The 206,011-nt window shown below is 67.2% G+C and carries 190 protein-coding genes, 1 tRNA gene and 2 pseudogenes (1 of these 193 running past the window's edge); 98 read left to right on the top strand and 95 right to left on the bottom strand.

Going from position 1 to position 206,011, the window contains the following annotated elements; translation table 11 throughout:
• The first annotated feature begins 269 nt into the window (after positions 1 to 269).
• The 3 genes from G4G00_RS14465 to G4G00_RS14455 all read left to right on the top strand — a co-directional run bounded on the left by G4G00_RS14465 (position 270) and on the right by G4G00_RS14455 (position 3,878).
• Positions 270 to 1,748 (top strand): AlkA N-terminal domain-containing protein, encoded by a 1,479-nt coding sequence (locus tag G4G00_RS14465; RefSeq protein ID WP_108752559.1) that lies wholly within the window; start codon positions 270 to 272, stop codon positions 1,746 to 1,748.
• Positions 1,745 to 2,236 carry a methylated-DNA--[protein]-cysteine S-methyltransferase gene (locus G4G00_RS14460; RefSeq protein ID WP_164274564.1) on the top strand — a complete coding sequence of 164 codons (492 nt, stop codon included), beginning with the start codon at positions 1,745 to 1,747 and terminating at the stop codon, positions 2,234 to 2,236. The genes G4G00_RS14465 and G4G00_RS14460 overlap by 4 nt, the downstream gene beginning before the upstream one ends.
• Before the next feature lie 397 nt (positions 2,237 to 2,633).
• Complete coding sequence (locus tag G4G00_RS14455; protein ID WP_164274562.1) at positions 2,634 to 3,878, top strand: ectonucleotide pyrophosphatase/phosphodiesterase; 1,245 nt, start codon at positions 2,634 to 2,636, stop codon at positions 3,876 to 3,878.
• A gap of 88 nt (positions 3,879 to 3,966) precedes the next feature.
• Here G4G00_RS14455 and G4G00_RS14450 read toward each other — a convergent pair whose 3' ends face one another.
• Together G4G00_RS14450 and G4G00_RS14445 are read right to left on the bottom strand one after the other, a co-directional pair.
• A complete protein-coding gene (locus G4G00_RS14450) occupies positions 3,967 to 4,146 on the bottom strand; it encodes a 30S ribosomal protein THX (protein ID WP_108749022.1) in 180 nt (59 codons plus the stop codon).
• Positions 4,147 to 4,256: 110 nt separating this feature from the next.
• The gene (locus G4G00_RS14445) at positions 4,257 to 4,670 is read right to left on the bottom strand and encodes a MerC domain-containing protein (protein ID WP_108752556.1); all 414 of its coding nucleotides are present in this window, start codon (positions 4,668 to 4,670) and stop codon (positions 4,257 to 4,259) included.
• A 134-nt stretch (positions 4,671 to 4,804) separates the two neighbouring features.
• Between G4G00_RS14445 and G4G00_RS14440 the strand changes: the two genes are divergently transcribed.
• From G4G00_RS14440 to G4G00_RS14420, 5 genes are all read left to right on the top strand, one after another.
• Positions 4,805 to 7,003: a TonB-dependent receptor gene (locus tag G4G00_RS14440; RefSeq protein ID WP_164274560.1), complete on the top strand. Its 2,199-nt coding sequence runs from the start codon at positions 4,805 to 4,807 to the stop codon at positions 7,001 to 7,003.
• A gap of 226 nt (positions 7,004 to 7,229) precedes the next feature.
• Entirely contained in the window at positions 7,230 to 7,796 is a 567-nt protein-coding gene (locus G4G00_RS14435; protein ID WP_108752554.1) for a TetR/AcrR family transcriptional regulator, read from the top strand.
• Positions 7,796 to 9,466 carry an MFS transporter gene (locus tag G4G00_RS14430; RefSeq protein WP_164274559.1) on the top strand — a complete coding sequence of 557 codons (1,671 nt, stop codon included), beginning with the start codon at positions 7,796 to 7,798 and terminating at the stop codon, positions 9,464 to 9,466. The genes G4G00_RS14435 and G4G00_RS14430 overlap by 1 nt, the downstream gene beginning before the upstream one ends.
• Positions 9,467 to 9,477: 11 nt before the next feature.
• Complete coding sequence (locus tag G4G00_RS14425) at positions 9,478 to 10,662, top strand: HlyD family secretion protein (RefSeq protein ID WP_164274557.1); 1,185 nt, start codon at positions 9,478 to 9,480, stop codon at positions 10,660 to 10,662.
• Between the two features lie 441 nt (positions 10,663 to 11,103).
• Positions 11,104 to 11,760 carry a hypothetical protein gene (locus G4G00_RS14420; RefSeq protein ID WP_164274555.1) on the top strand — a complete coding sequence of 219 codons (657 nt, stop codon included), beginning with the start codon at positions 11,104 to 11,106 and terminating at the stop codon, positions 11,758 to 11,760.
• A gap of 105 nt (positions 11,761 to 11,865) precedes the next feature.
• Here the strand turns inward: G4G00_RS14420 and G4G00_RS14415 are convergent, their stop codons facing one another.
• From G4G00_RS14415 to creB, 8 genes are all read right to left on the bottom strand, one after another.
• Positions 11,866 to 12,357, bottom strand: coding sequence for a Fur family transcriptional regulator (locus G4G00_RS14415; protein WP_108749015.1), 492 nt, complete (start codon positions 12,355 to 12,357; stop codon positions 11,866 to 11,868).
• A 34-nt stretch (positions 12,358 to 12,391) separates the two neighbouring features.
• Complete coding sequence (gltX, locus tag G4G00_RS14410; RefSeq protein WP_164274553.1) at positions 12,392 to 13,795, bottom strand: glutamate--tRNA ligase; 1,404 nt, start codon at positions 13,793 to 13,795, stop codon at positions 12,392 to 12,394.
• Between the two features lie 93 nt (positions 13,796 to 13,888).
• Positions 13,889 to 15,445, bottom strand: coding sequence for a M20/M25/M40 family metallo-hydrolase (locus tag G4G00_RS14405; RefSeq protein ID WP_164274583.1), 1,557 nt, complete (start codon positions 15,443 to 15,445; stop codon positions 13,889 to 13,891).
• Between the two features lie 129 nt (positions 15,446 to 15,574).
• On the bottom strand, positions 15,575 to 16,054 hold the full coding sequence (locus G4G00_RS14400; protein WP_164274551.1) for a hypothetical protein: 480 nt from the start codon (positions 16,052 to 16,054) through the stop codon (positions 15,575 to 15,577).
• Positions 16,055 to 16,093: 39 nt separating this feature from the next.
• Entirely contained in the window at positions 16,094 to 16,504 is a 411-nt protein-coding gene (locus G4G00_RS14395; RefSeq protein WP_164274549.1) for a hypothetical protein, read from the bottom strand.
• Between the two features lie 10 nt (positions 16,505 to 16,514).
• Positions 16,515 to 17,834, bottom strand: coding sequence for a cell envelope integrity protein CreD (gene creD / locus G4G00_RS14390; RefSeq protein ID WP_164274546.1), 1,320 nt, complete (start codon positions 17,832 to 17,834; stop codon positions 16,515 to 16,517).
• 81 nt (positions 17,835 to 17,915) lie between these two features.
• The gene (creC, locus tag G4G00_RS14385) at positions 17,916 to 19,376 is read right to left on the bottom strand and encodes a two-component system sensor histidine kinase CreC (RefSeq protein ID WP_164274544.1); all 1,461 of its coding nucleotides are present in this window, start codon (positions 19,374 to 19,376) and stop codon (positions 17,916 to 17,918) included.
• 2 nt (positions 19,377 to 19,378) lie between these two features.
• Positions 19,379 to 20,113 carry a two-component system response regulator CreB gene (gene creB, locus G4G00_RS14380; RefSeq protein WP_164274541.1) on the bottom strand — a complete coding sequence of 245 codons (735 nt, stop codon included), beginning with the start codon at positions 20,111 to 20,113 and terminating at the stop codon, positions 19,379 to 19,381.
• 35 nt (positions 20,114 to 20,148) lie between these two features.
• Between creB and rlmJ the strand changes: the two genes are divergently transcribed.
• From rlmJ to G4G00_RS14355, 5 genes are all read left to right on the top strand, one after another.
• Positions 20,149 to 21,006 carry a 23S rRNA (adenine(2030)-N(6))-methyltransferase RlmJ gene (rlmJ, locus tag G4G00_RS14375; protein ID WP_108749009.1) on the top strand — a complete coding sequence of 286 codons (858 nt, stop codon included), beginning with the start codon at positions 20,149 to 20,151 and terminating at the stop codon, positions 21,004 to 21,006.
• A gap of 106 nt (positions 21,007 to 21,112) precedes the next feature.
• On the top strand, positions 21,113 to 21,658 hold the full coding sequence (locus G4G00_RS14370; RefSeq protein WP_019659177.1) for a GNAT family N-acetyltransferase: 546 nt from the start codon (positions 21,113 to 21,115) through the stop codon (positions 21,656 to 21,658).
• A gap of 128 nt (positions 21,659 to 21,786) precedes the next feature.
• Positions 21,787 to 25,251 (top strand): transcription-repair coupling factor, encoded by a 3,465-nt coding sequence (gene mfd / locus G4G00_RS14365; RefSeq protein ID WP_164274539.1) that lies wholly within the window; start codon positions 21,787 to 21,789, stop codon positions 25,249 to 25,251.
• A gap of 82 nt (positions 25,252 to 25,333) precedes the next feature.
• The gene (locus tag G4G00_RS14360; RefSeq protein ID WP_108752542.1) at positions 25,334 to 25,849 is read left to right on the top strand and encodes a hypothetical protein; all 516 of its coding nucleotides are present in this window, start codon (positions 25,334 to 25,336) and stop codon (positions 25,847 to 25,849) included.
• 125 nt (positions 25,850 to 25,974) lie between these two features.
• Positions 25,975 to 26,580, top strand: a complete 606-nt coding sequence (locus tag G4G00_RS14355; protein ID WP_108761562.1) for an HD domain-containing phosphohydrolase — start codon at positions 25,975 to 25,977, stop codon at positions 26,578 to 26,580.
• A 268-nt stretch (positions 26,581 to 26,848) separates the two neighbouring features.
• Here the strand turns inward: G4G00_RS14355 and G4G00_RS14350 are convergent, their stop codons facing one another.
• A complete protein-coding gene (locus G4G00_RS14350; protein ID WP_164274537.1) occupies positions 26,849 to 28,942 on the bottom strand; it encodes a M13 family metallopeptidase in 2,094 nt (697 codons plus the stop codon).
• Between the two features lie 120 nt (positions 28,943 to 29,062).
• On the opposite strand from G4G00_RS14350, the gene G4G00_RS14345 reads away from it, so the two are divergent.
• Both G4G00_RS14345 and G4G00_RS14340 read left to right on the top strand, forming a co-directional pair.
• Positions 29,063 to 29,482 carry a hypothetical protein gene (locus G4G00_RS14345; RefSeq protein ID WP_164274535.1) on the top strand — a complete coding sequence of 140 codons (420 nt, stop codon included), beginning with the start codon at positions 29,063 to 29,065 and terminating at the stop codon, positions 29,480 to 29,482.
• A gap of 126 nt (positions 29,483 to 29,608) precedes the next feature.
• Complete coding sequence (locus G4G00_RS14340) at positions 29,609 to 30,031, top strand: hypothetical protein (protein ID WP_164274533.1); 423 nt, start codon at positions 29,609 to 29,611, stop codon at positions 30,029 to 30,031.
• A gap of 110 nt (positions 30,032 to 30,141) precedes the next feature.
• Here G4G00_RS14340 and gpmA read toward each other — a convergent pair whose 3' ends face one another.
• Together gpmA and G4G00_RS14330 are read right to left on the bottom strand one after the other, a co-directional pair.
• Positions 30,142 to 30,891 carry a 2,3-diphosphoglycerate-dependent phosphoglycerate mutase gene (gene gpmA / locus G4G00_RS14335; protein ID WP_108749003.1) on the bottom strand — a complete coding sequence of 250 codons (750 nt, stop codon included), beginning with the start codon at positions 30,889 to 30,891 and terminating at the stop codon, positions 30,142 to 30,144.
• A gap of 207 nt (positions 30,892 to 31,098) precedes the next feature.
• Positions 31,099 to 32,094 carry a cation diffusion facilitator family transporter gene (locus tag G4G00_RS14330; RefSeq protein ID WP_164274532.1) on the bottom strand — a complete coding sequence of 332 codons (996 nt, stop codon included), beginning with the start codon at positions 32,092 to 32,094 and terminating at the stop codon, positions 31,099 to 31,101.
• Between the two features lie 201 nt (positions 32,095 to 32,295).
• Here G4G00_RS14330 and G4G00_RS14325 point away from each other — a divergent pair, with 201 nt between their 5' ends.
• Positions 32,296 to 33,711, top strand: coding sequence for a diguanylate cyclase (locus tag G4G00_RS14325; protein ID WP_164274530.1), 1,416 nt, complete (start codon positions 32,296 to 32,298; stop codon positions 33,709 to 33,711).
• On the opposite strand, the gene G4G00_RS14320 is transcribed toward G4G00_RS14325, so the two are convergent.
• Entirely contained in the window at positions 33,708 to 34,850 is a 1,143-nt protein-coding gene (locus tag G4G00_RS14320) for an MFS transporter (RefSeq protein WP_240336164.1), read from the bottom strand. The genes G4G00_RS14325 and G4G00_RS14320 overlap by 4 nt on opposite strands.
• 110 nt (positions 34,851 to 34,960) lie before the next feature.
• Between G4G00_RS14320 and G4G00_RS14315 the strand changes: the two genes are divergently transcribed.
• From G4G00_RS14315 to G4G00_RS14290, 6 genes and pseudogenes are all read left to right on the top strand, one after another.
• Positions 34,961 to 35,389, top strand: a complete 429-nt coding sequence (locus G4G00_RS14315) for a helix-turn-helix domain-containing protein (RefSeq protein ID WP_108752535.1) — start codon at positions 34,961 to 34,963, stop codon at positions 35,387 to 35,389.
• Between the two features lie 93 nt (positions 35,390 to 35,482).
• Positions 35,483 to 35,818: a DUF3649 domain-containing protein gene (locus G4G00_RS14310; RefSeq protein WP_199911422.1), complete on the top strand. Its 336-nt coding sequence runs from the start codon at positions 35,483 to 35,485 to the stop codon at positions 35,816 to 35,818.
• A complete protein-coding gene (locus G4G00_RS14305; protein WP_108752533.1) occupies positions 35,815 to 37,404 on the top strand; it encodes a PepSY-associated TM helix domain-containing protein in 1,590 nt (529 codons plus the stop codon). Before G4G00_RS14310 ends, G4G00_RS14305 begins: the two co-directional genes overlap by 4 nt.
• Positions 37,401 to 37,700: a DUF3325 domain-containing protein gene (locus G4G00_RS14300; RefSeq protein ID WP_164274528.1), complete on the top strand. Its 300-nt coding sequence runs from the start codon at positions 37,401 to 37,403 to the stop codon at positions 37,698 to 37,700. Before G4G00_RS14305 ends, G4G00_RS14300 begins: the two co-directional genes overlap by 4 nt.
• A 17-nt stretch (positions 37,701 to 37,717) precedes the next feature.
• Complete coding sequence (locus G4G00_RS14295; RefSeq protein WP_164274526.1) at positions 37,718 to 39,925, top strand: TonB-dependent siderophore receptor; 2,208 nt, start codon at positions 37,718 to 37,720, stop codon at positions 39,923 to 39,925.
• Between the two features lie 67 nt (positions 39,926 to 39,992).
• A pseudogene (locus tag G4G00_RS14290) lies at positions 39,993 to 41,123 on the top strand (metallophosphoesterase).
• 130 nt (positions 41,124 to 41,253) lie between these two features.
• On the opposite strand, the gene G4G00_RS14285 reads toward G4G00_RS14290, so the two are convergent.
• The gene (locus G4G00_RS14285; protein ID WP_108752529.1) at positions 41,254 to 41,922 is read right to left on the bottom strand and encodes a hypothetical protein; all 669 of its coding nucleotides are present in this window, start codon (positions 41,920 to 41,922) and stop codon (positions 41,254 to 41,256) included.
• 177 nt (positions 41,923 to 42,099) lie between these two features.
• On the bottom strand, positions 42,100 to 42,651 hold the full coding sequence (locus G4G00_RS14280) for a hypothetical protein (protein WP_164274524.1): 552 nt from the start codon (positions 42,649 to 42,651) through the stop codon (positions 42,100 to 42,102).
• A 170-nt stretch (positions 42,652 to 42,821) separates the two neighbouring features.
• Between G4G00_RS14280 and G4G00_RS14275 the strand changes: the two genes are divergently transcribed.
• The 4 genes from G4G00_RS14275 to G4G00_RS14260 are packed head-to-tail and all read left to right on the top strand — an operon-like array spanning position 42,822 to position 47,467.
• Positions 42,822 to 44,171: a TolC family protein gene (locus tag G4G00_RS14275; protein WP_234412369.1), complete on the top strand. Its 1,350-nt coding sequence runs from the start codon at positions 42,822 to 42,824 to the stop codon at positions 44,169 to 44,171.
• Positions 44,164 to 45,177 (top strand): efflux RND transporter periplasmic adaptor subunit, encoded by a 1,014-nt coding sequence (locus tag G4G00_RS14270; RefSeq protein ID WP_108752527.1) that lies wholly within the window; start codon positions 44,164 to 44,166, stop codon positions 45,175 to 45,177. The genes G4G00_RS14275 and G4G00_RS14270 overlap by 8 nt, the downstream gene beginning before the upstream one ends.
• A complete protein-coding gene (locus G4G00_RS14265; RefSeq protein WP_164274522.1) occupies positions 45,162 to 46,349 on the top strand; it encodes an ABC transporter permease in 1,188 nt (395 codons plus the stop codon). Before G4G00_RS14270 ends, G4G00_RS14265 begins: the two co-directional genes overlap by 16 nt.
• On the top strand, positions 46,346 to 47,467 hold the full coding sequence (locus G4G00_RS14260) for an ABC transporter permease (protein WP_164274519.1): 1,122 nt from the start codon (positions 46,346 to 46,348) through the stop codon (positions 47,465 to 47,467). The genes G4G00_RS14265 and G4G00_RS14260 overlap by 4 nt, the downstream gene beginning before the upstream one ends.
• Here G4G00_RS14260 and G4G00_RS14255 read toward each other — a convergent pair.
• Positions 47,464 to 48,849: a hypothetical protein gene (locus G4G00_RS14255; protein WP_164274516.1), complete on the bottom strand. Its 1,386-nt coding sequence runs from the start codon at positions 48,847 to 48,849 to the stop codon at positions 47,464 to 47,466. The genes G4G00_RS14260 and G4G00_RS14255 overlap by 4 nt on opposite strands.
• Before the next feature lie 129 nt (positions 48,850 to 48,978).
• The gene (locus tag G4G00_RS14250; RefSeq protein ID WP_108752523.1) at positions 48,979 to 49,341 is read right to left on the bottom strand and encodes a glycine zipper 2TM domain-containing protein; all 363 of its coding nucleotides are present in this window, start codon (positions 49,339 to 49,341) and stop codon (positions 48,979 to 48,981) included.
• A 154-nt stretch (positions 49,342 to 49,495) separates the two neighbouring features.
• Between G4G00_RS14250 and G4G00_RS14245 the strand changes: the two genes are divergently transcribed.
• From G4G00_RS14245 to katG, 4 genes are all read left to right on the top strand, one after another.
• Positions 49,496 to 49,900, top strand: coding sequence for a barstar family protein (locus G4G00_RS14245; protein ID WP_108752522.1), 405 nt, complete (start codon positions 49,496 to 49,498; stop codon positions 49,898 to 49,900).
• A 112-nt stretch (positions 49,901 to 50,012) separates the two neighbouring features.
• Complete coding sequence (mutS, locus tag G4G00_RS14240; RefSeq protein WP_164274513.1) at positions 50,013 to 52,604, top strand: DNA mismatch repair protein MutS; 2,592 nt, start codon at positions 50,013 to 50,015, stop codon at positions 52,602 to 52,604.
• A gap of 133 nt (positions 52,605 to 52,737) precedes the next feature.
• On the top strand, positions 52,738 to 53,340 hold the full coding sequence (locus G4G00_RS14235; protein ID WP_164274510.1) for a DUF937 domain-containing protein: 603 nt from the start codon (positions 52,738 to 52,740) through the stop codon (positions 53,338 to 53,340).
• 143 nt (positions 53,341 to 53,483) lie between these two features.
• Positions 53,484 to 55,724 carry a catalase/peroxidase HPI gene (gene katG, locus G4G00_RS14230; RefSeq protein WP_164274507.1) on the top strand — a complete coding sequence of 747 codons (2,241 nt, stop codon included), beginning with the start codon at positions 53,484 to 53,486 and terminating at the stop codon, positions 55,722 to 55,724.
• Positions 55,725 to 55,865: 141 nt separating this feature from the next.
• On the opposite strand, the gene G4G00_RS14225 is transcribed toward katG, so the two are convergent.
• The 3 genes from G4G00_RS14225 to G4G00_RS14215 form a co-directional block, all read right to left on the bottom strand.
• Entirely contained in the window at positions 55,866 to 57,059 is a 1,194-nt protein-coding gene (locus tag G4G00_RS14225) for a cellulase family glycosylhydrolase (RefSeq protein WP_164274504.1), read from the bottom strand.
• A 142-nt stretch (positions 57,060 to 57,201) separates the two neighbouring features.
• Positions 57,202 to 57,609, bottom strand: a complete 408-nt coding sequence (locus G4G00_RS14220) for an RNA-binding S4 domain-containing protein (RefSeq protein WP_108752517.1) — start codon at positions 57,607 to 57,609, stop codon at positions 57,202 to 57,204.
• A gap of 9 nt (positions 57,610 to 57,618) precedes the next feature.
• On the bottom strand, positions 57,619 to 57,858 hold the full coding sequence (locus tag G4G00_RS14215; protein WP_108748980.1) for a hypothetical protein: 240 nt from the start codon (positions 57,856 to 57,858) through the stop codon (positions 57,619 to 57,621).
• Between the two features lie 62 nt (positions 57,859 to 57,920).
• Between G4G00_RS14215 and G4G00_RS14210 the strand changes: the two genes are divergently transcribed.
• Positions 57,921 to 59,378 (top strand): MATE family efflux transporter, encoded by a 1,458-nt coding sequence (locus G4G00_RS14210; protein ID WP_108752515.1) that lies wholly within the window; start codon positions 57,921 to 57,923, stop codon positions 59,376 to 59,378.
• Positions 59,379 to 59,394: 16 nt separating this feature from the next.
• On the opposite strand, the gene G4G00_RS14205 is transcribed toward G4G00_RS14210, so the two are convergent.
• The 10 genes from G4G00_RS14205 to ffh form a co-directional block, all read right to left on the bottom strand.
• Positions 59,395 to 59,793 (bottom strand): DUF1801 domain-containing protein, encoded by a 399-nt coding sequence (locus G4G00_RS14205; RefSeq protein WP_164274501.1) that lies wholly within the window; start codon positions 59,791 to 59,793, stop codon positions 59,395 to 59,397.
• 34 nt (positions 59,794 to 59,827) lie between these two features.
• On the bottom strand, positions 59,828 to 60,259 hold the full coding sequence (locus G4G00_RS14200) for a DUF1801 domain-containing protein (protein ID WP_108752513.1): 432 nt from the start codon (positions 60,257 to 60,259) through the stop codon (positions 59,828 to 59,830).
• Positions 60,260 to 60,283: 24 nt separating this feature from the next.
• Entirely contained in the window at positions 60,284 to 60,664 is a 381-nt protein-coding gene (locus G4G00_RS14195; protein WP_108752512.1) for a DUF6404 family protein, read from the bottom strand.
• A gap of 82 nt (positions 60,665 to 60,746) precedes the next feature.
• The gene (rplS, locus tag G4G00_RS14190) at positions 60,747 to 61,148 is read right to left on the bottom strand and encodes a 50S ribosomal protein L19 (RefSeq protein ID WP_005408597.1); all 402 of its coding nucleotides are present in this window, start codon (positions 61,146 to 61,148) and stop codon (positions 60,747 to 60,749) included.
• 154 nt (positions 61,149 to 61,302) lie between these two features.
• Positions 61,303 to 62,061, bottom strand: coding sequence for a tRNA (guanosine(37)-N1)-methyltransferase TrmD (gene trmD / locus G4G00_RS14185; RefSeq protein ID WP_108754753.1), 759 nt, complete (start codon positions 62,059 to 62,061; stop codon positions 61,303 to 61,305).
• An 8-nt stretch (positions 62,062 to 62,069) separates the two neighbouring features.
• On the bottom strand, positions 62,070 to 62,582 hold the full coding sequence (gene rimM / locus G4G00_RS14180; RefSeq protein ID WP_164274498.1) for a ribosome maturation factor RimM: 513 nt from the start codon (positions 62,580 to 62,582) through the stop codon (positions 62,070 to 62,072).
• A 45-nt stretch (positions 62,583 to 62,627) separates the two neighbouring features.
• Entirely contained in the window at positions 62,628 to 62,888 is a 261-nt protein-coding gene (rpsP, locus tag G4G00_RS14175; protein WP_108748975.1) for a 30S ribosomal protein S16, read from the bottom strand.
• 97 nt (positions 62,889 to 62,985) lie between these two features.
• Positions 62,986 to 63,798 (bottom strand): aminotransferase class IV family protein, encoded by an 813-nt coding sequence (locus tag G4G00_RS14170; RefSeq protein WP_164274496.1) that lies wholly within the window; start codon positions 63,796 to 63,798, stop codon positions 62,986 to 62,988.
• Positions 63,795 to 64,865, bottom strand: coding sequence for a nitronate monooxygenase (locus G4G00_RS14165; RefSeq protein ID WP_164274493.1), 1,071 nt, complete (start codon positions 64,863 to 64,865; stop codon positions 63,795 to 63,797). The genes G4G00_RS14170 and G4G00_RS14165 overlap by 4 nt, the downstream gene beginning before the upstream one ends.
• 171 nt (positions 64,866 to 65,036) lie before the next feature.
• Complete coding sequence (ffh, locus tag G4G00_RS14160) at positions 65,037 to 66,413, bottom strand: signal recognition particle protein (RefSeq protein WP_108752509.1); 1,377 nt, start codon at positions 66,411 to 66,413, stop codon at positions 65,037 to 65,039.
• 122 nt (positions 66,414 to 66,535) lie between these two features.
• Here ffh and ccsA point away from each other — a divergent pair, with 122 nt between their 5' ends.
• The gene (gene ccsA / locus G4G00_RS14155) at positions 66,536 to 67,330 is read left to right on the top strand and encodes a cytochrome c biogenesis protein CcsA (protein WP_108748971.1); all 795 of its coding nucleotides are present in this window, start codon (positions 66,536 to 66,538) and stop codon (positions 67,328 to 67,330) included.
• Between the two features lie 43 nt (positions 67,331 to 67,373).
• Here the strand turns inward: ccsA and G4G00_RS14150 are convergent, their stop codons facing one another.
• The 4 genes from G4G00_RS14150 to radA all read right to left on the bottom strand — a co-directional run bounded on the left by G4G00_RS14150 (position 67,374) and on the right by radA (position 73,786).
• Positions 67,374 to 67,841 (bottom strand): hypothetical protein, encoded by a 468-nt coding sequence (locus G4G00_RS14150; protein WP_164274490.1) that lies wholly within the window; start codon positions 67,839 to 67,841, stop codon positions 67,374 to 67,376.
• 87 nt (positions 67,842 to 67,928) lie between these two features.
• A complete protein-coding gene (locus G4G00_RS14145; RefSeq protein WP_164274487.1) occupies positions 67,929 to 70,235 on the bottom strand; it encodes a tetratricopeptide repeat protein in 2,307 nt (768 codons plus the stop codon).
• Positions 70,236 to 70,286: 51 nt separating this feature from the next.
• Positions 70,287 to 72,143: an ATP-binding protein gene (locus G4G00_RS14140; protein WP_164274484.1), complete on the bottom strand. Its 1,857-nt coding sequence runs from the start codon at positions 72,141 to 72,143 to the stop codon at positions 70,287 to 70,289.
• A gap of 266 nt (positions 72,144 to 72,409) precedes the next feature.
• Positions 72,410 to 73,786: a DNA repair protein RadA gene (gene radA, locus G4G00_RS14135; protein WP_108752506.1), complete on the bottom strand. Its 1,377-nt coding sequence runs from the start codon at positions 73,784 to 73,786 to the stop codon at positions 72,410 to 72,412.
• Positions 73,787 to 73,990: 204 nt separating this feature from the next.
• On the opposite strand from radA, the gene G4G00_RS14130 reads away from it, so the two are divergent.
• Positions 73,991 to 76,048, top strand: a complete 2,058-nt coding sequence (locus G4G00_RS14130) for an EAL domain-containing protein (protein ID WP_108752505.1) — start codon at positions 73,991 to 73,993, stop codon at positions 76,046 to 76,048.
• 221 nt (positions 76,049 to 76,269) lie between these two features.
• On the opposite strand, the gene cyoD is transcribed toward G4G00_RS14130, so the two are convergent.
• From cyoD to cyoA, 4 genes are read right to left on the bottom strand one after another with little or no spacing between them, the layout of a single operon-like run.
• Positions 76,270 to 76,611 (bottom strand): cytochrome o ubiquinol oxidase subunit IV, encoded by a 342-nt coding sequence (gene cyoD, locus G4G00_RS14125; protein WP_108748966.1) that lies wholly within the window; start codon positions 76,609 to 76,611, stop codon positions 76,270 to 76,272.
• Positions 76,611 to 77,249 (bottom strand): cytochrome o ubiquinol oxidase subunit III, encoded by a 639-nt coding sequence (cyoC, locus tag G4G00_RS14120; protein WP_108748965.1) that lies wholly within the window; start codon positions 77,247 to 77,249, stop codon positions 76,611 to 76,613. The genes cyoD and cyoC overlap by 1 nt, the downstream gene beginning before the upstream one ends.
• Entirely contained in the window at positions 77,246 to 79,243 is a 1,998-nt protein-coding gene (gene cyoB, locus G4G00_RS14115; RefSeq protein WP_164274481.1) for a cytochrome o ubiquinol oxidase subunit I, read from the bottom strand. Before cyoB ends, cyoC begins: the two co-directional genes overlap by 4 nt.
• A gap of 2 nt (positions 79,244 to 79,245) precedes the next feature.
• Complete coding sequence (gene cyoA, locus G4G00_RS14110; RefSeq protein ID WP_108752504.1) at positions 79,246 to 80,286, bottom strand: ubiquinol oxidase subunit II; 1,041 nt, start codon at positions 80,284 to 80,286, stop codon at positions 79,246 to 79,248.
• A 338-nt stretch (positions 80,287 to 80,624) separates the two neighbouring features.
• Between cyoA and G4G00_RS14105 the strand changes: the two genes are divergently transcribed.
• From G4G00_RS14105 to G4G00_RS14095, 3 genes are all read left to right on the top strand, one after another.
• Entirely contained in the window at positions 80,625 to 80,963 is a 339-nt protein-coding gene (locus tag G4G00_RS14105; RefSeq protein ID WP_164274478.1) for a hypothetical protein, read from the top strand.
• A 414-nt stretch (positions 80,964 to 81,377) separates the two neighbouring features.
• Positions 81,378 to 81,734 carry a hypothetical protein gene (locus tag G4G00_RS14100; protein ID WP_164274475.1) on the top strand — a complete coding sequence of 119 codons (357 nt, stop codon included), beginning with the start codon at positions 81,378 to 81,380 and terminating at the stop codon, positions 81,732 to 81,734.
• A gap of 38 nt (positions 81,735 to 81,772) precedes the next feature.
• Positions 81,773 to 82,132 carry a hypothetical protein gene (locus G4G00_RS14095; protein WP_164274472.1) on the top strand — a complete coding sequence of 120 codons (360 nt, stop codon included), beginning with the start codon at positions 81,773 to 81,775 and terminating at the stop codon, positions 82,130 to 82,132.
• A gap of 35 nt (positions 82,133 to 82,167) precedes the next feature.
• Here G4G00_RS14095 and G4G00_RS14090 read toward each other — a convergent pair whose 3' ends face one another.
• A complete protein-coding gene (locus G4G00_RS14090) occupies positions 82,168 to 83,454 on the bottom strand; it encodes a hypothetical protein (protein ID WP_164274470.1) in 1,287 nt (428 codons plus the stop codon).
• A 214-nt stretch (positions 83,455 to 83,668) separates the two neighbouring features.
• Here G4G00_RS14090 and G4G00_RS14085 point away from each other — a divergent pair, with 214 nt between their 5' ends.
• Positions 83,669 to 84,472, top strand: a complete 804-nt coding sequence (locus G4G00_RS14085) for a hypothetical protein (protein WP_164274467.1) — start codon at positions 83,669 to 83,671, stop codon at positions 84,470 to 84,472.
• A gap of 60 nt (positions 84,473 to 84,532) precedes the next feature.
• On the opposite strand, the gene G4G00_RS14080 is transcribed toward G4G00_RS14085, so the two are convergent.
• The 3 genes from G4G00_RS14080 to G4G00_RS14070 all read right to left on the bottom strand — a co-directional run bounded on the left by G4G00_RS14080 (position 84,533) and on the right by G4G00_RS14070 (position 87,248).
• Positions 84,533 to 85,912: a hypothetical protein gene (locus G4G00_RS14080; RefSeq protein ID WP_164274464.1), complete on the bottom strand. Its 1,380-nt coding sequence runs from the start codon at positions 85,910 to 85,912 to the stop codon at positions 84,533 to 84,535.
• Positions 85,913 to 86,131: 219 nt separating this feature from the next.
• A tRNA-Thr gene (locus G4G00_RS14075) sits at positions 86,132 to 86,207 on the bottom strand.
• 36 nt (positions 86,208 to 86,243) lie between these two features.
• Positions 86,244 to 87,248, bottom strand: coding sequence for a 2-hydroxyacid dehydrogenase (locus G4G00_RS14070; RefSeq protein ID WP_164274461.1), 1,005 nt, complete (start codon positions 87,246 to 87,248; stop codon positions 86,244 to 86,246).
• A 194-nt stretch (positions 87,249 to 87,442) separates the two neighbouring features.
• Here G4G00_RS14070 and G4G00_RS14065 point away from each other — a divergent pair, with 194 nt between their 5' ends.
• The 4 genes from G4G00_RS14065 to G4G00_RS14050 all read left to right on the top strand — a co-directional run bounded on the left by G4G00_RS14065 (position 87,443) and on the right by G4G00_RS14050 (position 92,898).
• Positions 87,443 to 88,264, top strand: coding sequence for a FecR domain-containing protein (locus G4G00_RS14065; protein ID WP_240336163.1), 822 nt, complete (start codon positions 87,443 to 87,445; stop codon positions 88,262 to 88,264).
• Positions 88,265 to 88,275: 11 nt separating this feature from the next.
• Positions 88,276 to 91,062 carry a TonB-dependent receptor gene (locus G4G00_RS14060; protein ID WP_164274455.1) on the top strand — a complete coding sequence of 929 codons (2,787 nt, stop codon included), beginning with the start codon at positions 88,276 to 88,278 and terminating at the stop codon, positions 91,060 to 91,062.
• A gap of 172 nt (positions 91,063 to 91,234) precedes the next feature.
• On the top strand, positions 91,235 to 92,191 hold the full coding sequence (locus G4G00_RS14055) for a hypothetical protein (protein WP_164274452.1): 957 nt from the start codon (positions 91,235 to 91,237) through the stop codon (positions 92,189 to 92,191).
• Entirely contained in the window at positions 92,188 to 92,898 is a 711-nt protein-coding gene (locus G4G00_RS14050) for a hypothetical protein (protein WP_108752494.1), read from the top strand. Before G4G00_RS14055 ends, G4G00_RS14050 begins: the two co-directional genes overlap by 4 nt.
• A gap of 54 nt (positions 92,899 to 92,952) precedes the next feature.
• On the opposite strand, the gene G4G00_RS14045 is transcribed toward G4G00_RS14050, so the two are convergent.
• The 7 genes from G4G00_RS14045 to murJ form a co-directional block, all read right to left on the bottom strand.
• A complete protein-coding gene (locus tag G4G00_RS14045; protein WP_164274449.1) occupies positions 92,953 to 93,624 on the bottom strand; it encodes a lysoplasmalogenase in 672 nt (223 codons plus the stop codon).
• Complete coding sequence (locus tag G4G00_RS14040; RefSeq protein WP_164274447.1) at positions 93,621 to 95,504, bottom strand: M61 family metallopeptidase; 1,884 nt, start codon at positions 95,502 to 95,504, stop codon at positions 93,621 to 93,623. Before G4G00_RS14040 ends, G4G00_RS14045 begins: the two co-directional genes overlap by 4 nt.
• Positions 95,505 to 95,789: 285 nt before the next feature.
• Positions 95,790 to 96,740, bottom strand: a complete 951-nt coding sequence (gene ispH, locus G4G00_RS14035) for a 4-hydroxy-3-methylbut-2-enyl diphosphate reductase (RefSeq protein WP_164274445.1) — start codon at positions 96,738 to 96,740, stop codon at positions 95,790 to 95,792.
• Between the two features lie 27 nt (positions 96,741 to 96,767).
• The gene (lspA, locus tag G4G00_RS14030) at positions 96,768 to 97,292 is read right to left on the bottom strand and encodes a signal peptidase II (RefSeq protein ID WP_164274443.1); all 525 of its coding nucleotides are present in this window, start codon (positions 97,290 to 97,292) and stop codon (positions 96,768 to 96,770) included.
• Complete coding sequence (ileS, locus tag G4G00_RS14025) at positions 97,292 to 100,123, bottom strand: isoleucine--tRNA ligase (RefSeq protein ID WP_164274441.1); 2,832 nt, start codon at positions 100,121 to 100,123, stop codon at positions 97,292 to 97,294. The genes lspA and ileS overlap by 1 nt, the downstream gene beginning before the upstream one ends.
• Positions 100,120 to 101,067, bottom strand: a complete 948-nt coding sequence (locus G4G00_RS14020) for a bifunctional riboflavin kinase/FAD synthetase (protein WP_108752489.1) — start codon at positions 101,065 to 101,067, stop codon at positions 100,120 to 100,122. Before G4G00_RS14020 ends, ileS begins: the two co-directional genes overlap by 4 nt.
• A 75-nt stretch (positions 101,068 to 101,142) precedes the next feature.
• On the bottom strand, positions 101,143 to 102,747 hold the full coding sequence (murJ, locus tag G4G00_RS14015) for a murein biosynthesis integral membrane protein MurJ (protein ID WP_108752488.1): 1,605 nt from the start codon (positions 102,745 to 102,747) through the stop codon (positions 101,143 to 101,145).
• Between the two features lie 117 nt (positions 102,748 to 102,864).
• Here murJ and rpsT point away from each other — a divergent pair, with 117 nt between their 5' ends.
• On the top strand, positions 102,865 to 103,134 hold the full coding sequence (gene rpsT / locus G4G00_RS14010; protein ID WP_005408560.1) for a 30S ribosomal protein S20: 270 nt from the start codon (positions 102,865 to 102,867) through the stop codon (positions 103,132 to 103,134).
• Between the two features lie 202 nt (positions 103,135 to 103,336).
• Here rpsT and cgtA read toward each other — a convergent pair whose 3' ends face one another.
• The 3 genes from cgtA to rplU all read right to left on the bottom strand — a co-directional run bounded on the left by cgtA (position 103,337) and on the right by rplU (position 105,174).
• Positions 103,337 to 104,389, bottom strand: coding sequence for an Obg family GTPase CgtA (gene cgtA / locus G4G00_RS14005; protein ID WP_108751495.1), 1,053 nt, complete (start codon positions 104,387 to 104,389; stop codon positions 103,337 to 103,339).
• Positions 104,390 to 104,583: 194 nt separating this feature from the next.
• Positions 104,584 to 104,847 carry a 50S ribosomal protein L27 gene (rpmA, locus tag G4G00_RS14000; RefSeq protein WP_049467623.1) on the bottom strand — a complete coding sequence of 88 codons (264 nt, stop codon included), beginning with the start codon at positions 104,845 to 104,847 and terminating at the stop codon, positions 104,584 to 104,586.
• Positions 104,848 to 104,865: 18 nt separating this feature from the next.
• Complete coding sequence (gene rplU, locus G4G00_RS13995; protein ID WP_108748943.1) at positions 104,866 to 105,174, bottom strand: 50S ribosomal protein L21; 309 nt, start codon at positions 105,172 to 105,174, stop codon at positions 104,866 to 104,868.
• A gap of 303 nt (positions 105,175 to 105,477) precedes the next feature.
• On the opposite strand from rplU, the gene uvrA reads away from it, so the two are divergent.
• The 4 genes from uvrA to G4G00_RS13975 all read left to right on the top strand — a co-directional run bounded on the left by uvrA (position 105,478) and on the right by G4G00_RS13975 (position 110,675).
• A complete protein-coding gene (gene uvrA, locus G4G00_RS13990) occupies positions 105,478 to 108,471 on the top strand; it encodes an excinuclease ABC subunit UvrA (RefSeq protein WP_164274437.1) in 2,994 nt (997 codons plus the stop codon).
• Positions 108,471 to 108,878: a thioesterase family protein gene (locus tag G4G00_RS13985; RefSeq protein WP_108748941.1), complete on the top strand. Its 408-nt coding sequence runs from the start codon at positions 108,471 to 108,473 to the stop codon at positions 108,876 to 108,878. The genes uvrA and G4G00_RS13985 overlap by 1 nt, the downstream gene beginning before the upstream one ends.
• 133 nt (positions 108,879 to 109,011) lie before the next feature.
• Complete coding sequence (locus G4G00_RS13980; protein ID WP_164274434.1) at positions 109,012 to 109,737, top strand: enolase; 726 nt, start codon at positions 109,012 to 109,014, stop codon at positions 109,735 to 109,737.
• 188 nt (positions 109,738 to 109,925) lie between these two features.
• On the top strand, positions 109,926 to 110,675 hold the full coding sequence (locus G4G00_RS13975; protein WP_164274431.1) for an enolase: 750 nt from the start codon (positions 109,926 to 109,928) through the stop codon (positions 110,673 to 110,675).
• Positions 110,676 to 110,919: 244 nt separating this feature from the next.
• Here the strand turns inward: G4G00_RS13975 and G4G00_RS13970 are convergent, their stop codons facing one another.
• A complete protein-coding gene (locus G4G00_RS13970; RefSeq protein WP_164274428.1) occupies positions 110,920 to 111,354 on the bottom strand; it encodes a copper chaperone PCu(A)C in 435 nt (144 codons plus the stop codon).
• Between the two features lie 34 nt (positions 111,355 to 111,388).
• Between G4G00_RS13970 and G4G00_RS13965 the strand changes: the two genes are divergently transcribed.
• The 4 genes from G4G00_RS13965 to G4G00_RS13950 all read left to right on the top strand — a co-directional run bounded on the left by G4G00_RS13965 (position 111,389) and on the right by G4G00_RS13950 (position 115,070).
• Entirely contained in the window at positions 111,389 to 112,165 is a 777-nt protein-coding gene (locus G4G00_RS13965) for an enoyl-CoA hydratase/isomerase family protein (RefSeq protein ID WP_108748937.1), read from the top strand.
• 172 nt (positions 112,166 to 112,337) lie between these two features.
• Positions 112,338 to 113,246, top strand: a complete 909-nt coding sequence (gene tesB, locus G4G00_RS13960) for an acyl-CoA thioesterase II (RefSeq protein WP_108748936.1) — start codon at positions 112,338 to 112,340, stop codon at positions 113,244 to 113,246.
• Between the two features lie 4 nt (positions 113,247 to 113,250).
• Positions 113,251 to 113,751 (top strand): pathogenicity-like protein, encoded by a 501-nt coding sequence (locus G4G00_RS13955; RefSeq protein WP_164274425.1) that lies wholly within the window; start codon positions 113,251 to 113,253, stop codon positions 113,749 to 113,751.
• 101 nt (positions 113,752 to 113,852) lie between these two features.
• On the top strand, positions 113,853 to 115,070 hold the full coding sequence (locus G4G00_RS13950; RefSeq protein ID WP_108752480.1) for a sigma-70 family RNA polymerase sigma factor: 1,218 nt from the start codon (positions 113,853 to 113,855) through the stop codon (positions 115,068 to 115,070).
• Positions 115,071 to 115,129: 59 nt separating this feature from the next.
• Here G4G00_RS13950 and G4G00_RS13945 read toward each other — a convergent pair whose 3' ends face one another.
• Positions 115,130 to 115,699: an EF-hand domain-containing protein gene (locus G4G00_RS13945; protein ID WP_164274423.1), complete on the bottom strand. Its 570-nt coding sequence runs from the start codon at positions 115,697 to 115,699 to the stop codon at positions 115,130 to 115,132.
• Between the two features lie 153 nt (positions 115,700 to 115,852).
• Here G4G00_RS13945 and G4G00_RS13940 point away from each other — a divergent pair, with 153 nt between their 5' ends.
• The 3 genes from G4G00_RS13940 (at position 115,853) to G4G00_RS13930 (ending at position 118,240) form a co-directional block, all read left to right on the top strand.
• Positions 115,853 to 116,608: an arginyltransferase gene (locus tag G4G00_RS13940; RefSeq protein ID WP_108752478.1), complete on the top strand. Its 756-nt coding sequence runs from the start codon at positions 115,853 to 115,855 to the stop codon at positions 116,606 to 116,608.
• Between the two features lie 38 nt (positions 116,609 to 116,646).
• Complete coding sequence (locus tag G4G00_RS13935; protein ID WP_164274420.1) at positions 116,647 to 117,861, top strand: endonuclease/exonuclease/phosphatase family protein; 1,215 nt, start codon at positions 116,647 to 116,649, stop codon at positions 117,859 to 117,861.
• Between the two features lie 139 nt (positions 117,862 to 118,000).
• Positions 118,001 to 118,240 (top strand): hypothetical protein, encoded by a 240-nt coding sequence (locus G4G00_RS13930; protein WP_108761501.1) that lies wholly within the window; start codon positions 118,001 to 118,003, stop codon positions 118,238 to 118,240.
• A gap of 45 nt (positions 118,241 to 118,285) precedes the next feature.
• On the opposite strand, the gene purT is transcribed toward G4G00_RS13930, so the two are convergent.
• Positions 118,286 to 119,473, bottom strand: a complete 1,188-nt coding sequence (gene purT / locus G4G00_RS13925) for a formate-dependent phosphoribosylglycinamide formyltransferase (protein ID WP_108755679.1) — start codon at positions 119,471 to 119,473, stop codon at positions 118,286 to 118,288.
• 129 nt (positions 119,474 to 119,602) lie between these two features.
• On the opposite strand from purT, the gene G4G00_RS13920 reads away from it, so the two are divergent.
• The 5 genes from G4G00_RS13920 to G4G00_RS13905 are packed head-to-tail and all read left to right on the top strand — an operon-like array spanning position 119,603 to position 122,327.
• Positions 119,603 to 120,484 (top strand): SPFH domain-containing protein, encoded by an 882-nt coding sequence (locus G4G00_RS13920; RefSeq protein ID WP_108748929.1) that lies wholly within the window; start codon positions 119,603 to 119,605, stop codon positions 120,482 to 120,484.
• 45 nt (positions 120,485 to 120,529) lie between these two features.
• On the top strand, positions 120,530 to 120,709 hold the full coding sequence (locus G4G00_RS13915; RefSeq protein ID WP_100439285.1) for an Arc family DNA binding domain-containing protein: 180 nt from the start codon (positions 120,530 to 120,532) through the stop codon (positions 120,707 to 120,709).
• Positions 120,706 to 120,885 carry a DUF4177 domain-containing protein gene (locus tag G4G00_RS13910; protein ID WP_108748928.1) on the top strand — a complete coding sequence of 60 codons (180 nt, stop codon included), beginning with the start codon at positions 120,706 to 120,708 and terminating at the stop codon, positions 120,883 to 120,885. Before G4G00_RS13915 ends, G4G00_RS13910 begins: the two co-directional genes overlap by 4 nt.
• 29 nt (positions 120,886 to 120,914) lie before the next feature.
• Positions 120,915 to 121,508 (top strand): PH domain-containing protein, encoded by a 594-nt coding sequence (locus tag G4G00_RS21840; protein WP_205515560.1) that lies wholly within the window; start codon positions 120,915 to 120,917, stop codon positions 121,506 to 121,508.
• A gap of 9 nt (positions 121,509 to 121,517) precedes the next feature.
• Positions 121,518 to 122,327, top strand: a complete 810-nt coding sequence (locus G4G00_RS13905) for a M15 family metallopeptidase (protein ID WP_199913911.1) — start codon at positions 121,518 to 121,520, stop codon at positions 122,325 to 122,327.
• A gap of 154 nt (positions 122,328 to 122,481) precedes the next feature.
• Here the strand turns inward: G4G00_RS13905 and G4G00_RS13900 are convergent, their stop codons facing one another.
• The 4 genes from G4G00_RS13900 to G4G00_RS13885 all read right to left on the bottom strand — a co-directional run bounded on the left by G4G00_RS13900 (position 122,482) and on the right by G4G00_RS13885 (position 126,112).
• On the bottom strand, positions 122,482 to 122,853 hold the full coding sequence (locus G4G00_RS13900) for a DUF423 domain-containing protein (RefSeq protein WP_108748927.1): 372 nt from the start codon (positions 122,851 to 122,853) through the stop codon (positions 122,482 to 122,484).
• A 105-nt stretch (positions 122,854 to 122,958) separates the two neighbouring features.
• The gene (locus tag G4G00_RS13895) at positions 122,959 to 124,032 is read right to left on the bottom strand and encodes an SRPBCC family protein (RefSeq protein WP_108752473.1); all 1,074 of its coding nucleotides are present in this window, start codon (positions 124,030 to 124,032) and stop codon (positions 122,959 to 122,961) included.
• A gap of 233 nt (positions 124,033 to 124,265) precedes the next feature.
• Positions 124,266 to 124,907 (bottom strand): response regulator transcription factor, encoded by a 642-nt coding sequence (locus G4G00_RS13890; RefSeq protein ID WP_108748925.1) that lies wholly within the window; start codon positions 124,905 to 124,907, stop codon positions 124,266 to 124,268.
• Entirely contained in the window at positions 124,907 to 126,112 is a 1,206-nt protein-coding gene (locus G4G00_RS13885; protein ID WP_108752472.1) for a sensor histidine kinase, read from the bottom strand. Before G4G00_RS13885 ends, G4G00_RS13890 begins: the two co-directional genes overlap by 1 nt.
• A gap of 150 nt (positions 126,113 to 126,262) precedes the next feature.
• On the opposite strand from G4G00_RS13885, the gene G4G00_RS13880 reads away from it, so the two are divergent.
• The 5 genes from G4G00_RS13880 to G4G00_RS13860 are packed head-to-tail and all read left to right on the top strand — an operon-like array spanning position 126,263 to position 129,285.
• On the top strand, positions 126,263 to 126,859 hold the full coding sequence (locus tag G4G00_RS13880) for a GNAT family N-acetyltransferase (protein WP_108748923.1): 597 nt from the start codon (positions 126,263 to 126,265) through the stop codon (positions 126,857 to 126,859).
• 2 nt (positions 126,860 to 126,861) lie between these two features.
• On the top strand, positions 126,862 to 127,650 hold the full coding sequence (gene minC, locus G4G00_RS13875) for a septum site-determining protein MinC (protein ID WP_108754751.1): 789 nt from the start codon (positions 126,862 to 126,864) through the stop codon (positions 127,648 to 127,650).
• Positions 127,651 to 127,685: 35 nt separating this feature from the next.
• Entirely contained in the window at positions 127,686 to 128,495 is an 810-nt protein-coding gene (gene minD / locus G4G00_RS13870; RefSeq protein WP_108748921.1) for a septum site-determining protein MinD, read from the top strand.
• Positions 128,496 to 128,497: 2 nt separating this feature from the next.
• On the top strand, positions 128,498 to 128,758 hold the full coding sequence (minE, locus tag G4G00_RS13865) for a cell division topological specificity factor MinE (RefSeq protein WP_005408532.1): 261 nt from the start codon (positions 128,498 to 128,500) through the stop codon (positions 128,756 to 128,758).
• A gap of 47 nt (positions 128,759 to 128,805) precedes the next feature.
• On the top strand, positions 128,806 to 129,285 hold the full coding sequence (locus tag G4G00_RS13860) for a hypothetical protein (protein ID WP_164274413.1): 480 nt from the start codon (positions 128,806 to 128,808) through the stop codon (positions 129,283 to 129,285).
• A gap of 210 nt (positions 129,286 to 129,495) precedes the next feature.
• Here G4G00_RS13860 and G4G00_RS13855 read toward each other — a convergent pair whose 3' ends face one another.
• From G4G00_RS13855 to G4G00_RS13845, 3 genes are all read right to left on the bottom strand, one after another.
• Positions 129,496 to 130,734 carry a DUF819 family protein gene (locus G4G00_RS13855; RefSeq protein WP_108752470.1) on the bottom strand — a complete coding sequence of 413 codons (1,239 nt, stop codon included), beginning with the start codon at positions 130,732 to 130,734 and terminating at the stop codon, positions 129,496 to 129,498.
• 126 nt (positions 130,735 to 130,860) lie between these two features.
• Positions 130,861 to 132,939: a S9 family peptidase gene (locus G4G00_RS13850; protein ID WP_164274410.1), complete on the bottom strand. Its 2,079-nt coding sequence runs from the start codon at positions 132,937 to 132,939 to the stop codon at positions 130,861 to 130,863.
• Between the two features lie 243 nt (positions 132,940 to 133,182).
• Positions 133,183 to 135,147 carry an oligopeptide transporter, OPT family gene (locus G4G00_RS13845; RefSeq protein ID WP_108752468.1) on the bottom strand — a complete coding sequence of 655 codons (1,965 nt, stop codon included), beginning with the start codon at positions 135,145 to 135,147 and terminating at the stop codon, positions 133,183 to 133,185.
• Positions 135,148 to 135,348: 201 nt separating this feature from the next.
• Here G4G00_RS13845 and G4G00_RS13840 point away from each other — a divergent pair, with 201 nt between their 5' ends.
• A complete protein-coding gene (locus G4G00_RS13840) occupies positions 135,349 to 136,497 on the top strand; it encodes a heparan-alpha-glucosaminide N-acetyltransferase domain-containing protein (protein ID WP_164274407.1) in 1,149 nt (382 codons plus the stop codon).
• Positions 136,498 to 136,594: 97 nt separating this feature from the next.
• Positions 136,595 to 138,349: an oligopeptide:H+ symporter gene (locus G4G00_RS13835; protein WP_164274405.1), complete on the top strand. Its 1,755-nt coding sequence runs from the start codon at positions 136,595 to 136,597 to the stop codon at positions 138,347 to 138,349.
• A gap of 24 nt (positions 138,350 to 138,373) precedes the next feature.
• On the opposite strand, the gene G4G00_RS13830 is transcribed toward G4G00_RS13835, so the two are convergent.
• Together G4G00_RS13830 and G4G00_RS13825 are read right to left on the bottom strand one after the other, a co-directional pair.
• The gene (locus G4G00_RS13830; protein ID WP_108752465.1) at positions 138,374 to 140,359 is read right to left on the bottom strand and encodes a prolyl oligopeptidase family serine peptidase; all 1,986 of its coding nucleotides are present in this window, start codon (positions 140,357 to 140,359) and stop codon (positions 138,374 to 138,376) included.
• Between the two features lie 172 nt (positions 140,360 to 140,531).
• Positions 140,532 to 141,167, bottom strand: coding sequence for a LysE family transporter (locus tag G4G00_RS13825; protein ID WP_108748912.1), 636 nt, complete (start codon positions 141,165 to 141,167; stop codon positions 140,532 to 140,534).
• A 136-nt stretch (positions 141,168 to 141,303) separates the two neighbouring features.
• Here G4G00_RS13825 and G4G00_RS13820 point away from each other — a divergent pair, with 136 nt between their 5' ends.
• The 14 genes from G4G00_RS13820 to G4G00_RS13755 all read left to right on the top strand — a co-directional run bounded on the left by G4G00_RS13820 (position 141,304) and on the right by G4G00_RS13755 (position 156,458).
• Positions 141,304 to 142,209, top strand: a complete 906-nt coding sequence (locus G4G00_RS13820; RefSeq protein WP_164274402.1) for a LysR family transcriptional regulator ArgP — start codon at positions 141,304 to 141,306, stop codon at positions 142,207 to 142,209.
• A gap of 148 nt (positions 142,210 to 142,357) precedes the next feature.
• Positions 142,358 to 142,942, top strand: coding sequence for a hypothetical protein (locus G4G00_RS13815; RefSeq protein WP_164274399.1), 585 nt, complete (start codon positions 142,358 to 142,360; stop codon positions 142,940 to 142,942).
• 85 nt (positions 142,943 to 143,027) lie between these two features.
• Positions 143,028 to 143,474 (top strand): GNAT family N-acetyltransferase, encoded by a 447-nt coding sequence (locus G4G00_RS13810; RefSeq protein WP_164274396.1) that lies wholly within the window; start codon positions 143,028 to 143,030, stop codon positions 143,472 to 143,474.
• Positions 143,475 to 143,646: 172 nt separating this feature from the next.
• Positions 143,647 to 145,344: a malate dehydrogenase (quinone) gene (mqo, locus tag G4G00_RS13805; protein WP_108761486.1), complete on the top strand. Its 1,698-nt coding sequence runs from the start codon at positions 143,647 to 143,649 to the stop codon at positions 145,342 to 145,344.
• Positions 145,345 to 145,629: 285 nt separating this feature from the next.
• On the top strand, positions 145,630 to 147,819 hold the full coding sequence (locus G4G00_RS13800; RefSeq protein WP_164274393.1) for a TonB-dependent siderophore receptor: 2,190 nt from the start codon (positions 145,630 to 145,632) through the stop codon (positions 147,817 to 147,819).
• Positions 147,820 to 147,993: 174 nt separating this feature from the next.
• Entirely contained in the window at positions 147,994 to 149,637 is a 1,644-nt protein-coding gene (gene mdcA / locus G4G00_RS13795; RefSeq protein ID WP_164274390.1) for a malonate decarboxylase subunit alpha, read from the top strand.
• A 10-nt stretch (positions 149,638 to 149,647) separates the two neighbouring features.
• On the top strand, positions 149,648 to 149,968 hold the full coding sequence (gene mdcC / locus G4G00_RS13790; RefSeq protein WP_108755663.1) for a malonate decarboxylase acyl carrier protein: 321 nt from the start codon (positions 149,648 to 149,650) through the stop codon (positions 149,966 to 149,968).
• On the top strand, positions 149,965 to 150,873 hold the full coding sequence (locus G4G00_RS13785) for a biotin-independent malonate decarboxylase subunit beta (RefSeq protein ID WP_164274387.1): 909 nt from the start codon (positions 149,965 to 149,967) through the stop codon (positions 150,871 to 150,873). Before mdcC ends, G4G00_RS13785 begins: the two co-directional genes overlap by 4 nt.
• Entirely contained in the window at positions 150,870 to 151,580 is a 711-nt protein-coding gene (gene mdcE / locus G4G00_RS13780; RefSeq protein WP_164274384.1) for a biotin-independent malonate decarboxylase subunit gamma, read from the top strand. Before G4G00_RS13785 ends, mdcE begins: the two co-directional genes overlap by 4 nt.
• Positions 151,573 to 152,214: a malonate decarboxylase holo-[acyl-carrier-protein] synthase gene (gene mdcG / locus G4G00_RS13775; protein ID WP_164274382.1), complete on the top strand. Its 642-nt coding sequence runs from the start codon at positions 151,573 to 151,575 to the stop codon at positions 152,212 to 152,214. Before mdcE ends, mdcG begins: the two co-directional genes overlap by 8 nt.
• Positions 152,211 to 153,068: a triphosphoribosyl-dephospho-CoA synthase MdcB gene (mdcB, locus tag G4G00_RS13770; protein ID WP_164274379.1), complete on the top strand. Its 858-nt coding sequence runs from the start codon at positions 152,211 to 152,213 to the stop codon at positions 153,066 to 153,068. Before mdcG ends, mdcB begins: the two co-directional genes overlap by 4 nt.
• Positions 153,065 to 153,985 (top strand): malonate decarboxylase subunit epsilon, encoded by a 921-nt coding sequence (gene mdcH / locus G4G00_RS13765; RefSeq protein WP_164274376.1) that lies wholly within the window; start codon positions 153,065 to 153,067, stop codon positions 153,983 to 153,985. Before mdcB ends, mdcH begins: the two co-directional genes overlap by 4 nt.
• A gap of 105 nt (positions 153,986 to 154,090) precedes the next feature.
• Positions 154,091 to 155,458: an SLC13 family permease gene (locus G4G00_RS13760; protein WP_108752453.1), complete on the top strand. Its 1,368-nt coding sequence runs from the start codon at positions 154,091 to 154,093 to the stop codon at positions 155,456 to 155,458.
• Between the two features lie 280 nt (positions 155,459 to 155,738).
• The gene (locus tag G4G00_RS13755; RefSeq protein ID WP_108752452.1) at positions 155,739 to 156,458 is read left to right on the top strand and encodes a GntR family transcriptional regulator; all 720 of its coding nucleotides are present in this window, start codon (positions 155,739 to 155,741) and stop codon (positions 156,456 to 156,458) included.
• 130 nt (positions 156,459 to 156,588) lie between these two features.
• On the opposite strand, the gene G4G00_RS13750 is transcribed toward G4G00_RS13755, so the two are convergent.
• Entirely contained in the window at positions 156,589 to 156,903 is a 315-nt protein-coding gene (locus tag G4G00_RS13750; RefSeq protein ID WP_108761477.1) for a hypothetical protein, read from the bottom strand.
• A 31-nt stretch (positions 156,904 to 156,934) separates the two neighbouring features.
• A complete protein-coding gene (locus tag G4G00_RS13745; RefSeq protein ID WP_164274373.1) occupies positions 156,935 to 157,390 on the bottom strand; it encodes a hypothetical protein in 456 nt (151 codons plus the stop codon).
• A 153-nt stretch (positions 157,391 to 157,543) separates the two neighbouring features.
• On the opposite strand from G4G00_RS13745, the gene G4G00_RS13740 reads away from it, so the two are divergent.
• Positions 157,544 to 158,491 carry a nucleoside hydrolase gene (locus tag G4G00_RS13740; protein ID WP_108752449.1) on the top strand — a complete coding sequence of 316 codons (948 nt, stop codon included), beginning with the start codon at positions 157,544 to 157,546 and terminating at the stop codon, positions 158,489 to 158,491.
• A 4-nt stretch (positions 158,492 to 158,495) separates the two neighbouring features.
• Here the strand turns inward: G4G00_RS13740 and G4G00_RS13735 are convergent, their stop codons facing one another.
• The 5 genes from G4G00_RS13735 to G4G00_RS13715 form a co-directional block, all read right to left on the bottom strand.
• Positions 158,496 to 159,755, bottom strand: coding sequence for an MFS transporter (locus G4G00_RS13735; RefSeq protein WP_164274578.1), 1,260 nt, complete (start codon positions 159,753 to 159,755; stop codon positions 158,496 to 158,498).
• 97 nt (positions 159,756 to 159,852) lie between these two features.
• Positions 159,853 to 161,166, bottom strand: coding sequence for a HAMP domain-containing sensor histidine kinase (locus G4G00_RS13730; protein WP_164274370.1), 1,314 nt, complete (start codon positions 161,164 to 161,166; stop codon positions 159,853 to 159,855).
• Positions 161,163 to 161,903: a response regulator gene (locus tag G4G00_RS13725; RefSeq protein ID WP_164274367.1), complete on the bottom strand. Its 741-nt coding sequence runs from the start codon at positions 161,901 to 161,903 to the stop codon at positions 161,163 to 161,165. Before G4G00_RS13725 ends, G4G00_RS13730 begins: the two co-directional genes overlap by 4 nt.
• Positions 161,904 to 161,958: 55 nt before the next feature.
• A complete protein-coding gene (locus G4G00_RS13720) occupies positions 161,959 to 162,504 on the bottom strand; it encodes a redoxin family protein (protein ID WP_164274364.1) in 546 nt (181 codons plus the stop codon).
• Between the two features lie 3 nt (positions 162,505 to 162,507).
• Positions 162,508 to 163,302 (bottom strand): alpha/beta hydrolase, encoded by a 795-nt coding sequence (locus G4G00_RS13715; protein WP_164274361.1) that lies wholly within the window; start codon positions 163,300 to 163,302, stop codon positions 162,508 to 162,510.
• Between the two features lie 342 nt (positions 163,303 to 163,644).
• Here G4G00_RS13715 and G4G00_RS13710 point away from each other — a divergent pair, with 342 nt between their 5' ends.
• The 5 genes from G4G00_RS13710 (at position 163,645) to G4G00_RS13690 (ending at position 167,175) form a co-directional block, all read left to right on the top strand.
• Positions 163,645 to 164,289: a DoxX family protein gene (locus G4G00_RS13710; RefSeq protein WP_164274357.1), complete on the top strand. Its 645-nt coding sequence runs from the start codon at positions 163,645 to 163,647 to the stop codon at positions 164,287 to 164,289.
• A gap of 94 nt (positions 164,290 to 164,383) precedes the next feature.
• Positions 164,384 to 164,860 carry an EF-hand domain-containing protein gene (locus tag G4G00_RS13705; protein WP_164274354.1) on the top strand — a complete coding sequence of 159 codons (477 nt, stop codon included), beginning with the start codon at positions 164,384 to 164,386 and terminating at the stop codon, positions 164,858 to 164,860.
• 55 nt (positions 164,861 to 164,915) lie between these two features.
• Positions 164,916 to 165,761, top strand: coding sequence for a DUF692 domain-containing protein (locus G4G00_RS13700; protein ID WP_164274351.1), 846 nt, complete (start codon positions 164,916 to 164,918; stop codon positions 165,759 to 165,761).
• A complete protein-coding gene (locus G4G00_RS13695; RefSeq protein ID WP_164274349.1) occupies positions 165,754 to 166,488 on the top strand; it encodes a putative DNA-binding domain-containing protein in 735 nt (244 codons plus the stop codon). Before G4G00_RS13700 ends, G4G00_RS13695 begins: the two co-directional genes overlap by 8 nt.
• A gap of 51 nt (positions 166,489 to 166,539) precedes the next feature.
• Positions 166,540 to 167,175, top strand: coding sequence for a ferric reductase-like transmembrane domain-containing protein (locus tag G4G00_RS13690; protein ID WP_164274346.1), 636 nt, complete (start codon positions 166,540 to 166,542; stop codon positions 167,173 to 167,175).
• A gap of 236 nt (positions 167,176 to 167,411) precedes the next feature.
• Here G4G00_RS13690 and G4G00_RS13685 read toward each other — a convergent pair whose 3' ends face one another.
• The 5 genes from G4G00_RS13685 to G4G00_RS13665 form a co-directional block, all read right to left on the bottom strand.
• Positions 167,412 to 168,575: a metallophosphoesterase gene (locus G4G00_RS13685; protein WP_164274575.1), complete on the bottom strand. Its 1,164-nt coding sequence runs from the start codon at positions 168,573 to 168,575 to the stop codon at positions 167,412 to 167,414.
• A 64-nt stretch (positions 168,576 to 168,639) separates the two neighbouring features.
• Positions 168,640 to 170,175 carry a TerC family protein gene (locus tag G4G00_RS13680; protein ID WP_164274343.1) on the bottom strand — a complete coding sequence of 512 codons (1,536 nt, stop codon included), beginning with the start codon at positions 170,173 to 170,175 and terminating at the stop codon, positions 168,640 to 168,642.
• A 43-nt stretch (positions 170,176 to 170,218) separates the two neighbouring features.
• A complete protein-coding gene (locus tag G4G00_RS13675) occupies positions 170,219 to 170,443 on the bottom strand; it encodes a helix-turn-helix transcriptional regulator (RefSeq protein WP_108748883.1) in 225 nt (74 codons plus the stop codon).
• 13 nt (positions 170,444 to 170,456) lie between these two features.
• Positions 170,457 to 170,924 carry a DUF2975 domain-containing protein gene (locus tag G4G00_RS13670; RefSeq protein ID WP_164274572.1) on the bottom strand — a complete coding sequence of 156 codons (468 nt, stop codon included), beginning with the start codon at positions 170,922 to 170,924 and terminating at the stop codon, positions 170,457 to 170,459.
• A gap of 166 nt (positions 170,925 to 171,090) precedes the next feature.
• Positions 171,091 to 171,684, bottom strand: a complete 594-nt coding sequence (locus G4G00_RS13665) for a hypothetical protein (RefSeq protein ID WP_108752439.1) — start codon at positions 171,682 to 171,684, stop codon at positions 171,091 to 171,093.
• A 130-nt stretch (positions 171,685 to 171,814) separates the two neighbouring features.
• On the opposite strand from G4G00_RS13665, the gene G4G00_RS13660 reads away from it, so the two are divergent.
• Together G4G00_RS13660 and G4G00_RS13655 are read left to right on the top strand one after the other, a co-directional pair.
• Positions 171,815 to 172,126: a metalloregulator ArsR/SmtB family transcription factor gene (locus G4G00_RS13660; RefSeq protein WP_108748880.1), complete on the top strand. Its 312-nt coding sequence runs from the start codon at positions 171,815 to 171,817 to the stop codon at positions 172,124 to 172,126.
• Positions 172,127 to 172,139: 13 nt separating this feature from the next.
• Positions 172,140 to 173,526, top strand: a pseudogene (locus tag G4G00_RS13655) (DUF2867 domain-containing protein).
• A 35-nt stretch (positions 173,527 to 173,561) separates the two neighbouring features.
• Here G4G00_RS13655 and G4G00_RS13650 read toward each other — a convergent pair.
• Both G4G00_RS13650 and G4G00_RS13645 read right to left on the bottom strand, forming a co-directional pair.
• On the bottom strand, positions 173,562 to 173,993 hold the full coding sequence (locus G4G00_RS13650) for a pyridoxamine 5'-phosphate oxidase family protein (RefSeq protein ID WP_164274340.1): 432 nt from the start codon (positions 173,991 to 173,993) through the stop codon (positions 173,562 to 173,564).
• 99 nt (positions 173,994 to 174,092) lie between these two features.
• Positions 174,093 to 175,118 carry an AI-2E family transporter gene (locus tag G4G00_RS13645; protein ID WP_108752436.1) on the bottom strand — a complete coding sequence of 342 codons (1,026 nt, stop codon included), beginning with the start codon at positions 175,116 to 175,118 and terminating at the stop codon, positions 174,093 to 174,095.
• 92 nt (positions 175,119 to 175,210) lie between these two features.
• Here G4G00_RS13645 and G4G00_RS13640 point away from each other — a divergent pair, with 92 nt between their 5' ends.
• A complete protein-coding gene (locus G4G00_RS13640; RefSeq protein WP_164274337.1) occupies positions 175,211 to 175,612 on the top strand; it encodes a hypothetical protein in 402 nt (133 codons plus the stop codon).
• 27 nt (positions 175,613 to 175,639) lie between these two features.
• Here G4G00_RS13640 and G4G00_RS13635 read toward each other — a convergent pair whose 3' ends face one another.
• Positions 175,640 to 176,647 carry a LacI family DNA-binding transcriptional regulator gene (locus G4G00_RS13635; protein WP_164274334.1) on the bottom strand — a complete coding sequence of 336 codons (1,008 nt, stop codon included), beginning with the start codon at positions 176,645 to 176,647 and terminating at the stop codon, positions 175,640 to 175,642.
• 95 nt (positions 176,648 to 176,742) lie between these two features.
• On the opposite strand from G4G00_RS13635, the gene G4G00_RS13630 reads away from it, so the two are divergent.
• Genes G4G00_RS13630 through G4G00_RS13610 form a run of 5 tightly spaced genes read left to right on the top strand, consistent with a single transcriptional unit; the run spans position 176,743 to position 181,378 of the window.
• Positions 176,743 to 177,795, top strand: coding sequence for a sugar phosphate isomerase/epimerase family protein (locus G4G00_RS13630; RefSeq protein ID WP_164274331.1), 1,053 nt, complete (start codon positions 176,743 to 176,745; stop codon positions 177,793 to 177,795).
• A 27-nt stretch (positions 177,796 to 177,822) separates the two neighbouring features.
• Entirely contained in the window at positions 177,823 to 179,040 is a 1,218-nt protein-coding gene (locus tag G4G00_RS13625; RefSeq protein WP_164274328.1) for a nucleoside permease, read from the top strand.
• 12 nt (positions 179,041 to 179,052) lie between these two features.
• Positions 179,053 to 180,177 carry a Gfo/Idh/MocA family oxidoreductase gene (locus tag G4G00_RS13620; RefSeq protein WP_164274325.1) on the top strand — a complete coding sequence of 375 codons (1,125 nt, stop codon included), beginning with the start codon at positions 179,053 to 179,055 and terminating at the stop codon, positions 180,175 to 180,177.
• A gap of 19 nt (positions 180,178 to 180,196) precedes the next feature.
• Positions 180,197 to 181,063 carry a sugar phosphate isomerase/epimerase gene (locus G4G00_RS13615; protein WP_164274324.1) on the top strand — a complete coding sequence of 289 codons (867 nt, stop codon included), beginning with the start codon at positions 180,197 to 180,199 and terminating at the stop codon, positions 181,061 to 181,063.
• Positions 181,064 to 181,081: 18 nt separating this feature from the next.
• Entirely contained in the window at positions 181,082 to 181,378 is a 297-nt protein-coding gene (locus G4G00_RS13610; protein ID WP_199932300.1) for a cytochrome c, read from the top strand.
• A gap of 9 nt (positions 181,379 to 181,387) precedes the next feature.
• Here the strand turns inward: G4G00_RS13610 and G4G00_RS13605 are convergent, their stop codons facing one another.
• The 5 genes from G4G00_RS13605 to ssb all read right to left on the bottom strand — a co-directional run bounded on the left by G4G00_RS13605 (position 181,388) and on the right by ssb (position 186,132).
• Positions 181,388 to 182,122: a DUF1080 domain-containing protein gene (locus tag G4G00_RS13605; protein ID WP_240336162.1), complete on the bottom strand. Its 735-nt coding sequence runs from the start codon at positions 182,120 to 182,122 to the stop codon at positions 181,388 to 181,390.
• 14 nt (positions 182,123 to 182,136) lie between these two features.
• Positions 182,137 to 182,712, bottom strand: coding sequence for a gluconate 2-dehydrogenase subunit 3 family protein (locus G4G00_RS13600; RefSeq protein WP_164274321.1), 576 nt, complete (start codon positions 182,710 to 182,712; stop codon positions 182,137 to 182,139).
• Positions 182,712 to 184,397 (bottom strand): GMC family oxidoreductase, encoded by a 1,686-nt coding sequence (locus tag G4G00_RS13595; RefSeq protein WP_164274318.1) that lies wholly within the window; start codon positions 184,395 to 184,397, stop codon positions 182,712 to 182,714. The genes G4G00_RS13600 and G4G00_RS13595 overlap by 1 nt, the downstream gene beginning before the upstream one ends.
• 27 nt (positions 184,398 to 184,424) lie before the next feature.
• The gene (locus G4G00_RS13590; protein ID WP_164274315.1) at positions 184,425 to 185,327 is read right to left on the bottom strand and encodes a TIM barrel protein; all 903 of its coding nucleotides are present in this window, start codon (positions 185,325 to 185,327) and stop codon (positions 184,425 to 184,427) included.
• A 202-nt stretch (positions 185,328 to 185,529) separates the two neighbouring features.
• Positions 185,530 to 186,132 carry a single-stranded DNA-binding protein gene (gene ssb, locus G4G00_RS13585; RefSeq protein ID WP_164274312.1) on the bottom strand — a complete coding sequence of 201 codons (603 nt, stop codon included), beginning with the start codon at positions 186,130 to 186,132 and terminating at the stop codon, positions 185,530 to 185,532.
• Positions 186,133 to 186,540: 408 nt separating this feature from the next.
• Here ssb and G4G00_RS13580 point away from each other — a divergent pair, with 408 nt between their 5' ends.
• Positions 186,541 to 187,572: a LacI family DNA-binding transcriptional regulator gene (locus G4G00_RS13580; RefSeq protein ID WP_164274309.1), complete on the top strand. Its 1,032-nt coding sequence runs from the start codon at positions 186,541 to 186,543 to the stop codon at positions 187,570 to 187,572.
• A 224-nt stretch (positions 187,573 to 187,796) separates the two neighbouring features.
• On the opposite strand, the gene G4G00_RS13575 is transcribed toward G4G00_RS13580, so the two are convergent.
• The 4 genes from G4G00_RS13575 to G4G00_RS13560 form a co-directional block, all read right to left on the bottom strand.
• Complete coding sequence (locus G4G00_RS13575) at positions 187,797 to 188,177, bottom strand: SseB family protein (protein ID WP_108752423.1); 381 nt, start codon at positions 188,175 to 188,177, stop codon at positions 187,797 to 187,799.
• A 159-nt stretch (positions 188,178 to 188,336) separates the two neighbouring features.
• Complete coding sequence (locus G4G00_RS13570) at positions 188,337 to 190,052, bottom strand: alpha-amylase family glycosyl hydrolase (protein WP_164274307.1); 1,716 nt, start codon at positions 190,050 to 190,052, stop codon at positions 188,337 to 188,339.
• On the bottom strand, positions 190,052 to 191,539 hold the full coding sequence (locus tag G4G00_RS13565) for an MFS transporter (protein WP_164274304.1): 1,488 nt from the start codon (positions 191,537 to 191,539) through the stop codon (positions 190,052 to 190,054). The genes G4G00_RS13570 and G4G00_RS13565 overlap by 1 nt, the downstream gene beginning before the upstream one ends.
• Complete coding sequence (locus tag G4G00_RS13560; RefSeq protein WP_164274301.1) at positions 191,536 to 193,728, bottom strand: Six-hairpin glycosidase-like protein; 2,193 nt, start codon at positions 193,726 to 193,728, stop codon at positions 191,536 to 191,538. The genes G4G00_RS13565 and G4G00_RS13560 overlap by 4 nt, the downstream gene beginning before the upstream one ends.
• A 235-nt stretch (positions 193,729 to 193,963) precedes the next feature.
• On the opposite strand from G4G00_RS13560, the gene G4G00_RS13555 reads away from it, so the two are divergent.
• Both G4G00_RS13555 and G4G00_RS13550 read left to right on the top strand, forming a co-directional pair.
• Positions 193,964 to 196,018, top strand: a complete 2,055-nt coding sequence (locus tag G4G00_RS13555) for a glycoside hydrolase family 97 protein (protein WP_164274298.1) — start codon at positions 193,964 to 193,966, stop codon at positions 196,016 to 196,018.
• 222 nt (positions 196,019 to 196,240) lie between these two features.
• Positions 196,241 to 198,991 carry a TonB-dependent receptor gene (locus tag G4G00_RS13550; protein WP_164274295.1) on the top strand — a complete coding sequence of 917 codons (2,751 nt, stop codon included), beginning with the start codon at positions 196,241 to 196,243 and terminating at the stop codon, positions 198,989 to 198,991.
• Between the two features lie 222 nt (positions 198,992 to 199,213).
• Here the strand turns inward: G4G00_RS13550 and G4G00_RS22110 are convergent, their stop codons facing one another.
• The 3 genes from G4G00_RS22110 to G4G00_RS13540 form a co-directional block, all read right to left on the bottom strand.
• Positions 199,214 to 199,348, bottom strand: coding sequence for a hypothetical protein (locus G4G00_RS22110; RefSeq protein WP_267896393.1), 135 nt, complete (start codon positions 199,346 to 199,348; stop codon positions 199,214 to 199,216).
• An 18-nt stretch (positions 199,349 to 199,366) separates the two neighbouring features.
• On the bottom strand, positions 199,367 to 200,170 hold the full coding sequence (locus tag G4G00_RS22020) for a hypothetical protein (protein ID WP_234414660.1): 804 nt from the start codon (positions 200,168 to 200,170) through the stop codon (positions 199,367 to 199,369).
• A 153-nt stretch (positions 200,171 to 200,323) separates the two neighbouring features.
• Positions 200,324 to 201,937 (bottom strand): alpha-glucosidase, encoded by a 1,614-nt coding sequence (locus tag G4G00_RS13540; RefSeq protein ID WP_164274292.1) that lies wholly within the window; start codon positions 201,935 to 201,937, stop codon positions 200,324 to 200,326.
• Positions 201,938 to 202,151: 214 nt separating this feature from the next.
• Between G4G00_RS13540 and G4G00_RS13535 the strand changes: the two genes are divergently transcribed.
• Positions 202,152 to 203,150: a polyprenyl synthetase family protein gene (locus G4G00_RS13535; protein WP_108752417.1), complete on the top strand. Its 999-nt coding sequence runs from the start codon at positions 202,152 to 202,154 to the stop codon at positions 203,148 to 203,150.
• A gap of 112 nt (positions 203,151 to 203,262) precedes the next feature.
• Here G4G00_RS13535 and G4G00_RS13530 read toward each other — a convergent pair whose 3' ends face one another.
• Positions 203,263 to 204,048 carry a dienelactone hydrolase family protein gene (locus G4G00_RS13530; RefSeq protein WP_164274289.1) on the bottom strand — a complete coding sequence of 262 codons (786 nt, stop codon included), beginning with the start codon at positions 204,046 to 204,048 and terminating at the stop codon, positions 203,263 to 203,265.
• Between the two features lie 125 nt (positions 204,049 to 204,173).
• On the opposite strand from G4G00_RS13530, the gene G4G00_RS13525 reads away from it, so the two are divergent.
• The gene (locus G4G00_RS13525) at positions 204,174 to 204,752 is read left to right on the top strand and encodes an SMI1/KNR4 family protein (protein ID WP_108752415.1); all 579 of its coding nucleotides are present in this window, start codon (positions 204,174 to 204,176) and stop codon (positions 204,750 to 204,752) included.
• A 34-nt stretch (positions 204,753 to 204,786) separates the two neighbouring features.
• On the opposite strand, the gene G4G00_RS13520 is transcribed toward G4G00_RS13525, so the two are convergent.
• Together G4G00_RS13520 and murD are read right to left on the bottom strand one after the other, a co-directional pair.
• Positions 204,787 to 205,320: a hypothetical protein gene (locus G4G00_RS13520; RefSeq protein ID WP_164274286.1), complete on the bottom strand. Its 534-nt coding sequence runs from the start codon at positions 205,318 to 205,320 to the stop codon at positions 204,787 to 204,789.
• Between the two features lie 137 nt (positions 205,321 to 205,457).
• Positions 205,458 to 206,011: the 3' portion of a UDP-N-acetylmuramoyl-L-alanine--D-glutamate ligase gene (gene murD, locus G4G00_RS13515; protein WP_108752413.1), read on the bottom strand. The gene runs 856 nt beyond the window's last position; the window shows 554 of its 1,410 coding nt (coding positions 857-1,410); its start codon lies off the right edge, out of view — the gene reads right to left on this strand; it ends in the stop codon at positions 205,458 to 205,460.

Genomic DNA, 206,011 nt, shown 5'->3' with positions numbered 1-206,011 from the left:
GGCCGGCAGCCGGCTTTGCCGTGCCTGTCTGCCAGACGGCCAAAATCCCATCCCACAACACAGTTGCTCCATGGACGGATTTACGGCGTCCCCCGCAACCGGACCCACCCCGCCATCCACGGATAGCCCGCTCTTGACGTTGACGTTGACGTTGACGTTGACGTTGACGTTGATTCAGTGGTTGCAGGGCGCAGCCCTGCCGTACCCCCTTCAGCATCCATGTCCGAAAATGGCGAGTATCCACCCGCCCCGCAGCCTAGACTGGCGCCATGGACAGCTCCCCCGCCCTCGACACCGCCGCCTGCGACCGCGCCCGCCTGGCCCGCGATGCGCGCTTCGACGGCGTGTTCTTCACCGCCGTGCGCAGCACCGGTATCTATTGCCGCCCGGTGTGTCCGGCGCCACCGCCGAAGCCGCGCAACATCAGCTATTACCGCACGGCCGCCGCGGCTGCCGCTGCCGGCTACCGGCCCTGCCTGCGCTGCCGCCCGGAACTGGCGCCGCAGGCGCAGCAGGCGCTGGCCGGGCAGACCGTGCAGCGCGCCCTGGCTTTGATCCACAGCGGCTTCCTGCAGGAACAGTCCATGGCCGAACTGGGCCACCGCTTGGGCCTGAGCGCACGCCAGCTGCAACGCCTGTTCGTCGAACACCTGGGCGCCACGCCCGCGCAGATCCACGCCACCCAGCGCCTGCTGCTGGCCAAGCAACTGCTGACCGAAACCGCGCTGCCGGTGACCGACGTCGCCCTGGCCGCTGGCTACAACAGCCTGCGCCGCTTCAACACCGCTTTCCTGCAGGGCTGCGGCATGCCGCCCACCGCGCTGCGCCGCCAGCATGCCCCGCTGGTCGGCGCCGACGATGGCCTGGTACTGCGCCTGGGCTACCGGCCGCCGCTGGATTTCCCGCGCATGCTGGCCTTCCTGCGCAAGCGCAGCCTGCCCGGCATCGAGCTGATCGACGAAGACAGCTACCAGCGCGTGCTGGGCACGCCCGAACGCCCCACCCTGCTGCGGGTAACCGCCGATCCCAAGCGCCCGGAACTGCGCCTGCAGATGGGCGCGGTCGATCCCCGCCTGATCCCTGACATCGTGCGGCGGGTGCGCCGGGTGTTCGATCTGGACGCCGACCTGCAGCAGGTGCATGCCGCCCTGGCCGAAGAACCGCTGTTGGCCCGCGGCATCGCCGAACGCCCCGGACTGCGCGTACCCGGCGGCTGGGATGGCTTCGAGGTGGCCGTGCGCGCGGTACTGGGCCAGCAGGTCAGCGTGGCCGCAGCGACCACCTTCGCGCGCCGGCTGGTGGATGCCTGGGGCGCCCACCTGCCGGGCATGCCGCCGGCATTCGACCGCCAGTTCCCGCTGCCACAGGTGCTGGCCGAAGCGCCGCTGGAATCGATCGGCCTGCCACGCACGCGCGCAGCCACGGTGCGTGCGCTGGCCGCGGCCTGCGCCAGCGGTGCGCTGGATTTCGGGCCAGGCCAGGCCCTGGACGAATTCGTTGCACGCTGCGTCGCGCTGCCCGGCGTCGGGCCATGGACGGCGCAGTACATCGCCCTGCGTGGGCTGGGCCAACCCGATGCCTTCCCCGCCGGCGACCTGGTGCTGCAGCAGGTGCTCGGCCACGCGCAGGGCCAGCGCCTGAGCGAACGCGCCACCGAGGCCCGCTCGCAGGCGTGGCGACCGTGGCGCGCCTATGCCGTGCTGCACCTGTGGCACCTGTCCGGCACCTTTGTTGGAGAACCGACATGACCCTGTTGTTCGATCGTTTCGACAGCCCGATCGGCGAGCTGACCATCGCCGGTAATGAGCATGGCCTGGCCCATGTACTGTTTCCGGAAAACCGGCACCCGGCACGCGGGCGCGGCGACTGGCAGTACGCGCCGGGTGCGCTGCCGCAGGCACGGGAACAGTTGCTGCAGTACCTGCACGGCGAACGCAGCCGCTTCGATCTGCTGCTAGCACCGCGCGGCACGCCGTTCCAGCTGCGCGTGTGGCAGGCGCTGGCGGTCATCCCGTTCGGCCAGACCTGGAGCTACCTGCAGCTGGCCCAGCACCTGGGGCAGCCCACGGCCACCCGTGCGGTGGGCGCGGCCAACGGCCGCAATCCATTGCCGATCGTGCTGCCCTGCCACCGCGTGATCGGCAGCAATGGCACGCTCACCGGCTTCGGCGGCGGGCTGGAAACCAAGGCGGCCCTGCTGCGGCTGGAGCAGCGGCAGGCACCGTTGTTTGTGTGAGGGGTGGGGTTTGCCGGCAGGGCTGCGCCCTGCACCCGCCGAGGCAACGTCAACGTCAACGTCAAAAGCAACAGCGGGGTATCCGTGGGTTGGCGGGGCGGTGTGGGTGGGCAGGACACGCCGCAAGTACGTCCTTGTAGGCTCGTAGGCGCCATCCATGGCGCCTGCGGTCCTGCCCACCCACACCACCCCGCCTTCGACAGGTTCCCGCGGCTTTTGGTAGGTGTCGACCTTGGTCGACACGCTGGATGGGGTTGCGGAGTGTCTCTGGTGAGGAGCCCCCTTTTTGTTGAAGGGGGCGCGCCGAAGGCGCGGGGATAAAGAAATATGCGCGGACACGGCGTGCGACAGCACGCCGTGTCTTGGGCACGTCATTGCCGCCGCTTATCATGTCGCGATGACTTCCGTACGCCTGACCTGTTCGCTGGCGCTGCTGCTGCCCCTGGCCGCCTGCACGACCACGCCCTCTTCGTCCGCGCCGGTTGCGCGCGCCGACGCGCCGCCACCGAAGCTGTTGCTGATTTCCATCGACGGCCTGCGCGCCGATGCGCTGGATCGTGGGCTGACGCCGAACCTGCAGCGCATCATCGATCGCGGCGTGCGCGCCCGCTGGATGACCCCCTCGTACCCGTCGCTGACCTTCCCCAACCACTACACCCTGGTCACCGGCCTGCGCCCGGACCACCACGGCATCGTCAACAACAGCATGGAAGACCCCGCGCTGGGGCGCTTCAGCCTGGGCGACCGCGAGGCGGTGACCAACAGCCACTGGTGGGGCGGCGAACCGATCTGGGTCGGCGCGGAAAAAGTGGGCGTGCGCACCGCCACCACTTCCTGGCCCGGCAGCGAGGCCGAGATCGACGGCACCCGGCCCAGCCGCTGGCAGGTGTACGACAGTAAGGAGCCGCTGCAGCAACGCGCGCAGACCGTGCTGGACTGGCTGGCACAGACCGATGCCGATGCGCCACGCCTGACCACGCTGTACATGGAAAACGTGGACAAGGCCGGGCACAACCATGGCCCGGATTCGCAGCAGTATGCCGATGCGATCGTGCTGGCCGACCAGGTGATCGGCCAGGTGCTTGATGGCCTGGACGCACAGGGGCTGGCGGCGTCGACCAACGTGGTGGTGGTCTCTGACCACGGCATGGCATCGGTACCGGAAGGCCAGGTGATCGCCACCGAGTCGATGGTCGATCCGGCGCTGGCGCGCAACGTCAGCCAGGGCCAGTCGGTGGGCTTCGAGCCGGTGACCGGCCGCGAAACGCAGGCCGAACACGCGCTGCTGGGCCGCCACGCACACTACGAATGCTGGAAGAAGGAGGCGCTGCCGCCGCGCTGGCATTACGGCAGCCATCCGCGCGTTCCGGCCATCGTCTGCCAGATGGATGAAGGCTGGGATGCACTGCGCGCCGAGCGTATCGCCAAGCGCGACCACCAGGACCGTGGCTCGCATGGCTACGACAATGCCCTGCCCTCGATGCGCGCGGTGTTCGTGGCGCGCGGCCCGTCGTTCCAGCAGGGCCTGCTGATCGACGGGTTCGACAACGTGGATGTGTACCCGCTGCTGGCGCATCTGCTGCAGGTGCCGGCGGCGCCGAACGACGGCGATGCCGAGACGTTGAAGAAAGCGCTGCGCTGACGGCGCAGCATCCGCCGGGCAGCAACACCGGGCACAAAAAAAACGCGGCGCCAGGCGCCGCGTTTTTTTCAAGCAACCGCCGGCCGGATCAGGCCTTGGCAGCTGCCTTCTTCGCCACAGCCTTCTTGGCCGGAGCCTTGGCCACGGTCTTCTTGGCAACCGGGGCGGCGGCGCCTACAGCGACCTTGCTCGCGGTATGCGAACGGGCGTTGCCGTAGCTGGCGTTGTAGCGCTTGCCCTTGGCGGTCTTGCGGTCACCCTTACCCATGTCTTCAACTCCTCAAGTGTGAAATCTGGTTACCCCGTACTGACACGGGTTCGGCGGGGCCGCCTTGCTGGGCGCCCCCGCGCACGATCGGAAAGCCTATCACGACGCGCCTAGTGCGCGCAGCTGGCGTCGTGGACGTGGCCGTGGTTCAGGCGCAGGTTCACCAGGTGCGCCACGCCCACCAGCAGGCCGCCGAGGGTCATCACCACTGCATGCGGCACCGCATTGTGGTGCAGCGGGTCGTACAGCACGCCCGCCCACAGTGCCACCAGGCCGGGAATCAGGAAGCCCAGCGCGCGCAGCGCGCCGTGGCGGCGGTAGCCCATGACCAGGCTGAACAGCCCCAGCAGCGTCACGAACACCACCAGCGCCATCTCCACCCCGTCGCTCAGCCAGAACGACAGGCCCAGCGAAGGCGCGATCGCAAGCAGCACCGGAATGACCGCGCAGTGCACGGCGCACAGCATCGAACCGGTGGCACCGAAGCGATCGAGCAGGCGGCGGAATGAGGAGGACAGGGACATGACTTCCAGCAGGGTCGGCGAATCGTTATGGAATAATATAACATTCACTCCTGCCCCGCACGGTTTCCCTCCCCCTGTCCTCCGACGGGATACGTGCGCCACCCAATTGATACAAAGTAACAAAGGACTTGCCGATGTCTGCCCATTTCCCGCGGTTGAAGCCGCATTCCCTGGCCCTGGCCCTCGCCGCCCTGCTGCCGTCGGCTGCGTTCGCCGCCGGCGACGATGCTGGCCAACGTGACCGCCACCTGACCGAGCTCTCTTCGGTGCAGGTCACTGCCTCGCCGCTGCAGGGCGATGCCGAGTCGCTGGCGCGCCCGGTGGACGTGCTGGCCGGCGAACGGCTGGACGAACAGAAGGCCGGCACCCTGGGCGACACCGTGGCCAAGCTGCCCGGCGTGCAGAGCACGTTCTTCGGCCCCGGCGTCGGCCGCCCGATCATCCGCGGCCAGGAAGGCCCGCGCGTGGCCGTGCTGTCCAACGGCATGGGCAACATGGATGCCTCCACCGTCAGCGCCGACCATGCCACCAGCATCGAACCGTTCCTGGCCGACCAGATCGAAGTGCTGAAGGGCCCGGCCACCCTGCTGTTCGGCAGCGGCGCGATCGGCGGCGCGGTGAACGTGGTCGATGGCCGCATCGCGCGTGACCTGCCGGACCGCCCGCTGAGCGGCCGCGCCGAGCTGCGTGGCAACTCGGTCAACGACGAACGCAGCGGCATGTTCCGCCTGGACGGCGTGAGCGGCAACGTGGTGCTGCATGTCGACGGCCTGGTGCGCAACGGCGATGACTACCGTATTCCCGGCTATGCGGTGATCGACAGCCTGGAAGACCATCACGACGACCACGACCACGCCGGCGAAGAAGGCGAAGAGCCGCGCCGCGGTCGTCTGGACAACAGTTCCATCCGTACCCGCGCTGGCGGCGTGGGCGCGACCTGGCTGGGCGAAGGCGGCTACTTCGGCGTGTCTGCCAGCACCTACCGCACCAACTACGGCATTCCCAACGGCGCCCACGTGCATGCCGAGGGCGATGACCACGACCATGATCACGATCACGACCATGGCGAAGAGGAAGAAGGTGACGAGCACGACGTGCGCATCGACATGGTGCAGAACCGCTTTGAAACCAAGGCGGGCATCTACAACCCGGTGTCGTTCCTGAAGAACGTCAACGCGCGCGTGGCCTACACCGATTACGAGCACGTGGAGCTGGAAGCCGGCACGCCGTCCACCCGCTTCACCAACCGCGGCATTGAAACCCGCCTGGAAGCGGTGCAGCAGCAGATCGGCGGCTGGGACGGTGCCTTCGGCCTGCAGTTCGGCAACAGCGATTTCGGCGCACGCGGCGAAGAAGCCTTCGTGCCCGACACCAACACCAAGAACGTCGGCCTGTTCGTGCTGCAGGAAAAGCAGTTCGGCCCGTTCAAGCTGGAACTGGGGGGCCGCCATGACCAGGTGAAGCTGGACCCGACCGGTGACTACCGCCGCCGCTCGTTCGATGCCACCAACCTGTCCGCGGCCGGCATCTGGACGCTCAACGATGCGGTGGACCTGCGCATCGGCGTGGACAGTTCCGAGCGTGCGCCGACCAATGAAGAGCTGTATGCGGCCGGTGCGCACATCGCCACCCGTTCGCTGGAAATCGGCGATGCCAACCTGAAGACCGAGCGCGGCCAGCGCGTGGAGCTGGGCATCCACACCCACAGCGAGCGCCTGGACTTCTCTGCCGCCATCTACCAGACCCGGTTCAAGGACTTCATCTACCTGGCCGACACCGGCGTGACCGAAAGCCTGCCGGTGCGCGCCTGGACCCAGCAGGACGCGGTGTTCAAGGGCGCCGAGGCCGAAGCACTGGTGCACCTGTTCGAAGGCGGCGCCGGCGATTGGGACCTGCGCGTGTTCGGTGATTACGTGCAGGCCAAGCTGGACGGCAGCGGCAGCCGCAACCTGGCGCTGGCGGTGCCCCACGGCGACCACAACCACAACTACACCGTGGAATTGGCCAACACCGGTTACCTGCCGCGCATCGCCCCGGCACGCGTGGGCGCGGACCTGCGCTGGGCCAAGGACGGGTGGCGCGCGTCGGTGGGCGCGGTGCGCTACAGCCGGCAGAAGGACGTGGCGCAGAACGAGGAACCGAGCGACGGCTACACCCTGGTCGATGCGCACTTCGCCTACCGCTGGGACCGCAACGACAGCAACAGCTACGAGGTGTTCCTGGACGGCAGCAACCTGACCAACCGCGAAGTGCGCCCGCACACCTCGCTGCTGCGGGATTACTCGCCGCTGCCGGGCCGTGGTGTCGCGTTCGGTATTCGCGCGTACTTCTGACCGGCTATCCACGCATGGCGTGGATCTACTGGGGTCGGATCCCTTTCCGCAGGAAAGGGCTCTGACCCCGTTCCAACACGGCAAGCATCCAAGGGGCCTTCGGGCCCCTTTTCCATGGCGCGCGATCCTTCACGCCATTCTCACAAAGATGTGCGTAGAGCAACAAACGGACACTCCCGTCACTGAACGTCTCGCCAACCGGACACTATTGTCCGAAAATAAAGCCATGACCGCACAACGCGCTGATGCTGCCGCCCGCCGGGCCCTGATCCTCGATGCCGCCGACCATGTGTTCGGCCAACACGGCGTAACCGCGCCGCTGGACCTGGTGGTCGAGCGTGCCCAGGTGGGCCGCGCCACCCTGTACCGCAACTTCCCCGACCGCACCGCCCTGATCCAGGCCCTGCTGCAGCGCACGGTGGACCGCATCCGCCGCCAGGTGGAACAGCTGGGCGACCGCGACGACGCCCTGTTCGAAGTGTTCGAAGGCATGGCCCAGCGCATCATCGATTCGCCGGCGCTGGCCGACTACTGGCGCGCGGTGGATTCGGACGTGGCGGCCATGCGCATCGCGCGCGAGACCGTGCGCGACCTGCTGGAAGCACCGATCGCGCGCGCCAAGGCCGCCGGCCTGTGCCGTCCGGATCTGGAGAAGACGGATATTTCACTGATCTCGGGCATGCTGGGTGCAGCCCTGCGCGGCAAGACCCGCGAAGAACGCGCGCAGTTGGCCGGGCGCGCCCTGCAGCTGCTGCGCGGGGGCCTTCAGGGAGCAGCCAGCGGAGACCGCTGATGGTGCAGCCGTATCTCAAACCGATTCCGGATTGGGAGGAGCACGAAAAGCCGACCATGCCAGGCTCGGCCTCGATGCCCTGGCACCCGCCGCAGCGGCGGGCGGCCTACGCGCTGGTGTCGCTGCTGGTGGCGATCACCGGTGGCCTGGGCAATGCGCTGGTGACCGCCAACCTGCCGTTCCTGCAGGGCCAGCTGGCGCTTACGCCCACCCAGGGCAGTTGGCTGGTGGCCGCCTACGCCATGGTGAACGTGACCGCCAACCTGCTGGCCTTCAAGTTCCGCCAGCAGTACGGCATCCGCCTGTTTGCCGAAATCGGCCTGGGCCTGTATGCGGCGCTGGCCGTGCTGCATCTGTTCGTGGGCAGCTTTGAGACCACCCTGCTCACCCGCGCCGCCAGTGGTTTCGCCGGCGCCGCCTGCTCCACCCTGGGCACGCTGTACATGCTGCAGGCCCTGCCCCGCCGCTTCACCGGCAACCTGCTGGTGGTCGGCGTGGGTCTGTCACAGCTGGCGGTGCCGATCGCCTGGATCGTTTCGCCCACCCTGGTCGATACCGGCCAGTGGCACCAGCTGTATTCCTTCGAAGCCGGCCTGGCGCTGTGCGCATTCGCCGCGGTGGTGCTGCTGAAGCTGCCGCCGGGCGTGCAGATCAAGGCGTTCGAACCGCTGGATTTCCTCACTTTCGCCCTGCTGGCGCCGGCCGTGGCACTGCTGGTGGTGGTACTGGCGCAGGGCTATACGCGCTGGTGGCTGGACACCGCGTGGCTGGGCTGGGCGCTGGTGGCGTCGATCGCGCTGACCACCACCGCACTGGTGATCGAACACTACCGGCGCAACCCGCTGCTGCAGATCCGCTGGCTGTCCACCCTGCCGGTGCTGCACTTCATCGTCGGCGCGTTCCTGATCCGCTTCCTCACCACCGAACAGTCCTACGGTGTGGTGAGCCTGATGCGCACGCTGGGCATGGGCCCTGACCAGATGCGGCCGCTGTTCGGCGTGATCCTGGCCGGGGTGATCACCGGCATCGCCGGGGCCTCGCTGACCTTCGGGCCGAAGCGGCTGATTCCGCAGCTGCTGATGGCCATCCTGCTGTTGGGCACGGCCGCGGTGCTGGACCAGCACCGCACCAGCCTGGACCGCCCGCATGATTTCTACGTCAGCCAGTTCCTCGCTTCGGTGGGCGCGGGCATGTTCATGGGCCCGCTGATCATGCTCGGCATCTCCGCTGCGCTGAAGCAGGGTGTGGACCACATGATCACCTTCCTGGTCACCCTGTCGATCACCCAGACCCTGGGCGGGCTGGCCGGTTCGGCCGTGCTCGGCACTTTCCAGCTGCACCGTGAACAACTGTATTCCAGCGCGTTGACCAGCCAGCTCGATCCTGCCGATCCGGTGGTGGCGCAGCGCCTGCGCATCCAGCAGCAGGTGTATGCGGCGCAGATCACCGACCCGGTGCTGCGCAGCGCGCAGGGCAGCGCACAGCTGGCACAGACCACGCGCCGCGAAGCCAATGTGCGCGGCTTCAACGATGTGTTCACCCTCAGTGGCTGGCTGGCCATCGGCTTCCTGGTCTGGCTGCTGCTGTTGTCGCTGCGCACCGCCGTGCTGAAGCAATGGCGCAAGCGCCACCCCGTTGCCACCGCTGCGACTGCCGCAGCGCCGCCCTGAGTACCTTTGCCATGTCTCCCGTTCCGCCCCGCCCCGACGACGCTGACAGCGCCGACAACGTGACCCCGCCGCCACCCACCGATGCCGCGTCGGCACCGGAAGCACGGGCGGCACCTGCCGCGCCCGCCGCGCCGAAGTACCTGCGGCCCAGCGCGCGCAGCGTGGTGGTGATGATCGTGGTGGCGCTGCTGGGCATCGCGCTGATCCTGCGTGCGTGGCACCTGTGGCCGTTCACCAGCAGCGTGATGGTGACTGACAACGCCTATGTGCGTGGGCAGATCACCGTGCTGGCGCCGCAGGTGAACGGCTACGTGACCGAGGTGCTGGTGAAGGACTTCCAGCACGTGAAACAGGGCGAGCCGCTGCTGCGGATCGATGATCGCATCTACGCGCAGAAGGTGGCGCAGGCCGAGGCGACGCTGGACAGCGCGCGTGCCGCGCTGGCCAATTCGGACCAGTCGCAGGCGCAGAACCGTGCGCAGATCGGCTCGGCGCGTGCCACCCTGGCCGCCGGGCAATCGGAACTGCAGCGCTCGCGCAATGAGCTGAAGCGCTACGAGGAGCTGGCCGCGCAGCAGCTGGTGTCAATCAACGACCGCGACAAGTTCCGCACCACCCAGGCCTCGGCGCAGGCCAGCGTGCAGCAGTCGCAGGCACAGATCCGCATTGCCGAGGAAACCCTGGTGTCCACCCAGGTGGCACGCAAGGGTCTGGAAGCGCAGGTGGAAAGCGCGCAGGCGCAGCTGGAACTGGCGCGCATCGACCTGGCCAACACAGTCATCCATGCCCCGCGCGATGGCCAGATCAGCGAGGCCAGCGTGCGCGTGGGCCAGTACGTGGCGGCCGGTTCGCAGCTGCTGTTCCTGGTGCCCGACACGCTGTGGGTGGTGGCCAACTACAAGGAAGGCCAGACCTGGCAGATGCGCATCGGCCAGCCGGTCACGTTCACCGTGGATGCCTTCCAGGGCCAGGTGCTGCACGGCCATGTGGAACAGATCGCGCCGGCGACCGGTTCGGAATTCAGCGTGCTGAGGCCGGACAACGCCAGCGGCAACTTCACCAAGGTGGTACAGCGGTTGCCGATCCGCATTTCGATCGACCCCGACCAGGAACTGGCCGCGCGGCTGCGCCCGGGCATGTCGGTGATCGCGCGGGTGAATACCGCCGCGGAGCCGGCGCCCGTGGCAAACCCGTAACGCGCACGTGCGGCTGCGCCGACGGCTGCGAACGGCGGCGCCCCTCGTGGCTGATCGTTGCGGTGGGATTGCGGGGTTTGGCCGGGTGGGTGGGCTGCGCAGGGGACGCTGCAAGTACGTCCCTGTAAGCTCGGTCGCCGCATCCATGCGGCTCACGCCCCTGCCCAGCCCACCCACCCGGCCACGGACATTCTCCGTGCGCGTCAGCCACGTGAATCAAAGAAACAAGGTCAAAAGCAGGGCTTGCGGCTCCGCTTTGTTTTTGTAGAGTCGAGCCGTGCTCGACTGCCTTGCCCAGGAACCATCGAAACCGGCACGGTAGAGTCGACTGTCAGTCGACTGCTTTTGCTCCGGGATTGTCGCGCTAGTCGACTGACAGTCGACTCTACCTGATCGACTCCCCCCTGCTCGACTGCCTTACCCCAGGAACAATCGAAAGCAATGAAATTCAACGCACTGGCCAGGAAGGCAGCCAAGGGACCGGCGCCGCGCGAACATGGCGGCACTGTGGAGGTGGAGGATCTGATCCGCTTCGTGCTCGAGCACGGTGCCGAGGGTGCGACCGAGATCGAGCGCCTGTGCGCGCTGCACGGCTGGCGCGAGGAAGTGCAGTACAACCCCGATGGCACGCACTTCGCACCGATGGCGCCGTGGGCGCGGGCCTGTGCGGCGTTCGGCCATCGTGGCGTGGCGGGGCTGCAGCCACTGCTGGACAGCCCGCATCTGGCGACCTATGCAATCGGGGTGCTGCAGGATGTGCGCAGCGAGGCGTCGGTAGCGGCGCTGCTGGCTTTCTGCGAACAGGCCGATTTCAGCCAGGACGATCCACTGTCGGCGCCGTCGCGCGCGCTGGCCGCGCTGAATTTCCTGCTCTCCTTCGACAAGGCCGTTGTGGTGCCAATCGCTACGCAGCAGGCGCTGCTGCACCTGGTCCAGCGTGTGTGGGAACAGGCGCCGACCACGCGGGGCCGCAGCCTGGCGTTGTATGCCGTGCGCGGTGCGCCCGCGCATGAGGCGCTGCAGTGGGTGCAAACGCTGGTAGTGGAGGATGCGGAATTGGTTGCTGCGCGCAAGGTGGCGCTGAAGCGGTTGCGGTAGTGTTTGTGAGTAGGGGTCGGAGCCCTTTGCCCGTGGCAAAGGGATCTGACCCCAAACCTCATGTTTGCCTTGGCAAAAGGGCTCTGACCCCAGGATGCGGGTCTGTCAGCCCGCGCAGCGCGCGCAGAGACCGTGTACTTCCAAGGTCTGCGCCTGCGGCTGGAAGCCCAGCTCCTTGGCGCGCTTTTCCAGCTGGGTGACGATTTCGCGGTCTTCCAGTTCCACCGCGCTGTGGCAGCTGTTGCAGATCAGGAAGGGCACCGAGTGCGCCGCGCTGCTGGGATGGTGGCAGGCCACGAAGGCATTCACCGATTCCAGCTTGTGCACGAAGCCATTGGCCATCAGGAAATCCAGCGCGCGGTACACGGTGGGCGGGGCGTCGGCGCCCACGCCCTTGCCGCTGCGCACCCATTCCAGCAGCTCGTAGGCCTTCACCGGCTTGCCGGCCTCGGCAATCAGCTTCAGCACGTTGGCGCGGATCGGGGTCAGGCGCAGCCCGCGCTCGCGCGAGACACGCTCGACCACCGCCACGAAATCCGATGCGTCGTGGACGTGGTGGTGCGGGGCGGTACAGGCAGAGGCAGGTTTGGCGGGCATGCGCGTTCTCCGGTTCGGGGCTGGGCCGCAGGGCTCAGACCGTTGCTACCTTGGTAATGGCCACATCGATGCGTTTCAAGGCCTGCTCGCGGCCGGCCAGGTACACGGTATGGGAAATGTCAGGGCTGACCTGGGTGCCGGTGATGGCCACGCGCAGCGGCTGGGCGACCTTGCCCATGCCGATTTCCAGCGCGGCGGCGGCATCGTGCAGGGCCACGCCCACGGCCTCGGCGGTCCATTCCGGCAGCGCGGCCAGCAGCTCGCGGGCCTTGCCCAGCGGCAGTTCGGCGCCGGCCTTGAAGTGCTTGGCCACGGCCGCCTCGTCGTACTCGGTCAGCGGCTGGTACCAGACCACGGCCTTCTCGGCCATTTCCTTCAGGGTCTGCACGCGCTCGCGCAGGGCAATCACCACGTCCACCGGGGCCGGGCCGGCAGCCACGTCCAGGCCCAGCTTTTCCAGCTGGTAGACCAGGTGCGGCACGATGCTGGCCTCTTCTTCGGTCTTCAGGAAGTGCTGGTTGACCCAGCCCAGCTTGGCCATGTCCAGGCGCGAGGCCTTGGAATTGCAGTTGGTCACGTCGAACAGGTCGATCAGCTCCTGGCGGCTGAACAGTTCCTGGTCACCATGCGACCAGCCCAGGCGGGCCAGGTAGCTCAGCAGGGCGTCGGGCAGGTAGCCGGCGTCCTTGTACTGCATCACGTCGGCCGCACCGGTGCGCTTGGACAGCTTGGCGCCCTGCTCGTCCAGGATCATCGGCATGTGGCCGAACTTCGGCACCGGCGCGCCGATGCCTTCGTACAGATTGATCTGGCGCGGGGTGTTGTTGATGTGGTCGTCGCCGCGGATGACCTCGCTGATGCCCATGTCCCAGTCGTCCACCACCACCGCGAAGTTGTAGGTGGGGTAGCCGTCCGGGCGGAAGATGACCATGTCATCCAGCTCGCTGTTGGCGATCTCGATGCGGCCCTTGATCAGGTCGTCGAACACCACGGTGCCATCCAGCGGGTTCTTGAAGCGGATGACGCGGTTCGGGTCGTCCTTGCGCGGCAGGCCCAGGTCACGCGCGGCGCCGTTGTAGCGCGGCTTTTCCTGCTTGGCCATGGCGGCCTCGCGCATCGCGTCCAGCTCTTCGCGGGTTTCGTAGGCGTAGTACGCCTTGCCGTCGGCCACCAGCTGTTCGGCCACTTCCAGGTAACGGGCCACGCGGTCGGTCTGGTAGATCGGGCCGACGTCGTAGTCCAGGCCCAGCCAGTCCATCGCCTCCAGGATCGCGTCGATCGCGCCCTGGGTGCTGCGTTCACGGTCGGTGTCTTCGATGCGCAGCACGAACTCGCCGCCGCGGTGGCGGGCCTCCAGCCAGCAGTACAGCGCGGTGCGGGCACCGCCGATGTGCAGGTAACCGGTGGGGCTGGGGGCGAAGCGGGTGCGGCAGATCATGGGGCGCTCGGGGAACGGGAATCCGCCGATTTTACCACCAGCCCCGCAAGGGCAAGGAGAGGCGGACGCGTCCGGCCCCTCCTGCCCGCTTTCTCAGGGCTGCGGTTCAGCCTTGCGCGGGAACGAGGCCTCGCGCATCGCCGCGTTGTAGGCAAACGAGGCCACGATGGCCGCCGCCTGCTTCAGATCGTCCGGTTCGGCATGGTCCCAGGTGTCCAGGTGGCTGTGGTGGACATTGGTGAAGTAGTCCAGCCGGTCCTGGATGAACTGGAAGCCCGGCAGGCCGATGCGGTCGAAGCTGATGTGGTCGGTGCTGCCGGTGTTGCGGGTGGCCACGGTGGTGGCGCCCACATCGTGGAACGGCGCCAGCCAGGCCTCGAAGATCGGCATGGCCGCCAGGTTTTCCTGGGCGTAGATGCCACGGAAGCGGCCCGAACCATTGTCCATGTTGAAGTAGACTTGGAACTTGCTGTAATCGCGGGTCTTCTGCAGCGCGCCGGTGGGCTCGCGCAGCGAGGCCGGCAATGCCTTCTGGGCTGCGTCGGTGGGTTCGGGGAAGCGGCCGAAGTGCTTGGCCACGTAGGCCTGCGAACCAATCAGGCCCTGTTCCTCGCCGCTCCACAGCGCCACCCGGATGGTGCGCTTGGGCTTGGCGCCGGTAGCCTTGAGGATGCGCATGGCCTCCATCATCACCGCCACGCCGGCGGCGTTGTCGGCCGCACCGGTGCCGCTGTGCCACGAATCCAGATGCGCGCCGATCATCACCACTTCATCGGCCTTGCTGCTGCCACGGATCTCGGCCAGCGTGTTGTAGCCGGGCTGGTCGGCTTCGTCGGTGAAGCGAGCGGCCACATCCACGCGCAGGCGCACGCTCTGCTTGGCCGCCAGCGCGCGTACCAGCGGATTGAAGTGCTCGGCGATCATCGCCAGCTCGGGAATGCCCACCGATTCGCCGGCCTTGCGCGAGCCGCCACCGGCCACGCGGATGATGCCGTTGTCCCAGCTGCTGATGCTGATCGAGGCCAGCGCGCCCTCTTCCACGAAGAACGCATTGACCTTGGCCGCCAGTTCCTGGCGTTCCTTGTATTCCTTCACCCGCTTGGCCCGCTCGGCGGCGGCGTCCTTGGGCAGGGTGAATTCCTGCAGGCCTTCCAGCGATGTGGCGTCGTGGCGGTGCGAATCGGCCTCGGTACCGCGCTTGTACTCGCGCGCTTCGCCCAGCAGCAGGATCTTCCCGCGCAGCTTGCCGCGGTACTTCTCGATGTCCTCCGGCTTCTTGATCTCCACCTGCAGCAGTTCGCCTTCCACCGGCCCGTTCGTGCCCGGCGTCCACGCCTTGGGCAGGGCATGCAGCGGCTGCACGCGGTCGCCCAGCATTTCCACGCTGGCCGAGGTGAACTCCCAGCCGCGGCCGAAGTCATCGAAGGCTTCGTCGTGCACGTTGTCCAGCTTCCATTCGCTGAACTTGCTGCGGGTCCAGGCGTTGGCGCGACCCATCGCCGGCGAATTGGTCAGGCGCGGGCCGATGCGTTCGGTGAGATAGCCGAAGGTATCCATCACCTGCGAGCGGTGGAACGCCTCCTGGCGGATACGGCTGACCATGTCCAGGTCGACCGCTTCGCGCTGCTGCGCCCCGGCATTGCCGCCCATCACCAGCGCTGCGGCCAGCACACCCCACTTCAGCCCACTCCACTTCACCACGCCGTACCCCTGCCCTTCGGCTCGATCATCAAGCCTTCGAGTCTAGCCAGCGGCGGCGGGTGCCCCCCGTCCCATCGGTCATGGGCCCGCCACTTCCGGCACGGGAACATCGATATGGGTTTCGCGAAAATCGCTGAACTCCAGCAGCAGTGTGCCCTCGACGAACACCAGTTCGTGGCGGAAGCTGCCGGCGCCGACCGCCACCAGCTCCTCCAGCAGCAGATCGCCGAATCCCGCCGAGGGCCCGCCGTGCTTGTCCACCCGCAGCCGCGACACCTGCCCGTAGCGCAGTTCGATGCGCCCGCCCCAGGCGCCCTGCAGCACCAGCAGGACCTGATGGGGGCGACCGTTCTCGTCTTCCCCCTCGCTGAGCGCCAGCTGTTCAAGCCGCGCGTCATGCAGGCAGCGGGGATCGCTGAAGTCGTAGCGCCACGGTGCCGCCACGAACGCTTTCACCGGCGCCGGAAGTCCCGCTTCGATCGACGCTACGTAGGCATGCCAGCCAGTGGTATCGATGTCATAGCCGTCGCGGGTCTCGCTCAGTCTTACGATGTCCATGGCATTGCGTCTCCTGATGACAGCGCATTGTGCCTGCCGCTAGCCGCGCCAGCCCAGCCACAGCTGCGCCCGTTCCGGCAGCAGCAGCAACCAGTGCTGCTGGTCGATGCTGCTGCAACCGTAGACCGATGCGTGCGCCGGCCAGTCCGCCGGCAGACCGTCAATGCCGATGGCCTGCAGCGCGGCCGCGCCGGCCTGCCAGGGCCGGTAGCGCGGCACCCGGCCGGCCAGCGCACCGCGCCCGTGGCGGGCGTTGTTCAACCACGCCAATCCCTGCTGCCGCAGCCCTTCGCAGCTCACCGCAGCCAGCTGGAAGCGGACCAGGCCGGGGGCGATCCGCGCCCCCGGCAGGGCCGCCAGCACGCCATGTGCCTGCAGCAGTGCATCCACTTCCAGCAGCGCAGGAATGCCCTGCTGTGCCCGTTGCCGCAATCCCTGGCGCCAGCCCATGGTGTGCTCCTTACTTCAGCTCGCTGCCCAGCGCGTACCAGTCCACGCGGCGGGTCACCCACATCGCCACGGCCAGGATCGCGAACAGCAGCAGCGAACCCATCAGCAGCGCGTTGTTTTCCGAAACCAGCAGCCCGTACAGCGCGCCGTACAGCAGCGTCAGCATCGCCGCAAAGCCCAGCCCGCGCTTCCAATGCCCCAGCACGTTGGCCAGGTACACCGCCTGCAGCCCGATGCAGGCCACGGCCGAGGCCAGATAGGCCAGCCAGAACGCGATGTGCTCGGACAGGCTGATCAGCAGCAGGAAGAAGATCGCCAGCGCCAGGCCCACCATCAGGTACTGCAGCGGGTGGATGCGCAGCGCCTTGATCAGCTCGAACAGAATGAAACCGACGAAGGTGAGCACGATGAACAGCACGCCATACTTGGACGCGCGATCGGCCTGGGTGTAGCTGTCCACCGGGTCCACCAGCGAAACCGCCACGGCCTGTGCGTCCAGATCGCCGCCCTTGCGCAACTGGTGCTGCGCATCGGACGCCAGCGAAGATACCGCCCAGCGTGCATCGAAGCCCTGGCCATCGACGCGGCGCTCGTTGGGCAGGAAGGCACCGGTGAACGAGGGGTGCGGCCAACTCGAGCGCAAGGCGATCTGGTTGTCATCGCCCAGCGGCACCACCGACAGCGCACGGCTGCCGTCCAGGCGCAATTCCAGTTCCACGCTGCTGGCGGCCAGGGTGCCGCCACCGGCATCGGCAAAACCGGCCACCGGCGCATGCAGGCCACGGCCCAGCACATCGGCCGCGCCCACACCCGGCTGCAGGCGCACCTGCTGGCCATCCACGCGCAAATTCGGCGTGCCCACCAGACCGCGCGCGTCGGACACGCCCAGCGCCACGTACGGCTGGCCGTAGCTGCGGCCGGCCTTCACCGGGTAATCGTCGGCGGCGAAGCTGGCCTTGACCTGGCCATTCCAGCTGTACACCGGCACCTTGAACAGCCCCACCGAGCGCTGGCTGGGCAGCAGTTCGCCGTTCACTTCCAGCGTGGTCGGCACCTGCAGCCACTGCCCTTCGGTGGTCTGCATCTCGGTCTTCTTCACGCCCTGCGCGTCCACCACTTCCACCTGCTGGCGCTCCACCCACGGCACCACCCGCACCGGGCCGATCAGCCGCTGGGTGCCGGCGCGGCTTTCGGCCACGCGCGAATACGCTTCATCGCGGTATGCGCTGCGCTCGTTGATGACGCCGCGGATCATCATCAGGGGAATCAGCAGCAGCAGGATCAGGCCGCCCACAATGGCGAACCGCAGCAGCATCTTCAGGGATTTCATGGTCCATCCTCGTTGGAGAGGCCTGCAGGATGGACGCCGCCGGTGAGCAGGGTTTGTGGCGAATTTGAAGTGAGTGTGAAGTCAGCGCCGGGGGCGCGTGGCCGGGCTGCCAGCGGGCAACCACAGTTCGGCCAGGGTGCCGCCACCGTCGCGTGCCGCCAGGGCAGCGCGGCCGTCGTGCAGACGGGCCACTTCCTGCACGAAGGGCAGGCCCAACCCGGAACTGCGGCGACCACTGCCGGGCCGGGCCAGCGAGTAGAAGCGTTCGAACACCCGTTCGCGCGCGTAATCGGGAATACCGGCGCCACGGTCGGCCACCTGCAGGCGCACGCCCTGGCCCTCGGTCTGTGCCGACAATTCCACCACCGAACCGGGCGGTGAGAACGCCACCGCGTTGTCGATCAGGTTGTGCAGGGCCTGGCGCACCAGGTAGCCGTCGCCGTGTACGCGCAGGCCTGCCGCAGCGTGGGCCACGACCTGTACGCCTGACGCCTGCGCGGCCACCTGTGCGGCGCCGGCGGCCTCATCCAGCAAGGCAGCCACCTCGATCGGCGCACGGGTCTGCAGCCAACCGTGCTGTTCCACTTCGGCCAGCGCCAACAGCTTGTCGATGGTTTCGGTCAACCGCTGCTGCTGGTCGACGATGCTGCGCGCGAAATGCGCGCGATCCGCATCGGGCATCGGTTCCTGCAGCAGCTCGGCCGCGCCACGGATCGCCGCCAGCGGGCTCTTCATTTCATGCGTGAGCGACTGCACGTACTGTTCAACATAGGCCTTGCCTTCCAGCTTGCGGCGCATGGTTTCCAGCGCCTGGCCCAGTTCGCCGATCTCATCGCGGCGCCGCCGTGGCGGCGGCACCGGCTCGCCATTGGTCACCGCGCGTGCGTAGCGGCTGAGCTGGCCCAGGCCACGGGTCAGCCACACGGTCACCAGGATGCCCACCAGCGCCGAAAGGCCGATCAGCCACGCACCGCGCTCGATGATGGCGCGCTGGCTGGCGGCGATGAACGGGTCGATGCTGCGGTTGGGCTGGGCCAGGCTGAGCACGCCGATCAGGGTCTGGCCATCGGCCGGGTCGTATACCGGCGCAGCCACGTGCATCACCGTGTTGCCTTCTTCGCCCGGAATCTCCGGGCTGGACCGCGCGCCGTACTCACCGCGCAGGGTGCGGTAGACATCGTTCCAGCGCGAATTGTCGCGCCCCACGTCGCGCCCCAGCGAATCGTAGATCACGATGCCGCGGGCATCGGTGATGGTGACCCGGTAATCCAGCGCGCGCTTGGGAAAGCGCCAGACCATGGCCTTCAGGTCGCGCTGCCGCGCCTTGGCCAGGTTGCGGGTGAAGCTGCCGCTGCCGATGGTGCCGGCCTTGACGTCGGCAGCGGCCATTTCGGCCAGCACGTTGGCCGCATCCACCAGGGTCGATTCCATCGCCTGGCGCACGCCGGGCTTCACTTCGTTCACGAACACGCGCATCACGAAGAACGCGGCGATGCCCACGATCAGGAAGAAGCCCAGGAACAGTTTCAGCATCAGCCGCATGGCTACACCTGCAGGGCGTAACCCACGCCGCGGTGGGTGCGGATCGGGTCGTCGCAGGCACCGGCCGCGCGCAGCTTGGCGCGCAGGGTCTTCACGTGGGTGTCGACGGTGCGGTCGGCGCTGTCGGCGCTGCTGTCCCAGCCACGGTCCATCAGCTGGGCGCGGCTGAGGATGGCGCCGGGGCGCTGCAGCAAGGCGTCCAGCAGGGCGTATTCGTAGCGGGTCAGCTCCAGCGGCTGGCCCTGGAAACGGATGCGCCGGCCCTCGCGATCGATCGCGAAGGCACCGGTTTCGCGCCAGCCGCCGTCCTCAGCCGGGCCCGGGGTGGCGATGACGGGCGCTGGCACCCGGCGCAGGCGTGCCCGTACCCGCGCCACCAGCTCGCGCGGCGAGAACGGCTTGGTCATGTAATCGTCCGCGCCCAGTTCCAGGCCCAGCACCCGGTCCAGCTCGTCGTTGCGGGCGGTCAGGAAGATCACCGGCAGCTGCGCCACCGCGCCGGGCAGCGCACGCAGGCGCCGGCAGACCTCGAAGCCGCCCAGGTCGGGCAGGCCCACGTCCAGCACCAGCAGGTCGATGCCCCCGTCCTGCAGGCGCTGCAGCGCTTCCCCGCCCAACAGGCAGTGGCTGGCCGCATAGCCTTCGCTGCGCAGGGCGTAGAGCACGGTTTCGGCAATGGCGGCTTCGTCTTCGACCACCAGCACATGGGCAACGGGCGCTGTCATGGCGCGCAGCATAGCCGCTGCGGCCGCCGCCCCGTACACTGCCGCCCATGAACTATCGCCACGCCTTCCATGCCGGCAACCATGCCGATGTCCTCAAGCACATCGTGCAGTTGGCCCTGATCGACAGCTTCAAGCGCAAGGACAGCCCGTTCTTCGTGCTGGACACCCACGGCGGCGCCGGCCGTTACCTGCTGGCCAGCGAAGAAAGCCGCAAGACCTTGGAAGCCGAATCCGGGGTCATGCGCCTGATGGCCCAGCCCAAGCTGCCCGAGGTGGTCGAGCGCTACCTGAAGGCGGTGCAGGCCGACAACCCGGTGGGGGCGATGATCACCTACCCCGGCTCGCCGCTGCTGACCGCCCAGGCCATGCGCGCGCAGGACCGCATGGCGGTGTGCGAACTGCAGGAGGACGAGGCCGCTTCGCTGAAGGCCCTGTTCGCCCATGACAGCCGGGTGGGCGTACACCCCGGCGATGGCTACGGCCAGCTGCGCGCCCTGCTGCCGCCCAAGGTCAATGGCAGCAAGATCGGCCGCGGCCTGGTGCTGATCGACCCGCCCTACGAGGCGCAGGATGCCGAGTACCAGGCGATCCTGGCCGCGCTGGCCGAAACGCTGGCACGCTGGCCGCAGGCCACCTGCGCGGTTTGGTTCCCGATCAAGCAGCGCCGCACCATCCTGCATTTCCTGCGCAAGGCCACCGCCCTGCCGGTGAAGTCGGCCCTGACCATCGAATTCCTGGTGCGCCCGGACGATTCCCCGCTGCGCCTCAACGGCAGCGGCATGCTGGTGCTCAACGCCCCCTGGCAGTTCGACCGGGTGGTCGGCCCTGCCCTGCCGGCGCTGCGCCAGCACCTGGGCGAACCGGGTGCCACGACCCGCCTGGACTGGCTGAAGACCGCCGAATAAGCGACGATCTGCCATCTTCACGAGGCTGTACGTGCGTGAGCCTTTTGTTCACGGAACGCAGCCTCGGTGATGCCACAATCGATGGACCACCAAGGAACCACCCGGTATGGCCACTCGCAACCGCATGCCGCCCTGGCATGAGATCTTCAAGGCTCCCAGCGGCCACGAGCTGCTGATCCGCCCCATCCGCCCGGAAGACGGCGCGCCGCTGCAGGCCGCCTTCAGCCTGTTCGGGCCGGAAGAAATCCGCGACCGTTTCCTGCAGGCGGTCACCGAGCTTTCGCCGGAAACCACCCAGCGCCTGACCCACCCCAATCCGAAGACCGAGATCACCCTGGTCGCGGCCGAATCGCTGCCGGCCGGCGAAGCCGTGGTGGGCGCGGTGGCGCGCGCCTCGATCATTCCCGGTACCCGTGAAGCCGAGTACGCGATCCTGATCAGCCGCTTCCTGATCGGCCAGGGCCTGGGCCGTCAGCTGATGCGCAAGCTGGTGAAGTGGGGCCGCGGCAAGTACCTGGACCGCCTGTACGGCGATGTGGCCGCCGAGAACGAGCCGATGAAGCAGCTGGCCGCCTCGCTGGGCTTCAAGCCGGTACCGCACCCCAACGGCGCCGAAGGCCTGGTGCGCATGGTGCTGGAACTGGACAATTGAGGTGACGCCGGGCACCGCCCGGCGTGCCACGTTGCGACAGACATTCCGGTAGCGCCGGGCATGGCCCGGCGCCACCGCGACCTTACGCACACGGTCACGACAAGGGCATCTGTTAAGATCGGCGGTCCATGTCGCGTACTCCATACCCCGCCCCGCCGCTGCCCCGTGCCGGCCAGCTTCGCGCCTGGTGGCGCGCCCCCGCCTCGCCCACTGCACTGGCCTGGTACCTGGTGCAGGCCGCACGTGCGCACACGGCGCCGCTGCTGGTCATCGCCCGTGACAACCACGGCGCCAGCCAGCTGGAAGCCGATCTGCACACCCTGCTGGGTGCCGATCCGTCGCTGCCGGTGGTCGCCTTCCCCGACTGGGAAACGCTGCCCTACGACCGCTTCAGCCCGCACCCGGACATCATTTCGCAGCGCCTGGCCGCCCTGCACCGCCTGCCTACGCTGAAGCGTGGTGTGGTGATCGTGCCGGTGCAGACGCTGCTGCAGCAGCTGGCACCGCAGAGCTATGTGATCGGCGGCAGCTTCGACCTGAAGGTCGGCCAGCGCCTGGACCTGGAAGCCGAGAAGCGCCGCCTGGAAAGCGCCGGCTACCGCAACGTGCCGCAGGTGATGGACCCGGGCGATTTCGCCGTGCGCGGTGGCCTGCTGGACGTGTTCCCGATGGGCGCCGACGAGCCGCTGCGGGTGGAACTGCTGGACGAGGACATCGATTCGATCCGCGCCTTCGACCCGGAAAGCCAGCGCTCGCTGGACAAGGTCGAGGCCGTGCACATGCTGCCCGGCCGCGAAGTGCCGATGGACGAGGCCAGCATCGCCCGCGTGCTGGCCACCCTGCGCGAACGCTTCGACGTGGATACCCGCCGCAGCGCGCTGTACCAGGATCTGAAATCCGGCCTGGCACCGGCCGGCATCGAGTACTACCTGCCGCTGTTCTTCGAACGCACCGCTACGCTGTTCGACTACCTGCCTGCAGGCAGCCTGCCGGTGCTCTGTGCCGGCGCCGGCGAGGCCGCCGAAACGTTCTGGACCCAGACCGCCGAGCGTTACGAACAGCGCCGCCACGATGTGGAACGGCCGCTGCTGCCGCCGTCGGCGCTGTACCTGTCGCCGGATCTGCTGCGCGAGCGCCTGAACGATACCGCGCGCATCGAAGTGTGGGCCGCCGACCATGCGCGCATCGCCGATGCGCATGCGCTGGGCGACCAGCCGCTGCCGCCGCTCCCGGTGGCCGCGCGCGAAGCACCGGCCGGCGATGCACTGAAATCCTTCCTGGCCCATTACCCGGGCCGGGTGCTGATCGCGGCCGATTCCCCGGGCCGCCGCGAAGCCCTGCTGGAAGTGCTGCAGGCGGCCGAACTGAAGCCGCCGGTGGTGGCCGATCTGCCGGCCTTCCTGGACAGCGCCGAGCGCTTTGCCATTACTGTGGCCGCACTGGAAGACGGTTTCGCGCTGGACGAACCGCGCATTGCGGTGCTTACCGAGCGTCAGCTGTTCCCCGAGCGCGCGGGCAGCACCCGCCGCACGCGCCGTGCCGGCCGCGAACCCGAAGCGATCATCCGCGACCTGGGTGAGCTGACCGAAGGCGCGCCCATCGTGCACGAAGACCATGGCGTGGGCCGCTACCGGGGCCTGATTGCGATGGACGTGGGCGGCATGCCCGGCGAGTTCCTGGAAATCGAGTACGCCAAGGGCGATCGCCTGTACGTGCCGGTGGCCCAGCTGCACCTGATCAGCCGCTATTCCGGCGCATCGGCGGAAACCGCGCCGCTGCACTCGCTGGGTGGCGAACAGTGGAGCAAGGCCAAGCGCAAGGCTGCCGAAAAGGTGCGCGACGTGGCCGCCGAACTGCTGGAAATCCAGGCGCGCCGCCAGGCCCGCGCCGGTCTGGCGCTGCACGTGGACCGCGCCATGTACGAACCGTTCGCGGCCGGCTTCCCGTTCGAAGAAACTCCCGACCAGCTGGCCGCCATCGACGCCACCCTGCGCGACCTGGCCAGCAGCCAGCCGATGGACCGCGTGGTCTGCGGCGACGTCGGCTTCGGCAAGACCGAAGTGGCCGTGCGCGCCGCCTTTGCGGCCGCCAGTGCCGGCAAGCAGGTGGCGGTGCTGGTGCCGACCACGCTGCTGGCCGAACAGCACTTCCGCAATTTCCGCGACCGCTTCGCCGATTACCCGATGAAGGTCGAAGTGCTGTCGCGCTTCAAGACCAGCAAGGAAATCAAGGCCGAGCTGGAGAAGGTCGCCGCCGGCACCATCGATGTAATCGTCGGCACCCATCGCCTGCTGCAGCCGGACGTGAAGTTCAAGGACCTGGGCATGGTCATCGTGGACGAGGAGCAGCGTTTCGGCGTGCGCCAGAAGGAAGCGCTGAAGGCGCTGCGCGCCAACGTGCACCTGCTGACCCTGACCGCAACCCCGATTCCGCGCACCTTGAACATGGCCATGGCCGGCCTGCGCGACCTGTCGATCATCGCCACCCCGCCGCCGAACCGGCTGGCGGTGCAGACCTTCATCACCCAGTGGGACAACGCGCTGCTGCGCGAGGCCTTCCAGCGCGAACTCTCGCGCGGTGGCCAGCTGTATTTCCTGCACAACGACGTGGAAAGCATCGGCCGCATGCAGCGCGAGCTGTCCGAGCTGGTGCCCGAAGCGCGCATCGGCATCGCCCACGGGCAGATGCCCGAACGCGAGCTGGAAAAGGTGATGCTGGACTTCCAGAAGCAGCGCTTCAACGTGCTGCTGTCGACCACGATCATCGAATCGGGCATCGACATTCCCAACGCCAATACCATCATCATCAACCGCGCCGACCGCTTCGGCCTGGCCCAGCTGCACCAGCTGCGCGGCCGCGTGGGCCGTTCGCACCACCGCGCCTATGCCTATCTGGTGGTGCCCGACCGCCGCTCGATCACCCCGGATGCGGAAAAGCGCCTGGAAGCGATCGCCTCGATGGACGAACTGGGCGCCGGCTTCACCCTGGCCACGCACGATCTGGAGATCCGCGGCGCTGGCGAGCTGCTGGGCGAAGACCAGAGCGGGCAGATGGCCGAGGTGGGCTTCAGCCTGTACACCGAACTGCTGGAACGCGCCGTGCGCAGCATCCGCCAGGGCAAGCTGCCCGACCTGGATGCCGGCGAAGAAGTGCGCGGTGCCGAGGTCGAGCTGCATGTGCCGGCGCTGATTCCGGAAGACTACCTGCCGGACGTGCACACCCGCCTGACCCTGTACAAGCGCATTTCCAGCGCGCGCGACAGCGCCGAGCTGCGCGAACTGCAGGTGGAGATGATCGATCGCTTCGGCCTGCTGCCCGATCCGGCCAAGAACCTGTTCGCCATTGCCGAGCTGAAGCTGCAGGCCAACACGTTGGGCATCCGCAAGCTGGATCTTGGCGAGAACGGCGGCCGCATCGTGTTCGAATCCAAGCCGAACATCGACCCGATGGCGGTGATCCAGCTGATCCAGAAACAGCCCAACCTGTACGCGATGGAAGGGCCGGACAAGCTGCGCATCAAGCACCCGCTGCCGTTGCCGGAAGACCGTTTCAACGCCGCGCGCGCCCTGCTGCTGACCCTGGCCGTGCGCTGACTGCAATCCCCCGGTGCCTTTCCGCTGCGGGCGGTGGAAGGGCACGCTTTTCGTTCCTGCGCCCGCGACAAGGAGTGTTGCTGTGAATCGATTCGCCCCTCTTCTGCTGGCCACCAGCCTGGGCCTGCTGGCCGCCTGCCACAGTGGCATGAGCAACCGCGATTACCTGTACGAGAACGTTGCCAGCTGGAACAGCATGGTGAACACGGTCCAGCTGTGGACCGAAGGCGCGCGTGGCGAAGCCTTCCATGCCGCGCTGCAGGACGGCAAGAGCCTGGAACAGTTCCGCTTCGGCCTGGGCAACGCCCACAAGGAAGCCACCGACCGGCTGGCCCATATCGAGCTGCTGACCCACGGCAAGGATGCCGACGCCCTGCACCAGGACCTGCGCGATTCGGTGCAGAGCACCGCCGACATGTTCGCGGTGATGCAGAAGATCGCCGCCCTGCCCGATGGCTACAGCGAGGAGCAGGTGACGCCGCTGCTGCAGGCACTGGATGAAGCCACCACGAAGATGGACACCGACATGCAGGCACTGAGCGATGCGCAGGACGCCTTCGCCAAGGCCAACCGCATCCAGCTGCAGACCACCGGCTGATCGCCCGCGCGGCCAGCGCGCCACACGGTGCACAGGCCGCACGCGTTACCCTAGGTGCCACTCTTCCAGACCGGCCCGCTGCTGCGGGCCGGTCGCTTTCGCGCACTGCCTGCGCCTGCACACCGATGCCCCACTCCCAAGCCCCAGACCTGCTGCACGAACACGCCTGCCTGATCGATGCACTGTCGATGTCGCTGCAGATGCGCGATGCCTACACCCGCTACCACTGCGACCGCGTGGGCGTACTGGCCCAGCGCCTGGCCGCGCACTGCGACCAGCAGGACGAGACCTGCGCGTTGATCGGCCTGGCCGCGCGTTTCCACGACATCGGCAAGATCGGCATTCCCGATGACGTGCTGCTCAGCCCGCGACGCCACACCAGCGAAGAGCGCGACATCATGCGCGAACATCCGGTGCGCGGCGAACACATCTTCCTGGCCACCGGGCGCAGCGATGCCACCGCCGTGGCGCGGGTGATCCGCGCCCACCATGAAGCCTTCGATGGCAGCGGGTATCCCGATGGCCTGCACGGCGAATCGATTCCGCTGGGCGCACGCATCGTGGCCATCGCCGATGCCTACGACGCAATGACCAGCGCGCGCCCCTACCGCGGCGCGATGGAACACGACGCCGTGCTGCGCATCCTGGAAGAACAGTCCGGCGGACTGATTGATCCGTATGTGCTCAAGCGCTTCCACGGCATGCTGAAGCGCGAACCAGCGCTGGCCTGATCGCCCGCCAATGCGCGGTAGCGTCGACTGGGTAGAGTCGACTGGGTAGAGTCGACTGTCAGTCGACTGCTCTTCCCACAGGCCGCGAAAAAACCCGCGCTGCGCGCGATAGTCGACTGTCAGTCGACTGCTCTTCCCACAGACCGCTAAGAAACCCGCGCTGCGCGCGATAGTCGACTGACAGTCGACTCTACCGGGTCTGCGCCCTGCCAAACAAAAGGCCCGGCGTTCGCCGGGCCTTTCTGCAACTACGCTACTGCGGCGGGGATTACCAGATCACCACGCGCTTGTCGTCGGCGCGCACCATCGCATCGCCGGCCTTGCACTGGAACGCCGCGGCGAACGAAGGCATGTTCGACGGTGCACCGTTGGCACGGAAGTTGGCCGGTGCGTGCGGATCGGTGTTCAGGCGCACGCGCAGCTCGCCATCGGTGAAGTTGCGGCGCCACACCGTGGCCCAGTTCATGAAGAAGCGCTGGTCTTGGCTGTGGCCATCGACGTCGACATTCGCCTTCGGGTCTTCCTTCAGCGCCATCTGCAGCGCGTCGTAAGCCACGGTCAGGCCGCCCAGGTCGCCGATGTTCTCGCCCAGGGTCAGCTTGCCCTTCACGAACACGCCCGGCACCGACTCGTAGCCGTCGAACTGCGCCACCAGCTGGTCGGTGCGTTCGGTGAAGGCCTTGCGGTCAGCGTCGGTCCACCAGTTGTCGAAGTTGCCGTTGGCGGCGAACTGGCTGCCCGAATCGTCGTAGCCGTGCATCATTTCGTGGCCGATGACCGCACCGATACCGCCGTAGTTCAGCGCCGGATCGGCCTTGGCGTCGAAGAACGGCGCCTGCAGGATCGCCGCCGGGAACACGATCTCGTTCTTGGTAGCGTTGTAGTAGGCGTTCACCGTCTGCGGGGTCATGCCCCACTCGGTCTTGTCCACCGGCTTGCCGATCTTGTCCAGCATGTAGCGGTAGTTGAACGCGCGTGCCGCCTGCATGTTGCCCAGGTAGCTGTCGCCGTTGGTCTGCAGGCCCGCCCAGTCACGCCACTTGTCCGGGTAACCGATCTTCGGGGTGAAGCTGGCCCACTTCTCCAGCGCCTTCTTCTTGGTTTCCTCGCCCATCCACGGCAGCTGCTCCAGGCGCGCCTTCAGCGCCTGCGACAGGTTTTCCACCAGGTGCTGCATGGCCACCTTCGACTCGGCCGGGAACACCGCATCGACGTACAGCTGGCCCAGGGCTTCACCCATGCCACCGTTGACCGATTCCAGCACGCGCTTCCAGCGCGGCTGCATTTCCTTCTGGCCACGCAGGGTGGTGCCGTAGAAATCGAAGTTGGCCTTTTCGAAGGTGCTGCTCAGGTACGGCGAAGCATCGTCGATGGTGTGGAAGCGCAGGTAGGCCTGCCAGGTGCTGGCCGGCACGTCGGCCAGCATCTTGTCCATTTCACCGAAGAAGCCCGGCTGGGCCAGCGAGAACTTCTGCGCGGCCGGCACCTTCAGGGTGTCAAACAGCGCGGTCCAGCTGAAGTTAGGGGTCAGCTTGTCGGCGTCGGCGGCGCTGAGCGGGTTGTAGCGCTTGGCCGGGTCACGCATTTCGATGCGCGACATCGACGCCTTGGCCAGGCGGGTTTCGAAGGCCATCACGGCCTTGGCCTGCTCGGCGGCCTGCGCAGCGTCTACGCCGGACAGGGTCAGCACCTGGGCGATGTAGGCCACGTAGGCATCGCGGATCTTGGCCTGCGCCTCGTCGAAGTAGTAGCCCTTTTCCGGCAGGCCCAGACCGCCCTGGCCGACGTAGGCGATCACGTTGGCCGAATCCTTGTAATCGGCATTGGCAAACAGCGAGAACAGCACGCCCTTGCCCTCGGCCTGGCTGTCGCGCAGGTACTGGGTGATGGCCGTGGTGTCGTTCAGCGCGGCGATCTTGTCCAGCTGCGGCTGCAGCGGTGCCAGGCCGGCGGCTTCGATCTTGGCTTCATCGTTGCCGGTCTTCCAGATGTCACCGATCTTGGCTTCCACCGAACCGGCCTTGGCCTGGCTGGCGGCGGCCTGCTGCACCAGCGCGTGCTGCACTTCCAGCGAACGCTCGCGCAGGATCTCGAAGCTGCCCCAGGTGGTCTGGTCGCCCGGCACCGGGTTGGCGGTCAGCCACTTGCTGTTGACGAAGCCGTTGAGGTCGGTACAGGCGGCGATGGACGGGTCCAGGTCGGCGCTGTTGAGCGAGATCAGCGGGGTCTTGATCTGCGACAGATCGAAGGCCGGCTTGGCATCGGCGGTGGCCGCCGGCGCGGTTTCATTCTTGCCACAGGCGGCCAGCGAGGCAGCGATGGCGATGGTCAGGCCCAGCGGGACCAGGTTGCGGACGTTCATGGAGTCTCTCTCCGACGGCGAATCCTCAAGCCTAGCGGGCATGGCGGTGCGGGGGACCGGCCAAAGGTCACAGGGCGTATGCTTGGGAATCGGGCCGAACCGGCCACACCAGGTGATTGCATGGAAAAGTATGGGCTTGTTCCCCAGCAGGATGAATGGGGCTGTGGTGCTGCGTGCGTGGCATCGCTATTGGGCATTTCCTATGCGAGGGCAAAGAAGAGGCTGGAGGCTATCAAACGGAAGCCTTTGGATAGCGAGCCAGAAGGCCTTGAGATCCACGAAATCTGGATGTGCCTTGCAGAGGAGGAGCTGCATTACATCGCAGTGTGGCAAGAGCCGAAGAAGTACGTCCCGGGCACAAACGCCTGCATTCATGGAGAATCGCCCTACGACGGGTATCACTACCTGCTGATGACGCCCTACGGCTGGATGGACCCCTATAGCAACATGGAAAGTCAGGAAGACGATTACCGAAGCAGCATCTATCGACAGTCGCTCCCCGTAGGCACAGCGCTTTCGGTTGCCCTGGTTCCGCGGTAACCCTCGGGCCGGGGGAGACGGGGGCTGCTACGCCATCTCAGTGGCGCATGGATTGGCTTTAAGGACTCCGATCATTCGGCACGTGCTGCTGACGCATTCGATGCATGGCAACTACCATCGTCGGCCATGAAGACCCTGACCCTCGCCACCCGCTTGGACGCGCCGCTGCGACTCCATGCCAACAATCCCCAGCTGGTGGGTGTTGAACAGCTGCCAGGCGCCATTGCCGCGCAGATGGCCGAAGCGCCACGCGCGCACCTGCTGGCCTGGTCGGCGGTGGAGGCCGGGATCGCGGGGTTCAGCCAGCACGGTCGCCATCTACTGCTGCCGCTGCCGGTACTCGGTGCCGGCATTGGCAGCATGCGGCCGGCCAAGGGGCGCGGCTTCATCACCCTGTTCGTGCGCACCGACCACGCGCATATGCTTGATGTGCTGGGCAGCGATACGTTCGATCAGGCGGCGCTGGATGGACTGCTTGGGCAGCGCGCGCCGTTGGGGGAGCTGCTGGGGTGTGCGCTGGATGTGGAAGACTGGGGGTATGACTGCTGAGGGCGCAGCCACCCATGGGGTGGCTCTACTACGCGTGCGCACCTTCTGTAGAGTCGAGCCATGCTCGACGCCACAAAAGGAAAGGCCGGCTTGCGCCGGCCTTCTGTTTCTTATTTCGCCTTGCCTTGGTTGGCCACGGCCTCGGCGGCCTTGCGCGCCGCTTCCGGGTCGCCCAGGTAGCGGAACGACTTCACGGTCAGGTCGTCGTTCAGTTCGAACAGCAGCGGGATGCCGGTCGGGATGTTCAGCTCGAGGATTTCCTCGCGCGACACGTTGTTGAGGTATTTGTACAGCGCGCGCAGCGAGTTGCCGTGGGCGGTGACCAGCACGGTCTTGCCGTCCTTCAGCTGCGGCGCGATGGCGTCGTGCCAGTACGGCAGCACGCGGTCCAGGGTGGTGGCCAGCGATTCGGTGCCCGGCAGGGCGTTGCGGTCCAGGCCGGCGTAGCGACGGTCGTGGATCGGGTGGCCCGGGTCGTCCAGCTCCATCGGCGGCGGCGGGATGTCGTAGGAACGGCGCCACACCTTGACCTGGTCTTCGCCGTGCTTGGCGGCGGTCTCGGCCTTGTCCAGGCCCTGCAGGCCGCCGTAGTGGCGCTCGTTCAGGCGCCAGGATTTGTTGACCGGCAGCCAGTCCTGGCCCAGTTCGGCCAGTGCGCCCTGCAGGGTGTGGATGGCGCGCTTCAGCACCGAGGTGTGGGCGACGTCGAACTGCAGGCCTTCCTCGCGCATCAGGCGGCCCGCATTGGCGGCCTCGCTGCGGCCCTGGTCGGTCAGGTCAACATCGACCCAGCCGGTGAAGCGGTTGTCCAGGTTCCACTGGCTCTGGCCGTGGCGCAACAGTACGAGTTTACGGGTCACTGCAGGATCTCCAACGCGAGGAAAGGCAGGCGGGCATTGTAGCCCCGCCGGGCGCAACAGGGTCAGTTGGCCGGCCAGGTCGCGAGGAAGGCAACGCCAACCGATAGAGTCGACTGTCAGTCGACTGCTCTTCCCTCGGCCATCGAAAACCCCGCGCTGCGCGCGATAGTCGACTGACAGTCGACTCTACCGCCGGTATCCCGGTCGCTAGCGGTGTACGTGGCCATGATGCCCCTGCGCATCATGGTCATGGTCATGGTCATGGTCATGGTCATGGTCATGGTCATGGTCATGATCGTGGTCGTGCTTCGCCGGTTGCCCGCAGGCTTCGCCGCAATGGTCGGCCTCGATCTGCAGGGTCACGTGATCGATGCCGAACTCCTCGTGCAAGCGCGTGCCCAGCGTGCGGCGCAGGGCATCGGCATCGCTGCCTTCGCGCATCACCACGTGCGCGGTGAGCGCCGGCGTGCTCGAGGCCAGCGCCCAGATGTGCAGGTCGTGCACATCCAGCACCGCCTCGTGGTCGCCCAGCCGTTCGCGTACCCGCGCCACATCGGTGCCCTTGGGCACGCCTTCCAGCAGCACGTTGATCGCCTCGCGCATCAGCACCCAGGTGCGCGGCAGCACCCACAGGCCGATCAGCACGGCCAGGATCGGGTCGATCGGCTTCCAGCCGGTCCAGCGGATCAGCAGCGCGCCCACGATCACCGCCACCGAACCGAGCATGTCGGCCCACACTTCCAGGTAGGCGCCCTTCACGTTCAGGCTTTCACCGCTGCCGGCCTGCAGCAGGCGCATGGAAATCAGGTTGATGACCAACCCGATCGCGGCGATCACCAGCATGCCGGTCGAGGCGATCTCCTGCGGCTGGCGGAAGCGCTCGATCGCTTCCCACAGAATGTAGGCGGCCACCACGAACAGCATGGCGCCATTGATCATCGCGCCCAGTGCTTCCAGCCGCGCATAGCCGTACGTTCGCCGCGCATCGGGCGGCCGCCGGCTCAGCCGCACCGCCACCAGCGCGATCATCAGCGCCAGCGTATCGGTGGCCATGTGCGCCGCGTCGGACAGCAGCGCCAGGCTGTTGGTCCAGAACGCGCCCACCACTTCCACCAGCAGGAAGGTGGTGGTCAGCCCCAGCGCCCACCACAGCGGCTTTTCATGGCGGATTTCGGATGGCAGGTGATCGTGGTCGTGGCCCATGGCGAAGTTCCTGTGCAATGCGGTCAGGCTACGCCGCGCAGGCGCGGGAGACTATTACGCTGTTTATAACATTGCAGTGCGGGCCAACCCTCACGCGCGCCGCGCAGGCTGCACCGCACGTAAACTGGCGGCGCAACCGCGCTCAACCGCGCACGCCCGCAGCCGATACCGCTACGCCGCCTTACACCGCACGAGAACACCGTGGACACACCCCATCTGGACGATGCCAGCCAACCGCTGGCCGAGGCCTGGCAGCACAGCCTGCAGCAGGCCGGCCCGGCTGCCACCGCACTGCTGCATCGCGTGGCCAGCGACGCCCCCCCGCTGCTGGCGCAGCGCTTCTATGAAGTCTTGCTGGACGATGCGCGCGCCCGTCGCTTCCTGTCCCACGAACAGGTGAAGCATCGCCTGCAGCCGGCCATGCAGCGCTGGCTGGTGCAGCTGCTCACCACGGACGCCGGCGCGGTCGCCAGCGCCGTTGCGGCGCAGCGGGTGATCGGCGATGTGCACGCGCGCGTGGGTATTCCGGTGGATCTGGTCACCCGCGGCGCACGGGTACTGAAACACGATCTGTTCGCACGGCTGCAAGCGCAGGCCAGCGACAGCACCACCGCGTTTGCTTCCATCACCTGCCTGAGCACGGTAATGGACATTGCCATGGAAGGCATGACCCTGGCCTACACCCATGCCCGCGAGCGATCATCGCGTACCGATGCGGCCTATCGCCTGTTCTCGCTGGTGCAGAACGTGAGCACCGAACGCGAGCGCCAGCGCGCCCTGCTGCTGGATTGGGAAAACGCTCTGCTGTACACGCTGGCCGGCCACGCCAGCAGCAGCGACAGCGCCAGCCTGGCCACCTCCGAATTCGGCCTGTGGTTCACCCACAAGGGCATTCCCAGCTTTGGTGAAAGCAGCGAAACCCAGCAGGTGGGGCAGCTGATCGCCCGCATCGACAGCGGGCTGCAGCACGCCATCGCAGACAACCCTGCACAGCGCCTGGCGCAGCTGCCGGCCATCCGCGAGGACCTGGCCAGCATCCGCACGCTGATGACCCTGTTGTTCGAGCGCATCGGTGAACTGGACGCCGGCAGTGACACGCTGACCAACCTGCTCAATCGCCGCTTCCTGCCCACCGTACTGCGCCGCGAGATCGAACTGGCCACCCGCCACCAGACCCCGTTCTCGCTCCTGCTGCTGGACCTGGACCACTTCAAGGCCATCAACGATGGCCACGGCCACGATGCCGGTGACCGCGCCCTGCAGCACGTGGCCACGCTGCTCAGCCAATCCACCCGGGGCAGCGACTATCTGTTCCGCTACGGCGGCGAGGAGTTCGTGGTGGTGCTGGTGGCCGCCAGCCAGTCGCAGGCGGCGGTCATTGCCGAAGGCCTGCGCCGGCAGATTGCGCAATCGCCGGTCGCGTTGGCCGATGGCACGGTGCTGTCGTTGAGCACCAGCATCGGCGTGGCCGGCCACGATGGACACCCCGATTACGAACGCCTGATGGCACGTGCGGACGCGGCGATGTATGCGGCCAAGCGGGGCGGCCGCAACCGCGTGGTGGTGGCCGATGCTGCATTGCCCGAACCGCCGGGACGGCGCGCACAACCGCGCTAGCGCACGCCGGCGCGGCGCCAGAGCCCCCACCAGCCCAGCGCCAGCAGGGCAATGGCCGCGCCGGCCGCACACACGGCCGCCCAACCCCAGCGCATCTGCAACCAGGGACCCAGCGCCCCGCCCACGCCGCTGCCCAGCGCATAGAACAGCATGTACAGCGCCACCAGGCGCCCATGCTGCTGTGGCGGCGCGCGCAGCAGCAGCGCCTGGTTGGACACGTGCAGGGCCTGGCCGCCCAGATCCAGCACCACCACGCCCAGCAGCAGCACTGCCACCGACTGCGGCAGGCCCAGCAGCGGCCACCATGACAGCAGCATCAGCAGCAACGCCGCCAGGCTCACGCGATGGGCGAACCCGCGGTCCATCCACTGCCCCACGCGCGCGGCCAGCACGGCACCGAACGCGCCGGCCAGACCCAGCGCACCGATGGCGGCGGTGGACCAACCCAGCGCCGGGGCCGACAACGGCAGCGGCACCGCGGCCCAGAACACGTTCAGCCCAGCAAACAGCATCAGTGCCAACGGACCGCGTTCGCGCAGCGCCGGGTTGTCGCGCAGCATGGCCAGCATGCCGGCATACAACGCACGTACAGACGGCAGCACCGTCGGTGCTGGCATGGCCGGCAGCCGTCGCCACAGCAGCAGCCCCACCGTCGCCACCAACACCGCCGACAGCAGATAGACCGCGCGCCAGCCAGCCACCGTGGCCACGGCACCCGACACCACGCGCGCCAGCAACAGGCCGATGAACACCCCGCCCTGTACCGTGCCCACCGCACGCCCCCGTTCGTGCTCGGCGGCCAGACCGGCCGTGCAGGCAATCAGGCCCTGGGTCAGCGCCGTACCCAGCAGCCCCACCAGCACCATGCCCAGCAGCAGCCCTATGGAGCTGTTCGCCGCTGCCAGACCCAGCAGGGCCAGCACCAGCGCGCCCATCTGCAGTCGCAGCAATCGCCGGCGATCCAGCCGATCGGCCAGCGGCAGCAGCACCAGCAAGGCCAGCACGCTGCCGGCCTGGGTGGCCGCCACCACCCACCCGGCCAGCGCAGGCGCCAGCGCGAACGCGTGGGCCAGCTCGGCCAGCAAGGGCTGCGCGTAATAGACATTGGCCACGCTGGCGCCCGCGGCGATGGCCAACAGACCCCGCAGCGAAGAAGAAAGAGACGAAGGCGTGATTGTGGTTTCATTTTGCAACCAGATGCACGATAGCGATTCCGGTTTTAAACTGCAACCAGAATCCGGAGTCGCCCATGCACGCTGACAGCCCCTGCCCCGTTGCCCGCACCGTCGATCTGCTCGGCGACCGCTGGGCCCTGCTGATCCTGCGCGATGCCTTCGACGGCGTGGCCCGCTTCAGCGATTTCCAGCGCAGCCTGGGCGCGGCCCGCAACATCCTCAGCGACCGCCTGCGGCGCCTGCTCGACGCCGGCCTGCTGCAGCAGCAGCCCGCCGCCGATGGCAGCGCCTATCACGAGTACGTGCTGACGGCCGCGGGCCAGGACCTGTTCCCGGTGCTGGTGGCCCTGCGCCAGTGGGGCGAACGCCACTGCTTCGCGGCCGGCGAAGCCCATTCGCTGCTGACCGAGCGCAGCAGCGGCCACGCCCTGCCCTACATGCAGCCGCGGGATCACAACGGCCAGCCGTTGCCCGCGCACGCCACCGTGGTGCGCAAGCTGTAGGCGGTGGCATCCCCCGAATGGGGGACTCGACAGGGTCACCGGTGTCAAATAGCATTCAATTGCAATTGCACACGGTTCTCATTGACATCGGCGATGGCCGCTCCTACCTCTCCTTCTGTTGCCGGCACTGCGCCGGCCAAGCGTGTGGCGCGCGGTAACGGTCATGCCCTGCTGTGGGCACGTGGGCTGCTGGCGCTGCTGGGCGGTTACGCCGTGGCCGCCTGCTGGGCCGCCGCATTGGCGCGTCTGCTGCCCGGCGCGAAGGCCGATGCCACCCTGGTGGCCACGATGGCCGCGTTCGTGGTCTACGCACTGGCCGCCATCTGGGCCTACGCCGCGCGCAGTACCCTGCGTGCCGCCATGGGTCTGCTGGGCGCGGGCGCTCTGGGCGCGCTGATCGCCTGGCTGTTGCGCGGGAACATCGCATGAGCAGCGCCGACAATCTGGGCGGCATCCGCCAATCGCAATCGGTGCTGCACACCTGGTCGGGCCTGGTGGTCGGCTGGGTGCTGTTCCTGATCTTCATTGCCGGCACCGCGTCGTACTGGAAGGAAGAACTGACCCGCTGGATGCAGCCGGAAATCGGCCTGCCCGCCGATGCCAGCACCGCCGTGAACCAGGCCCAGCAGTTCCTGGCACGCACCGCACCGGACGCGCAGCGCTGGAGCATCGAACTGCCCGATTCACGCAGCAGCGCCACCGCGGTCAGTTGGCAACCCAAGGGCGAGAAGGAACGCCGGCGCGGCCAGCGCAATCCCAACCAGGCCACCCTGGATGCCAACGGCACGCCGGTGCAGGTGCGCGAGACACGCGGCGGCAACTTCTTCTACCGCCTGCATTTCGATCTGCACTACGTGCCGGTGCTGTGGGCGCGGTGGTTCATCAGTGCCTGTTCCATGCTGATGCTGGTGGCGATCATCAGTGGGGTCATCACCCACAAGAAGATCTTCACCGACTTCTTCACCTTCCGCCGTGGCAAGGGCCAACGCAGCTGGCTGGATGGCCACAACGCGCTGGCGGTGCTGTCGCTGCCGTTCCATCTGATGATCACCTACACCGGTCTGATCACCCTGATGACCCTGTACATGCCGTGGGCGGTGGATGCGAACTACCCCGGTGGCCGCGATGCGTTCTTCGCCGAGCTGTTCCCGCGTGCGGAAAAGGTCGAGCCCAGTGGCGTGGCCGCTGTGCCGCCCGCGCTGGCCCAGGTGCTGCGCCGTGCGGAACTGCAGTGGGGAGGTGGCCATGCGGCGTCGCTGCAGATCGACCAGCCAGGTGATGCATCCATGCGCATTGCCGTGCGCCGCCAGCAGGCCGACCAGATTGCCGGGGCCAACGACACGCTCACCTTCGACGCGCGCGGCGAACTGCTGGATGCTGCCCCACCGCGCTCGGCCGCCGTGGTCACCCGCGACGGCATGATCGGGCTGCACGCGGCACGTTTCGCGCCCACCACGATGCGCTGGCTGTTCTTCCTGTCCGGCGTGGCCGGCACGCTGATGGTCGCCACCGGGCTGGTGCTGTGGACGGTGAAGCGGCGCACCCAGCTGCCCGATCCTGCGCGTCCGCACCTGGGTTTCCGCATTGTGGAACGCCTGAACATCGGCTTCGTCAGTGGCCTGCCGGTGGCCATGCTGGCCTTCCTGTGGGGCAACCGCCTGCTGCCGGTGGAACTGGCCAACCGCAGCGATGCCGAAGTGAAAGTGTTCTTCTACGCATGGGCGGCCTGCCTGCTGCACGCGCTGCTGCGCCCGGCCCGTCGCGGCTGGGTGGAACAACTGGCAGTGGCCGGCGTATTGGCGCTGGCCCTGCCGCTGTACAACCTGGTGGTCTGGCACGGTGGCGCGGTCAGTGCGCTGGCCAACGGTGATGGCGCCCGGGCCGGCATCGACATCGGCCTGCTGCTGATCGGTGCCAGCCTGTTGTGGGCCGCGCGCAAGGTGCATCGTTTCGTGCCGGCACAACGCAAGCCGCGTGCCGCACGCGCCGCCCCGGCGGCCGAGGCCAGCGCATGAGCGCGCTCGCCCTGCTGCTGGCGGCCTTCGGCTTCGTCTGCCTGGCGCTGGCAATGGAACGCCACCATCGCGACGTCACCGGTCATGCACCGGCCGCGCCGCGCCGCCGCGTGCTGCGCCTGCTGGGCGCGGCCGCGCTGGCGACCAGCCTGGCACCCAGCATCGCCGCCTGGGGCGTTGCCCAAGGGTTCGTGGGCTGGTGTGGCGTGCTCGCCGCCGGCGCCGGCGCCATGGTGCTCTGGCTCAGTTTCCGCAGCCCGGCCAAGCCGGCGCCACGCCCGTCTTCCCGTTCCTGAACTAGAAAGGTCATTGCATGAAGCACACCCACTCTGGCGCCCTGCGCCGGAACGCCCTCGCCTTGTCGCTCGCCTGCGCCGCCGCGCCGGCGTTCGCCCAGGACGCCGCGCCGACCACCACCGAGTTGGACCGGGTGATGGTGACCCAGCGCACCGAGGGCTACCAGGTCTATGGCACCAACACCGCCACCAAGCTGCCGCTGACCCTGCGCGAAACACCGCAGTCGCTGACCGTGTTCACCCGCCAGCGCATCGAGGATTTCAACCTCATCACGATTTCCGAAGTGCTGCAGCAGACGCCGGGCGTCACCATCCAGTCGTATGACAGCAACCGCACGCTGTTCAACGCGCGTGGCTTTGCCATCAACAACTTCATGTTCGATGGCATTCCCACCAACTACACCACCGGCGCCGGCGGCAACTCGATCCTCAGCGACACCTCCATCTACGAACGCATTGAAGTGGTGCGCGGCGCCAGCGGCCTGGTCACCGGCTCGGGCAACCCGTCGGCCACGGTGAACATGGTGCGCAAGCGCCCGACCGAAACCTTCCAGGCCAGCACCAGCCTCAGCGCCGGTTCGTGGGATTACAAGCGCGCCGAGGTGGATGTGTCCGGTCCTCTAAGCAAGAGTGGCCGCGTGCGCGGGCGCTTCGTCGGCGCCTACACCGACAAGGAAAGCTGGGTGCGCTTCCAGCATGACAAGTCGCCCAGCCTGTACGGGGTGATCGAAGCGGACCTGACCGACAGCACCCGCCTGCGCGCGGGCATCGATTACCTGAAGACCGGTTCCGACGGCGGCGCCTGGAGCGCCTCGCCGCTGTACTTCCGCGATGGCAGCCGCGCGCACATGCCGCGTTCCTACAGCGCGGCCGCACGCTGGAACGAATGGAACCGCGAAAGCACCAACTACTTCGCCACCCTGGAACAGCAGTTCGGCGCCGGCTGGAGTGGCCGCCTGGCCTACAACCACCGCGCCACCGATAGCGATTCGCTGCTGCTGGCCGGTTCCAACACCGGCAACTGGGCCGACCCGGTCACCGGTCTGGGCCTGCGCATTGCCGATACCTATTCGGTGTCGGAAACCCGCGAAGATGCCTTCGACCTCTACGCGTCCGGCCCGTTCCAGCTGTTCGGCCGTTCGCTCGAACTGGTGGTGGGCATCAACCACTACGACCGTGACCTGGACACCATCCGCGCCGGCATCACCTCGCGCCCGTACAACGTGGCCGCCTTCCCCAGCATCTTCAGCTGGGATGGCAACATCGGCAAGCCGACCACCTACAACTACGGCATTCCGTCCAGCACGGTGAACACCACCGAGACCGGCTACTACGCCGCCGTGCGCCTGAACCCGATCGACCCGCTGAAGATCATCGCCGGCGCGCGCTATTCCGATTACCGCACCACCACCGACAACTACAACATCGACGGTGTGTTCACCAGCCGCAGCGCGCGCACCACCGCCCATGAGCTGACCCCGTACGTGGGCGTGCTGTACGACCTGGGCAGCAGCATCACCGCCTTTGCCAGCTATTCGGACGTGTTCCAGGCCACCGCCCGGCGCGATATCAACAACCAGCTGCTGGACCCCACCACCGGTGGCAACTACGAGTACGGCCTGAAGGCCGACTTCTTCGGCGGCCGCCTGTACGCGGCGTTGAACGGCTTCTACATGAAGCAGGACAACGTGGCCGAGCTGGACCCGAACGGCGGCGAGACCAAGCTGCCCGATGGCAGTTCGCCGTACATCGCCAGCCGCGGCATCACCACCCAGGGCGGTGAGTTCGAAGTCTCCGGTTCGATCAACGACCACTGGAGCATGACCGGCGGCTACACCTACAGCTACAGCAGCAACCCCGATGGCAGCCGCTTCGCCAGCACCAGCCCGATGCACCTGGCCCGCTTCAACACCACCTGGACCCATGGCCAGTGGACGCTGGGCGGCGGTGTCAGCGTGCAGAGCGAGATCTACCAGATGCAGCCCATCCCCACCGGGCGCTTCAATGCCAACGGCACCCCGGTTACCGCCACCGGCAAGATGAGCCAGGGCGGCTACGTGCTGTTCGACCTGATGGGCCGCTACCGCATCAACGACAACCTGAGCGTGGGCGTGACCGTCACCAACCTGTTCGACAAGGTCTACTACCGCAACGTCGGCTTCTTCAACTCCGGCTACTGGGGTGAACCGCGCCGCGTGCTGTTCAACCTGCGCGCGAAGTTCTGAGCAACGGCGTAGCATCAGGGGCGGGCCTTCGGGTCCGCCTTTTTTTTGCCCGCCAAGGAAACTCACCATGCTGCACCGTGCCCTGTCCCGCCCTGCCCGCCTGCTGCTGCCACTGGCCCTGCTGCTGGGCGCGCCGCTGCTGCAGGCCCGCGAGGTGGCCACACCGGCCGAACACGTGGATGCCGATGGCCCCTATGTGTTCCGCGTGGGCGAGCAGCTGCGCGCGCAGTGGATCTGTGGTGACCAGGTACAGATGCGCACCCTGCCCGCCACTGCCAGCGGCACCGATTTCAGCCCGCAGTGCGGCTACACCCACAGCGTGCACGTGGCGCCGCCGGCGGCACCCTCGGTGTCGGTACTGCCGGCCGCACCGCGCATCGTCGCCCTGTCCGATATCCATGGCCAGTACGGCCTGCTGGTGCGCCTGCTGCGTGCCAACAAGGTGATCGATGCGCAGGACCGCTGGGCGCTGGGCACCGACACCCTGGTCATTGCCGGCGATGTGTTCGACCGCGGCCCGTAGGTGACCGAGGCGTTCTGGCTGCTGTACGGCCTGCAGCAACAGGCTGCTGCCGCCGGTGGCGCGGTGCACTTCGTGCTGGGCAACCATGAAACCATGGTGCTGTACGACGACCTGCGCTACGTCAACGCCAAGTACCTGCGCAGCGCACGACTGCTCGGCCGCAGCTACCCGCAGCTGTACGGCGCCGATTCGGTGATCGGGCAGTGGCTGCGCACGCGGCCGGTACTGCTGAAGATCGGCGACACCCTGTTCCTGCACGGCGGCATTTCGCCCGACGCGGTGGAACTGGCGCTGGACCCGGCCGCCACCAACCACGCCTACCAGGCTTCGCTGGGCACGCCGAAGGCAGAGGTAAAGGCCAACCCGGCCACCGCCCCGCTGTACGACGGCAAGACCAGCCCGATCTGGTACCGCGGCTATTTCGACGGGCGCCTGGATGCGCAGGGCGTGCAGGCCGTGCTGGACCGCCTGCAGCTGAAGCGCATCGTGGTCGGCCACACCTCCATGCCGCACGTGAGCACTTTCCACGGCGGCCGGGTGATCGCCATCGACAGCAGCATCAAGAACGGCGAGAACGGCGAACTGCTGTTCATTGAAAACGGAACGCTGAGCCGTGGCCTGCTGGATGGAAGTCGCGTGCCGCTGGCCGAAGGCGTTCCCGGCGCGGATGGCTGACCGTTGGTAGAGTCGAGCTTGCTCGACTGCCGTTGGCCATTGGTAGAGTCGAGCTTGCTCGACTGCACAGCCGCGCGAAACGCCAGAGCCAAAGCAGTCGAGCAAGCTCGACTCTACCGAATCGCGCGCCTTAGAGCGGGCGCTGCTGCATCGGCACAGCGCTGCCTTCACTGCGCGCGCGGGCAGCCAGCGGCTCACGCACGCGCTGCGCCAGGTAGCCCAGGCTGGCGGCCAGGATGAAGGTGTAGCCCAGCAACTCGGTGGTTTCTTCGATGGTGTTCTTGAACACGCGGATGTACTGGTCACCCAGCAAGCCCGTCCACAACGAGGTCATGCCGATCAGGCGCGAGTAGAACAGCAGCAGCACCAGGCCGATGGTCATCACCGTGCCGGCGCGCGAGGTGAGAAAGCGCACCAGACCGGCCACGGCACCGCGCCAGTCACGGCTGGCCCAGGCCAGCGAACCGACGATCAGCAACGTCACCGGATACTTCCAGAACCCGTGCGCGATCAGGTCCAGCGCCTCGTCCATCTCGCGCAGGAACATGCAGGCGAACAGGGCCGCAGCCAGCACCGCGAAACCCCGGTCCTCGGCGCGGCGCCACGCCAACCGCGCGAACGCCAGCACGCTGGCCGCCAGGAAGCCTTCCTGGGTCAATTCCACCAGTGACCACTCGCCCACTGCGTCGCCCAACCAATGAATGTCCAGCCAGGCCAGCAAGGGCGGCAGGGTCACCATGAAGCCGAAAAGGAAGGTGCGTCCCAGATGGGACAGCAGGAGGCGGAGATCATTCTTCATTACGTACTACCTGCGCCGGAAGCGGCGAAACTGCGGAAAACAAAGGCGACAGGGGGCAGGTCCACGAACGGGCCCGCGCGGCGTGTCGCGGCGGTTCGTTATTGTCTCGTTAAAGGCGGCGCCTGACGACCGCACCAATGGAATGGAGAGGTCCGCCTGCGCGTGCAGCGCGCGATGTCAGCAGGCAATCCAGTAATCGACCTGGAACAACCGCCCGTGCGCATCGAAGCGCAGGTCATAGCGCTCCTCGAAGCGTCCGCGCGGATCGGCGGTCACATGCACGGTGCCATCGCTGGCGTGCGCGCGCGGCAACTGCTGCATGACACTTGCCCCGGTACTGCGCAGATCGATCCGCTGCCCGTTGGACAGCAGCAGCGCGCCCGCGCGCCCCGGTTCGAAGCGGCGCAGCACCGCGGTCAGGCCATCGCTTTCCCAAGCCTGCCCGGCCCAGCTCAGCAGCTGGATATCGCCGTGATCGTATGCACTGCCGCATTCGTATGGCGACGCCTCGCGTTGCAGCGGCGCACCCAGCGCCTGCAGCACGCGCGGCAGCGGCACCTGTTCGCCGTGCGCGAACCGGCCCAGGCCCTGCACCTGCACGCCCACGATGGCCGGCTGATCGTCTTCGTCGGAGGGCTCGGCCTGGGCCAACGCAACAGGCTGCACCACCAGCAGCAGGGCCGCGGCAATCAGGCAGACACGTCGACGATGGCGGAGCCGTTGTTCCATGGCGGCGACTGTACTGCAGTTTCCGCCGCACGCACCCGCGGTACCTACAACGGCTTCACGGCATACCGACTAATTTTTGCCGGACACTTTACGGATGACGGACCCACGTGCATCGGCATCGCCCCACCCCGTGGCTGCAACGCGCAGGCGCGCCCCTGCTGATCTGTGCGCTGTGGCTGCCCACAGCCGGCGGCGCGCAGTCCCTTCCTGACAGCGCGGCACCACCGGCACTGGACTGGGAACAGGCGCGGCAACGGCTGGAACAGGTGTCCGACGCGCTGGCCGCCGCCGATGCCGGCGTGCGCAACAAGCAGGAACTGCAGGAAGCCACCCGCCTGCTGCGCCTGCCCGAGATCACCGGCGAAGTACGCCGCCTGCAGTTCCAGAAGACCCTTACCCTGCCGCTGGGCTCGCTGGCACCGGTGGCCGAGGCCTACGGCATCGACTCGCCGTTGACCTTCACCGAACGCGACTGGCGCACCCGCCCGGTGGTGACCGCGGTACTGCCGCTGTACACCGGCGGGGTGATTCCCGCGGCGCAGCGCGCAGCCAGCGCCGCCAGCGAACAGGCCAGTGCCGAGCGCGAAGCGCAGCGCCAATCAATCACCGTGCAACTGGCGCAGGCCTACTTCGGCCAGCGCCTGGCCGAACAGGCGGTGGACGTGCGCCGCGATGTGCGCGACGGCCTGGAACGCCATCTGTCCGATGCGCAGAAACTGGAACGCGAAGGCTTCGCCACGCGGGCCCAGCGCCTGCAGGCCACCGTGGCCCGCGACAAGGCCGAGCGCGAGTACCAGAAGAGCGTGAACGATCTGGCCACGCTGCAGGCCGCACTGGCCACCCTGCTGCGCAGTGGCGGCCAGGTCCGCCCCACCTCGCCGCTGTTCGTGCAGCGCGCGCCGCTGGAACCGGTGGCCAGCTTCGAGCGCACCGCGCAGGCGCGGCAACCGCAGATTGCGCGCCTGCGTGCGCTGGTGGCGCAGGCCGAACAGGGCGTGCGCGTGCAGCAGGCCAAGCTGAAACCGCAGATCTTTGCCTTCGGCCAGTACGACTTCCGCCGCCGCGATGAAATGCTGACCGACCCGGACTGGGCGTTCGGCATCGGGCTGAAGTACACCTTCCTGTCGCCCAACTCGCGGCCGGCGCAGATCGGTGCGGCACGTGCGCAGCAGGAGCAGGCCGAGGCCGGCCTGCGCGAAGCCGAGAACCAGGTCGCCCTAGGCGTGCGCAAGGCCTGGAACGAACTGGAAACCGCCCGCCAGCAGTTCGTGCTGCTGGACAGCAGCATTGCCCAGGCACAGGAAAACCTGCGCCTGCAGGAACTGGCGTTCCGCGAGGGCCAGGCCACATCGCTGGACGTGATCGATGCACGGCTGGGCCTGGGCGGCGCCCGCGTGGAGCGCTCGCAGGCGGCCTACCAGTACGACGTAGCCCTGGCGCAGTTGCTGGAGATCAGTGGCCAGATGGACCGTTTCGAAGACTACCGGCGGCGCGCGGACGAGGTGATCGACCATGAGTGATGTATTGCACGATGACGCAGCAACGCCGCCGGGCAAGCGCCGTACCGGCCTGATCCTGGTGGTGGTGTTGCTGCTGGTGGTGGTGCTGGGCCTGTGGCTGGCCTGGCGCAGCCCGGCCGACCAGATCCAGGGCATGGCCGACGCGGACACGCTGAACGTGGCCGCCAAGATCACCGCCCGCGTGGCCGAACTGAAGGTGCGCGAAGGCGACCGCGTGCAGGCCGGGCAGATCGTGTTCCTGCTGGACAGCCCGGAAGTGGCGGCCAAGGAACAGCAGGCCCACGGTGCGCTGGCCGCCGCCCAGGCGGTGGCCGACAAGGCCGACGAAGGCGCGCGCCGCGAAGACATCCGTGCCGCCGAAGCCAACTGGAAGCGCGCCGAGGCCGGTGCCACCCTGGCCGAGGCCACCGCCGGCCGCGTGCAGAACCTGTTCAACGAAGGCGTGATGACCCGGCAGAAGCGCGACGAAGCCCACGCCCAGGCCACGAGCTCGCGCGAACTGGCCCGCGCCGCGCGCGCGCAGTACGACATGGCCCTGGCCGGCGCACGCGAACAGGACAAGCGTGCCGCACAGGGCCAGGTGCAACAGGCGCAGGGCGCGGTGGCCGAAGTCAACGCCGCCCGCGCCGAAGTGGAAGGCCGCGCCCCCGTGGCCGGCGAGATCAACAAACGCATGGCCGACCCGGGCGAACTGGTGCCGGCCGGCTTCCCGGTGTTCACCCTGGTCGACATCGATCGCATGTGGGTGTCGATGAACCTGCGTGAATCGCAGATGCAGGGTCTGAAGGTCGGCAGCCGCCTGCAGGGCCGGATTCCCGCGCTGGAAAAGGATGCGACGTTCGAGGTGTACTTCATCAATCCGGCCGGCGACTACGCCACCTGGCGCAGCACGCGCCAATCGTCGGGCTACGACGTGCGCAGCTTCGAGGTGCGGGTACGCCCGGTGCAGCGTGTCGAAGGCTTCCGGCCCGGCATGAGCGTGCTGTTCGCATGGCCGCAGGACTGAACCCGGACAGCACCGGCATCGGCGCTGCATGGCGGCGCGAACTGCGTGCGCTGCGCAGCAACCGTGCCGACCTGGCCCTGGTCACCCTGCTGCCACTGCTGATGCTGGCGGTGATGGTCTGGATGTTTTCCGCATCGGTCATGCGCGATGTGCCCATTGCCGTGGTCGATCTGGACCACAGCAGCGACAGCCGCCTGCTGCTGCGCATGCTCGATGCCAGCCCCGGCGTGCGCGTGGCCACGCAGCCGGCCAGCCTGGACGAAGCACAGGCGCAGCTGCGCAGCCTGCAGGTGTTCGCGGTGGTGCTGGTGCCGCGCGATGTCACCCGCCAGGCCCTGCGCGGGCGCCAGGGCACGGTGTTCGCCTATTACAACGCCACCTACATGACCACCGGGCAGTCGGCCGCGCGCGATATCGGCGATGCGGTATCGGCCTGGGGCGCGCGCCTGCTGCGCGAGCGCATCGGCCTGCAGGTCGGCCCCGGCAAGCTGCGCGCCGCGCCCATCGCCGTGCAGTCGGACATCCTCTACAACCCGGCGCGCAGCTACGAACTGTTCCTGCTGCCGCTGATCTTCCCGGCGGTGTTGTCGCTGGTGCTGGCCTTGGCCGTGGCCGGCAGCCTGGGCCGCGAGATCCGCGATGGCACGCTGCGCGCTTGGCTGGGGCGCACGCCATGGTCGGCGCTGCTGGGCAAGATCGCACCCTACGTGCTGCTGTTTTCCATGTACGGCGCCGCAGGTGTCGCCTACCTGGCGTGGCTGCGCGGCGATGGCATTGCCGGCAGCGTGCTGTTGCTGCTGCTGGCACAGCCGCTGTTCTACCTGGCCACCGCCAGCTACGCGCTGTTCTTCGTCGGCGTTACCCGTGACATGGGCACCGCATTGTCGGCGGTGGGCCTGAGCATCGGCACCGCACTGGCGTTTTCCAGCGCCACGTTCCCGGTCATCGATGCGCCGCTGTTCACCCGCATCTGGCACCTGCTGCTGCCGCTGAGCGCCTACATCAAGCTACAGACCCAGCAGCAGTTCGTCGGCGCGCCGCTGGCGGTATCGCTGTGGCCACTGGCCACCCTGCTGCTGATGATCGTGGTGGCCGGCGGCACCGGCGGCGCACGGCTGATCGCCTTCGCCCGCAGCACGCCGGCCACGCAAGCGGCCAGGGCCAGCGCATGAACGAGGTGTGGCGCAGCCTGCGGCAGACCCTGATGGCCGTGCTGCTGGACCGCTACGCCATCGTGGTGATGGTCGGCGCGGTCATCCTGTACTCGTTCTTCTACCCGGCCGCGTATCGCCACCAGGTGGCCGGTGACCTGCCCGTGCTGGTGGTGGACGAAGACCACAGCGCCACCAGCCGCGAACTGCTGCGCACGCTGGATGCGCTGCGCGTGGCGCGCGTGGTCGGGCAACCGGCCGATATCGAAAGCGCGCGCCAGCAACTGGAAGCCGGCCACGCCGAAGGCATCGTGCTGATTCCGGCGAACCTGGAGCGCGACATCCTGCGCGGCCACCCCGCGAAACTGGTGCTGCTCGGCAATGGCGCCTATCTGGGCCGCGCCAGCTGGGTACTGGGCAGCGTGGCCGATGCGCTGGGCGCCTTCGGGCGCGATGCCGCCGTCACCCAGGCCGCCTTCATGGGCGCGCCGCAGGCACCACCGGTCACCCTGGTGCAGCGGCCGCTGTACAACACCCAGGAAGGCTACGGCAGCGCCATCGTGCCGGGCGTGGCCGAACTGATCGTGCACCAGACCCTGCTGATGGGCATCGGCGTGCTGCTGGGCGGCCGCCGCCTGGCGCTGGGCCGGCGCCTGCGCCTCGACCGCCCCACCCTGCTGGGCATGGCGCTGGGCTTTGGCCTCATCGGCCTGTTCGGGTTGTTCTACTACGCCGGTTTCACTGCCTGGGTGCAGGACTACCCGCGCGGCGGCAACCCGCTGGGACAACTGCTGGGCGGCACGTTGTTCATCGCCGCCACCGTGGCCTTCGGCCTGTTCGTCGGCAGCTTCTTCCGCACCCGCGAACGCGCGTTCCAGTACGTCATCGCCACCTCCATCCCGCTGTTCTTCCTGGCCAACCTGTCATGGCCGGCGGTGATGACCCCAACGCCGCTGGTCTGGCTGTCGCAGCTGCTGCCCACCACCGCCGGCATCAACCTGATGGTGCGCCTGACCCAGATGGACGCCAGTCTGGCCGATGTCCGCCACGAACTGATCACCCTCGGCGGCTTGCTGCTGCTGTACGGCACGCTGGCCTACCGGCGCCTGCACGGCGGCGCGCCACGCAGTTCCGACTAATTCTTGCTGTCGTCGGGCGTGTACCAGAACGGAATGCAGTACTCACGGCGACGGTCGGGCCCCGTGCGTTCGCCCTGCGCGTGCCAGACCAGGTGCAGGTCGTGCCGGCCCGGCGCCAGGCCCTGCAACGGCAGGTAGCCCACCAGCCCGCGCATTTCCAGATCGCGGCGCTCGAACGGCACGAAGTCGGCCAGGTTTACCGGCTTGCCATCCAGGGTGACGGTCCAGATCAAGGCCAGGCAGTCCACTGCCGCACGTGCCGCCGGCGCACCTTCGGCGCTGTTCTCGCCCCCGGGCAAGGCCGTGCAGTAGCGCCGCGCCAGCGGATTGTCGCGCTGCGGGCGATGCGGAATGAACAGCCGCAGGCGCGAACTGCTGATCGTATCGGCCGGAATCATCGGGTAGGCCAGCAACTGATCATGCGTCGAACGTAGTGATTCGTAGTGCGCGCTCAGCATGCCGTTGTCCACCGCTTCCTCGGTCAGCACCTGGTAGCGGTTGAACAGCGAGAACTTCACCGAACCGGCCACCTGCACCGCGGCCAGCACCATCGCCACGCCGATGGCCAGCAGGTAGCCCACCATGAACGAGCGCGAGCGCAGGTTGCTCTGGATGGTCAGCTGCATGGTCTGCATCAAGCGCAGCAACGGCACCCGCTGCATGCCGGCCAGGAAGCGCTGCAGCGCGCGTTCCAGCCCCTCGCTGGCGCGGCCACGTGCGTGGCGGCGGGCGATGGCCTTTTCCAGCATGAAGGGCACGAAGGCCAGCGCCAGCAGGCTCACCAGGCACGCGCCCACCACCGCCATCGCCACCTGGTCCGAACCACCGGCCAGGAAGGCGATCAGCATCGCAATGGCCAAGGTCACCATTGCCAGCACCAGGGTGCCGGCCAGGGTCTGCACGCAGATCAGCGTGGTGGAGAACAGCAGCGTGGCCAGGCGGTCCGCGCGCTGGATGCTGCTGTCCAGGCCGCCATCGCGCGCGCGCAGGAAGGCACGCGACACCGGTCCCATCTTCTGCAGCGCGGCCCAGTCGATGCCCTCGGGGAAATGCGATTTCAGCCCGACCAGGCCGATCCAGTAACCACGCACGGTCAGGTGCGCGATCAGCGCCACCGCCAGCACGTAGCACATGCCCACCACCGTGCTGAAGGCAAACCACAGCAGCTGGAAGTACATGCCTTCGGTATGCAGGCTGCTGCGCGCCCAGGCATCGAACAGATAACCGGGCACGGCCAGCAGGGCAAACGCCAGCAGGCCGGAAATGAACAGCTCCAGCTCGTCCGCACGCTCGCGCAGCCGGCTGAAGCGGGTGTTCGCTTCCGGCTCGGCGTGGGTCGGTGTGGGCACGGCTTGCGGCGCAGCAACGGGTGATTCGTTCACAGCGCGTTCATCCTTGGAAGTTGGCGCAGTATAGGCCGCCGCCCGGCCCCGTGGTACGCCCGCGCAAACGAAGAACGCCGGCACGAAGCCGGCGTTCGGGTACTGCAGGTGGAAGGGACTACAAAGGGTTTATCGGTACACGCGTTCGCAGCGGCGCTCGACCACGCGGTCGCCAGTCTTGCTCTGGTGGTTGCCCTGGATCTGGCGACCGGCAGCACCGCCGGCCACGGCACCAGCCACGGTGGCCAGCTTCTTACCGTTGCCACCGCCCACCTGGTTACCCAGCAGGCCACCCACCACCGCACCGGTCGCGGTACCGGTAATGCGGTTCGGGTCACGCGAATTGCGCTGCACTTCCACGTTCTTGCACACCACGCGGCTGCCGTCGTTGAACTTGCGGCCTTCATCGCGCGGGCCATAAGTCTGTGCACCGGCAACCGACGACGCTGCCAGAAGGCTGCCCAGCAGCAGTACGCGGATAGAAGTATTCATGGCGGTCTCCTGTGTTGCGGTATGGCGCAAGTGTCTCGTGGGCGGTGGCAACCACAGGTGAAATCCAGATCACTGCGCGCTGAACGGCCATGTGCGGTTCATCTACGCCGTGCCGCATTGCTACAGTGATGAAACCGTCGATTGAGGCTCCTGCATGCACAACGATGCGCCGCTGGAACTGGTGCTGGAAGGCAGCGCCGTGCATGACATCGCCAGCTTCTATGCCGAAATCAACCGCGTCTTCATGGCGGGCGAAGACTGGCAGCTGGGCCCAAGCCTGGATGCCTTGGACGACCTGCTGTATGGCGGATACGGGGTGCTGGCCGGGCACGCCACGGCAACGCTGGTCTGGAAGGACATCGCCCAGACGCGCCACGCGCTGGGTGAAGCCACCACCCGGGCATGGCTGAAGGACAAGCTCGACAACACGGCCACGTTCAACACCGCAGCCATCACGCGACAACTTCGGGCGCTGCAGCGCGGCGAAGGCGAAACCTACTTCGAGATCGTGATGGAGATCTTCGCCGGGCATCCGAACATCAGCCTGCAGATGCAGTGAGGGCGCTTGGCGGGGGCGCGCCGAGCCACCCCTAGCCGTTACCATGGGCAGCCCTGTACCCGTCTCCGCCCTGCGGCCTGCCCGCGGCGGACACCCCAGATCCACGAGCCCCATGTCCAAAGACAAGTCCGCCGAACACACCCCGCTGATGAAGCAGTTCTTCGCAGCCAAGTCCGACTACCCGGACCTGCTGCTGTTCTTCCGCATGGGCGACTTCTACGAACTGTTCTACGACGACGCCCGCAAGGCGGCGCGGCTGCTGGACATCACCCTGACCCAGCGCGGCAGCTCCGGCGGCGCGCCCATTCCCATGGCCGGTGTGCCGGTGCACGCCTACGAAGGCTACCTGGCGCGGCTGGTGGCGCTGGGCGAATCGGTGGCCATCTGCGAACAGATCGGCGACCCGGCGCTGGCCAAGGGCCTGGTGGAACGCAAGGTGGTGCGCATCGTCACCCCCGGCACCGTTACCGACGAGGCCCTGCTGGACGAGCGCCGCGACACCCTGCTGATGGCGCTGTCGCGCAGCAAGCAGGGCTATGGCCTGGCCTGGGCCGATCTGGCCGGTGGCCGCTTCCTGGTCAACGAAGTGGAAACCGACGACGCGCTGGAAGCCGAACTGGCCCGCCTGGAACCGGCCGAACTGCTGGTGCCCGACGAAGAGAACTGGCCCGAGTTCCTGCGCCAGCGCACCGGTGTGCGCCGCCGCGCGCCGTGGCTGTTCGATGCCGACAGTGGCCGCCGCCAGCTGCTGGCCTTCTTCAAGCTGCACGACCTCAGCGGTTTCGGCATCGACGACAAGCCGCGTGCCACCGCTGCCGCCGGCGCCCTGCTCGGCTACGTGGAAGAAACCCAGAAGCAGCGCCTGCCGCACCTGACCTCCATTGCGATGGAAACCGCCGGCGAGGCGATCGCGATGAACGCCGCCACCCGCCGCCATCTGGAACTGGACACGCGGGTGGACGGCGATACCCGCAACACCCTGCTGGGCGTGCTCGACAGCACGGTCACTCCGATGGGTGGCCGCCTGCTGCGGCGCTGGCTGCACCGCCCGCTGCGCCTGCGCGATGTGCTGGTACAGCGCCACCATGCGGTGGAAACGCTGATCGACCGCGGCAGCGATGCGGACATCCGCGAACAGTTCCGCCGCCTGGGCGATCTGGAACGCATCCTGACCCGCGTGGCGCTGCGTTCGGCGCGTCCGCGTGATTTTTCCACCCTGCGCGATGGCCTGGGCCTGCTGCCGGCCGTGCGCGAGGTGCTGGCACCGCTGGATTCGCCGCGCCTGCAGACCCTGCACGCCGCGCTGGGCGAGCACGACGAATGCGCGCACCTGCTGGCCAGCGCCATTGCCGAAATGCCGCCGCTGAAGCTGAGCGATGGCGGCGTGCTGGCCGATGGCTTCGATGCCGAACTGGACGAGCTGCGCCGCCTGTCCACCCACGCCGACCAGTTCCTGGTTGACCTGGAACTGCGCGAGCGCGAGAGCAGCGGCATTCCCACCCTGAAGGTGGGCTACAACCGCGTGCACGGTTACTACATCGAAATCAGCAAGGGCCAGTCCGATCGCGCGCCGGTGCACTACACCCGCCGGCAGACGCTCACCAATGCCGAGCGCTACATCACCGAAGAACTGAAGGCGTTCGAAGACAAAGTACTGTCCGCGCGCGATCGTTCGCTGTCGCGCGAAAAGTACCTCTACGAACAACTGCTGGACACCCTGGGCGGCCAGCTGGAACCGCTGAAGCAGTGCGCCGCCGCGCTGAGCGAACTGGACGTACTGGCCGCCTTCGCCGAACGCGCACAGGCGCTGGACTGGGCGCGCCCGGAACTGCAGGCCGAGCCCTGCCTGAAGATCGAACGCGGCCGCCACCCGGTGGTGGAAGCGGTGCGCGAACAGCCCTTCGAACCCAACGATCTGGACCTGCACCCGGACCGTCGCATGCTGGTCATCACCGGCCCGAACATGGGCGGTAAGTCGACCTACATGCGGCAGAACGCGCTGATCGTGCTGCTGGCCCACATCGGCAGCTTCGTGCCGGCCAGCCGCGCCCTGATCGGCCCGATCGACCGCATCCTCACCCGCATCGGCGCCGGCGACGACCTGGCCCGCGGGCAGTCCACCTTCATGGTGGAAATGGCCGAAACCAGCTACATCCTGCACCACGCCACCGCGCATTCGCTGGTGCTGATGGACGAGATCGGCCGTGGCACGTCCACCTACGACGGCCTGGCCCTGGCCGATGCGGTCGCGCGCCACCTGGCCTACCAGAACCGCTGCTACACGCTGTTTGCCACCCACTACTTCGAACTGACCGCGCTGGCCGACGAGCAGCACGAAGGCGGTGCCAGTGGCATTGCCAACGTGCACCTGGATGCGGTCGAGCATGGCGAGGCACTGGTGTTCATGCATGCAGTGAAGGACGGCCCGGCCAACCGCAGCTTCGGCCTGCAGGTAGCCGCGCTGGCCGGCCTGCCGCGCGCCACCGTGGCGCAGGCACGGCGCCGCCTGGCCGAGCTGGAACAGCGCGGTGGCGAAAGCCATGCGGCCGCCGTGGCCCCGCAGGCGCTGGATGCACCGCAGCAGTTCGGCCTGTTCGCCGCGCCATCGAGCAAGGCGCAGGAAGCGCTGGCGGCGATCGATCCTGACGAGCTGACCCCGAAGCAGGCGCTGGAAGCGCTGTACCGGTTGAAGGCGTTGTTGTAACGGCACCCGCCGGGCATGGCCCGGCGCTACCTGTCGGCATGGCGCCCGCCCCGGCGCCATGAACCCTTCGCATTTCCGTCGTGTACCCGGCGTTATGCTCAGGCGGTCCTTCCTTCACTGAACGGAGACCGCCATGAATACCCAATCCCTCGCCGCATCCCTGTTCCAGCAACTGCAGCAGGGCCAGGGCCTGCAGCAGGTATCGCAGCAGCTTGGACTGGACAGCGCGCAGACCAGCCAGGCCGTGGGCAGCGCCCTGCCCCTGCTGCTGGGCGCAATGGGCCAGAACGCCAGTGAACCGCAGGGCGCGCAGTCCCTGCTCAATGCCCTGCAGCGCGACCACAGCGGCGGCGGCGGCGGCTTCGACCTGGGCGGCATCCTCGGCGCGGTGATGGGCGGCGGCGGCAGCGGTGCCACCGACGGCGCCGGCATCCTCGGCCATGTGTTCGGCGGCCAGCAGCCGCAGGCGGCCGCGGCCCTGGGCCAGAAGACCGGGCTGGACAGCGGCACCTCCGGCAAGCTGCTGGCGATCCTCGCCCCCATCGTCATGTCGTTCTTGGCCCAGCGGTTTGCCCAGCAGGGCAATGCCAGCGAACTCAGCAGCGCGCTGGGGCAGGAAGCGCAGAGCGGCGGCGGCCTGGGCAGCCTGCTGGGCGGCGTCCTGGACCAGGACGGCGATGGCCAGTTCGGCGCCAGCGACCTGATGAAACTGGGCGCCGGCCTGTTGAAGCGCTGATCGGCCACGACCGTCCTATGCAGACGGCCCCATAGGTCACCACTATCGCATTGGTTGAATCAATCGAATTTACCGATCGCCAGGCCCTGCCTATCGTGGGCTTGAACCCGATTCCCATTTCGCCAGCCCACAGGTAGATACCCATGAAAAGCGAAGCCAAGTGCCCCTTCAACCATGCCGTGGTCGGTGACGCCACGACCAACCGCGACTGGTGGCCGAACCAGTTGCGCGTGGACCTGCTGAACCAGCACTCCGCGCGCTCCAACCCGCTCGATGCCGGCTTCGATTACGCCAAGGCGTTCCAGGGCCTGGACTACGCCGCCCTGAAGGCCGACCTGAAGGCACTGATGACCGATTCGCAGGACTGGTGGCCGGCCGACTTCGGCCACTACGGTGGCCTGTTCATCCGCATGGCCTGGCACAGCGCCGGCACCTACCGCATCGGCGATGGCCGTGGCGGCGGCGGTCGCGGCCAGCAGCGCTTCGCTCCGCTCAACAGCTGGCCGGACAACGTCAGCCTGGACAAGGCCCGCCGCCTGCTGTGGCCGATCAAGCAGAAGTACGGCCAGGCCATTTCCTGGGCCGACCTGCTCATCCTTACCGGCAACGTCGCACTGGAATCGATGGGCTTCAAGACGCTGGGCTTCGCCGGCGGCCGCCCCGATACCTGGGAACCGGACCAGGACGTGTACTGGGGCCGCGAGACCACCTGGCTGGGCGGCGACGTGCGCTACAAGCACGGCTCCGAAGGTGTGCAGGAAGACCACGGCGTACTGGTGTCCGACGATGATGCCGACGGCGATGTGCATTCGCGCAAGCTGGAAAACCCGCTGGCCGCAGTGCAGATGGGCCTGATCTACGTGAACCCGGAAGGCCCGGACGGCAACCCCGACCCGGTGCTGGCCGCGCATGACATCCGCGATACCTTCGGTCGCATGGCCATGGACGATGAAGAAACCGTCGCCCTGATCGCCGGTGGCCACAGCTTCGGCAAGACCCACGGCGCCGGCCCGGCCGACAACGTGGGCAAGGAACCGGAAGCGGCCGATCTGGAAAACCAGGGCCTGGGCTGGGCCAACAGCTTCCGCAGTGGCAAGGGTGGCGACACCATCACCAGCGGCCTGGAAGTCACCTGGACCCGCACCCCGGCACAGTGGAGCCACGACTTCTTCGAAATCCTGTTCGGCAACGAATGGGAACTGACCAAGAGCCCGGCCGGTGCCCACCAATGGGTGGCCAAGAACGCCGACGCGGTAATTCCCGACGCGCACGATCCGTCGAAGAAGCACCGCCCCACCATGCTCACCACCGATCTGTCGCTGCGCATGGACCCTGCCTACGAAAAGGTGTCGCGCCGTTTCCTGGAAAACCCGCAGGCCTTCGCCGATGCCTTCGCCCGCGCCTGGTTCAAGCTGACCCACCGTGACATGGGCCCGCGCGCGCGTTACCTCGGCCCGGAAATTCCGGCCGAACAGTTCATCTGGCAGGACCCGCTGCCGGAAGCGCAGCACCCGCTGATCGACGCCAAGGACATCGCCGCGCTGAAGCAGCAGATCGCCGCCAGCGGCCTGAGCGTGGCCGAGCTGGTGTCCACCGCCTGGGCGTCGGCCTCCACCTTCCGCGGCTCGGACAAGCGCGGTGGTGCCAACGGTGCACGCGTGCGCCTGGCCCCGCAGAAGGACTGGGCGGTGAACCAGCCGCAGCAGCTGGCCAAGGTGCTGGCCGCGCTGGAAAAGGTGCAGGCCGCGTTCAATGCCGGCAGCAGCAAGCAGGTGTCGCTGGCCGACCTGATCGTGCTGGCCGGTGGCGTGGGCGTGGAACAGGCGGCCAAGGCCGGTGGCCATGAGGTCAGCGTGCCGTTCACCCCGGGCCGCACCGATGCCAGCCAGGAACAGACCGATGTGGAATCGTTCGCGGTGCTGGAACCGGCCGCCGATGGCTTCCGCAATTACCTGAAGGGCGCCTACGCGGTGCCGGGCGAAGCGCTGCTGATCGACAAGGCACAGCTGCTGACCCTGACCGCGCCGGAGATGACCGCGCTGGTCGGCGGCCTGCGCGTGCTCGGTGCCAACGCCGATGGCGGCAAGCACGGCGTGTTCACCGCGCGCCCGGGCACGCTCAGCAACGACTTCTTCGTGAACCTGCTGGACATGGGCACGCAGTGGAAGGCCACTGGTCGCGAAAGCTACGAAGGGCGTGGCCGCAACGACGGCGCCGCCCGCTGGACCGGCACCCGCGTCGACCTGGTGTTCGGTTCCAACGCCGTGCTGCGCGCCCTGGCCGAGGTGTATGCCAGTGCCGATGGCGAGAAGAAGTTCGTGCAGGATTTCATCGCCGCCTGGACCCGGGTGATGGAACTGGACCGCTACGACCTGCACGGCTGACACGTTTGGTAGGTGCCAACCTTGGTTGGCACGTTTGGTAGGTGCCAACCTTGGTTGGCACGTTTGGTAGGTGCCAACCTTGGTTGGCACGCTCTCCGGTGCGAACCGTTGGTTCGCACGGTCTCAGCAGCCGGGGCGCTCTCAACGCGCCCCGGCCTTCAACCGCTCCAGAATCGGCGCGAACACCGCCGCCTGCATCGATCGCGGTGGCTGCGCCACCCCACCCTTCTCCACCGCCTGCCAGTACGACCACGGCAGCGCCTTGTCACCCAGCTCGTAATCCATGCCGTCCCAGCCATCCTCGCGGAAGGCATAGAACGCCCAGTGCACCTGCTGCTGCTCGGCTACGGCCAGCACGTCACGCAGGTAGGCGCCACAATCCGGCCAGCGGCGCATGCAGCCGAACTCACCGATCACCATCCGGTTGGCACCGATGCCATGGGTCTTCGCCCAGTCCATCGGCTGCTGCAGGTAACTGCGCACGCGCTCCGCATCCCAGCGCTGCTTTCCCGCGCCGAACCGCACCACGGCCGGGTAGCGGTACGGCGTGGCGCGCTTCTGGTTGGGCGCACTGGTGGCCGCATAGGGCTCATACATGTGCACGCTGTACAGCAGCTTCGAATCGTCCAGCGGCCCCGGCCAGTAATCGAAGGCATCGGCCGCCGCGTACCAGCCGGCATCGAGCATCAACGGCATGTCCGCATCCACCGCACGCACGCTGGCGATCAGCCCGCGGTACAGCACGCGCAGATCGCGCGGGCCGTCCTCCACATCGGCATACCACTGCTTCATCGCCTCGCGCGGGGCGTGCTCGGCCAGCGCGGTGCCGTATTCCGGCGCCGGCTCGTTGATGAGGTTGTAGGCGGCCAGCGCGGGGTGGCCCTTCAACGCGGTGGCCAGGTCGCGCCAGAAGCGCTGCGCAGGCAGGTGGTTGTCCATCGACTGCCACAACCGCTGGTCGACCACGTCATTGTTCTTCTGCCTCCAGCGCAGCAGGGGCAGCGACAGCGGCACCAGCACCACCTTCAGGCCCGAGGCATTGGCGTCATCCAGCGCGCGGCGCAGGGTGGCCACGTCGGCCTGCACCAGCCCTTGGTAGTGGTCGGCATCGCCCATCAGGAAGTCGCGGCCGCTGGCACTTTTCCATTTGTCCGGGCTCAACCGCACCCAGGTCGCGCCGGTGTCCCGCAGCGCCTGGAAATAGGCACGGTCGGGCGGGTTTTCGTTGAAGCTGTTGCCACCGCGCTGCGGCGTATCCCAGAAGGTGATGTCAGCGGCGAACGCCGGAGCGGCGGTGGCCAGGGCCAGGCACAGCAGGTTGCGGCGTAGGAACATGAGGATCTTCCATGCAGAGGAAGATCCAACGTGCGGGGTGAAAACCGAATGCTGGCTGAGTGCGCGCAGCGGCCATGAACCGGTAGATGCCAACCTTGGTTGGCATGCGCCACACGACGCCCATCAAGGTGGGCGACTACCGTCAAAGGGCGTCCAGGTCACCCAGCGCGCGGATCAACCGCCGCGCGCGCTTGTCCGGCTTGTGCTCCGGCGGCTGGAAACCATCACGGGCGGCGATGCGCAACGCACGCTGCTCGGCCCGCCGCGCCTTCGACGCTTCGCTTTCCACGTACAGCTGCTGCGCCACCGGCGCCGGGCCACGCTGGTCGCTGATGCCCAGCACCTGGATCTCGAAATGTTCCTCGCCACGGTCCACCTGCACCTGCTCGCCCACGCGCACCGCGCGTGAGGATTTCGGGCGCTGGCCGGCCACGCTCACCTTGCCGGTTTCAATGGCCTGCTTGGCCAGGCTGCGGGTCTTGAAGAAACGGGCCGCCCACAGCCAGATATCCAGGCGGACACTGGGCGGCAGCGGGGAAAGCGCATGCATCGGCGGAAACTACTCCGGGGGTCGATTCAAGGGACGCGGGTTGTCCGGGTCGACCCGGCAGCCGGTGCCGCCGATCAACGGCTTCACACCAGAGGCCAGGTCCTGGCGTTGGCTGCCCACCAGGCATTCGGGTCGGTCGGTCGGCCGTATCTGGGTATCGCCCAGGCGGTCGTCCATGGAACATGCGGGCAGCACGGCCACGATCAAGGCCAGCGCGATCCCGCACACCCCCTGCTGTTGCTGATGCATTGCCACACCCCGCAAACCGGCTTGGTGCTAGTGTGCGCCTCCCGGCATTCGATCTCCAGCCCATGGCCAAAGCGCCGCTTGACCTGACTTCCGGCCCGATCGGGCGCAACCTGCTGCTGTTCGCGCTGCCCATCCTGGCCGGCAACATCGCCCAGTCACTGAATGGTTCGGTGAACGCGGTGTGGGTCGGGCGCTTCCTGGGCGAGGCCGCGCTGACGGCCACCGCCAACGCCAACAACATCATGTTCTTCCTGATCGGTTCGGTGTTCGGCTTCGGCATGGCCGCCACCATCCTGATCGGCCAGGCCATCGGCGCGCGCGACATCGGCCAGGCGCGGCGCGTGGTCGGCACCAGTGCCACGTTCTTCATCGGCCTGTCGGTGGTCATTGCCATCGCCGGCTGGTTCCTGGCCCACCCGCTGCTGGAAGCGATGGGCACGCCGGCCGCCTCGCTGCCGCTGGCCGAGGCCTACCTGCGCGTCATCTTCCTGGCCATGCCCACGCTGTACGCGTTCGCCTTCCTCAGCGCCGCGCTGCGGGGTGCCGGCGATTCGCGCACGCCGTTCCGCTTCCTGCTGGTATCGGTGGTGCTGGATATCGCGCTGAACCCGGTGCTGATCTTCGGCCTGGGCCCGTTCCCGGAGCTGGGCATTGCCGGCTCGGCCTGGGCCACGCTGGTATCACAGACGCTGTCGCTGGCCGGCCTGCTGCTGTACATGCGGCACAAGCGGCACACGCTGTGGCTGGGGCGCGCCGACATGCACCTGTTCAAGCTCGATTTCACCATCCTGCGCGCGCTGGTGGTCAAGGGCGTGCCGATGGGCCTGCAGATGGTGCTGATCTCGCTGTCGGTCATCATGCTGATGACCATGGTGAACCAGTACGGCACCGACACCGCGGCCGCCTACGGCGCATCGCTGCAGTTGTGGAACTACGTGCAGATGCCGGCCATGGCCATCGGCGCGGCGTGTTCGTCGATGGCCGCGCAGAACGTGGGCGCGCAGCGCTGGGACCGCGTGCGCGGCACCGCGCGGCAGGGCGTGCTGTTCAACTTCCTGCTGACCGGGGCGCTGATCCTGCCGCTGGTGGCGCTGGACCAGTATTCGCTGGCGCTGTTCCTGCCGCAGGGCAGCGAATCGCTGCAGATCGCCCGCCATTTGAACCACGTGGTGATCGGCTCGTTCCTGTTCTTCGGTGTCAGCTTCGTGATCTCCGGCGTGGTGCGCTCCACCGGTGCGGTCATTCCGCCGCTGCTGATCCTGGCCGCCTCGCTGTGGGGCGTGCGCGTGCCGTTCGCCGAATTCCTGCAGCCGTACTGGGGCGCCGATGCGATCTGGTGGAGTTTCCCGGCCGGTTCGCTGGTGTCCATGCTGCTGTCGCTGGCGTATTACCGCTGGGGTGGCTGGCGCAAGGCGCGGATGATCACCCCGCCGGCGCCGGCCGAAGTACTGGCCACGCCGTCGGAAGTGCCGGCCTGCCCACCCTCGCCGGTAGCCGACCCGGATGCCGTGACCCGGTAGCGCCGGCGCTACCGTTCTACTTCGCCGCGTTGTGCTTGGCCGCAGCGCGGATCAAAGCCTTCAGCGCGGTCGCGTTGGGCATCTCTCCTTCGTGGATGTCGATCGCGCGCCGCGTATTGCCTTCCAGGCTGGCGTTGAACAGGCCCTTCGGGTCGGGCAGCGCGGCGCCGTGGGCGAAGGTCAGTTTCACTGCCTGCTTGTAGGTTTCGCCCGTGCACAGGATGCCGTTGTGTTCCCACACCGGCGTGCCGCGCCATTTCCAGGTTTCTTCCACGTCGGGCAGCGCCTGGTGGATCAGCGCGCGCACGCGGGCCAGCGTCTCGCCGCGCCAGTCGCCCAGTTCGGCAATGCGCGCATCGATCAGTTCAGAGGCAGGGCGTGTTGCTTCGGTGGCTTCCACAGCTTTCCTGGGCATGTCTGCACTCGCACGGTACGGTGGGAAAGGGAAACTACATGCGCGCGCCGGGCAGCGCACGTGCCTGCTGCAGCCAGTCCAGCAGTTGTGCGCGGTCCAGCACGGTGTCTTCGTACAGGTGCAGATAGCGCGTGGTAGCCTGCTTCGAAGGCTCGGGCGGCTGCGGCTGCAGCAGCGCGCCGTGGAAAAACGCCACCTTGATGTAACGCGTGCAGCAGTGGAAGCTGAGGAACCAGCCCTGCCCTTCGGCCACGCCATACATCGGTGAATTCCAGCGCACGGCCTTGTGCACGCCGGGCACGGCCTGGGTGATGAGGGCATCGAGCTGCTCGCCAAATGCACGCTTCCAGCCGGGCATGGCGGCGATATAGGCCTGCACCGGTGCATCACCATCGCCCTTGGCGATCTGCGGATTACCGCCGGACAACAGCTTCGGCGCAGCGGGGGCGGATGGCTTGGAAGGCATTGCGCAGCGCTCCGTGGTCGCAGGTCAGCGGCTGGGTGCAGCCGGCAGGTCACGCCACAACGGCAGACCACGGCGCAGGCGCATGACGCGCATCACGACCGCCATCAGCAGACCGAACAATACGCCGGCGAGGAGCGCGCTGAACACCGCCACTGCCAACGGCAGGCTGGTGTTGCGCCAGACCAGCAGCCACATCAGCACGCCCCAGCCCAGTGCGAACCAGATACCCATCAGCAGTGCATTGGACGCCACGCTGGCGATGATCGGCGGGGGCGCGTTGACGCCCATGCGCCACAGCAGGCGATGCAGTGGCGGCGCCGAGTGCCGGCGCTGCACGCCCGCGGCGTCAAGATGGCGCAGGGCGGCCTGCACCTTGGGCGGGTAACGCTGTTCAACGGTCGTCATGCCGCGAACATAGCGCCGGCCGGCGCACAAACGCAAACGGCCACCCGAAGGTGGCCGTCGCGGCAACAACCGAAGTTGTTTATCAGGCCTTTTCGGCCAGACGGGCAGCCTTGGCGGCAGCAGCGGCAGCCAGGTCTTCCTTGATGCGGGCAGCCTTGCCTTCCAGGCCACGCAGGTAGTACAGCTTGCCGGCGCGGACCTTACCACGACGCTTCACTTCGACCGAGTCGATGATGGCGCTGTGGGTCTGGAAGACGCGCTCGACGCCGTAGCCGTGCGAGATCTTGCGCACGGTGAACGAGGAGTTCAGGCCGGCGTTCTTGGTGGCGATCACAACGCCTTCATAGGCCTGCACGCGCTCGCGGCTGCCTTCCTTCACCTTCACGTTGACGACAACGGTGTCGCCCTGGCTGAACTTCGGCAGTTCGCGGGTGATCTGGGCGGATTCGAATTCCGCGACGATGGACTTGTTCAGCTTGCTCATGGGTTACACCGATTCTTGTTCGGGTGGGCGTGTCGTTCTGACAACGTAGGCTCATGCAGTCACGGAACTGTGCTGCACGTTTGTTGTGGGTACTGCGCGCGCCGGCCGGGGCTGGCGGGAATTGGCCATGATAGCCGATAAAGCCAGCCCTGCGCTAGGGGCTGGCCTTGTGTTTCTGGGCCTGCCGGCCCTGTTCCAGCAGTTTGCGGTCGGCCTTGCCCAGCGCCTGTTCATCCAGCAGGTCCGGGCGCCGTTCGGCGGTACGGACCAGCGACTGCTGGCGGCGCCAGGCGGCGATGGCCGCGTGGTTGCCCGAACGCAGCACGTCCGGCACGTCGCCCAGCGGGTGCTGGGCCGGCTGGCTGTAATGCGGGCAGTCGAGCAGCCCCAGGTCGCCTTCGAAGCTGTCCTGGGCGGCCGATTCGGCGTCGTTCAGGGCGCCGTCCTGCAGGCGGGCCACGGCATCGATGATGACTGCCGCACCCAGTTCGCCGCCGGACAGCACGTAGTCGCCCAGGGAAATCTCTTCATCGACGTTGGCTTCCAGGAAGCGTTCGTCGATGCCTTCATAGCGGCCACAGAGCAGGACCACGCGCGGCAGCGCCGCCAGTTCCCGCACCTTGGCCTGGGTGAGCGGTGCGCCCTGCGGGCTGAGGTAGATCACCCGCGCCGGGGTCGGGTCGGCGTCGCGGATCGCCTGCAGGCAGGCCTGCAGCGGCTCGATCAGCATCACCATGCCCGGGCCACCACCGAACGGACGGTCGTCCACCCGGCGGTAGTTGCCTTCGGCGTAATCACGGGGGTTCCAGCCGTGCAGGCTGAACAGGCCCTTCTCCTGTGCCCGGCCGACCACGCCCAGCCCAGCGGACTGGGCCAGGAAGTCGGGGAACAGGGTGATGACGTCGAAGCGCATGCTCACACTCAGAACTCGGGGTCCCAATCGACCACGACCAGATTGGCCTCGAAGTCGACCGATTTGACGAAGTCCGGCAGCACGAACGGGATCATCCGCTCGCGGTCGCCACGGACCACGACCACATCGTTGGCGCCGGTGCTGAACAGGTGCGAGACCTGGCCCAGGGCAACGCCCTCGACGGTCTTCACATTCAGGCCTTCCAGATCCACCCAGTAATACTCATCGGGTTTCGGCGGCGGCAGCGCGCTGCGGGCCACGTAGATCTCGGTGCCGTGCATGGCCTCGACCGTGTCGCGATCTCCGATGCCGGGGAACCGGGCCACCAGATGCTTGCCGCTGTCGCGGCCACGAGCGCCTTCAAGCGTCGATTCCTGCCCGTTGGGGCTGCGCAGGATCCACGGCTGGTAACGGAAAATAGCGGAACGCGGCTCGGTCCAGGACTCGAGCTTTATTTCGCCGCGCACACCAAAAGCGCCGACAATCCTGCCCAGCAGGATGCGGCGCTCGTTATCTTTCATCTGCGTTCAATCAGATGGGCCGCGCCAGAGCGCGGCCCGTCAGGATCAGGCCGCAGCGGCCTGGGTCTTGGCCGCTTCCTTGATCAGGTTGCGGACCTTTTCGGTCGGCTGGGCGCCGTTCTTGACCCAATGGTCAACGCGGGCCAGGTCCAGCTCGATGCGCTTCTCGCCGCCCTGGGCGACCGGGTTGTAGAAACCAACGCGCTCGATGTTGCGGCCGTCGCGCGCGCTGCGCACGTCGGTCACGATGATGTGGTAGAACGGACGCTTCTTGGCGCCGCCGCGGGTCAGTCGAATCTTGACCATGGTGTTTTTCCTATTGCCCAGTCGCCGGAATGGCGAGGTAAGCGGGCGATTATAGCGGCAGATGGCGGCCGGGCCAACCCCTGGGCCAGCCATCGGGTCAGATCCCTTTTGCCGCGCAAAAGGGCTCTGACCCCAGCACGTCCCACGGCACGCCCGCCAGCACCGCCCTGCCCTGTTCAGCCAGCGCCTGCGACCCCGGCAGTTCCTGCCCATCGATGGCCTCCAGTGCCCATACCCCACTGGCATTGCAGGCAAAGGCCGCCTTCACACCGGCCAGATCGGCCAGCCGCAAGGGCTGGATGGCCTGCGCCCCGGGCCAGTACCGCTGCAGCAGCGCCTCGGCGGTCCCGCGCAGGGCCGGCGCCTGCGGCCAGAGCAGGCGTTGACCATCGTGCACGGCCAGGTTCCAGGTACTGCCCTCGCTGACCTGCCCATCGGCCGTCACCAACAGCGCATCGTCAAACCCCGCCGCCAGCGCCGCACGGCGCTGGGCAAACAGACCAAACGTTCCCACGTGCTTGATCTGCGGCCAGTCGCGCTGCCAGACCACGCTGCGCACCCGTTTGGGCGCCACCAGGGCCACCGGCGCCGACACCGCCACCAGCACGTCCACCGGCACGGCGGCCAGCGGGTTGCGGAAATCGAAGCGGCGCGAAAACACCGTCACCCGCATGGAGGCATCGCCCTGCCCCGCCTGCTGCAGCGCCTGCGCCATCCACGCCTGCACCTGGCGCAGGTCCAGTTCACTGCCGAACAACTCGCGCGTGGCCTGCGACAGCCGCGCCAGATGCAGCTCCAACCCCTGCACGGCATGGCCACGCACCTGCAGCGAGGTGAAGTGGCCGTAGTTCACCAGCGCCGGCAGCAGATCGTCGGCCTGCGCGGGCTGGCCATTGCAGGTCACGGTCACCGCAGCAGGGCCTGCGCGTCGCGCCACACGTCGGCCAGCACCTCGGCGGCCGGCCGCGCCGGCGCCATCCACGCTGACTGCCCGGCCCAGGCCTGCATCGCCGCCAGATCATTGCGCTGCGCCGCCTGCTTGCGCATCGGCGCGGTCAGCCCGCGCTGCACCGGATACGGCCGCGGTGGTGGCGCAGCATCGGCCGCCGCCGCACGCACATACGGGGTGGCCAGGCCGCGGCCCAGACGCCCACTGAAGGCGCGGGTCGGCCAGGTGTCTTCGGGTTCGGTCACCGCCAGTGCGTCGGCCCAGGCCGGGGCAATCGCCGCTTCGGGCGTGCGCAGGAACGCGGTGCCGATCTGCACGGCGCTGGCACCCAGCGTGAGCGCCGCGGCGATGCCACGCCCATCGGCAATGCCGCCGGCGGCGATCACCGGAATCTGCAGATGGTCGGCCAGGCGCGGCAGCAGGGCGAACAGCCCCGCCAGTTGCCGTTCGGCCAGTGCCGGATCGAAGGCGCCGCGATGGCCACCGGCTTCGGCGCCCTGCGCCACCACCGCGTCGGCGCCGGCGTCCTGCGCAGCGCGCGCTTCGGCCAGCGTGGTCGCGCAGGCGATCCAGGCAATGCCAGCATCCTTCAGTTGCTGCACATGGCGCGGCGACAGCACGCCCATGATGGTCGAGGCCACCGCAGGGCGCGCGGCCAGCAGCGCGGCGAACTGTTCATCGAAATCGGCCGGGGTGGCATCGGCGGCGCTGGCCGGCACCTCGGGGCCCCATTGGGCCAGGAAGGCGCGGCTGGCGGCTTCGGCGGCCACGTCGCGGGCCGGCGCCGGGTCCGGCAGCCACAGATTCACCTGCGCGGGGCCGCCCGAAGCAGCGCGGAACGCGTCCATCCACACACCGATATCGGCTGCGGACGACAGCACCGCCCCCATCGCGCCCATGCTGCCGGCGTTGGCCAGCGCAGCCGACAGCGACACCGGGCAGGCGCCGGCCATCGGCGCCAGCAGGATCGGAACGGAAACCTGGAAGCGCCGGCAGAACGCCTCGACGCGGGAAGTGACAGCAGACATCAGCAGGGCGGCCCATCGTTGCAGACAGGCCCCCATGGTGCGCGCAGCAAGGGGGTAGAGTCGAGCTTGCTCGACTGAACCGCGCGCCACGTAGAGTCGAGCTTGCTCGACTGAACCACCAACAGCAGTCGAGCAAGCTCGACTCTACCAATGCGTGGCCTCAGCAGCGCATCAACGGAACGGCATGCCGCGGCCGCCCATGGCGCCCATCATGCCCTTCATGCTGCGCATCATGCCCTTCATGCCGCCGCCGGCCATCTTGCTCATCATCTTTTCCATCTGCATGTACTGCTTCATGAGCTTGTTGACGTCGGCCGGGGTCACACCCGAACCCTTGGCGATGCGCGCGCGGCGCGAGCCGTTCAGCAGGTTCGGGTTGCGCCGTTCCTTCTTGGTCATCGAATTGATGATGGCGATCATGCGCGGCACTTCCTTGCCCTGGCTGACCTGCTGCTTCAGGTGGTCGGGAATGTTGCCCAGGCCCGGCAGCTTGTCCATCAAGCCGCCGATGCCGCCCATGTTCTGCATCTGCTCCAGCTGGTCGCGCATGTCGTTCAGGTCGAACTTCTTGCCCTTGGCGACCTTCTCGGCCAGCTTGGCGGCCTTGTCCTTGTCCACCTGCTGCTCGACCTGCTCCACCAGCGACAGCACGTCGCCCATGTCCAGGATGCGGCTGGCGATACGGTCGGGATGGAACACATCCAGACCTTCGGGCTTTTCGCTGACACCGACGAACTTGATCGGCTTGCCGGTGATGTAGCGCACGCTCAGCGCGGCACCGCCACGGGCGTCACCGTCGGTCTTGGTCAGCACCACGCCGGTCAGCGGCAGCGCATCGCCGAAGGCCTTGGCGGTGTTGGCCGCGTCCTGGCCGGTCATGGCATCGACCACGAACAGGGTTTCGGCCGGGTTCACCGCCGCGTGCAGGGCCTTGATCTCGGCCATCATCGCTTCGTCGATGGCCAGGCGGCCGGCGGTATCGACCAGCAGCACATCCACGAACGACTTGCGCGCATCGTCGATGGCCGCGCGCACGATGGCTTCCGGCTTCTGGTCGGCGCTGGACGGGAAGAACAGCACGCCCACCTGCTCGGCCAGGGTCTTCAGCTGCTCGATCGCGGCCGGACGGTAGACGTCGGCCGACACCACCATCACTTTCTTCTTGCGCTTTTCCTTCAGGTGCTTGGCCAGCTTGCCCACGGTGGTGGTCTTGCCGGCGCCCTGCAGGCCCGCCATCAGGATGATGGCCGGGGCGGGAACGTTGAGGTTCAGGTCGCTGGCTTCGGCGCCCATCACCGCGGTCAGCTCGTCGCGCACCACCTTGATCAGGGCCTGGCCCGGGGTCAGCGACTTCAGCACTTCCTGGCCGACCGCGCGCACCTTGATGCGTTCGATCAGGGCCTGCACCACCGGCAGCGCCACGTCGGCTTCCAGCAGCGCAATGCGCACCTCGCGGGTCGCCTCGCGGATGTTCTCCTCGGTCAGGCGGCCACGGCCACGCAGGCGCTCGATGGTGCCGGAAAGGCGCTGGGTCAGGGACTCGAACATGCGGCGCAACCTGTCTGAAAGCGGGGGACAATAAGGCAGACAGTATAGCGGGTCCGCCCCGGTTCCCGGGCTGCGACGCTGCGGCCGTCGCCAGCTTCCCGGGGGTATGCGAAACTGCCACGATGACAATCGTTCTCATCGCGATCCTGCTGTACCTGGCCGCCAGTGTCCTGCTGGTGCGCGCGCTCGGCCGCGACGAGGCAATGGGCTCGCCCACCTGGCTGTGGCCGGCGCTGCCGGCCATGCTGCTGCACGGCGGCTACCACGTGCTGGTGGCGCTGCGCACCAGCGGCGGGCCGGACATGCATTTCTTCGCGGCGCTGTCGCTGGTCGGCCTGGGCATGGCCTGGCTGACTTCGCTGGTGGGCGCACGCGGGCGCATGTCGGCGCTGGGCGTGGTGGTGTTCCCGCTGGCCGCGCTGCTGCTGGCGGTGTACCACGGCTACGGCCACGCCCCCAGCAAGGTGCTGGGCTGGCGCCTGGCCAGCCACGCCTGGCTGGCCCTGCTGGCCTACGCCACGCTGAGCATCGCCGCGCTGCTGGCCATCATGCTGTGGCTGCAGGAACGCGCCCTGCGCCGCCGCGAGTTCCGCCCGTGGCTGCGCGCCCTGCCGCCGCTGGCCGATCTGGAATCGCTGCTGTTCCGGGTCATCACCGTGGGGTTTGCGCTGCTGACCCTGACCCTGGTGACCGGCGTGCTGTTCGTGGACGACCTGCTGGCGCAGAAGCTGGTGCACAAGACCGTGCTCAGCGTGCTGTCGTGGATCGTGTTCGGCGTGCTGCTGGTCGGCCGCCGCCGCTACGGCTGGCGCGGGGTGAAGGCCGTGCACTGGACGCTGAGCGCGATGCTGTTGCTGCTGCTGGCGTTCTTCGGCAGCCAGTTCGCCATTGAACTGGTGTTCGGGCATACCCGATAAAGGCGTGCCGACCAACGGTCGGCACCCACGATGCCGTCGGCTGTCAGGGCGCAGGCTGGGCAAGGATGCCGCGCACCGAGCGGCCGCTCTGCGTGATCACATCATCCACCTGCCAGCAGCCCTGGCCCTTGCGGACCATCGGCAGGCGGGTCACATACGGCTTTTTCCACACGGAATAGCGCAACTCGACCTGGCCGACCGTGGCTGACGTTTCGTTCCAGCCGTAGCGTACCGGACCCTCGATGTCGCCATCCTGCGCATCCAGCCACGGGTCCGAATCGATCGTGCAGATGCCTTCTTCGCGCGCCTGGCAGGCACGTTCTTCGCGCAGCGCCTTGCCGAAGGCCGGGCTGACCAGCGCGCGCGGCGCATCCAGCACGTAGCCCGCATCGCCGGAGGTGGCCTCGAAGAACGCCCGCGCCACGCCCACGGCATCCTCGCAGGCCGGGGCGGCCTGGGCGGCGGGTGCCAGCAGCAGGCCGGCGATCATGAACATCCCTGTCTTTCGCATGTGTTTCATTCCTTGTGCAGGGGCAACGCCGGGCATGGCCCGACGCTACCGAGGGAGGGCCGGGCGCGGGTACGCGGCGCGGCGGGCTTACAACCCGTACCGCTCGATCACATCCAGGTGCGGCTGGCGTTCCTGGTCGCAGGCTTCGGCCAGGCGCAGCCAGCACTGCGGGTGCTGCCACTGGGCGGTGTGCTGCTGCAGGAACCTGTGCAGCGCCAGCGGCGCGTGGTCCTGAGGCTGGGCGACGGTGAACAGCAGCCCCGGCAGGGTGCCCTCTTCCGCGTCCGGGTCGGTCACGGTGTAGTCGGCACGGCTGTGCCCCCAGATCTGCCAGCCCTGCGCCTGCACCGCTTCCACCAGCGCATCCCACGCGGCTTCGCCGGGGTGTGCGCCATCAATCAGCCAGCTGCGCGCGAAGCCGCCGCGCTCCAGCACGTGCACCTGCGCATAGGTGGGAATGAAGTGCTGGCGCGCCTCTTCCTCTTCCGGCGCCGGGTGCACCAGCGCGGCATCGAACACCACCCAGTCGCCCACCTGCTGGGCACGGTTGGCCGGTGCGTTTTCCACGATACGCGCGGTTACCGGGCCGGTACGGCGCGCGTAGTACTCCATCGGCTCACCCTGCTCTTCGCTGCGGATGATCACCCAGCCCCACGGCTCTTCCACCACGCCGTCCTGGCTGGACAGTTCCATGCCGATGGCCGCGGCCGAACGGCGCACGGCGTCCCAGTCGCGCGCGGCGCTGGCGGCACTCATGTGGTCCCAATGCGCGGCGTTGGGGTCCTCCTGCAGCTCCACCAGCTGCGCGTAGCACGCCTGCGCGTCGCTGAAGCGGCCAGTTTCCATGTACATGCGCGCCAACGTGCCACGCGCACCGTGCGAACCGGGCGACAGTGCCAGCAGCTGCGTGGCCGCCTGTTCCAGCGCCGGCCAGTCGGACACCCGGCGCGCCCGCTGCACGTCGCACCAGTGCGCGAACACCGGCACGCTGCCACGGTATACATCGGCCAGCTGGCGCAGGCCCTCGTCATCGCCCTGCTCGGCCAGCCAGCGCATCAGCGTGTAGGCGGCCGGGCCGTCTTCCTGCACATGCGCGCGCACGAACTGCCACAGCAGCGCGCGCGCTTCGTCCTGCGCCCCGCAGGCGTACAGCGCCGAGGCGGCCACTTCGGCCAGCCCTTCATCGTCGGGGCACTGCGCATGGCCCTGCAGCAACCACTGCGCCTCGCGCTCGGGGTCGCGCGACTGGTTCTGCTGGCCCTGCGCTTCCAGCCACGGCAGCAGTTCGGCGGCGGCCACCGGCAGCGGCGCGGCCTCGGGCAGTGCATCGATGCGCGCGGCCAGCGCGGCCACCTGTTCGGCGGCACCGCGGTCCTGGCGCAGCTGTACCAGGTGCGTGCGGGCCAGCCGCAGCTGCCGCTGCGCGACCCAGCGCGCGCCACGCTGCAGCGCCAGCTCCAGGCTCAGGGCGGCCATTTCAATCACCAGCCGGTGCGCGCCCACGCGCGCGAAGTGTTCAATGATGGTGTTGAAGCGCGTGCCCAGATCCCAGGTGTTGCGCGCCGGATCACGCTGGCACAGGATCGCCACCGTGTTGGCCCACATGCGCCAGGTATTGGGGGTCAGCTCGCTCCACGGCACCAGCTGCTGCAACGCTTCTTCGTCGCGGCCCAGCTGCGCCAGCGCCCAGGCGCGCGACAGGCGGCGCGGCACGGTGCAGTTGGCCGGTTCGTACTCGCCAGCGGCGGCCACTTCGGCCTCGCGCTGCTCGATCAGCACCAGCGCTTCGTCGGCACGGCCGGTGGCCAGCAGCACCTTGATCTGCATTTCCGGGAAGCTGTCGAACACTTCCTTGCCGCGCGCCTTGATCGCATCGGCCTGCGCCTGCAGGTAATCCAGCGCGTCCTGGCCGCGGCCATCGTCCAGCAGCGCATCGGCCTTTTCGCAGCTCAGGCACTGGAAGCACGCCCAGCTGGGATCGATGCGGGCCAGGGTCTCATCGCACACTTCAATGCGCTCGGGCACCCAGCCCGGGCCGTCGATGTTGCCGTAGCAGGCGGCCAGATCCTGGGTCACGCAGATCGACTGCGGGCAGTCCAGGGTGTCGGCACGGTGGGCGCGCTCGAACAGCGCCACCGCCTCGCCCAGCGCACTCTCGCCTTCCACGCGGTTGCCCACGCGGTTGCGCAGCGCCCAGTGGCCCACGTAGACATCCACCCAGGGGTTGTCCAGCGCCTTGCCCAGCGCACGCGCCTCGGGCAGCAGCGCATCCACGCGGTCCACCTGCAGTTCGCTCACCTCGTCGGCCAGGCGGGTCAGCAGGTGCGCGTTCTGCGCCTGCCCGGCCTGGCGCAGGTCCTCCTGCAGTTTTTCAACCCAGTTCCAGATTTCCATGATGTGCAAGTCTCCTGTCTAGCGAAGGCTGGATGAGAAAGTGAGCGGCACTCAGCGCAGCATCTGCTGCAGGGCACCGGCAATATCGGCGAAGGCGGCGTTCAGATCGGGCGTGGCTGCGCTGGCATCGCGTGCCAGCGGCCGCCCCTGCGCGGACACGATGATCTTCAGCGAACGCAGCAGGCGTGCTGCGGCGGGGGCCTGCGCATGGCCAGCGCGCTGCGCCTGCAGCAGCGCCTGCACGGCCGGGTTGTCCAGATTCACGTACAACCGCGACGGCGCACGCGCTTCGATGCGCGCAGTGAACTGGCGCGCCAGGCGCAGCGCGGCCATCGACACACGCTTGTCGTTCTCATCGTCTTCCAGGCGCTGTTTCAGCTCCGCCTCGCGGTCGGGCACCACCACCACCGGCAGCGCTTCGGGGCTGAAGCGCGCCGGCAGCAACTGTTCGCCATCGCCCAGGTGCTCGCGCAGCCAGGCCAACTGCGCCTCGTCCAGGCTGTCGTCGCTGCGGAACAGCGCGCGGTTGCCCTGTTCGGTGCCCAGCTCCACCAGGCGCAGGCCCTTGGCCTGGGTCCAGCGGCGCAGGAACGGCACCACCGCATAACGGTGCCCGTGCGCCACCGGCACGCCCATGGCACGGAACAGCATTTCCTCGAAGCCGCCGCCGTTGTCCAGGATCACGTGTACCGCGCCACGCGCCGGCAGCGCGCTGGCCGGCAGGTCGCCCTGCGAGGTCGGCACGCGCACGTGTTCCAGCAGCAGGTCGAACAGACGGTCGTCGCACAGCGCCGCGCCCAGCAGGGCCTCGTTGTGGCGGCTGAGCACGCGGCGCCAGGCCTCCGGCTGCTGCCGCGCCACGTCGGCCAGGCCATCAATCAGCGCTTCCAGCAGCGCGTGCTGCACCGCGCGGTAATGATCGTCGCGCTGCAGGTCTTCGCGGCTGGCGGTGGGGGTCAGCCGGGACGATTCGATCACCCCGCCGATGAAACCAGCCCACGGCGGCAGCAGGTCGCGCGCATCGTCGTCCAGCAGCATGCCGCGCACGAACACCGACAGGTTGCGGTTGTCGCTGGTGCCGTAGGTGGCGCCATCCTGCACCCACAGCAGGCCAGTGGCGTCACTTTCCGCATCGGCGCGCAGCGGCACGGTCACGATGGGTTCGAAGTCGTGTTCGAAGCGTGCGGCGAACTGCAGCGCCTGGCGCCGCGCCTGCACCGGGTGCAGCGCCACATCGCCCTGCGCGCGCCATGGCGGCGGCTCGGGGTTCAGCGCTTCAGCCGCGGCGCCAATGAAGATCGGTTCGGACAGCAGCGCGCAGTAGCGGCCCAGCACTTCGTACAGCCGCGCCTCGTTGGCCAGCGGCAGGAAGTCCGGGTGCAGTTCCAGCTCCACTTCGGTGCCGACCGCACGCGCCGGCACTTCGCTCACGGTGTACTGCTCGGCGTTGCTGGACACATACAGGTGGCCCAGTTCGGGCGTCTGGTACGAGGTGGTGCGCACGCTCACCCGCCGCGCCAGCACGAAGGCCGACAGGAAGCCCAGGCCGAACATGCCGATCAGGCCGTCCTGGTCATCGCCGCCCTGGCGCAGGCCGCGGGTGTAACCCACGCCCACCGTGGCCAGGTAATCGTGGATTTCCTGGCGGGTCAGGCCGGCGCCGGTATCGATGATGCGCAGCACGCCGGCGGCGGCATCGACCTGCACATCGATGCGCGAGGGCAGATCGCCACCGGTCTGTTCAATGCGGCGGCGGATGATGGAGTCGTGCGCGTTCTGCACCAGCTCGCGCAGCGCCACCATCGGGGTGGAATACAGGTGCTTGCCCAGCACCGTCATCAGTCCATTGAGATCGACCCCGGCCCGGCGGATTTCGGCGGCGGGGGTGGTCAGCGTCGGGTCCTGCATGTAATCGGTTACTCCTTGCCACACAAGGCGCCACGGGGCGCCATCGTCGAGCCGGGGAAACTAGCACAGGCACGCTGACCGTTGCTGTGCCGGGCGTTGGATTCCGCGCCACGGCGGGGGCCAGGCCAGGTAGAGTCGAGCTTGCTCGACTGCTCTTGCCTCGACGCGGAAAGCAGTCGAGCATGGCTCGACTCTACAAAAAGCAGTCGAGCAAGCTCGACTCTACAAAAGGCAGCCGAGCATGGATCGGCTCTACCGTACGGATGTCACGCGGCGTCGATCGCCTCGGACAGCCGCTCCACGGCGATCACTTCCATGCCCTTCACGCTGCCGCCCTTCGGCGCGTTGGCCTTGGGCACGATGGCGCGCTTGAAACCATGGGTGGCCGCTTCGCGCAGGCGGTCTTCGCCGTTGGGCACCGGGCGGATCTCACCGGACAGCCCCACTTCGCCGAACGCAATGGTCTTTTCCGCCAGCGGCCGGTCCTGTAGCGACGACAGCACCGCCAGCAGCACCGGCAGGTCGGCGGCGGTCTCCTGCACGCGAATGCCACCGACAACGTTCACGAACACGTCCTGGTCGCCCACCAGCACCCCGCCATGGCGGTGCAGCACCGCCAGCAACATGGCCAGGCGGTTCTGCTCCAGGCCCACGGCCACGCGGCGCGGGTTGGACAGCGGCGAGGCATCCACCAGCGCCTGCACTTCCACCAGCAGCGGGCGGGTGCCCTCGCGGGTGACCATCACGCAGCTGCCGGGCTGGTGCGCACTGCTGCCGGACAGGAAGATGGCCGACGGGTTGGACACTTCCTTCAGGCCCTTGTCGCCCATGGCGAACACGCCCAGTTCGTTCACCGCGCCGAAGCGGTTCTTGAAGGCGCGCAGCAGGCGGAAGCGACTGCCGCTCTCGCCTTCAAAGTACAGCACCGCATCGACCATGTGTTCCAGCACGCGCGGGCCGGCAATACCGCCTTCCTTGGTTACGTGGCCGACCAGGAACACGGCGGTGCCGGTTTCCTTGGCAAAGCGCACCAGCCGTGCCGCGCTTTCGCGCACCTGGCTGACCGACCCTGGTGCGGCGGTCAGGGTTTCGGTCCACAGGGTCTGCACCGAATCGGCCACGATCAGGCGCGGGCCGGCCTTGCTGGCGTGCTGCATGATCGACTCGACACCGGTCTCGGCCAAGGCATTCACGCCATCCAGCGGCAGCTCCAGCCGGTGCGCGCGGCCGGCTACCTGGGCCAGCGATTCCTCACCGGTCACGTACAGCACCGGCAGTTCGGCGGCCATCTTCGCCACCGCCTGCAGCAGCAGGGTCGACTTGCCGATGCCCGGGTCGCCGCCGACCAGCACCACCGCGCCCTCCACCAGGCCGCCGCCCAGCACGCGGTCGAACTCGCCAATGCCAGTGCTGACCCGGCGGTGCTCGGTCTGCTGCACGTCCTTCAGCGCGGTGATCTTCGGCGGATCGATCTTGCCCACCCAGCCATTGCGCCGGGATGCGGGGGCCTTCGCCGCTGCGGCGCTTTCCAGCACGATTTCCGACATCGAGTTCCACGCCCCGCATTCCGGGCACTGCCCCTGCCATTTGCTGGAATCGGCGCCGCATTCGTTGCAGACGTAAGCGGTGCGGGCCTTGGCCATCGGAAATCCTGCGTGGTGAACGGTGAAGGAGGATAGCCGAGCGCGGTCGCAGGCGCTGCGACAGGCCGCCCGGCGCACCCCGCCTACACATCTCCAAATACGAGATGAACATCACACTTTTTAACTGCTAAGGTTCAGCCCCCCGCCGCCGCTATAGTTCGCGGCTTCATGCCTGCCCTCCCCGCTTTCCCTGAAGGACCCGCAATGACTGGCACTTACAGCCAGAGCCTGGTTGCTTTCTCGCTGTTGGTGGCCATTCTCGCTTCGTACACCGCCCTGGACATGGCCGGCCGCCTGGCCACCGCACAGGGCCGGGTGGCCCGCTGGTGGCTGATCGGCGGCGCATCGGCCATGGGTCTGGGCATCTGGTCGATGCACTTCATCGGCATGCTGGCCTTCAAGCTGCCGATTCCGATCGGCTTCGACCTGGGCATTACCCTGTACTCGCTGGCGGTGTCCATTGCCGCCTCGGCCTATGCGCTGTGGCTGGTCTCGCGCCCGGAACTGCCGCGCCGGCGCCTGCTGGCCGGTGGCACCCTGATGGGCCTGGGCGTGGCCACCATGCATTACCTGGGCATGGGTGCCATGCGCATGCAGCCCGGCATCGACTACGACCCGCTGTGGTTCGCGCTGTCCATCGCCGTGGCCATCGGCGCCTGCACCGCCGCGCTGTGGATCGCCTTCCGCCTGCGCCGCGAAGACCAGCGCACCCTGCCGCTGCGCATTGCCGCATCGGCGGTGATGGGCCTGGCCATCGTCGGCATGCACTACACCGGCATGGCCGCCGCCAGCTTCCCGGCCGGCAGCATCTGCGGCGCGGTGATCGACGGCGGCATTGAATCGCACTGGCTGGCGGTGCTGGTGATCGTCACCACGCTGGGCGTGATCGGCATTGCGCTGGTGGCCTCGCTGTTCGACCGGCAGATGCGCGTGCGCACCGGCCTGCTGGCCGAATCGCTGGAAAAGGCCAACGACAAGCTGCTGCAGGCCGCCCTGCATGACCCGCTTACCCAGCTGCCCAACCGCATGCTGCTGCAGGACCGCATCGAGCAGTCGATCGAAAAGGCGCGCCGTCGCGGCCATGCGCTGGCGGTCATGTTCTGCGATCTGGACGGCTTCAAGGCGGTGAACGATGCCTACGGGCACCAACTGGGCGACCGCCTGCTGGTGAAGATGAGCCAGCGCGTCAGCGCGCTGCTGCGCCCGCAGGACACCTTCGCCCGCCTGGGCGGCGATGAGTTCGTGATCGTGTTGGCCATCGAAGAGCCCGACGACGCGGTGGTGGTGGCCGAGCGCATCATTGCCGCGGTGGCCGAACCGTTCCTGATCGATGCGGCCGAACTGCAGGTCAGCGCCAGCCTGGGCATTGCGCTGTACCCGGACGATGCCACCAGCGAACGCGAACTGATGGCCCATGCCGACGCGGCGATGTACCACACCAAGGAAGGCGGCCGGAACGGCTATACCTTCTTTACCCCGTCCATGCAGGTGAGCGCGAACCGCCAGCTGCGCCTGCTGCAGGACCTGCGCCGCGCCACCGAACGCGGCGAGCTGCTGCTGCACTACCAGCCCAAGTTCGTTGCCGCCGGCACCCCGGCGGTGGGCGCCGAAGCGCTGCTGCGCTGGCAGCATCCGGAACTGGGCATGCTCAGCCCGGACGTGTTCATTCCCATTGCCGAGCGCAGCGGGTTGATCCTGCCCATTGGCGACTGGGTGCTGGACCAGGCCTGCGCGCAGCTGCGCGCCTGGCACGATGCCGGTCAGCACGAATGGACCATGGCGGTGAACCTGTCGCCGCTGCAGTTCTCCTCGCCGGCGTTGCTGGACAGCGTGCGCGCTGCGCTGCAGCGGCACGGCATTGCGCCCGAGCGCCTGACGCTGGAAATCACCGAAACCACGGCGATGAAGGACGTGGAAGCCAGCCTGGTGATCCTGAACGACCTGACCGCGATGGGCGTGCATATCGCCATTGATGATTTCGGCACCGGCTATTCCAGCCTGCTGTACCTGAAGCGCATGCCGGCCACCGAACTGAAGATCGATCGCGCGTTCGTACGCGAGCTGGAACAGAACGCCGAAGACGCGGCCATCGTGTCGTCCATCGTGGCGCTGGGCCGTTCGCTGCAGCTGCAGGTGGTGGCCGAGGGCGTGGAGACCAAGGAACAGCAGGATTACCTGAGCGGGCTGGGCTGCGACCAGCTGCAGGGGTACCACCTGGGCAGGCCGATGGCCGCCGACGAGTTCCTGCGCAAGGTGGGTTGAACCGCGCATGGGGTCAGAGCCCTTGCCTGCGGCAAGGGATCTGACCCCGGACATATGACGGCGAGACCGGCGGGGTCGGATCCCTTGCCGCAGGCAAGGGCTCTGACCCCAGACGCATTGCACGCGCGCCGCCATCCACGCATGGCGTGGATCTACTACCGCCAACGAAAAAGGCCGCCCCGAAGGGCGGCCTTTTCGTGTGTGGCAACGTCGCGAAGACGTCAGTGCATCATGTGCACGTTCATGTTGTGCATGACCCACAGGGTACCGGCCACGATGATGCCGATCACCACCACGGTGAAGGCAGCAGCGTTGACGTTCCAGCGGCTTTCCGAAGAACGGTCCAGGTGCAGGAAGAACACCAGGTGCACCAGCATCTGCAGCACCGCGGAAACCGCGATCACCACACCGCTTACGGTGCGCGAGAAGTCGCCCGACATCACCACCCAGAACGGGATGACGGTCAGCACCACCGCCAGCACGAAGCCGATCAGGTACGACTTCACGCTGCCGTGGCTTTCGCCGCCGGTGCCGTGGTCGTGTGCATGGTTGTCATGTGCCATTACAGCGCTCCATTGAGGTAGACGACGGAGAACACGCCGATCCAGATCAGGTCCAGGAAGTGCCAGAACAGGCTCAGGCACGCCATGCGGGTCTTGTTGGTCGGGGTCAGGCCGTACTTCTTCAGCTGCACGAACATCACCGCCAGCCACAGCAGGCCGGCGCTCACGTGCAGACCGTGGGTACCGACCAGGGCGAAGAACGCCGACAGGAAGGCACTGCGGTCAGGGCCGTAGCCCTGGTGGATCAGGTGGTTGAACTCCCACACTTCCATGCACATGAAGCCGAAGCCCAGCAGCCAGGTGATGGCCAGCCACAGGTACATCTGGCCCACCTGCTTGCGGTGCATGGCAATCATGCCCAGGCCGAAGGTCAGCGACGAGGTCAGCAGCAGCGCGGTTTCCCACGCCACGAACGGCAGCTCGAACAGATCCTTCGGGGTCGGGCCGCCGTCATTTCCGCCCACCAGCACCACGTAGGTGGCAAACAGCGAGGCGAAGATGAGGCAGTCGCTCATCAGATACACCCAGAAACCGAAGACGGTGTTGCCGCCGGTGTCGTGGTGCTCGTGGTCGTCATGGCCATGGGCCGCCGCGTGCGCGGCGTGCCCGTGGCTCAGGGTCGAGGTATTGGTGCTCATGCCTTCAGCTCCGACTTCACCAGGCCCTGGGCTTCCAGGTGCTTGCGGTGTTCGTTCTCGATGCGTTCCACCTCGGCGGCCGGGACCCAGTAGTCCACGTCCTGGTCGAAGGTGCGGTAGATGAACGTGGCGATCATGCCGACGAAGCCGACGATGGCCAGCCACCAGATGTGCCAGATCATCGCAAAGCCAAACACCAGGCTGAAGGCACCGATGACCACACCCGTGCCGGTGTTGCGCGGCATGTGGATGTCGGTGTACTTGGCCGGCTTCGGCCAGGCTTCACCACGCTGCTTGCGCTCCCAGAAATCGTCCAGCTCGGTGACTTCCGGCAGGGTGCCGAAGTTGTAGAAGGCCGGCGGCGAAGAGGTTTCCCACTCCAGCGTACGGGCATCCCACGGGTCGCCGGTCAGGTCGGCGGTCTTCTTGCGGTCGCGGATCGACACAGCCACCTGGATGATCTGGCACAGAATGCCGGCACCCACGATGAAGGCACCTGCGGCAGCCACCAGCAGCAGCGGCTCGTAGGCCGGGTTCACGGTGCTCTGCAGGCGACGGGTCATGCCCATGAAGCCCAGCACGTACATCGGCATGAAGGTCACATAGAAGCCGATGAACCAGCACCAGAAGGCGCACTTGCCCCAGAACTCGTTCAGGCGGAAGCCGAACATCTTCGGCCACCAGTAGGTGATACCAGCGAACATGCCGAACACCACGCCGCCGATGATGACGTTGTGGAAGTGGGCGATCAGGAACAGGCTGTTGTGCAGCACGAAGTCGATGGCCGGGATCGCCAGCATCACGCCGGTCATGCCGCCGATGGTGAAGGTGACCATGAAGCCGATGGTCCACAGCACGGGCGTGGTGAACTGCACGCGACCGCGGAACATGGTGAACAGCCAGTTGAAGATCTTCACGCCGGTGGGGATGGAGATGATCATCGTCGTGATGCCGAAGAAGGCATTGACGTTGGCACCCGAACCCATGGTGAAGAAGTGGTGCAGCCACACGATGAACGACAGCACGCCGATGCAGGCGGTGGCGTAGACCATGCCCTTGTAGCCGAACAGCGCCTTGCGCGAGAAGGTCGCGATCACTTCGGAGAACACGCCGAAGGCCGGCAGCACCAGGATATAGACTTCCGGGTGGCCCCAGATCCAGATCAGGTTGATGTACAGCATGGCGTTGCCGCCACCATCATTGGTGAAGAAGTGCGTACCCAGGTAACGGTCCAGGGTCAGCAGCACCAGGGTGATGGTCAGCACCGGGAAGGCGGCGACGATCAGCACGTTGGTGACCAGCGCCGTCCAGGTGAACACCGGCATCTGCATCAGCTTCATGCTGGGGGTACGCATCTTCAGGATGGTAATGAAGAAGTTGATACCGCTCAGCGTGGTACCCAGGCCTGCGACCTGTAGACCCCAGATGTAGTAGTCCATGCCGACGCTTGGACTGTATTCGATGCCCGACAATGGCGGGAACGCCAGCCAGCCGGTGGCGGCGAATTCACCGATCCACAGCGACAGCATGATCAGCACCGCACCGGCCACGAACAGCCAGAAGCTGAGCGAGTTCACGAACGGGAACGCGACGTCGCGCGCACCGATCTGCAGCGGCACGGCCAGGTTCATCAGGCCGGTGATCAGCGGCATGGCCACGAAGAAGATCATGATCACGCCGTGGGCGGTGAAGATCTGATCGTAGTGGTGCGGCGGCAGGTAGCCTTCCGAACCGCCCACTGCCAGCGCCTGCTGGGTACGCATCATGATGGCGTCGGAGAAGCCGCGCAGCAGCATGACGAAGGCGACGATCAGGTACATCACGCCGATCTTCTTGTGGTCCACCGAGGTGAACCACTCCTTCCACAGGTAACCCCACAGCTTGAACTTGGTGATCAGGGCCATCACGCCCAGACCACCCAGCACTGCACCGATCAACGTCGTCAGGACGATCGGATCGTGGGGGATCGACTCAAGAGAGAGTTTTCCCAACATGTTCATTCTCCCGAACCCGCGTGGCCGGCATGGCCTGCGTGTTCGTGTTCGGTGGCATCCAGGTTTTCACCCGATTCCTTGGAATCATGCGCGTCACTGGGGGTGTGCCCCTCGTGCGCTTCATGGCTGGCAGCATCGGCGGCGGCCGCACCGGCATGCGAATGCTTCATGCCGTAGTGCTGGTTGTCACCCATGTGCTTGGCAATGACCCAGTCGAACAGGCCTTCTTCGGTCTTGCCGAAGTAGGTGACCGGGTACCACTCGGAATTCTTCGCATCACCCAGAGCCTTGAAGCTGGTCTTGTCCAGGGTCTGCGTGCCGGCACGCACCTGGTCCAGCCACTGGCGGTACTCGGCATCGGTTACCGAATAGGCGGTGAAATGCATCTTGGCGAAGCCCGCGCCGCTGTAGTGCGAGGACATGCCCGGGAATTCACCGGTTTCGTTGGCGATCAGGTGCAGCTTGGTTTCCATCGCCGCCATCGAATAGATCATGCTGCCCAGGTGCGGAATGAAGAATGCATTCATCACCGTGTCCGACGTGATCTTGAAGTTCAGCGGGGTGTTCACCGGGAACTTGATCTCGTTGACGACCGCAACCTTCTCTTCCGGATAGATGAACAGCCACTTCCAGTCCAGCGAGATCGCCTCGATGGTGACCGGCTTGACGTCCGATTCCAGCGGCTTGTACGGGTCCAGTGCGTGCGACGAACGCCAGGTCAGGACCGCCAGCACCAGCACGATCATGCAGGGGATCGACCACACCACCACCTCGATCGCCGTGGAATGCGACCACTTCGGCTCGTAACGGGCCTTGGTGTTGGAAGCGCGGTACTTCCACGCGAAGGTCAGGGTCATGACGATGACCGGGACGACGACCAGCAGCATGAGCACGACAGCCGTGATCAGCAGGGTCTTCTCGTCCTGGCCAATCTGGCCCTTCGGACTGAGGATGGCCACGGCATCGCAGCCGGTGAGCATCACCAGCAGTGCGAGCAGCAGGCCCGGGCGCAACCAGCGCCCAAGGGTTTTCAACGGAATCATCGGTCGATCCAATTGCGAGGGAATGCCGTTCCCCGTCCTGCCCGCTCCGGCAAAAGCCGGTCCCGCCTGTGGTTGAGACAGGCAGTGAGGTGGGGTCGAGTCAGCCTTTCAATTTTAGGCCGTCACGCATCATTTAAGAAAGGCATTGACAATGATCCAGCGCAGGAATCGGCCGGATATCGCTGCGACACGTTGTCGCACCGCGCGCAGGGCACCCCGTTTGCGGGCGCCGGGGACCGGATTCGGCAAAGTATGCTGAACCTGTTCAGCGTACTTGAAGTGGGCTGCTGCCGCACCAAGACTGCGTAGCACACGCCCCCTCTTCGCAAGGATGCCTGATGACTGCCCTGCTCCGCTGGCTCAGCACACCCGCCGTGCGGCGCACGCTTGCCCTGCTGGGCGCCGCACTGGTGGTGCTGCTGGCCTGCAACCCGGAACTGGCGCCGCTGCTGGGGCTGATGGATGTGCTGGGGCTGGACGTGCTGGCGCTGCTGCTGGGGGTGCAACTGCTGGCCACCCTGCCCTGGCTTCGCCTGCAGGCCGGGCGCGGGCTGCGGGTCGCGGGGCGGTTGGCCTGCGGCGCACTGGCCGGGGCCGCGGGCGGGTATCTGCGGCAATTGGCGCCGTTTTGTCGCGATCGCCTTGGGTTCGGGCTTCGGGTGCGCGGGGCGGGCTGACCTGTTCGATGCGGGCGGCGCTGGCCTGTTGAACCGGGCCTGATGGCCACCGGCCTTGCCGGGCGGGCGTTTCGGGCTGCGGGCCGGCGTGCCAAAATGCCGCCGAAGCGTAAAACATCCCCGCATTGACGCAATCTGCTCTTGGCAGCGGCTCGCGGGCCGTGCACACCATGGCATGCCACTGAAAACGAGTGGCCGGGTCGGCAAACCCGATGTCTGACGAGTGTTTACGCTTGCCAGTCGGCGCCACCTCTGCGTGGCACCGGCTGGCAATCCGTCCGCGTTCTTTGGCGGGCGGTGCGTGGGGGTGCGTGTTCGCATGCACCCGCCGGATTCGTCAGACCCGGTTTTTGCCGCCACGTACCGTCCGCCACCCCTGCGGTGGCGCTTTGTGTTTTGCACGGAGCATCTGCCATGAACGCATCGGAATTTCCTGATCTGAACGCCCGCCGCGCGGCGCCCGCTGGCGACGCCGGCGGCGAACCCAGCACCTTCATCCCCACGCTGCGGCGCATCCAGGCCGGTGCGGCCGCCAGTGGCCAGCCCTGGCCCGAACGCACCCTGCCACCCGGCCGGCGCCTGCAACTGGCCGACGCCGATTGCGCCCTGGCCGGCCTGGCCACCGTGCAGCAAATGCTGTTGGCGGCCGAGCGCACCCGCCAGGCCGGCCAGCCCGAGGACACCCTGGGCGACCGCAGCATGGAAGGGTTGATGCTGGCCTGCATTGCCCTGACCGCGCATGCGGCCAGCTGCCTGCAGGTGCAACCGTAGCCGGGGGCGCGGCGGCGTCCATTCCGACAGCCGTCGTGATGCTGCTAGGCCTGCTTGCCGGCCATCTGTATCTGCCGGAACCGGCACTCAGCGTAAACAGCTACAGCAAGCAGACCGTGCCGAACTTCCTGCAGATGTGGCAGGAAGCCGCACAGTTTGCCCAGGAACGCAGTGCCGACGGGCTGCGCGTCAGCCCCGCCGCGCGCGGGGCGAGGCATTTCGAACTCTATGCCGGGGATACACCGGTATTACTGGTCGATAACTCGCCGAAGCGCATGGTGATTATCGTGTTCGAGAATTCGCGCGAGCAGGTGCCGGATCTCTGGGAGCTGGAACATCAATGGTGGCGGGCCATGCGCCAGCGTGGTCAGTTCGTGCGGCATGGTGCGGGCGGGTGAGGAGAGGTGGCGAGCAGGGAGCTGGCCAGCCTGCTTCAGTGCCGCGCGGCCTCACGCGGCGGTGCGTACTCGAAGCGCATTTCCCGCTGCCCCTCGCCCACCACCGGCAGTACCGGGTCGGTGCCGGTGCAGCCCAGGCGCAGTCGATCACGTGCGGTCACGGGAACACTGCCACAGCCACCGGAATTACTGATATCCAGCTGCGGCAAGAGGGCCGCAGCAAAGGTTTCAACCTCGCCGCGCGCCGCCTTGCGGTTCACCGTTGCAGCCGGCACGCTGTAGCGCAGCTTGATGGCATACAAGCGGTCGATGGCGAGCAGCATTACCGAGCTGTACTGCTTGCCATCGCGCACGAAACCGAAATCCAGCACGCTGGCCTCGATACTGGCCACCGCATCCGATTGCGCCGGTGCGACCTTCAAGGTCACCGTCTGCACGCGCGACATATCATCGCGCCCCGCCATCGCTGCGCTGCGCGCCTCCAGCAAACCTTTTCGCTCACCTTCCAGCAGACCGGCCCGCTGTTCCTGGTCCAGCACGCCCACCGGGTAGAAGTACACATCGATCCAGCCGTCTTCGTTGCCGGCCTGCTGGAAGCGCACCGACGCACCGCCCGCGACATCGTCGTAGCGGCGCTCGCCCAACGCCTTCCACTGGCCCACCTGCAGGGGGTAAACCACGCTGGTCGTGCGCAGGAAACCGCCCAGGAACGGCGACGGCGCAGACGCGCCCTGCCCTGCCGTTTCCGGGTTGAGCATGACCGTGTTGTCGCTGGCACCGCATGCCGCCTTCACCACAGGCGCCAGATGCGCGCGCAGCGTGCCGGCCTTCTGCTGCGCAGCCAACGTATCCATGGCCGCAATGCGCAGCGCAGGATCGGCTGCAATGAAGGCCGCATAGGCGCGAAGCGCGCTTTCCACACCGGCCACCTGTCGGCTGAGCTGATCGCTGCTTTCGCGCTGGTCTATCTGGAAGGCCAGATTGCCGAAGCTCTGCTGCATCAGAAGGTCCAGGCCGATCTTCTTGGCCGCCTCATCCTGGTCAGGCAGGTTCATGACCTGGCAGAGGGTCACCATGTAATCCGGCGTTTCCGCCAGCCAACGCAGCATCGACACCCGCAGCTCCTGCGCGCCCGGCTGCTGGGGCGATGCTTCCAGTGACTGAGTGAGGCCAACGAAATTGGTGGCGTTGATGGGTTGCGCGGCGGTGGCCTGCGGCGCGGGCGGAGAATCAGGTGCGGCCCAGGCCGGAACGGCGAGTACCGAGGCGAGGCCGATGATGGAATATGCGGCCAGGCGGCGCAGTGCGTTTGTCGATGGCATGGTCTACGGTCCCTGTAACCGCGCGGCGCGGTGTCAGGGTGGAGCGTAGCAGGCGGCGGGGGTGGGTGGCAGGTGATTCGGCTGGCCCCTGGGGTCGCGATGAGTGCTCGCAATAGGCACCTCTGGCGTTAACATAGAAGACAGCTCTGAGTTACCCACGAGTTCCGAGCCGATCTAGGCAATACGAGTACACGTCAAAACATGGAGCATCCGAATGATCATAAAGGACGTCGTTGACGCCACCAGAATCAGACTGCGGTCACCCTACTTTGGCTACGCGGCATTGGCGTTCATAGGATTCAACTGGAAAGCAATTTTCCTTATCTGCCTGACAGAAGGAACTCCGACGCAGCGCCTCGATGCATTTGATGCCGCGACCTCTTTCACCAGACTTGTGATCTACCCCCTGCTTGTTGGGGCCGCTGTGGCCGCGACTTCGGAGTGGATGAGACTTGCGTTTAATTGGATTTCGTCCTACCCAGGCCAACAGATAACCTCTCTGCAGTTGACAGCCGAGCATCGCCGCCTCCTTAGAATCGCCGAACTTGAAAAGGCGCGCTCCCTACTCACAGATGCCCGCGAAATGGAATTACTCCGACGAGCCAAACAGGATGAAGCCGCAGCCGAAATTTCAGATGACGAGACCAAGGAGAAATTGCTGTCAGAGATATCCCGCATCCGTCGAGAGGCGGACGCAAAGAGCCACGCACCCGCGCCGCCTTCCGAGGCGGCAACTGAGGTCCTACGAAGCGTCGCAAGCACAAGATCAGGCGAAGCCAGAATAGTTAGCTATCTGGAAGGGGACATCATCAGTGCCGGCAAGCTAGAGGTAAGCAACGGCGACAACGCGAGACGCTACGCATTCGTCTTAGATGGAATCAACGAGCTGGTTGACCGCGGACACCTAGTGAAGAGACACTCCAGCGACTCCATGGTGACATATACACTCTCTTCAAGCGGATGGAACGAAGCAGATAAACTAACGAACTCGGAGTCACCGAGCTCATCTACATCGTAGCTCTCCGCTCGAGTGAATGTGCGGACCTCACCAGTCAAACGACATAACAACTCAGTGATGTCACCGCACCAAATTCCGGCCGGACCGCGCGGTCCGCTCAAGATTCTCGGAAAAATGCGCCGGATATGGCAACCCAAACACACGCATTACGGGAGCAAAAATAAATGGAATTTCCCGATCAGAATGCTCAGCGACGGGAATCACAGCCCCCAGTCTTGGCCTTGCATCAGGCTTGTCGCGGACAATATCCCAACTTCTTGATCGATACCGCCCCAAATGATCCATGCCAACCACTGACAGTCGCTCCCCGGTGATGGGAAGCTTTTGAAAGCCTTGCGAGTAGGTGAACCCCTTCATATCTCGGACCCACATTTCGCCTATCATCACGACCAGTGTGGCCTTTGTTATCGAAACACGATCAGCAACACTTCGCCAGAAGATGAACTTATCAACGCTATCGCCGAAACACACACTCATCGTGTCCACGACAGCCATGGTTTCATCGTACATAAACACCATGGGAACATGAAATCCAGAGTTCTCGAAGTTGAATGAAGCCAGCGCGCAAAGAGCTTCAAATGTATCTCCTGCGTTTCGACTTGAAGTTGCCATAGCTTTAATTGGCTCCAAGAGAGCCTCTCGCTCTGGGGTGATTGCGCTCCTGTCAAACTTTACCTTCTTCATCCGTTGAAAGTGAACTTTCATATCTGATAGCTTCAGGTACGCAATCTGAAGGGCCGACTCCTTTTCTACAAAGAGCGAATCAGGAGCTGGCACTTCCTTGTCCAGCACCGCCCCCATTTGCGCCGCCAGGCCGTGACACATCCGGTAGAGTGCCCCGTAAATGTATGTGAATGCCTGAAGAAGCTCCCAGTTGGGCAATGTGTTCGCTACCCAACGCCTTTCGACGCGAACGGCGGACGAATCGACCACTCCTGACGGCAAGTTCCTGCGTGCAAACCTAATGAGTCGCTTCGTCCCTGCCTGCAGCAGCTCATCCCGCCCAGTGACAAGACTGATATCGTGCTCGGCGATGTACGACCAAAATAGAGTCATGCGCAATGCGCTGTGGAGATCTAGGTCCCCTTCTTTTTCGATCATGTTCCGAGAGTCTTTAGCCCACGTCATTACGGCATCCTTTGCCCACTCTGCGGTGATGGGCCGATACCAATCGTCGAATCCAGGAATCTGATCCTTGTTTTTCTGGATGATGAAAGTGACGGTTCGCGATGTCTGCAAGAATTGATTAGTGTTTAACCGAAATAGCTCCGGCTCCATATAGGTTGCATGACAGCGCTCTAGCAGCAGCCAGAGATCAGTGAGTCTTCGCTCCCAAGCTTGCATCCCCCCCCCCCTTGCCCGATCCGGCGAAGCTCGAGAGTACCGGAACCCGACGTTGAGCTGGAACCCGCAGAGGACGAACTCATACATCTTCGTCATACGAAATCCCCTCACTTTCTCGCGACTAGAAAGCTCAGCGATCCAAGCAAGAGCGAGACCGATCGATCAAATCGGGCCTTGGCGTACCGCGAAGACAAAGTCGATCCGCAGTCAGTGGAGCCAGTCGGCAGGCGGCTGTGCCCGGATCCATTCTCGATCAATCAGTTACAAAAGGCCCAAACAAAAAGCCCCGACCAAGGCCGGGGCTTTTCATACAACTGGTGCCGGAAACAGGAGTCGAACCTGCGACCTACGCATTACGAATGCGCCGCTCTACCAACTGAGCTATTCCGGCTGAGCAGGCGATTTTACGGGCAGCCCAGCCCTCCGGTCAATCCGCCCGCACCTGGTTCGCGCAGTCCCGCCCCGCCGCGAAATCGGCCAGGTTGCCCAGGGTGATCGCCGAGATCTCCTGCAGCGCCTCTACCGTGAAGAAGCCCTGGTGGCCGGTCACCAGCACGTTGGGGAAGGTCATGAGGCGCTGGAAGGCTTCGTCGTCGATGATCTCGCCGGACAGGTCCTGGAAGAACAGCGCGCTTTCCTGTTCGTACACGTCAATGGCCAGCTGCCCCAACCGCCGCGACTTCAGCGCGCGGATCACCGCGTGGGTGTCCACCAGGGCGCCGCGCGAGGTGTTCACCAGCATCGCGCCGGGCTTCATGCGCGCCAGCGAGGCATCGTTGATCAGGTGGTGGGTGTCCGGCGTCAGCGGGCAATGCAGCGACACGATATCGGCGCGCGCCAGCAGCTCATCCAGCGCCACGCTGTCGCCCACGTCGGCGAACGCAGCCGACGGGTACGGGTCGTGCCCCAGCACCGTGCAGCCCATGCCGCGGAAAATACGGGCGGTGGCCAGGCCGATCTTACCGGTACCGACGATGCCCACCGTGCGGCCATGCAGGGTGCGGCCCAGCAGGCCATCCAGCATGAAGTTGCCTTCGCGCACGCGGTTGTAGGCGCGGTGGGTATGGCGGTTCAGGGTCATGACCAGCGCCAGCGCGTGCTCGGCCACCGCTTCGGGCGAATAGGCCGGCACCCGCGCCACGAACAGGCCCAGCCGCTGCGCTTCGGCCACGTCCACGTTGTTGAAGCCGGCGCAGCGCAGCAGTACCGCGCGCACGCCGCCGGCGTGCAGGGCCTGCAGCACCGGCGCATCCAGCCGGTCGTTCACGAACACGCAGACCGCCGCGCAGCCCTGCGCCAGGGGCGCGGTGTGAAGGTCCAGCGCGGCATCGAAGTAGACCAGTTCATGGCCCTGCCCCGCGCCCTGCTGCGCGCTGGCCTCGTCCAGGAACCGGCGATCGTACGGGCGGGCACTGAATACGGCGATCTGCATGGGTGGGCCTGCGTGGGAATCCTGCCCCGACCATAGCGCGCCGGCGCTCATGCCGCAGCACCCGGCGCGGCGACATGACCGCCGGCACTTCTACCGCCCCGCGCGCTCAGGCAGAATCCGCACTGTGCCCGTGCGTTGCGCGGGCTACGCAAGGAGCTGGGCCGCAATCCTCTCCACCACCATGGAGACTGCGAATGATTCGCAACGAGAACAAGGAAGGGACCGTGGTACTGCAACAGCCGCCACGCGCCGCACCGCGTGACAGCGCTCAGGCAATGGGCCACCCCGTGCGCCGCCGCTGGCTGCCGTTGGCGGTGGCCGCCGGCATCGGCCTGGCCGCAACGGCCGGCTGGTTGCTGTACATGGACGGCAATCCGTCCACCCGCGTATACGCCAATACCACCCATGCCGTGCAGCGGCAGATCCTGGCCGATGGCAGCGTGGCCACGCTCGATGCCGGCAGCGCGCTCAGCGCCCGCTTCGGCTGGCGCACGCGTGAACTGCAGTTGGACCAGGGCCGCGTGCAGCTGGAAGTGGCACCGTCGTCGCGGGCCCTGCGCCTGCAGGCCGGCAACAGCAGCATCCGCGATATCGGCACCACCTTCCAGGTGGAACGCCTGAACGATGGCCGCGTGGAAGTGGCCTTGCTGGAAGGCGCGGTGGAAGTGACCAGCGGCAGTGCGCAGCACACGCTGGCACCGGGCCAGCAGTTGCAGGTGCTGGCCTCTGGCCGCATCCAGCCGGGCCCGCAGTTGTCCACCACCGCCGCCGCCGAAGGCTGGCCACAGGGCGACCTGGTGTTCGACGCGACGCCGCTGTCGGTGGTGGTGGAACGCATGAACCGTTACGGCAGCACGCCGCTGGTGATTGCCGACCCGGACATTGCCGATCTGGCCGTCAGCGGCAGCTTCCGCGCAGGGGATGCGCATGAACTGCTGTCCGCCCTGCAGCTGGGGTGGTCCATCGCTGGCCAGCCGCGCAAGGATGGCGCGCTGGAACTGCGCCGCGTGTACTGAGGCCGCGGCGCATGCCGGCCGCGCAGGCGCTGCGCGCGGGGCTGCTGCTGGCCCTGCTGTGCCTGGCCGTGGTGCCGGGCCAGGCGGGCATGGCGCACGCCGGCGAACCGGCCGCCAGCACCGATTACCACATTGGCGCCGGGCCGCTGGTACCGGCGCTGCAGGCCTGGGCGCGGCACAGCGGCGTATCGCTGATCTTCGATGCACGTGAACTGGCCGACCTGCGCACCACCGGCGTGCAGGGCCGGCAGAGCCCCGCCGCAGCGCTGAAGCAGCTGGTGGCCGGCATGCCGGTGAACATCCTGCAGACCCCGGCCGGTGGCTACGTACTGCGCCGGCATGCGGCCGCGCCACCACCGCCGCCGGTGAAAGCGCCCACGCCTGCGCCGCCCCCGCCGCCCCCGGCAGCGCCGCAGGTGGAACTGGCGCCGGTACAGGTGACCGGCAGCCGCCTGCCGCGCACCTCCGTGCAGACCACGTTGCCGGTGACCGTTGTCGACCGCGACGACATTCTGCGCAGCGGCTACGGCACGCTGTTCGATCTGCTGCGCCACCTGCCCGGCATGAACGGCCACACCCCGCTGAGCACCGCACGCGGCGGTGATTCGCTGTACCTGCCGGTGGGCGCGGCGGCCACCACCAGCCTGGACGGCATGGGCCCGCGCGCCACCCTGTTCCTGGTCAACGGCCGGCGCCTGCCGCGCTACCCGATGGTGTCGTTGGCCGACGGCGCGCTGACCGATCTGGGCGGCCTGCCGCTCAGCTTCATCGAGCGCATCGAACTGGTGCGCGGTGGTGCGTCGGCCATCTACGGCGCCGATGCCATGTCCGGCGTGGTCAACATCATCCTGCGCGACCAGGCCGAGGGCAGCGAGGCCATGCTGCAGACCGGCGCCAGTGGCCACGGCGATGGCCAGCAGTACCGCGTGCAGGGCGCCACCGGCGGTGTGCGCAGCAATGGCGACCGTTGGTTCGCCGGTCTCGATCTGCACCGCATGCAGCACGTGGCCGGCGATCGCCGCGACTGGCATGCCGATACCTCGCTGTATCCGATCGGCCTGCTGATGGCCAATGGCGATTACTACCCAGCCACCGAATGCCACCCGCCGCTACAGGAAGACGACCAGGGCTGTTGGTTCGACAGCGTGCGTCCACGTTCGCTGCAGCCGGCGTCGGACACCGTGGCCGGCTACCTGCGTTACCGCCACGAGCGCGGCGAAGGCCGCTACGCGTATGTGGAAGCGCGCGGCAGCTACAACCGCCAGCGCTTCGAACTGGGCCCGACGGCGGTGGCGTTGAACTTCAACCGCACAGCCATCCTCAACGTGGTGCTGCAGGAAGGCGGCAACGTGCGCCCGCGCGTGCGCGCCAGCGAAGGTGATCTGACCGTGGGAGTGGGCCGCCAGCAGGCGGGCCGCAGCTGGGAAGCGGGCGTGAGCGCGCAGCGCAGCGAGGTGAGCCTGACCACCGATGGCGTGGTGCGCAGCGAGAAGCTGCTGGAAGCGGCGCGCGACTTCGATTTCCTGCCCGGCTTTTCCACGTTGCCGCCCGGTCTGGCCGACGACCTGTTCCCGACCATCCATAGCCGTGGCCGTACCGAACAATGGCAGGGCTGGTGGGGCATACAGCGCAGCCTGATGGCCTTGCCCGGCGGCGCGGCGCAGCTGGCCACCGGCATCGATCTGCGCCAGGAGCGCTGGACCTCGCAGCCGGACCCGCTGCTGGGCAAGGGCGAGTTGGCGCTGGGCCTGCCGATGGAACAACGCCGGCTGTCGCGCAACAGCAGTGCCGCCTATGCCGAACTGGGGCTGCCGCTGGCGAAGCGTCTGCGCGTGGACCTGGCCGCGCGCGTGGACCGCGATGCCGGGCAGACCGCGTTTTCACCACGCGCCGGCCTGCGCTGGAGCCCCAGCGAGCACTGGTCGTTCCTGCTGGCCAGCGGCCGCGGCTTCCGCGCGCCCAGCCTGTTCGAGCGGCGCCGGCCACCAGGGTATTTCGGCCTGGTCGCCCTGCCCGCTTCGGACACACTGCCCCCCTGCGCGCGGCCGCTGCGCGGCGGCGGCTGCGCGGTGCAGGTGGACGTGGTGGAAAACGATGGACTGAAGGCCGAGACCTCGCGCAGCCATTCGCTGGCGGCCAGCTGGACGCCCAGCGATGCGTTCGCGCTTACGCTGACCCACAACATCGTGGAGCTGCACAACGAGATCCTGGCGCTGCAGCCGGGGGATGCGCTGTGGAATCGCGACACCTGGGTGCTGGACGACCAGGGCCGGCTGCGTGATCTGCGCCTGTCCTTCGACAACATTGGACGCACCACCTCGCGCAACTGGGTGCTGCGCGGTGAGTACCGCATCGACAGCGGTGCCAACGGGCAATGGCAGTTCGCGCTGGATGCGCTGAAGCAACAGGAACTGAAGCGCGAGCGCAGCCACGAAGCCGCGGTGGATCTGCGCGGCCACGCCACGCCGGAACGCACCGCGATACTGACCGTGCAATGGCAGAACCCGAACTGGGACATCGCCCTGCGCGGCAACCGCGTAGGCCGCACGCGCGCCTGGCTGGCCGGCGAAACCTGCCCGGACGAACAGCGTGGCGAGGGACATTGCACGAACCCCGCGCAGCTGCGCTGGAACCTGCACGTAGCGCGCCGGCTGAGCCCACGCCTGGTGGCCGCACTGGACGTGCACAACGTGCTGGATACCGAACCGGTGAATTACCTGCCCGGCAGTGGTGGCCAGGTGGCCGGGCTGGATGACCCGCTGGGCCGGTATTTCCTGCTCACCCTGCAATTCCGCTGACACACCGTTTGTAGAGTCGAGCTTGCTCGACTGGTTTTTGTAGAGTCGAGCTTGCTCGACTGGTTTTTGTAGAGTCGAGCTTGCTCGACTGCTGTTGGCAGAAGCAGTCGAGCAAGCTCGACTCTACTGGGCGTAGTACCCTTGAGCCCCCTGCTCCATCATGCATACCCCCATGAAGTTCCAACTCTGGTTCTGGGGCGCGTTCCTGTTGTTCTTCGCGTTGCCCTTCCCCTGCATTCTCTACTTCAACACCGATTACCCCGTCGCGTTCTCCGATCGCAGCGGCCCGTGGCTGGCACTGTTGCTGCTCGGCGCTTCCGTCTCGCTCTGGCTGGGCGTGCTCTACGCCTACCTGCACTACCTGCTGCTGGCGCCGCCACGCGCCCTGTTCCGTGTGCGCAGCATCCTGACCGATGGCGAGCCGCGCGAAGTGCGCATCGAAGAGGCCGAACAGACCGGCGTGCATGTGCGTGGCTTCGCTCAATGGAAGTTGAAAGTGGCCCTGCAGAACCTGTCAGGCACCGCGATTACCGAACAGCTGGTCGTGGTCGACAGTCAGCCACAACGGCAGCGTTTCGTGGTGGGCAACATGCTTCCTGCGCGCCTGAGCCGTGATCCCGGCGTGTTTCCGAACATGGTGCTGGATGGCGCGCAGCCGGAGATCAACACAGCCAGTCTGTGGCGGCGTGGCGTGGCCGGCGCGATCGGTGTGGCGCTGGTATTCGGCGCCTACGTGCTGGCCTACCGTGCACAGCATGAGGGCATAGGCTGGACCTTCCTGTCCTTCAGCCACCCCCTGCTGGTCTGCCCGCTGGTGCTGTGCGGCTATGTGGCAGTGGTACGCGTGCTGGCACGCATGCTGCACGCCGATGCCCGCGGTGAAGCACTGAAGTTCCGTGGCATTGGCGTGCAGGCCACCGTGCTGGATGTACGCCAGACCGGCACCTACATCAACGAACAACCGCAGGTGGAATTCAGCGTGGAGTACACCGATCGCGAGGGCGTGGTGCAGCACGCCAAGCTGCGCCGCATCGTGGCGCTCATCGATCTGGCCCAGCTGCCACGTGACAACGTGAAGCTGCTCTACGACCCGGATGACCGCGCCAATGTGCGCATGGAGGACGCATGAACCGCCCGCCGTCGACCCCAGGCATCTTCGCGTTGGTGGTGCTGGCCCTGGTTGCCGGTGCGGCAGCCTGTGGCGGACTGCAGACGCTGCGTGAGACCGTGGCCGGTTACGCGCTCATGCATGCGCCGGCGACGCCCCAGCGCTATGACGCCGCAGCGCTGGAGCCCCTGTCTGCGCTTGCGGCGCCCGCTGCGGAACCCGAGCCCATTGCACCGCCTTCCAACCTGGTGCGGGACAGCGCGCGATTGCAGGCGGCACGCGACGCACTGCAGGCAATGCCAGGCCTGTCCGGCAAGCCACTGACCGTGTTCCGCAGCATCAATGTCTATGGCGATGGGCGCATCAATCTGGAACTGGTGGACCCGGACGTGCCCAGCCACGTGGACAGCTACCACTTCCAGCACGGCTACTGGCGCAAGGGCGACCCGGTGAACCCGCAGCGCATGGCGCCCACCTATACGCTGCGCAACAGCAGCGCGCCACTGCAGGATATCGACTTCACCGCCGTGGCCCGCGTGGCCCAGGCGCTGCAGGAGCAGCGCAATGTGTTGATGCGCCAGCCCGGCGAGGTCGACTACGTGTATCTGATCATCCGCAAGGGCGCGCGCCTGTCGTGGCGGCCGGACGAAGTGGACGGCGACCGTGAAACGGTACGCCTGCACTTTGACGCCGGCGGGAATCTGCTGGACGTGGCGACCAAGCGTTGAAGTGCCGGCGCCCATTTCGGGCGCCGGTTTCATTGCAGCCGAGCAAGCTCGACTCTACGCCTGGGCTACCGATCGTGCGATGGCGTACTGCGCGCCGTAATACGTTGCCAACACCAGCAACCCCGCCAACGGCAGGCCGCCACCAAAGCGATCCCACGCCAGCAGCGAATCGCTGGCCACGAACAACACACCACCGACCGCCGCCCAGCGCGCGCTTCGCGCCTGCATCAGCGGCAGCCGCGGGCGCTGCCAATGCCGCGCCAGTGCCAGCACGGCCATCGTTGCCAGCACGCCCACATACGCCAGCACCGGAACGCGCAGCGGCACTGGCAGGTGCGGCCACAACGCCAGCACATTGCCGATGGCGAACGCTCCCAGCAGCAGTGCGGCGGCCAGCAAGCCGCGCCCTGCGTGCAGGCCGTCGCGGAACGCGGCGATGTAGCACAGGTGCGCCAGCAGGAAGGCGACCAGGCCCGGCACGAACGCATCCACCGGCAGCATCAGCGCGATGTCACCCAGGCACGACAAGCCCATGCCGGCCAGCACCGCACGCCGGTAGAACGGTGATGCCGCCGGGCGCGCCTGCCAGGCAATGCCGGCGATCAGCAGCGTGGTGGCCGGCTTGGCAAACCAATGCAGCCACCGCCCCTCGCCCTGCAGGAACGCGCCGATGATGGCCAGCACGGCCACCACCAGGATCAAGCCATCGCGGCGGCCGAAGCTCATCGCGCCTTCCACAGATCCGCAAGGCGATCAGGCGCACCGGCGATGCGTTCCAGCACCGGGTACTGCAGGCCACCGTGGTAATCGATGGTCATGCTGTCGATGCGGTCAAACTGCTTCACCAGCAGCACGATCGGCGCCTTGTCCTTGGCGGCTGCGGCCACCGCGTCCTTCAGGCGTTCGCTGCTGTATTCGCGCCCGCCCACGGCCATCACCCGCATGCCCGGTGCCAGCCCTGCATTGAACGCCGGGCTGTCCCAGATCACATCGCCCACCACGCCGGTGTCCATCACGGTGGCGCCCAGCGAATACGCCAGCAACGCGGCCTTGGCGCGCTTTTCCTGCGCCTTGTAGGCCTCGTTGGGGGTATCGCGGTAGACCAGCTTCCAGCCGGCCAGTGCCAGGCCGCCGGTGAGCGAGCCCTGGCCATCCAGCCGCTGGCGCAGGAAGCTGGACCAGTCGTACGGCGCAATGTTGTTCAAGGTCGCCACCACGTCATCGAAGGTGTACGGGTTGACGTTCCAGTCGCCGTTGCCGACGCCGAAGAAGGCGCGCGCGAAATCGTCCAGGCTGCGGCGGTTGCCGCTGAGCGTGCGCAGCTTGCCGTCCACTTCCAGCCACAGCATCTGCCCGCCGGAGTAGTAGTCCTCGCTCATCTGGTAGTTGCGGTACGGCAACGTGCGGCGCTGGGCGATGGTGGGATCGTTGGTGGTGTCCTGCAGCGGGCGCCAGGCCAGGCCGGGGCGGCCACGATCATAGGTGGCGGCCACGTTGGCCAGCATGTCGCGGGCCTGCTCGACCGACCACAGGCCCGAGCGGGCGGCCAGCACCTGGCCCCAGAACTGGGTCTGGCCTTCGTACACCCACAACAGGCTGTCGCCCATGGGCGTGTTGAAGTTGGCGGTGGCCAGATCTGCGCCGCGACGGTACTTGCCGTTCCAGGAATGGGTGTACTCGTGCGGCAGCAGATCGCGCATCCACGCGTTGCTGTCCCATTCGGTGAAGTAGCCGGGGGCCGCGCTGTTTTCGCTGGAACGGTGGTGTTCCAGGCCGATGCCGCCCAGGCGGTCGGTCAGCGCCAGCAGGAATTCGTAGTGATCGTAATGGCGCGCACCGTAGAGCTTGTCGGCCTGCTGCACCAGCGCGCGATGCAGCTTGATCTGCGCATCGGTGGGCTTGAGCGATTTGGCATCGTCGGCGAAGACATTCAGGTGCACCGGTACCTTGGCGCCGGGGTCCAGATCGATGCGCTGGTGGTGCTCGCCGGCGAACAGCGGCGAATCGACCAGGTGGTCGTAGGCAATCGGCTTGAACACCACGGTGTCGCCGTCGCGGCGCGCGGTCTCCAGCGCGGTGGCATAGGCCCAGCCCTTGGGCAGGGTCACACTCGCCTGCGCCTGCAGGTTGCGCGCGTCCACGCCGGCCGGATACAGCGAATTGGCGTTCCATTGCAGGTTCAGCATTTCCGGGGTCATCACCACCCGGCCCTGGCTGCCGCCCTGCGAGGACAGGAAATCGAAGTGGGCCACGATCTCGCTCACGCCTTCGGGCACGTCCACCTTGAACGCGTAGACGTTGTACTGGTCGCGCTGCCAGGCCAGCGGCTTGCCGTTGGCGGTCACCCGCAGGCCGGCCAGCTTGTCGATGGGGCCGGTAGGCGAATGGTTGCCGGGAATCCACTGCGGGTACAGCAGGGTCATCGGGCCGGGCTTGGCCGGCACGGTGGCGGTCACCTTGAAGATGCGGCGGGCCAGGTCGCGCGCATCCACATCGATGCGCAGCAGGCCGGGCGCGGCGGCATCGCCCGGCGGCGAGGTCTGCGCCAGCGCAGGCGTGGCGCCCAGCGCGAACAGCACGGACATCACCAGGGCACGGGTCTTCATCAGGCAGGTTCCAGCAACGGTAGAGGTACCGATGCTAGGCCTGTAGGGCGTGCGGCCCCATGGCCGAAGGTCATGGGTGGGTGGCGGTATCCACGCATGGCGTGGATCTACGGGTGAGGCGCGGCCAGCAGTAGATCCACGCCATGCGTGGATGGAATTCATGGCAGAAGCGTGCGAACCAAGGTTCGCACCCACCAGGTTGGTGTCGGTTCGCACCCACCAGGTCGGTGTCGGTTCGCACCCACCAGGTCAGTGTCGGTTCGCACCCACCGCTGGGGTTACAGGTCAGTCGACCAACCGCAGCCGCAGTTCCTTCGGCAGCGCGAACACCATCGATTCCGGTTCGCCATCCAGTTCGCCCACGCCGGTGGCGCCCAGTTCGGCCAGGCGGGCCAGCACGCCATCCACCAGCACCTGCGGTGCCGATGCGCCGGCGGTCACGCCGATGTGCTGCTTGCCTTCCACCCAGCGCGGGTCGATCTCGTGCGCACCGTCAATCAGGTACGACTCCACGCCTTCACGGCGCGCCAGTTCACTCAGGCGGTTGGAATTGGAGCTGTTCGGCGAACCGACCACCAGCACCAGGTCGCAGCGCTTGGCCAGATCGCGCACGGCGTCCTGGCGGTTCTGCGTGGCGTAGCAGATGTCGTCGTTCTTCGGCCCCTGCATTTCCGGGAAACGCTCACGCAGCGCCTCGATGATGCCGCGCGTGTCATCCACCGACAGCGTGGTCTGGGTGGTGTAGGCGAAGTTCTGCGGCTGGTTGATCTGCAGCGTCGCCACCTGCTCCACGTCTTCCACCAGGTAGATCTGGCCGGTGCCCGCTTCGCGGTTCCACTGGCCCATGGTGCCTTCCACTTCCGGGTGGCCGGCATGGCCGATCAGCACCACGTCACGGCCGGCGCGGCAGTGGCGGGCCACTTCGAAATGCACCTTGGTGACCAGCGGGCAGGTGGCATCGAACACCTTCAGGCCACGGCGCTCGGCTTCCTGGCGCACGGCCTGGGAGACGCCGTGCGCGCTGAAGATGACCGTGTTGTTGTCCGGCACTTCGTCCAGTTCCTCGACGAAGATCGCGCCGCGCTGCTTCAGGTCATCGACCACGAAGCGGTTGTGCACCACTTCATGGCGGACGTAGATGGGCGCGCCCAGCGTTTCGATCGCGCGCTTGACGATCTCGATCGCACGATCGACACCGGCACAGAAACCACGCGGGTTGGCGAGCAGCACATCCATCAGTTCAGTCTCCCGGCAGCGGCCGGCTTACGGTTTCGGGGTGGCATTATCCGCCTTTTTGGCGGACTTGCCGTCGGACAGGCCAAACAGGGCAATGCCGATGGCACCGACCACGATGGCCGAATCGGCGATGTTGAAGGCCGGCCAGGTGTAACTGCCCACGTACCACTGGATGAAATCGACCACGTGGCCATGCACCTGGCGGTCGATCACGTTACCGATGGCACCGCCGATGATCAGCGCGTACGGCACGGCGGCCTTCCAGTTGCCGCGGGCGGTGCCGCGCAACCACCAGGCCATCAGCGCGCTGATGGCAATGGCCAGCAGGGTGAAGAAGTGCTTCTGCCAACCGCCGGCGTCGCTCAGGAAACTGAAGGCCGCACCGGTGTTGTAGGTGCGGTACCAGTTCCAGAAGCCGTCGATGACCACCACCGGCTGGAACTCGGGCAGGCTGGACAGCACCCAGGCCTTGGACCACTGGTCCAGGCCGATGATGGCCGCCGACAGCAGCAGCCAGACCAGGGCGTTGGGGTGCGGGCGTGCGGCGGCCATCAGAACCAGCTCCGCAGTTCACCGGCACCGGTGACGTTGCTCACGCAGCGGCCGCACAGCTCCGGGTGGTCGGCGTTGCTGCCCACGTCGACGCGGTGGTGCCAGCAACGCACGCACTTGGCCTTCTGGGTGGGCTGGGCACTGACGAACACTTCGTCGGTGGTCGCCGGGCGCACCTGCACGTCGCCACTGATGAACAGGAAGCGCAGTTCATCGGCCAGCGGCTGCCATTTCGCCGCCTGTTCTTCGTTGGCGGCAATGGTGATTTCCGCTTCCAGCGCGGCACCGATCGCGCCGTTGGCACGCATCGGCTCCAGCACCTTGGCCACCTGCTCGCGCACGGCCAGCAGCTGGTCGAAATCGGCGGCGTTGAGCTGGGCATCGGCCGGCAGCGGCGCCAGGCCGTCGTACCAGGTGGTGAACAGCACGTGGCCGGCACGGTCGCCCGGCAGGTAGCCCCACAGCTCGTCGGCGGTGAAGGTGAGGATGGGCGCGATCCAGCGGGTGAACGCTTCGGCGATGTGGTACATGGCGCTCTGCGCCGAACGACGACCGTGCGAATCGGCCGGCATGGTGTACAGGCGGTCCTTGGTCACGTCCAGGTACAGCGAACCCAGGTCCACGCTGCAGAAGTTCAGCAGCAACTGGACGATCTCGGCCATGTTGTAGTTGTCGAACGCGGCCTTGATCTTTTCCTGCAGTTCCCAGGCGCGGTGCACGATCCAGCGGTCCAGCGCCACCATCTCGTTCAGCGGGCGCAGGTGCTGGGCCGGATCGAAGCCGTCCAGGTTGCCCAGCAGGAAGCGCGCGGTGTTGCGCAGGCGGCGGTAGGCATCAGCGTTGCGCTTGAGGATTTCCTGCGACAGCGACATTTCATTGCTGTAGTCGGCCGAGGCGATCCACAGGCGCAGGATGTCCGCGCCCAGCTTGTTCATGATGTCCTGCGGCTCGATGCCGTTGCCCAGCGACTTGGACATCTTGCGGCCGTGCTCGTCCACGGTGAAACCGTGGGTGAGGCACTGCTTGTACGGGGCGCGCTGGTCGATGGCCACGCCGGTCAGCAGCGAGGACTGGAACCAGCCGCGGTGCTGGTCGGAACCTTCCAGGTACAGGTCGGCCGGCTTGCCGAAGCCACGCGCGGCCAGCACACCTTCATGGGTGACGCCCGAATCGAACCAGACATCGAGGATGTCGGTGACCTTCTCGTAGTCGGCCGCTTCGGCGCCCAGCAGTTCGCTGGCATCCAGCGAATACCACACGTCGATGCCTTCGGCTTCCACGCGATCGGCCACCTGCTGCATCAGTTCCACCGTGCGCGGGTGGATCTCACCGGTCTGGCGGTGGGTGAACAGCGCGATGGGCACGCCCCAGGTGCGCTGGCGCGAGATGGTCCAGTCCGGGCGACCGTCGACCATGCTCTGGATGCGCGCCTTGCCCCAGCTCGGGAACCAGCCCACGGTGTCGATGGCAGCCAGCGCATCGTTGCGTAGGTTGGCCTTGTCCATCGAAATGAACCACTGCGGGGTGGCGCGGAACACCACCGGCGTCTTGTGGCGCCAGCAGTGCGGGTAGCTGTGGCGGATCGGGTGGAAGGCCAGCAGCGCGCCGTTGTCGCGCAGCACGCCGACGATGGCCTCCTGCGCCTTCCACAGATGCTGGCCGGCCAGCACCACGTCACCGGCCGGCGGGGTCGATTCCAGGTACACGCCACGGCCGTCGACCGGGGTGATCTGGCCGGCGTTGTACTTGTCCAGCAGGCCGTACTTCTGGCTGACCACGTAGTCTTCCTGGCCGTGGCCGGGGGCGGTGTGCACCGCACCGGTACCGTCTTCGTCGGACACGTGTTCGCCGTTCAGCACCAGGATCTCGCGCTGCGGGTAGAACGGGTGCACCAGCAGCTGGTTTTCCAGCGCGGCACCGGTGGTTTCACCGTGCAGCACCACGTTTTCCACGCCGTAGCGCTGCAGTGCGCGCTCGGCCAGCGCGGCGGCCAGCACCAGCCAACGGCGCCTGCCGTTGTGCGCCGGGCCTTCGGCCAGCACGTAGCGGATCTCCGCGCCCAGCGAAACGGCCAGCGATGCCGGCAGCGTCCACGGCGTGGTGGTCCAGATCGGCACCGCCACTTCCACGTCGGCCGGCACGCTCACGCCAAAGGCCTGGGCCACGGCCTGCGCATCGCGCGCGGCGTAGGCCACGTCGATCGCCGGCGATTCCTTTTCCTGGTATTCGATTTCCGCTTCGGCCAGCGCCGAACCGCAGTCGAAGCACCAGTAGACCGGCTTGGCGCCGCGCACCAGGTGGCCGTTGGCCACGACCTTGGCCAGCGCACGGATCTCGTTGGCTTCGAAATCGAAGCTGAGGGTCTTGTACGGGTTGTCCCAGTCGCCGGTCACGCCCAGGCGCTTGAAATCGACGCGCTGGATGTTGATCTGCTCTTCGGCGAATTCACGGCACTTCTGCCGGAAGGCAACGGCGTCGAGCTTGGTGCCGACCTTGCCCCACTTCTTTTCCACCGCGATTTCGATCGGCAGGCCGTGGCAATCCCAGCCCGGCACGTAGGGCGCATCGAAGCCGGCCAGGTAGCGCGACTTGACGATGATGTCCTTCAGGATCTTGTTGACCGCGTGGCCCAGGTGGATGCGGCCGTTGGCGTACGGCGGGCCGTCATGCAGCACGAACAGCGGGCGGCCGGCGGCGTTGTCGCGCAGCTGCTGGTAGAGCCCCTGCTCTTCCCACCGCGCCAGAATGCCCGGCTCGCGCTTGGGCAGGTCGCCGCGCATCGGGAATTCGGTGGCTGGCAGGTTCAGGGTGGTCTTGTAGTCCTGGCTCACGCAGTGGCTCGCAATCTATGTTCGGAAAGAAGGGCGCGCGCCTGTTCGGCGTCGCGGTGCATCTGGTCGGTCAGCGCCGCCAGATCGTTGAATTTCTCTTCGTCGCGCAGCTTGGCGACGAATTCCACGTCGATGTGACGACCGTACAGGTCGCCCTGGAAATCGAACAGATGGGCTTCCAGCAGCGGCTCCACGCCTTCCACGGTGGGGCGGGTGCCGAAGCTGGACACCGACGGCCACGGCTGGTCGAACACCCCGTGTACCCAGGTCGCGTAGATGCCCGACAGCGCCGGGGTCTTGGGGAAGCGCAGGTTGGCGGTGGGGAAGCCCAGGGTGCGGCCGAGCTGGCGCCCACGCACCACCCGCCCGCTGATCGAATACGGGCGGCCCAGCAGATCGCCGGCACGGGTGAAATCGCCGGCCTGCAGCAACTGGCGGATGCGCGTGCTGGAAATGCGTTCGCCGTGCAGGTCCACCGCTTCGATCTCGCCGGCGCTGAAGCCCAGCTCGCTACCCATGGCCTGCAGCAGGGCCAGGTCGCCACGACGGCGGTTGCCGAAACAGAACTCCGGGCCGATCCACACTTCGCGCGCGCCCAGCCGGTGGGCCAGGAGCTGGCGCACGAAGGTTTCGGCCGGCATGGCCGCCATGGCCGCGTCGAAGCGCAGCAGGCCCACGGCATCCACGCCCAGGTCCTGCAGCATCTCGACCTTGCTGCGGGCCAGGGTCAGCCGCGGCGGCGGCGTGCCCTGTGCGAAGAATTCACGCGGCAGCGGCTCGAAGGCCACGGCCACGGCGGGTACGCCCACGGCGCGCGCGCGGGCGACCGCGTGGCGGACCAGCGCACGATGGCCCAGATGGAGGCCGTCGAATGCGCCGATACAGACCACGCTTCCGTTGGGGAACAGCTCCCCGCCCTCGACGCTTCTGAACAGCCTGCTCATCAACTCTCGTTCCGGCCCACCCGGGGCCGTCGCTTCAATGGTGTAACCCTGAAGTATAGCCGCCATGGGCGGCGATCAATGGCCGCGCAGGTCGCGCGGGCGGAAGCCCATGGCCACCATGGCCACCGCGTAGGTCGCGCCACCGCCGCCGACCAGCAGGCCCAGCGCGCCGATCCGCTGCCAGACACCCATGTTGCCGAAGGCCGGCAGCCAGTGCAGCAGGGCCAGCAGCACGGCCACCATGGCCACGCAGGCCAGCAGCAGGCGGGTCAGGTAGCCGCCCCAACCGGGCCGGCGCTGGTAGACATCGGTCTTGCCCAGCCAGTACCAGAGCAGGCCCAGGTTCAGGTAGCTGGACAGCGCGCTGGCAATGCCCAGCGCCAGGTGCAGGCCCGGCTGCTTGCCGATGGCGGCCATCACCCCCTGCGCCTTCAGTTCGTCGGGCACCATCACCTGGTACAGCACGGCCAGCAGGGCGAAGTTGAACACCATGTTGGCCACCAGCGCGGCCACGCCGGCACGCACCGGGGTCTTGGTGTCCTGGCGGGCGTAGAAGGCCGGCAGCACCACCTTCAGCAGGGCGAACGCCGGCAGGCCGAAGCTCAGGCCGTACACCGACAGCGCGGTCATGCGGGTGTCGAAGGCGCTGAACTGGCCGTGCTGGAAGATGGTGGCGATCAGCGGTTCGGCCAGGAACAGCAGGCCCAGCATGGCCGGCACCGAGATCAGCAGGGTCATGCGCAGGCCCCAGTCCAGCGAGCGCGAGAAGCCTTCGCGGTCGGTGCTGACGTGGTGGCGGGCCAGGGCGGGCAGGATGACCGTGCCCAGTGCCACGCCGAACACGCCCAGCGGCAGTTCCAGGAAGCGATCGGCCAGCGACAGCCAGGACTGCGAGCCATCGGTCAGCTTGGCCGCGATCACCGTGTCCAGCAGCAGGTTGATCTGCGCCACCGACGAACCGAACAGGGTCGGCACCATCAGGGTCATCACCTTGCGCACGCCCGGGTGGCTCCAGCCCCAGCGCGGCAGGGTGAGCAGGTTGATGCCCTTCAGCGACGGCAACTGGAACAGCAGCTGCAGGATGCCGGCGGCCAGCACCGCCCAGCCCAGCGCCAGGATCTGCTTTTCCGGGGTGCCGCCCAGCCGCGGCGCCAGCCACAGCGCGCCGGCGATCATGCACAGATTGAGGATGACCGGGGTCAGCGCCGGCATGGCGAAGCGCTGGAAGCTGTTCAGGGCACCACCGGCCAGGGCGGTGAGCGAGACGAACAGCAGGAAGGGGAAGGTCAGGCGGAACAGGTCGACCAGCAGGCCCTGCTTGACCGGGTCGGTATCCACGCCGCTGGAGAAGACCGAAGCCAGCTGCGGCGCGAAGATCAGCGCCAGCGCGGTGACCAGCATCAGCACCCCACCCAGGGTGCCCGCGGTGCGGGCCATCAGTTCGCGCAGCTCGGCGTGGCTGCGGGTTTCCTTCACTTCTGTGAACACCGGCACGAAAGCGGTGGCGAACGAGCCCTCGGCGAACAGCCGGCGCAGGAAATTGGGTATCCTGAAGGCGACCCAGAAAGCATCAGTGATGGCGTTGGTGCCGAACGTGGTGGTCACCACGAAGTCCCGGACAAGTCCGAGAACGCGCGAGACCATGGTCATGCTGCTGAACGACAGCAGGCCCCGCAACAACTTGGGTGAACTCACTCAGCGTCCCTCTTGACAATCGACTTGACGTGCATTTCTTACGCCATCATACTAGCTAGCTTGCTGTTCCCATAACACCGATTTTTTCAGGAAACCACCACCGTGGCCAATATCAAGTCCGCCAAGAAGCGCGCCAAGCAGACCGTCGTGCGCAACGCGCGCAACGTGGCTCAGCGCTCGATGCTGCGCACCGCTGTCAAGAAAGTGATCAAGGCGCTGGACGCCAACGATGCCGCCGGCGCCGAAGCCGCCTTCGCCGTTGCCCAGCCGATCCTGGATCGCTTCAGCGCGCGTGGCCTGATCCACAAGAACAAGGCTGCTCGTCATAAGAGCCGCCTGAACGACCGCATCAAGGCCCTCAAGGCCGCCTGATCCGGCGTTGCCGCCCTGCCCTTCGGGGTGGGGCAGCAGACAAAAGCCCGGCCCCGGCCGGGTTTTTTGTTGCCCGTGATTCTGGGATGACGTCCGGGGTCAGATCCCTCTCCTGCGGAAAAGGGATCTGACCCCAGCGTCCGGCAGCCAACAAAAAACCCGGCCGAAGCCGGGTTTTTCGCGTAGAACCCCCACAGCGCTGTTACGCGTTGCGGGCGGCTTCCAGCTCGTCTTCCTTCTGCCGATCGAAGAACGCCATGATGCGGCTCATGATCGGGAAGGTGCCTTCGCGGCCCAGCGCGGACACCAGGAACCACGGCTCCTTCCAGCCAAGCTCGGCCACGATCTGCTCGGCCGCAGCCTTCGCCTCGTCTTCGAACATCAGGTCAGCCTTGTTCAGCACCAGCCAGCGCGGCTTCTGCAGCAGCTCCGGGTCGTGCTTTTCCAGTTCGCGCTCGATGGCACGCACCTGCTCGACCGGGGAAATGCCTTCCACGCCGCCTTCCATCGGGGAAATATCCACCAGGTGCAGCAGCAGGCGGGTGCGCTGCAGGTGGCGCAGGAACTGCGCACCCAGGCCGGCACCGTCGGCCGCGCCTTCGATCAGGCCGGGAATGTCGGCGATCACGAAGCTGCGGTAGTTTTCCACCTTCACCACACCCAGGTTCGGGTACAGCGTGGTGAACGGGTAATCGGCCACCTTAGGCGTCGCCGCCGAAACGGCACGGATCAGGGTGCTCTTGCCAGCGTTGGGGAAGCCCAGCAGGCCCACGTCGGCCAGCAGCTTCAGCTCCAGCTTCAGGGTGCGCTCTTCGCCCGGCTCGCCCGGCAGCGCCTGGCGCGGCGAGCGGTTGGTCGAGCTCTTGAAGTGCATGTTGCCCAGGCCGCCGCGGCCGCCCTTGGCCACCAGCAGGCGGTCGCCGTGCTGGGTCAGGTCGCCGATGATTTCATCGGTGGCCACGTTGATGATCACGGTGCCGACCGGCACGGTGATGGTCAGGTCTTCGCCGCCCTTGCCGTAGGCCTGGCGGCCCATGCCGTTCTCGCCGCGCTGCGCCTTGAAGATGCGGTCATGGCGGAAGTCGACCAGGGTGTTCAGGTTTTCGTCGGCGCGGATGTACACGCTGCCGCCGGCACCGCCGTCGCCGCCGTCCGGGCCGCCGAGCGGAATGAACTTCTCGCGACGGAAGCCAATGCAGCCGTTGCCGCCGTTGCCGGCGAACACTTCGATTTCTGCTTCGTCTACCAGTTTCATTGTTTCGATGCCTGCGATGGGCGCGGCCTGCGTGCCGCCGCCTTGAATGTCGTGCCAGGTGCCACCTGGCAATCGGGCCGTGCCCGTTTTACCACTGATTCCAACGAAAAGCCCCGCCGAAGCGGGGCTCTTCATGCAGCGTGCTCTTCATCCGGCGCGGCCATGCCAGGGCATGGCCGGCGGATACAGCCTGATCAGGCTTCGACCGAGACGACGCTGACGGTGCGACGCTTCTTCGGGCCCTTCACCGAGAACTCCACCTTGCCGTCCGTCAGGGCGAACAGGGTGTGGTCACGGCCCAGGCCAACGCCGGTACCCGGGTGGAACTGGGTGCCGCGCTGACGCACGATGATGTTGCCGGCTTCGATGGCCTGGCCGCCAAAGATCTTGACGCCGAGGTACTTCGGGTTGGAGTCGCGACCGTTGCGCGAGGAGCCTACGCCCTTTTTATGTGCCATGACTGCTTCTCCTGATGCTTAGCCGGCGATGCCGGTGATCTCGATTTCGGTGTAGTACTGACGGTGACCCTGGCGCTTCATGTGGTGCTTGCGGCGACGGAACTTGATGATCCGGACCTTGTCAGCACGACCCTGGGACACGACCTTGGCGGTGACCGAAGCGCCGCTCAGGGCGTCGCCGATCTTGATACCGTCGCTGTCGCCCAGCAGCAGGATGTTGTCAAACTTGATCTCGCTGCCGACTTCGACTTCGAGCTTTTCGACGCGGAGCTTTTCGCCCTGCGCCACGCGGTATTGCTTACCGCCGGTGACCAGTACTGCGTACATGACCAGACTTCCTCTGTAGTTATTGTGGTCTATGGACTGCCGCCATCGAGGGCGGACAGGAGCGGAATTGTACGCAGATCAATGGGCGCCGGTCAAGTCAACCCCTGGGCGGGGCCTGCGGGGGGCCCGGAACGGGGTCAGATCCCTTTTCACACGGTGAAAAGGGATCTGACCCCTGCCTGTCAGGCGGTCTCACGGGGTGAGACGCAGGGGTGGCATTGTCGGCCATTGCCCCCATCTGGTCACCTCGGTAGGCTGATTGATTGCCGCCGCATTCGACCTGCCCCCACAACCGGATCCCCCATGGCGATGGATTTCATCCGCATCCGCGGTGCGCGGACGCACAACCTGAAGAACCTCGACCTCGACCTGCCCCGCGACAAGCTGATCGTGATCACCGGCCTGTCCGGCTCGGGCAAGTCCTCGCTGGCGTTCGATACGATCTATGCCGAAGGCCAGCGCCGCTACGTGGAATCGCTGTCGGCCTACGCCCGGCAGTTCCTGAGCGTGATGGAAAAGCCGGACCTGGACCATATCGAAGGTCTGTCCCCGGCCATTTCCATCGAGCAGAAGTCGACCTCGCACAACCCGCGTTCGACGGTCGGCACGATCACCGAAATCTACGACTACCTGCGCCTGCTGTACGCGCGGGTGGGCACCCCGCGCTGCCCCGACCACGGCTATCCGCTGGAAGCGCAGACGGTCAGCCAGATGGTGGACCAGGTGCTGACCCTGGACCCGGAACAGCGCTACATGCTGCTGGCCCCGGTCATCCGCGACCGCAAGGGCGAGCATGCGCAGGTGTTCGACCAGCTGCGCGCGCAGGGCTTCGTGCGCGTGCGGGTGGACGGCGAGCTGTACGAAATCGACGCGGTGCCGCCGCTTGCGCTGCGCCAGAAGCACACCATCGAAGCGGTGATCGACCGTTTCCGCCCGCGCGAGGACATCAAGCAGCGCCTGGCCGAAAGCTTCGAAACCGCGCTGAAGCTGGGCGACGGCATGGCCTCGGTGCAGTCGCTGGACGCCGCCGACGCCACCCCTACTCTGTTCTCGTCCAAGTATTCCTGCCCGGTCTGCGACTACTCGCTGCCCGAGCTGGAACCGCGCCTGTTCTCGTTCAACGCACCGATGGGCGCCTGCCCCGGCTGCGACGGCCTGGGCATGGCCGAATTCTTCGACCCGGCGCGCGTGGTGGTGCACCCGGAACTGTCGCTGGCCGCGGGCGCCGTGCGCGGCTGGGACCGCCGCAACGCGTACTACTTCCAGCTGATCGCCTCGCTGGCCAAACACTACAAGTTCGACGTGGATGCGGCCTGGAACTCGCTGTCGGCCAAGGTGCAGCAGGCCGTGCTGTTCGGCAGCGGCGATGAGGCCATCACCTTCACCTACTTCACCGAAGCTGGTGGCCGCACCCAGCGCAAGCACCGCTTCGAAGGCATCATCCCCAACCTGGAACGCCGCTACAAGGAAACCGAATCGGCGGCGGTACAGGAAGAGCTGGGCAAGTACATCAGCGAACACGCCTGCCCCGAATGCAACGGTGCGCGCCTGAACAAGGCCGCGCGCAACGTGTTCGTGGCCGACCGCCCGCTGCCGGAACTGGTGGTGCTGCCGATCGATGAGGCGCTGAAGTTCTTCAGCGAACTGAGCCTGCCAGGCTGGCGCGGCGAGATCGCGGCCAAGATCGTCAAGGAGATCGGCGAGCGCCTGGGCTTCCTGGTCGACGTGGGCCTGGATTACCTGACCCTGGAACGCAAGGCCGACACCCTGTCCGGCGGCGAAGCACAGCGCATCCGCCTGGCCAGCCAGATCGGCGCCGGGCTGGTGGGCGTGATGTACGTGCTGGATGAACCGTCCATCGGTCTGCACCAGCGCGACAACGAGCGCCTGCTGGGCACCCTCACCCGCCTGCGCGACCTGGGCAACACGGTGATCGTGGTCGAGCACGATGAAGATGCGATCCGCCTGGCCGACTACGTGCTGGATATCGGCCCGGGCGCCGGCGTGCATGGTGGCGAAATCGTCGGCCAGGGCACCCTGCAGGACATCCTGAACGCACCGCGTTCGCTGACCGGCCAGTACCTGTCGGGCAAGCGCGCGATCGAGATTCCGACTCGCCGCCACGCGCCCAACCCGAAGACCACCCTGCACCTGCGCGGTGCCAGCGGCAACAACCTGAAGGGCGTGGACCTGGCCATTCCGGCCGGCCTGCTGACCTGCGTGACCGGTGTGTCCGGCTCGGGCAAGTCGACCCTGATCAACGACACCCTGTTCTCGCTGGCCGCCAACGAGATCAACGGCGCCTCGCATGCCGTGGCGCCGTACAAGGAAATCGAAGGCCTGGACCTGTTCGACAAGGTGGTGGACATCGACCAGTCGCCGATCGGCCGCACCCCGCGTTCGAACCCGGCCACCTACACCGGTCTGTTCACCCCCCTGCGCGAACTGTTCGCCCAGGTGCCCGAAGCACGTGCGCGCGGCTATTCGCCGGGCCGTTTCAGCTTCAACGTGCGCGGCGGTCGCTGCGAGGCGTGCCAGGGCGATGGCCTGATCAAGGTGGAAATGCACTTCCTGCCGGACGTGTACGTGCCCTGCGACGTCTGCCACGGCAAGCGCTACAACCGCGAAACGCTGGAGATCGTCTACAAGGGCTACAACATCAACGACGTGCTGGAAATGACCGTCGAAGATGCCTTGAAGCTGTTCGAGCCGGTGCCGTCGATCGCGCGCAAGCTGGAAACGCTGGTGGACGTGGGCCTGAGCTACATCAAGCTGGGCCAGAGCGCGACCACGCTGTCCGGCGGTGAAGCGCAGCGCGTGAAGCTGTCCAAGGAACTGTCGCGCCGCGATACCGGGCGCACCCTGTACATCCTGGACGAGCCGACCACCGGCCTGCACTTCCACGATATCGAAGCGCTGCTGGGCGTGCTGCACAAGCTGCGCGACGAAGGCAACACGGTGGTGGTGATCGAACACAACCTTGACGTGATCAAGACCGCCGACTGGATCGTCGATCTGGGTCCGGAAGGCGGCCACCGTGGCGGCACCATCCTGGTGACCGGCACGCCCGAAGACGTGGCGGCCTGCCCGCAGTCCTACACCGGCCACTTCCTGGAACGCATGCTGCCGTCCACCCGCGCACGGCCGCAGCAACCGGCGGCCGTGGCCAACAAGCCCGATGCGCGCCCGCCGCGCAAGGTGAAGCCCGAACCGCCGGCGAAGAAGGCCGCCGCAGCCAAGAGCAGCGGCAAGGCCAGCAAGACCGCCACTGCCAGCAAGAAGAAGAAGGACGCCTGATGAGCAGCGAACACAAGATCCTGGCCCGTATTCCGATCAGCGTGCGCTGGCGTGACATGGACAGCATGGGCCATGTGAACAACGCCAAGTACATTTCCTACCTGGAAGAAGCGCGCGTGCGCTGGATGCTGGGCGTGGACGGCGTGTCGATGACCGACCGCATCGCACCGGTGGTGGCCGCCACCAACGTGAACTACCGCCTGCCGATCGTGTGGCCCAACGACATCCTGGTGGAACTGTTCGTGGAGCGCCTGGGCAACAGCAGCGTGACCATCGGCCACCGCATCGTGGACCAGCAGGACGAATCGAAGCTGTACTCGGACGGCAACGTGGTGGTGGTGTGGATGGACACCCAGACCGGCAAGAGCGCTCCGCTGCCGGACGCGATCCGCAGCGCATCGAGCTGATCCGCTTCTGGTAGATGCCGACCTTGGTCGGCATTTCGCCCGCCGGGCATGGCCCGGCGCTACCGGATGCTGCCCATTGTCTGGCGCGCTCGACTCTACGCCCCCGTTCTTTCGCCACTCCCAAAGGACTGACATGATCCATCACACGGAACTGAGCGACCTGCTGCCCGGCATGGTCCCCTTCCCCACCGGCGTGTTCCCCGCCGACCAGGCCTGGCTCGGCCAGCACCTGCTGCCGCTGCTGAACATCGACCTGGGTGTGCTGCGCCCGGAACTGGCCGGCCAGGTGGCCACCATGCTGTGCCCGATCGAGCCGTATGACGGCTGTATCGGCGAGAGCACCGAAGAACACCACAACGCGTTCACCGGCACCAACTGGATCGCCTTCGAACTGACCGCCGACAACCAGATGCGTTTCCTCGGCAACGAAGGCTATTTCATCGGTGAGCAGGTGCAGGACACGCACGCGCAGGAACACATCTCGCAGATGCGCGAGAGCTACGCCAAGGCGCGCGATTACCATGCCGTCAACGGCCGCCTCGCCGGCTATTCGCGCTTTGGCAAGGGCGAAGCCAGCGAGCGGGACTACCTGGATTCGCTGGGCGGCCCGATCGGTTTCGGCAACTGGACCGAGACCGCAGAAATCCCCGCCGCCTTCGCGCTGGACTTCACTGAAGCAGCCGATGACCCGGATGCGCCGGAGGATGCCGAAACGGTGATCATCAGCCGCGATGGCCACAAATTCTTCGCCGTGGCCGAGGTGGCCGGCTACAACTGGTGTGCCACCGGCGCCGATGCCATCGTGATGCTGTACGAGCCGGTGAGCCGCACGGTGTTGTTCTCGTACGACTGGACGTAAGCCGACCGCGCAGCGCGCGCCGGGCATGACCCGGCGCCGCACTTCGTAGAGTCGAGCTTGCTCGACTGCTGCCTTTCGTAGAGTCGAGCTTGCTCGACTGCTCTTGCTTGAAGCAGTCGAGCAAGCTCGACTCTACGGTTCACGGCGGTCGAGCAAGCTCGACTCTACCCCCTGTTCCAAAGGCTGACATGATCCACCACACCGACCTGCACGACCTGCTGCCCGGCCTGGTGCCGTTCCCCGCTGAAGTGTTCGCCAGCGAGCAGCCGTGGCTGGCCGAACACCTGCTGCCGCTGTTGCAGATCGACCTGGGCGTGCTGCGCCCGGAACTGGCTGGCCAGACCGCCACCCTGCTGTGCCCGATCGAGCCGTATGAAGGCTGCATCGGCGACGACACCGTCGCGCACCACAATGCGTTCACGGGCATCAACTGGATCGCCTTCGAGCTGACCGCGGACAACCGCATGCGCTTCCTGGGCGCGCCGGGCTATTTCCTGGGCGAGGCGGTGGAGTCGGAAGAAGCCCGCGCGCATAGCGTTGAAATGCGTGAGAGCCATGCCAAGGCGCATGCGTATTTCCTGCAGCATGGGCGCCTGGCCAGCTGCTCGCGCTACGGCAACGGCGAGTTGGACGAACAGGCATGGCTGCAGCAGCTGGGCGGCCCGATCTGGTTCGGCAACTGGTCTGATTACGCGCCGCTGCCGGCGGCGTTCCAGCTGCAGGATCTGGCCGGCTACCGGCAACGCGGCAGCCTGCGCTTCCGCAATGACAGCAGCCACCTGGCCAACGACGGCCTGCGACTGACCCGCGACGGCCATGCGTTCTTCCACGTGGCCACCGTGCCGGCCAGCCACTGGTGCGCCGCCGGCGCCGATGCGATCGTGATGTTCTACGAACCGGAAAGCCGCACGGTGTTGTTCACGTTCGATTGGTCGTAAGCGGGTCGCTCGCCGGGCATGGCCCGGCGCTACCGGGTGCCTCGATCGTGTCGCGTGCCACGGGATACCGCCTTTCGTAGAGTCGAGCTTGCTCGACTGCTCTTGCGTGAAGCAGTCGAGCAAGCTCGACTCTACGGTTCACGGCAGTCGAACAAGCTCGACTCTACGGTTCATGGCAATCGAGCAAGCTCGACGCTACGACAGCACGCCCGTAGTCCGGCGGCGCGGCATCAACGCCGGGCGCTTACCCGCCTTTCTTGCGCACGGTCAGCGTGGCGCTGGCTTCGCGCCCGCCTTCCAGCTGCAGCTGCAGCGGCACGGTCTGCCCTTCCTTCAGCGCGCCCTTGCCCTGCATCAGCATCAGGTGCAGGCCACCGGGCTTGAGTTCGGCGCGCGCACCGGGGGCCAACGGCAGGCGCTCGATCGCGCGCATGCGGCTGACGCCATCGACAAGGGTGGTTTCGTGCAGCGAGACATCGGCAAACAGCGCGCTGCCAGCACCGGTGATCACCACCGGCGTGGCACAGCCGTTGTGGATCACCCCATAACCGGCGGTCATGGCCATGGCCGGCGTAGGTGGCAGCCGCGCCCAGCCTTGCTCGAGCGTCACGCAGTCGGCCGCCGATGCTGCGCCCGCACACAGCCACAACAATACGCCAACGAATGGTTTGGTTATCATCGCCTCAGATTCCTGTCCGCAACGAGACCGCAGCATGACGACGCTCATCGAGGTGATCAACCATGGCCCCATCCGCGAACTGCGCCTGGCGCGGCCGCCGGTCAATGCACTGGACACCGACCTGTGCCGGCAGTTGATCCACGCGATCGAACAGGCCATGGCCGAAGACGCGCACGGCATCGTGCTGTCGGGCAGCGAGCGCATCTTCACCGGCGGCATGGACGTGCCGCACCTGCTGTCCCATGGCGATGACAAGCACAAGCTGCTGGACAGCTGGAATGCCTTCTTCGGTGCGGTGCGTACGCTGGCAGAAAGCCGCATTCCGGTGGTGGCGGCCATTACCGGGCATGCCCCGGCCGGTGGCTGCGTGCTGGCCCTGTGCTGCGATTACCGGGTGATGGCACGCAGTACCGATCCGGCCCGCCCCTATGCCATTGGCCTGAACGAGGTGCAGGTGGGGCTGGTGGCGCCGGAAGGCATCCAGCGCCTGCTGCGCCGCGCCGTGGGCCTGCACCGTTCGGCCATGCTGTTGAGCACCGGCGCGCTGGTGCCGGCCGAACAGGCGCTGCAGATCGGTCTGGTGGATGAGCTGGCCGACGGCGATCTGGTGGTGGCCCGCGCCATCGCCTGGCTGCAGCACCTGCTGAAGCAGCCGCGCCAGCCGATGCTGCTGACCCGCGCCATTGCCCGCGCCGAGCTGCACGAGGCCCTGCACCCGGACCTGATCCAGCTGGACCGCTTCGTGGAAGCCTGGTTTGCGGCGGATGCGCAGAACGCGCTGCAGGCGCTGGTGGCCCGGCTGGGCAAGTAGCGTCGAGCTTGCTCGACTGCGTGCCCTGGGGTCAGAGCCCTTTCGCAAGGCGAAAGGGATCTGACCCCTGTTCGACTGGGTGGCCCCGGGGTGAGAGCCCTTTCGCGGGGCGAAAGGGATCTGACCCCTGACCGGTATAATCGGTCCCTTCTTCACTGCTGTGGCCGCCCCCTTGAACGACACGCCCGAACCCGTCGTCTCCGAGCTGATCGACCTGCTCACCCTGGAGCGGCTGGAGGACAACCTGTTCCGCGGCCAGAGCCGCGACATCGGCACCAAGTACGTGTTCGGTGGGCAGGTGCTGGGCCAGGCGCTGGCTGCGGCCCAGGCCACGGTGGACAACGGCCGCCACGTGCATTCGCTGCACGCCTACTTCCTGCGCGCCGGCAACATCGACCACCCCATCGTCTACGACGTGGACCGCACCCGCGATGGCGGCAGCTTCTCGGTGCGCCGGGTCACGGCCATCCAGCATGGCAAGGTGATCTTCTTCTGCGCGGCCTCGTTCCAGCAGGCCGAACAGGGTGCCGAGCACCAGCACAAGATGCCCGAAGTGCCGCAGCCGGAAGACATCGAACCGAACCGCCCGCTGCCGCCGGAAGTACTGGCGCGGCTGCCGATCAAGGTGCAGCGCTGGCTCTCGCGCGGCGGCCCGTTCGAGTTCCGCCACGTGTACCCGCGCGATGAACTGAACCCGCCCAAGCGCCCGCCCTACCACCAGGTGTGGCTGCGCCTGAGCGAACCGGTGGGCGATGCGCCGGAACTGCACCAGGCCCTGCTGGCCTATGCCTCCGATTTCCACCTGCTGGGCACGGCCACCTTCCCGCACGGCATCAGCTACTACCACCCGCACGTGCAGATGGCTTCGCTGGACCATGCCATCTGGTTCCACCGCCCGTTCCGCGCCGACGACTGGCTGCTGTATTCGCTGGACAGCCCCAGCGCGCAGGATTCGCGCGGGCTGGCGCGCGGCCAGTTCTTCACCCGCGATGGCGTGCTGGTGGCCAGCACCGCACAGGAAGGCCTGATCCGCGTGGTGCCCGACCAGGCCGCCGTTGCTGCCGTGCCGGCCAAGGAGTAAGACGATGCGTCAGATTTTCAGCAGCCAGCGCGTGGAAACCGTGGAAGGCGTGGCCGAGCTGCTGCGCAGCCACGGCATTGAAGTGAAGGTGACCAACGGCCGGTCGTACAAGACCCGCCGCCGTGGCCAGTTCAGCTATACCGACCTGGGCAATGCCCAGGCCTACCCCGCTGTGTGGATCGTGCGCGCCGACGACCAGCCGCGTGCGCGCGACATCCTGCGCGAGGCACGCCTGCTCGACACCACCCGCCGCGACCATCCCACCGCCGAATTCGCCTTCCGCGACGCACCGCAGGAAGGCGGCAGCGGCCGTGGCTGGGCCTGGCGCATCCGCATCGGCCTGCTGGTGGTGATTGCCGCCGTGGCCCTGGTGATCGGCCTGCGCCACCGTGGCGCGCCCGCCCCGGCCACCCCGGCTCCTGCCCCGCAGGCCCAGCCGCAGCCGGCACCGCAGGCCGCGCCGGAAGAGGAAGAAGTGCGGGTCCGCATCCAGCCCTCCAGCTAGGCATGGCAACGCCGGGCCGTGCCCGGCATGATCGGGCCAGGTCCGGTCACACTTCGCGCGCGGCGGCGTCTTGGGACACAATCCCTGCAGGAGCCGCCGCCATGACGACGTTTGCCGCATCGATCGACCAGACCCTGGAACGCGAGCTGCCCGCCGCTGCCGGCGGCTGCCAGCACGCCTATGGCCGCATCGTGCTGGCCTGCCAGAACACCATCACCGCCATCGCCCTGGCCATCACCCGCGACCGCCAGGCCAGCGAGGACATCGCCCAGGAAGCGTTCGTGAAGGGCTGGCAGCAGCTGCACCAGCTGCGCAGCAGCACCAGTTTCCTGCCGTGGCTGCGGCAGATCACCCGCAACCTGGCCCGCGACTGGCTGCGCTCGCAGCGCGGCCGGCCGCTCACCGGCGAAGCCGCCGAAGTGGCACTGGGCATGGCCGCCGACCCGACCCCGGGCGCGCCCGACCGGCTGCAGCGGCTGGAAGAAGAGATCGCCGCTGAAGACATCATTTCCGCCCTGCCCAGCGACAGCCGCGAAGTGCTGCTGCTGTACTACCGCGAAGGGCAACGCTCGCAGCAGGTGGCCGATCTGCTGGGGCTGAGCGATGCGGCCGTGCGCAAGCGCCTGTCGCGCGCACGCGGCCAGGTGCGCGACGGCCTGCTGCAGCGTTTCGGCGAATTCGCCCGCAGCAGCGCGCCCAGTGCGGCGTTCGCCACGGCCGTGGTGTCGATGGTGCTGGTGGCGGCCCCCGGTACCGCCAGCGCGGCGATCCTGCTGAGCGCCGGCGTCGGCATGGGTGGCAGCAAGCTGGGCCTGGGCGGGGCCAGCGTGGCCGGCGGCACCGCCATGGGCTCGGTCACCGCCGCGCTGGGCTACCTGCACATGATTCCGGCCAGCACCTGGGGCGCCTTCGCCGGTGGCGTGGCCGGCGGCGTGATCGGCAGCTACCTGGGCGGGCGTTTCCTGCTGTCCTACGCCAAGACCGATGCCGAGCGCGCGCAGGTCTGGCGCTTCGTGCGCATGAACACCTGGACCGCCATGGCCTGCTGCCTGTCGGTGCTGGCGGTGGTGCTGCTGCAGACCCCGACCTGGGTGCATCTGCTGGTGCTGGTGCTCGGCCTGAGCCTGGTGAACTACCAGTGCCTGGGGCCGCTGCAGCGGATCATGGCGCCGCTGATCGCCCGCGATTCGGCGCGGCGTGGGCGCACCGGCACCAACTGGGTGTATGAATCGATGTACGGGCGCACCGGCGTCATCGCCATGAACATCATGGTGCTGGGCGTGGTGCTGTATGCGGTGGCCCATACCGGCGGCCGCTAGGCCCGCAACGCACGACGCCGGCAGTACGCCGGCGTCGTGGTCGATCAGAACGCGGTGACTCAGCGCTGCGGCTTCGGCGGCATGCCGTCACGCGGGCCACCCGGGCGCGGGCCGCCGTGCATCGGGCCCTTGGCCGCATCGAATTCGGCCTTGCTCAGCTGGCCGTCCTTGTTGGTGTCGGCCGCGGCGAACCAGGCGTCACGATGCTGCTTCATGCGCAGCTCGCGGTCGGCCTTGTCCAGGTAGCCATCCTTGTTGACGTCCATCTGGTCGAAGCGCGCGGCCAGGCGCGGATCGGCCTTGGCTTCCTCGCGGCTGATGCGGCCATCCTTGTTCACGTCCAGCTTGGCCATCCAGGCATCGGGACCGCCATGGCCACCGCGACGCCCGTGCTTCCAGCGCGGCAGTTCGTCGCGCGACAGCTTGCCGTCCTTGTTCTTGTCCAGTTCGTCGAACTTCGCCGCCAGGCGCGGGTTGGCCGCCGCTTCGCTGCGGTCGATCACGCCGTCGCCGTTGGTGTCCAGCTTCACCGGGCGCAGTGCCGGCGGGGCCGGGGTGTCGGCGGCCAGCGCGATACCGGTGGCGGAGGTGCCCAGCAGCAGGGCCAGCAACAGGGGGGTACGGATCATCGGGTCACTCCTGGTAGGGGTTGCGTCGGGGTGATCAGTTCACCCTCGGGGGACAACAACGCCTGTGCGCGGCATCGGTTGACGCGTCAGCCGGTTCTGTTCATCCGGCGGACAGTCGCGGCCGATGCGACACACTGGGGCTATGCTGTGCCCATGGCGATACACGGCGACAGAGACGACGAACTGCGGCTGTTCCAGACCGGCGAGCACCCGTGTGGGTACTGGCCAGACCGGGTGGCGCGCGATCTGGTGCTCGATCCGCAGGACCGCCGCCTGGGCGGGCTGTACCCGCTGGCGCTGAGCTGGGGCTTCCGCCGCAGTGGCGATCTGGTCTACCGCCCGCACTGCGCCCAGTGCCACGCCTGCGTGGCCGTGCGCATTCCGGTGGCCCGCTTCGCCGCCGACCGCAGCCAACGCCGCTGCGCGGCGCGCAATGCCGATCTGGAAGTGCGCATCACCGCGGCCATGCCGCGCCAGGACCTGTTCGATCTGTACCACCGCTACCTGGTACACCGGCATGCCAATGGCGGCATGGATGACCATGGCCCGCACGAGTTCGAGCAGTTCCTGATCGGCACCTGGTCGCATACCCGCTTCATGGAAATGCGCCTGCCCGGCCACGACGGCCAGCCCAGCCAGCTGCTGGGCGTGGCGGTGACCGATGTGACCGAGCACGGGCTGTCGGCGGTCTACACCTTCTTCGACCCGGCCCATGCCGCGCGCGGGCTGGGCACCTTCGCCATCCTGCAGCAGATTGAATGGGCCCGCCGCGAAGGCCTGCCGCATGTGTACCTGGGCTACTGGATACGCGAGCACCAGAAGATGGACTACAAGCGCCGGTTCCGCCCGCTGGAGGCCTACGACGGCCGCCGCTGGCACGATTTCGACAAGGAACTGGACGGCCGCTGACAAACCGCTGACACCGGGCCGGGTGCACAATACGGCCCATGAACATGACCCGCCGCCATCCCCTGATCCTCGCCCTGGCCCTGCTCTGCGGCGCCAGCGCCCCCGCCTTCGCCAAGCCCCCCGCGATGACCGAAACGCCGTCTGCAGCGCTGCGCCTGGCCACCTACAACACATCGCTGTATTCGGACGATGCCGGTGGCCTGATCAAGGAACTGGAAGGCGACAGCGAACACGCCCGCAAGATCGCCGCCGTGCTGCAGCAGGTGCGGCCGGACTTGGTGCTGCTGAACGAATTCGACTTCGACGATGCGCACCGCGCCGCCGATCTGTTCCAGCAGCGCTACCTGGAAGTGGCCCAGCCCGGCGGCGGCAAGCCGCTGCACTTCGCCTACCGCTACCTGGCCCCGGTCAACACCGGCGTGCCCAGCGGCCTGGACCTGGACGGCAATGGCACGGTGGGTGGCGAAGGCCGCAGCCGCGGCAACGATGCCTGGGGCTACGGCCTGCACCCGGGCCAGTACGGCATGCTGGTGCTGTCGCGCTACCCGATCGACGAGGCCAAGGTGCGCAGCTTCCAGCTGCTGAAGTGGAGCACGATGCCCGGCGCGATCCGCCCGGTCGACCCGCGCACCGGCAAGAGCTTCTACAGCGATGCGGTGTGGTCGCAGCTGCGCCTGTCGTCGAAGTCGCATTGGGATGTGCCGGTGCAGACGCCGGCCGGCGTGGTGCATGCGCTGGTTTCGCACCCGACCCCGCCGGTGTTCGACGGCCCGGAAAAGCGCAATGCCGCGCGCAACCACGACGAACTGCGGCTGTGGCAGGAGTATCTGTCGGCTGGCGACAAGCCCTGGCTGTGCGATGACCAGGGCAAGTGCGGCGGTCTGGCCCAGGACGCGCGCTTTGTGATCTTCGGCGATCTGAACAACGACCCGGTCGATGGCGATGGCCGCCACGATGCCATCGTCAACCTGATCGAGAACCCGCGCGTATTGCGCTACCCCACCCCGCGCAGCGTGGGTGCCGAACAGACCAGCCTGGCCTATGCGGCCAAGGGCATCGTGCGCAAGGGCGCACCGTTCCACGCCACCGGCGATTTCGGCCCGAAGTCGGGCACCATGCGCCTGGACTACGTGCTGCCCTCCACCGGTTTCCAATACGTGGGCAGCGGCGTGTTCTGGCCGGCCAATGAAAGCCCCGAAGCGAAGATTGCCGATGGCAGCGACCACCACCTGGTGTGGGTGGACGTGAAGTGACCCCGGTAGCGCCGGGCCATGCCCGGCGGCCTTTTTCGGTTCGCATCGCGCCGCATGGAAATCCGCCGGGCATGGCCCGGCGCTACCGGCTGCCAAAGCCCTTTGCTAGAGTCGCCAAAGACCCAGGCAAGGACTGCTGATGTTGAAGAAGAACCTGCTGATCATCGCCGGCGTTGCGGTGGTGATCGCACTGCTGTTCGTCACCAAACAAGGCAAGGCGCTGGACTTCCTGCCCATGGTCCTGATCGGCCTGCTGCCGGCAGCCGTGGCCTGCTGGAAGGGCTATGCCGACCGCTTCGGCACGTGGTGGATGTACGGCTCGGTCCTGTGGCCGGTGGCCATGATCCACGTGACCGTGCTGCCGTGGCGTAGACGCTGACGGCAGCACGCTGCAAGCCGCCGGGCATGGCCCGGCGCTAGCATTTTACGGGCGCAGTTCCACGCCGATGGCTTCGGCGGCATCGCGCGCGATGGCACGCGCTTCATCAATGCTTTCCGCACGCGCCAGGGTCACGCCCACGCGGCGATGGCCATGCACGCTGGGCTTGCCGAACAGGCGCACGGCGGTATCGGGCACCTGCAGCGCGGCGGCCACGTTGTTGAAGTACGGCACGCCTTCGCCATGGGCCAGCAGCGCGCACGAGGCCGACGGGCCGCTCTGGCGGATGACCGGAATCGGCAGGCCCAGGATCGCGCGCGCATGCAGCGCGAACTCACTCAGTTCCTGCGATACCAGGGTGACCAGACCGGTATCGTGCGGGCGCGGCGACACTTCGCTGAACCACACCTCGTCACCCTTCACGAACAGCTCCACGCCGAACAGGCCCCAGCCGCCCAGATCGTCGGTGATCGCGCGCGAGATCTCCTCGGCACGCGCCAGGGCCTTGTCCGTCATCGGCTGCGGCTGCCAGCTTTCGCGGTAGTCGCCGTCTTTCTGCAGGTGGCCGATCGGCGCGCAGAACGAGGTGCCGCCGGCGTGGCGCACGGTCAGCAGGGTGATCTCGTAATCGAAGTCGATGAAGCCTTCGACGATGCAGCGGCCGGCACCTGCACGGCCGCCGGTCTGTGCGTAGTCCCAGGCCGGGGCGATGTCGGCCTCGCTGCGCAGGGTGCTCTGGCCCTTGCCCGAGGAGGACATGACCGGCTTGACCACGCACGGCAGGCCGATGGCGGCCACCGCGGCGCGGTATTCGGCTTCGGTATCCACGAAGCGGTACGGCGAGGTCGGCAGGCCCAGGGTTTCAGCGGCCAGGCGGCGGATGCCTTCGCGGTCCATGGTCAGGCGCGCGGCGCGCGCGGTCGGAATCACCCGCAGGCCCTGTTCCTGTTCCAGCTGCACCAGGGTCTCGGTGTGGATCGCCTCGATTTCCGGCACCACCAGGTGCGGCTGTTCCTGGGCGATCAGCGCGCGCAGGGCCATGGCGTCGAGCATGTCGATCACGTGCGAACGGTGCGCCACCTGCATGGCCGGGGCATCGGCATAACGGTCGGCGGCAATCACTTCCACGCCCAGGCGCTGCAGTTCAATGGCCACTTCCTTGCCAAGTTCGCCCGAGCCCAGCAGCAGCACACGGGTGGCGGAGGGGGACAGCGGGGTTCCAAGCTTGGCCATGGGGGTTCCAGCAGCGATGTGAAGGCAGGTGGGCATTCTAGCCGGTCCGGTAGGGTTGGCCGACGAACGGCACTTGCGATGTGATATCAATTTGATATCTTTCAATCGAACCCTCAAGGACGTACTGCCATGAAAGAGAAGTCGCTTTCCTCCCTCAACGGTCTGGGTACGCTGGCCGTCTCGCTGCTGGCCGCGCTGGCCGGTGGCGCGCTGTTCGTGCTGGGGGTGGCAGCCAAAGCCAGCACCGGCGCACCGAACCTGCTGATGATGCTGGGCGGCCTGCTGTTGGTCGTCGCCGCGGTGCTGGTGCTGGCCGGCCTGTACACGGTGCAGCCCAACCAGGCGGCGGTGCTGAGCCTGTTCGGCAAGTACGTGGGCACGGTGAAGGACAACGGCCTGCGCTGGAACAACCCCTTCTATTCCAAGCGCCGGGTCAGCCAGCGCGTGCGCAACTTCGAAAGCGGCAAGCTGAAGGTGAACGAGCTTGATGGCAGCCCGATCGAGATTGCCGCGGTGATCGTCTGGCAGGTGGTCGATGCCTCCGAAGCGGTCTACAACGTGGACGACTACGAGAGCTTCGTGCATATCCAGTCCGAATCGGCGCTGCGCGCGATGGCCACCAGCTATCCCTACGACCAGCACGAGGACGGCCAGCTGGCCCTGCGCAGCCACGCCAGCGAGATTTCCCAGCACCTGAAGAACGAACTGGCCGAACGCCTGGCCGACGCCGGCGTGCAGGTGCTGGATGCGCGCATCAGCCACCTGGCCTACGCCGCCGAAATCGCCCAGGCCATGCTGCAGCGCCAGCAGGCCAATGCGGTGATCGCCGCGCGCACGCGCATCGTGGCCGGTGCGGTGGGCATGGTGGAAATGGCCCTGGCCGAACTGCAGAAGAACGGCGTGGTGCAGCTGGACGAGGAACGCAAGGCGCACATGGTCAGCAACCTGCTGACCGTGCTGTGCTCGGACCGCGGCACCCAGCCGATCGTCAACGCCGGTTCGCTGTACTGAGCCACCCTCGCAACGGGGCGCCACCGCGCCCCGCCAGGAGTTCGCATGAGTGAGAAGAAAGCCTATCCGCTGCGCATCAACGCCGACGTGCTGGCTGCGGCGCAACGCTGGGCTGACGACGAGCTGCGCAGCCTGAATGCCCAGATCGAATACGTGCTGCGCGACGCCCTGCGCAAGGCAGGGCGCCTGCCAAAACCCACGCCATCACCCGAGGACAAGGAATGAGCAAGCGCTGGAGCTACCAGACCATTGAAGTGAAGACATCGCTGATGGGCGTGCTGAAGGCCGAGGACATCCAGAACGAACTGACCCGGCAGGGGCTGCTGGGCTGGGAACTGGTGAACGTGATCATTCCCGCGCCGATGCGCCCGGCCATGCTGGTCTTCAAGAAGGAAATCTGACCATGCGCGCCGCGCAAGGGAGCACCGCAATGAATGGCAGCGACCCGCGTTCGTTCGATATTGCCGGGAGTTCGCCACTGCGCGTGCTGTGGATCCTGCTGCCGCTGCTGGTCGTGTTCGCGCTGTGCGTGTGGGCCGAACTGAAGCACGCGCCGGCCGCTGCGCCGTGGATGGAGATCACCCTGGCGCCGCCGTTCTTCCGCCTGTGGGGCAGCGCGGCATGGAGCCTGGCCGTGCTGGTGCTGATCGGCGTAGGCCTGGGCATGGCGTTCTTCCGCCGCCGGGTGGTGATCGATGGCAATGTGCTGGACGTGCGCTCCACGCTGTACCGGCGCCGCACCCCGGTGGCGCAGCTGCAGCTGGAGCAGGCCGAGGTGGTGGACCTGGGCCGCGACCGCCGCTACGGCCTGCGCTACAAGACCAATGGCTATTCAATGCCGGGCTTCTATTCGGGCCACTTCCGCCTGCAGGGCGGCAACAAGGGGTTTGCCCTGGTCACCGACCGCCAGCGCACACTGGTGATTCCGGTGCGCGGCGGCAGCACCCTGCTGCTCAGCCTGGAGCGGCCGCAGGCGCTGCTGGACGCGCTGCAGAAGGTGGCCGCCACCGCGCCACGGCAGTAAGCTGCGGGCATGCACCGTCGCGCCCCCCTGCTGATCAACACCGAGGCCGTGGAACTGTGGCCGGCCGCTCTGCTGCGCGCGCGCAGCAACCTGGATGCGCGCCTGCTGGCCCGCGCGCAATGGGTGCTGCGGCGCAAGCAGGATGGCCGCTACCTGGCCGTGGTGCTGGACCACGGTGTGCACTCACTGGTAGCGCGGCTGCCGCGCGAGCCCGGCGTGGAAGCGGCCCTGGCGCTGCTGGAACAGGCCCGCGCCCGCCCCTTCGCCGCAACGCTGGAAGACCACTGGCTGCCGCTGGCGGGCCTGCAGCAGCGCCTGCAGCAGCTGGGCCTGGATGCGGATGCCTATGCGCAGGACAGCGGATTGCCGCTGGAAGCCGAGCCCTGCCTGCTGCACTTCGCCGGGCGCGACCGTTTCGGCCGCCCGCTGTGGCTGCGCCGCGCCGCCGCGCAGGGCTGGCGCCGCATGCGCCTGCACGCCGCGCGCGACGGCGTGGCCCTGGATGCGATTTCTGGTTTCCGCAGCCACGCGTACCAGCTGGGTATTTTCGAACGCAAGCGCGCGCGCGGGCTGAGCGTAGCCGAGATCCTGAAGGTCAACGCCGCGCCGGGCTTCAGCGAACACCACCGCGGCGATGCGCTGGATATCGGCACGCCGGGCGATGCGCCGGCGGAAGAAACGTTTGAAGCAACCGAGGCGTTTGCCTGGCTGCAGGCACACGCCGGCGGCCACGGGTTCCGGTTGAGCTATCCGCGCGACAACCCGCATGGGATCGTCTACGAGCCGTGGCACTGGTGCTGGGCACCGGCCAACGACTGAGGTAGAGCCGAGCCATGCTCGGCTGCGCTCTCCAAGTCGAGCATGGCTCGACTCTACAAATGCGCTCTCCAAGTCGAGCATGGCTCGACTCTACAGATGCGCTCTTCGAAGTCGAGCATGGCTCGACTCTACAGATGCGCGCTGCGGTGCTACCTCAGCGGCGCAGCGCGTTGATCGCCAGCAGCACCCAGGCGGCCATCAAGGTGGTGCCGCCCACTGGCGCCAGCCGGGTCGGCCACTGCCACAGCGCGCCGCCCACCAGGCTGCCGGAAAACAGCAGCACGCCCAGCAGCAGCAGGTACAGGCCCAGGTGCGCGATCGCGCCCTGCGCACGCGGGCCCAGTGCCAGCAGCACCGCGCCGTGGGCGAAGGCGTACAGCGCCGCCATGTTCAGGTGCTGCTGCGCCAGCGGATCGGCCACGCCGTGGGCGGCATAGGCCGACAGGCCGATTGATGCTGCCGCAAGCAATGCGCCCAGGCAGGCCAGCAGTGAAGGTTTACGCGCACGACGTTCGGCAGTGAACATGGTCTTTCCTTGCGCAGGGCCCCGACCACGGGGCACAGATGAAAAAAAACGCGCCGCAGGAAGCGGCGCGTTTTCGTGTCCAACACTACATGGGTCAGCCGAGGCTTACTTGACGGCCCAGTAGATGTCGTAGGTACCTTCCGGGGTGAACGACTTGTCCACGCCATCCTTCCAGGACTCGTACGGACGGTCGATCACTTCCGAACCGTTGGTCACGGCCCAGGCACGCAGTGCGTTGCGGGCGATGTCCAGGCCAGCCATGTGGCCGGTGTAGGCCGCGTGGGCCGAACGGTGCGGGGCAACGCGGACGTACTTCACCGGAGCGCCGCCGTCGATCTTGACGGACAGTTCTTCGGCAGCCGCGCCTTCAGCGCCCTTCTTCTTCACCGGCTGGGCGATGTCGAAGGCGTACTTCTCAGCACCGAAATCGGTGGTGATGATGCGGAACGGGCCGGCGGCTTCAAGGCCATTGGCCTCCATCACGCGCTTGATCCATTCCTGGTTGTCCTTGATGGACTTGGTGATGGTGTCCTGGCCGCGATCGACGTTACCGGCATTGACGACCAGCAGGTCTTCGGCCGGCACGTCCACGATGGCCAGATCGGTCAGCGGGGCTTCGGCGGTGCGGTAGTCAACGTTCGGCACGGTGGCCAGCATGTTGGCCATGCGCGACAGACCCATCTTGATGTCGTCGCCGATCTGGCGGCTGACATACAGGCCGGCGTAACGGCCGAACAGGTCGAAGCCGTACTTCACCGAGTAGTCCTGGGTGATCTTGACGTTACGACCGCCCTTGCCGGTCGGCTCCAGGGTGAAGGTGGTGACCTTGTCGTGGCCCTTGGTCGGGTCTTCGACGGCGATCACAACGCGCTTGTTTTCTTCCGATTCGGTGATCTTCCAGGAACCGTTACCCAGGTCCTTGGAGGCGAAATCGAGGGTGGCACCCACGCCCGAGGCCGGGCCGGACAGCTTCAGGTCAACGGCGGGATCGCGCAGTACCAGCGGGTTCCAGTCCTTGAAGCGGCGCAGGCTGTTGACCGTGTCGTACACGATCGTCATCTTGCGGTTGGTCTCGATGCTTTCGGTGATGTGACGCTCGCCCGGCAGACATACGCCAATGATGACGAACAGGCCAGCCACGATCCCCAAGGCGATCAGGAACTCGATAATACGGGTCATTCAGAGAGTCTCCGGGGCCGATCCCACGGCCGGGTTGATTGAAGCGAAGCGCCAATCCTAGCAGGCTTCGCAGGCATTGTTTATCGGATTGGCGCACCGGTTTCCGTGCCGGCTGCGTATTTGTATGGACAAAGATTTTGAAGGGTAACGCATCTGGGGCCCCGGCAAGTAGGGGGGCACCCTGCCCCGGGCCTGAAAACACGACCCAAGCCCTTGTCCTGAAAGGATTTTAATCAAACCAACTGGAGTTCGAACGCCTTCAGCACCGCGCGGGTGCGGTCGCGCACGCCCAGCTTGGACAGGATGTTCGAGACGTGGTTCTTGATGGTGCCCTCGGCCACGCCCAGCGAATTGGCGATTTCCTTGTTGGAGAAACCGCTGGCCATCAGCCGCAGGATCTCCGTCTCACGGTCGGTGAGCGGGTCCGGCCGGTCCAGGCTGACGAAATCGTTGCGCATGTGCTCCAGCCCGGACAGCAGGCGCTGGGTCACCGCCGGCTGCACCAGCGAGCCGCCGTCGGCCACGGTACGAATGGCCCCCACCAGCTGTTCCAGGGTCACATCCTTCAGCAGATAGCCCTTGGCGCCGGCCTTCAGCCCGGCCAGCACCAGCTGGTCATCGTCGAAGGTGGTCAGGATGATGGTCGGCGGCAGCTGTTCCTGCCGCGACAGCACCTGCAGGGCTTCCAGGCCGGACATCACCGGCATGCGCATGTCCATCAGCACCACGTCCGGGCGCACCTGCGGCACCAGCTCGACCGCCTGCCGGCCGTCGGCCGCCTCGGCCACCACTTCAATGCCATCGTCGAGCGCCAGCAGGGAGCGGATTCCCTGCCGCACCAGGGTTTGGTCATCGACCAGGCAGACGCGAATCATCACCGTACTCCTTCAGGAACCTGGGTAAGTGCGGCCAGCACCGTGGCCGGTACCGTGGCGCGCAGGCGGAAGCCGTCGCCAGGGCGGGTCTCCACCTGCAGCTGGCCCCCACATTGTTGCAGGCGCTCGCGCATGCCGCGCAAGCCATTGCCTGCATTGACCATTTCCGCCCCGACGCCGTCGTCGCGGGCCTCCACCACCACCTGTCCCGGCACTTCGCGGTAGACCCGGATCCACAGGTGGCGGGCATGGGCGTGGCGCACCGTGTTGGTGATGATTTCCTGGGTGCAGCGCAGCAGCACGTGGGCCCGCTGCGGGTCCTCCACGTTCAGCGGCTCCTCCACCTCCAGCTGGATGTCCAGCGAGGGCACGTTCTCGGTCAGCGGGCGCAGTGCCGCGGCCAGGTCGATCGCACCGGTCTCGCGCAGCTGGCTGACCACTTCGCGCACGTTGCCCAGCAGCAGCTTGGCCAGGGTGTGCGAGCGCTTCACGTGTTCCAGCGCCTTGCCTTCGGCCAGGTGGCCGGCCACTTCCAGGTTCAGGGTGAGCGCGGTCAGCTGGTGGCCCAGCACGTCGTGCAGTTCGCGGGAAATGCGCGTGCGCTCGTTCACCCGCGCGCTTTCGGCCAGCAGGGCGCGGGTGGCGCGCAGTTCGGCATTCAGGCGGCGCTGCTCGTCTCGCGCTTCGGCCTGGCGCCGCGCCACCAGCGCGATGACGAACACGAAGCTGGAAAAGCCCATGTACCCCATCGCCTGCAGCACGGCGATGACCGGTGGGAAGCCCAGCGGCTTGATATAGACCGGCAGCACGGCCAGGTTGCTGGCCACCAGCCAGACCACGCCGATGCGCGGGCCCAGCAGCCAGGGCAGCAGCCCGGCCACCACCATCAGCAGGATGCTGCCCAGCGCGGTGCCAGAGAAATAGCTGACGCCGATGGCGCAGGCGGTGAGCAGGATCAGCGCGGCATGGTCGAAGAAGCCGGGCCCACTTTCGCCCAGGTCGCGGGTCAGGCCCCAGTACACCACGCCGAAGGCCAGGTAGGCCGAGGCCCACGGAATGACCCGGTAGCCGGCTTCGCCATCGAGGCTTTCCAGGGTAAGCGAGACCGGATCGATCAGGTAGATCGCCAGCCATAGGCCAACGGTGCCCCAGGTGAACAACCCGGAGTAGCGCAGCATCGCATTGTGGTTCAGTCGGGCCAGCATGGCCCATCGTAGCCTGTGCGCGGCCTGCCCCAAGGGCATAAAGTCATGCTTGCCCCTGCCCCCTGTTCATGCCGCAGCCCACCCCGGGCATGCAATAATCGTGCGCAGGGTCCGTTCGCAGGACCAACCGCGTTACCCCACGGAGTCACAATGTCGATTGTCATCCGCGACGTGCGCGAGCACGAGCTCGATTCCGTCCTGGCGTTGAACAACAATGCTGGCCTGGCCATCCTTCCGCTGGATGCGGCCCGGCTGCACCTGTTCTACGAAACCGCTGAATATTTCCGCGTCGCCGAGCGCGACGGCAACCTGGCCGGCTTCCTGATCGGCTTCGGCAGCGACAGCCAGCACGACAGCAGCAATTTCGCCTGGTTCAAGCAGCAGCTGGACACCCCCTTCTTCTATATCGACCGCATCGTGGTCGCCAGCCGCCGCCGCGGCGGTGGCGTCGGCCGTGCGTTCTATGCCGATGCGCAGAGCTTTGCCGAACTGCGCTACCCGCAGATGACCTGCGAAGTGTTCCTGGACCACGGCGCCGATGCCGCCCTGCTCTTCCACGGCAGCTTCGGCTTCCGCGAGCTGGGCCAGAACACCATGCCGCACGTGGATGTGCGCGCCAGCATGCTGGCCAAGGAACTGTGCAGCTACCCCTGGGTGCAGGACACCTACGGCGGCAAGCTGCCCGATGTAGCGTGGGCGCGCGACCGGCAGCTGCCGGCGCAGGCACAGCGGCCGACGGGGACCTGAGCGTGGCGGTGAATTTTGATTACGAACAGGCCGGTGAACTGAAGATCGGCCAGGTGGGCATTGCCAACCTGCGCATCCGTACCCTTGATGTCGAACGCCTCGTGCAGGAAATGCAGGAGCGGGTGACCCGTGCGCCGAAGCTGTTCGGCCGCGCCGCGGTCATCCTCGATTTCGGCGGCCTGAGCCAGGTGCCGGACGTGGCCACCGCGCAGGCGCTGGTGGATGGCCTGCGCAGCGCCGGCGTGCTGCCGGTGGCGCTGGCCTACGGCACCACGGCCATCGATCTGCTGTCGCAGCAGCTGGGCCTGCCGCTGCTGGCCAAGTTCCGCGCGCAGTACGAACGCGCCGAGGCCGAGCCGGCCCCGCCGCCGCCGCCGACCGAACCACGCCGCACCGCCAAGGCCGAAGCCAAGCCCGCCCCGGCCGCGCCGGTGGGCAAGGCCGCCGACGCCGCCGCGCCGCAGCCGGGCCGCATGCAGCTGGGCAACGTGCGTTCGGGCCAGCAGCTGTACGCGGAAAACTGCGACCTGACCGTGATGGCCACCGTTGGCGCAGGCGCCGAGGTGATCGCCGACGGCAGCATCCATATCTACGGTACCCTGCGCGGCCGCGCGCTGGCAGGGGCCCAGGGCAACACCGCGGCGCGCATCTTCTGCCGCGATTTCCATGCAGAACTGGTCGCCATTGCGGGCCATTACAAGGTACTGGACGATGTGCCGGACAACCTGCGCGGCAAGGCCGTGCAGGTGTGGCTGGAACAGGACCAGATCAAGATCGCTGCGCTGGACTGACGCAGCACCCAAACAGAATCATCAGGAGAAGTCCTTTGGCTGAAATCATCGTAGTCACCTCCGGCAAGGGCGGCGTCGGCAAGACCACTTCCAGCGCGAGCCTGGCCTGCGGCCTGGCACGGCGCGGCAAGAAGGTGGCCGTGATCGACTTCGACGTCGGCCTGCGCAACCTCGACCTGATCATGGGTTGCGAACGCCGCGTGGTGTACGACTTCGTGAACGTCGTGCACGGCGAAGCCACCCTGAAGCAGGCCCTGATCAAGGACAAGCGCTTTGACAACCTGTACGTGCTGGCCGCTTCGCAGACCCGCGACAAGGATGCGCTGACCCAGGAAGGCGTGGGCAAGGTGCTGAAGGACCTGGCCGCCGACGGCTTCGACTACATCATCTGCGACTCGCCGGCGGGCATCGAAAAGGGCGCGTTCCTGGCCATGTACTTCGCCGACCGCGCGGTGGTGGTGGTGAACCCGGAAGTGTCCTCGGTGCGCGACTCCGACCGCATTATCGGCCTGCTGGATTCGAAGACCCACAAGGCCGAATCGGGCCAGAACGTGCCGGCCTTCCTGCTGCTGACCCGCTACACCCCGGTGCGCGTGGAAAGCGGCGAAATGCTCAGCATTGCCGACGTGGAAGAAGTGCTGGGGCTGAAGGCCATTGGCGTGATCCCCGAATCGGGCGACGTGCTCAACGCATCCAACAAGGGTGAACCGGTGATCCTGGATGTCGAATCCGCCGCCGGCCAGGCCTACGACGATGCCGTCGCGCGCATCCTGGGCGAAGAACGCCCGATGCGCTTCACCAGCGTCGAGAAGAAGGGCTTCTTCAGCAAGCTGTTCGGAGGGTAAGCATGGGCCTGTTTGATTTCCTCAAAGCGAAGAAGACCACCGCCGAAACCGCCAAGAACCGCCTGCAGATCATCATCGCGCAGGAACGCAGCCACCGCGGTGGCCCGGACTACCTGCCGCTGCTGCAGCGCGAGCTGCTGGAAGTTATCAAGAAGTACGTGAACATCGACGTCGATGCGGTGAAGGTCGACCTGGTGAAGGATGGCCAGCACGACGTGCTGGATATTTCCGTGGCGCTGCCTGAAGGCCCGGACAAGCCCTGACCCCCTGCCCCGCCCGTGCCTGCATGGGCGGGGCTGTGTGACCCCGCATGACCGACACTACACCCGAACCGAACGTGACCCGCGTTGGCGACATCGCCTTCGCCGATGCGCAGCAGCTGCTGTCCGCGCATGGCCTGCGGCTGCACCACGTGCCCGCCGGCGAAGCCATTCCTGGCAGCTACTGGGGTGAACCCGAGGCCGGCATCATCGCCAGCAACGTGTATGTGCGCGACGACACGCCGGTGCACTCGATGCTGCACGAGGCCTGCCACCTGATCGTGCTGCCGCCGGAACGGCGTGCGCAGGTGCACACCGACGCCACCGATTCGGTACCCGAGGAAGATGCCACCTGCTACCTGCAGATCGTGCTGGCCGGGCAGCTGCCCGGCGTGGGCAGCGCGCGGCTGATGGCCGACATGGATGCGTGGGGGTATACGTACCGGTTGGGGTCGACCAAGGCGTGGTTCGAGCAGGATGCCGAGGACGCACGGGCGTGGTTGATCGAACGCGGGTTGCTGCAGGCGTAAAGCCGCAGGTGCGGTCGGCCATGGGCGCGTGGCGACGCGCCGAACCTTGCGGCGCCCCTCTTTTCACTCGGCGCGGTTCGAGCAGGACGCCGAAGACGCGAAAGCGTGGTTGATCGAACGCGGGTTGCCGGTGGCCTAAGTCACCGGTGGGTGCCCGCCGTTGGTAGGTGCGGACCTTGGTCCGCACCCTCCACGCATGGCGTGGATCTACTACGTGGCCAGCGCGCGCAGGGTGATGCCGACCACATAGGCCAGATAGGTGCCGGTGGCATACCCCATCGTGCCCAGCAGCACGCCCACCGGCGCCAGTGCCGGATGGAACGCGGCGGCCACCACCGGTGCCGAGGCCGGGCCGCCGATGTTCGACTGCGAACCGATGGCGAAGTAGAAGAACGGCACTTTCAGCAGCTTGCCCAGGCACCACAGCAGGCCGATGTGCACGGCGATCCAGATCAGCCCCAGCAGGAACAGCCACGGCCGGTCCAGCAGCGCCAGCAGGTCCATCTGCATGCCGATGCAGGCAATCAGGAAGTACAGCAGCAGCGAGCCCAGCCGCGAGGCGCCGGCGCCTTCCAGCGTGCGCGCACGGGTGAAGCTGAGCCCCAGGCCCAGCGTGGTGGACAGCACCACCACCCACACGAACGGCGCATCAAGGCTGAACTGTGCGGCCCAGCTGACGTTGGCCTTGAACCACGCTGCCAACGGCGCGCCGATGGCATGGGCCAGGCCCACGCCACCGAACGCCACCGCCACGATCAGCATCAGGTCGGTCAGGCTGGGAATGCGCTCGTGCTCGGCCTGGAAGCGTGCGATGCGCTCCTTCAGTTCATCGATGGCCGAGGTATCGGCACCACTGCGCGCATCGATCTTCGCCGCCCGCCCGGCCAGGAAGATCAGCGCAGCCATCCACACATAGCCCACGCCCACATCGACCACGGCGAACTGGCCGAAGGTGGTGGCGTTGACGTCGAAGACTTCGCGCATGGCCAGCATGTTGGCGCCGCCACCGATCCAGCTGCCGGCCAGCGCGGCCATGCCGGCCCAGGTATCGCCGGCCACCGTATCAGGGTGGATGGCGCGCATCACCAGGAAGGCCACCACCGCGCCGAGCATGATGCTGGCCGAGGCGCCCAGGTACATCAGCACCAGCTTCGGGCCCAGCCGCAGGATGCCCTTGATGTCCACCGCCAGGGTCAGCAGGATCAGCGCCGCCGGCAGCAGGATGTCGCGCGCCACCGGGTTGTAGAGTTTGGTGTTCTGCCCGTCGATCAGGCCGACGGTGTTGTAGATGCCCGGCAGCAGATAGCACAGCAGCAGCGCCGGCACGAAGGTATAGAAGCGCTTCCACAGACCCTGCTCGCGCGAGGCGGTCCAGAACACGGCGCCGAGGGTGGCGGCGATCAAACCGAAGACGACGATGTCGTTCTGGATCATGGCAGTCGAAGGCATGCACGCGCTCATGTAGAGCCGAGCCATGCTCGGCTGCGGTTGGCGGAAAAGGAGGCACAGAGCAGCCGAGCATGGCTCGGCTCTACAGGAAGCCGGGCGCCGCCACGAGGGCGGCGCCGGTAACGCTTACTCGCCGATGTGCTGCTTCAACCAGGCGTTGACGGTGTCATGCCACAGGATGCTGTTGGCCGGCTTCAGCACCCAGTGGTTTTCGTCAGGGAAGTACAGGAACTTCGATTCGATGCCCTGGCGCTGGGCGGCGGTGAACGCGGCCAGGCCCTGTTCGACCGGAATGCGGAAGTCCTGCTGGCCATGGATGACCAGGATCGGCTTCTTCCAGTCAGCCACGTGGTTGACCGGGTTGAACTTCTCGTAGTTGGCCGCCTTCTGGTACGGGGTACCGCCCTGCTCCCATTCGGTGAACCACAGTTCTTCGGTGGCATAGCCCATCATGCGCTGGTCGAACACACCATCGTGGTTCACCAGGCACTTGAACGGGCCGTTCCAGTTGCCGGCGATCCAGTTGACCATGAAGCCGCCGTAGCTGGCGCCCAGCGCACAGGCCTTGTCACCGTTGAGGAAGGAATACTTCTTCAGCGCCGCGTCCCAGCCCTTCTGCAGATCTTCCAGCGGGCGGTCGCCCCAGTGCTGGCTGATCGCATCGGTGAAGGCCTGGCCGTAACCGGTGGAACCGTGGAAGTCGATCATGACTACGGCGTAGCCCTGGCCGGTGTAGGTCTGCGGGTTCCAGCGGTAGCTCCAGCCGTTGCCGAAGCTGCCCTGCGGGCCGCCGTGGATCAGGAACGCGACCGGGTAGGACTTGCCTTCCTGGTAGTTGTGCGGCTTGACCACGTAGCCGTGCACGGTGTCGTTGTTCCAGCCCTTGAACTCGAACTGATCGTAATCGCCGAAGCTGACGTCCTTCAGCACTTCACCGGCAGCCGGGGTCAGCGCGCGCAGCGGGCCCATGGTTTCGCCGGCCGCCGGCAGCAGGCCGACCAGCACCTGGTCGTTGCTCTTCAGGCTGTTGCGGGTGATGGCCACGCTGTTGCCGGCCACGCTGACCGAAGACACGGTGCCATCGCCGATGACCTTGGTGGCCTTGCCGCTGGCCACGTCGATCTGGAACAGCGGGTGTTCGCCCAGGTCGTCGGTGGTGGTGTAGATGCTGGCGCCATCGGCGGACAGGGTGATCTCACCGGCCGAGCGGTCCCACTGCGGGGAGATTTCGCGGGTCTTGCCGCTGGCCAGGTCCATCGCCATCAGGCCGAAGCGGTCGGCTTCGAAGCCCGGGCGCTTCATGGCGCGGTAGAACAGGGTCTTGCCGTCGGCGCTGAACACCGGGCCGGCATCCCAGGCCGGGTTCGACGCGGTCAGGTTCACCGGCGCCTGCTTGCCGGCGGCATCGAAGCGGTACAGGTCGAAGTTGGTCGACCACGGTTCCTGCTTGCCGGCCACGCGGATGCTGGCGACCACGCTGCTGCCGTCGGGCGACCAGGTGAAATCGTCATTGCCGCCGAACGGCTTGGACGGCGCGTCGCCATCAATGGTGGCGCTCAGCGCCGAGGCGCCCTTCACCGGGCCACCCTTGGCAACCGGCAGCGGGGCCACGAACAGGGTGTTGCGGCGGCCGTCGTTCCAGGTGTCCCAATGGCGCACGAACAGCGAATCGAAGACCTTGCCGCTGGCCTTGGCGCCGGCCACGTCCTTCAGCTTCTTTTCGGTGCAGGCCAGGTCGGAGGCGCAGGCCTGGAACACGCCAGCGCTGAACAGCACGCGGTCGTCCTGCGGCGAGACGTGGTAGCTGTCCACGTCCACCGGGAAGTCGGTCAGCTGGCGCGGGGTGCCGCCGCTGATCGGCTGCGCGTACAGCTGCTGGCTGCCGTTCTTGGCGCTGAGGAAATAGACAGTCTGGCCATCAGCCGACAGCGAAGCCGAATTGACGTTCCAGCCAGCCGGAGTGATCTGCTTCGGCGGGGCTGCATCACGCGTGCGCAGGTTGCGTGCGAACAGGGCGGTGCTGGACTTCAGCGCGGCGTCGGTGCTGCGCTTGGCGAACACCACGGTGCTGCCATCGGCGGTCAGGACCGGGGCGGAGACGCGATCCATGGCCACCATGTCGCGGACTTCCAGGCCACGGGCAGCGGCAACGCTGGGCAGGGCGGCCAGCAGGCTCAGTGGCAGCAGGGCATGACGCAGTTTCATCGGGGTCTCCGCAGGACGGCAAAAAACCGATGGTAGGCCCGCGCGGGCGGGGCTGCCAAGGCCATCGGTCATGGCTGCGGGCCAGCGCCGATCCCGCCGCCAGAAACAGCAAACCCCGCCGTAGCGGGGTCTGCGGGGGGCACCGGGGTCGGATCCGATTCCGCGGGAATCGGCTCTGACCCCAGACCCTGCCAGCCGGGGTCAGAGCCCTTCCCTACGGGAAGGGATCCGACCCCTTGGGCGTTACGCCTGTGCGCGCTTGCCGGTGCGGTAGATCAGCAGACCCACCAGGAACAGCACGGCCAGGCCGAACCACTGCGCGGCCGGCAGGTGGAACGGCAGGGCCAGCACGTCGGCACGGCTGCTGACCACGATCGGCACGGCGATGGCGATACCCATCAGCGCCTCACCGGTGATCAGGCCGGCGGCGAACAGCACGCCCGGCTTGTGCACGCGGTCGCGGCCTTCTTCATCATCGCCACGCACCTTGTGGAAGCGCTCGACCAGATAGGCGATCAGGCCGCCCAGGAAGATCGGCACCATCAGTTCCAGCGGCAGGTAGATACCGATGGCGGCGGCCAGCACCGGCACGCGGAAGCGCGAATTGCGCGACTTCAGCCAGCTGTCGAAGGCGATGATGACCGCACCGACCACGGCACCGATGCCGATGAAGGTCCACGGCAGTTCGCCACCGAACAGGCCCTTGGCCACCGACGCCATCAGGTTCGCCTGCGGGGCGGCCAGCGCGTTCGGGTGCAGCTCGGACTTCACGCCGATGCCGTAGGCGGTGGCCAGCAGGTTCAGCACCGGGGCCATGATCAGCGCGCACGAGAACGCACCGATGCCCAGCATCAGCTGCTGCTTCCACGGGGTGGCACCGACGATGTAGCCGGCCTTCAGATCCTGCAGGTTGTCACCGCCCACCGCGGCGGCACAGCACACCACCGCGCCGATCATGATGGCGGCCACCGCACCCAGCGGCGCACCACCGGCGCCGACCGGCTTCAGGCCATCGGCGCCCAGCAGCACCACCAGCACCGCCGAGGCGAACAGGATGGTGGAGATGGTGATGCCCGAGACCGGGTTGTTGGACGAACCGATCAGGCCGGCCAGGTAGGCCGACACCGACACGAACAGGAAGCCGGCGACGATCATGATGATGGTCATCGGAATGGACACGTGCCACTGGCCGACGATGGCCTGGTACAGGGCCAGCAGCGGCAGCACGAAGGCCACCAGGGCGACCAGCATCCACTTCATCGGCAGGTCGCGTTCGGTATGGGCCAGCACCGGGCCGCCACTCTTGCGCGCGGCGGCGAAGCCACTCTTGACGCCGTTCAGCAGCGACTTGCGCAGCGAGATCAGGGTCCAGATGCCGCCGATCAGCATTGCGCCGACGCCCAGGTAACGCATCTTCGCGCCCCAGATGGCGAACGCGGCCTCGGTGGACGAGGCGGTGGCAACCGACGCGGCCAGGGCCGGATCGGTGTTCATGAAGAACGCCTGGTAGATCGGAATGGCGATGTGCCAGGTCAGGATCGAGCCGGACACCACCACGATGCCGACATTCAGGCCGACGATGTAACCCACGCCCAGCAGGGCCGGCGACAGGTTGGTGCCGATGAAGGCAGTGATCTTGGAGCTGCCGACGTAGGCCGAGGTCGACCAGGCATCGGGGATCAGGCGCAGGCCGCTTTCGGCGGCCAGCTTGACGAAGGCGCCGATCACGGCCGACAGGCCCAGGATCTTCAGGCCCGGGCCGGGGTTCTCACCGGCCTTGAGCACTTCGGCCGCGGCCTTGCCTTCCGGGAAGGGCAGCGGGTCTTCGACGATCATCGAACGCCGCAGCGGCACCGAGAACAGCACGCCCAGCAGGCCACCCAGCCCGGCGATGCCCAGCACCCACCAGTACTTGAAGTCGGGCCAGTAGCCCATGATGACCAGCGCCGGGATGGTGAAGATGACACCAGCGGCGATGGACGAACCGGCCGAGGCGCCGGTCTGCACGATGTTGTTTTCGAGGATGGAACCACCGCCCAGCAGGCGCAGCACGCCCATGGAAATGACCGCGGCGGGAATGGCGGTGGCGATGGTCAGGCCTGCGAACAGACCGAGGTAGGCGTTGGCCGCTGACAGCACCACCGCCAGCACGATGGCCAGGGCCACTGCGCGGAAGGTGAGCTGCTTGGGCGCAGCGTCGTGGTTCATGGAAGCCCCTGCTGGCAAAAAATCCCTTGCACGCTAGCGTTCAGGGGGCGGCAAGTCCAGCGTGCCAAAGGATGGGGGCGCCTGCTGCAGCGTCCGCCACGGTCGTCGGCCCCGCCAACGGGCCGAACCGGCAAAACCCCGTTGGGACTGACGCAAACGATATGTTATATCCTATCCAATTCGTTTGTTCCCTTTCCCCGCATGGCCTCTTCCCCCTCCCCCCGCCTGGCCTCCATCGACCAGCTGCGCGGCACCGTGATGCTGCTGATGCTGCTGGACCACGTGCGCGAGACCTTTTTCCTGCAGTACCAGGTGAGCGATCCGATGGATGCCGCCACGGTCTCGCCGGCCCTGTTCGCCTGCCGCCTGCTGGCCCATCTGTGCGCCCCGGTATTCGTGCTGCTGACCGGCCTGTCGGCGTGGCTGTACGGCCAGCGCCAGGCCGACCCGCGCCGCGCCACGGCCGCCTTCCTGCTCAAGCGCGGCCTGTTCCTGGTGGTGCTGGAACTGACCCTGGTGAGCTTCGCCTGGACCTTCCAGTTCCCGCCGGACACGCTGTACCTGCAGGTGATCTGGGCGATCGGGCTGAGCATGATCGCGCTGGCCGGCCTGCTGTGGCTGCCGCGCCCTGCCCTGCTGGTGCTGGGCGTGCTGCTGGTGGCCGGCCACAACCTGTTCGATGGGGTGCGGGTGGAAGGCAATGGCGTGCTGGCGGTGCTGTGGAAGGTGCTGCACCAGCGCGACTGGATCGACGCCGGGGTGATGCGCCTGCGCACCTCCTACCCGCTGCTGCCGTGGATCGGGGTGATCGCCCTGGGCTATCTGATGGGGCCGTTGTTCGCCCGCGACCGCGACCCGGCGCAGCGCCAGCGCTGGTTGCTGTGGGCCGGGCTGGGTGCGCTGGCGGCGTTCGCCCTGCTGCGCCTGGCCAACGGCTATGGCGAAGCGCCGTGGCAGCACCAGGACAGCGCGCTGCGCACCTGGATGAGCGTGTTCAACGTGACCAAGTACCCGCCGTCGCTGCAGTTCCTGCTGCTGACCCTGGGCATCGGCCTGCTGTTGCTGCGCCTGTATGAGTGGGCGCCGCTGGCCCGCGCCCTGCAGCCGCTGGCCGACATTGGCGCCGCGCCGATGTTCTTCTACCTGCTGCACCTGTATGTGCTGAAGCTGATGTACCTGGCGGCGCTGGCGATCTGGGGGCCGACCCATGGCAGCCTGTACGCGCTGGATTCGGTGGCCGGCCTGCTGCTGGTGGCCTGTGCGCTGGCGGTGGCGCTGTACCCGGCCACGCGCGCGTTCGGGCGGTTCAAGGCGCGCCGGCGCGATCTGGCGTGGCTGCGCTACCTTTGAGCGGTAGCGCCGGGCCATGCCCGGCGTTGCGTAATGCCGCCGGGCATGGCCCGGCGCTACCCGGCGCGTGCCTGCGGCACGCGCCTATAATCCGCCGATGAATTCCACCGCGATTGCTTCCGACGACTTCCTGGGCCACCCCAAGGGCGTCTACGTCTGCTTCTTCACCGAAATGTGGGAGCGCTTCTCCTTCTATGGCATGAAGGCGCTGCTGTTGCTGTACCTGACCAAGTACCACCTGTTCGGTGACAAGGCCGGGCTGGACCTGCTGGGCGCCTACGGTGGCCTGGTGTACTGCATTCCGGTATTCGGCGGCATGCTGGCCGACCGCTGGCTGGGCATGCGCCGCGCGGTGCTGTTCGGCGGCATCCTGCTGGTACTGGGCCACCTGGGCATGGCCTTCGAAGGCCACGCGGCGTACCGGGTGAACGGCGAAGTGGTGCGCGACACCTCGGCACTGGCGGTGACCTATCTGTCGCTGGCGCTGATCATCATGGGCGTGGGCTTCCTGAAGCCGAACATTTCCACCATCGTCGGCAAGCTCTACCCCAAGGACGACCCGCGCCGCGATTCGGGCTTCTCGCTGTTCTATGCCGGCATCAACCTGGGCGCGCTGTTCTCGTCGCTGGTCTGCGGTTTCCTGGGCGAGGCTTACGGCTGGAAATACGGCTTCGGCGCGGCCGGCATCGGCATGCTGGCCGGCCTGGCCATGTTCCTGTGGGGGCAGAAGTACCTGCACGGCCACGCCGAGCCGCCGCAGCCGGCGGCATTGAAGCAGAAGGTGCTGGGCCTGCCGCGCGATTGGCTGATCTACCTGTGCGCGGTGATCGGCGTGCTGCCAGTCGCTTGGCTGATGTGGGCCGCCGGCAACGGCGCCTTCGCGCTGGGCGGTGAAATCAGCCTGGCGCTGATGCTGATGCTGGTGGTGCTGGGCGGCGTGCTGGTCTGGTTCGCCTGGTTCACCGGCAGCAAATGCACGCCGGTGCAGCGCCAGCAGATGATCGCGCTGATGGTGCTGATCTTCATGGCGCTGGTGTTCTTCACGATGTACGAGCAGTCGTACGGGTCGTGGGTCACCTTCACCGACCGGCTGCTGACCAAGGACATCGTGCCGGCGCTGGTGATCACCGATGGCACCCCGCTGCCGTGGTCGATCGTGTCGCTGCTGCTGGCGCCGCTGGGCTTCGTGGTCAGCGCGCGCCTGGCCGAACGGCGCCCGGGTTCCAACGCACCGCGTGCGTTCTTCATTGCCATCGTGGCGCTGATGCTGGTGCTGCTGGTGCGCGACTGCCTGGTGATTCCGCAGACCGCCGGTTCGCTCACCTACCTGGGCGGGTTGTTCCTGGTGCTGCTGGCGCCGGCGTTCGCCGCGCTGTGGACCTGGATGGACCGCCGCGGCTGGGAGCCGGGCAAGCCGGTGAAATCGGCCTGGGGCCTGGTGATCGGTGCGCTGTCGTTCGTGCCGTTGGCGCTGGCCGCGCAGCAGGTGGGCGCCACCGGTGAAATGGCCAGCGTGTGGTGGCTGGTGCTGGCCTACTTCCTGCTGGCCAGCGGTGAGATGTGCCTGTCGCCGGTCGGCCTGTCGGCAGTGACCCAGCTGGCCGTACCGCGGGTGATGAGCCTGATGATGGGCACCTGGTTCCTGGCCACCGCGTTTTCGGAAACGCTGGCCGCGCTGTTCGGCAAGCTGGCGGCGATCGAGGTGCCCGAAGGCGAAGCGCTGGACATGGTGGCCGCCGCCGGAGCCTACGCGCACCTGTTCTGGCTGCTGATGTGGATCGGCCTGGGCTGTGCGGTGGCGGCCTTCGTTGCCGCCCCGCTGCTGAAGCGGATGATGCACGGGGTCAAATGACCCCGTGCACCCGCGCCGCCAGACTCAGGGCGCCTTGCCCTTGTCCGCCGGCACGCTGGCGCTGGCCGTGGCCCCGCCCAGGCTGCGCGACAGGAAGGCCAGCAGTTTTCCGTAGTACTCGCGCTTGTGTTCCAGCGTGTAGAAGCCGTGGCCTTCGGTCTTGTAGTACAGGCTTTCAACCGGCGTTCCGGCACGCTTGAGCGCCGCTTCCATGCGCTCGGTGTGCTGGATCGGCGCGCGCTTGTCCTCGCCACCGGCGGCCAGGAACACCGGCACCTTGATCTGCGCGGCCAGGTTGACCGGCGATACGGCGCCGAGCTTGGTCGGGTCGCCCAGCCATTCCCGCAGGTAGGTCATGCCCGACTTGCGGTCCTGCACGTCGCCGCGGTTGAACATCATGGGCAGGTCGTACACCCCCACATAGCCGGCCGCGCACTGGTACAGGCCAGGTTCGCGCACGGCGCCCATCATGGCCGAGTACGCGCCGTAGCTGGCGCCGTAGATGCAGATGCGGTCCTTGTTGGCCACGCCCTGGCTGATTGCCCAGCGGGTGGCATCGGTCACGTCGTCCTGCATGGCCTTGCCCCACTGCTCGGCGGCCGCCTGACCGTGGGCACGGCCGTAGTTGCCCGAGCCACGGAAATTGACCTGCAGCACCGCGTAACCGGCCGCGGCCAGCATCTGCGCTTCGCGGTCGTAGCTGCCATCGTCGTAGATGCCAAGCGGCCCGCCATGCGGCATGACCACCATCGGCAGACCACGCCCGTCGCTGCCGTGCGGCACGGTCAGGTAACCGTGCAGCGGCAGGCCGTCGCGGGCCTGCAGCTTGAACGGCTTGACCGACGCGGTCTTTTCCACGTTGATCCAGTCGCTGCGGCTGATCAGGTAATCGGCCTTGCGCGCGGCGATATCGTAGACATAGAAGTCGCCGGGGTTGGAGCCGGACCAGACGCGTACCAGCACCTTGTTGCCATCGCGGGTGCTGGAGGTGATGAAGACCGCCTGGCCGGGGAACGCCGCCTCCAGGCTGCGGTACAGCCGCGCATCGGCCGAGGTCTCATCGAAGAAACGCGTGCGCGGCGTGTCGCCCAGGTACAGCGCGCCGACCGGAATGCGGGTACCGGGGCGGACGATGATGCGGTACGGGTCGACCACCTCGTCGCGCAGCACGGTCTTGCGCTCACGTGTCTGCGGGTTCCAGCTGACGATGGCATCGGGACCGCTGGACTGCTCGCTCTTCAGATAGGCCAGCTGCCCGTCTTCGGAAAAACCAATCGCGGTTTCGATGCGTGCGGACACACTCTCATCGTTCACCAGTGCCCAATCGGTACCGTTGGCCGCGCGGTAGTACAGCTTGTTGACGTTGTCCGTGCCCGCGCCGTGGGCAAAGCGCACCTGGCCCTGCGCATCGGTGGTGAAATCGGCGCGGCGCACCGGCGAACGGGCCACCGTGGCGCGCTTGCCGCTCTGCACGTCCAGGCGCTCGGCGCGGGTGTAGGGATCTTCGCTGAAGGGCCACACCGCGATCACCACGTTGCGGTCGTCGTCCGGCAGGTCGTCGGACAGGAAGGCAGCGATGGCCTCCACCTTCTTCGGCTGGATGCGCGTGCCCGGCCCGTTGCTGGTTACCCGGTAGCCCACCAGCAGTTCGGTACGGCCGCTTTCGGCGTTCATCGACAGCAGTTCGCCGGTGGGCGACGGCTCGTCCAGGCTGCCGAACTTTTCAGCCACGCCGATCAGCAGGCGGGAGTCGTTCACCCAATGGAAATCGGTGGCGTGGTTGTTGCTCGGTGGCCGCATGCTGCTGACCACCGAATTGTCCGATGACCGCAGGATCGCCAGCGCGGTGAAATCCTCGCCCGGCACGGTCGTGGCGTAGTACTGGCCACTGGGTGAAATCTTCAGATCGCCGAACGCCTCCTGGCGCACGAACGCATCCACATCGACTGCCATTGCCTTCCCCGGCAACAGCACGGCTGCCACCAGGGCAGCCAGCAAGCACTTGCGCATCCTTCCCCCTTGAAGCGGACACCCTGTCCGCATCGCCGATTCTAGGCATGGCCGATTCCTGCCCGCCAGTGCTGGCGGCGACAAAAAAAAGACGGCACCGTTGCCGGTGCCGTCATGGCCACTACCTTGGAGAGAGAGTCAGGACGTGGGTTCGGGGGGCGTGCGCGGTGGGTCAGTGGACCCCGCGCACCGCCAGGGTCAGGGCCAGGATGCTGAGGATCACGGCGATGGTGCCGTCCAGTACCCGCCAGGTGCTGGGCTTGGTGAACAGCGGTGCCAGCAGGCGCGCGCCCAGGCCCTGCGCGGTCAGCCACAGGCAGCTGGCGGTCACCACGCCGGCGGCGAAGGCCATGCGTGCATTGCCGAAGTTTTCGGCAATCGAACCGATCACCATCATGTCCAGCCAGAAGTGCGGATTGATCAGCGAGAAACCGACTGCCGCCATCAGCACCGCACGGCGGCTGCCGTCATCACTGTCGGCCTCGCCCATGCCACCGCCACCGGCGAAGGCACGGCGCGCGGACTTCATGGCGTACCAGGCCAGGAAGGCCACACCGGTCCACAGCACCGCGGTGGTCAGCCACGGCAGCGCCGTGGTGAGGGTGCGCAGGCCGGCCACGCTGGCGAAGATGAAGAACGCATCGATGGCCGCGCAGGTGGCGACCACCGGCACGATGTGCTTGCGCAGGATGCCCTGGCGCAGGATGAAGGCGCTCTGGGCACCGACCACGGCGAACAGGCCGATGCCGGTGGCTGCACCAGAGAACCAGGCACCGAGGCCAGTGCTGGCGGAGATGACCGAGAACATGGGATTCACTGCCTTGTCTTGCTGGGGGACGGTGCCTCGCGAAGGCGGACAGCACCGGAATGGGCGCCATTGTCGCGCCGCAACATGAAGAAGACGAGCTAAACTTACTAAACCAACATTAGCGGAGCTTAATCGGATGCGTATCGATCACGCCCAGCTGCGGGCCCTGGCCGCGGTGATCCGCGAAGGCAGCTTTGACCGCGCCGCGCAGGCGCTCAATGTCACCCCGTCGGCCATCTCGCAGCGGGTGAAAGCGCTGGAAGACCGCATTGGCCGCCTGCTGGTGAAGCGCGGCACCCCGGCCACCGCCACCGCCGAAGGCCAGTTGCTGGTGCAGCTGGCCGAACAGACCGCCCTGCTGGAGCACGACGCGCTGCACCGCATGGGCTTGGCCGACGAGGACCTGCCGCAGGCCAGCATTCCGGTGGCGGTGAACCATGACAGCCTGGAAACCTGGTTTCCGCAGGCTGCGCACGCCTTTGCCCAAGGCACCGGCACCACCCTGGACCTGCGCGTGGAAGACCAGGACCACACCGTGGAGCTGCTGCGCCAGGGCACGGTGCTGGGCGCGGTGACCACGCTGGACGAACCGGTGCAGGGCTGCCAGATCCATGCGCTGGGCAGCATCCGCTACGCCGCCACCTGCACACCGGAGTTCCGCGAGCAGCATTTCGCCAAGGGCGTGACCGCGCAGGCGCTGGCGCAGGCACCGGTGCTGGTGTTCAACCGCAAGGACGACATGCAGGCCCGGTTCGCCCGGCGCATGGCCGGCGACGAGCTGCCCAGCACCGCGCCGACCTGGTGGATTCCCTCCACCCGCGCGTTCGTGCAGGCCAACCTGGGCGGCCTGGGCTGGACCATGAATCCACTGCCGCTGGTGAAGCGGCACCTGGATGCCGGCCGCCTGGTCTACGTGCGCCAGCGCGCGTGGGAAGACGTGCCCTTGTACTGGCAGCACTGGAAGGGCGATGTACAGACCATGGCCCTGCTGACCCGCGCCGTGCTGGACGCATCGACCGCACTGGTGCGGCGGAAGCGCTGAGGCGGCAGGGCTGCGTATCCACCCATGGGGTGGATCTACGGGAACGGCCCGGGGTCGGATCCCGTTGCTGCGCAACGGGCTCTGACCCCATTCTGCGGGGACTTTTTCTGTGCCAGCATCGCGGCAACCGACCTTGAGGGGCTGGGCGATGGGGACCGATCCGCTGTTCCTGCATATCCGCGTGGTGATGGGCATCATCCTGGGCCTGTCGATCACCACCCTGCTGAAGGGGCTGGCGCAGATCATCGAGCACCCGCAGCGCCGCGGCTGTTCCGCCCTGCATCTGTGCTGGGTGGCGTGGACGCTGGTGTCGCTGGTCACGTTCTGGTGGTGGGAATTCCGCCTGATCGAAGTGCACCGCTGGACGTTTGAAACCTACCTGTTCGTGATCGCCTACAGCGCCACCTGGTTCCTGCTGTGCGCGCTGCTGTTTCCGGACGACCTGCGCGACTACGGCAGTTACGGCCACTACCTGCTGCAGCGCCGGCGCTGGATCTTCGGCGTGATCGCGGTGCTGACGCTGCTGGATCTGGTGGACACGGCGATCAAGGGGCGCAGCCGCTGGCAGTTGCTGGGCGAGGCCTATCCGCTGCATTCGGCGCTGATGCTGGTGGTCTGCGTGCTGGGCTGGAACCTGCGCAGCGCCCGCGCGCACGTGCTGCTGGCCGCGGTGGCGCTGGTTTACCAGGTGGTCTATTTCGCGGCGGAATACTTCACTATTGGCAGTGATTGAAGGGATCCGCCAGGCATGGCCTGGCGCTACCGTTCGTGGCCAATGCCTCCGCCGGGCATGGCCCGGCGCTACCAAGGGAACAGACATGACGATCCACTACCGCCCCGCCCGGCCCGATGATGCGGCCGCCTGCATCGATCTGCGCGGGCGTACCCGCGAGAACGCCTTCAGTGCGACACAACTGGCCGAGTTGGGCATCACCGCGGACAGCTGGGCCGAGGGCATTGCACAGGGCGACTTCATCGGCCACATCGCCGAAGACAACGGCACCCTGGTCGGCTATGGCTTCGCCGACCGTGACAGTGGCGAAGTGCTGGTACTGGCCCTGCTGCCGGATTACGAGGGCCGCGGCATCGGCCAGCGATTGCTGCAGGAAGTGATCGAACTTGCCCGCGCTGCCGGGCATGGCCGGCTGTTCCTGGCCTGTTCGGCCGATCCCCGCTCGCGCTCGTACGGGTTCTACCGTCACCTGGGCTGGCGAGCCACCGGCGAGGTGGACGAGGCCGGGGACGAGATCCTGGAGCTGGTCTGAGGGGAGTGACCCGGCGCTACCGGACCAGGGTGGCCGGATGCTGCGTTGCACCAAATCCGGACCTGAAAGGGTTAGAATCCGCCCCTTGGATGCTGCAAGGCGTTGTTTCTTCACGCCCTTTCCCTACCCGGCGCGCATCCTGAACCCCTTCCCCACGCCATAAGTCACCCCCATGAAGAAATTTGGCAAGGCCCTTCTCGCCCTGCTCGTGCTGCTGTTGCTGGTAGCCGCGCTGTTCCTGTACTGGCCGCTGACCCAGCGCTCGGTGCCGGCGGCAAGCAACGACAAACCCGTCGACGTCGTCCTGGTCGGCGGCGGCATCATGAGCATCACCCTGGCCACCTACCTGCAGGAACTGCAGCCGGACTGGAACATCCAGGTCTATGAACGCCTGGACGGCGTGGCCAACGAAAGCTCGGACGGCTGGAACAACGCCGGCACCGGCCATTCGGCCTTCGCCGAACTGAACTACACCCCGGAACTGCCCGATGGCAGCATCGAGACCAAGCGCGCGGTCGGCATTGCCGAAAGCTTCGAGGTCTCGCGCCAGTTCTGGTCGCACCAGGTGAAGGAAGGGCGGCTGAGCCAGCCCAGCGACTTCATCAACCCGACCCCGCACATGAGCTTCGTCTGGGGCGATGACAACATTGCCTACCTGCACAAGCGCCAGCAGGCGCTGGTGAAGAACCCGCTGTTCTACGGCATGCAGTACTCGGAAGATCCGGCGCAGATCAAGCAGTGGGCCCCGCTGCTGATGGAAGGCCGCGACCCGAAGCAGAAGGTGGCCGCCACCTGGATGCCGCTGGGCACCGACGTCAACTTCGGCGTGATCACCCGCCAGCTGACCGCCGGCCTGCAGCGCAGCCCGAACTTCACGCTGCACCTGAACCATGAAGTGAGCGCGCTGCGGCAGAACGCCGACAAGAGCTGGAACGTGACGGTGAAGGACCTGAAGGCCAACACCGAAACCACCACCCATGCCCGCTTCGTCTTCATCGGTGCCGGTGGCGCCGCGCTGAAGCTGCTGCAGATGTCCGGCATTCCCGAATCGAAGGATTACGCCGGCTTCCCGGTGGGCGGCCAGTTCCTGGCCTTCCAGGGCCAGGACGTGACCTCGCGCCATGGCGTGAAGGCCTACGGCATGGCCGAAACCGGTTCGCCGCCGATGTCGGTGCCGCACCTGGATGCGCGCAAGCTGGACGGCAAGCCGGTGGTGCTGTTTGGACCGTTCGCGCTGTACAGCACCAAGTTCCTGAAGCATGGCTCGTGGTGGGACCTGTATTCGTCGGTGAACCACAACAACGTCGGCCCGATGCTGGAAGTGGGCAAGGACAACCTGGACCTGGTGCAGTACCTGATGGCCCAGGCACGCCTGAACGACGCCGATCGCCAGGCCGAGCTGGTGAAGTACTTCCCCAACGCCAAGCCGGGCGACTGGAAGCTGATCACCGCTGGCCAGCGCGTGCAGATCATCAAGCGCGACCCGTTGAAGGGCCCGGTGCTGCAGTTCGGCACCGAGATCGTGACCGACAAGGACCACACCATCGCCGCGCTGCTGGGTGCTTCGCCGGGCGCGTCGACCTCGCCGCCGATCATGCTGGACCTGATGGCCAAGGCCTTCCCCGAACAGATGAAGGCCGGCTGGGAAGCCCGCCTGCGCGAGATCGTGCCGTCGTACGGCCGCAAGTTGAATGAAAGCGCCGCGCTGACCAACGAGATCCGCACGCTGACCAGCCAGACCCTGCACCTTCCCTACCTGGAAGTGCCGGCCGATGCTGCGGCCGCCCCGGCAGCCGTGCCGGCGGCCACGCCGGCCCCGGCGGCGGCGAAGGAAAAGCGCAATGCCAACGAGGAACTGCAGGCGCTGTAAGCCTGGTGTTTCCCACGTAGTAGAAACGGACGGCCACCTTCGGGTGGCCGTTCGCGTTTGTGGGCCGGAATGGGTCAGAGCCCTTTGCCGGGGCAAAGGGATCTGACCCCGCCGAGGCCCCAGCCGTTGTCACGAATTGTAATGTTGTTAAGAACGATTTACATTTGCACCCCGCGCAACTCACCTGCGCCCTCCCGCAGATGGACCTGACCCCGCCCGATGCCGCCGCTCGGGTGCCGGATGACTGTTGCCGCCCACCCTTTCCCTTCCCGCCCCGAGCCCTCCATGTCCCTCTACGCTTCCCGCCTGCCCCGCCGCGCGCCGCTGTCGGCCGCGCTGCTGTCCGTCCTGATCCTGTCGGCGCCCTCGGCGTTCGCCGCCGATGCCGGCGTTGATGCGTCCGACGCCAAGACCCTGGACAAGGTGAGCGTGCGTGCCGACAAGGCCGCCCCGGCCAGCACCACGCGCCTGCCGATCACCCTGCAGGAAACCCCGCAGTCGTCCACCGTGATCGGCCTGCAGCGCCTGCAGGACGAATCGCTGTTCAGCATCAACGACGTGATGCGCAACGTGACCGGCGTCAGCGTGTCCTTCTATGACACCCAGCGCCCGCTTTACTACGCGCGCGGTTTCGCCATCACCGACTTCCAGGTCGATGGCATTCCCACCTACAGCGGCTCGACCAACCAGGAATACGACACCGCCTTCTACGACCGCGTGGAAGTGATCCGCGGTGCCAACGGCCTGCTCAGTGGCGCCGGTGTGCCGTCGGCCACGGTGAACCTGCTGCGCAAGCGCCCGGGCAAGGAGTTCGATGCCTCGTTCGCAGTCAGTGCCGGCAGCTGGGACTACCGCCGCATGGAAGCGGACGTGAACGCGCCGCTGACCAGCGACGGCCGGTTCCGCAGCCGTGTGGTCGCCGCCTACACCGATCGTGATTTCTATTACGACCGCTACAAAGAAAACAAGATGGCCGGCATGGCCGTGCTGGAAGGCGATGTGACCGACAGCACCACGGTCACCCTGGGCTACCAGACCCAGGACAACAACCCGGTGGGTTCCACCTGGGGCACCGTGCCGTTCTTCGACAGCCAGGGCAACTTCGCCCACCTGCCGCGCTCGACCAACCTGTCGCCGAAGTGGAGCTACTGGCAGCGCGAGACCAGCACCGTGTTCGCCAACCTGGAACAGCGTTTCGGCGACGACTGGTTGCTGAAGATCAACACCGCCTATACCCGCGGCAACGTGCAGAACGTGCGCCTGTACGGTACCGGCAACCCGAACCCGGCCACCGGTTCGGGCATCTTCCTGCGCGCCGCCGCCGGCGATGCCGAAGACACCCGTCGCAACATTGATGCCTACCTGACCGGCACGTTCGAGCTGTTCAACCAGCAGCACGACCTGACCTTCGGCGCGCAGTGGGCCGACCTGGAAGCGACCACCAACACCACCACGCTGAACTTCCCGACCGACTGGGCACGCTGCGGCAGCGAACGCTGCTACTACATTCCCAACGTGTACGACTGGAACGGCGATATTTCCGAAGTGACCTACACCCGCACCGGTGCGCGCCGCGTGGCCAAGACCACCCAGAGCGGCGTGTACCTGGCCGCGCGCCTGCACCTGGCCGAGCCGCTTTCGCTGATCGCCGGCGCACGCCTGAGCCGCTGGGAAACCCGTACCCGCGCATTCAACGCGGCCGGCAACTACACCGGCACCAGCGGCGCCTACAAGGTGAGCGATGAAGTGACCCCGTACGTGGGCCTGGTCTTCGACATCACCCCGAATGTCTCTGCGTATGCCAGCTACACCGAAATCTTCAATCCGCAGAACTACAAGGACAAGAACGAGAACCTGCTGGCGCCGGTGCAGGGTTCGAACCTGGAAGCGGGCCTGAAGACCCAGTGGTTCGACGGCCGCCTGACCGCCAATGCCGCGGTGTTCGAGGCCAAGCAGGACAACTACGCGGTGCGCGACATGAGCGTGCCGGACGGTTCGCTCAGCGATGGCAGCTCGGCCTATATCGGCGTGAACGGCACCAAGGCGCGTGGCTGGGAAATGGACGTGAACGGCGAGATCCTGCCGGGCTGGACCGTCAACGCCGGCTTTACCCACGTGAAGGTGACCCGCGCGGCCACCGACCTGCTGTACGCCAACCCCGCCGAAGACCTGCTGCAGATCAACACCCAGCTGCGCCTGCGCGGCGCACTGGAACGCCTGAGCGTGGGTGCTGGCGTGCAGTGGCAGAGCAAGGTGCAGGGCTACAACATTCCCTACCCGCTGGGTGGCACGGTCACGGTGAACCAGCCGGCCTACGCACTGGTGCAGTTCAACGCCAACTACCGCATCAGCGACAACTGGACGGCCACGCTGAGCGTGCGCAACGCGCTGGACAAGACCTACTGGGCCAACCTGGACTACAACAACTACGGCGAACCGCGCTTCGTGGCCGCCAGCCTGCGCTGGAAGTTCTAAGGCAGGCAGCGGGGTCAGAGCCCTTTCCGCAGGAAAGGGATCTGACCCCATCGCAGCGCCACCACCTGAATGGGCCCGCCTGCGTGCGGGCCCTTCTTTTTTGCTGCACTGCGAGTTGCGGCGCGCTCCGTAATTATGGCGTAATTATTTCCACCGCCATTCGGAAGCCGGTCGATGAACCCGAGCTGGGACACGTTGCAACGCAGCCGCCAGGCCCGCCTGGAACGGGCCGCGCCCTGGGCACGGGGCCGCCAGGTCGCCGCCGCCGATGTCGCCGACCTGCTGCATGCCCTGCTGAAACCGGGCGACAAGGTCTGCCTGGAGGGGAACAACCAGAAGCAGGCCGATTTCCTGGCCCAGGCGCTGGCCGACCTGGACCCGGCGCGGGTGCACGACCTGCACATGGTGCAGTCGGTGCTGTCCCTGCCCTCGCACCTGGATGTGTTCGAGCGCGGCATCGCCTCGAAACTGGACTTCTCGTTCTCCGGCCCGCAGTCGGTGCGGCTGGCCAACCTGGTGGCCGAAGGGCGCATCCAGATCGGTGCCATCCACACCTACCTGGAACTTTTCGGCCGCTACTTCATCGACCTGACCCCGCGCGTGGCCCTGGTGGCCGCGCAGGCCGCCGACCGCCACGGCAACCTGTACACCGGCCCGAACACCGAAGACACCCCGGTGATCGTCGAAGCCACCGCATTCGGCGGCGGCATCGTGATCGCCCAGGTCAACGAAATCGTCGACACCCTCCCCCGCGTCGATATCCCCGCTGACTGGGTCAACTTCGTGGTGCAGGCACCGCGGCCGAACCACATCGAGCCGCTGTTCACCCGCGATCCGGCGCAGATTTCCGAAATCCAGGTGCTGATGGCGATGATGGCCATCAAGGGTATCTACGCCGAGTACGGAGTCAACCGCCTCAACCACGGCATCGGCTTCGATACGGCCGCGATCGAACTGCTGCTGCCGACCTATGCCGAATCACTGGGGCTGAAAGGAAAGATCTGCCAGCACTGGGCGCTGAACCCGCATCCGGCACTGATTCCGGCCATTGAATCGGGCTTCGTCAAATCGGTGCACTCCTTCGGTTCGGAACTGGGCATGGAGAAGTACATCGCCGCCCGTGGCGATGTGTTCTTCACCGGTGCCGACGGCTCGATGCGCTCCAACCGCGCGTTCTCGCAGACCGCCGGCCTGTACGCGTGTGACATGTTCATCGGTTCGACCCTGCAGGTCGACCTGCAGGGCAATAGTTCCACCGCCACCCGCGACCGCATTGCCGGCTTCGGCGGTGCGCCGAACATGGGGTCGGATGCACGTGGCCGCCGCCATGCCAGCGATGCCTGGATCAAGGCCGGCCAGCAGGCCGCACGGCCCGGCGAAATGCCGCGCGGGCGCAAGCTGGTGGTGCAGATGGTGGAAACCTTCCGCGAACACATGGCACCGGCCTTCGTTGAACGTCTGGATGCCTGGGAACTGGCCGAGCGCGCAGACATGCCGCTGCCGCCGGTGATGATCTACGGCGACGATGTCAGCCACGTGCTGACCGAAGAAGGCATTGCCAATCTGCTGCTGTGCCGCACGCCGGAGGAACGCGAACAGGCGATCCGCGGCGTGGCCGGCTACACCGCCGTGGGCCTGGGCCGCGACCGCGCGATGGTGGAAAACCTGCGCGACCGAGGCGTGATCCAGCGCCCGGATGACCTGGGCATCAACGTGCGCGATGCCAGCCGCGACCTGTTGGCGGCGCGTTCGGTGAAGGATCTGGTGCGCTGGTCCGGCGGCCTGTACGACCCGCCCAAGCGCTTCCGCAACTGGTAAGGGACAGAGCATGGAAACCCTCGACTATCGATTCGACGGCAGCCGGCCGGTGCAGTTCCCGCACGATGCGGTGCTGGTGGGCGTACTGGCCTCGGGCAATCTGGAAATCCTGCTGGAACCGGCAGCGCAGGACGGCGCGCTGACCGTGCGCGTGATCACCGCAGCGCAGGGCTTCGGCACGATCTGGCAGGCGGTGATCGCCGATTTCGCCCAGCGCCATCCGCTGAGTGACGTGCGGGTGTCGATCAATGACGCCGGCGCGACCCCTGCGGTGGTCAGCCTGCGCCTGGACCAGGCGGTGGAAACCCTGCTGGGCGGAGGCGCGCCATGATCCCGTTGCAACGCCACAGCTATTACGAAGCCGACGCACGCGGGCGCATCGCCGGCCTGGTCGATGCCGGTTCCTTCCACGAATTCCTGGGCCCCACCCACCGGGTGATGAGCCCGCACCTGGCCCAGCTCGACCAGCCGGCCGCCTTCGACGATGGCATCGTGGTGGGCGAAGCCACGCTGCAGGGCAAGCGCGTACTGCTGGCCGCGCAGCAGGGCGAGTTCATGGGCGGCGGCGTGGGCGAAGTGCACGGCGCCAAGCTGACCGGACTGCTGCGGCGCGCGGCGCAGACGCGCCCGGACGGCGTGCTGTTGCTGCTCGACACCGGCGGCGTGCGCCTGCATGAGGCCAACGCCGGGCTGATCGCCATTTCCGAAATCATGCGCGCCACCCTGGACGCGCGCGCCGCCGGGGTACCGGTGATCGCATTGATCGGCAGTGGCAACGGCGCGTTCGGCGGCATGGGCATCGTCGCCCGCTGCTGCACGACGGTGGTCATGTCCGAAGAAGGCCGGTTGTCGCTGTCCGGACCGGAAGTGATCGAAACCGTACGCGGCGTGGAAGAGTTCGACGCACGCGACCGCGCCCTGGTGTGGCGGGTGACCGGCGGCAAGCACCGTTACCTGATCGACCAGGCCCAGGTGCTGGTACCCGATTCCCTGCAGGCCTTCGCGCAGGCCGCCGTGGATGCGCTGCAGGCCGACACCATCAGCGCCGACACCGACACCGCGCTGGGCGCCCTGCAGGCACGCCACGCCGCATTGAAGGCACGCGTGCAGGCGTGGGGCGAGTGCAACGATGGCCTGCAGGTCTGGGCCCTGCAGGGCATTGCCGAACCCGAGCGTCTGCCGCTGCTGGACACCGCCGACTTCCTTGCCGCCACCGCCCAGCGGAGACTGCCATGACCCCGCTGATGAACACCCTGCTGGATGCCCTGTTCCCGCGCGGCCATGCCGTTACCGTGCACGATTCGGTGCTTGCCGGCAGCGCCACCACCGACGATGGCGAGGTGACCGTGATCGGCACCACAGACCGCATCGAAGTGGGCGTTGACCACGCGCTGGCGCTGGCTGATACGGTGCTGGCCAGTACCGCCGCCCATCCGCAGCGGCCGATCGTGATGCTGGCCGATACCGCTGGCCAGCGCCTGGCCCGTCGCGATGAAATGCTGGGCATCAACGGCTACTTCGCCCATCTGGCGCAGACGCTGGACCTGGCACGCCGGCGCGGTGCGCGCCTGGTGACCCTGGTCTACGGCGAATCGGTCAGTGGCGGCTTCCTGTCCTTCGGCCTGATGGCCGATCACATCCATGCCCTGCCCGACGCGCAGGTGCGGGTGATGGACCTGCGCGCGATGGCACGGGTGACCAAGCAGCCGCTGGAAAAACTGCAGGCGCTCAGCCAGAGCTCGCCGGTGTTCGCACCGGGCGTGGGCAACTATGTGGCGATGGGCGCCGTCGAATCGCTGTGGGACGGTGACCTGGCCCAGCACCTGCTGCAGGCCCTGCGTACCCCTGCCAACGGCGACCGTCGCGCAGCGCTGGGTGCGCAGCGTGGCGGCCGTGCACTGGCCGCGGACGTCTCCATTGCGGTGGCCCGCGGCGATGCCTGACCGGCCCGCCCGCCACACGCTGGTCTGGCTGTCGGCACACGCCGATTGGCGGGCCGACGTGGCCGCGTACGAACCGCGTCTGGCGGCGTGGTTCGCGCAGGGGCTGCCGGCGATGGTGGCGCGGCGTGCGGTGGACGATCCCGACCCGCGGCTGCGGCTGGGCGTGCCGCTGCCGCCCAGCGAGGGCAAACTGCGGCTGGCGCTGCGCGTGCCGATGCAGGGCGTGCAGCGTATGCAGGCGCCACCGGCGCTGGATGAGGTTCTGGCTGCCTGCGTACCCGCCGAGTGGAAAGACGCACTGCTGGCGCTGGCCCGGATTGCACCGGCACGCGTGTTCGGCGCCTTCGCCTGGCAGCACCTGAGCGGCCTGCCCTACGTGCACGCCGGCTCGGACATCGATCTGCTGTGGCAGGTGGATGTGAGCGCGCAGGCCGAGACCCTGGTCGATCACCTGCAGGCGTGGGAGCGTGCGCAGGGCCGCCGGGTGGATGGCGAACTGTGCCTGGCCGACGGCGGCGCGGTGAACTGGCGCGAGTACGCTGGTGGCAGCCGCCAGGTGCTGGTCAAGCGCCTGCACGGCGCCGCACTGGAACCGCGCGAGCGCCTGTTCGTTGCCGCCGGAGTGGCCGCATGAGCGCATTGGCTCACGTGCTGCCACCTGCTGGGCGCGATGTCGACAGCGCGCGCCTGGGCCGCCTGGCCATCGCCAGCCTGCACGCCGAACTTGCGTGCGCGCCCAAGCCGGGCCTGGTGACCCCCTTCAGCACCGGCAGCCACGACGACATGGATGCCGGCACGTTCCTGCGCAGCCTGTTCGCGCTGCGCCACTACTTCACCGACATTGCCCGCGCGGGCGCGGACGATGCGCCGTTTGCACGCTTGCGCACGCTCGGCATCGGCGCGGAAGCGGCCATGCTGCATGCCACCGGCGGCATCAACACCCATCGCGGTGCCATCTTCAGCCTGGGCCTGCTGGTGGCCGCTGCGGCACGCTGCCGCCGCCAGCACGGCCACGCCGTGTCCGCTGCGCAGGTCTGCCTGGCGGTACAGCACTGGGCCAGCGATCTTGCCGCTGCGCCGCTGGATGCAGGCAGTCCCGGCCAGCGCGCGCGCCTGCGCCATGGCGTGCCGGGCGTGCGCGAACAGGCCGCCGCCGGTTACCCGCTGCTGCGCGAGCTGGCCGTGCCCACCCTGCGCCACGCCCTGCACGCGGGCCTGCCGCGCGATGCGGCGCTGTGCCAGGCCCTGATGCAGCTGGTTGCACGCGTGGATGACCTGAACCTGCTGCACCGCGGCGGTGCCGACGGCCTGGCGTGGGCGCAGCAGCAGGCACGCGGTTTTGTTGATGGCGGCGGTGCGTTCGCCGCTGGCTGGCAGGCACGCCTGCACCGCATCGGCGAGGGTTTCGTGGCGCGTCGCCTGAGCCCCGGTGGCAGTGCCGATCTGCTGGCCTGCAGCTGGTTCCTGCTGCAGCAGGAGGGCGCATGAGCCTGGCCCTGCTCTGCCCCGGACAAGGCGCGCAGCACGCGGCGATGTTTGATCGCGTGCGCGACCTGCCTGCCGCGGGCGAAGTGCTGGATGCCGCGCAGGCGGTGCTGGGCCGCGATGTCTTCGCGGCCGCTGCCGACGAGGCACGCTTCGACAACGCACTGGCGCAGCCGCTGCTGTGTGCGGCCACGCTGGCGCACTGGCAGGGCCTGCGCGATGCGCTGCCGGCACCGCTGCTGGTGGCCGGCTACAGCATCGGCGAGCTGGCCGCGCATGCGGTGGCCGACAGCCTGGATGCCCGCGCCTGCCTTCACCTGGCGGCCCGCCGCGCGCAGCTGATGGACGCTGCCAGCCCGGCCGACAGCGGCCTGCTGGCGGTGCTGGGCTTGCAGCGGCAAACACTTCAGGCACTGTGCGATGCACACACCGTGCACATCGCCATCGCCAATGGCGCCGATCACTTCGTCGTGGGCGGAACGCAGGCGTCACTGCACGCACTGGCTGTTGCCGCGCGCGCGCAGGGTGCAGAGGTGCGCGTGCTGCCGGTGCATGTGGCCGCGCACACGCCGCTGCTTGCGGCCGCTGTCGCACCGTTCGCCACGGCGCTGGAGGCGGCGGCGGTGCGCGCGCCAACGCTACCGGTGCTGGCCGGCATTGATGCGCGCCCGGTGCGTGATCGCGCGGCGGTGATCCACACCTTGTCGGCACAGCTGGCACAGACCATCGAATGGGCACAGGTGATGCGCCAGGCCTTCGAGCGTGGCGCACGGGTATTCCTGCAGCTGGGCCCGGGCACGGCGCTGGCGCGCATGGTGGCCGCGTCCTACCCGTGCTGCCAGGTGCGCGCGGTGGAAGAGTTCCAGGGCCTGGACGGCGCAGCGGCATGGGTCCGCAACGCGCTGGACCGGCAGCAGTAACGGGTTCGAGCAGTACGTAGCACGCAGCATGCAGTACGACGCCTTACCCCGGGATGGCGGGTCTCCATCCGAGCTGTACCGCGAGTCACGTGTCTGGGAGGGCGCATGAGTCCACAAATCGCAACGATCATCGGCCTGGTGATCATGTTCATCGTCGCCACCGCCATGCCGATCAACATGGGCGCCGTGGCCTTCGCGCTGGCCTTCATCATCGGTGGCCTGTGGGTCGACATGGGCGGCAAGGAAGTGCTTGCCGGTTTCCCCGGCGACCTGTTCCTGACCCTGGTCGGCATTACCTACCTGTTCGCCATCGCGCAGAAGAACGGCACCATCGACCTGCTGGTGCATTGGGCAGTGAAAGCGGTGCGCGGCCATATCGTGGCCATTCCGTGGGTGATGTTCGTCATCACCGCCGTGCTGACCGCGTTCGGTGCGCTGGGCCCGGCCGCGGTGGCGATCATCGGTCCGGTCGCACTGCGCTTTGCCAAGCAGTACAACATCAACCCGTTGATGATGGGCCTGCTGGTGATCCATGGCGCGCAGGCCGGCGGCTTCTCGCCCATCAGCGTGTACGGCAGCATCACCAACGGCGTGGTGCAGAAGGCCGGCCTGGAAGTGACCGAAATGGCGGTGTTCCTGACCAGCCTGGGCTTCAACTTCATGATGGCCATCATCTGCTTCGTGGCGTTCGGCGGCATCGCCCTGCTGCGCCGCGGCTCGATCACGGCCACCGGCGGCGTGGGTACGGCGGAACTGGCGATGGCCGGTGGACCGCAGGCCTCGTCGCGGCAGTTCGCCATTGAAGGCCATGGCGCACTGGTGGCGGCCGGCGGGGGCACGCTGTCCAACGATCCGGTGGCGTTGGAAGCCGTCGGCTTCACCCGCGAGCGCCTGTTCACCCTGATCGGCCTGCTGGGCCTGGGCGTGGCCGCGCTGATCTACAACCTCAACGTCGGCCTGGTGTCGATCACCGTGGCCGTGGCCCTGGCGCTGCTGTCGCCGCAGAGCCAGAAGGGCGCAGTCGATGGCATCAGCTGGTCCACCGTGCTGCTGATCTGCGGCGTGGTGACCTACATCGGCGTGCTGGAACATGCCGGCGCGGTGGACTTCATCGGCCATGGGGTTTCCAGCATCGGCATTCCGCTGCTGGGCGCGCTGCTGGTCTGCTACGTGGGCGGCATCGTGTCGGCCTTCGCTTCGTCGGCCGCGGTGCTGGGCGCGACCATTCCGCTGGCGGTGCCGTTCCTGATGCAGGGCCATCTGGGTGCGGCGGGCGTGATCTGCGCGCTGGCAGTGTCGTCCACCATCGTCGATGTCAGCCCGTTCTCGACCAACGGCGCACTGGTGGTGGCCTCGGCCGCGAAGGAAGAACGTGAAACCCTGTTCCGCCGCTTCCTGGTCTACAGCGGCCTGGTGGTGGTGTTTGGCCCGCTGCTGGCCTGGCTGGTGTTCGTGGTGCCTGGCTGGATGTGAGTAAGGGCGTGGGGCGCCGGACCATTCCGGCGCCCTGCTGCCGGATGGGTTCGACGGGATGGGTTCGGCCGGGCGGATTCGGCTGGGTAGAGTCGACCGTTGGTCGACTATCGCGCGCAGCGCGGGTTTTGCCGGCATCCGTGCGGAAAGCAGTCGACTAACAGTCGACTCTACCCAGCCGTTGTCCCCGGACGTTTTTCCGGTCGGTTTTGCCCGCCGTTTTCTCGGTCGGTCGTATCGCGTTACAGGTTCCACGCAGGGAGGCAGTACACTTTCCACCATGGCCATCGCTCCTGCTCCGCGTTCACCGAAGAAGCGCGCACCTCTGTATGAAGAGGTGGCCGAGCACGTGCGCGAGCGCATCTACGATTACCGGCTGCCGCCCGGTGAGTGGATCGACGAGCCCGCGCTGTGCGAGGAACTGGGGATCAGCCGCACGCCGCTGCGCGAAGCGCTGAAGCTGCTGGCCGCCGAAGGTCTGGTGCAGATCGATGCCGGCCGTGGCGCGCGCGTCACCCGGCTGACCCTGGAAGACCTGAACCAGCTGTTCCCGGTGATGGCGATGCTGGAAGGCCGCTGCGCGCATGAGGCGGTGAAGCACATCGACGATGCCGGCGTGCAGCAGCTGGAAGACCTGCATGCGGCGATGGAAGCGGCGGCGGCCAACGGCAACATCGCCGAGTACTACCGCAACAACTACCTGATCCACGAAACCGTGCAGCACTACGCCGGCAACCCGTGGCTGATCCGCATCACCCACGATCTGCACCGCATCCTGAAGATGCACCGCGGGCGCCAGTTGCTGGCCCCCGGCCGCACCGCGCAGTCGCTGGCCGAACACCGCGAGCTGATGGACTGCTTCCGCCGCCGCGACGCAGCCGCGGCCGAGCGCACCATGGAACGCCACCTGCTGAGCCAGGGCCAGGCACTGGCCGCCTATGTGGCCAGCGGCGGGCTGCTGAACGTGCCGGCCCCGTTGCCGACCGAAGGCGGCGGCTGAGCGCGGCTGGCCGCTGTTCTGTAGAGTCGAGCCATGCTCGACTGCTGTTGCGTGAAGCAGTCGAGCAAGCTCGACTCTACGAACGGCAGAAGCAGTCGAGCATGGCTCGACTCTACAAAATGTCTGCACCTCAATCGCTGCAGCTGCCACCGCTGTCACTGCTGCAGTCCGATCCGCCATGGCTGTGGCTGCTGTGGCTGTCACTGGAATAGCTGCCCGAGGAATCGTAGCTGCCACCGCCACTGCCATCGGCCCGGCTGCTGGACCCGTCGGCCGTGGCCGCGGCCATACACAGGATCGCCCCCACCAACGGCAGCAGCCAGACCAGCAGCAGCTGCACCGCCCGCCCACCGGCCGACACCTCTTCGCGCCCCAGTACCACGAAGGTGGCGACGAGGTTCAAGCCCACTACCAGGGCGACCAGGATCAGGGTTACCACCAGCATGCTGTGTCTCCGTAAGGGGGAACTGGTCCGGTCATGGTGCACCCATCAGTGCCTGGATCCGCGCGCGCTCCTCCAGCGGCCGCTGGAAGTCCATCGGATACACCGGCGCATGGCGCTCGCTTTTCAGGAGGAAGATGCCTTCGCTGTGCAGATAGGCGCCACGGGCGCGACCCAGGCTGTCATGCCACATCGTCCACAGCGGCACCCTGATCGTGCCCGGGACCTTGCGGGGCGAGCGCAGCACGTCCTGCACCCGCAGCACCAGGCGGATTTCATTGCTCACGCCCGGCCCCGTAGGGGCGTCTGGATCGTTCAGTGGCCGCCCCCTGCCATCGACCATTTCCACCGCCACCACCGTGGCCCGGACAATCTGGTCGGCCTCGGCAACCATCTGCTGCAGCGGCTTGGGCGCCAGCGAGGTGGCCAATGCCGGCATGGTCGCGCCCAGGCACAGCAGCCCAGCCAGCAGGATCGCGGGGGATTTCATGGCGGTACTCCGTCCCTGGATGCCCGCTGACGATAGCACCGCCGCGCCGGTTCGCCCTGCCTGTCATGAAGATGGGACAATGTAGGGCGCGCCGGCCCGGCCCCGTGGGTCCGCCGGCCCCCTTGCACCACACGGAAGAAGAAGAACAACAACATGCTGAAAGTCATTTTCGATACCGACCCGGGCGTGGATGACGCCCTGGCCCTGCTGTACCTGCACAAGCACCCGCAGATCGACCTGGTGGGCGTGACCACCACCTTCGGCAACGCCTCGGTGGAATCGACCACCCACAACGCGCTGTACCTGAAGCAGGCCTGGGGCTTTGCCGCCCCGGTCGCGCGTGGCGCGGGCGGCCCGCTGCAGCCCGAGGCCACCCCCGAGGCCTGGCCGGTGCACATCCACGGCCACAACGGGCTGGGCAACCACCCGGTGCCCGCCACGCTGGACGTGGCCGCCGATGCGCGCCCGGCGCACCAGCTGATCATCGACCTGGTGCGCGCGCACCCGGGCGAAGTGACCCTGGTGGCCGTGGGCCGCATGACCAACCTGGCCCTGGCCCTGCAGCAGGCACCGGATATCGCCGGCCTGGTGCGCGGCGTGGTGCTGATGGGCGGCGCCTTCCACGTGAACGGCAACATCACCCCGGCGGCCGAAGCCAATATCTGGGGCGACGCCGAAGCGGCCGATATCGTGTTCACCGCCCAGTGGCCGGTGACCGCCATCGGCCTGGATGTCACCACCCGCGTGGAAATGGACCGCGATGGCCTGGACCAGCTGGCCGCCATCGGCGGTGCCGATGCCGAACTGGTGCGCGCGTTGTCGCAGGATTACGTGGACTTCTACCTGCAGGCCGGGCACAAGGGCATGGTGGTGCACGACTGTTGCGCCTGCATCGCGCTGACCCGCCCGGAGCTGTTCCAGTTCGAACGCGCAAGCGTGCGCGTGGCCACCGACGGCGTGGCGCGGGGCATGACCATTCCCAAGCCGGAAGGCCTGGCCTTCGGCCCCAGCGTGTGGGATGGCCACGTGCTGCAGTCGATCGCCATCGGCGTGGATGCGGCGGCCGTACTGGACGATATCGCGCAGACCCTGAAGGTCTGATCGCCTAGCGTCTGGCCCTGCCCGGGGTTGTCTCGGGCAGGGTCCACAGCACCGGCAGCACCACCACGGCCACCAACGCGATCATCGCGCCCGGCGCCGCCGCCCAGCCGCTGCGTTCCACCCACCACTGCGCCAACCAGGGTGTCGCCCCGCCGAACACCGCCGTCGCCATGGTCACCCCCAATGCCAGCCCGCTCACCCGGCCCTCGCCGGGAAACTGCTCGGCCGTGGCCGGTGCGGCCACCGCGCTCACTCCGCCGGCCACGCAGGCCAGCACCACCGCCGCCAGCGCAATGCCCAACGGCGAGGCCTGCGCCATCGCGCCGAACATCGACAGCGGCAGCAGCGCCGCCAGCGCGGTGAGTACCAGCAGCAGCGGACGCCGCCCGAAACGATCGGACAGCGCACCGCACAGCGGCGTGATCGCAATCACGGCCACCGCCGCAACCGTGGACAACCACAGCGCATCGCCCTCATCGTGGCCCTGCGCATGCAGGAACGCCGGCACATAGGTGATGCCCACGTAGTAGGTGATCGACCCGAGCGCGGAAATCGCGAACGTACGCGCCACTGCGCCAGGATGGTGGCGCAGCACGTGCCGCAGCGGCGTGGCCGGAATGCTGCCCTCGCGCCGCTGCCGCTCGAATTCGGGGGACTCGTGCATGCCCGAGCGTGCAATCAGGATCACCAGCGCCAGCGCGGCGCCGACGAAGAACGGAATGCGCCAGCCCCAGCCATCCAGCTGCGCCGGCGTGAGCAGCGCCACCGTCACCGCGGAAATCGCCACCGCCAGCAGCGCGCCGACCTCACTGGCGGCCGACGCCAACGAGGTGACCAGGCCGCGCCGGCGCGCCGGTGCGCTTTCCAGCAGATAGGCCACCACGCCGGTGTATTCGCCGCCCACCGAGAACGCCATCACGCAGCGCAGGAGCAGCAACAGCACGCCAGCCGCAGCGCCTGCGGTGGCGGCCGTGGGCAGCAATGCGGTGGCCAGCATCGCCGCGGCCATCAATGCCATCGAGGCCAGCAGCATCCAGCGCCGGCCAAGACGATCGCCCAGGTGGCCGAAGCACAAGGCGCCCAGCGGACGCATCAGATAGGAGACCGCGAAGCCGGCCAGGGTGACCAGCATGGCCTGATCACCGCCACCGAAAAACACCCGTGACAGCACGGTGGCGAAGTACAGGTACAGGGTGAAGTCGTACCACTCCACCACGGTGGACAGGCCAGCCACCCACATCGAACGCCGCCGCGCCGCCGTCATCTCATTCATGGCGGCAGGGTGTCACGCGCGCAGTGACGGCGCAGTGCACCGGGGTCAGAGCCCTTTGCCGTTGGCAAAGGGATCTGACCCCTGCTCTTCACCCCGGCAGCTGAAGCAGAGCCTGCAGGCCGCCACCGTCGCGGTTGCGCAGCTGCAGCGAACCGCCCAGCGACTGCGCCAGCTGCACGGCGATGGCCAACCCCAGCCCGGTGCCGCCGGTATCGCGGTTGCGCGATTGTTCCAGGCGATGGAACGGCGCCAGTACCGCCTGCAGTTCGGCCTCGGGAATGCCGGGGCCGCGGTCGGACACGGCGATCCACACCTTGCCCGCCGCATCGCGCCCCGCGTCGATCTCGGCGCTGCCGGCATAGCGCACTGCGTTGTCGACCAGGTTGCCGACCACCCGCCGCAGCGGCTGCGGCCAGGTCTGCACGGTCAGGCCCGCGGGCGCGCCACCCGTAACCGGCTTGCCCATGTCTTCATAGTCGCCCACCACACTGGCCAGGAACGCGCCCAGATCCATCGCCACCGGCGCGCCGCTGGCCACATGGCTGCTGCGTGCATAGGCCACGCCTTCGCGCACCAGTTGCCCCAGGTGGTCCAGGTCATCCAGCAGGCGCTGTTGGGTGGCATCTTCCGGCAGTGTTTCCACGCGCAGCTTCATGCGCGTGATCGGCGTCTGCAGATCGTGCGAGATGGCCGCCAGAATCTGCAGGCGCTCGCTGACATGGCCACGGATGCGTGCCTGCAGGCCATTGAGCGCCGCGGCCGCGGCGCCGACTTCGGCCGGCCCATCCTCTGCCAGCGGCGCGGCATCACTGCCCGGCTGCAGTTGTTCAACCGCCTGCGAAAGACGCGCCAGCGGCTTCATGGCCAGGCGCACCGCCAACCACGCGCACGCCAGCAACAGGGCCAGCTGCAGCAGCAGCACCGCCGGCAGCCAGCGCGCCAGCGGCAGGCCCGAAGGGGTTACTTCGATGGTCAACGGCGTGCCGTCGTGCAGCTTCAGCTCCACTTCGAAGCGCTCCGGCAGGCGCGCAACCTGGCGCGCCTGCAGCGGATAGCGATGTTCCAGGCTGTCATCGATGATCGCGGTGACCTGGCGCGCACGCTCGGTTTCCAGCGCCGGTCCCGCTGCCGCCGGGCGCAGCAGGTAGCGATACGTGCGCCGCTCCAATCGCGGTACCCAGGCAGCGCGCTCACGGGCCGGCAGGTGCTCCAGCAGGGCCACGCTCACCGCCACGTCTTCGTCCAGGTTGCGCAGCATCATGCTGCGGGTGGCCTGGTAACGCTCGAAGAACAACAGGCCGAAGGACAGCGCGTGCGCCAGGGTCAGCCCACCCAGCAGCAACAGCAGCAGGCGCGCGGACAACGTGCGCGGCCACGGCAGGCGGCGCGCGACGGCATTCATTCCTGCGGCCCCAGCAACTGCACCGGTACGCTGAACACATAGCCTTCGCTGCGCACCGTCTTGATGTAGGTCGGCTCGCGCGCATCATCGCCCAGGCGCTGGCGCACGCGGCTGACCAGCAGGTCGATGGAACGGTCGAACAGTTCGGCATCGCGGCCCTGGGTGAGGCTGAGCAGCTGGTCGCGGCTGAGCACGCGGTTGGCATGGTCCAGGAACACGCGCAGCAGGCGGAATTCGGCGCCGCTGAGCGGATACGCGGTGTCCTGCGCATCCAGCAGATGGCGTGCGGTGGTATCCAGCCGCCATTCGCCGAAGGCCAACTGGCGCCCCGCTTCACTCACCTGCAGGTTCGGCGGCAGCATCTGCGTGCGGCGGATCACCGCATTGATGCGTGCCAGCAGTTCGCGCGAGGAGAACGGCTTGGTCACGTAATCATCGGCACCCATTTCCAGGCCAATGATGCGATCGGTTTCATCATCGCGCGCGGTCAGCAGCACCACCGGCACCGCACGATGCTTGCCCGCACGCAGGTTGCGGCACAGGCTCAGGCCGTCCTCGCCGGGCATCATCACGTCCAGCACCACCAGGTCCACCGCGTGGGTATCCATCAGCGCGCGCATGGCCCGGCCGCCGTCGGCCTGGCTGACGCGCAGGCCGTTGCGCTGCAGGTAGTCGGTCAGCATCTGCCGGATGTCGCTGTCATCGTCGACGACAAGAATGTGCGGTACGTGGTTCATGGCGTTCTCGATGAAGACAGGGAAAGGCCGCGCGGCGCGGCCATGGTAGCGCGGCTCAGGGGCTGGCCAGCAGGCGCTGGATCTCGCTTTCGGTACGTGCATAGTCGCCTTCGCCGTAGTGCCGGTAGACCACCCGGCCCTGCCGGTCGACCAGGTACAGCGCCGGCCAGAAGCGGTTGCCCCATGCATTCCAGATCCGGTACTGGTTGTCCTGCACCACCGGCCAGCTGATATCCAGGCGACGGATCGCGTGGCGCACGTTGCCCTGCAGTCCCTCATAGGCGAACTCGGGCGTGTGCACGCCCACCACGCGCAGGCCCTGCGGTGCGTAGCGTGCGTGCCACTGGTGCACGTAAGGCGCCACGTTCAGGCAGTTGCTGCAGGCATAGGTCCAGAACTCGACCAGCACCACCTGCCCGCGCAACTGCTCCAGGCGCAGCGGCGGGCTGTTGTGCCAGGGTCCGCCGCCGTCGAAACCGGCCGCGGCAACGGGCTCGGCCGGTTGCGCGTCGGCGGCGGGGCTGGGCCAGACCAGCAGCAGTGCCGCGCCACCGATCAGGGCCAGCAGCAACGGCAGGGCGTAGGTGCGCAGCGTGGCCATCGCTCAGCCCCCCTGCTCGGCCAGCGGCAGCTCGGCCGGCTTCACCCCGGCCGCTTCCAGGATGGTGTCGGCCACCTGGGCCGGGTGCGAGAGCAGCGACACGTGGCTGCTGCCGACCGACTGCAGCTGTGCACCGATGCGCTTTGCGGTGGCGGCCTGCAGCTGCGGCGACAGCATGCGGTCATCGCGACTGAGCACGTACCAGCTCGGCTTGCCACGCCAGGCGGCGGTGGTGACGACTTCGCCAAGGGCGCTGGACTTCAGCGGCACCTGGGTGCTGTACAGCAGCTCAGCGGTCTTCTTCATCACGTCCGGCGCGAAGTCCTGGGCGATCGCATCGGCCGGCAGGCTCAGGTAGCCATCGCGGTCCTGCAGACGGGTCAGGCCCGGGCCCACCGGGAACCCCTCGCCCTGCTGTGCCGACGATTGGCCGACATCGGGTGCGAAGGCGGCCACGTAGACCAGCGCCTGCACCTTGGGATCGTTGCCCGCTTCGGTGATGACCGTGCCACCCCAGCTGTGGCCGACCAGCACCACCTTGCCGGGCGCCGCGGCGATCGCACGACGGGTGGCCGCGACATCGTCGGCCAGCGACGTGAGCGGGTTCTGCACCGCCACTGCCGGTACCTTCCAATCGTGCAGCGTGCTGATGACCTTGTTCCAGCTGGAGCCATCGGCGAAGGCGCCGTGCACCAGGATGACGGTGGGGGGCGCGCCGGCTTCGGCCTGCGCGGCGAAGGCGGGGGTGGCGGCGCCAGCGATGGCCAGGGCGGCGGCAAGCAGGGTGGTGCGGATCATGGGAGCACTCCAGGGTTGGGAGTGGCCATTTCCGCCTGCGGGTGTATCGGCGCTGTTTCGCTGCGGGGCCGAGTTGTACCGGACTGTAGGGCGGTGGCGGGTTCCTACAGTGGGATACATTCGGCCGCCGGGCGTCATCGCGCGTACGTGCGGGGAACCTTTACCACCCGGTAGCACCGGGCCGCGCCCGGCGAACACGCGACCCGGCGTCTTTGTATCGGACTGTACGAAACCCCTGCCGCGGCCACAGTGGCTGACAAAACCCCGGGCAACGGCACACGTTGCCGATACCTGCGTGGCTCGAAATGGTCTCCATCGACCACTGGCCCGCAGGACACCTCCATGATCAGCACCGCCGCTTCGCGCTATACCCCCCGCCTGGATGCCGTTGGCCGCTGGCTCTCGCCGCTGGCCCTGCGTGCACTGCTGGCCTGGGAATTCTTCGAATCCGGCCGCGAGAAGCTGGGTGGGCAGAACTGGTTCGCCGATCTGGACGGGCGCTTCCCGTTCCCGTTCTCCACCCTGCCTGCATCGCTGAACTGGCAGTTGGCCACCTGGCTTGAGCTGGTCGGTGCGGTGCTGTTGCTGCTGGGCCTGGCCACGCGTTCGGTGGCTTACATCTTCTGGGTGCTGACCATCGTCGCCATTGCCGCCGTGCATTGGCCCGACCAGTGGAACGGCCTGGGCGAACTCTGGCAGGGCTATGCGATCACCGACCAGGGCTACGGCAACTTCAAACTGCCGCTGCTGTTCCTGGCCATGTTGCTGCCGCTGATCCTCAACGGCGGCGGCGCACTCAGCGTGGACCAGCTGCTGGCCGGCCGACAGCACGCCACCGTTGGCGATGACGGCCTGGGCTGGGGCGCCAGCCTGATCGCCCTGCTGCTGCCCGTCGCCGCGCTGCTGCCCGGCATCGGTTTCGGCGGCGCCGCGCTCGGCGGGGCCCTGCTGCTGGCCTACGCGCTGCGCCGTCGCCGCAGCGCCTGATCCAGCGCACTCACTGCGCATCCCATTCGCTTTCCGTCGCGCCATGCGGCGTCCATCCCGCACGCCCTGCGTGCAACCCCAAGGAGTCACCACCATGTCCGTCTCGATCAAGAACACCTCTGCTTCCCGCCTGCCGCGCATCGGCGCCATCGGCATCGCCCTGGCCGGTGGCCTGCTGCTGGCCGGCCAGGCCGCTGCGATCCAACCGTTGGCAATCAGCGCGGTATCCATGAGCGCCGCCGCCGAAGGCAAGTGCGGTGAAGGCAAGTGCGGCGCCAACAAGGCCAGCACCAGCAAACCCGCCGGCAAGGCCAAGGTGGCCGAAGGCCAGTGCGGTGAAGGCAAGTGTGGCGATGCCTCGTTTGCCCGCACCGACCGTGACCACGACGGCCGCGTCTCGCGGGCCGAGTTCAACGCCGTGGCCGGCGAGCGCGCCGCCGAGTTCGATCGCATCGACACCAACCACGATGGCTACATCAGCGAACAGGAAGCACACGACTACCTGCGCAGCGTCTACACCGCCCACGGCAAGCCGATGCCGAAGGGTCTGTTCTCGCGCGTCAACGACTGATTGCCCCCCACCCGGCGCCGCCGCAACGGCGGCGCCCTTGCCCTGGAGTAAGCGCATGCACACGCCCCTGCCCCCTGCCAGCGCCGGTCTTGGCCTGCGCCGCGGCCTGATCGATGAACTGCTGGCGATGCCGGCCGATGCCATCGATTTCCTGGAAGTCTCGCCGGATAACTGGATTGGCGTGGGCGGCGCCCACGGTGCCGCGCTGCGCCAGCTGAGCGAACGCCATCGCCTGACCTGCCATGGCCTGTCGTTGTCGCTGGGTGGGCCGGACCCGTTGGACCAGATCCTGCTGGCGCAGACCCGCGCCTTCCTCGATCTGCACCAGGTGCAGCTGTACAGCGAACACCTGAGCTACTGCGCCGCCGGCGGCCATGTCTACGACCTGCTGCCGCTGCCCTTCACTGCCGAAGCGGTGCACCACGTCGCCGGTCGCATCGCCCAGGTGCAGGACATGCTGGGGCGGCGCATCGCGGTGGAAAACATTTCCTACTACGTCGTGCCTGGCGCGGACATGAGCGAGATCGACTTCATCAATGCCGTGCTGGACGAAGCCGACTGCGACCTGCTGCTGGACGTGAACAATGTATTCGTCAACGCCTGCAACAACGGCTACGACGCCTTCGATTTCCTGGCCCGTGTACCGGCCCACCGCGTGGCGTCGTTGCATGTAGCGGGGCACTTCGACGAAGACGACGGCTTCAAGATCGACACCCATGGCGCGCCGGTGAAAGGCGTGGTGTGGGCGCTGCTGCGCGAGGCGTATGCGCGTGTTGGCGTGCGACCCACCCTGCTGGAACGCGATTTCAATTTTCCGCCGCTGGCCGAGCTGCTGGCTGAGGTGGAACAGATCCGCCAGGCCCAGGTGGATGTGCTGCAGCCCGAGGTGGCCCATGGCTGAGACACTGGCCACCCTGCAGCAGCGTTGGGCCGGGCATGTGCGTGACCCGTCCACGCCGGCACCGGCGGGCATCGACGCGCGGCGACTGGCGGTCTATCGCCGCCTGTGCATCGACAGCCTGGACAGCCTGCTGGCCGGCAGCCTGCCGCGCCTGCAGCAGCACCTGGGCGGGCCACGCTGGCGCGGCATGGTCGAGCATTACTACGCCCGCCATGCCTGCCATACCCCGTTGTTCCCGCAGATTGCCGGCGAGTTCGCCGCCTGGCTGGCAATGCAGGACACGCTGGCACTGCCAGGCTGGGCCGCAGAACTGGCGCACTACGAAAGCACGCAGCAGGCGCTGCATATCGAGGCACGCGATCCCGGGCAGGCGCTCGAACAGGCCGTAACGGGCACGCATGTGCTTGCACTGTCCACACACGTGCGCGTGCTGGGCTACCAGTGGCCGGTGCACCAGGACGAGGCGCTGACCACGCGGCCCGAGGCGGCACCGACCTTGCTGTTGCTGCATCGCCACGCCGATTTCAGCCTGCACACGCAGGTGCTGGCACCGCTGGCCTACGCCCTGCTGACCGCACTGGGCAATGACGGTGCGCGCGTGGATGAGGCACTGCAGGTGCTGGCCGATGTGCACGGTGTCGACCGCGGCGAACTGCAGGCCGCCACCGCACCGCTGCTCGCCCCCCTGTGCGCGGCCGGCGTGCTGGTCGCCGCGCGCAGCGCCTGAACCCTGCGGCCACCGGCCGCGCTTCCCTTCTTCCTTCATCGAGGTCTGACCATGGCTGCTTCAACCCCTTCCTTCCTGCACGGCTGGCGCCTGTTCGTGGCCATCGCCGTGGTGCTGATCGCCTTCGCAATGGCCGCATTCGCCCTGCAACCCGACGTGGTGGAGGGCAGTCGCGCGGCCATCCGGGTGACCGCACGCACCTCGTTCGTGCTGTTCCTGGCCGCGTTCACCGCGTCATCGTTCGCCAGCCTGCTGCCCGGACCAACCACCCACTTCCTGCTGCGCGAGCGCCGCATCATCGGCCTGTCGTTCGCGTTCTCGCACCTGCTGCATGCCGTGGCGATCACCACGTTCGGCATTCTGAACCCGGCGTTCTGGCCGGCGCGCTCGGCCCTGGCCAACCTGCCCGGCACGGTGGGCTACGTGGCGATCCTGGCACTGGCGATCACCTCGCACCGCGGCATCGCCCGGCGCATGGGGCCCACTGCATGGCGACGCCTGCACACCACCGGCATGTGGATCATCGCCGCAGTGTTCACCTACTCGTACTTCAAGCGCGTACCGGCCAACTTCTGGTACGCCGTGCCGTCGGCACTGCTGTTCACTGCCTTCGTGGTGCGCGCCATCGCCAAGCGTGGGCAGTCACTGAAGCGCAGTGCGCGTGCGCGCCCGTTGCGGGCGGCGTGACGGACCGGGGGTCAGAGCCCTTTGCCGGTGGCAAAGGGATCTGACCCCAATGCCCGTACTCAACCGCGCGGCGCGATAGGCGATCGCTGCAGCCGGTTGATCTCATCGGCGTTGGCGCGGATCAGTCGTTCCAGCGGGGCGCGGGGGTGGGCCATGGGTGCCGTGGTGTGCGGGTCCTTGGGGTCAGAGCCCTTGGCGTTGCCAAGGGATCCGACCCCGGGCTGTCTGGCGATGGGTCAGAGCCCTTGGCCTTTGGCCAGGGGGTCCGCCCCCTTGCGCAGGGTGATCAGGGTGATTTCCGAGGGTACGCCGATGCGCGCGGGAAAGCCCGCCCACAGGCCGGCGCCGTTGCTGACGTACAGGGTCATGTCATTGACCGCGTAGCGACCCGACACGTAGCCACCGTTGGCGCGCTTCACCAGCTGGTCCATGCCGATGATCTGGCCGCCATGGGTGTGTCCGGACAACTGCAATTGCACGCCGCGCTCTGCCGCTTCGCGCGCGTTGCGCGGGCGGTGGTCCAGCAGGATCACCGGCGCGGCCGGGTCGGCACCGGCCAGGGCGGCGTCCAGATCGGGAAGCGGCAGGCCGTAGCGGGCCGCGACCGGATCGGTGACACCGGCGATGGTGATCGCCGCATCGCCACGACGCACCTGGGTATGGCTGTTTTCCAGCACCTGCATGTGCAGCGCGCGGAACGCCTGCATCCATTCGCGGTACTGCGCGTAGTACTCGTGGTTGCCGGTGATGGCGATCACCCCGTCGGGGGCCTGCAGTTCACCCAGCGGCTGGAAATCATGGCGACGCGCGGCCACGGTGCCATCGATCAGGTCGCCGGTGATCACGATCAGGTCCGGCTTCAGCGCATTGCTCTCGGCCACGACCCGGCGCACCCAGTCGCCGGTCAGCAGGCGGCTGGCGTGGATGTCGGTGAGCTGCAGTACGCGGTAGCCGTCGAACGCCGCCGGCAGCCCGGCGATGTTCACTTCGATCTGCCGCACCTTGGGTACCGCCATGCCCTGGCTGACACCGTAACCACTGAGCAGCAGGGCCAGGCCGGCCGCCAGCGGCCGCAGCATGCGGGCGCGCAGCGCTGTCACCACGCGCGGCCAGCGCAGCAGGCGCGACAGCAGCAGGCCCGCATCCATCACCAGCAGGGCCAGCGCCAGCAGCAGCACGGCGGTGGAACCGGTGGCCAGCACGGCGATGGCCAGCTTGGGAATTTCCGGCGAGGCCATCGTGCCCCAGAAGGTGGCAACAATGCGCAGCTGCACCGCCAGCGCCACCAGCAGCAGCGACAACAGCGCCTTGGCCCAGAGCGGCAGCCGCAGCGGCCAGAACAGGCGCCAGGCCACGTACAGGCCCATCAACAAACCAACAGTACTCAGCACAACGTGAATCCAGAACGTGGGGCGGCCATGGTGACCGACCAAGGTTGCAAAAGGTAGGAGAAATCTCCGCGCGTTACGACGCCAGACGCTGCATGCGCAGGCGGGCGATGCGGCGGGTTTCCATGGCCAGCACGCTGATGCGGAAACCGGCCACGTCCACGCTGTCGCCCACGTCGGGCAGGCGCCCCAGCTGGTCCAGAACCAGGCCGGAAATGGTCATGTAGTCGGCGCTGCGCGGCAGGGCCACGCCAGTCATCCGCTGCAGGTCATCCAGGGTCAGCGCGCCATCGGCCTCCCATTCGTGCTCGCCCTGCGCCACTACGCCGTAGCGCTCGTCCTGGGTGTCGGCCAGATCGCCGGCAATGGCCGCCAACAGGTCATTGGCGGTCACCAGGCCTTCCACGCTGCCGTACTCGTCCACCGCCACCGCCAGCGGCACCGGGTGCTGGCGGATCAGCTCCAGCGCCTGCAATGCACTGGCGCTGGACAGCACGTACTGCGGCGCGCGCAGGTTGGCTTCCAGCTGCAAGGGACGGCCCTGCAGCAGGTCGGCCAGCAGGTCGCGGCTCTGCACCACGCCCCGCAGGCTGTCCAGGTCGCCCTCGCCCACCAGCAGTCGGGTATGCGGCGACGCCACCAGGCGCGCCACCACATCCTCGTGGCCACGGGCCAGGTCGATCCACTGCACATCGGCACGCACGGTCATCACGCTGGACACCGGGCGATCGGCCAGGCCCAGCACGCTGCGGATCATCTCGTGCTCGGCCGGCTGCAGGCGCTCCTCGTCGGCATGTTCTTCCTCGCCGTGGCCGTCGTCGTGACCGTTGGCCGGGCGCGCCCCCAGCATGCGCAGCACGGCGTCGGCGGTGCGCTGGCGGAACGGCTGGCGGCGCTCGTTGCGCTCACGGTTGAAACGCACCCACTGGTTGAAGGCTTCCACCAGGATCGAGAACGCGATAGCCGCGTACAGATAGCCCTTGGGGATCTTGTAGCCCAGGCCTTCGGCCACCAGGCTGAATCCGATCATCAGCAGGAAGCCCAGGCACAGCACCACCACGGTGGGGTGCTTGTTGACGAAGCGGGTGAGCGGCTTGCTGGCCAGCAGCATCAGCGCCATGGCGATGGTCACCGCGGCGTACATCACGCCCAGATTGTCGACCATGCCGACGGCGGTGATCACCGAATCCAGCGAGAACACCGCATCGAGCACCACGATCTGCGCCACCACCATGGCGAAACTGGCGTAGACCTTCTTGCCATCGTCGTGGTGCTGGCGGCCTTCCAGCCGTTCGTGCAGTTCCATGGTGCCCTTGAACAGCAGGAACAGGCCACCGCCCAGCAGGATCAGGTCACGCCCGGAGAAGCTGTGCTCGAACAGCACCAGCAGCGGCTCGGTCAACTTCATGATCCACGACAGCGCCGCCAGCAGCACCAGGCGCATCAGCAGGGCCAGGGCCAGGCCGATCACCCGTGCGCGGTCGCGCTGGTGCGGGGGCAGCTTGTCGGCCAGGATCGCGATGAACACCAGGTTGTCGATGCCCAGCACGATTTCCAGCACGATCAGGGTTGCAAGGCCCATCCAGATCGAGGGGTCAGCCAACCATTCCATTTCAGTTCCGTTTGTTCAGTAGTAAGGGAAGAAACATCAGCGCTCAGTCGTCCTGCTGGGCCTGGCTGGGGTCGTGCCCCAGCAGGTCACCCGGCGTGCACTGCAGCTCGCGGCAGATCGCATCCAGGGTGGAAAAGCGGATGGCGCGGGCCTTGCCGGTCTTCAGGATGGACAGGTTGGCCAGGGTGATGTCGATGCGCCCGGCCAGCTCGGACAGGGTCATGCCGCGCGCCTGCAGCATGCGGTCCAGGGTGATGATGATGGCCATCAGTGCGCGCCCATCAGATCACGCTGTCCAGGTCATCGCGCATGGCCGCGCCCACGGCGAACACGCGCGCCAGCACGAACAGCATCAGCACCGCCAGCAGGCCGGTGATGGACATGCCACCGCCCACTTCCATCCAAGCGAAATCCGGCCCCATCCAGCTGGCGTAGGCACCGATGATGATCGACAGGGTTTCCATGGCCAGCATCAGCCAGGCCATGCGGTGCAGGCGCAGCGCGTTGGCGTGGTTGAACGGGCGCTCACGCGCGGCAGAACGCAGCAGCCGCGCCAGGTGCCGCAGGAACACCAGGCACAGCACCAGCAGCGCCACGATGGTGGCCAGGCCCAGGCAGAAAAGCAGGAACAGGTCGTTGCCATGCAGGGCGGCCGCCGTGGCGTCGTGCACGGTATCCATCAGCCAGCGGCGGTCGTAGGCGACCAGCGGCACCGCCAGCAGCGCGGCCAGGATACCCAGCCAGCACATTGCCCGCACCGCCTGCACGGCGGTCTGGGCCAGGGTGAACACACCGCGCGCAGGTCGGGCGCGGGCAGAACGAGCGGTCAAGCAGCCTCCGGCGTGGGGCAGATCACCTGCCCGGTGGATTTATCGATAAACGATATACCACATCCGGGTCGAGGTGGCTGAACCGCTACTTGGCGACCGCTGGCGGCGTTGCGTCCTGGCGCATGGCCTCGCCCGGCGTGGCCGAGGCCATGGCCTGCACGCCGGCTTCGGCGGCCTGCCGGGTGACCAGGCGGAAGCGCACGCGCAACGCGCTTTCCCCGGGCGTGGCCCAGCCGTACTGGATCGCCACCTGGTCGGCCGACAGCGGCCCGCGGCCGGGCAGCGAGCGCACCTGCAGCGGCTTTGGCGCGGCCTGCATCAGCCGTGCAAAGCCCTTCTGCACCACCGCTGGTTCGGCCTTCTCCGCATACACCGTGCAGGTGCCATCGTCGGCCCAGCTGACCGCGTAGCGGCCACTGGCCAGCGGCACCATCCAGGCCACCCCGCCCTGCCCCTGCAGCAGCGTGGCGGCCTCGGCCGGCGGCAGCGGGCTCAGGCCGTTGGCATCCATCAGCGCCTGCAGCCGGGCCGGCGCGCCGATGTGCTGCATGCAGGCCGTGTCGAACAGTTCGCTGAAGGGGTCCTGGGTTGCCGCCGCCTCCTTCGGCGCGCGCGCCGGCTGCGCCGCGGCCAGCGCGGGCAGCAACAGACCCGCCATCAACCAGGGCACCGGGCGCATCGCAACTCCATCATCGGAAAACTGCGGGGAGGATGGCAAAAGCCGGGGGCGCAGTGCAATGGCGGCGCAGGCTTGACACCGCCGCGGCCGCGCAGGATCATCAATTAACGAATTAGTTAATTAACGCCCTATGGACCGCATCTTCGAAGCCCTCGCTTCCGGCGCCCGCCGGCAGATCCTGGCCTACCTCAGTGCCGGCGAACTGAGCGCGGGCGAGCTGGCCGAGCGCTTCGATTTCAGCAAGCCGGCGCTGTCCAGCCACCTGCGCATCCTGGAAGACGCCGGCCTGATCGAACGCGAGAAGCGCGGGCAGTTCGTGTACTTCCGCCAGGTGCCCGAGCGCCTGGCCAACACCCTGTTTTCCTGGGCGGCCGAAGTGTGTCCGGTCGGTGGCCCGCTGAAGCGCGAAGCCCGCGCACGCCGCAAGTCCCCTGCCCGCTGATAGGAGCACGACGATGCCTGGTTCGACCCGCAACAGCCGCTCGTTTCCAGGTGTCCAGCTGCCCGCCCAGGAAGGCGCAGGACCCATCGAGGTGATGCTGATCGCCCAGCTCGGCATCGGTGCCGGCGATGCGCTGGTGAACGACGCCGGGCAACGCCAGCGCCACCATCCGGCCTTCATCGATGCGCTGGATGAACCGTCGGCACGGCTGGGCGGCATGCACCTGCAGCATGGTGATGCGTCATCGCTGTACAGCTTCGTGGTGGGTGCCGGCGGCCACCCGTTCCACCGCCATGTCGGCCCGCGCATGTTCACCGCCATTGCGGGCAGCGCTGGCGCGGAGCTGCGCTTTGCCACCGCCAGCGATGCGCAGATCGCCACCGATCCGGCCAGCTTCCAGCGCAGCCTGCGGCGCATCCGCATTCCACCCGATTGCCTGTTCACCGTGCGCTTCGGTGGCGGTACCTGGCATCAGTTCGCGTCCAGCCACCGGGCACACCCGGCACTGTTCGCGCTGTCGTGCCACAGCAATGAACTGGCCGGCGCGATGAGCGATGCCACCCGCGCCCAGGTGCAGGCCAACCAGGCCGACATCCCCAGCCTGACCGACGTATTGCCGCAGGCCTGCTGGCCCACCGCCGCGACACTGGCCAGCGCGCCCCTGCTGCAGTTGTCACTGCAGGCCGCGCCGCCCAGCGTGTGTGCGCGGCTGTGCGCGCAGACCCGTGCGCTGCTGGGACCACTGCGTCGGATCAACCTGCGCCCGCTGCGGGGGTTCGTCGAACGCAGCACGCCGCGCTATCCGGTGCAGCATGCCGCGCCGGCAACGCAGGGCATGCTGTACCGCGCCCTGCCCCACAGCGATTACCACGATCTGGCCGTGCTGCAGCTGCGCCCCGAACAATGTGCGGGACGCTCGGCATCGACCCTGCTGGCCGATGTACTGGACGGCTTCCTTCGCAATCCTCCAGGCGGCGTGGGCCAGTTGATGGCCCTGCGCAACCGTCTGGTGGCGCCGCTGCGCCTGCGTACCTCGCCGCTGGGCTGCCCGGTGTCGTCGCTGTTGTCCACCGATCGCAGCCGACTGTTCGCCGGCCGCTTCCCGGTGCTGGATGCAACGGTGGATGCGCAGGACCGCAGCGCCGAAGTACTGCTGGGTGCCGATGATCGCCACCTGCGTTTCCGCAGCAGCGTGCGCGTGCAGCTGGCCGACGATGGCAGCGTGCAGGTCAGCCTGGGCTCGCGCGTGCAGACCCACAACCGGTTCGGGCGCCTGTACATGGCGCGACAGCGTGCACCGCCACTACATCGCGCCGGCCCTGCTGCGCCGTGCAGTGGAACATGCGCTGGCGCCGGAGCTGGCGGACTGGGTGGATGGGGGCGCGACGGTGGCTGGCTGAGCCGCCGGGCATGGCCCGGCGCTACCCGCGGGCGTTCAGACCACCAGCTCGCCCTGGTCTTCGCCGTCCCAGTAGTGGATGCGCTGCGCATGCACGTGGATCAGCACCAGTCCCGGCGTGTCCACGCCCTGCTCGAACCAGCGCTCCAGGTCTTTCACCCAGTGTTCGGCCAGCACCGCGCGTTCGCGGATGATGGAGGCGCGGCCTTTCACGTGCACGAACAGCGGCGGCTTTCCCAGCAGTGACTTGCTGCCGGTGAAACCCAGCGCGACCTTCGGGTCGGTTTCGATCTGGCGCACCATGTCCGTGCTTTCCAGCGCGAAGAACCAGCTGTCGCCGTCGTAGTCCACGTCGCCGTTATTGCTCATCGGGCGGCCATCGATCTCGCCGGCGGCATGGGTCTGCAGCATCGCAAAATCGATGCCAGCCATTTTCTTCGCCAGTTCGGGCAGGGTCAGCGTGGTCATGGTTCGGTCTCCTGGGGTCTGCGGCCAGCGTCCGCCCGCGCAGGTAAGGCGGGCGTGCAGGTCCGTCGCGGCGGATTTCACGCGCCCGCCAGACCAGAATCAGATCCAGCGCTGGTCCAGCAGCTCCCGCTTCACGTAGGCATAGAACACCGGTGCGGCCACCAGCCCAGCCAGGCCGAAGGCCGCTTCCATCACCAGCATCGCCAGCAGCAGTTCCCACGCACGGGCCTGGATTTCACCGCCGACGATGCGCGCGTTGAGGAAGTACTCCAGCTTGTGGATGACGATCAGGTACAGCAGCGCCGCCACCGCCACGTAGAACGACACCGACAGCGCCACGATGGTGATGACGGTGTTGGAAATGATGTTGCCCACCACCGGCAGCAGGCCGGCCAGGAAGGTGATCAGCACCAGCGTCTTCGACAGCGGCAGGTGCACGCCGAACAGCGGCAGCACGCCCAGCAGGAACACCGCGGTGAACACCGTGTTGAGCAGCGAAATCTTCACCTGGGCGAACACCACCTGGCGGAAGGCCACCGCCAGGCGCGTGGTGCGGCCGACCAGTTCCTGCGCCAGCGGGCCCATCTTCGGCAGCGGCAGCTCGTCGTACAGGGCGATCATCGCGCCCAGCACCATGCCGATCAGCACGCGCACGCCCACCTGCACCACCGACGTACCGGCCACGCCCAGCTGCCGCTGGTGTTCGGCGGCCCATTCGTTCAGCGCCTCGCGCAGCCGGGTCAGGTCTTCGGGAATGTAGGGCTGCAGCAGCGCGGGCACCTGGTGGCGCGAGGTGTTGAGGATGTCCATCAGCCGCGCCAGCAGCACGTCCGGGCCACCGGTCTCGTTGCGGAAGAACGAGGCCACGCCGATTCCGGCCAGCACCAGCGCACCGATGATGACCGCCGACAGCAGGATGACCGCGAAGGCGCGTGCGCGGCCCGGCGGCAGCTTGCCTTCCACGGTATTGGCCAGCACGTGGGTCAGCTGGAACACCAGCAGGCCCGACAGCAGGGTGACCACCAAGCCCAGCTTCAGTGCCAGCCACATGCCCAGCAACATCAACAGCCAGGCGGCGATGCGCGCGGCGGGGGGCTTGGGCAGGGCAAGGACGGCGTCGTTCATGGCGGTGCATTCCGGCGGGGTGGCCCATGGTAGTGGATTGTGCAGGCACGGCCGGCGCACACTGGCGCCCCACCCTGCCGCAAGGACGCCCCATGTACCGCCTGCTGTGCATCCCCCTGCTTGCGCTCGCCGCCGGCAGCAGCTTCGCCGCCGACACCACGCCCGTACCGCCGCAGGTGCAGGCCGACGTGGAAGCCATCGCCCGCGAACTGCTGAAGGTGCAGCGCAGCGACGTCGAGCTCTTCTGCCCGAAGGCGGTGGAGAACGCGCGCTACGGGCTGGAAACCATGCTGGAGGTGGGGGCAAAGAACGCCGCCGGCGGCTACATCGATGCGGCGAAGTACGAGGCCATGGCCGCGCCGATGCGCGAACTGCTGCCGCAGATCACCGAAGCCGACTGCGAAGCTGCAAGCGGTGGCCAGCGCGATTTCTACCAGTGCATGTCCAGCGACTACAACCACGTGCTGGCCTGCGCACAGGCGCACCTGAAGTAACCGCGCGCGCTGCCCTGCGGCCGCCGCTCAGCCGCTGGCCGGGGCGGCCGTCGATCCCCGCAGCATCAGCATGAAATCCAGCGTCTGCTGCAAGGGAACATCGACGCGATCGATGATGGCCAGCAGCAGGGTGACCGCGCGCGCCCCGATGTCCCGCATCGGCTGGCGGATGGTGGTCAGCGGCGGGGTCAGGAAGCGCGACGATGCCAGGTCGTCGAAGCCGACGATGGACACCTGGTCCGGTACGCGGATGCCGAGATCGCGGCATGCAGAAAGCGCACCCAGCGCCATCTGGTCGCTGAAGCAGAACACCGCGGTCGGTGCGAGCGGACGCGCGAGCAGTGCCGTGGCCGCCGCATGACCGGACTCCAGCGAGAAATCACCGGGTACGACGCTCAAGCCGCGTAGCCGGCCGCGCGCCTTGCCCGCCGCGCGCACGCCTTCCAGCCGCTGCTGGTGCAACGGGTTGTCGGGCGGGCCGCCGACCACGGCGATGCGCTCATGGCCGAGGGCATACAGGTGTTCCATCACCGTGCGCGCAGCGGCGGCATTGTCGATATGCACGCTGGGAATGCCCAGCGCGGGATCGAATTCGCAGCCATTGACCACCGGCGCGGCCACGCCCAGCGCCTGCACGATCTCGCGCGCGGTGGGCGGCAGCCGATGGCCGAGCACGATCAGGCCATCGGCCTCGTTGCGCCGGAGCATCTGCGCGTAGCGCTCCTCGCGATCGGGCTGGTGCTGGGTATCACCCAGCAGCACGGCGTAGCCGGCGGCCTGCGCCGCATCTTCGGCACCCTGCAGGATCTGCGCGAAGAACGGATTGGCGATGTCCGGCACGGTGACCAGGATCTTGCCACTGCGCTGGGTCTTCAGCGTTCGGGCCACCGTGTTGGGCACGTAGCCCAGCTTGGCGGCGGCCTGCTCGATGCGCGCCCGGGTGGCGGGCAGCACTTTGTCCGGCCGCGACAAGGCCCGCGACACCGTGCCGGCGGACACGCCCACGTGCTTTGCGATGTCGTAGATGGTGGCCATGGTGTCAGCTCTGGTTGCGGCTGTGCACTGCACAACGGGTCTGCGGAAAGCCCATGCTAGGGTAATGCAATCGATTGCATCTAGGGCGAATCACCTTGAAGACGCTCAAGGGTCCGGCGCTTTTCCTGGCGCAGTTCATCGGCGACAACGCTCCTTTTGATCGGCTGGACACGCTGGCCGGATGGGCCGCGGGCCTGGGCTATTCTGGCGTACAAGTGCCCACCACCGCGCCCCACCTGTTCGATCTGGCCGAAGCAGCGCGCAGCCAGGCCTACTGCGACGATGTCGCGGCCATGCTGGCCGGGCACGGTCTGCAGATCACCGAACTGTCGACCCACCTGCAGGGCCAGCTGGTCGCCGTCCACCCCGCCTATGACACTCTGTTTGACGGGTTCGCACCGCCCGCGCAGCGCGGCGATCCTGCCGCCCGCCAGGCCTGGGCCGTCGATCAGCTGTTGCTGGCGGCCCAGGCCAGCCAGCGCCTGGGGCTGACCGCACACGCCACCTTCTCCGGCGCCCTGGCCTGGCCCTACCTCTATCCCTGGCCGCAGCGCCCGGCCGGTCTGGTGGACGCAGCCTTCGCCGAACTGGGCCGCCGCTGGCGCCCGATCCTGGATGCCTTCGATGCCTGCGGCGTGGACCTGTGTTTCGAGATCCATCCGGGCGAAGACCTGCACGACGGGGCAACTTTCGAGCGCTTCCTCGACGTGGTCGACCACCACCCCCGCGCGAAGATCCTGTACGACCCCAGCCACCTGCTGCTGCAGCAGATGGACTACCTGGGCTTCATCGACCGCTACCACGCGCGCATCGGCATCTTCCACGTGAAAGACGCCGAATACCACGCTAGTGCCCGCAGCGGCGTGTATGGCGGCTACCAGGACTGGATCGACCGTCCGGGCCGGTTCCGCTCGCTCGGCGATGGCCAGGTCGACTTCAAGGGCATCTTCTCCAGGTTCGCGCAGTACGACTTCCCCGGCTGGGCGGTGCTGGAATGGGAGTGCTGCCTGAAGCACCCCGAGGACGGCGCACGGGAGGGCGCCGCCTTCATCCGCGACCACATCATCCGGGTGACCGAGCGCGCCTTCGATGACTTCGCCGACAGTGGCACCGACGCCGCATCACTGAACCGCATGCTGGGAATCTGAGCCGACACCGCCCCGGGAGGGCAAGCCATGACGCACGCCATGTCGCGCTTGGGCGCGATGATGTTTCTGCAGTTCTTCATCTGGGGAGCGTGGTTCGTGACCCTCGGCACCTACCTGGTGCAGGGCCCGCTGCAGGCCAGCGCCAGCCAGGTGGCCACCGCATTTCTCAGCCAGTCGATCGGTGCGATCGTCGCCCCCTTCCTGGTCGGCCTGATCGCCGATCGCTACTTCGCCGCGCAGCGCATCCTGGCGGTGCTGCACCTGGCCGGCGCGGTGCTGATGTGGCTGGCCTCCACGGCCACCAGCTTCGGCATGTTCTCCGCCTGCGTGATGGGTTACATGCTGCTGTTCATGCCCACGCTGGCGCTGGCCAACAGCGTGGCGATGCGGCACATGCAGTCGCCGGAAAAGCAGTTCCCGCTGGTGCGGGTGGCCGGCAGCATCGGCTGGATCATCGCCGGCGTGCTGATCGGCTGGCTGGGCTGGGAACAGGCGCACCGGCTTGAACTGACGTTCCGGATGGCAGCAGTGGCATCGCTGGTGCTGGGCCTGTACGCCTTCACCCTGCCGCACACGCCGCCGCTGGCGCAGCAGCGCGATGCCGGGCTCGGGCAGATCCTCGGCCTGGATTCGCTGCGCCTGCTGAAATCGCGCGCCTACCTGGTGTTCTTCCTGGCTTCCATCGCCATCTGCATTCCGCTGTCTTTCTACTACAACTTCACCAACCCCTACCTCAACGATCTGGGCGTGCACGGCGCCGCCGGCCTGCAATCACTGGGCCAGGTGTCCGAAGTGCTGCTGATGCTGGCGATGCCGTTCCTGTTCGTGCGGCTGGGGGTGAAGACCATGCTGGCGGTGGGCATGGCCGCCTGGGTGCTGCGCTATGCGCTGTTTGACTTCGGCGATGCCGGCAGCGGCTTCTCGCTGCTGGTCATCGGCATCGTGCTGCACGGCATCTGCTACGACTTCTTCTTCGTCACCGGGCAGATCTACACCGATGCACACGCTGGCCCGGCCGCGCGCAGCAGCGCCCAGGGCTTCATCACCCTGGCCACCTACGGCGTGGGCATGTTGATCGGCACCTTCCTGTCCGGCGCGGTGGTGGAGCACTACACCACGGCCGCAGGGCCCGACTGGCAGCAGATCTGGCTGTTCCCCGCCGGCGTTGCATTGGTCGTGCTGATTGCCTTCCTGCTGCTGTTCCGCGACCGCCCCGCCGTTGCGGCGGCGCCCACCACGCACTGAGGAGCGCCGTCGATGCCCAAGCTTGAAATCGCCATCGTCGGCACCGGCATGATCGCAGCGGTGCATCGCCGCGCCGCCCTGCTGGCCGGTGCCGAAGTGCGCGGCGTAGCGGCGTCCACGCCGCAGCGCGCGCGCGATGTGGCGCAGGCGTGGAATGTTGCGCGCGCCTACCGCGATATCGACGACGTGGTTGCCGATCCGCAGGTGCAGGTCGTGCATGTGTGCACGCCCAATCACCTGCACCGACCCATGGCACAGGCCGCACTGGCCGCCGGCAAGCACGTGGTCTGCGAAAAGCCGCTGGCCACCACCCTGGCCGATGCGCAGGCGCTGGCCGCGCAGGCCGCATCCAGCGGGCTGGTGGCCACGGTGCCGTTCGTCTATCGCTACCACCCGGTGGTGCGGGAAGCGCGCGTGCGCATCGCCGCCGGCGACATCGGCCCCCTGCATCTGATCCACGGCAGCTACCTGCAGGACTGGTTGCTGGACCCTGCCAGCAACAACTGGCGCGTCGACCCGGTGCTGGGCGGCACCTCGCGCGTGTTCGCCGACATCGGCTCGCACTGGTGCGATCTGGTGGAGTGGGTCAGCGGCGAGCGCTTCGCCGAAGTCAGCGCGGCCTTCGCGACGGTCATCGCCGAGCGCAGCGCCGGGGGCGCACAGAGCTTCAGCACACCGGCGGCAGGCGGCGCGACCCAGGCGGTGTCCAGCGAGGACGTGGCCACGGCGATGTTCCGTACCGGCGCCGGCACATTGGCATCGCTGACCGCCAGCCAGGTGTCGGCGGGGCGCCACAACCGCCTCTGGTTCGAGATCGACGGCGCCAACGCCAGCGTGGCCTTCAACCAGGAAGATCCCGAGCGGCTGTGGATCGGCCGGCCCGACCAGCGCGAGGAGACCTTCGTGCGCGGCCCCGGCGCCGGCAGCGCCGAGCAGCGCCGGCTCTCGGCCTTGCCGCCCGGCCATGCGCAGGGCTACGCCCAGTGCTTCGAGGCGTTCGTCGCCGACACCTATCGCGCAATCGATGGCGAGCGGCCGCAGGGCCTGCCCACCTTCGAAGACGGCCTGCGCTCGGCGCTGATCGTCGAACGCGTCATCGCATCGGCCAGGTCGCGCGCCTGGACCACCATTGAATGAACCCCGGGAGCATGCACCGATGAAGGCATCAACAGGAAGGATCGCGACCTTGGCACTGCTGCTGTTCACGGCCCTGCCCGCGTTCGCCGCGGAAACCCGCAGCCCTGAAAAGCCCATCGCTGTGCAGATGTACACGCTGCGCAACGCCGGCACGCTCGACCAGCAACTGAAGATCGTCCACGACGCGGGCGTGCAGGCGGTGGAAACGGTGGGCACGCAGAACGTCAGCGCCGCCGAACTCAAGCAGCTGCTGGACAAGTACGGAATCAAGGCGATCTCCTCGCACACGGCACTGGCCGACCTGCGCAACGACCTCGATGGCGCGGTGGCCTTCAACCGCGCGATCGGCAACACCACGCTGGTGGTGCCCTACCTGGACAGCAAGGACCGCCCGCGCGATGCCGCAGGCTGGACCGCGCTGGGCCAGGAACTGGGGCGCATCGCCAAACAGGTGCAGGCCCAGGGCATGCGCCTGGCCTACCACAACCATGATTTCGAGCTGGTCGACTTCGACGGCCGCACCGGACTGGAACTGTTGTTCGACGCTGCCGGCCCCGACCTGCAGACCGAGCTGGACCTGGCCTGGGTGGCGCGTTCGGGCCATGACCCGGCGGTGATGCTGGGCAAGTTCCGCGGCCGCCTGTTCGCGGTACACGCCAAGGACAACGCCGCCAAAGGCCAGGCCGAAGACGAAGGCGGATTCGCCGCCGTCGGCCAGGGGGTGCTGGACTGGAACGCGATCCTGCCGGCCGCGGCCGACGCGGGCGTGAAGTGGTACATCGTCGAGCACGACCAGCCGCGTGACCCGGCCAAGGTGATCCAGACCGGCGCCGACTACCTGCGCAAACACCTCACTGTCAGCCTGCCCGCCCGCGCTTCGCGCTAGCCCGCCAAGGAGCTTCGTTTGAAAACCGTCCTGACCCTGGCCCTGACCCTGTGCACGGCGACCGCTGCGCTCCCTGCCTGGTGCAAGGAAGATCCCGCCGCCGGTGCCAAGCTGTACGCGACCAACTGCGTGGCCTGCCACGGCGCGGACCGTGCGGGCATGCCCGGCGCGTTCCCTGCGCTGACCGACATCGGCAAGCGGCTGCCGCCTGCCCAGATCAAGGAAAAGATCAGCAAGGGCGGCGGGCTGATGCCACCCTTCTCGCACCTGTCTGCGCAGGAGATCGATGACATCGCCAGCTTCCTGGCGAAGTAGGCGCGGGCGTTACAGCTCGCGCACCCAGATGTTGCGGTAGCTGACCTTGGACGCGTGTTCCTGCAGATACAGCGGCGCGCATCCATGTGGCGAGTACGACGGCGCACCGATGTATTCGGTCAGGCCTGCAAGCACGGTGTCGTTCTGCACCAGCACGCCGTTATGCAGCACGGTGATGCGCGCCGGTGAGGTCAGCCCGCCACCGGCCGAGAAGCGCGGCGCCTTCCAGATGATGTCGTACGCCTGCCACTGGCCCGGCGCGCGCGAGGCATTCACCAGCGGCATGGCCTGCTTGTAGATCGAACCGGCCTGGCCGTTGGCGTAGGTCGGATTGTCGTGGCTGTCGAGCACCTGCAGCTCGTAGCGCTCCTGCAGGAAGATGCCGCTGTTGCCACGGTCCTGGCCCTGGAAACCCTTCGTTTCGGTGGGGCTGCGCCACTCGACGTGCAACTGCATGTCGCAGAAATGCTGCCGGGTGCGGATGCCCTTGCTGCCCGGCACCACGGTCATCGCACCGTTGGCCACTGTCCACGGCACGCGGCCACCCTGCTCGGCCTCCCAGGCGGACACATCCTTGCCATCGAACAACACGACCGCATCGGACGGCGCCGCGCCAATTGGGGTTGCGACGGCAGGCACCGCTGCCCATACCTCGGTCTTTGTCGGGTCGCGCTCGGCGCCGGCCTGCGCGAACGCCGGCACCGCCGCCAGCACGCCTGCGGCCATCAAGAAAGATCTGATCATCCTGTCATGCTCCATCAGCTGGTGGCCCAGGCCGGCGTGCCTGGCGCGTAGGCCATGTCGCCATCGTAGCGTCCGGGCACGGCGACGTACTTCAGCACTTCGGTCGCGCCCTGTTTTGAGGTGAAGAAGCCGAAGATGGCCAGTTGCTTGATCATGGTGAACGGATGCGGCATCGCCTTCGCGGTCTCGGCGGTACCGGTTTCGCTCACCTCGACGGCGCGCCTGCGGGCTTCGGCATCCAGCGTGCGCAGCAGTCCGGTGCGCGCCTCGGGTGCAAGGGCGACGAAGCTGCCGCCGGCGCGCTTTTCGATGTCGGCCAGGCCGGCGCGGAACGTGGCCTGCTGCCGTGCGGTGTAGCAGTCGGTCACGAACCGCGCCATGAAGGCGCCCGTGGCTGCGTCCTTCGCACCCGGCGTCTGCGTGCGTGGCAGGATGGTCTCGGCGATCTCATCGAGCGTGGCGATCTCGGCGTCGGTGAAGGGCACGCCCGCCGCGGCCGCTGGCAGCTTGCCGCTGGCCAGCGCAGGCAGGCCGACCATGGCCGCACCAGTGGCGGCGACAATCATCTTCAACAGTTCACGGCGGTCCATCACAGATTCCCCGCTTTCAGTTCGCGCACCGCGTGATCGGCCGCCCGCGCGGTCAGCGCCATGTAGGTCAGCGAAGGGTTCACGCAGGCACTGGAGGTCATGCAGGCACCGTCGGTGACATAGACGTTGGGCGCATCCCAGACCTGGTTGTGCGCGTTCAGTACCGACGTCCTGCGGTCACGCCCCATGCGCGCGGTGCCCATTTCGTGGATGCCCTTGCCCGGGGCGTAGTCGTTGTCGTGCATCTCCACGTCCTTGACCCCGGCCGCTTCCAGCATCTCGGCCGCATCGGCGGCCATGTCCTTGCGCATCGCCTTTTCGTTCTCGCGCATCGCCACGTCCATCGCCAGCACCGGCAGCCCCCACTTGTCCTTGCGCTCGTGGTCCAGGCGGATCGTGTTGTCGTGGTGCGGCAGCATTTCGCCGAAGCCGGTCATGCCGATGCGCCAGTCACCCGGCAGGCTCAACGCCTCCTTCAGGTCGGCGCCGATGTTCAGCTCGGCAATCTCGCGCGACCAGCCGTTGCGGCTGGCGCCGCCCTGGTAGCCGAACCCGCGCAGGTAGCCACGCTTGTCTGACGCCACGTTGCGGAAGCGCGGAATATAGAAGCCGCAGGGGCGGCGGCCGAAGTAGTACTTGTCGTCGTAGCCCTCAACGCGCCCCGACGCGCCCGCACCGAAGTGATGGTCCATCACGTTGTGCCCCAGCTCGCCGGACGAGGACCCCAGGCCCCCTTCCCAGACATCGGTTGCCGAGTTCATCAGCAACCAGGTCGAATTGAACGACGAGGCATTGAGGAAGATGACCTTGGCCGTGTACTCGTAGGTCTGGCCGGTCTCGGCGTCGAGGACCTGCACGCCACGCGCGCGCTTGCGGTCCTTGTCGTAGAGCACTTCCTTGACGATCGAGAACGGACGCAGTGTCAGGTTGCCGGTCTTCATCGCCGCCGGCAGCGTCGCTGCCTGGGTGGAAAAGTAGGCGCCAAACGGGCAGCCGAGGATGCATTTGTTGCGGTACTGGCAGTTGACCCGGCCCTGCTCGGGCATGGGCTTTGTGATGTTGGCGGTGCGCGAATGGATCATGTGGCGGGTGCCGCCGAAGGCTTTCTGGATGCGCGCGGCCACGTCCTTCTCGACGATGTTCAGCGGGATCGGCGGCAGGAATTCACCGTCGGGCAGCACGTCCAGCCCTTCGCGCGTGCCGGCGATGCCGGCGAACTTTTCCACGTGGTCGTACCACGGCGCGATGTCGGCATAGCGGATCGGCCAGTCCGTGGCGATGCCGTCCTTGAGGTTCGCCTCGAAATCCAGATCGGAAAAGCGATAGCTCTGCCGCCCCCACATCAGCGAGCGCCCGCCCACGTGGTAGCCGCGGAACCAGTCGAAGCGCTTCGTTTCGATGTATGGCGAGTCCTGTTCGTCGGCCCACATGCCTTCCAGGTTCTCGGCCAGGGCGTAGTCGCGCATCAGCACCGGGAAGGCCGCCTTCATCGCCTGGGTCGGCCGGTTGCGATGCGGGAAATCCCACGGTTCCTTCATCGCATTGACGTAGTCCTTCACGTGCTCGATGTTGCGCCCGCGTTCCAGCATCAGAACTTTCAGACCTTTCTCGGTCAGTTCCTTCGCTGCCCAACCGCCACTGATTCCCGAGCCAACAACGATGGCGTCGTAATGATTATCTGCCATGGGTCTATCACCTGGGTGGATATCGTTTCAGACGTCGCAGAGACGGATCGCCTCGCGCAATGAGCCAATGGGATCGGGCGCGGCAGGCATGAATTCCTGTGCCAGATACCCGTCGAAATCGGTGTCGCCTATCGCGCGACAGATGGCCGGATAGTTCAGTTCCTGCTGGTCGCCGATCTCGTGCCGGCCAGGCACGCCTGCGGTGTGGTAGTGCTTGAAGTGGGCGTGGTGCCGACCGATGGTGGCGATGATGTCGCCCTCCATGATCTGCATGTGGTAGATGTCGTAGAGCAGGCCGAAATTGTCCGAGCCCAGCCGCTGGCACAGCGCCACGCCCCAGTCGGAGTGGTCGCACAGGTAGTCGGGATGATCGACCCTGGAGTTCAGCAGCTCCATCACCAGCACCACGCCGCGTTTCTCGGCGTGGCCGAGGATGCGCTTGAGGCCGGCTTCGGCGTTGGCCATGCCCTGCTGCGGGTCCATGCCGTTGCGGTTGCCGGAGAAGCAGATGAGGCTGCGATAGCCGGCGTCGGCCACCAGGTCGATGTGCCGCGTGTAGCGCGCCACCAGTTCATCGTGGAATTCGCGGCCGGCAAAGCCCTTGGTCAGGCCCAGCTCGGCACCGTTGCACATCGAGCTGTAGACGCCATGGGCCTTCAGGGTGGGCCAGTCCTCCGGGCCGACCAGATCGATGGCGGCGAAGCCAAGACCCTTCACGGTCTGGCAGAGCTGGGCGACCGACAACTGCGGGAAGGTCCAGCGGGCGACAGCGTGCTTCAGGCGGCCTTTGAGGGGTGCAGCATCGGCGAGGACGGGCAACGCGCCTGCAGCGGCAACACCCAGTCCCACACCCCCGGCAAGTGCGACACGCAATGCGTCCCGGCGTGTGAAGCCCGGCGCCGGTGCCGGTCCGCTTGAATGAATGGCCATCCACTTACCGGCCTCCCAACCGGTAGCAAACGCAAACGATTCACTGCAATGCAATCGATTGCACCATACGGGAGGAACTATTTTTTTTGCAAGACGCGGTGCACGAAAACGCATGCTGCGGGGCACCACTGCGATGACATCGTGGAAAAAGAAAAGCCCCGCATGAGCGGGGCTTTCTTTTCTGCTGCAGACGCGCGTTCGATCAGAACGGAATATCGTCGTCAGCGAAGTCGTCCATCGGCGGTGCCTGCTGCGGCTGCGGGCGCTGGTTGCCACCCTGGTTGCCATAACCGCCGCCCTGGTTGCCGCCCTGGTTGCCGTAGCCGCCACCCTGGTTGCCACCGCCCTGGTTGCCGTAACCACCGCCCTGGCCGCCACGCTGGCCGCCGCCGCCGCCGTACTCCTGGCGCGGGGCCTGCTGGCGCTGCGGACGGTCGCCGCCGTAGTTGCCACCACCGCCGCCGCCGTCACCGCGGCCGCCCAGCATCTGCATTTCATCGGCAATGATGTCGGTGGAGTACTTCTCCACGCCATCCTGGCCGGTGTACTTGTCATAGCGCAGGCTGCCTTCGACGTAGACCGAGCTGCCCTTGCGCAGGTATTCGCCGGCGATTTCGCCGAGCTTGCCGAAGAACACCACGCGGTGCCACTCGGTGCGTTCCTGCTGGTTGCCGTCCTTGTCCTTGCGGACGCTGGTGGTGGCCAGGCTGATGCGGGTGATCGCCATGCCGCCCTGGGTGTACTTCACGTCCGGGTCGTTGCCGAGATTGCCGACCAGGATGACTTTGTTGATGCCGCGCGCCATAGGTACCTTCGTCCGTTGTCCAAGGGCAGGCCGCCAGTGATAGCACGCCGTGACCGGGCATGCCGTGGCCGGGGCCACCCTTGGTGAAATTTGGGGGATGCAAGAACGGTACATCTTAACATCGCCACCGGCCAGCGCCTGCCCTGCGGCGACCAGCGGGACCGCGCGGGAACGGCGAAAATCCTTGCGGGGCAATGGCTTGCGGCTGAAGAACAGGGACTCTCCGGGCCGCCGCGACCTGCCCAGCGCGCAATCCGGCCGGTTCGATGCAGACAGTGGCGCAGCACGCGACCTTCGCCACGGCCATGGCAGATGCGGCACGGTCACGAGCGGGCCAACGCCTGTCTCGGCCGGGCCCACCGCATGGCATCATGCGTCCTGCACCGCCCGTTCTTCCCCACCCGGACAATGACGATCAAAGGCAAAGCTACTTCCCTGGACATCGCCCACCTGGCCGGGGTGTCCCAGCCCACGGTGTCGCGCGCCCTGCGTGGCAGCCCGATGGTGAATGCGGAAACCCGCGAGCGCATCCTGCGCATCGCCCGCGAGCTGAATTACAAGGTCGACAAGAACGCCTCCAGCCTGCGCCTGCGCAATGCCGGCACGCTGGCGTTGCTGTTCTTCGAAGACCCCACCAACGACGATTCGCTGATCAACCCGTTCTTCCATTCCATGCTGGGCTCGATCACCCGCGCCTGCGCCCTGCACGGGCAGGACCTGCTGGTGTCCTTCCAGCAGCTGTCCACCGACTGGCAGGCCGACTACGAGGACAGCAACAAGGCCGACGGCATCATCCTGCTGGGCTACGGCGATTACCACCAGTCGCGCGACCGCCTGCAGCGGCTGGTGGAACAAGGCACCCATTTCGTGCGCTGGGGCGCGGCCCTGCCCGGCCAGCCCGGCGTCTCGATTGGCAGCGACAACTTCCAGGGCGGGCATGACATCACCGCCCATCTGCTGGACCAGGGCTGCCGACGCATCGCCTTCCTCGGCCATGCGTCCAGCCATTACCCCGAATTCGAAGAGCGCTATCGCGGCCACGTGGCAGCGCTGCATGCGCGTGGGCTGCGTGCCGAACCGGCCCTGCAGCACGATGCGATCACCACCGAAGCCTCCGGCTACGACGCCTGCCTGCAGCTGCTGGGCAGCGGCGGCCCGATCGATGCCATCTGCGCGGCCAGCGACCTGATCGCCATTGGCGCGCTGCGTGCCCTGCGCGAACGCGGCCTGCGCGTGCCGCAGGATGTGGCGGTAACCGGCTTCGACGATATTCCACTGGCGGCCTCGGTATCGCCGCCGTTGACCACCGTGCAGCAGGACACCAAGCAGGCCGGGCAGTTGCTGGTGGAGAAGCTGCTGGCGCTGATCAACGGCCAGCCGGTGGACGGCCTGAGCATTCCAGTGAAGCTGGTCGCGCGCGAATCCTCGCTGCACCGGTAACCCGTAGAGTCGAGCTTGCTCGACTGACGCACCGCGCCCGTAGCGTCGAGCTTGCTCGACTGCCCCCTTGGTAGAGTCGAGCTTGCTCGACTGCCCCCTTGGTAGAGTCGAGCTTGCTCGACTGGCCCCTTGGTAGAGTCGAGCTTGCTCGACTGCTGTGCACAGAGCAGTCGAGCAAGCTCGACTCTACGAAGCAAAGCCAGAGCAGTCGAGCAAGCTCGACGCTACGCGAAGTCCTTCAGGATCTCGCCCACGCCGCTCGGGGAAACCTCGAAGCCCAGCGGGGTGCCGGGGTTGATCACCACGCCGTAGCCGCCGGGTACGCGGCGCAGTACGTCCAGCATCCGCCAGCGGATCTGGTGCGGCGCCTGCTGGCTGTAGATGCCCACACGCGCAGGGTCGGTGAACACGGCCACGTGCAGGGTGCCCTGCTTGTCGAACAGCAGCGGGTCGAAGCCGCTGCCGTCGGGGGTGACCAGGCTGCCGGTCAGCAGCACCACCTCGGAGGCGACGAAGGCTTCCATGAAGGCACGGATCGGCACGGCACCGTCCATGGCCGCCTTCAGCAGGGTTTCAATCGGGGTCTGCGGGGCAAGGTCGGTCATGGCAGTACAGCAGGCAATCAGGGGGGGCCATTGTAGAGTCGAGCTTGCTCGACTGCGCGAAGAGCGTGCCAACCAAGGTTGGCACCTACCAGAGCGAGCGTGCCAACCAAGGTTGGCACCCCCCAGAGCGGTAGCGCCGGGCCATGCCCGGCGGCGCCCTCAGCGCCCCAGCCGCTGGTCCCGCGCCTGCTGGTCGGCCATGGCCTTGTCCAGTTCGGCCTGCAGCGCCGGCTGCTTCACCTGCGCATCCAGCACATACACCTTCACCCCGTGCGCGGGCACCTCGGTCTGCAGGCGGCCTTTCACCTTCACTTCGCCACCGCCCAGCGCATCGCGCCAGGTGCCGGCCTGCAGGTAGCGCTCCACGCTGAAGGTCTTCGCCGCATCGCCCTTGTTCAGCAGCACCAGCGCCGTCTGCGCCACATCGCCGTGCTGCAGCACGCGCAGGAACACCGCTTCATCACCCTGCAGGCGCTCGTTCACCTGCAAGCCGCGCTGTAGGGCCGGGGTGGCTTCGCGCAGCTTGGCGATGCGCTGCAGCGGCGCGAAGATCGGGCTCTGCGGCGCGGCGTCCACGCGCGGCTGGCCGAAGTAGGCGCGGTTGCCCGCATGTTCCGCGCGGCCGCGCATGAAGCCGGTTTCCGAACCGTAATAGACCACCGGAATGCCGCGTGCGGTGAACAGCCAGTTGTGCGCGTCGATGAAGCCATCGTCGCTGGCCTGCAGGCGCGGCATGTCGTGGTTGTCGTAGAAGCTCATCAGCTCGTACGGGTTGGCATACGGCCCACCGCTCAGGTGCAGCGGTTCGGCCAGCGTTTCAAAGCCCTTGCCAGCGGTGCCGAAGGTCTGCTCCATCGCGCCGCGCAGCGGGAAATCCAGCACGCTGACATTGGCATTGGCCGGCCAGGTGTGCTCGGCAATGCTGGCCGCGTTGTAGTCAAAAGCTTCGCCGAACATGAACATGCCCGGGTGCTGCGCCCGGATGCGGCTGACGAATTCATGCCACCACGGATGCGGCAGCCAGCCGATGGTGTCAATGCGCAGCGCATCCACGCCCTGCGCGGTCCACTGCAGGTACGCCCCCACCAGATAGTCCATCACCGCCGGATTGTTCTGGTTGAAGTCGGACAGCTCGGCCAGGTTGCCGTCGAAGATCGAACCGTCCTTGCTGTCCACCGGGCCGATGTTGTTGTAGAAGGCGTGCAGCGGGTTGTGCTGCGGGTCCAGCTTCTGCGGCGGCAGGTTCTGGTGGTCGGCAACCAGCTTCCCATCCTTGTCGAAGATCTGGCCGAACTGCGGCTGCCGCTTCGGCATGGTCCATGCCGGCGAACCATGGTTGCCGACGATGTCCAGCACCACCTTCAGGCCGGCATCGTGCAGGCCCTTGTTCAGGCCGGCGAAATCCAGATCCTTGCTGGGCAGGTGCTCGTCGAGCTTGTAGAAGTTGATGCCCCAGTAGCCGTGGTAGCCGGTCTTGCCGCGGTCGGTCAGCGTGCTGGTGCAGCTGATCGCCTTGCTGCCGGTGAAAGCTTCGTCGGGGTTGTCGACGATGGGGGTAATCCACACCGCGCCGAAGCCCAGGTTGCGGATGTACTGCACGTTGTCCAGCACGCCGCGGAAGTCGCCGCCCAGGTAGCCGATGTTGCCATCCACCTTGTCCGGGCACGGTACGGGAATATCGAACGTGCGGTGCTTGCCGCCCTGGTCGCGGTGGTCGTTGGATGGATCGCCGTTGACGAAGCGATCGGTCACCACGAAGTACACCGCATCGCTGGCGAACGGCTCGGTGGTGCCGACATACGCCGGGCGCGGCGCGGCCACGGCCTGGCCGGCAAACAGGGCTACACAGACAGCAACAGGCAACACAGCACGCATCACACCACCTCCGAACGCGACGGAACCCGCAGCACGCACACACCGGCCAGCAGCAGGCTGCAGCCGCCCAGCACCAGCACGTGCATCGGCTGGCCGCCCAGCCATGCGCGCAGGGCAAAGCCCAGCGCACTGGCCGCGACCAACTGCGGGATCACAATGAAGAAATTGAAGATGCCCATGTACACGCCCATCTTCCTGGCCGGCACGCTGTCAGACAGCAGTGCATACGGCAGCGACAGGATCGACGCCCAGGCAAAACCCACGCCCACCATCGACAGCAGCAGCCAGTGCGGATCGCGGATGAACATCAGCGAGATCAGGCCGGCGCCGCCCAGCCACAGATTCACCAGGTGGCTCCAGCGCAGGCCCACGGCACGCACCATCAACGGAATGACCAGCGCGGCCAGCGCGGCAAAGCCGTTGTACGCGCCGAACAGCACGCCCACCCAGTTGGCACCTTCGTTGTAGGCGGCCGACTGCGGATCGGTGGAACCGAAGTGGGTGCCGGCCACCGCGGCCGTGGTGTAGATCCACATGGCAAACAAGGCGAACCACGAGAAGAACTGCACCCAGGCCAGGCGCCGCATGGTGATGGGCATCGCGCGCAGATCGTCGACGATCGCCGCCAGCATGTGGGTGCCCGGCAGCGAGCGGGCCACCGCCAGCAACAGGCCGTAGCCCGCGCACAGGCCGGCCAGCACGTACAGCATCTTGTCGCCCTGGCGCCAGGCGATCAGCACCGCCAGCAGCAGGCCCACGCCCAGCCACAGCGCCACCTGCGACCACGGCGCGGGCCCGTTCACTGCGGCAGCGGCGTGATGTGCCGGAGGTTCGGCGTCATCGAAACCAGCCAGCTCGGCGGGCGAATACTCACGCGTACTGACCACGGTCCAGGTGATCGCCGCCAGCAGCACCACTGCGCCGAAGTAGAACGCATAGCGCACGGTGTCCGGCACTTCGCCGGCGGCGGCCGTGTTGGCCACGCCGAAGTGGGCCAGGATGAACGGCAGGAAGCTGGCTACGATCGCGCCCACGCCGATGAAGAAGCTCTGCATGGCGTAGCCGGTGGGCCGCTGGCGCGGGGCCAACTGGTCGCCCACGAACGCGCGGAACGGTTCCATCGATACGTTGATGGAGGCATCGAGCACCCACAGCGTGCCGGCAGCGATCCACAGCGTGGGCGAATTGGGCATCACCAGCAGCGCCAGCGTGGTCAGCACCGCGCCGATCATAAAGAACGGCCGGCGTCGCCCCCAGCGCGTCCACGTGCGGTCAGACAGGTAGCCGATCACCGGCTGCACCAGCAGACCGGTCAGCGGCGCGGCGATCCACAGCCCCGGCACCGACTCCATGTCCGCACCCAGCGTTTCGAAGATGCGGCTGGCGTTGGCGTTCTGCAGGGCAAAACCAAACTGGATGCCGAGGAAGCCGAAACACATGTTCCAGATCTGCCAGAACGACAACTGCGGTTTGGCAGGACGGCTCATCGGCTGCCCTCGACTGCGGCCACCGGCGCCACCTTCAGCGCCTGCACCTGGGCCTGGTTGAGCACGCCATCGCGCCCACCCTTGCCGCCGGTGTAGTGCGCGAAGTGCTGCAGCGCGCTCATGTTGAAGCCCTCTTCCAGCTTCACCGTGCATCGTCCCTTGGGCACGCTGAAGGTTGCGGCGGTGGAATCCTGCGCAGCCACGCTGTGCGGCAGCGTCACCGTCAGGCGCTGCGCGCGCTGGCCGGCGCACTGCACCGCCAGCTGCTTCACCGCGGCGGTCACCCCGGTGTTGATCGGGCCATTGGGGTTGTTGTACTGCAGCCGCAGCCGCACCGGCCCGGCCTTGGCGGCCGTGAACTGCCACTGGCGCGCGCCGCGCAGCACCTGCTGCGGGCCCACACACAGCATCGGGCTGTGCAGCGATTCCAGCGCGCCCTCGCGGCGGGTCAGGCTCAGGCAGTGCTGCAGGCCGTCATCGCCCACGCGTGCCACGCCCTTGCTGATCGCCGTCACCGCGCGGCCGTCCTGCCACAGCACCTGGCCTTCGGCCACCGGCACGGTCCAGCCCTTGCCGCTGCGCCGCGCCTGCGGTGCGGCCGGGGTTGCCGGCGCGCGCGCATTGGCATCGGCGGTGCTCGCCGGCAACGCGCGCGACGGCGCGGCCACCAGCTGCACCGTGGTGGTGGTGCCGCGCGTCTTCACCTTGCCGGCCACCAGCAGGCCATCACCCACCTGCTTCGGCCGCTCCAGCACGTAGCGCTTGCCGTTGGCGTCCAGGCTGATGCGGCGCTGCTTGCCGAACAGTTCGGGCACCAGGCTGGCCGGCAGCTTGGGCTGCACGCTGCCATCATCCTGCACGCCGAACACCCCTTCGGTGACCATGGCCAGGTAGCCGGCCACCGACCACAGCTGGCGCTCGGAATTGACCACCGGCCCGCTCAGCGCGCCTTCGTCCACATGCACGGCCTGGCTGACCAGTTCATAGTTTTCCATGTTGGAACCGGCCAGCGCCGCGCCCTGCATCAGCGAGCGGATCTCGGCGGCGATGCGCGGCGCGTCGTCCAGCTTGCGCGCGGCGCGCAGCGAATAGGCGCTGACGAACGGCCAGATGGCGCGGTTGTGGTAGATCGGCTGCTGCGCTTCCTGCGGCCACACCACCGGGCTGCCGGCCGGCCCCATCGGGTAAACGGCCAGCGCACGCTGTGCGCGCTCGGCGGGCAGCACGTCGGCCAGGATGCCCAGCGACAGGCCCAGCAGGTCCACCTTGGCGTACGGCACCGGGTGCGCTGCTTCGCCGATGTAGCTCATGTACTGGCCCATGTCCTGGCGCCAGAAGCGTGCATCGATCTGCAGCGCCAGCGCATCGGCCCAGGCCTTGTACTGCTCGGCGCGCTCGTCGCCCAGCTGCGCGGCCATCTGCTGGCCCAGGCGCAGGGCCTGGTAATGCAGCACGTTGGTGGACAGCGCGTAGGAATCGCCGATGAAGCGCACGTTCTCGCGCGTCCAGTCCGGGTAGGTCTGCTCGCGCCAATCCAGGAACGAAGTCTCGCCGCGGTACAGGCCCATCTGCGGGTCGAACACCATCGCCCGGTCCTGCGCCAACGTGCCCTGCAGCGCCTGCCAGACCTGGTCGGCGAAGGCCGCATCATCCAGCAGATGGCGCGCGGCCAGGAACCACACCACGCGGTCGCTGCTGATCGGCCAACTGCCGCCCGAGCCGGTATCCTGGGCCACGAACAGGCCGGGGGTATGGCCATCGCGCGCGGCCGACAGCTTGAACTGCAGCGACTGCCGGGTGCGCTGCGGGTCCAGTTTCGCCAGCGCCAGGTCGGCAGCGAAGCTGACATCGCGGGTCCACACGTACGGCCAGCGCGCGCCGGTCTGGAAGCAGTCGCAGGGCACCGGGCGGCCTTCATCGAAGGCCGGATCGCGGATCGCGTCCACGCGGTCCTGGTCCATTTCCTGCTGGGCCAGGGCGAACAGCGCATCGAACATCACGCTGCCGGTCTGGCTGCGCATGGGCGCGGCGGCAATGCGCACCTCGCCCTTGGGCGCGTGCAGCACGAAGCTGCCCTTGGCAGCGGTTTCGGCACGCGCGTGGCGGCCGTTGAATTCCAGGTCGGCCGCGTGCGCGGTCGTTCCCAGCGCTGCCCCCAGGGCAGCCGTCAGGCAAATGATCTTCAGCATCGAAGCGGCAGACCGGCTTGCGCCCGTCGACCTCCCTCCCTCTCTGCACCGTTGTGGGTCCGCGCCACCGTAACCGGTGCGCGGGCGCGGCCCCTCCCTCAAGGTGCCTTGCCCCATGGTAGACGCGGCGCCGTGGCCTGCGTCCAGTTGCATACGTATTCATGGCCATCGCGTGAAGACCGGGCGCCGTGCTGGCTTATGGTCCGGGTCTGCCAATGGCGCCTTGGGAGGGGAAATGCCGGCTTTTTCTGTTGCAGTCCGCGCGATGTTCGCGCCGGTGTTCGGCATGGCCCTGCTGGGTCTGGCGGTGGTGGCCCAAGCCGCGCCGCAGGTTACCCGGGTGGAATCGCCGGGCAAGGTGCTGGCGGTCAGCCTGGTGCTCGATGGCGGTACCGCGCGCTACCGGGTGGAACGCCTGGGCGCGCCCGTGGTGGACGATTCCAAGCTGGGCTTCGTGCTGCGCGACGGCCGCCTGGACCGTGATTTCGTCCAGCTGGGCGAACAGCGGCGCAGCGTGGACGAGACCTGGGAACAGCCCTGGGGCGAGCGTCGCGTCACCCGCAACCACTTCAATGAACTGACCGTGCAGCTGGCCGAAAGCACCGGCAGCAAGCGCCGCGTGGACGTGGTGTTCCGCGTCTACGACGATGGCCTGGGCTTCCGCTATGCGTTCCCCGAACAGCCCAACCTGCGCGAGGCGATCATCGATGACGAACTGACCGAATTCGCCATCGCGCCCGATTCGACTGCGTGGTGGATTCCGGCCGGCGAGCCGATCCACTACGAGTACCTGTACCAGCGCACGCCGCTGCGCGAGGTGCCGCTGGTACACACGCCGATGACCCTGCGCAGCGTGGATGGCGTGCACGTGGCCATCCACGAGGCCGCGCTGGTGGACTACGCCGGCATGTGGCTGCGCCGCACCGAAGGCCAGCGTTTGCGCGCCGAGCTTTCGCCTTCGGCCGAAGGCTGGAAGGTGCGCCGCGCCCTGCCCTTCAGCACCCCGTGGCGCACGCTGCAGATTGCCGACCGCGCCGGCGGACTGGTCGAGTCGGACCTGATCCTCAACCTCAACGAACCCAATGCGCTGGGTGATGTGAGCTGGGTGAAGCCGGCCAAGTATCTGGGCGTGTGGTGGTCGATGCACCTGGACAACGAAAGCTGGGCCACCGGCCCGAAGCATGCGGCCACCACCGCCAAGACGAAGAAGGTGATCGACTTCGCCGCCGCGCACGGCTTCCGCGGTGTGCTGGTGGAAGGCTGGAACCCTGGCTGGGACGGCATGTGGGTGGGCAATGGCTATGACTTCGATTTCACCCGCGCCACCGCCGATTTCGATATCGAAGCGCTGTCGGCCTACGGTCTGAAGAAAGGCGTGCACCTGATCGGCCACCACGAAACCGGCTGTGCCATCGAACACTACGAAGAGCAGCTGGAGGCCGCGCTGGACCTGTATGCGCGCCTGGGCGTGGACCAGTTCAAGACCGGCTACGTCTGCGATGACGGCCAGGTGGACCGCCGCAACCCGGCCGGCGGCCCACTGTGGCGCGAGTGGCATGACGGCCAGTTCATGGCCCGCCACCACCTGAAGGTGGTGCAGGAGGCCGCACAGCGGCACCTGTCGGTGAACCCGCACGAGCCGATCAAGGACACCGGCCTGCGCCGCACCTACCCCAACTGGATCTCGCGCGAGGGCGCGCGCGGCATGGAATACAACGCCTGGGGGCAGCCGCCGAACCCACCCGAGCATGAAGTGAACCTGGTGTTCACCCGCATGCTGTCCGGGCCGATGGATTACACCCCCGGCATCCTCAGCCTGAAGGGCCGCCACGGCCAGGCCATTCCCAGCACGCTGGCCCGCCAGCTGGCGCTGTACGTGGTGCTGTACAGCCCGATCCAGATGGCCGCCGACCTGCCCGAGCATTACCTGCAGCACCGCGAGGCGTTCCGCTTCATCGAAGACGTGGCGGTGGACTGGGAACAGAGCCGCGTGCTCGATGGCGAGGTGGGCGACTACGTGACCCTGGTGCGCCGCGACCGCAACAGCCGCGACTGGTTCCTGGGCAGCATCACCGACGAACACGGCCGCGTGCTGCCGGTGTCGCTGGGTTTCCTGGAGCCGGGCGTGCGCTACCGCGCCGAGATCTACCGCGACGGCGACGGTGCGGACTTCCGCAGCAACCCGTTCGCGTTCAAGCGCGAGACGCGTGAAGTCACCAGCGCCGATGCCCTGACCCTGGTGCTGGCACCGGGCGGCGGCCAGGCGATCCGCTTCACGCCGGTGCACTGAACACCCGCACTTCTGCAACGCCGGGCATGGCCCGGCGCTACCGGGAGCGGAGACTGGAATCGTTTACAACGCTGCAAACGCCATTGAATACGTATGCAGGGTGATTCCGCAGAACAACGCGCTGCCTACCATAGCGGCGACGACAGCGGCCACCGCGTCGCACGTTTCCGGCCCCGCCGGGACGACCACAAAATGCTCTACAACATTGCCTGGGAGGGGAAAATGTTGAACCACAAGCGCAGCGCGCTGAGTCTGGCGCTGGCCGTCGTACTGGTGCCGTCGCTGGCATCGGCGCAGTCCACCGAAGCCACCGCCACCGATCCGTCCGCCACCAACCTGGACACCGTGCAGGTAACCGGCATCCGCCGCGGCATCGAAAACGCCATTGCGGTGAAGCAGAGCGCCACTTCGGTGGTCGAAGCGATTTCCGCCGAAGACATCGGCAAGCTGCCCGATGTCAGCATCGCCGAATCGCTGGGCCGCCTGCCCGGCCTGGCCGCCCAGCGCGTGGCCGGCCGTGCCCAGGTCATCAGCGTGCGCGGCCTGTCGCCCGACTTCGCCACCACCCTGCTCAACGGCCGCGAAGTGGTCAGCACCGGCGACAACCGCAGCGTTGAATTCGACCAGTACCCGTCGGAACTGGTGAACGGCGTGACCGTGTACAAGACCCCGGACGCGGCCCTGGTCGGCCAGGGTCTGTCGGGCACCATCGACATGCAGACCGTGCGCCCGCTCAGCTTCCCCGAGCGCGTGATCGCCGTCAGCGGCCGCCTGCAGAAGAGCTCGCTGGGTGAAGCGGCCAACGTCGATGAATTCGGCAACCGTTTCAGCGCCAGCTACATCGACCAGTTCTTCGACAAGACCCTGGGCATCTCGATCGGTTACGCGCACAGCGACAACCCGATCCAGGAAAACCAGGTGGGCCTGTACGAGCCGTGGACCACCGAGCAGACCACCAACGGCAACCGCCCGGGTCTGGCCGCTGGCACCTACTTCTCCGATGGCATCAAGGCCCTGCGCCGTACCGGCAACAACAAGCGCGACGGCGTGATGGCCACCATCCAGTTCCGGCCGAACAACGCCTGGACCAGCACCTTCGATGCCTTCCACACCGAAGCCGAACAGATCGACACCGCCAACCAGTTCGAGGTCAACCTCAGCAACTACAACGGCGGTTACACCCCGGGCCTGCTGATCAGCAACCCGCAGGTCAATGCCGATGGCACCTTCACCGGGGGCACCGCCAGCGGCGTGTACCCGCTGGTGCGCGGCATGTACAACAAGCGCAAGGACAAGATCGATGCGTTTGGCTGGAACAACGAGTTCACCTTCGGCAGCGTGAAGCTGGTGGCCGACCTGAACTACTCCAAGGCCACCCGTGACGAACTGAACCTGGAAAACAACCTGCAGCTGACCCCGATGCCGCAGCTGGACACCATCGGCCTGGTGGTGAACCCGAACGGCTTCTCGCAGATCTCGCCGGGCCTGGATTATTCCAACCCCGATGCGCTGTTCCTGACCAACACCATCTACGGTTCCGGCTACGGCAAGGTGCCGCAGGTGGAAGACCGCCTGAAGGGCGGCAAGCTGGCGGCCACCATCAGCCTGCCCGAAGCGATGGCGTCGTGGGCACCGGACCTGGACATCGGCGTGAACTACGCCGACCGCCGCAAGACCAAGACGCAGTCCGAAGGCAACATCCTGCTGGGCGCCCAGGGCGATGCCAACATCGCCTCGGACCTGCAGTATTCGCCGGTGAACCTGGGCTTTGCCGGCATCGGCAACATTCCGGCCTGGAACGTGCCGGCCGCCGTGGCCCGCTACATGACCTTCAATCCGGTCGACAACCTGGATTACCTGATTCCCAAGTCGTGGGTGGTGGAAGAGAAGATCACCACCGCCTGGGCGCGCCTGAACATCAACACCGATATCGGCGTGGTGGGCGTGCGCGGCAACATCGGCGTGCAGATGCAGCACACCGACCAGAGTTCGGATTCGCGCTACTGGGACAGCTCGCAGCCGGCCGGCAGCAACATCCAGCCGTATTCCAACGGCAAGACCTACAACGACTGGCTGCCCAGCTTGAACCTGGCCTTCATGTTCCCGCATGAGCAGACCCTGCGCTTCGCCGTGGCCAAGCAGGTCGCCCGCCCGCGCGTGGACCAGATGCGCGCCGGCCTGGAATTCGGCGTGGATACCGCCACCGGCAAGCCCGGCGGCAGCGGCGGCAACCCGCTGCTGGACCCGTGGCGCGCCACCGCCATCGATCTGTCCTACGAGAAGTACTTCGGTGAAAAGGCCTACGTGGCCGCTGCCGTCTTCTACAAGGATCTGAAGAGCTACGTGTACACCCAGTCGGTGGACAACTACGACTTCACCGACCTGCTGGGCAGCTACGTGCCGCCGCCGGGCATGACCGTGCCGGTGCTGACCACCGGTACGTTCTCCTCGCCGCAGAACGGCAAGGGCGGCACGCTGAAGGGCCTGGAACTGACCGCATCGTTCCCGCTGGACATGCTGACCGACAGCCTGCGCGGCTTCGGCGTGCAGGCCAGCGCTACCTTCAACAAGAGCGACATCGAGATCCTGGACCCGGAAAGCGCCTCCAGCGTGGGTACCGATCCGATCAGCCTGCCGGGCCTGTCCGACCGCGTGTACAACTTCACCGCCTACTTCGAGCGCAACGGTTTCGAAGCACGCGTGAGCCAGCGCCGCCGTTCGGATTTCATCGGTGAAATCGGCAACTTCAACGGCAACCGCACGCTGCGTTACGTGGTGGGCGAAAACGTGACCGATGCCCAGGTCAGCTACACCTTCAGCGACAGCAGCGCCCTGCGTGGCCTGACCCTGCTGCTGCAGGGAAGCAACCTGACCAACGAGCCGTACCGCACCTACGCCGGCACCAAGGATCGCCCGCTGGAATACATCGAGTGGGGCCGCACCTACGTGCTGGGCGTGAACTACAAGTTCTGACGACCGACCGGCAACGCACCGGTAGCGCCGGGCCATGCCCGGCGAGCGGGATCAGTAGTGCCAGGCCATGCCTGGCAGCACCACAGGGAGCAGGACCGGAAACCCGCTGCGCAGGCAGCGGGTTTTCTTTTGCGCATCGACACCGCTCCAGCCACCGCATCCACGCATGGCGTGGATCTACTGAATGCATCCACGCATGGCGTGGATGCGCCCGCCAGAAGATCAGGGGATGAGAAAGGCGCAGCTGATCGCAATGGCCAGCATCAGCGCCAGCAAGACACGACCACTGAACCGCCCAAGCGCGTGGCCCACATTGTTGAGGACAACGGAAACAATCTGGCCCAGCAGTTCCCACATGATGCCGTCGCTCCGTGCTCAGAACTCGCCCGAGGCAAACTCGATGAACGAGCGCTGGCGACTGGCGGTAACAATGACACAGGATCGGTAGACCCTATGCGCCGACGCACCCGTGACATAGGCGACGATCTGGACCGATGTCTGCGCAACATACGCCCAACCTGGCACCCAGCCCGCAGGCTTTGGCACGAGGCTGAAGGCGGCAGAGCAGTCCATGATCTGCTTGGTGGCCTCACCGAGAACGCGCCCCACTTCGGTATTCATGTTCCAACCCGAGGCCAGCTCGGCAGACCAGATCGCGGCGGCCACCGATCGCATGGCTGCCTGCTCTTCCAAGCTCGGCACTGCCAGCACGGATGCTCTGGGAGTCTCTTCCACAGAACGGTGAGGGGAAGGCGATTGATCCAGTGGCAGGTCAAATCGCTTTGCCCAGACCAGCAGTGCGCGGTGCTGAAGTCCAGCCGATGTGGAGAAGTACCGCACCGCTCGATCTTCAGCGTTGTAGTAGGCCGCATGCAGCGTGCCATCGGGGTAGACCACCACGGCAGCTGCGTGATGTGAGGGAAATCCCAATCGCCACCCATCAAGCAGCAGCCCCCCATCCTTCAACGGCACCGGCACCGCCGACTCATCGAAATTGCGCCGGAACGCCAGGTACTCCGGTCCGAGCAACTGCTTCAGGCCAGGTACCACGTCAGACCCCTCAAAGGCATCCTCCAGCGCGGGCCCCACGATCACGATGGGTGTGGCGGAGAGGGGGCATGCAGCGGAAAGCGCCACTGCCAGCAACAACACTCGGGTCAGGGAAGCAAAGGAACGCATCGGAGGTCCACCATGTAGGGGCCACCAGTGTCCACGCCCATCCCCGGCCGATTCCATTCCAATAGTTGGAAAGTGACGGCCAACAGCCACCCACAAAAAAGGGACGGGGCGCTTCGGCCCCGTCCCCGCAAGTACCGCCACCGGAGAAATCGGTCAGCTGCGTCGGGCGCAATACACCGCGCGCGGCGGCAGCCGCAGTTCGTTGCCTTCCACCGTGCCCGCATCCGGGCCCGGCACAGCCACCTGTTCCCAACGGCCGGCCGGCAGCGGATGGCTGACCGGCGCTGCCGACAGGTTGAAGGCCAGCAGAAGGGTTTCATCTGCAAGCATACGCTGGAAAAGCAGCACCGGCTCGGCGCTGTCCAGGAATTGGATGTCGCCATGCAGCAGGGCCGGCTGGGTACGCCGCCAGGCCAGGAAATCGCCGAAGGCACTCAGCACCGAGTACGGGTCGGCCTGCTGCACCGCCACCGCGGCGGCACGGTGCTCGGCCGGAATCGGCAGCCACGGCTTGCCGGTGGTGAAGCCGGCCAGCGGGGCATCGGTCCACGGCAGCGGCGTGCGGCAGCCATCACGGCCCTTGAAGTTGGGCCAGAAGGTGATGCCATACGGGTCCTGCAGATCCTCGAACGGCACCTCGGCCTCGGCCAGGCCCAGTTCCTCGCCCTGGTACAGGCAGACCGAACCGCGCAGCGAGCACAGCATGGCCACCAGCATGCGCGCCAGGCGCGGGTCGGCCGGGTGGCCGCCCCAGCGGCTGACCGCCCGCTCCACGTCGTGGTTGGACACCGCCCAGCACGGCCAGCCCTCGGTCATTACCGCTTCCAGGCGCGAGACCGTATCGCGGATGTAGGCCACGCTGTAGTCGTCCACCAGCAGCTCGAAGCTGTAGCCCATGTGCAGGCGGCCGTCCTGAGTGTACTCGGCGGTGGTGGCCAGCGAATCTTCCGACGAGATCTCGCCCAGGCTCACCGCGCCCGGGTACTGGTCCAGCAGCGCGCGCAGCTGTTCCAGGAACGGCAGGTTTTCCGGCTGGGTGTTGTTGTAGTAGTGGTACTGGTAAGCGTATGGATTGTCCGGGCTGAAGCCACGGCCCACCCGCTTGTCGGCCGGCTTGGGCGGGTTGTCGCGCAGCTGCGCGTCGTGGAAGCAGAAGTTGATGGCATCCAGGCGGAACCCATCCACGCCGCGGTCCAGCCAGAAGCGCACGTTGTCCAGCGTGGCCTGCTGCACCGCCGGGTTGTGGAAGTTCAGGTCCGGCTGGTCGACCAGGAAGTTGTGCAGGTAGTACTGCTCGCGGCGCGGTTCCCACTGCCAGGCGCCGCCGCCGAACAGCGACAGCCAGTTGTTGGGCGGGGTGCCATCCTCGCGAGGGTCGGCCCAGACATACCAGTCCGCCTTCGGGTTGCTGCGGTCCTGGCGGCTTTCACGGAACCAGGCGTGCTCGATCGACGTATGGCTCAGCACCTGGTCGATCATCACCTTCAGGCCCAGGCCGTGCGCCTTGGCCAGCAGGCGGTCGAAGTCGTCCAGGTTGCCGAACAGCGGGTCCACATCGCGGTAATCGGCGATGTCATAGCCGAAATCGGCCATGGGCGATCTGAAGAACGGCGAGATCCAGATCGCATCCGCGCCCAGCGCGGCAATGTAGTCCAGACGCTCGATGATGCCCGGCAGGTCGCCTACCCCGTCGCCGTTGGCATCGAGGAAACTGCGCGGGTAGATCTGGTAGATGACGGCTCCGCGCCACCATGGATTGTGCGACATCGACAGCCCCCCTCCGGGCATGCGGGACCCGCCGGAAGCGGGCCGAAAAGCAACTCCGGCAAGCTTAGCGGCGGCCTCCCGGCGATGGCGCTGGCTGCATACGTATTCACGCCGCAGGGCCGGCCAGCGGCCCGCGAAAAGACCGGTCGGGTCGGTTTCCGCCCGAATTCACGGCCAGCGCCTATAATCGGGGGGAGCCTGAAAGCCTGATCGCATGACCATCACTGAAGACACCCGTCCCGCCCTGGGCCTGCCCCAGATCCAGTCGCTTGCTGCGGCCGACATGGCCGCCGTCGATGCCCTGATCCGGCGCCGGCTGTCCTCGGACGTGGTGCTGATCAACCAGATCGCCGACCACATCATTTCCGCCGGCGGCAAGCGCCTGCGCCCGATGCTGGTCATGCTGGCCGGCCACGCGGTCGGTCAGGCCGGGCCGGAGCACCACCAGCTGGCGGCCATCATCGAGTTCATCCACACCTCCACCCTGCTGCACGACGATGTGGTGGATGAATCCAGCCTGCGCCGTGGCCGCAGCACCGCCAACGCCCTGTGGGGCAATGCACCCAGCGTGCTGGTGGGCGATTTCCTGTACTCGCGCAGCTTCCAGCTGATGGTGGAATTGGACCGCATGCCGGTCATGCAGATCCTGGCCGACACCACCAACCGCATCGCCGAAGGCGAAGTGCTGCAGCTGCTGCACGTACACAACCCGGACACCGACGAAGCGGCCTACCTGCGCGTGATCGAGCGCAAGACCGCGGTGCTGTTCGCCGCCGGCACCCGCCTGGGCGCGCTGGCCAGCGGCCAGGACGAAGCCACCCAGCAGGCCCTGTACGACTACGGCATGCACCTGGGCTACGCCTTCCAGATCGCCGATGACGTGCTCGATTACTCGGCCAATGCCGAGGAACTGGGCAAGAACCTGGGCGACGACCTGGCCGAGGGCAAGGCCACCCTGCCGCTGATCCACGCCATGGCCCACTCCGACCCGGCCACCCGCGAGCGCCTGCGCAGCATCGTGCAGGACGGCGACGCCTCGGCCATGCCGGAAGTGCTGGCCGCGATCCGCGCCACCGGTGGCCTGGACTACAGCCGCCGCCGCGCCGAGGAATACGCCGAAGCCGCCGAGCGCGCGCTGGATGGCCTGGGCGACAACGATGCGGTGGCCGCCCTGCGCGGCCTGGCCCGCTACGCGGTGCAGCGCTCGCATTGATAGGTGAAGGCGTGCCGACCAAGGTCGGCACCCACCCAACGCGGCGGTAGGTGCCGACCTTGGTCGGCACAGAAGCATCGGTAGGTGCCGACCTTGGTCGGCACGCCTTTGATTACCGGAACCGTTCCTCGAAGAACTCATCCAGCGCCTTCCACGCGCGCTTGGCCGCGCGTTCGTTGTACTGGCACCCCGGCGGGCTGTTGGCATCACGTTCGGCAAAGCAGTGCACCGCGCCGCTGTAGTTGGTGAATTCCCAGTCGACCTTGGCCGCATCCATTTCCTTCTGGAAACTGCCGATGTCCTCGGCCGTCACGCTGGTATCGTCGGCGCCATTGAGCACCAGCACCGAGGGATGCGTGCCACCGGCCTGTGCCGGCAGCGGTGAGCCCAGGCCGCCGTGCAGACTGACCACAGCGGCCAGCGGCGCACCGGCACGGGCCAGCTCCAGCACCGTGGTGCCACCGAAACAGAATCCGACCGCACCGATCCGGCTGGCATCCAGCGGTGTCTTGCCGGCCTGCGCCTTGAGCACGTTCACCGCTTCCAGCGCGCGTGCGCGCAGCAGCGGCCGGTCGTTGCGCAGCTGGGTTGCCACCGGGCCTGCCTCGGCATCGGTCTTCGGCCGCACGCCCTTGCCGTACACATCGGCCACCAGCACCACGTAGTCATCGCCGGCCAACTGCTTGGCCTTTTCAATCGCCGATGCGTTCACGCCCTTCCAGTTGGGCACCATCACCAGGCCGGGGCGCTTGTCATTGTCGCCGTCGTCGTAGACCAGCACACCACTGAAGCTCGTGCCCTGGTGCGTCCATTCCACCGGTTGGGTCTTCATCGCCGCCCACGCCGGCATCGCCGCCAGCCCCAGCACCATCGCCACACCATACCGCCAGCTGTTCATGCGCCTGCTCCAGAAAGAAGGGAAGCAGGCTGCACAGCGTCCACGCCTGCCAGTGCGCATTCTGCATTGGCGGCGTGACGCAGGTGTGGTTGGATAACCCCCTGTTCCTGCTTCCCTGCAATTGAATGAACCTGGTAGACCGTTTCCTGTCCGGCCTTGTTGCCCGCCTGCCGGAAGATGACGCCCCGCAATGGGCCTACGTGCGGGGCGCCAGCGCCGACGACCTGCAGCGCCTGCGCACGCAGTGGCCGCAGGTGCCCGACAGCCTGCTGCAGCTGCTGTCGCGCGTGGATGGCACGCACTACCGTGAGTACCCCGGTGGCGAGGTCTGCGTGCTGGTGCTGGGCTCGGACGTGGGGGACTACCCGTACTTCCTGCGCTCGGTCGAACAGATCTTCGACGACCAGCGGCAGTGGCACGACAGCATCCGTTCCATCTACGAGGAATGGCTGGACGACGAGCCGGACATCCTCGGCGCCGGCATCGACGGCGATCTGCCGATGAACCGTCGCCTGTGCTTCTCGCACTGCATGAACAACGGTGGCACCTCGATGCTGTACCTGGATTTCGATCCCGCCCCCGGCGGCACCGTCGGCCAGGTGGTGCGCTACCTGCACGATCCGGACAGCTACGCGGTGATCGCCCCCAGCTTCGATGCCTACCTGCAGGACTTGATCGATCGCGATTACAGCTTCATCGAGTAGATCCACGCCATGCGTGGATGGGGGTCAGGCGCTCTCACCCGCGTTCGATCCACTGCAACGTTCCCGGTTCGAACGCCAGCAGATCCGCCGCCGCCAGCTGCGCGCGCGACCAGCGACGTTCCGGCGGCTTCGGCTGCCGGGCACCCACCGAACCATCGTAGTCGCGCACCAGCAGGCCAATACGCGCTGCACCTGCGCCCAGCAACGCATCAATGCGCTGCAGCCACTGCCCGGCATCGGCCAGCGCTTCTTCGCGGCGCACCTGCTGATCCTGCTCGTGTCGCGCCAGCTGCTCGGCCAGCGCGCGGGCGATCTTCGCCTCGCTCCAGCCCTTCTTCCGCCAGCGCTCGGCATCGCCTGCCCACGCCGGCTCGGCCCGCAGCGAGGCCAGCGCCGTCCCGCAATCGCAGTGCGCGGCACTCAGCCAGGGCTGCCAGCCGGGGCCGACCGCCGCCTGCAGGCTGGGCGACGCCTGCGCGAACAGGCACCGGCTGCTGCGGGTGAAGACCGCGGCGGCAATGTCGTGGGCCAGCGTGGTGGGCAGGAACACGGTAATGAAGGTGCACATGCGGGCGTCCGGGTCCGTCCGGGAATGCACCGATGGTAACGCGCCCCTGGAGTAGATCCACGCCATGCGTGGATAGGAGGCGTGGATACGGGTCAGAGCCCTTTCCTGCGGAAAGGGATCTGACCCCTGGGCCTGCCCTATCCGATGCCCAGCCCCGGAATCGCGCTGATGCTGTCCGGGTTGAACCCGGCCAGTTCGGCGAAGTGCCGACCGCGCGCCACGTAATCCCGATAGGCGCCAAAACTCGGCGCGCCCGGCGACAGCAGCACCACCCCGCCCTGCGCGCCCAGCGCCGCACGTGCCAGCGCCATGGCCTCGGGCAGGTCGCCGGCCGCATGCAGGCCGAAGCGGCCGGCATCGGCCAGCGGCTGCAGCATGGCGTGGATGCGCGGGCCGTTGCTGCCCATGGTCACGATCTCCACGGGCGGCACGTCGTGCGCCATGTGTTGCATGAAATCGGTCCAGTCCAGGCCACGGTCGTGCCCGCCCACCAGCAGCGCGATGCGCTGGCCGGCGAAGCACTCCAGCGCCGCCAGGCTGGCGTGCGGCGTGGTGCTGATCGAATCGTTGATGTAGGTCAGGCCATCGGCCACGCCAATGCGCTGCAGGCGGTTCGGCAACGGACGGAAATCCTGCACCGCCGGTGCCAGCGCCACCGCATCCAGCCCCAGCGCTTCCAGCGCGGCCAGCA

Source organism: Stenotrophomonas sp. B1-1, from assembly GCF_010894375.1.
Taxonomy (GTDB): Bacteria; Pseudomonadota; Gammaproteobacteria; order Xanthomonadales; family Xanthomonadaceae; genus Stenotrophomonas.
Note: the sequence above shows the minus strand (reverse complement) of the source record. Positions and strands in the feature narration are given on the sequence as shown.

Coding starts and splice junctions, on each gene's coding strand:
- radA (WP_108752506.1), bottom strand. CDS start 73,786: ATGGCCAAGGCCCGCACCGCTTACGTCTGCAACGAATGCGGCGCCGAT.
- G4G00_RS13735 (WP_164274578.1), bottom strand. CDS start 159,755: ATGACGGCGGCGCGGCGGCGTTCGATGTGGGTGGCTGGCCTGTCCACC.
- G4G00_RS14070 (WP_164274461.1), bottom strand. CDS start 87,248: ATGCAGATCGCCGTATTCAGTGCCCGCCCGTACGATCGCCGGTTCCTG.
- G4G00_RS13760 (WP_108752453.1), top strand. CDS start 154,091: ATGAGTCCACAAATCGCAACGATCATCGGCCTGGTGATCATGTTCATC.
- rlmJ (WP_108749009.1), top strand. CDS start 20,149: ATGAACTATCGCCACGCCTTCCATGCCGGCAACCATGCCGATGTCCTC.
- G4G00_RS14220 (WP_108752517.1), bottom strand. CDS start 57,609: ATGCATGCGCTTTCCCCGCTGCCGCCCAGTGTCCGCCTGGATATCTGG.
- G4G00_RS13730 (WP_164274370.1), bottom strand. CDS start 161,166: ATGAATGCCGTCGCGCGCCGCCTGCCGTGGCCGCGCACGTTGTCCGCG.
- G4G00_RS13835 (WP_164274405.1), top strand. CDS start 136,595: ATGAATTCCACCGCGATTGCTTCCGACGACTTCCTGGGCCACCCCAAG.
- G4G00_RS13560 (WP_164274301.1), bottom strand. CDS start 193,728: ATGCTGAAGATCATTTGCCTGACGGCTGCCCTGGGGGCAGCGCTGGGA.
- G4G00_RS13530 (WP_164274289.1), bottom strand. CDS start 204,048: ATGAACAGCTGGCGGTATGGTGTGGCGATGGTGCTGGGGCTGGCGGCG.
- G4G00_RS14210 (WP_108752515.1), top strand. CDS start 57,921: ATGGCCAAAGCGCCGCTTGACCTGACTTCCGGCCCGATCGGGCGCAAC.
- G4G00_RS14265 (WP_164274522.1), top strand. CDS start 45,162: ATGGCCGCAGGACTGAACCCGGACAGCACCGGCATCGGCGCTGCATGG.
- G4G00_RS13840 (WP_164274407.1), top strand. CDS start 135,349: ATGGCCTCTTCCCCCTCCCCCCGCCTGGCCTCCATCGACCAGCTGCGC.
- G4G00_RS14150 (WP_164274490.1), bottom strand. CDS start 67,841: ATGCGAAAGACAGGGATGTTCATGATCGCCGGCCTGCTGCTGGCACCC.
- cyoA (WP_108752504.1), bottom strand. CDS start 80,286: ATGATTCCGTTGAAAACCCTTGGGCGCTGGTTGCGCCCGGGCCTGCTG.
- G4G00_RS14055 (WP_164274452.1), top strand. CDS start 91,235: ATGAAGTTCCAACTCTGGTTCTGGGGCGCGTTCCTGTTGTTCTTCGCG.
- G4G00_RS13935 (WP_164274420.1), top strand. CDS start 116,647: ATGAACATGACCCGCCGCCATCCCCTGATCCTCGCCCTGGCCCTGCTC.
- G4G00_RS13745 (WP_164274373.1), bottom strand. CDS start 157,390: ATGAAATCCCCCGCGATCCTGCTGGCTGGGCTGCTGTGCCTGGGCGCG.
- G4G00_RS13850 (WP_164274410.1), bottom strand. CDS start 132,939: ATGAAACTGCGTCATGCCCTGCTGCCACTGAGCCTGCTGGCCGCCCTG.
- G4G00_RS13980 (WP_164274434.1), top strand. CDS start 109,012: ATGATCCATCACACGGAACTGAGCGACCTGCTGCCCGGCATGGTCCCC.
- G4G00_RS14295 (WP_164274526.1), top strand. CDS start 37,718: ATGAAGCACACCCACTCTGGCGCCCTGCGCCGGAACGCCCTCGCCTTG.
- G4G00_RS14065 (WP_240336163.1), top strand. CDS start 87,443: ATGATTCGCAACGAGAACAAGGAAGGGACCGTGGTACTGCAACAGCCG.
- G4G00_RS13550 (WP_164274295.1), top strand. CDS start 196,241: ATGTTGAACCACAAGCGCAGCGCGCTGAGTCTGGCGCTGGCCGTCGTA.
- mfd (WP_164274539.1), top strand. CDS start 21,787: ATGTCGCGTACTCCATACCCCGCCCCGCCGCTGCCCCGTGCCGGCCAG.
- creC (WP_164274544.1), bottom strand. CDS start 19,376: ATGCGGCTGATGCTGAAACTGTTCCTGGGCTTCTTCCTGATCGTGGGC.
- G4G00_RS14215 (WP_108748980.1), bottom strand. CDS start 57,858: ATGCATCAGCAACAGCAGGGGGTGTGCGGGATCGCGCTGGCCTTGATC.
- ssb (WP_164274312.1), bottom strand. CDS start 186,132: ATGGCGCGCGGCATCAACAAAGTCATCCTGGTCGGCAATCTCGGCAAC.
- G4G00_RS14040 (WP_164274447.1), bottom strand. CDS start 95,504: ATGAAGACCCGTGCCCTGGTGATGTCCGTGCTGTTCGCGCTGGGCGCC.
- G4G00_RS14085 (WP_164274467.1), top strand. CDS start 83,669: ATGATCATAAAGGACGTCGTTGACGCCACCAGAATCAGACTGCGGTCA.
- G4G00_RS13945 (WP_164274423.1), bottom strand. CDS start 115,699: ATGATCCGTACCCCCCTGTTGCTGGCCCTGCTGCTGGGCACCTCCGCC.
- G4G00_RS13650 (WP_164274340.1), bottom strand. CDS start 173,993: ATGACCACGCTGACCCTGCCCGAACTGGCGAAGAAAATGGCTGGCATC.
- G4G00_RS14140 (WP_164274484.1), bottom strand. CDS start 72,143: ATGCAGGACCCGACGCTGACCACCCCCGCCGCCGAAATCCGCCGGGCC.
- G4G00_RS13815 (WP_164274399.1), top strand. CDS start 142,358: ATGGGGACCGATCCGCTGTTCCTGCATATCCGCGTGGTGATGGGCATC.
- G4G00_RS13690 (WP_164274346.1), top strand. CDS start 166,540: ATGGCTGCTTCAACCCCTTCCTTCCTGCACGGCTGGCGCCTGTTCGTG.
- G4G00_RS14205 (WP_164274501.1), bottom strand. CDS start 59,793: ATGCCCAGGAAAGCTGTGGAAGCCACCGAAGCAACACGCCCTGCCTCT.
- G4G00_RS14425 (WP_164274557.1), top strand. CDS start 9,478: ATGTCTCCCGTTCCGCCCCGCCCCGACGACGCTGACAGCGCCGACAAC.
- uvrA (WP_164274437.1), top strand. CDS start 105,478: ATGGCGATGGATTTCATCCGCATCCGCGGTGCGCGGACGCACAACCTG.
- rpsP (WP_108748975.1), bottom strand. CDS start 62,888: ATGGTCAAGATTCGACTGACCCGCGGCGGCGCCAAGAAGCGTCCGTTC.
- G4G00_RS13620 (WP_164274325.1), top strand. CDS start 179,053: ATGCCCAAGCTTGAAATCGCCATCGTCGGCACCGGCATGATCGCAGCG.
- G4G00_RS13725 (WP_164274367.1), bottom strand. CDS start 161,903: ATGAACCACGTACCGCACATTCTTGTCGTCGACGATGACAGCGACATC.
- lspA (WP_164274443.1), bottom strand. CDS start 97,292: ATGGCCGCCGCACGCCCGCACCCCAACGCCCTGGTCTGGCTGCTGCTG.
- G4G00_RS14310 (WP_199911422.1), top strand. CDS start 35,483: ATGGCCGCTCCTACCTCTCCTTCTGTTGCCGGCACTGCGCCGGCCAAG.
- G4G00_RS14430 (WP_164274559.1), top strand. CDS start 7,796: ATGGTGCAGCCGTATCTCAAACCGATTCCGGATTGGGAGGAGCACGAA.
- G4G00_RS14350 (WP_164274537.1), bottom strand. CDS start 28,942: ATGAACGTCCGCAACCTGGTCCCGCTGGGCCTGACCATCGCCATCGCT.
- G4G00_RS13905 (WP_199913911.1), top strand. CDS start 121,518: ATGCACCGTCGCGCCCCCCTGCTGATCAACACCGAGGCCGTGGAACTG.
- G4G00_RS13680 (WP_164274343.1), bottom strand. CDS start 170,175: ATGGAATGGTTGGCTGACCCCTCGATCTGGATGGGCCTTGCAACCCTG.
- mdcC (WP_108755663.1), top strand. CDS start 149,648: ATGGAAACCCTCGACTATCGATTCGACGGCAGCCGGCCGGTGCAGTTC.
- mqo (WP_108761486.1), top strand. CDS start 143,647: ATGAAGAAATTTGGCAAGGCCCTTCTCGCCCTGCTCGTGCTGCTGTTG.
- G4G00_RS14465 (WP_108752559.1), top strand. CDS start 270: ATGGACAGCTCCCCCGCCCTCGACACCGCCGCCTGCGACCGCGCCCGC.
- G4G00_RS13885 (WP_108752472.1), bottom strand. CDS start 126,112: ATGCTGGCCCGACTGAACCACAATGCGATGCTGCGCTACTCCGGGTTG.
- gltX (WP_164274553.1), bottom strand. CDS start 13,795: ATGATCTGCCGCACCCGCTTCGCCCCCAGCCCCACCGGTTACCTGCAC.
- G4G00_RS14225 (WP_164274504.1), bottom strand. CDS start 57,059: ATGTTCCTACGCCGCAACCTGCTGTGCCTGGCCCTGGCCACCGCCGCT.
- G4G00_RS13540 (WP_164274292.1), bottom strand. CDS start 201,937: ATGTCGCACAATCCATGGTGGCGCGGAGCCGTCATCTACCAGATCTAC.
- rplS (WP_005408597.1), bottom strand. CDS start 61,148: ATGAGCAAGCTGAACAAGTCCATCGTCGCGGAATTCGAATCCGCCCAG.
- mdcG (WP_164274382.1), top strand. CDS start 151,573: ATGCCTGACCGGCCCGCCCGCCACACGCTGGTCTGGCTGTCGGCACAC.
- creD (WP_164274546.1), bottom strand. CDS start 17,834: ATGAAATCCCTGAAGATGCTGCTGCGGTTCGCCATTGTGGGCGGCCTG.
- G4G00_RS13800 (WP_164274393.1), top strand. CDS start 145,630: ATGTCCCTCTACGCTTCCCGCCTGCCCCGCCGCGCGCCGCTGTCGGCC.
- G4G00_RS13895 (WP_108752473.1), bottom strand. CDS start 124,032: ATGACCCGTATTATCGAGTTCCTGATCGCCTTGGGGATCGTGGCTGGC.
- katG (WP_164274507.1), top strand. CDS start 53,484: ATGAAAAGCGAAGCCAAGTGCCCCTTCAACCATGCCGTGGTCGGTGAC.
- G4G00_RS14420 (WP_164274555.1), top strand. CDS start 11,104: ATGAAATTCAACGCACTGGCCAGGAAGGCAGCCAAGGGACCGGCGCCG.
- G4G00_RS14260 (WP_164274519.1), top strand. CDS start 46,346: ATGAACGAGGTGTGGCGCAGCCTGCGGCAGACCCTGATGGCCGTGCTG.
- mdcE (WP_164274384.1), top strand. CDS start 150,870: ATGACCCCGCTGATGAACACCCTGCTGGATGCCCTGTTCCCGCGCGGC.
- G4G00_RS13785 (WP_164274387.1), top strand. CDS start 149,965: ATGATCCCGTTGCAACGCCACAGCTATTACGAAGCCGACGCACGCGGG.
- G4G00_RS13520 (WP_164274286.1), bottom strand. CDS start 205,320: ATGTGCACCTTCATTACCGTGTTCCTGCCCACCACGCTGGCCCACGAC.
- G4G00_RS13640 (WP_164274337.1), top strand. CDS start 175,211: ATGTACCGCCTGCTGTGCATCCCCCTGCTTGCGCTCGCCGCCGGCAGC.
- G4G00_RS14280 (WP_164274524.1), bottom strand. CDS start 42,651: ATGGAACAACGGCTCCGCCATCGTCGACGTGTCTGCCTGATTGCCGCG.
- G4G00_RS14445 (WP_108752556.1), bottom strand. CDS start 4,670: ATGTCCCTGTCCTCCTCATTCCGCCGCCTGCTCGATCGCTTCGGTGCC.
- G4G00_RS13555 (WP_164274298.1), top strand. CDS start 193,964: ATGCCGGCTTTTTCTGTTGCAGTCCGCGCGATGTTCGCGCCGGTGTTC.
- G4G00_RS14435 (WP_108752554.1), top strand. CDS start 7,230: ATGACCGCACAACGCGCTGATGCTGCCGCCCGCCGGGCCCTGATCCTC.
- G4G00_RS14105 (WP_164274478.1), top strand. CDS start 80,625: ATGACTGCCCTGCTCCGCTGGCTCAGCACACCCGCCGTGCGGCGCACG.
- G4G00_RS13975 (WP_164274431.1), top strand. CDS start 109,926: ATGATCCACCACACCGACCTGCACGACCTGCTGCCCGGCCTGGTGCCG.
- G4G00_RS13740 (WP_108752449.1), top strand. CDS start 157,544: ATGCTGAAAGTCATTTTCGATACCGACCCGGGCGTGGATGACGCCCTG.
- G4G00_RS14355 (WP_108761562.1), top strand. CDS start 25,975: ATGCCCCACTCCCAAGCCCCAGACCTGCTGCACGAACACGCCTGCCTG.
- G4G00_RS13720 (WP_164274364.1), bottom strand. CDS start 162,504: ATGGCCACGCTGCGCACCTACGCCCTGCCGTTGCTGCTGGCCCTGATC.
- G4G00_RS13575 (WP_108752423.1), bottom strand. CDS start 188,177: ATGACCGACCTTGCCCCGCAGACCCCGATTGAAACCCTGCTGAAGGCG.
- G4G00_RS13845 (WP_108752468.1), bottom strand. CDS start 135,147: ATGAACCACGACGCTGCGCCCAAGCAGCTCACCTTCCGCGCAGTGGCC.
- G4G00_RS13625 (WP_164274328.1), top strand. CDS start 177,823: ATGACGCACGCCATGTCGCGCTTGGGCGCGATGATGTTTCTGCAGTTC.
- G4G00_RS14305 (WP_108752533.1), top strand. CDS start 35,815: ATGAGCAGCGCCGACAATCTGGGCGGCATCCGCCAATCGCAATCGGTG.
- ffh (WP_108752509.1), bottom strand. CDS start 66,413: ATGTTCGAGTCCCTGACCCAGCGCCTTTCCGGCACCATCGAGCGCCTG.
- G4G00_RS13535 (WP_108752417.1), top strand. CDS start 202,152: ATGACCATCACTGAAGACACCCGTCCCGCCCTGGGCCTGCCCCAGATC.
- G4G00_RS13715 (WP_164274361.1), bottom strand. CDS start 163,302: ATGATCCGCACCACCCTGCTTGCCGCCGCCCTGGCCATCGCTGGCGCC.
- G4G00_RS13695 (WP_164274349.1), top strand. CDS start 165,754: ATGGCTGAGACACTGGCCACCCTGCAGCAGCGTTGGGCCGGGCATGTG.
- G4G00_RS13645 (WP_108752436.1), bottom strand. CDS start 175,118: ATGAACGACGCCGTCCTTGCCCTGCCCAAGCCCCCCGCCGCGCGCATC.
- G4G00_RS14195 (WP_108752512.1), bottom strand. CDS start 60,664: ATGACGACCGTTGAACAGCGTTACCCGCCCAAGGTGCAGGCCGCCCTG.
- mdcH (WP_164274376.1), top strand. CDS start 153,065: ATGAGCCTGGCCCTGCTCTGCCCCGGACAAGGCGCGCAGCACGCGGCG.
- G4G00_RS14050 (WP_108752494.1), top strand. CDS start 92,188: ATGAACCGCCCGCCGTCGACCCCAGGCATCTTCGCGTTGGTGGTGCTG.
- G4G00_RS13820 (WP_164274402.1), top strand. CDS start 141,304: ATGCGTATCGATCACGCCCAGCTGCGGGCCCTGGCCGCGGTGATCCGC.
- G4G00_RS13580 (WP_164274309.1), top strand. CDS start 186,541: ATGACGATCAAAGGCAAAGCTACTTCCCTGGACATCGCCCACCTGGCC.
- G4G00_RS14460 (WP_164274564.1), top strand. CDS start 1,745: ATGACCCTGTTGTTCGATCGTTTCGACAGCCCGATCGGCGAGCTGACC.
- G4G00_RS13930 (WP_108761501.1), top strand. CDS start 118,001: ATGTTGAAGAAGAACCTGCTGATCATCGCCGGCGTTGCGGTGGTGATC.
- G4G00_RS14440 (WP_164274560.1), top strand. CDS start 4,805: ATGTCTGCCCATTTCCCGCGGTTGAAGCCGCATTCCCTGGCCCTGGCC.
- G4G00_RS14300 (WP_164274528.1), top strand. CDS start 37,401: ATGAGCGCGCTCGCCCTGCTGCTGGCGGCCTTCGGCTTCGTCTGCCTG.
- G4G00_RS13675 (WP_108748883.1), bottom strand. CDS start 170,443: ATGGCCATCATCATCACCCTGGACCGCATGCTGCAGGCGCGCGGCATG.
- G4G00_RS13570 (WP_164274307.1), bottom strand. CDS start 190,052: ATGCGTGCTGTGTTGCCTGTTGCTGTCTGTGTAGCCCTGTTTGCCGGC.
- G4G00_RS13955 (WP_164274425.1), top strand. CDS start 113,251: ATGCGTCAGATTTTCAGCAGCCAGCGCGTGGAAACCGTGGAAGGCGTG.
- trmD (WP_108754753.1), bottom strand. CDS start 62,061: ATGCGCTTCGACGTCATCACCCTGTTCCCCGACTTCCTGGCCCAGTCC.
- mdcA (WP_164274390.1), top strand. CDS start 147,994: ATGAACCCGAGCTGGGACACGTTGCAACGCAGCCGCCAGGCCCGCCTG.
- cyoD (WP_108748966.1), bottom strand. CDS start 76,611: ATGGCACATGACAACCATGCACACGACCACGGCACCGGCGGCGAAAGC.
- G4G00_RS13830 (WP_108752465.1), bottom strand. CDS start 140,359: ATGCGCAAGTGCTTGCTGGCTGCCCTGGTGGCAGCCGTGCTGTTGCCG.
- G4G00_RS13810 (WP_164274396.1), top strand. CDS start 143,028: ATGACGATCCACTACCGCCCCGCCCGGCCCGATGATGCGGCCGCCTGC.
- G4G00_RS14045 (WP_164274449.1), bottom strand. CDS start 93,624: ATGAGCTTCGGCCGCCGCGATGGCTTGATCCTGGTGGTGGCCGTGCTG.
- rimM (WP_164274498.1), bottom strand. CDS start 62,582: ATGAAAGATAACGAGCGCCGCATCCTGCTGGGCAGGATTGTCGGCGCT.
- G4G00_RS14095 (WP_164274472.1), top strand. CDS start 81,773: ATGCTGCTAGGCCTGCTTGCCGGCCATCTGTATCTGCCGGAACCGGCA.
- minE (WP_005408532.1), top strand. CDS start 128,498: ATGGGCCTGTTTGATTTCCTCAAAGCGAAGAAGACCACCGCCGAAACC.
- G4G00_RS13615 (WP_164274324.1), top strand. CDS start 180,197: ATGAAGGCATCAACAGGAAGGATCGCGACCTTGGCACTGCTGCTGTTC.
- G4G00_RS14285 (WP_108752529.1), bottom strand. CDS start 41,922: ATGAAGAATGATCTCCGCCTCCTGCTGTCCCATCTGGGACGCACCTTC.
- G4G00_RS14415 (WP_108749015.1), bottom strand. CDS start 12,357: ATGCCCGCCAAACCTGCCTCTGCCTGTACCGCCCCGCACCACCACGTC.
- G4G00_RS13900 (WP_108748927.1), bottom strand. CDS start 122,853: ATGTTCACTGCCGAACGTCGTGCGCGTAAACCTTCACTGCTGGCCTGC.
- G4G00_RS13525 (WP_108752415.1), top strand. CDS start 204,174: ATGAACCTGGTAGACCGTTTCCTGTCCGGCCTTGTTGCCCGCCTGCCG.
- G4G00_RS13660 (WP_108748880.1), top strand. CDS start 171,815: ATGGACCGCATCTTCGAAGCCCTCGCTTCCGGCGCCCGCCGGCAGATC.
- G4G00_RS14250 (WP_108752523.1), bottom strand. CDS start 49,341: ATGAATACTTCTATCCGCGTACTGCTGCTGGGCAGCCTTCTGGCAGCG.
- G4G00_RS14100 (WP_164274475.1), top strand. CDS start 81,378: ATGAACGCATCGGAATTTCCTGATCTGAACGCCCGCCGCGCGGCGCCC.
- G4G00_RS13860 (WP_164274413.1), top strand. CDS start 128,806: ATGACCGACACTACACCCGAACCGAACGTGACCCGCGTTGGCGACATC.
- G4G00_RS14405 (WP_164274583.1), bottom strand. CDS start 15,445: ATGGGCGGCAATGCCGGGGCGCAGCAGCGCGAAGCGGTCGACCTGGAC.
- mutS (WP_164274513.1), top strand. CDS start 50,013: ATGTCCAAAGACAAGTCCGCCGAACACACCCCGCTGATGAAGCAGTTC.
- G4G00_RS13710 (WP_164274357.1), top strand. CDS start 163,645: ATGATCAGCACCGCCGCTTCGCGCTATACCCCCCGCCTGGATGCCGTT.
- mdcB (WP_164274379.1), top strand. CDS start 152,211: ATGAGCGCATTGGCTCACGTGCTGCCACCTGCTGGGCGCGATGTCGAC.
- G4G00_RS13705 (WP_164274354.1), top strand. CDS start 164,384: ATGTCCGTCTCGATCAAGAACACCTCTGCTTCCCGCCTGCCGCGCATC.
- creB (WP_164274541.1), bottom strand. CDS start 20,113: ATGCTGCGCGCCATGACAGCGCCCGTTGCCCATGTGCTGGTGGTCGAA.
- G4G00_RS13670 (WP_164274572.1), bottom strand. CDS start 170,924: ATGTGCTGGCTGGGTATCCTGGCCGCGCTGCTGGCGGTGCCGCTGGTC.
- G4G00_RS13910 (WP_108748928.1), top strand. CDS start 120,706: ATGAGCAAGCGCTGGAGCTACCAGACCATTGAAGTGAAGACATCGCTG.
- G4G00_RS14345 (WP_164274535.1), top strand. CDS start 29,063: ATGGAAAAGTATGGGCTTGTTCCCCAGCAGGATGAATGGGGCTGTGGT.
- ispH (WP_164274445.1), bottom strand. CDS start 96,740: ATGGATGTGCTGCTCGCCAACCCGCGTGGTTTCTGTGCCGGTGTCGAT.
- G4G00_RS14020 (WP_108752489.1), bottom strand. CDS start 101,067: ATGAGCAGGCTGTTCAGAAGCGTCGAGGGCGGGGAGCTGTTCCCCAAC.
- cyoC (WP_108748965.1), bottom strand. CDS start 77,249: ATGAGCACCAATACCTCGACCCTGAGCCACGGGCACGCCGCGCACGCG.
- G4G00_RS13940 (WP_108752478.1), top strand. CDS start 115,853: ATGGCGATACACGGCGACAGAGACGACGAACTGCGGCTGTTCCAGACC.
- G4G00_RS13880 (WP_108748923.1), top strand. CDS start 126,263: ATGTCGATTGTCATCCGCGACGTGCGCGAGCACGAGCTCGATTCCGTC.
- G4G00_RS13700 (WP_164274351.1), top strand. CDS start 164,916: ATGCACACGCCCCTGCCCCCTGCCAGCGCCGGTCTTGGCCTGCGCCGC.
- G4G00_RS14270 (WP_108752527.1), top strand. CDS start 44,164: ATGAGTGATGTATTGCACGATGACGCAGCAACGCCGCCGGGCAAGCGC.
- G4G00_RS13605 (WP_240336162.1), bottom strand. CDS start 182,122: ATGATCAGATCTTTCTTGATGGCCGCAGGCGTGCTGGCGGCGGTGCCG.
- cgtA (WP_108751495.1), bottom strand. CDS start 104,389: ATGAAACTGGTAGACGAAGCAGAAATCGAAGTGTTCGCCGGCAACGGC.
- G4G00_RS13755 (WP_108752452.1), top strand. CDS start 155,739: ATGGCCATCGCTCCTGCTCCGCGTTCACCGAAGAAGCGCGCACCTCTG.
- cyoB (WP_164274481.1), bottom strand. CDS start 79,243: ATGTTGGGAAAACTCTCTCTTGAGTCGATCCCCCACGATCCGATCGTC.
- G4G00_RS14245 (WP_108752522.1), top strand. CDS start 49,496: ATGCACAACGATGCGCCGCTGGAACTGGTGCTGGAAGGCAGCGCCGTG.
- G4G00_RS13635 (WP_164274334.1), bottom strand. CDS start 176,647: ATGGCCACCATCTACGACATCGCAAAGCACGTGGGCGTGTCCGCCGGC.
- G4G00_RS13985 (WP_108748941.1), top strand. CDS start 108,471: ATGAGCAGCGAACACAAGATCCTGGCCCGTATTCCGATCAGCGTGCGC.
- G4G00_RS21840 (WP_205515560.1), top strand. CDS start 120,915: ATGAATGGCAGCGACCCGCGTTCGTTCGATATTGCCGGGAGTTCGCCA.
- G4G00_RS13970 (WP_164274428.1), bottom strand. CDS start 111,354: ATGATAACCAAACCATTCGTTGGCGTATTGTTGTGGCTGTGTGCGGGC.
- G4G00_RS14200 (WP_108752513.1), bottom strand. CDS start 60,259: ATGCCTTCCAAGCCATCCGCCCCCGCTGCGCCGAAGCTGTTGTCCGGC.
- G4G00_RS14315 (WP_108752535.1), top strand. CDS start 34,961: ATGCACGCTGACAGCCCCTGCCCCGTTGCCCGCACCGTCGATCTGCTC.
- G4G00_RS14395 (WP_164274549.1), bottom strand. CDS start 16,504: ATGGGCTGGCGCCAGGGATTGCGGCAACGGGCACAGCAGGGCATTCCT.
- G4G00_RS13950 (WP_108752480.1), top strand. CDS start 113,853: ATGACGACGTTTGCCGCATCGATCGACCAGACCCTGGAACGCGAGCTG.
- G4G00_RS14400 (WP_164274551.1), bottom strand. CDS start 16,054: ATGGACATCGTAAGACTGAGCGAGACCCGCGACGGCTATGACATCGAT.
- G4G00_RS22020 (WP_234414660.1), bottom strand. CDS start 200,170: ATGCGTTCCTTTGCTTCCCTGACCCGAGTGTTGTTGCTGGCAGTGGCG.
- ccsA (WP_108748971.1), top strand. CDS start 66,536: ATGACAATCGTTCTCATCGCGATCCTGCTGTACCTGGCCGCCAGTGTC.
- G4G00_RS14330 (WP_164274532.1), bottom strand. CDS start 32,094: ATGGGCCACGACCACGATCACCTGCCATCCGAAATCCGCCATGAAAAG.
- G4G00_RS13965 (WP_108748937.1), top strand. CDS start 111,389: ATGACGACGCTCATCGAGGTGATCAACCATGGCCCCATCCGCGAACTG.
- G4G00_RS14455 (WP_164274562.1), top strand. CDS start 2,634: ATGACTTCCGTACGCCTGACCTGTTCGCTGGCGCTGCTGCTGCCCCTG.
- G4G00_RS14080 (WP_164274464.1), bottom strand. CDS start 85,912: ATGACGAAGATGTATGAGTTCGTCCTCTGCGGGTTCCAGCTCAACGTC.
- G4G00_RS22110 (WP_267896393.1), bottom strand. CDS start 199,348: ATGTGGGAACTGCTGGGCCAGATTGTTTCCGTTGTCCTCAACAATGTG.
- G4G00_RS14450 (WP_108749022.1), bottom strand. CDS start 4,146: ATGGGTAAGGGTGACCGCAAGACCGCCAAGGGCAAGCGCTACAACGCC.
- G4G00_RS14145 (WP_164274487.1), bottom strand. CDS start 70,235: ATGGAAATCTGGAACTGGGTTGAAAAACTGCAGGAGGACCTGCGCCAG.
- G4G00_RS14370 (WP_019659177.1), top strand. CDS start 21,113: ATGGCCACTCGCAACCGCATGCCGCCCTGGCATGAGATCTTCAAGGCT.
- G4G00_RS14165 (WP_164274493.1), bottom strand. CDS start 64,865: ATGTCTGCTGTCACTTCCCGCGTCGAGGCGTTCTGCCGGCGCTTCCAG.
- G4G00_RS13665 (WP_108752439.1), bottom strand. CDS start 171,684: ATGCGCCCGGTGCCCTGGTTGATGGCGGGTCTGTTGCTGCCCGCGCTG.
- rpmA (WP_049467623.1), bottom strand. CDS start 104,847: ATGGCACATAAAAAGGGCGTAGGCTCCTCGCGCAACGGTCGCGACTCC.
- G4G00_RS13855 (WP_108752470.1), bottom strand. CDS start 130,734: ATGCCTTCGACTGCCATGATCCAGAACGACATCGTCGTCTTCGGTTTG.
- G4G00_RS13595 (WP_164274318.1), bottom strand. CDS start 184,397: ATGGCAGATAATCATTACGACGCCATCGTTGTTGGCTCGGGAATCAGT.
- G4G00_RS14090 (WP_164274470.1), bottom strand. CDS start 83,454: ATGCCATCGACAAACGCACTGCGCCGCCTGGCCGCATATTCCATCATC.
- G4G00_RS14235 (WP_164274510.1), top strand. CDS start 52,738: ATGAATACCCAATCCCTCGCCGCATCCCTGTTCCAGCAACTGCAGCAG.
- rplU (WP_108748943.1), bottom strand. CDS start 105,174: ATGTACGCAGTACTGGTCACCGGCGGTAAGCAATACCGCGTGGCGCAG.
- G4G00_RS13825 (WP_108748912.1), bottom strand. CDS start 141,167: ATGTTCTCGGTCATCTCCGCCAGCACTGGCCTCGGTGCCTGGTTCTCT.
- G4G00_RS13915 (WP_100439285.1), top strand. CDS start 120,530: ATGAGTGAGAAGAAAGCCTATCCGCTGCGCATCAACGCCGACGTGCTG.
- G4G00_RS14130 (WP_108752505.1), top strand. CDS start 73,991: ATGACTGGCACTTACAGCCAGAGCCTGGTTGCTTTCTCGCTGTTGGTG.
- G4G00_RS13565 (WP_164274304.1), bottom strand. CDS start 191,539: ATGAGCCGTCCTGCCAAACCGCAGTTGTCGTTCTGGCAGATCTGGAAC.
- G4G00_RS13890 (WP_108748925.1), bottom strand. CDS start 124,907: ATGATTCGCGTCTGCCTGGTCGATGACCAAACCCTGGTGCGGCAGGGA.
- G4G00_RS13590 (WP_164274315.1), bottom strand. CDS start 185,327: ATGGCCATTCATTCAAGCGGACCGGCACCGGCGCCGGGCTTCACACGC.
- G4G00_RS13750 (WP_108761477.1), bottom strand. CDS start 156,903: ATGCTGGTGGTAACCCTGATCCTGGTCGCCCTGGTAGTGGGCTTGAAC.
- G4G00_RS13920 (WP_108748929.1), top strand. CDS start 119,603: ATGAAAGAGAAGTCGCTTTCCTCCCTCAACGGTCTGGGTACGCTGGCC.
- purT (WP_108755679.1), bottom strand. CDS start 119,473: ATGGCCAAGCTTGGAACCCCGCTGTCCCCCTCCGCCACCCGTGTGCTG.
- G4G00_RS13600 (WP_164274321.1), bottom strand. CDS start 182,712: ATGGACCGCCGTGAACTGTTGAAGATGATTGTCGCCGCCACTGGTGCG.
- G4G00_RS14060 (WP_164274455.1), top strand. CDS start 88,276: ATGCCGGCCGCGCAGGCGCTGCGCGCGGGGCTGCTGCTGGCCCTGCTG.
- G4G00_RS14340 (WP_164274533.1), top strand. CDS start 29,609: ATGAAGACCCTGACCCTCGCCACCCGCTTGGACGCGCCGCTGCGACTC.